A 230,686-nucleotide genomic window follows, 5' to 3' on the forward strand; every position below is an offset into this window, starting at 1 on the left:
ACCGCACGTGTGAATTCGGGTTGCGCCCGGTCCAGCTCCACTACACGCGGTATGAAGTGAACATCGTCGAATGCGAGGTGCAGTGTTGCAGCATCAATGCCCGCCGCGCTGGCGCGGACACTAAATCGAGCAATCCAGTCTGTAAAGGCCTGGTCAGGTGATGACGGATCCGGTGCCGCTCGGGTGGGGGCCGCGTCTGTTGTCGACACCGTCGAATCTCTGGATACCGGTGTGGAAACGCTGGTGCAGCCCGCCAGCATCAGCAACGCAACGCAGACCAACACCCCTGCGCTGCGGGCTGCGGTGGTTGAACAAGACAGCTTCTTCATAACCCCCATTTTGATGGATTCACCGCCCTGTAACCCACTGCAGCCGACCACGATGTTGATCTGGCAAGGCCTGGATTCGCGCCGCAGCCGCAGCGCTGGAGGGCGCCTGGTAACCGTTTGGCACCACCAGGACGTCACTGTTGGCCCATTGGGCGATCCGGTTTGCGACACTGCCCAGCAGCAAATCAATCAGAGTGGAGCTGCGCTCTTTGCCGACCACAACCAGGTCCGCCTTGGTTGCCTCCTGTTGCACCACAGTGAGGCGTGCAGGCTCCCCGCGCCCAACCACTGCATTCACGCGGTTCCTTCGGGCATGCGAGGAGTCGGTGAAGCGGAACAGGCGGTCCCGCGCATTTCTGTGTGCCCTTTCCCGGTAGGCGTTAACCGCCTCGGAGGTCATCACATGGGAGCTCGGCCAGGCTTCGTCCAAATCGTACAAGGCGTGAAACAGCTCCAACTCTGCATCCAGCGCAAAGCCACTGGCGTGTTGCACCAGATCTTTCGAAGTCTCTGTTTGGTCCACCGCCACCAACAGACGGTGATAGGGCCGCATTACTGGTTTTTTGACAACCAATATGGGGCATGCACTGTGGCGCAGTATTTGGTCCAGTGTGGAGCCTTGCCAAAATTGCCAGAGTGAGCGGTGGCCGCGTTGGTCCAGCACCAGCAGGTTAGACCGCTGGCACTGCTTCAGGATGTCATCCACCATTCTGCCGGTGCGTGCCACCGTTTTGACACTGATGGTGTGGCGCCGGGCCAGTTGCCGCGCGCGTTGCTCCAGCCGGGCAAAGGGGTCAGAGAACTTCGGGTTTGGCGTCTCGGTGGCGTACATCACACTGAGCGTGGCTTGGTGGGCGTGTGCGAGCAAGGCGGCGCGCTCCAACCCCTGCTCGGCACGGGTTGAAAAGTCGGTGATGGCAAAAATCGACTGAATATTCATGGTGCAGACTCCTCTACGCATAGTTGCCGACGCTATGGTGTGCCGTCGGCGAAATCAATGTCGCCGTCGCAAAATGCAGCGGGATCTACCGCGCTGGGCTTATGCCCGGCGATAAAGAAAATGCGCTACTAAGAAGTGTGAAGAATCGCCGGGCTTAAAAATGGACGTCCGGCTGACAGGGTCCTGCGTTACCCATCACGGTGCTATGCGCTCGCGCGCAAGCGCCCAGCAGCGCAGGCAAGGCCATAGCTGAACTGGAGAGGATGAAGGGTAAGGAACACATGGCGACGATCATAGACCCTATCAACATAAGGGTCAAATGAGGTGACAGCAAGGCCCTACGTTGCTTGCCAGAATAGACAGGGGCGGTATCGGCACCGGCAGCGGCGCTTTACCCCAACTGCGTCCACGCCTTGTCCAGCCGCTTCACGCTCACCGGCTGCGGCGTTTTGAGCTCTTGGGCAAAAAAGCTCACGCGCAGTTCTTCCAGCAGCCAGCGGAACTCGGCCATGCGTTCATCCACCGCGCCCTTACGCTCGGCCACCAAGCGCCAGTAGCGCTGCTCCTGCGGGCGCAGTTCGGCTAAGCGGGTAGCGTCCCGCGCGGGGTCGGCACGGTATTTGTCCAGGCGCAGGGTGATGGCCTTGAGGTAGCGGGCCAGGTGCTGCAAGCGCTCCCACGGGGTGGCTTGCAGAAAGCGCTTGGGCATGAGGCGCTGCAGTTGTTGGGCGCAATCGGCCGTAGCATCTGGCGCGTTTTTGGTGTCTTTGATCTTGCGGGCTGCCGCCGAATACTCCAGCAAAATGACACCGGCCATGCGGGCCACCTCGGTGGATATCAGGGTCAGGCGGCCTCGACCTTCTTCGACCCGGCGCTTGAAGGCGAATTCGTCGGTGGGCAACGGCTCCAGCAAGAAGGCGCGGTCCAGCGCGACGGCGATGATTTGTTCGCGCAGTTCTTCCACGGTTCCGCCTGAACCCGAGGCGTCTTTACCGCTATCCGATTTGCCCACGGTCATGTAGGCCACGGCCATTTTCTGCAGATCGGGAATATTCTTTTCCAGGTACTTGAGTGCGTCCTTGATTTGCAGCGCAAACAGGCGGCGCAGGCCGGCGCGGTGTTTGGCGGCGGCCACTTCGGGCTCGTCAAACACCTCGATGCTCACCGCATCGCCACCGTCCAGCAGCGCCGGGTAACCAATCAGCGTCTGGCCGCCCTTTTGAATTTCAAGCAGTTCGGGCAGCTCGCCAAATGTCCAGGCGGTGTGGCGCTGGCCGGCTGGCTGGGGCGCAGTGGCTTGGCTGTGTGGTGGCGTTTTGTCATTTGCTCCTGATTTGATAGCTGCTTGTGTAGTATTGACGAGGGCTAGAGGCTGTTTTGACTCTAAACTATTTGGCACAGAGGCACCCGCAGCAGACGCACCATGCCCCAGCTTCAGATTGGCCAGCGCCTGAAACGCGCCACGCGCCTGCTTGCCCAGATCGGCCTTGAGCGCGCCAAGATTGCGGCCCTGCCCCAACTGGCGGCCATGCTCGTCCACCACGCGGAAGTTCATGAAGAAGTGCGGCGTCAGCATGTCCACCTTGATGTCGGCTTTGACAATGTCCAGGCTGGTGGCATCGCGCACCAATTTCAGCACGGCATCCACCAGACTGCCAGTGCCAAATTTTTCGGGCGCGTTCAGTGCTTCGGCGAACTTGGTGGCGGTATCGGGCAGCGGCACCAGCCGGCTGCGTGGCCTTTGGTGCAGGGTTTTGATGAGCGCTTGCACCTTTTCCTTGAGCATGCCGGGCACCAGCCATTCGCAGCGCTCCTCGTTGACTTGGTTCAACACAAACAGCGGCACGGTCACGGTCAGGCCATCGCGGGCGTCGCCGGGCTCGTGCAGGTAGGTGGCGGCGCAGTCCACACCGCCTAGGCGAATGGTTTTGGGGAAGGACGCGGTGGTGATTCCTGCGGCCTCATGGCGCATGAGTTCTTCGCGGGTGAGCTGGAGCAGCGTGGGCTTATTTTTTACTTCTTCGCGGTACCAGCGCTCCAGGCTGTAGCCGCTGCACACGTCGGCGGGCAACTGCTGGTCGTAAAACGCGTAAATCAGTTCGTCGTCCACCAGCACGTCTTGGCGGCGGGCTTTGTGCTCCAGGTCTTCTACCTGTTTGATGAGCTTGTGGTTGGCCGCCAAAAACGGCAGTGTGGTTTCCCACTCTTTGCCTACCAGCGCTTCGCGGATAAACACCTCGCGCGCGCCCACCATGTCGACCCGGCTGTAATTGACCCGGCGCCCACTGTAGACCACGATGCCATACAGCGTGGCCCGCTCCAGCGCCATTACCTCGGCGGCCTTCTTTTCCCAATGCGGGTCCAGCAGTTGCTTGCGCAGCAAATGTCCGCCCACTTGCTCCAACCACTGCGGGTCGATATTGGCCAGCCCGCGACCAAAGAGGCGTGTGGTTTCTACCAGTTCAGACGCCACGATCCATTTGCCGGGCTTTTTGGTCAGGTGTGCGCCGGGGTGGGCGAAGAACTTGATGCTGCGTGCACCCAGATACTCGCCGTTTTGCCCTTCTTCGAGCTTGCAGCCAATGTTGCCCAGCAGCCCCGAGAGCATGGACAGGTGCAGTTGCTCGTAGCTGGCCGGTGTGGTGTTCAAGCGCCACTTGTGCTCGGCCACCACGGTGTGCAACTGGCTGTAAATATCTTTCCACTCGCGCACGCGGCGGATGTTGACGAAGTTTTGGCGTAGGAGTTGTTCGTATTGGCGGTTTGTTAACTTGTGGGTTGAGGGACGGAGGCTGAGGCGAGTGGCTGGGCGTTGGGCGCCGGGCGTCTGCTGGCCCCGCCCGCTGCGGGGCTCCTCCCTCTGCGCAGAACGCCCGGCGCCCCAGCGCCCGGTGCCGTGCCAGCCGCCGCCCCTTGCGTCGTGAATCCACTTCCACAGCTTCAAATACCCTACAAACTCGCTCTTCTCGTCGTCAAACTTCTTGTGTGCCGTGTCGGCTTGCTGCTGGGCTTCCATCGGCCGGTCACGCACGTCTTGCACGCTCAAGGCCGAGGCAATCACCAGCGCTTCGTCCAGCGCCTCGCGCGAACGGGCCTCCAGAAGCATGCGCCCTACGCGCGGGTCCAGCGGCAGGCGGCTCAATTCGGTGCCCAGCGGCGTGAGTTCATTGGCATCATCCACCGCGCCCAATTCATTGAGCAACTGGTAGCCATCGGCAATGGCGCGGCCACTGGGGCGCTCCAGAAACGGAAAGTCTTCCACGATACCCAGGTGTAGCGACTTCATGCGCAAAATCACCCCGGCCAGCGAGCTGCGGATGATTTCGGGGTCGGTAAAGCGGTCGCGCCCGTCAAAATCTTTTTGGTCGTAAAGCCGAATGCAAATGCCGTTGGCCACGCGCCCACAGCGCCCAGAGCGCTGGTTGGCCGCTGCTTGGCTGATGGGCTCCACCAGCAACTGCTCTACCTTGCTCCTAAAGCTATAGCGCTTCACGCGCGCGGTGCCTGCGTCAATCACGTAACGGATGCCGGGCACCGTGAGCGAGGTTTCGGCCACGTTGGTGGCCAGCACCACGCGCCTGCCGGTATGGCCATCAAAAATGCGGTCTTGCTCGGCCGGGCTCAGGCGGGCAAACAGCGGCAGCACCTCGGCATTGCGCATGATGGGTTGGTGACTCAGATGCTTGCGCAGGTGGTCGGCCGCCTCGCGGATTTCGCGCTCGCCGGGCAGAAAGACGAGGATGTCGCCACCGTTGTGCGGGTCGCGCCAGAGCTCGTCCACCCCATCGGCAATGGCACTGTTCAGGTCGTACTCACGGCTTTCTTCAAACGGCCGGTAACGGTGCTCCACCGGAAACATACGGCCCGACACCATGATGACCGGCGCAGGGCCATTCTTCGAGGCAAAGTGGTCCGCAAAGCGCTGCGCGTCAATGGTGGCGGACGTGACCACAATCTTCAGGTCTGGCCTGCGCGGCAATATCTGGCGCAGGTAACCCAGCAAAAAGTCGATGTTCAGGCTGCGCTCGTGCGCCTCGTCAATGATGATGGTGTCGTAGGCGCTGAGCAGTGGGTCGGTCTGTGTTTCGGCTAGCAAAATGCCGTCGGTCATCAGCTTGACCGATGCGTCTTTGGAGAGACGATCTTGAAACCGCACCTTGAAGCCCACCACCTCACCCAGCGGTGTTTTCAGCTCTTCCGCAATCCGCTTGGCCACGCTGCTGGCCGCAATGCGGCGCGGCTGGGTGTGGCCGATGAGCTTGCCGCGCGGTGCGGGGCGGCCATTTGCCAAGGTCTTGGGGTAATTGAGCAGTCCGCGCCCCATGGCCAGGGCGATCTTGGGCAACTGCGTGGTCTTGCCCGAGCCGGTTTCGCCACAGACGATGATGACCTGGTGCGCCTGCATGGCGGCCATGATCTCGTCGCGTTTACCCGATACGGGGAGCGACTCAGGAAAGTCAATTTGCAAGGGACTAGCGATCAAGGTGCAGACTTCGTAGAGAATTGCGGATTATCCCAGCCCACAGGGCCGATTCGCAGCATTGACCTACTAACCGCGCACACCATGTCCACTGTTTTCAATTTCACCTTCGTGCCGTGGTTTCGCTCGGTAGCGCCCTATATCCACAAATTTCGCAACCAGACCTTCGTGATTGGTGTGTGTGGCGAGGCCATTGCTGCAGGCAAACTGCCCAATTTGGCACAAGACTTGGCCATGATCCAGAGCATGGGCGTGAAGATTGTGCTGGTGCACGGCTTTCGCCCGCAGGTCAACGAGCAGCTCAAGGCCAAGGGGCACGCCGGCAAGTATTCGCATGGCATGCGTATTACCGATGGCGTGGCGCTGGACTGCGCACAAGAGGCCGCCGGGCAGTTGCGCTACGAGATTGAAGCCGCGTTCAGCCAGGGCCTGCCCAACACGCCCATGGCGGATTCCACCGTGCGCGTGATCTCCGGCAACTTCATTACCGCACGGCCGGTGGGCATTGTGGACGGAGTGGATTTTCAGAACTCGGGTCTGGTGCGCAAGGTAGACACGGCTGGCATCAGCCGGGTGTTGGATTCCGGTGCGATGTTGCTGGTGTCGCCCTTTGGTTTTTCGCCGACTGGCGAGGCGTTTAACCTGGCCATGGAAGAGGTGGCGACCTCGGTAGCCATGGCGCTGCAGGCCGACAAGCTGATTTTTGTGACCGAGGTGCCCGGCATTCGGGTGCGGCCGCTGGAGCCAGCCTCTGAAGACAACGCCATTGACACCGAACTGCCCCTGGCTGCTGCCGAGAAGCTGCTGGCCGAAATACCCGCCGCCAACCAACCCACGGACACTGCGTTTTACCTGCAACACTGCGTAAAGGCCTGCAAAGGCGGCGTGGAGCGCAGCCACATCATTCCCTTCGCGGTAGACGGCGGAATCCTGTTAGAGGTTTATGTGCACGACGGCATTGGCACCATGGTGGTGGACGAAAAGCTGGAGAGCCTGCGCGAGGCCACCGAAGACGACGTGGCCGGCATTCTGCAATTGATTGAACCGTTTGAGAAAGACGGCACCCTGGTCAAGCGCAGCCGCACCGAAATTGAGCGCGACATAGGCAACTACACCATCATCGAACACGACGGCGTGATTTTTGCCTGCGCGGCACTCTACCCTTACCCGGAAGCTAAAACGGGCGAAATGGCCGCTTTAACTGTGTCACCCGACGTGCAAGGCCAGGGAGACGGGGAACGGGTCATGAAGCGCATTGAGCATCGCGCCAAGGCGGCCGGGCTGGAAAGCCTCTTTGTACTGACCACACGCACCAAGCACTGGTTCATCAAACGCGGTTATGCGGTAGTCGAGCCCGAGTGGTTGCCCGAAGCGCGCAAGCGCAAATACAACTGGGACCGCAAGAGTCTGGTGCTGGTGAAAAGGTTTCTGTAACGACCTGACTCAAGCCCGACTCAAGCCAGATTCAGGCCCGGCGGCGGCGCCAAACCAACACAGCACCCACCATGGCCACGCCAGAAAACCAGACGAAGGACCAGTTGGCAAGGGAGCCGCCCAGAAAGGTCCAGTCCACCTTGGTGCAGTCACCACTGCCCTTGAAGATCATGGGAATAACGCGTTGCAGGGAAACGCCTCGATCATGCCGTAGAGGTCGCGGCCGCACGACACCACCTCGGGCGGATACCACTGCAAATAGCTCTGCCGGGCCGCCACGTAAGCGCCTGCCACCGCCAGCACCACCATCAGGCTTGCGCCCCAGACATGCGCGCGTTTATTGCCGCTAGCTCCCGTAAAACCTGCACATGCAGCTACAAAAATAAGAGCATACCGCTGCACAATACACATCGGGCACGGGTCCAGACCCACCACATTCTGCAAATACAGAATGCCAAAAGCCAGCAGTGCCAGGCAAGAAATGCAGACCATTGCCAGCACGCGCCGTGGAGCGGTATCGAATTGGGCCATTACGAAGTTCAAAATCACGGTTCCTGTCAAAAAAATGGCGCCCTGGCGGCGCGCTCGGGAAATTGGTGCTGATTTTGCCTTGGAAGTTCCCTGTTTTGCACCGGGGCTTTGGCAACAGGGGGCAACAAAGCGAATAAGATTCAGGCTATTGGCTCGTTGTGAGCCCCACTCCTGCAATCGAGGTTCTCATTCATGGCACGTACCGTCAACTGTATCAAGCTCGGCAAAGAAGCCGAAGGTTTGGATTTTCCGCCCTACCCTGGCGATCTGGGCAAGCGCATCTGGGAAAGCGTCAGCAAGCAAGCCTGGGCCGACTGGATCAAGCATCAGACCATGTTGGTCAATGAAAACCGCCTCAACCTGGCCGACGCCCGTGCACGCCAGTACCTGGCCCGTCAAATGGAAAACCATTTCTTCGGCGACGGTGCTGATGCGGCCCAAGGCTACGTTCCGCCTCCGGCCTGATTCACCACTTCTGAAAAGTCCCACCGAGTTTCGTTGACTCCATTGGTTGACACACTAATGGAGCACGAACTCGCCTGCGTGGGGCTACCAGCGGCCTGGGCCGATCACACGGCCTGGACCATTCTGGATACCGATTTCTCGGACGGGCAGCGTTTCGAACAGGTTCTGCACGCTTGGCAGCAAGACCCACGCCGCCCGCGCATGCTGCATTACGTGGGCATTGCCACGCAGCAACCCGCGAAGCTGTCGAACACCCAACTGGCAAGGGCATCGGCAGATTTAGGTCCGGGTATGCACCGTATCCTGCTTGAAGGCGCTCAGGTATCGCTGACCTTGTGCCTGGGCACGGTGCAGGCGGCGCTTTCCGAGCAGGCGTTTCAGGCAGACACCCTGTTTACCACTGCACCCAATGACAAATGGGTCGCCCAATTGCTGGCGCGCCGCTGCCGACGCGCAACCCGGGTCGTCATAACCCTGGTGCCAGCCGATGCGCCCGCCAACGCCACGGCAGCCGCGCTGATGCAGGCGGCGGGATTTGTGCTGCAAGCCTATCCAACTCATCTTGTGGGCAGCTTCGATCCGCGCTGGACCATTGTCAATAGCCGCACAGCATCACGCCATGTTCAGCCCAAGCCGGGGCGCTGCGCCATCATCGGCGCCGGCCTATCCGGCGCCAGCATTGCGCAGGCGTTAGCGGTACGGGGTTGGCAGGTGACTGTGCTGGACCAGGAATCAGCACCTGCACGTGGCGCATCCGGTTTACCGGCAGGGCTGGCCGTGCCCCATGTATCAGCCGATGACAACCCGCGTTCACGCCTGACCCGCAGCGGCACCCGGCTGATGGCCGATCATGCCCAACGCCTGCTGCAGCGCGGTCTTGATTGGGAACCCAGTGGTGTGCGGGAGCTGTTTCCTGATGGTGAATCCACTTGGCACCCGCAGGCCTTCTGGCTCAAGCCGGCAGCCATGGTACAAGCCTGGCTGGCGCAACCTGGCATACGCTTCGTTGCGCACGCAACCGTAGACCGTATGGAGCGGGACGATGCCCTGTGGCAACTGCTGGGCCCAGACAGCAAGGACTGGGGGCAATTTGACGTGGTGGTGCTTGCCAATGCCATGGGCTGCGCTGCGCTGTTGCGCAAGGGGCTCGAAAGCAAGGCGGCACTCAGCCCAGATTGGTTGGACAGGTTGACCGCCCTGCACCCGGTGTATGGAACCGCCAGTCATGGCACCTACGCAGAAACGCTTCCTGATCTTCCCACCACGCCGGTCAATGGCAACGGCTGCTTCATTCCCCACCTACCCGGCGCCAATGGCGAAGAATGGCTGGCCGGCGCCACCTTCGAAACTGATGCGCTGGCCGCTTCTAACCTGGTCACCCAACATGCGCTCAATATGCAGCGCCTGCGGCAATTGCTGCCCATGGATGCCTATGACCTGGCCGACACGCTGGACCGTGGGCCGGTTGCGCAGTGGTCATCGACCCGCTGCGTCACCCATGACCGACTGCCCCTGGTTGGGCCAATTGATACGGCCTGCGGAACTGGGCTGTGGATCTGCGTTGGAATGGGCTCTCGCGGGCTGAGTTTGGCGGCGCTGTGTGCCGAACTGCTGGCCGCCCGACTGGGCGCCGAGCCACTGCCGCTGGAATCGAGCCTGGCCCGTAGCCTGGGCGCCAACCGGGTGCGAAGAAAGCCAGCAGCCACCAAGGCCGAATAAGCCCCGGTGTCAGACCTTTTGCAGCAGCCCCAATACCTGGGGCGGATTGAATGGAATATCCAACATTCCAATACAACCCAACTCCTCGGCTTTTTCCATGGCTGGCCAAGTGGGGCGCTCACTGGCCACGATGATGGTCTGTGGCGGGGCCACGGTGCCCTGCAAAGCCTGTATCAGTGCCCACGGATCGCCGTCCGTCAAATCCAGGCTCACGATGAGTACGTCGTAGTGCCGACGCCGGGTAGCGGTAACGGCCTGCTCGAAGGTGTTGGCCTCGTCCACATCAGTCAATCCGGCCAAGGACAGGCGGGCCCGCAAGTACATACGCTCTTCCACCTTGAGCCCCACCAACAGAGTTACCCGCACGCCCGGCGGCACATCGGTGTCGGCCAACGTATCAAACCCGGTTTCCAGATCCACATAACTTTGGGATGCAAACAGGCCGTCCAGCGCCTGTACCATGGTGTTCCAATCCACGGGGCGCTGAAAAGTGCGCCAGGCTCGTTCGTGGGTTTTAGCGCCAACACAAATGATCTTGGCGTTCGAGTTGAACGTGGGGGACGCCAATTCGACCTCTGCCTCGTGGCAATCCATGTCGATCAAGGACACATGGGGCGGCGCCGGCGCATCCGGCGTCCACAGACTGTACGAGGGCGACTGTCCCACTGAAAGCCGAAACAACGTATTAAGCGAGTGGCGTTCTATGCCACTAAACCCGACGACTTTGACCCAGATGATGTAGGACATGGCGCGGGATCCGCTCTATTTACGGCCCGAAGGCCTGATGATCTCGTCAAGGAATAGCGCCATCATAAAGGTGGGTAATGATCGATTCATAGGTTCTCCGCAGTCTTGACTCTAGCAGCGTTTGTGCCAACTGGTCCAGACTAACGCACTTTCGGGCTACCGGGCCCGCATCCTTCAGCGCAGCAACGCAAACGCCATCCAGAGCATCAGCCCCAGCTGCACGCTCCAGAATGTGGCGCGCACAAACACGTGGGGGCTCCCTACCCCGGTCAAGTGCGTCAGCGACTGGCCGATGCGCGCATACAGCACCCAGGGCGCCAGCGCGGCAATGGTGTCCTGTCGCCCCAATGCGATAGCACCCAGCACCAAAACGGCGAACACCGGCAGGTTTTCCAGACTATTGGCATGGGCATCCTCCAGGCGCTTGACCAAGGGGGCATCGCCGCTGGGTTTCGCTCCGCGCGGCCAACTGTTGATCGGCGTACCCGTCACAAATTTCAGGCCACGGTACAGAAAAACACCAGTCACCAGGCACAAAGTCCAGGCGGCGAAACCGATAAGCGCTTGCAGAGCAGTCATATGTAAGGGTCCCAATGAGTTTGAAGCGTGGACCTTAACCGATAGCGCGCGTTTCTGCTATCCGGCCGCTTTCTGCTGAACGGTGCTTTGGCCGCCATATACGAATTTAGAATATAAAAATAGCAAAAATGTAGTTTTCAATCTAAAGCCAGACACCTACAGTCTGGCCCATGCATGAATTAGCGTTTGTTATTGCGGGTTTTGTGGTTGGCGCCATCGTCGGGTTTACCGGCGTGGGGGGCGGCTCGCTGATGACGCCGATTCTGATTTTCTTGTTTGGTGTCAAGCCCTACCTGGCTGTCGGAACCGACTTGTTGTTTGCAGCGTTCACCAAGTTGGGCGGCACCATCAAACTGGCCCGTGCCAAGGTCATTGACTGGCCGATTGTGCTCAACCTGTCGGCTGGCAGCATTCCGGCCTCGCTGATCACCCTGTACGTGCTGCACTCTGCAGATGCCGCCAGCCAGCCAGTACAAAAGTTCATGACCACCGCACTGGGACTGGCCCTGCTGCTCACCGCTGCGGCAACCTTGTACAAGGTCCTTCACGGCAAGGTAACTCCGACCAGCATCGCCCAGGGCCAGGAACAACTTGCCGCCCGCCCCCGCCACTGGAGCCTGCCACTGTTGTTCGGCGCCGTGATTGGCACGCTGGTCACACTCACCTCTGTGGGCGCAGGCGCCATTGGTGTCACCGTGCTGATGATTCTGTACCCCATGTTGCCGCTGCCACGCATTGTGGCCGCTGACATTGCCTACGCAGTGCCGTTGACACTGGTAGCCGGTTTTGGCCATGCCACCTTGGGCGGTGTGGATTGGGCCATGTTGGCCTGCCTGCTGGCTGGATCGCTACCCGGCATCTGGGTCGGATCACATCTGTTGACCAAAACCCCTGAGCGGCTGGTTCGCTCGCTGTTGTCGGTGCTGTTGGCCTATGCCGGCACCAAACTCCTTGCGCTCTAAGCGTCTTCGAAGCACACCCCAAGATTTCCTGAAAACCTGCTCATGTACCAATACACTGACTTCGACCGCCAATTCATCACGGCCCGCGCCGCGCAATACCGCGACCAGCTGGAGCGCAATTTGGCAGGCACACTGGCAGACGACGATTTTCGCCCGCTACGCCTGCAAAACGGCTGGTATATCCAACGCTACGCGCCTATGCTGCGCATTGCCGTGCCCTACGGCGAGCTTGCCACCCGCCAGCTGCGCGTGTTGGCCCGCATTGCCCGCGAATACGACCAGCCGGATGCCCGCATTTTGCAAGAAGCGCACGACACCCAGGCCAAGCTGGGCGACATCCACCTGTCCAACGGCAAGGTGCTGGGCTCGGCGTTGGGCTACGGTTACGGCCACTTCACCACCCGAACCAATACCCAGTTCAACTGGGTGCCCTTGGTTAAAAGCGCCGAGGTAATGGAGCTGCTGGCCAGCGTGAGCATGCACGGCATCCAGACCAGCGGCAACTGCATTCGCAACATCACCAGCGACGAGCTGTCCGGTATTGCGCAAGACGAAATCGCCGACCCGCGCCCGTTCGGCGAAATCATGCGCCAGTGGAGCACGCTGCACCCCGAGTTTGCCTTCTTGCCACGCAAGTTCAAGATCGCCATCAGCGGCGCCACCGAAGACCGCGCCGCCACACCCTGGTATGACGTGGGCCTGCAAGTGGTGCGTGACGAAGAGTTGGCCGCACGCGAAACCGGCCCGCTGGCCGGCGTTGGCTTCCAAGTGCGCGTCGGCGGTGGCATGGGCCGCACACCCATCATTGGCAGCGTGGTGCGCGAATTTCTGCCGTGGCACCAGGTCATGAATTATTTAGAGGCGGTGATTCGCGTCTACAACCGCTACGGCCGGCGCGACAACGTTTGGAAAGCCCGTATCAAGATTTTGGTGAAGGCCGAGGGCCAGCGCTATATCGACCAGGTGGAAGCGGAATACCACCAGATCGTCGACGTGGACGGTGGACCGCACACCATCACCCAAGCCGAATACGACCGCGTCGCCGCCTGCTTTGTGGTGCCCGAGTTGACCCGCCATGTGGGCGCGCCGCTGGCCGCCCTGCCCCACGGCGACAAGGCCTTTGACCGCTGGCTGGCTCGCAACGTAGCCGCCCACAAAAACCCCAACCTGCGCGCGGTGACCTTGAGCTTTAAGCGCCCCGGTGCCAACCCCGGCGACGCCAGTGCCGAGGTGATGGAAGCCGCCGCCGACTTGGCCGACCAGTACAGCGCCAGTGAGCTGCGCCTGACGCACCAGCAAAACCTGCTGCTGCCCTGGGTGCATGTGAACGACCTGCCCGCCCTGTACGCAGAGGCCAAACGCTTGGGTCTGGCCCAGTCCAACATCGGCCTGCTGACCGACATGATTGTTTGCCCCGGTGGCGATTTTTGCTCGCTGGCCAATGCGCGCTCGCTGCCTATTGCCCAAGCCTTGACTGAGCGCTACCAGGACATGGATGAGTTGCACGACCTGGGCCCGATCGACCTGAACATGAGTGGTTGCATTAACAGTTGTGGCCACCACCACAGCGGTCACATTGGCATTTTGGGTGTCGATAAAGACGGCAAAGAGTGGTACCAGGTCACCCTGGGCGGAGCGGACGGCAGTGCGCACAGCGGCCCGGCTCTGGCTGGCAAAGTGGTCGGCCCGTCCTTCTCGGCGGCGGAAGTGCCGGACGTGGTGGAAGCCGTTCTGGCCACTTACAAAGAGCTGCGCCAAAGCCACGGCGCGCGCACCGAATCGTTCATTGAAACCCTGCGCCGCACCGGCATCGAGCCCTTCAAACAGGCTGCCAACGCCGCACGCCACCCCGCGCAAGCGTTGGAAACCGAAGCGGCCTAAGACCATTCCCCAAAAAAAAGAATCACCATGAAAATCATTGCTATCAACACCCCTTCTGAGTGCGCCAACGATCCCAACATCCTGGCCATTGCCAACGATGCCGATCCGCTGGAAGTCAGCCTCGACGGCATCACCCGCGTTGACCTGCATTTTCCCAAGTTCACCGACGGGCGGGCCTTCAGCCAGGCCTATTTGCTGCGCCGCCGCCTGGGATTTCAGGGTGAGATTCGCGCCACCGGCGATGTTCTGATCGACCAGCTGGTGCAAATGGAGCGCACCGGTTTTGACGTGGCTGTGCTGCGCGCTGACCAGAACCGCGATTTTGCGCAACGCCAGTTTGACCGCTACCGCGCCTTCTACCAGGCCGATGCGGTGACGGTACAACCCCTGTTTGCCCGCGACAAGGCGGCAGCATGAGCAACGCCATTACCCGCAATGCCGCGCCCAGCTCTGACTACACCATCAAGCTGGCAGAAGCCCAGGGTGTCTTGTCCCAGGCGGCGGCGCAGTATGCCGGTGCCAACAGTGGCGCAGCCACTGTCACCCAGGCCTCCAGCCTGGGCGCCGAAGACGTGGTCATCAGCCACCTGATCAACAGCTTGAAGCTGGACATCGGCATTTTTGTGCTGGATACCGGCCGCCTGCATGCGCAAACATTGGAGCTGCTGGAGCAGTTCAAGGCCAGCTCCCGCGCACCGATCACGGTCTACACGCCAGTGCAAGAAGCCGTGGTGCAATTTGTGGCCCGTGAAGGCCAGGATGCGATGTACAAGAGCATTGCCTTGCGCAAAGAATGCTGCGCTATCCGCAAGATGGAGCCTCTGGCGCGCGCACTCAAAGGCAAAGACGCCTGGATCACCGGCCTGCGCCGAGAGCAAAGCGGTGCCCGTGCCGAGGTGCCGTTGGTGGACCTGTCCGAGGCGCGCACCAAGATCAACCCATTGGCCAACTGGACCTGGGGCGACGTGTGGCACTACATCCAGCAAAACAACGTGGCCTACAACCCCTTGCACGACCAGTTCTACCCCAGCATTGGCTGCGAGCCGTGCACCCGCGCCATCAGCCAAGGCGAAGACTTCCGCTCCGGGCGCTGGTGGTGGGAAGACGAAAGCGCCAAAGAGTGCGGTCTGCACGTAACGCAGATTGGCCAGCACGTCAAAAACACAACTTCCGAAGAAAAGGCCACCGCATGAACGCGATGACAGAACCCACCCATTTCGAGCGCCTGTCTAACCAACACCTGGACGCGCTGGAAGAAGAAACCATCTTCATCCTGCGCGAAGTGGCCGCCGCCTTTGAGCGCCCCACCCTGCTGTTCTCGGGCGGCAAGGATTCGCTGGTCATGCTCAAGTGCGCCGAGAAGGCATTTGGTGCCACCAACATCCCCTACCCGCTGTTGATGATCGACACCGGCCACAACTTCCATGAAGTGACCGATTTCCGCGACTTCCGCGCCCAAGAGCTGGGTGCTGAGCTGATCGTGCGCAGCGTCGAAGACTCCATGAAGCGCGGCACCGTGCGCCTGGCCCACCCCGGCGAGAGCCGCAATGTGCACCAGTCGGTCACGCTGCTGGAAGCCATTGACGAATTCCGCTTTGACGCGCTGATTGGCGGCGCCCGCCGCGACGAGGAAAAGCCCGCGCCAAGGAACGCATCTTCTCCCACCGCGACAGCTTCGGCCAGTGGCAGCCCAAGGCCCAGCGCCCCGAGCTGTGGACGCTGTTCAACACCCGCCTGCAGCCCGGCGAGCACTTCCGCGTGTTCCCCATCAGCAACTGGACCGAGCTGGACGTGTGGCAGTACATCGAGCGCGAGCAGATCGCCCTGCCCTCGCTGTACTACACGCACAAACGCAGTGTGGTGGAACGCAAGGGCCTGCTGGTGCCCGTCACCGAGCTGACCCCACTGAAAGACGGTGAAACCGCCGAGCTACGCGACGTGCGTTTTCGCACCGTGGGCGACATCACCTGCACCTGCCCGGTAGACAGCACGGCCGCCACCGCCGCGGATATCGTGATTGAAACCCTGCAAGCGGATGTGAGTGAGCGCGGCGCCACCCGCATGGACGACAAGACCTCTGAGGCCTCCATGGAAAAACGCAAGAAAGACGGATACTTCTGATGAACGCTACTACTTTGATAGCTGGTTACGACCATTCGACGAGGGCTAGCGGCCAATTTGACACGCACTCGGCGTTGAAATTCATCACCTGCGGATCGGTGGACGATGGCAAGAGCACGCTGATTGGCCGCCTGCTGGTGGACAGCCGCTCGGTGCTGCAAGACCAGTTGGCCAATGTGTCCAAGAGCGGCGAGGCCGACCTGGCCCAGTTCACCGATGGCCTGTCTGCCGAGCGCGAGCAGGGCATCACCATCGACGTGGCCTACCGCTACTTCGCCACGCCCACACGCAAGTTCATCATTGGCGACGCGCCGGGCCATGTGCAGTACACCCGCAACATGGTCACCGCCGCCAGCAGCGCCCACGCCGCCGTGGTGCTGGTGGATGCCACCAAACTGAAGTGGGAGGTGGATGGCCTGGTGGAGCTGCTGCCGCAGACCCGCCGCCACAGCCTGCTGGTGAACCTGCTGCGCGTGCCCAGCATCGTCTTTGCCGTCAATAAGCTCGACGCACTGGGTGACAACGCCACTGCCGCCTTCGACAAGATCCGTGAAGCGTTGTTGGCGTTTGCCGAACACGCCGACATTGCGGTCACCGCCATCATCCCGGTCTCGGCCCTTAAAGGCGACAACGTGGTCACCGCGTCGGATGGCTGGTGCGGTTACCACGGCCCCAGCCTGCTCACCCTGCTGGAGCAACTTCCAGTAACAGCAGCAGAGACCAACGTACCCTTCGCGTTTCCGGTGCAATGGGTAGAGAAATTTCCCGGATCCAGCGACACCAGCCAGAGCCGCCGTATCTTCTGGGGCCGCGTGGCCACGGGCACGGTGCAGCCGGGGGACACGGTGTCTATTTTGCCCAGCGGCCAAACCGCCAAAGTGGCGCAGGTACTCAACCACGCCCGCGTGGCGAAAAATGTCGGGGCCGGACACGGTGCCGGTTTGGTGCTGGACCGAGAAGTGGATGTGTCGCGCGGTGACTGGATTCTGGCCAGCAACGACGCCCCCAGCCACTTTGAGACCACCCGCGAGATCCAGGCCACCGTCGCCTGGATGGACGACGAGCCGCTGGTGTCGGGCCGCGTCTATTGGGCGCTGCACGGCCACCGCTGGATCAAAGCGAAGGTCAAGCGCATCTTGCACAGCCTGGACATCAACACCCTGGCAGAACACGACGCCACCCAGATCGAACCCAATGCCATCGGCCACATCGAACTGGCCTTGCAGGAACCGATTGCCGCCCTGCCCTATGCCCAAAGCCGGGTGCTGGGTGCACTGATTTTGGTGGACACCGCCAGCCACAAGACCTCGGGGGCGTTGCTGTTGCGGTAAGGTTGCGGGTAGCAGCGGCGGTACTACAGCGCTTGCACCCGTGCCATGCTGGGCCGCTCCAGCCAGGCGGCAAACTCATCGGCCAGCTGCTCGCTGGCGCTGCAAGCGGCGTTCCAGACCTTGACGCGCGCGGCCAAGTCGTTGCCGTAACGGGTGAAGTCGGTGCGGTCCGGTAGCTTGCCGTTGGGCAGGGTCTTGACCCACTCGGGGTTGGGCGCCAGCAGCAACATGGTGTCCAGGTGGTGTGTGGCGTGGTGGCGCCACGTCAGGCGCTTGTCCAGCCAGCCGGGTACCACCGCCTTTTGAAAATGCGGGTACAACACCAGTTCTTGATGGTCAAATGGGGCACTAGCCCTCGTCGGATCTACACAAGTCGCTACCGAATCGATAGCATTACGGGGTGCGGCCGGATAGTTGAGGTGCAGGTGGTAGTCTGTAATGCCACCGTCCCAGTAGGCGCCGGGGGGCGCGCCGGGAATGTTGTGCACCGCCTGCAGCACAAACGGGATAGAACAACTGGCTTGCAACGCCAGGTTGAAGTTCGCCCCGCTCAGGCGCACTTGGCGGGTGCGGTAGTCGTCTGTAGCAAATGGCAGCGGCACACAGGCCGCACCATCGTCACCCATGGCCGGGCTGGAAAAAACCACGCGCTCCAGCCAGGCACCCATGGCTTTGCGCCGCACTGCGTTGGTCACAAAAGCGCCAAGGTAACCCACCGGTGTGCGCAAACCGTGTTCGGTGCGTAGCAGGTGGCGCCCACGCGAGGTGACGATGTGCAAGCGGTAGCGTGGGTGGTGCAACACCTCATCCACCCGCCCGCCATAAAAAGCGCGCAGGTTGTCACCAAACAGCTCGCTCACCATGGCGGCACTGGGGCGCTTTTGACCAGGTGGCAGCTCGTAGTGCTGGTGGATGTAGTCATGCTCCAGGCGGTCAAACGCCGCCACTGCATCATTCAGACAGGCCGTGGCCATGCGCCAGCCGCCAATGGAGGCGCCCACCAGATCAATGGGCTGCGTGGAGCGCGGCAGCCATTCGCCAAAGATGAAACGGTCCAGCGCACCCAGCAGCAAGCCCTTGGGACCACCGGCGGCGGCGGGAATGGTACGTATGGCGCCGGGTTGCAGCCCGTTGCGAGCAAGGGTTTTCCGCGCCACGGGGCCGGCATAAATGTGGAGTGCTTGCACAAAGAGGGCTATGTATGCGCAGCCCAATCAAACGGGTCCTGCTGGAGCACGTTGTCAATGTCCAGGTCCAGCACTACGCCCACCGAGTCGGGAAAGGTCACTGCCATGGCACGGTCATCCAGACGGGCCTCTTTGGCCCGCGCACGCCAGGTGGCCAGGTGGATGACGCCGGCCAGCGGTTCGTACACATTGTTCTCAAACGGGGCGTACTGGTGCTCCAGCGCGTCGATCAGGGGCTGCGGAAAAAACCACATGCGTGCAAAACCAGCGCTCACGGTGGCATAGCAATAGCCCAGTTCGGTGCGCTCCAGTTTGGCACGGCGCAAATCCAGTGGAGGGACTTCCTGATCCAGGGCTGCCAAGACTTCGGGCATGCCCAGGTGCATGGCCAGCTCGCCAATGGCATGGATCAGCCCACAGGTAAAAGCGGCCTGCTGGTTTTGCCGCACCAGACCCGCCAATGAGCGCGAGACCTTGGCCACATTAAGGCTGTATTCCCAGAAGCGCTGCAGGTTGATGCCGGGCACAGCCTTGGGTGATGCCACGCTGGCTGCCGCCTGGGCCATGGACTTGACATGGGCCAAGTCCATTACGGCCAGGGCCTCGGACACACTGCTGATCTTGCCGGATAGCTTGAAAAAGCTGGAATTGCCCAGTTGCAACAGGCGGGCGGTGAGTGCCGGATCAGTACTGATGAGTTGCGTCACCCGTCGCAAGTCCACTTCGGGTCTATCCAGCTCAGTGAGCAGCAAGGCCACAACCTTCGGGATGCTGGGCAAGTTGAACTGCTGTTCCAACAAATCTTGGATTTTCATACCCTGAAGTCTAAGGGACTATCACAAGGTCGGCATTCTGGGTATGCTGAAAATTAGCAATTGAAACCGCCTCTCCCATCCAAAGGATTCTGAAATGAGCAACGCCACACTGTCTCGCCGACCCATACGCCGCTTCTGGGGTTGGGGCAATGATGATGCCGTGCTCAGCGCGCACGAAAAATCCACGCTGGGCACGATGCTGCAGGCGCTGGGTACGGCCTATACCGAACACCCGGTGCCGCAGCTTGCCGAGTTTGTGTTGCCGACACCCCGCGTGTCGCCCCCTGCCGCATTGGTGAGCCAATTTTCTGCATCACCGCTGGACCGGCTCAACCATGCGGGTGGAAAAAGCTATGCCGACTGCGCGCGCATGTGGCTGCGCCAGGCACCACCGGTGCCGGACTGGGTGGTCTACCCAGAAAATGAGTTGGCAATTGTCGATATTCTCGATTGGGCGCAGACCCACAATGTGGCGGTGATTCCGTACGGCGGCGGCAGCAGCGTGTGTGGTGGTGTTGAAGCTGCGGTGGGGACTAGTTACGCCGGTGTTGTCTCGCTGGACATGGAGCGCCTCAGCCGCGTACTGGAGGTGGACCCGGTGAGTCGCGCAGCGCGCATTCAGGCCGGCGCACTCGGCCCTGAACTGGAATCACAACTCAAACCCCATGGGCTGACGCTGCGCCATTTTCCGCAAAGCTTTGAGTTTTCCACTTTGGGTGGGTGGATTGCTACCCGCGCAGGCGGCCACTACGCCACGCAAACCACGCATATTGACGATTTTGTGGAGTCCACGCGCATGGTCACGCCCAGCGGCATTCTGCAAACCCGTCGCCTGCCCGCATCGGGTGCAGGGCCGTCGCCCGACCGGCTGGTGTTGGGCTCCGAAGGCACCCTGGGTATCGTTACCGAGGCATGGACGCGACTGCAAGCGCCGCCCCAGTTTCGCGCATCGGCAGCGGTGAAGTTTGTCGACTACTTGCAAGCGGCACAGTGTGTCCGTGTGCTCGCACAGTCAGGACTTAACCCCAGCAATTGCCGCCTGCTGGATGCGGCAGAAACCGTCTCTTCGGGTGTGGGCGATGGTAGCCATGCGATTCTGGTGCTGGGCTTTGAGTCGGCCGACCACCCGTTGCAGCCCTGGATGGCGCGCGCACTGGAACTGGTTGCCGATTACGGAGGCCGTTTTGATGCCGATGCCGTCGCCCGGTCGATGGATGGGGCTAACACCGACGAACACCGCAGCGGGGCCGCCGGCGCATGGCGACAGGCATTTCTGCGTATGCCCTATTGGCGCGATCCAGCGGTGGGCATGGGCGTCATCATGGATACGTTCGAGACAGCCGTCACCTGGGATCGCTTCCCGGATTTCTACGCCAACGTGAAAGCCGATGTCGCCCACACCATAGAACGGGTCACCGGGCAGGAAGCGTGGATCTCCTGTCGCCTCACCCACGTGTATCCGGACGGCCCTGCCCCCTACTTCACGTTTGTGGCCCGCCCCGCAGACGGCAGTGTGGCCAGTGCGCTGGCGGCCTGGCGTGACATCAAGCTGGCGGCCAATGCGGCCATCATTGACCATGGCGGCACCAGTACCCACCACCATGCCGTGGGGCGTGACCACCGCAACGCCTACGAACGCGAAGTTGATCCCCTGTTCAGGGCCATGCTGGCCGCAGCCAAGCACCGCGTTGACCCGCACGGCATTCTCAACCCCGGCGTGCTGTTTGACCCCTTACACCGCACGGTCGGTATTACCGGTGCATTGGCACCCCGGCCCAAGAGCCAGTTCAGCGTTTGAGCTTGGCAAAGGCACTGGCCATGGCCGAGCCGCCACCCAAGCTGGCGTCTTGACGACTGCCGTGCTGGCCGCCGTTTTGGCGCTCGCCACGCGCAGGGCCTTGATAACGATTGTCTCCGGGTTTTTGGCCTGTAGCCCTCGTACCGCCTGCTGGTGCAGCTCCTATTTTCATAGTAAGACTGATGCGCTTGCGGGCCACGTCCACCTCTTGCACCTGCACTTTGACAATATCGCCGGTCTTGACCACCTCGCGCGCATCGGTGGTGAACTTGTGGCTGAGCTGGCTCACATGCACCAAGCCGTCCTGGTGCACGCCCAGATCGATGAAAGCGCCAAAGGCCGCGACGTTGCTCACGGTGCCTTCCAAAATCATGCCTTCCTTCAGGTCGGCAATGTCTTCCACGCCGTCGTTGAAGCGCGCCACCTTGAAGTCGGGGCGCGGGTCACGGCCGGGTTTTTCCAGCTCAGTGAAGATGTCTTTGACGGTGATGACACCGAATTGCTCGTTGGCGAACAGCTCGGGGCGTAGCGCTTTCAGCATATCAGCGCGGCCCATGATCTCCGCCACCGGCTTGCCGGTTTGGGCCATGATCTTCTCCACCACGGGGTAGGTCTCGGGGTGCACGCCGGTCATGTCCAGCGGGTTGCTGCCGCCACGAATCCGCAAAAAGCCAGCCGCCTGCTCAAAGGTCTTGGCACCCAGGCCGGTGACCTTGAGCAAATCTTGCCGGCTGCCAAAGGCGCCGTTGCTTTCGCGCCAGCGCACCACGGCCTTGGCCACGGTGCCGGACAGGCCCGACACCTTGGACAAGAGCGGCACGCTGGCCGTGTTGAGGTCCACACCCACCGAGTTGACGCAGTCTTCCACCACGGTGTCCAGCATACGGGCCAGTTCGCTCTGGTTCACATCGTGCTGGTACTGGCCCACGCCAATACTCTTGGGGTCAATCTTGACCAGCTCGGCCAGCGGATCTTGCAAGCGACGCGCAATGCTGGCGGCACCGCGCAGGCTCACGTCCACATCGGGCATCTCTTGGCTGGCAAATTCGCTGGCGCTGTACACCGAGGCGCCCGCCTCGCTGACCACCACCTTCTCAATCTTTAACTCCGGCGCTCCTGCTTGCGTGGCCATCTTGCCCAGCAGCTTGATCAAATCACCGGCCAGTTTGTCGGTCTCGCGGCTGGCGGTGCCGTTGCCAATGGCGATCAGGTTCACGCCGTGTTTGGCGCAGAGTTTGCCCAGGGTGTGCAGCGAACCTTCCCAATCTTTGCGCGGCTCGTGGGGGAACACGGTGGCGGTTTCGACCAGCTTGCCGGTGGAATCGACCACTGCCACCTTCACGCCGGTGCGAATGCCAGGGTCCAGTCCCAGCACCACACGCGGGCCGGCGGGTGCAGCCAAGAGCAGGTCACGCAGGTTGTCGGCGAAGACCTTGATGGCGACTTTTTCGGCCTCTTCGCGCAGCCGCGTAAACAGGTCACGCTCGGTGGACATGGACAGTTTGACCTTCCAGGTCCAGGCGACGCATTTGCGGATCAAATCGTCGGCAGCGCGCTTCTGGTGGCTCCAGCCCAAGCGCAGCGCAATGCGGCCTTCGGCCAGCGAGACCACCGGAGCCGCTATTTTTTTAATAGCTGGTTGTGCAGTATTGGCGAGGGCGATAGGCTGATTTGATGCTAAAGCTGGTTCGGGAAGCACCAACTTGGCATCCAAAATGTCCAGCGAACGGCCCCGGAACACGGCCAGCGCACGGTGGCTGGGCACGCGGCCAATGGGCTCGTCGTAGTCAAAATAATCGCGAAACTTGGCCACGTCGGCGTTGTTCTCGTCCTTGCCCTCCGCCAGCTTGGATTGCAGCAGGCCCTCGGCCCACAGCCACTCGCGCAGGTCTTGCACCAGTGCGGGGTTCTCTGCCCAGCGCTCACTGAGCAAATCACGCACACCATCCAGCACGGCTGGCACGGTGCTGAAATCGGGCTGTTTGTCCTCGCCCTCCACCACCGGGCGCATGGGAATAACGTAGGACAGCGCCGCCTCGGCAGGCACCAGGGTCGGATCAGCAAACAACGCGTCGGCCAGTGGCTCCAGCCCGGCTTCCTTGGCCAGTTGGCCCTTGGTGCGGCGCTTGAGCTTAAAGGGCAGGTAAATGTCTTCCACCTCTTGCTTGGTGGTGGCGCTGTGAATGGCGGCCATGAGCACCGGGGTCAGCTTGCCCTGCTCATCAATCAGCTTGCACACCGCCTCTTTGCGGTCGCGCAGCTCGCGCAGGTACGACAGGCGGGTTTCCAGCTCGCGCAGCTGTATATCGTCCAACCCACCGGTCACTTCCTTGCGGTAGCGGGCAATAAAGGGCACCGTAGAGCCTTCGTCCAAGAGCTGCACAGCGGCTTCGATTTGATTGCGGGCGGACTTGTATTTCTTGCGCGAGTTGCGCGATGATTTTCTGCATGGCGGGGAAGCGAAACAAAAGCATTGGCCGCAGGGCCAAATTGGGTAAATGAAAGCAAGGCCGGAAGTGTGCCACAAGGCCGCAGGCGGCCCTCCATCCGGCTATGCCTGGTTGAAAGCCTCCATACCTCGGGTCTGGCTCTTGTTCTTGTGGTGAATGCGATTCAAAGTGCGTTGCAGCGGCGGCAAAGGAGCCGGAACTGCCACAATTTGACCGCTATCGAGCAACTCCTGCACTACATGCAGCGACAGGCAACTCACCCCTAGACCGGCCGCTACGGTGCGGCGGATGGCCTCGGAGTGGCCCATTTCAATGACCTCACCAAAGCCGCCCACATGGGGCAGCAACAGGTGTTCCACTTCCTCGCGGGTACCAGAGCCACGCTCGCGCAAGACCCACAACGCCTGCGCCAGCTGCGAAAAACCAACTGGCGCCTTTGCCAGCGGGTGCGTGGCGGCAGTAAACACCACCAGCGTGTCGTCCTGCCAGGGTTCAATCACTATATCGGGATGGTGGCAGGGGCCTTCCACATAACCCATATCTACCTTGAAACCCGCCACTGCCTCGACCACATCTGCGGTGTTACCCACCATTAACTCCACCCGCGCTTGGGGATGCTGTTGCTGAAAGCGGGCAATCTGCAGCGGCAGCAGGTAGTTGGCTATGGTGCTGCTGGCGCCCACGCGCACATGCAGGGCAGAGTCGCTGTCGAACAAGCGCTGCATGTCCTGCGCAGCGTCGAGCATGGCGCGGGCGCGGGGCAACAGCAGGCGGCCATATTCGTTGAGCACCAGACGGCGCCCCACCCGATCGAACAGGCGCGCAGCCAGAGCGGTTTCTAGCGCCGCCAGGGCTTGGCTGGCGGCCGATTGGGTCAACGCCACGCTATCGGCAGCAGCCGTCACCGTCTCCTGGTCTGCTACCGCCACAAAAACTTCCAGCTCCCGCAGGCTCAAACGCAATGCCATGGTGTGTTTCCTCTTGTTCGATATCGCTGGATTTTGACCAATTCATCAATATTTTTAATTGAATTAATAAATATTAACTGTTTTACAACTGGATCACAAAAACCTATCGTTCAGGTACCGGGGGGCCACAAGCCCCACTTTACGCAGGTAGAACCATGAAATTCAACCGCCAACACATCCCTGGCCTGGCCCTCGCTTTCACCCTGTCACTGGGCGCTCTCTATGCCGCTGGCCTGCCGTGGTTCAGCCAACTCGGCCTATCCGCCCTGACGCTGGCCATTGTGGGCGGCATGGTGCTGGGCAATACGGTCTATCCGCGCATCGCGGTGCACAGCCATGCAGGGATTGCCTTCGCCAAGGGCCACATCCTGCGCCTGGGCATCATTATGTTCGGCTTCAAGCTCACTTTTCAGGATATTGCGGCGGTCGGCGTGGGCGGCATCCTGATCGATGCCTGTGTGTTGACGTCAACCTTCTTTTTGGCCTTTTGGCTGGGCCGGCGCAAGCTGGGGCTGGATGAACAGAGCGTGATCTTGATCGGCGCCGGCAGCTCAATCTGCGGCGCCGCCGCCATTTTGGCGACCGAGCCAGTTATCAAGGCACAAGCCGAGAAGGTGGCGGTGGCCGTGGCGACCGTGGTGGTGTTCGGCACCCTGGCCATGTTTCTGTACCCGCTGCTGTTTTCCATGACCCATGCGTTGGGGGTGTCTGAATTTGCCTTTGGCATTTTTACCGGCTCCACCGTGCATGAAGTGGCACAGGCAGTTGCTGCTGGTCGCGCCGTGAGCGAGCAAGCCGCCACCAGTGCGGTCATTACCAAGATGATTCGGGTGATGATGCTGGCCCCGTTTTTGATGATTTTGTCGGCCTGGTTGAACCGCCGCCATAACAGTGACAAGCGGTAGCGATAGTGACAAGCGCCCCATCACCATTCCGTGGTTTGCCCTGGGCTTTCTTGCCATGGCGGGCTTCAACTCATTGAGCTGGCTGCCCCAAGCCTGGGTTGCCCAACTGATTGCGCTGGACAACTTGCTGCTGGCCATGGCCATGGGCGCGCTGGGGTTAACGACGCACGTCTCTGCCATCCGCAAAGCTGGCAGCAAGCCCATGGTGCTGGCCACCGCGCTTTTCGCGTGGCTGCTGATTGGCGGAACCCTGATTAACAGCGGCATCGGGTATTTGATCCGCAGCTGAATCGGCAACTGGCGCACCAAGCGCTTAAGCGGAGTTTGGGCAACGCAGGGCAATCACGTCTTTTTTTGCTCGGACTGCCCTGCAGTTCAGGACACGCCTGCAGCGTTCTGTCGCACGCGGCTTCCGTTTGGACGCCACGACGGCTACAGTCCGCCTACTTCTTTCACTGCACCAATGCACCATTGATGATGCCATCCCCGAAACTCACCCCAACGCTGGCCGTCCTTGCCTGGGTTCTGGCCATCATGGCAGTGCTCGGTTCGGGCTACTTCGCCTGGCAAAAGCTTGTGCCCAAGACAGCAGGTCCAATACGCGTGACAGCCCAGCCGCAGAAGATCTGGATAGAAGCCAGTGATACAGGCCAAGCCCTAAATTTTGACTTTTTGGTGGAGAACCAGGGCTCTACACCGCTGGGGCTGGACAGCATAGAACTAAGCGTTATGGACAGTCTCGGCAAACCCGTGCTACGCCGCTTTATCGACGGCAACGGCTTGGCACCCGCCATCGAAACGGTACCCACCCGCACCATCGCTTCTGGCGCGAAGATACTGGTGTTCAACCCCTTCCACAGTTTCAGGCCGGACGTGGACCTGCACACACTCACCTACCGGTTTGGTATGAGCATCCCGCATGAGGCGCCAGAATCCCAGGCAACCGTCACGGTGACGCCGCAGGTGTACCAGAGCAAGACCGTGTTGTCCCTGCCGGTCAAAGGCTGGTTGATGATCCATGATGGTCATGATTTTTACGCCCACCACCGCCGCCTCAACACAGAACACCCAGCGGCCAAAGACCTTGGGCTGAGCCAGAATTTCATGCGCTACAGCCTGGACATCAATCCCAGCAACGAGCACTTCGACGTCTTCCGCAGCTCCGGTGCCAGTAATGAAGACTGGTACGCTTGGGGTCAGCCTCTGTATGCAACCGGCGATGGCACAGTGGTAGATGCAGCTGACACAACGCCAGACAATATCCGTGGAGGTGAGAGTTATTTCAGGCTCGAAAAGGTCAAGTCAACGCCTATGCATTTCTATGGCAACTACGTGGTTATTGACCATGGCAATGGTGAATTCAGCCTGCTGGGCCATGTCCAAAAAGGCAGTCTATCGGTGAAAGTGGGCGATGTGGTGCGGCGCGGCGACCTGGTGGCGCGCATGGGCAATTCCGGCAGTTCCAACAATCCACATGTGCACTACGAGCTTCGTACCGACAAGGACCTCAAGGCCGAAGGCCTACCGGCCAACTTCGTTGGCTACCGTCGCCACCTGGGCTCCAAAGTGTTGGCCGTGGCCTTGGGCCCTGTGGATACCGGAGACCTACTGGAAACGCCGTAAAAGCGGTGCTCAAGCATGCCGCCTACTTTGGCACCTTGGTGATTTGCACGCTGGCAATCTTCCACACCCCGTTGGAGCGCACGTAGATGTCGATGTAGCGGTAATGCGACGCGAATGGTTTGCCGTCGTAGCTACCCGTCATCTGCGTGCGCCCACTTAACAAAGCCACGTCGCCGTACAGACGCACGTCAAAATCCTCCACCGTTTAGGGGTTGATAGTCAGCTTGGGCACGAGCAAGCCGGTTACGAACGATGCCTTGGTTTCGATGTCAGCATCGCCATCTATCTGGCGAAAGTCGTCCGCCATATTGGTCTCAATGGCCCCACGGTCTTTGCGCACAATGGCCTTGTCCCATGCATCGGCCTGGCGGGTCAATTGGGCAATGTCACCGGCTTGCGCGCCTTGGCTGGACGTGCCCGTCACGCTGCAGGCCGTTGCGCAGGTCAGCACAGCCAGTGCTATCAGGGGTTTTAAAACGCGCAGCAAGCAAACGGTCATGGCACGATTGGCAAGTGGTTCGACGCTCGCGTGAAAGCGCATCGTTTTCATGGTGTGACGGGTCTTGTTTGGCATAAGGGCGTGAGCATAGCCGCGACAATATGCCCAACGCAAGCCATCCCCACCCAATCTGTTACAACGTCTTCGACTTCTCACAGACTTTCAATCAACCGATGCCCCACACCCCCACCAGCGTCGTCACTAACCACGCACGGCCTCACATGCCCACCATCCATTGGACCGAATCCGGCGTTAACCACACTGCCCTGTGGCGCTCTGAACGCGGAGCACCACCGCCCAAGCGCGTAGTGATTGCCGACGACACCACCACTGCCGATGCGGCCTACCACCTTGCCTGCGAAGGCACTGCCTTACTGTGGCGCGGCGACTTTCACAACGCCCGCCAATTGCTGCAGGCCCTGGCCCGACGCGTTGACAAAACCCCACAGCGCAAGAAGCGCGCAAAAGGCAAAGCCACTGATGCCGATGCGCCTGCTGTTCCGATGGCCAACGTGTTCAATTTGCACCGCCAGGCCCAGGCCCAGCGGGCACGGGTGTTGGGTATGGTGCTGCTACCCTTTGAAGCCGACTACGGCATTGCGCTGCGCCGGGCGCCAGATGCCCGCCTAGCCTGTGCCGAGGCTTGGGGGCCAGTCATTACCACCGATGGCGCCAGTGTGGCACCGATGCGCGATCTGCTGGGCATGATCAGTGCGCACGAGTGGCGTAAAAAAGGTGTCGAGGTTGCTGCGCTGGGTGCTGCGCCCAACAACCGCATCCACCCCCACTATGGCGTGTTCTCTCCCATACGCGGCGAATACGTGGCCCTGGTAGCTACAGCCCCACTACCACAGGCTGGGCCAAGCCAAAAGGACTTGGTGGCGTTTGACATTGGCACCGGCACCGGCGTGCTGTCTGCGGTGTTGGCGCGGCGCGGCATCACCAAGGTGGTGGCCACCGACCAAGACCCGCGTGCCATTGCCTGTGCGCACGCCAATCTGACACAACTGGGCGTTAGCGCCCAGGTGGAAGTGCTCCAGGTTGACCTGTTCCCGCCGGGGCGCGCCAGCCTTGTTCTGTGCAACCCACCGTGGCTGCCGGCGCGGCCCAGTTCTCCCATCGAATTTGCCGTGTACGACGAAGGCAGCCGCATGTTGCTGGGCTTTTTGGCCGGGTTGACCGATCACCTGACGCGGCACGGCGAAGGCTGGTTGATTTTGTCGGATCTGGCCGAGCACCTGGGCCTGCGCACCCGGGCCGAACTGCTGGCCGCGTTTGCAGCCGCCGGTCTTGTGGTTCTGGGGCGCATGGATGCCAAGCCCGTCCACGCCAAGGCAACCGACAGTACGGATGCCCTGCATGCGGCGCGCGCAGCCGAAATAACCTCGCTGTGGCGGCTGGGGGCCGCCGCCACGTAACTACGCCCGCAACGCCTTCTTCAACTCCACACCCAGTTCGGGTTTGTGGGCAAACGGATCGGTGGGATTGCGGGCCTGCAGCACGTCCTCCATCCGGGTCTGGACCGAACCGATGGCTTTGGGATGGCTGTAGATGTAGAACTGCCCGCCGGCGATGGCGTCAAACACCATCTGCGCCACTTGGGCCGCAGTCACTTTGCCACTGCTGACGGCCTTGTCGCTCATGGCCTGGCCGATGAGCTGACTTTGCGTGGGTTTGGTGTGGGCCGCTGTCAGGGCATCGGGCCGATTGCGGTGGCTCTGGCTGATGCCGGTGGGCACAAAGAAGGGGCACAGCACACTGGCGCTGATCTGGTCGGTCACCAAGGCCAGATCCTGGTACAGGGTTTCGCTCAGCGACACCACCGCATGCTTGCTCACGTTGTAAATGCCCATATTGGGCGCATTCAGCAGGCCGGCCATGCTGGCGGTATTCACAATGTGGCCCTGGTAGGTGGGGTCGGCATTGGCGGCCGCCAGCATCATGGGTGTGAACAGGCGCACGCCGTGCACCACGCCCATGAGGTTGACACCCAACACCCATTCCCAGTCTTGGAGGGAGTTTTCCCAGATCAGGCCGCCGGCACCGACGCCTGCGTTGTTGAACACAAAGTGCGGAGCGCCAAAACGGGCAAAGGCCGCATCGGCCAAGGCTTGCATCTGGTCGGCCTTGGACACATCCACCCGCATGGCCAGCACCGGCGCGCCTGCGGCCTGCATTTCGGTAACTGTTTTGTCCAGCGCGTCCTGTTGCACATCGGCCAGCACCAGGTTCATGCCCAGCCTGGCGCCGATGCGGGCGCACTCCAGGCCAAAACCGGAACCGGCACCAGTCAATACGGCTGTCTTGTTTTTGAAATCAGAAATCATGCAAAAAGCTCCAGATCAATTAGGGGTTACGGACCATTTCCAGATGGTCGATTCCGTCTTCGACATAGGGCAGGCCTACGTCCACAAAACCATGCTGGCTGTAAAAGGCCTTGAGCTGAGCCTGCGCACCGATGCGGATGGGCTGAACGCCCCAAAGCGTATGCACAGCGGCAATTGCCTCACGCATCAGCGCATGGCCCAGACCCGTGCCGCGCGCCGATGCGCGGGTTACCACGCGGCCAATGCTGGCCTCAGCGAATTTGACACCAGCAGGAAACAGCCGGGCGTAAGCCACCAGGCGGCCATCCTGCCCCGGCAGTGTCTGTGTACCCAACAGGTGTATGGCCAGGTGGTCCGCACCATCCATGTCCTGGAACACGCAGTTTTGTTCCACCACAAAGACCTCGGTGCGCAGTTGCAGCACCTCGTACAGCTCGACGGTTGTCAGCGCCACCAACGGAAGGTGCCGCCATGCCAATGTGGGTGGCGACACGACGCTCATGTGCCCTGCACAGCCCGCAGCACATAGCCAATGCGGGGAAAGTGCACGTGCACTGTGCCGGCACGCGCGTCCTCGCGGCGCAGGGTGTAGCGGGTGCGGGTGGCGGCTACCAAGTCGCCCTCGGTCGGCTCCTGGCCAAAGTTTTCGGCGGCTATCGTCACGCGGCTACCCAGGGGAATACCGTGTTCGTCCTGAAACATTTGGTCAAATGGGGCGCTAGCCCTCGTCGAATCTACACAGGCAGCTATTGATTCAGTAGCGGTGTACTTTTCCATTTGGCCGTGGCCCAAAGCCTCCATGCGGTCCATCCAGTGCAGCACGGCGGGGGTGGCATCCAGAATGCCAGCCATGACGGGCACGCGTTTGCGGCTGAACCACAGTGGGTGGTAGACCGCAAAGTCGGCCACGCAGGGGGCGCTTCCCATCAGAAAGTTTTGGCCGTCCAGCATGTTGGCAATACGGCGCAGGTAGGACTTGTAGGCGGCTGTGGCATCGGCCGGGCGCAAGCGCGTCATGCCGGTGGACATGGCTGCGCGGTCGGCGCCAAAGGCCTTGGCCGCCTCAACCGGTGCGCCCTCAAACATGGACGCTGCCCCCTTGGGCTGCAGGTTGTAGGCCATGGCGGCCCAGAACAGCGTGGTATCGGCCCACTGGGCCAGCACGCGGGCAATACCCTTGTGGCTATCGGGAAACAGCGTGGGTGTGGGCTGGATGTGTTCCAGCACGTCGCAGATCAGGGCGCTGTCGCAGTACACGTCGGAGCCGATTTGCAGGAACGGAGTCTTGCGGTAACCGCCGGTCAGGGCCAGCACGTCCGGCTTGGGCATGATGGCCGGAATGATGACCGACTTCCACGCCAGTTGCTTGTACCCCAGCACCAGGCGGATTTTTTCGGAAAACGGCGAGGTGGGGTAATGGTGCAGGATGAGGTTGGTCACAATAGTTTCACCAGCTGCTTGCCAAAGTTCTTGCCCTTGAGCAGACCCAAAAATGCCTCGGGCGCCGCAGCCAGACCTTGGGCAATGCTCTCGCGTGGCTTGAGCTTGCCGGTTGCCACCAGCGTGCCCAGCTCGGTCAGCGCCTCGGGCCAGATTTCCATGTGCTCGCTGACGATGAAACCTTGCACCTTAAGGCGTTGGGTCAGAATGAGTGCCGGGTAGCTCAGCGGCAGCGGCTGGCCGTCGTAGCCGGCGATCATGCCGCACACCGCAATGCGGCCAAAGGCGTTCATGCGCGGCAACACGGCGTCCAGCACCATGCCGCCTACGTTCTCGAAATAGCCATCAATGCCGTTGGGGCAAGCCTCGGCAATGGCCTTGGAGAGCGATGCTGCCGTGCTGTGCAGTTTGTAGTCAATGCAGGCGTCAAAGCCCAGCTCGTTGACCGCGTAGGTGCATTTTTCGGGACCACCGGCAATGCCGACGGTGCGGCAGCCGCGCGCTTTGGCGAGTGCCGCAAAGGCACTGCCGACGGCACCGGTCGCCGCGCTGACCACTACGGTCTGCCCCGCCTGCGGTTCGATGATTTTTACCAAGCCATACCAGGCTGTCACGCCGGGCATGCCCACCGCGCCCAAGTAGGCGCTGAGCGGCACATGGGTCGTATCGACCTTGCGCAGTGCACCCATCAGGTTGGCATCGACCACGCTGTACTCCTGCCAGCCGCCCATGCCCACCACCTTGTCGCCCACGGCAAATTTGGGGTTGCGGGACTCCACCACCTCGCCCACCGTGCCACCACCCATGGTTTGGCCCAGGGCTTGGGGTTGGGCGTAGCTTTTGGCGTCGTTCATGCGGCCACGCATATACGGGTCCAGGCTCAAAAAGTGGTGGCGCACCAGCACCTGGCCGTCTTGCAGGGCCGGGGTCTCAGTCGTGACCAATTTGAAGTTGCTAGCAACCGCTTCGCCTGTGGGGCGGCTGTCGAGGTGGATTTGGTGATTGGTTGGCATGGTGGGTTCTCAGTCGGTAGAAATGTTGATGGGATTGCTGCTCTTGGCGCCCGTAGGCAGACGCTTGACGAACTTGAAGGTGCCGGTAGCATGCGCGCATTTGCGCCCGGCTGCGTCAAACACTGTCGATTGGGTAAAAGCCATGGTGGCGGTGCGGTGCATCAACTCGCCTTTGGCCACCAAAGGGCCGATGGCGGGCTGCATGAAGCTGGTCTTCATCTCGATGGTAACCACCCCCATCTCGGGCACTTTGCTGCGTGCCGCCGTGGCCATGGACACGTCCATCAGCGTCATGATCGCACCACCATGGGTGACCGAGAACGAGTTGAGGTGCTCAGCCCGGGCGGTGTAGGTAATCTCGGAATGGCCGCCTTCAAACTGTGTCAGCTCAAAACCCCAGGTGCTCGACGAAGGGGATTTCCACCCCGAAGCCGACGGCCTTATCCCACATGTCAACCACCTGTTACGACGCTGACACCACCATCCACCGCCAGCCACTGGCCAGTGATGTGCTTGCCGGCATCGGATGCAAACAGCACGCACAGGCCCTTGAGGTCTTCATCGTCGCCCAAACGCTTGAGTGGTGCACCGGCTGCCAGCCTCTCCTCACCCAAAGCTTTGAGCGTGCCAGCCGTCATCTTGCTGGGGAAAAAGCCCGGGCAGATGGCGTTGACATTGATGTTGTACTTGCCCCATTCCGCACCCAGAGTGCGGGTGAAGTTGATGACCGCACCCTTGGAGGTGTTGTAGGCGATGGTGTTCATGCCCTCTGGGTTGCCACCCAGGCCGGCGATGGATGCAATGTTGATGATGCGGCCCGAGCGGCGTGCAATCATGCTCTTTTTGGCGATGGCCTGGCTCAGCAGGAAGTAGCCGCGTACGTTAAGGTTCATGACCTTGTCCCAGGCATCGACTGGGTGGTCTTCGGCCGGGGCGCCCCAGGCGGCACCGGCGTTGTTGACCAAAATGTCCACGTCACCCATGCGCTGCAAGGTCTCGTCGGCCAGGCGGGTGATCTCGGCGTCTTTGGCGCAATCGGCAGCAACCCAGCGGGCGTCGATGCCAGCGGCTTGCAGTTCCGCACAAGCCTGCTCCAGGTCTTCGGCCTTGCGCGAACTCAGCATGATCCTGGCACCGGCTTCGCCCAGAGCGTGGGCCATTTGCAGACCCAGGCCGCGCGAGCCGCCGGTTACCAAGGCGGTCTTGCCGGTGAGGTCAAACAGTTGTTGGATGGTACGTGCGGTCATTGGGGTGCGTCTCCTGCAGAAAAATGGGGAATAAACGATTGTGCCGCCGGGAGCCTGCTGGCGTATGTCCCCGGCGTGATATGGGTCAAGACGCGAAGGTTAAAACGCGTCGTCTGGCAGGGCCGCACAGGTGGTGTCACGCGACTCCACCACGGACAGCCAAGCGCCAATCTTGGGCAGCTCGTAGTGGAAGAAGAAGCGCGCCGCACCCATGCGACCCTGGGTGGCTGGGCTGCTTTGGGCTGGGTCATGTTCAAGGGCCGTGGTGGCTACGTCCAGCCAGATCCAGGCCAGTACGGTGTGGCCAAAGGCCTGCATATACGGCACCGCATTGGCCAAGGCTTCGGTCGGGTTGCCGGTTGCCCAGGCTTTTTGGGTGGCCACTGCCACCTGCTGCAAAGCCTGGGCCAGAGCCGCGCCATGCACTGCCAATGCAGGAAACAACGCTGCGTGGGCAATGCTTGTTGTCATGCGTGCGGCCAGCAGCTTCAAGCCGCGCCCCTCTTCCATCAGCACCTTGCGCCCCAGCAAATCGGTGGCCTGAATGCCATGCGTGCCTTCGTGGATCATGTTGAGGCGGTTGTCGCGCCAGTATTGCTCCACCGGGAAATCGCGCGTGTAGCCGTAGCCGCCGTGAATCTGGATGGCCAGCGAGTTGGCCTCCAGGCACCACTCGCTGGGCCAGCTCTTGGCAATGGGGGTTAGCACTTCCAACAGCAAGCGCGCATCATCCGCAGTTGCACCACCGGCGGTATGGTGTTCGTCCACCAAGCGGGCGCAATACAGCTCCAGTGCCAGTGCGCCTTCGCAATAGGATTTTTGCGCCAGCAGCATGCGCTTGACATCGGCGTGTTCAATGATGGCCACCTGCGGTTGGGAAGCGTCCTTGCCCCCTACGCCCATAGGACGACCCTGGGGCCGGTTGCGTGCGTAGTCCAGCGACGCGTAGTAACCCGCCATGCCCAGCATGGTGGCGGCAATGCCCACGCCAATGCGGGCCTCATTCATCATGTGGAACATGCACTGCAGGCCCTTGCCGGGTTGCCCCACCAAGTAGCCCACCGCCCCGGAACCCTTGCCGTCGTAGCCGCCCTGCCCCACCGGGAACGTGCCTTCACCAAAGTTCAACAGCGTGTTGGTGGTGCCGCGCCAGCCCAGCTTGTGGTTCAAGCCAGCCAAGGCTACATCGTTGCGCACGCCGGTCAGGGCACCCTGCGTATCGACCAGCTTCTTGGGCACGATGAAGAGCGAGATGCCACGCGTTCCGGGAACCAGTTTGCCGTCAGCATCAGGAATCTTGGCCAGCACCAGATGGATGATGTTGTCAGTCAACTCGTGCTCGCCGGACGAGATCCACATCTTGTTGCCTTTGAGGCGATAGCGTCCACCCAGGGGGTCGGCCTCGAACCCCTCACCGTCCGGCATCGCACGCGTCGCCACGTCCGACAGGCTGGAGCCCGCTTGCGGCTCAGACAAACACATGGTGCCCGAGAAGCGTCCGGAAAATTCGTTTTTGGCGAACACCTCTTTTTGCAGCGCTGTGCCGTGCGTCATCAGCAGATTGGCGTTGCCAGTGGTGAGCATGCCCGAACCAATGCTGACCGAGGCACAGGCAAAAAAGGCATTGGCAGCCGCCTCCACGCTATAGGGCAGTTGCATACCACCCACCTCAAAATCTTGCGCGGCGCTAAGCATGCCGGACGCGGCGTAGGCTTTGTGTGCTTCCAGCGTGGCCGCTGGCAACACCACCCGCAGACTGCCGTCGGGCTCGGTCACAGTGCGGGGTTCTTCAACGTCCACCAAGCGATTGAACGGTGCATATTTCTCGCGGGCGATGCGTTCGCAGGTATCAAGCACGGCATCAAAGGTTTCACGGGAATGATCGACAAAGCGCTCTCGCTCCGTGAGCGCTGATGTGTTGAGCCAGTCGTGTAGCAGGAAGTCAATGGTTGTTCGCAATGTCATAAAACAAATTGTGACGCAGGCCAGCAATTTGCGGCTGTGCGCGCTGTCGTGTTGGAGACCATCACAGTTGCAATGCGAAGCTGTTAACGTCAGCGTAAAACCCCTACTGGCAGCTTCATCTGCTCCCAGACGTAAACTGACTGCGCTGCTTTGGGTGAAGCACAGGCGCCCGCTTCATCTTTCCCACTCTGTCACTAGGCCACACACACAGTCAGGGCGCCACCTCTAATGGAGGAGCAAGTCATGAGCGATACCCCCACCCCTTTGCAGGGCGATGATTTTGCGGCGGGCATCGCGCTTGACCGCATCCCGGAGGGCGGCATGCTGCTCGGCCATGCGTTTGGCGAGGCGCTGCTGCTCTCGCGCCATGGCGGTGCGCTATTTGCCGTAGGCGCCACCTGTACGCACTACGGAGGCCCGCTGGCCGAAGGGCTTGTGGTGGGTGATACGGTGCGGTGCCCGTGGCACCACGCGGCCTTTAGCCTGCGCACTGGCGAGGCACTGCGAGCGCCAGCACTGGGTGGCGTGGGCTGCTGGCAAGTCGAGGCGCGCGATGGCAAGGCGTGGGTGGTCGGCAAGCGCATGGCTGGGCCCACGCGTACATTGCCCGCAGGTTCGGTTACGCCTGAATCTATCGTCATTGTGGGTGGCGGCGCTGCCGGCCACGCGGCAGCAGAGACCCTGCGCCGCGAAGGCTACACCGGCTCGGTGACCCTCATCAGCAGCGACGCGAATTTGCCGTGTGATAGGCCTAATTTGTCGAAGAATTTTCTGGCAGGCACGGCGCCTGCGGAATGGCTTTCGGTCCGGCCGGCTGACTTCTATAAGGAACAAAATATCGACGTACGCCTGGCCACGCAAGTGGTGGGCATCGACGCGGCCCACCACCAGCTGCAACTGGCCGACGGCAGTAGCATGGGTTGGGGTGCGCTCCTGCTGGCCACGGGTGGAGAGCCCGTGCACCTGCCCATACCCGGTGCCCAGTTGCCCCATGTGCATTACCTGCGCACGCAAGCCGATGGCGAGGCGCTAGCCAAGGCCGCCGAAGGCGCCAAGCGCGCGGTGGTGATTGGCGCCAGCTTCATAGGGTTGGAAGTCACCGCCTCGCTGCGCGCGCGCAACGTTGAAGTGCAGGTCATTGGGCGCGAGACCGTCTTGATGGAAAAGGTGCTGGGGCCACAGGTGGGCGAGTATCTGAAAAAGCTGCACGAGCAACATGGCGTGGTATTTCACCTGGGAGCCACCGTGGCGCGTATCGATGCGAATACGGTCACCCTGGAGAGCGGCGAAACACTCACCGCAGATCTGGTGGTGATTGGCATTGGCGTGCGCCCGGCCGTGCAACTGGCGGAAAAGGCTGGGCTGGCAACCGACCGAGGCGTTCTTGTCGACGAATTCTTGCAAACCAGTGTGCCTGGCATCTATGCAGCGGGCGATATTGCACGCTGGCCCGACGCGCTCACCGGCGAACGCATTCGCGTGGAGCACTGGGTCGTCGCCGGGCGCCAGGGCCAGACGGCCGCGCGCAACCTGCTGGGCCGGCGCGAACGCTATGACGCCGTGCCGTTTTTCTGGACCGAGCAATACGATTTTGCCCTTGCCTATGTAGGCCACGCCGAACATTGGGACCAGGCTGATATCGAAGGCGACCTCGGCGCGCAGGACTGTACGATCACCTACCGCCAAAAAGGCCAGAAGCTCGCGGTGGCGATGGTGCACCGCGACCTGGCCGGTTTACACGTCGAAGTAGAGTTGGAGCGCAGCATGGCCGCCCGCCTGCACACGACAGATAGGGAGCATGTATGAGCAGCAACATTCCTCCAAGCCACGTGCAGATCAAGCGCGCCTACGAAACGCCAGCCCAAGACGACGGCACCCGCATCCTCATCGACCGTCTGTGGCCACGCGGCGTCAAGAAAGAAACCCTGGCACTTGACCAGTGGGACAAGGAACTGGCACCCAGCACGGAGCTGCGCCAGTGGTTTGGTCACGATCCGGCGCGTTGGACCGAGTTTCAACAGCGCTATGCCGAGGAGTTGCGTGCACATGCGCCAGCACTTGACGCGCTGCGCGCGTTGTCACGCAAAGGCCGCATCACGCTGGTGTATGGCGCGCACGACGAAATACACAACAACGCGGTGGCGCTGCGGGACATACTGCTGACGCCCGCAGCGCACTGATTTTTGATTCAGGAGAATGTGATGACACAACGCATTGACTACAAAGTAGCCTCACCCGGCGTCTTTCAGGTCATGCTGGGACTGGAAAAGCACGCGCACCAGTCTGGTATTGAGCACGCACTGTTAGAGCTAGTGAAGACGCGTGTTTCGCAACTCAACGGCTGTGCCTATTGCCTGGACATGCACACCAAGGTGGCACGCGCCGCTGGCGAAACCGAGCAGCGCTTGTACCTCGTGGCAGCCTGGCACGAAACCGGCATGTTCTCCCCGCGTGAGCGTGCCGCCTTGGCTTGGGCCGAGGTCGTGACGCTGCTGGCAGGCCACGGTGTGTCCGACGAGGCCTATCAAGCCGCACGGAAGGAGTTTGACGAAAAGGCCTTGGTGGATTTGACGCTGGCCATCGTTGCCATCAACGGCTGGAACCGACTGGCCGTTGCCTTTGGCAGCGAAGCGGGGAGCTTTGAGTTGCCAAAGGCCTGAGGTTTAATCGCAAATCACAACAAGAATTGCGTAACTCTCGGGACGATTGTCGCTTGCCATCCAACCATCCCATTACCCGTTTTTGGCGCGCCGCGCTGCATGTAGCCGTCTTGCCAGTCATGTTGGCACTGGCAGGCTGCGTCACTGCGCCCGCAGTGGCACCCCCGATCGAGTTGAGCATCTTCTCCATCAACGACTTCCACGGCCACATTCAACCCCAACCAGCTGGCGGCATTGAGTACTTGGCCACCGTACTCAACCAGTTGCGCGACAAGCGACCGCATCAGGTCTTTGTAGGCGCCGGCGATCTGATAGGTGCTTCACCCCAGATGTCAGCCCTGCTCAAGGACGAACCCACTCTGAGCGCGCTGGGCGAACTGGGACTGGTCGCTACGGCCCTCGGTAATCACGAGCTGGACCATGGAGTGCAAGAACTGCTGCGAAAAACACATGGCGAATGCCCCAGCAAGGGCTGCGACTGGCCCGGGTTCAAAGGCGCAACGTTTCCATACCTGGCAGCCAATATGTTTGACACAGCAACCGGCAAGCGGGTGCTGCCCAGCCACGTGATGAAACACATGGCCGGCCTCAAGATCGCTTTCGTGGGCGTGGTCACGCGCGACACGCCCAAGGTCGTGGTGCCGCGCAGCATTGCCGGACTGCGTTTTGCCGATGAAGCCGACACCCTTAACGCCCTGGTGCCCGAATTACACGCCGCTGGTGCGCAGGTGTTGGTGGCCCTCATACACGAAGGCGCCATGTACGACGGCGCTGCCAATGACCCAAGCTATGCCTGCCCTGGCCTCAAAGGCCGCGGCGTGGACATTGCCAAACGGCTGGACCCAGCCTACGCCATCATCATCAGCGGGCACACCCACCAAGCCTATACCTGCAAGATCAATGGCCGCCTGATGGTGCAAGCCGGCAGCTATGGCGGCTGGCTGACCGAGAGCCGCCTGACACTGGATGCCAATGGCAAGGTACTGGACGCGCAGGCCACCAACTACCCCGTGCTGCAGGGCGTGAATGCGCCCAACCCGGCTTTTGCGGCCCTGGTGCAGCGTGCCGCCGCGCTCACCTTGGTGGCACGCAGCCAACCGGTGGCCACACTCAAACGGGGTGCCAATCGCCAGGTGGCTGCACCGTATGGGGATTCGTCTTTGGGCAATCTGGTGGCTGACTCGCAGCTGGCCTATGCCAAAAAACACGGAGGCGCAGACATTGGCCTGACAAATTCAGGCGGCATCCGCGCCGATTTGGTGGTGGTGCCTGGCCGCATGATCACCCACAGCGACGTATTTGCCATACAGCCCTTTGGCAATGAGCTGATTGCCCTGACCATCAGCGGAGCCCAATTGAAAGCGCTGATCCGGCGGCAACTGCCACCCCGGCGTGAAGGTGGCCCCACCACCTTGCAAGTGTCCAACAACCTGCGGTACCAGTGGAGCCAGGCACCCGGTACTGGCGTGGTGCTGGATGCCATCACGGTAGATGGAAAACCCTTGGACCTGTACCGCGACTACCGCATCGTTGCCAACAACTTCACGGCTGAGGGCGGCGACGAATTGAGCATCCTGCGCCAGGGGCGTGACCGGGCCGCCATTGGACCGGACATAGACGCCCTGGTCGAATGGCTCAGCGACAACCCGGCTGCCATGGACCAAATTGATTCGGGCCGCATTCAACGCAATTGACCGTATACCAGTTCGACGTCGGTGGTTCTTCAATTTCCGATACAGTGCCAGCATGACATCCGAGGCACCCGAATTTCAGGCAGCTATCCTGGCAACGCACGACCGCCCACACTCCAAAACCGATCTATTTTTTGCCTTCTCCAAGTTAGCACTGCAAGGCTTTGGCGGGGTGCTGGCTATCGTGCAGAACGAACTGGTCGATCGGAAAAAATGGCTCACACAAGAAGAATTTCTGGAAGACTGGGCCGTGGCCCAAATCCTGCCTGGCCCTAACGTGGTCAACCTGTCTTTGATGATCGGTGACCGCTACTTCGGCCTGCGCGGGGCACTGGCTGCACTGGCTGGCATGCTGACTTTTCCACTGGTGCTGGTGGTGGCACTGGCCGCCCTTTTTGGTGGTGTGGCCGACAAGCCGGAAGTCCAGGGGGCGCTACAAGGTTTGGGCGCAGTGGCCGCCGGTCTGATTGCGGCCACCGGCATCAAACTGATTGCCGCCCTAAAGAGCAACCCTTTGGGCAAGGCACTCTGCTGGGCGTTTGCCCTGGCCACCTTTGTGGCCATTGCATTGCTGCGCCTGCCTTTGATCGGGGTGCTGTTGGGCTTGGGTGGTCTGGCCTGTGCGTGGGTTTATCGCCAGCTGGGCATCCTTGATGCGGCCGGAGTACCAACACCATGAGCATCAGTTTTTCTGCCGCCGACTGGCTGGCTCTGCTAACCCACTTTCTGTCACTGTCCCTGCTGGCCATTGGCGGCGCCATCACCACCGCGCCGGCCATGCACAACTACCTGGTCGTTGACAAATTGTGGCTAACCGACAGCCAGTTCACCTCGTCCATCGCGCTGGCCCAAGCCGCCCCGGGGCCCAACGTGCTGTTCATAGCGCTTTTGGGCTGGAACGTGGGATTGAATGCCGGCGGCGGGATAGGAGCCGGTATGCATGCATGGTGGTCGGCCCTGGCAGGTGTGGGGATTGCCATGATTGGCATTCTGGTGCCCAGCACCACGCTCACCTTTGCCGCTGCCCGCTGGGGGCACCAGAACCGCGAGCTGCGTGCAGTACGCGCGTTCAAGCAGGGTATGGCGCCCATTGTGGTGGCGCTGCTCATTTCCACGGGCTGGATTTTGGCGGCCAGCCAGGGTGGCCCCATGGACCACTGGCGGCTCTGGTTGCTAACCGCCGTCACCGCCGTGCTGGTGTGGCGCACCAAGCTGCACCTGCTGTGGTTGCTAGGCGCTGGAGCGGCACTGGGTGCGCTCGGGTTTCTGTAAAATATTATTACAAAAACACCTGCTAGCCCTCGTCGAATAAGCTTAAGCTGCTATCGATTTAATAGTATTCACACCACCGGGTCTGACCGAGCGCTGGCGCAAGGCTTCATAGAGGCACACACCACTGGCCACCGACACGTTCAGGCTCTCGACCGCACCCCGCATGGGAATGCTGACCAATGCATCACAGGTCTTGGCGGTGAGCTGGCGCATGCCAGCACCTTCTGCGCCCAGCACCAGTGCCACGGGGCCTTTAAGGTCAGACTGGTACAGGGTGGAGGTGGCCGTGTCGCTGGTGCCGATGATCCAGATGCTGCGCTCTTTGAGTTCGTTCAGGGTACGCGCCAGGTTGGTAACCATGAAATACGGCACCGTTTCCGCCGCACCGCTGGCCACCTTGGCCACTGTGGCATTGATGCCGGCTGCATGGTCTTTGGGGGCGATCACGGCATGCGCGCCGGCACCGTCGGCCACGCGCAGGCAAGCGCCCAAGTTGTGCGGATCCGTCACGCCGTCCAGCACCAGGATGAGGGGCGGATTGCGTTGCTCTGGTGGCAGCGCGGCGTTGGCCGCTTCCAGGTCTTCCAGCAGCTCGTCCAGCGAGTGCACTTGTGTCAGGGCCTGCACCCGCGCCACCACGCCCTGGTGGCCGTGGCCGCCACACAGCTTGGCCAGTCGTTGTCCATCGGACTCCACCAGTTTGATACCGGCCTCTGCAGCGCGGTCCAGAAAGCTGCGCATGCGCGCATCGCGCCGGGTGGGCTCAAAATGAATTTCAAGAATAGATTGCGGCGCCGTCTTGAGGCGCACGCCCACGGCATGGAATCCGAACAGGACTTTGGTTGAGGACATATGCCACGATTATCGCGGGTCAGACCAGCCTGCCCGCCTCAATGGTGATGCGCCGGTCGCAGCGCTGGGCAATGCCGCGGTCATGGGTGACCAAAACCAGGGTGGTGCCCTGCTCGCGGTTCAGGTCAAACATCAGTTCCATGATGGTCTCGCCGGTGGCAAAGTCCAGGCTTCCGGTGGGCTCGTCAGCCAGCAACACGGCCGGGTGCACCACAAAGGCACGGGCCAGGGCCACGCGCTGCTGTTCACCACCGCTGAGCACCTTGGGGTAAGACGCCAGGCGTTGCGACAGGCCAACGCGCCCCAGCATCTCGGTGGCGGCCTTGCGGGCGTCCCTGCGGCCTGCCAGTTCCAGGGGCAGCATGACGTTTTCCAGCGCGGTGAGGTTGCCCAGCAACTGAAAGCTCTGGAACACAAAGCCCACTTTGTTGGCCCGCAGGGCCGCACGATCATCCTCGTCCATGGCGAACAGGTCCACACCGGCCAGACGCACGGTGCCGGTGGTGGGCGTATCCAGCCCGGCGATGATGGACAGCAGGGTACTCTTGCCCGAACCCGAAGCGCCGACAATGGCGGCGGTTTCACGCGCATTGAGCGCAAAATCGATGTCACGCAGAATTTCCAGCGTGCCGGTGGAGTCGGTAACCGATTTACCGACCTTCTCTACAGAAATAATGATTTCACTCATGGGTCTTTCTTGGATGCGACGACACTGTATCGCGCTTGGGCTTCTGGCCACACTTGCGGGGTTTTTGCCCGTTCATGTGGCACAAGCCGTTCAACCACCACCCGTCATTTTGGTGGTGGGCGACTCTTTGAGCGCTGAGTATGGCCTTAAACGCGGTACCGGTTGGGTTGCCCTGATGGAGCAACGCCTGGCCAAAGAAAAGCCGCAGGCCAAGGTTGTCAATGCCAGCATCAGCGGCGACACCACCTCGGGGGGACGCTCGCGCTTGGGCGCCCTATTGGCCCAACACCGCCCTACCCTGGTGATCATTGAGTTGGGCGGCAATGATGCCCTGCGCGGCCTGCCGCTGCAAATGACGCAGGACAACCTGCAGGCCATGACCACAGCCGCCCAGGCAATAGGTGCCAAGGTGCTGCTGATCGGCATGGAAATGCCACCCAATTACGGCAAAGACTACGCCGCACGCTTTGCCGCCCTGTATGCCAGCGTGGCAAAAACCAACAAAACCGCGCTGGTACCATTTTTGCTGAAGGGCGTGGCAGATAGACCAGATGCGGCCCGCCTGTTCCAGAACGACCGCATTCATCCGAACGAATCTGCCCACCCCACCATTTTGAACAATGTGTGGCCTGCTGTGAAGAAGCTGATTGCATGAGCCTCAACGTCCTGAATGCCACCGAGGTTTTGGCCCAGCTGGATACCTTTGACACCGTTATCGATGCCCGTAGCGAAAGCGAATTTGCGCTGGACCACCTGCCCGGCGCTGTGAACTGGCCCACCCTGAACGACGAAGAACGCAAGGCCGTTGGCACCCTGTATGTGCAGGTCAATCAGTTTGAGGCCAAAAAACGCGGCGCAGCTATAGCAGCCCGCAACATTGCCGCGCACATCGAGCGGGACGTCATCGACAAGCCCAGAGAATGGAAGCCACTGGCCTACTGCTGGCGGGGTGGCAAGCGCAGCGGCTCACTCACCCTGATCCTGGACCAGATTGGTTTTCGGGTCACGCTGGTGGAAGGTGGCTACAAAGCATTTCGGGTGGCCATGCTGCAGGACATTACCCTAAGAGCGCAAAAGCTGGATTGGCGCGTGGTGTGTGGCACCACCGGTTCTGGCAAAACCCGCCTGTTGCATGCACTGCGCAAAGCGGGTGCCCAGGTGCTGGATCTGGAAGGGCTGGCCAACCACCGCAGCTCGGTGCTAGGTGCCATTCCAGGCCTGCCGCAGCCATCACAAAAGCGCTTTGACACCCTCATCTGGGATGCCCTGCGTCAGTTCGACCCCGCACAGCCCGTGTTTGTGGAAAGCGAAAGCAAAAAGGTTGGTAATGTTGCCATTCCTGCTGCGCTGGTTGAGCGCATGCGGGCAAGCCCCTGTCTGGACTTGACATTGCCGACGCACGAACGGGTCGCGTTGTTGTTGGAGGACTACGATTTCTTCGTCCAGGATTCCGTACACTTTTGTGAACGCCTGGACGTGCTGGCCGAATTCCGTGGCAAGGCCGTGGTGCAGGCCTGGAAGGACCAGATTCACAGTGGTAACTTTGAGCCTGTGGTGCAGGAGCTATTGACCCAGCACTACGATCCCGTATACCGGCAGTCGATGTTACGCAATTTCACGCAGTACCCGCAAGCGCGTGCCATTGCACCCGACGACCACTCGATGAACGCGATGGGCAGACTGGCGCGGCAACTGCTGGATAGGCTCTGACGGATTGCAAGGGAAGTCGCTGGAAAATCAGGCAGCGCTGGGGGGCGCTTCTGCACCAGACTCGTCGGAGGGTGAATCATCAGAAGTGCCGTCGTTCTCAGGCCCGCCATGAATTTTGCGATCCTGCTTTTCCCGCAACTTTTCTTCTTTTTTCTTCTTTTTAGCCAGTTCTTTCTGGCGTTTTTCGTAACCGTAATTGGGTGTTGCCAAGTTGTGCTTTCTGTAGTTGCCGACACTGTACCATCCCTGGCCCTATCAACCCGTTAATCCAGGGGCCATTCCACACTGCCCCTGTAGGCATGCCAGCTGGCGTGCCCCAACCAGGGCCCTACAAATAACAAGCCCGCAGCCAAGGGCAGCATCAGCGACACCGTCACCAAAACGGCTATGACCGCGCCCCACAGCAACATGACGCCGGTGTTGTGAAAGAACACTTCGATGCTGGTGATCGCGGCCGTGATGGCATCCGTATCGCGGTCCAGGATCATGGGAATGGACACCACGGTGATGACGAACACCAGCAGGGCAAATGCACCACCAACGATGGTGTAGACCGCCACAAACTCCCAATTCTCTGGATTGAAAATGGCCTGAATAACCCCCGTGGTAGATGGCATACCGGTGTTAAAAAAAACGGCAAATACCACCAGGGACGCCCGCCCCCACAATAACTCCAACACAATCAACACCAGCACCAGCATGGCCATGCTGCGAATATGGGACTCCCAGCAGGTGAGCGACGAGCCCAGCTGCGGCGACTGCCCCAGCTCGCGCCGGCGGCTCACTTCGTACAAGCCCATGGCCAGGAAGGGACCCACCAACAGACAGCCGGACGCAATGGTCATGGTGTACTCTGGCTTGGTTCGAAACACCGCACCCATCACAATCGCCATCAGACAGAACGCGCCGCCATAGAACGCACCAATGCCAGGATGGGCGCACACATCGCGCCAACCTGCTGCTAACCAACGAAACACGTCACCGGGTCGCAGGGAGCGTATGTCTTTTTTTGGCGCTTCGGACGGAGGGGGAATATAGGGCTCGGGAGCGTTTGTCGCAGGCAATTGACTCATGTCAATAGCCTAGTGGTTGCGATACTCCCTGCCTATTGAGGAAAACACGGGGTCAGCGTAAATGCTGCAAAGCCTGCTCGATGTCTGCGCGCAGGTCTTCCATTGCCTCCAGACCCACCGCAAACCGTACCACCGTGCCCCGCGCCAAATGCTTGGGCCAGCCACTGCGCATGGTCTCCAGCTCATAGGGAACCACCAGGCTGATGGGGCCACCCCAGCTATAACCCAAGCGAAACAGTTGGAGTGCGTCGCAGAAGGCATCCACCTGGGCCTGGGTAAAGCGCGTATCCACCACGACACTAAACAACCCAGCCGCACCACCGGGTCCGTTCTTGCACAGGGATTTCCAATGGGCGTGGCCCGGTGAGGCGGCCAACGCAGGGTGCAGTACCTGGGCAAACTCGGGTTGGTTGTCGCACCATTGGGCCAAAGCCCGGGTCGCTTGATCGTGCGCCTGGTAACGCAGTGCCATGCTGGGCAGGGCACGCAACACGTTCTCGGCATCGTTGGCACCTACGCCCAGACCCAATCGCATGTGGGTGAGCTTGATTTGCAGGTGCAGCGCCGGATCGCGCGTGATGACGCTGCCCATCAGCACGTCACCGCCGCCGCTGGGGTATTTGGTCAATGCATGAACGGACAGGTCCACGCCCAGGCCTGACTCCGTATCGGGCAACAGGTTAAACGGCTGAAACGCCAGCCCTGCTCCCCAGGTGTTGTCGAGAACCACGTGTACGCCTTTGCGCTTGCAAATACGCACCTGCTCGACCAGATCAGGAAACTCCAACGTAACCGAACCAGCCGCCTCCACCCACACCAGTTGGGTGCGCTCAGACAGCTTGGATGCCAGATCTTGCGGGTCCATGGGGTCGTAGTAGCGGTGGGTAATGCCCCAGGACTTGAGTTCACCTTCGGTCAAAGCCTTGTTAGGGCCATAGGCATTGTCGGGAATCAACACCTCATCGCCGCTCTTGAGCAGAGACAATGCCACCAGCGCCACCGCCGAAAGGCCACTGGGAGCCAGCACGCACTGCAACCCGCCCTCAAGGGTACACAGCCGCTCTTCCAGCGCATAGGTGGTGGGCGTGCCGTGCAGGCCGTAGGTGTAGGCCGACTTGTCCTTCCACTCGCGGCTGCGCATGGCGGCCACAGAAGGAAAGAACACCGTCGAAGCCTTGAACACGCCCGGTTGGGGCGCATCAAAACCTGTGGGCGGCACATAGGGGTGGTGGATGAGTGTGGTGGTCAGTTGTGTCATGGTCAAAACACTACGTTAAACGCTCCACTTTTGAATAAGCTGCTCGGGACGCATGGCGTCGTAGCCCTCAAATGGTTGGTGTATCCACGGGTTGGTTGGCAAGAATTCTACGGAATAGTCGGGTGAAAACGTGGACATGGCCTTGGTCCAGATCACGGCGCTGCGCAATTCGGAAATGGGGGAGTAATCGTGCTTGAGCTGGCTCACCACGGCTTTGAGCGTGTGGCCGGAATCGGCCAGATCGTCAACCAGCAGCACCTTGCCAGCGATCTCACCCTTTGGGGTCGTGATGTAACGGGCAATATCCAAATTGCCCTGTTGCGTGCCCGATTCAGCACGGTAGGAGCTGGTGGACATGATGGCCAACGGCTTGTCGAAGACGCGCGACAGAATATCGCCGGGGCGCATGCCGCCTCGGGCCAGGCACAGGATGGTGTCAAATTCCCAGCCGGACTGGTGGATCCGGATCGCCAGCTTTTCGATCAGGTTGTGGTACTCGTCGTAGCTCACATAGAGGTGCTTGCCGTCTTCAGTCAACATAGGTTGCTCCTGTATTTATAGCTGCTTACGTAATTTTCACGAGGGCCAGGACCCAATTTCACTAAAGAAAACTCGTCGGAATCATTCCGCCAAGTAGGGGTGGCGCATCATGATGGTGTGGTCGCGGTCCGGGCTGGTCGACACCATGTGAATGGGCACGCCTGTAACCTGTTCGATGCGCTGGAGGTAAAGGCGCGCTGCGACCGGCAGCTTGTCGTACTGGGTCACGCCCACGGTGCTGTCACTCCAGCCGTCCATGACTTCATAGACAGGCTTGCAGCGTTCAATGTCGTCTGCGCCCATCGGCAGGATATCGATCAATGCGCCGTCCATTTCGTACCCGGTGCACAGCATCAGTTCTTTCAGGCCGTCCAGTACGTCAAGCTTTGTGATGCACAGACCGGATAAGCCGTTGACCTGGGCCGAACGCTTGAGCAAAGCAGCATCAAACCAGCCACAGCGGCGCGAACGCCCGGTGGTCACACCTTTTTCTGCACCAACCGTGCTCATATGGTAGCCGGGCGTGCCGGGCTTTTCCCAATCCAGTTCGGTAGGGAACGGTCCACCGCCCACACGGGTGCAATACGCCTTGGTGATGCCAAGAATGTAGTGCAACATGCCGGGGCCTACGCCAGAGCCTGCCGCCGCATTGCCAGCAACACAGTTGCTTGACGTGACGTAAGGATAGGTACCATGGTCCACATCAAGCAGGGTGCCCTGGGCGCCTTCGAACAGCAGATTGGCACCATGGTCATGGGCTTCGTTGAGCTCGCGTGACACGTCGGCCATCATGGGTTTGAGCAGTTCGGCATGGCGCATGGCCTCGGCATAAACCGCCTCAAACTGCACCTCGCCATCTTTCATGTACGGAGCCAGCATGGGGCCAAAGTCGAACTCCGCCGAACCCAGGTAGCTGGTGAGCACGTGGTTGTGCAGGTCCAGCAACTCGCGCAGCTTGCTGGCGAAGCGTTCGGGGTATTTTAGGTCCTGCACACGCAGGGCGCGGCGGGCAATCTTGTCTTCATAGGCTGGGCCGATGCCACGGCCGGTGGTGCCGATCTTGGCCGAGCCACCTTTTTCACGGAAAGCTTCACGCGCCACGTCCAGCGCTGCATGGAACGGCAAAATCAGGGGACAGGCTTCGCTGATGCGCAAACGGTCACGCACCTCCACTCCCACCTTCTCCAGCCCTTCGATTTCTTCAAACAGCTTGGCGGCCGACAGCACTACACCATTACCGATGTAGCACTTGACGCCGGGGCGCATGATGCCGCTGGGAATCAGGTGCAAGGCGGTTTTGACGCCATTGATGACCAGGGTGTGGCCCGCATTGTGGCCACCCTGAAAGCGCACGACTCCCTGTGAGCTTTCGGTCAGCCAGTCGACCAGCTTGCCCTTGCCTTCGTCGCCCCATTGGGTGCCGACGACGACGACATTGCGTCCTTTGGTAGTGTTCATTCGGATAATTCTCAGATAGCTTGTACAACCCACTGGCCCGCAGCCTGAATCAGCTCGCGGTCACAATGGAACTCATCAACGTAACTCTCGTGCCCTGGCAACACGCAGACCACGGTTTCGCCCCGGCGGCGCAACGCGGTAATGGCCGCACGCAACTCGGCGGCCTCACCCCAGGGGGCGCGAATAGCTGCGCGCAGCGACCGCTTGGCGGCCACAGACACCAACGATTTGATATCCAGGCTAAAACCCACGGCGGGGCGCTTGCGTCCGAACACCTTGCCCACCTCGTCGTAGCGTCCACCCCGTGCCAGCGCATCACTGGCACCAGGCGCATACAGGGAAAACATGGCGCCGCTGTAGTAGGCGTAGCCGCGCATGTCGGCCAGGTCAAACGACACACTGGCGCCATCGACTTGACCAGCCAGCCATTGCAATTGGTCCAGCGCAACGCGAATCTCTGGCAGCTCTGGCAGCGCACGGCGCGCGTCATCCAACACACCCACGTCACCGTATAGTTGGAGCAAATGCACCAGCGCAGCGAGCGTAGCGGCGGGTGCGTTGCGCAGTAGGGACTTCAGTTCACTGCCATCTTTGGCAGCCAGCGCCGCGTGAATTTGGGCAAGCTGTTTCTCATCCAAAGTCAAATTCTTCAGCAAGGCTTGGGCGATACGGGCATCGGCCATGTCAACGCTGATCGCACCCACCTGCGCCACCTTGAGCGAATCCAGCGCCAGGGTGAGGGTTTCAAGATCGGCTTCGAGCCCCGAGTGGCCATAGAGCTCAGCACCAAATTGCAGGGGCTCACGGGTGGCGTGCGGACCGCCAGGGCGCGTATGCAGCACCGGGCCGCAATAGCACAGACGGGTCACACCCTCGCGATTGAGCAGGTGGGCATCGATGCGTGCCACTTGGGGCGTGCTGTCGGCCCGTAATCCCATCATGCGGCCAGACAGTTGATCGACCAGCTTGAAGGTTTGCAGATCCAGCGCTTCACCAGCTCCAGAGAGCAAGGACTCCAGGTGCTCCAACAGGGGCGGCATGACCAACTCGTAGCCATAGCAGCGTGCCATGTCCAGCAAGTCTCTACGTATTTCTTCGATGTGGCGCGCCTCGGAAGGCAGCACATCGGCAATGTGATCCGGTAAGACCCAGGCTGACATGTGAAAAGTGGAGGCTATTAAAACCGTGATTTTACCGGGCTTGACGCTCGAATTTCAGGGCATGAGCCACCAAATCATCATCAAGCCACCGACTATGCTGAGTAGTCCGAAGAATCGAATCTGCCCATCACGCAGCGCCAGCAGCTGGGTGAACATGCGCCGCCATCCGTCTGGCGAGGTGAACGGAAACAAGCCTTCAATGACCAGCACCATGGCGAGAGCCAGCCAGATTGTGTCGCTGCTCAAGGCTTACTTCTTGGAGTTGGCAGCCGGAGCAGAACCGCCGCGAAATACCTTGAAGAAGTCTGAAGATGCGGGATCCAGCACCATAACATCGCCCTTGCCATTGAAGCTGGCCTTGTAGGCGTCCAGGCTGCGGTAGAACTGGGCAAATTGCGGGTCTTTACCAAAGGCTTCGGCATAGACGCGGGCAGCCTCAGCATCGCCCTCACCTTTGATTTTTTGCGCATCGCGGTAGGCATTGGCAATGGTCACTTCGCGCTGGCGGTCGGCATCAGCACGAATTTTTTCACCTTCGGCCGCACCGGTGGAGCGCAGTTCATTGGCCACGCGTTTGCGCTCGGCTTCCATGCGCCGATACACCGACTCGGTAATGGCTTCAACATAGTCCACGCGCGTGATGCGCACGTCAACCACATCGACACCCCAGGGCTTGCTGCCACGCACTTTATCCAGGACCTCGGCCTTGACGGCCGCCATCAGGTCTTCTCGCTTGAGCGCCAACAGTTCCTTGACTGTGCTCTTGTTGACCTCTTCCTGAAACGCATTGCGCACGACTCGGTTGAGCTGGCTTGCGCCGGCGGCTTCATTCAGACCCACGTTGCGGATGTACTCCGATGGCTCCGAGATGCGCCAGCGCACATACCAGTCAATCACCACGCGTTGCTTTTCAGCCGTGAGCATGGGCTCGGAGTCGGAACTGTCCAGGGTCAACAAACGTTTGTCGATGTACGACACGTTTTGAAACGGTGGCGGGAGTTTCCAGTTCAACCCCGGCTCGGTGATCACGTCCTTGATTTGACCCAAGGCGTACACCACACCAAACTGACGCTGGTCGACCACAAACAATGTCGAGCTTGCCAGCACTATCAGCAGCAGTATCGACGAAAAAATTAATCCAATCCGGTTCATGGGTCAGGCTCCTAGCGGGTTTCGCGTTCGCGCGTGCGGGCCGCTTCGCGGCTGCGGGCATCGGTGGTGAGGCCACTGGAGGGCACCACGTGGACCGGCGGAGATGTCGCAGTGCTCGGGGTAGCACTGCTTGCATCGGTGCCAGAAGCACCCATCTGCATGATCTTGTCCAAAGGCAAATACAGCATGTTTGCGCCCTGGCGTGAATCCACCAGGACTTTGGTCACATTGCTGTAGATTTGCTGCATGGCATCAAGATACATGCGGTCTCGCGTGACTTGGGGCGCCTTCTGATATTCCGCAAACACTGATCGGAAGCGTTGCGCATCACCCTGCGCCTGAGCGGTCACGCGCGCCTTGTAGGCTTCAGCCTCCTCTTGCAACCGGGACGCAGAACCCACAGCGCGGGGAACCACGTCATTGGCATAGGCCTGTGCTTCGTTTTTGGCCCGTTCACGCTCCTGGCCGGCCTTCAGCACATCGTCAAACGATGCCTGGACTTGTTCCGGAGGACGCACACCGCCCTGCTGCAGGTTGATGCCAACAATTTCAATGCCCACCTTGTAGCGGTCCAAGATGACCTGCATCATGGTTCGAACCCGTGGCGCAATCTGGTCGCGCTCTTCCGATAGGGCCGCATCCATTTTCATCTTGCCAAGTACCTCGCGCACCGAGGTTTCGGCGGCTTGTACCACGGCTTGTTCTGGATTCTTGCTTTCAAACAGGAAAGCGCGGGCATCGTTCAAACGGTATTGAACGGCAAATTTGATGTCCAGGATATTTTCATCCTGGGTCAACATGGCAGATTCTTTCAATCCAGTGGCCTTGAGTACGGTGTCACGGCCCACATCGACGGACCGGATTTGGGTAACAAAAACCAGCTCGTGGCGTTGGATGGGATACGGCAAGCGCCAGTTGAAACCGGCGTTCACCGTGCCTTTGTATTTGCCAAACTGGGTAATGACAGCTTGCTGCCCTTCCTGCACGATAAAAAATCCAGTACCCAGCCAAATCAAGGCCAGCACCCCAAGAATCAAACCGGCACCAATGCCAGCGTTTTTCATGTCAGGCTGGAACCCACCACCCGAGCCACCTGGAGGCAGTTGGGAAGGTTTTCCGAACAAGCCACCGAGCTTGCGATTAAAGTCCTTCCACAATTCATCCAGATCTGGCGGCCCAGCGTTGGCTGCCCCCTTGCGGCCCGGCATCGGATCGTTGTTGTTGACCACAGGACGATTTGATTCGCCCTCAGGTGCGCTGCCTTCGGCCTTGCCGGGTTCCGCGGGTTTGTCATCGTCCCGGCCCCAGCGCGAATCGTTCAAATTGAACATTCGTCTCACCCACAGAGGCAAGGCCACCGAACGCAAAGTTAAAGCACGAATGGGAGGTTTCATGTCGTCATTTCTCATATATCTTGCCCCGATTGTGCACAATCACACGTCGTCCCCGGAAGTCCCAAGGGAATGGGACGTTTGCACAGCGTCCGGTATCACGAGTCGTGCCATTGTGGCCAGACGTTGGCGCAAAGCAGGCAGGCCCGTGCCAGCTTGGGCACTGACAAAGATTCGCGGGACCCGCACGCCGTCCATTTCAAACTCGTCTTCCAGTTTAATCGGCTGGTGATCCGAGTCCAATGCATCCATCTTGTTGAATACCAAGAGCTGGGGTATGTCATTTGCACCGATTTCCTTGAGCACCTTCTGTACTTCCGCAATCTGTTCGGTGCAGTGGGGATTGGCTGCATCAACCACGTGCAAAAGCAAGTCGGCGTCCACCGCCTCCTGCAAGGTCGCTTGAAAGGCGTCTACCAAACTGTGAGGCAGATCGCGAATAAACCCCACGGTGTCTGAAAGGGACACGGAACGACGGGCATCACCCAGGTAGAGCTGCCGAGTCGTGGTGTCCAGGGTGGCAAACAATTGGTCTGCGGCATAGGCGCGCGCCTTGACCAGGGCATTGAACAGCGTTGATTTGCCCGCGTTGGTGTAGCCGATCAGTGAAATGTTGAACGCATCTCGGCGTTCCCGCTGTCGCCGCTGGGTTTGTCGCTGGCGCTTGACTTTGCTGAGGCGCTCCTTGGTCCGCTTGATCGTGTCGCCAATCATGCGCCGGTCAAGTTCAATCTGTGCCTCACCCGGGCCACCCCGCATGCCGATGCCGCCACTTTGCCGCTCCAGATGAGACCAGCGTCGCACCAGTCGGGTGCTCAGATACTGCAAGCGGGCCAACTCGACCTGCAATTTACCTTCATGGCTGCGGGCACGCTGGGCAAAAATTTCCAGGATCAGAAAGGTTCGATCATTGACCGGCAACTCCAGATGGCGCTCCAGATTGCGCTGCTGACCAGGGCTCAAACTCTGGTCAAACAGAACTTCCTTCGCCCCCATTTGGGTTGCCAAAAGCTTGATTTCATCCGCCTTGCCGGACCCGATGAACAACGCCGCATCCGGCGCTCTGCGTTTGCACGTGACGCGCGCGACCGGCAACATTCCCGCTGTTTGGGCCAGCAACCCTAACTCCTCCAACTCACCATCGAAATGAGAGTCACCCAAGTCAACACCCACCAAAATGGTCGGCGTTTGGGTTGATGGTGCGGCTGCGGCCAAGCGGATAGAGAAAACGAACTGCGCGAATCAAGGGCCAATATGGCCCGCGTATTTACGCTGTTACAGGAGCATCGCCATCTGGCGCGGCAAAATTGACTGCGCGACCTGGAACGATGGTGGAAATGGCGTGCTTATAAACCATTTGCGTCACCGTATTGCGCAGCAATACGACATACTGGTCAAACGATTCCACTTGCCCTTGGAGTTTGATGCCGTTAACCAAATAGATGGAAACCGGTACATGTTCCCGACGCAAGGCGTTCAGGAACGGGTCTTGCAGTAGCTGCCCTTTGTTGCTCACGATATTCTCCGTGTTCAAAGAATTAAGAAGAGTGGACGATACCACACGAAACCGAGGTATCGAATGAGAAGTCAAGAAACCTCGACAGGATCGGGAGAATGCCCACCTTAGTAAGCTCAGGCTCCGTCCTTGTCCGAATACGGATTGGAAGACGACTTCATCTGGATGCGCAAAGGGGTGCCAACCAGATTGAATTCCTTGCGGAAGCGCCCTTCCAAATACCGCTTATAGGTATCTGTGACATGTTCCAGCGAATTACCATGGATGATGATGATGGGCGGGTTCATTCCACCCTGGTGGGCGTAGCGCATTTTGGGGCGGTACATGCCGGTTTTTTTGGGTGTCTGGAACTGGATGGCCTCCAGCAACAGGCGGGTCAGCACCGGCGTTGGCATCTTGCAGTTGGCTGCCCGGTAGGCTTGTGCGATCGAATCCCACAATGGTCCCAAACCCTGGCGCTTTTGGGCGGAAATAAAGTGCAATGCAGCAAACTTTAGAAAAGGCAGACGTGTTTCTATGGAACGTGTGACTAGCTCTCGCTGGTATTCATCCACAGCATCCCATTTGTTGACCGCGACGACAACCGCCCGCCCAGACTCCAGAATGTAACCGGCAATATGTGCATCCTGATCCGTTACGCCCTGTGTCGCATCGATCAATAACAGCACCACACTGGCCGACTCGATGGCCTGTAGCGTCTTGACAACCGAAAACTTTTCGATGGCTTCAAACACCTGCCCTTTGCGGCGAAGTCCGGCGGTATCAATCAATTCAAAACGCTGCCCCCCACGCTCAAAAGGCACCGAAATGGCATCCCGGGTGGTGCCAGGCAAATCAAAGGCTACAAGGCGCTCTTCACCCAGCCAGGTATTAATTAATGTGGATTTCCCCACATTCGGACGACCGGCAACCGCGAGTTTGATAACGCCCGGGTCTTCATCCACCTCTTCTACACCCTCTTCCGGCAAAGACAGGGCGGCTAATGCAAGGTCCACCAATGCGCGGATGCCCTGTCCATGCGCTGCCGAGACGGGGAAAACTTCCCCCAACCCCAACTCAAAGAACTCGACCAGCTGTGCACCAGCCGTCATGCCTTCTGCTTTGTTGGCAACCAAAACACAGGGCTTGCCTAGTTTGCGCAGATACTTGGCAATGTCATGGTCCTGTGCAGAAAGGCCCGCTCGCGCATCGACAACAAATAACACAACATCCGCCTCAGCTACTGCCTGACGGGTTTGTTTGGCCATTTCCTTGTAGATACCGGCTGTCGCGTCCGGCTCGAACCCGCCGGTGTCGATCACGATGAACTCATGCTGACCGTGCCGTGCGTTGCCATAATGGCGATCCCGGGTCAGGCCCGCGAAATCCGCGACGATGGCGTCCCGTGACTTCGTTAACCGGTTGAACAGGGTTGATTTGCCGACGTTGGGCCGACCAACCAGAGCAATGACAGGTTTCATCTTCTAGGGCTTACGCCATCACTCCGGTTTGAAACCAAAAATGCCACCACGCTTGGTCACGGCAACCAGCGTCTGTCCTGCCAGTACCGGTGTTGTCACAATGGCAGAACCATCCGTAGACAATCGGTTCAAGGGAGCGCCGTCTTGGCGGGAGAGGAAATGCAGGGTTCCTTCCTCGTCTCCGATGACGAGCGATCGGCCGGCCAACACTGGCGCACTCAATCCGCGAAAGCGCAAACGCTCAGAAACCCATTGCCGCTCTCCATCCGTATGACGCCAGGCGACCACTCGACCATCACTCTCGGTACCAAACAGGGTTGACTCGTCGCCATCGACACCAGCTGCGCCGGAAGCAGTCTTGCTCCACAACAGATTGCCTGTGGCGGCATCCACGCAACCCACCGCCGATTGAAAGGACCGTACGCACACCTGGTTGCCCTCACGACTAACGCCCGCAACTAAATCCACTAACCGCTCGACCTCATTGGTACCCCGGCTGTTTGCAACTTGTGCTTCCCAGCGGACTTTTCCAGTCAGCGGCTGGAACCCGACCAAACGGCCACCCAAGCCCACAACCAGCGTATCACCGACCGCCATGATCAAACCAGAACGTCTCAGCACCAAGGCTTCACCCGTACGTTGCTGTTGCCACAACCGCCGGCCCGTGGCCACATCAAATGCTGTGACCGAACGATCAGCCGAGAGTACAAATACGCGAGCGCCCGCAACCAATGGAGCGGTAAGAGTCAAAGCACCCAGCTTTTGTCTCCAGATTTCCTTGTTTGCATCCAGTGTGATCAGTTCATTGTCGTTGCTCACCACCGAAACATAGCGGCCGTCACTACCCACACCAGCGGAGAGTTTCACGCCCAACGCAGTGCGCCACAAATCACCACCGGTTCTGGCGTCGATTGCTGCGACCGTTCCGTCACTACCCGCTACATAAATCAAATTGCCAACCGAGCGAACCTCCAAAGGGAATCCAACCGTGCCAATGGAAGACGACCATGCGGAGCGAACACCAATCAGGGCGGTATTTGGGCCCAAGTCCAATGGCTTTGCTTTTTCAGGCCCAGAACAGCCGGCCAGTGTCACCACCAGGCCCACCACGACTGCCAGACCGCGCAGCGGTTTGCTCCACAACTGTCGCATCATCACTTGGCTCCCTCATCGGAAACTGCTTTTTCCGACCCCGCTTCTGCGTTCACACCCATAGCACTGAGTTTGACCCCCACCAGTCGGCGGTACTCAGATTGGGAATCAAAAGCCTTGAAAGCCTTTTGATACTCGGCCTTGGCTTCATTCTTCTTGTCTTGCAGGACGTAGATATCACCCTTACGGTCTGCCGCAAGCGCTGCGAATTCGTCTGCGATACCAGATGCCAGTGTTTTTAATGCATCGTCATACGCTTTGGCCTCGATCATTACGGCTGCCAATCGCAATCGTGCAATGGAAGCATAGCCGGGATCAGACGCATTGTCGGCCACCCAAGTCAGCGTGGCTTTAGCCACATCGGGTTTTCCGGATTCATAGGCCATCTTGGCAACCAGCAAACCGGCCTGCTCGGTGTAGGTCATTTTGGCAAAGCGATCTTTCATGTCGGTGAAAGCGCGTTCCGCTTTTTGCACATCGCCACTGCGCACAACCTTTTCCACTTCGTCATACATGGCCGCCGATTGTGTGGCCTGGTTGCGTTGCCACATATGGTACCCATTCCAGGCAGCGATACTACCTAAAACCGCGATCAGAATCCACGTGATCAGGTTGCCGTACTGCTTCCAAAAATGCTTGATCTGGTCAAGCTGCTCTTGTTCTTCGAGATCTAGATGATTTGCCATGTGACATATTCAGTTAAGCGGGCGATTGTAGGCTCTTGGCCCACTGCTCCGACTGGCTCAGGATTTGGGTTGATTGCGCACCGCTACCATCGCGCAAAGACTTGACCGTAACGACACCTTGGGCGATTTCATCTGGGCCAAATACCAGCGCAAAGCGCGCGCCCGACGCATCGGCACGTTTGAATTGGGATTTGATGCTGCCCATTCCATCCGATGACCCTGCATGCATTTGGACGCTGACGCCCTGAGAACGCAGAACCTGCAAAGTTTGCATGGCAACCGCAAGGCCAGATACCTCCGCCACAATAGCATAGGCATCCGGTGCCAAGGACCCCGCTGTCAGCCCCTGTACCTTCAGAAGCTCCAGCACACGTTCAATCCCCATTCCCCAGCCAACGGCGGGCGTTGGCTTACCACCCAAAAGCTCAAACAGACCATCGTAGCGACCACCGCCACACAGAGTCCCCTGTGCTCCCAATTCGTTCGTCACGAACTCAAAGACGGTATGACTATAGTAATCTAGACCACGAACCAGACGAGGATTCACATTCCATTGGACACCGCAGGCATTCAACAGCGTCTTGACGGTATCAAAGTGCTTCAGCGATGCCTCGCCCAAAAAGTCCAACAACTGCGGCGCGCCCTGAACCATGGCTTGCATTGCGGGATTCTTCGTATCAAGAATGCGCAAGGGGTTGGCGTGCAGGCGGCGCTTGGCATCCGCATCCAGCAACTCGGAATGCTGTTCAAAATACGCAATCAATGCGCCACGGTGCGCATGCCGTTCGCTGGCAACCCCCAGACTGTTGAGTTCCACGCGTACGCCCCGCAACCCCAAATCATTCAACAACTGGTTTGCCAATAGCATCAATTCGGCATCTACCTCCGGCCCGGCAAAGCCCAACGCCTCCGCCCCCAGCTGGTAAAACTGGCGATAGCGTCCGCGCTGGGGGCGCTCATGCCTGAACATGGGTCCCATGTAATACAGGCGCTTCCCACCGTCGTACGTTAGGTTGTGTTCAATGGCAGCTCGAACCACGCCCGGTGTGTTTTCTGGCCGCAAAGTCAGAGCCTCTCCATTGAGCTTGTCTTCGAAGGAATACATTTCCTTCTCGACAATATCCGTGGTTTCGCCAGTACCGCGCACAAACAAAGCCGTAGGCTCAACAATGGGTGTACGGATGTTGCGGTAGGCGTGGCGCAGCATCTGTGCGCGCACCTGCTCTTCAAACCACTCCCATTGTGCGGAGTCAGGAGGCAGGATGTCATTCATCCCTTTGACCGCAAACAGCTTTTCCACTCTACTGACAGCAGATTTTTCGGCCATGCAAACTCTTATTGGTTAGGGATGACAGCGGTGGCACCAAACCGCTTCTGAATATAGTTTTCAACGACAGTTTGAAAATCCGACGCAATGGAATCTCCACGCAGGGTCATGCGCTTTTCCCCATCGATAAATACGGGTGCTGCCGGCGCCTCGCCCGTGCCAGGCAAACTGATGCCGATGTCTGCATGCTTGCTCTCTCCTGGACCATTGACGATGCAACCCATGACAGCAACCTTCAGATTCTCAACACCTGGATAGCTCTTGCGCCACTCCGGCATCTTGGCCCGCAGGAAATCGTCTATTTGTTGCGTCAACTCCTGAAAAGTCGTGCTGGTCGTACGGCCACAGCCCGGACAGGCAGTGACACTAGGAACAAAATTTCGAAGCCCCAAGGCTTGAATGATCTCGGACGCAATCACAATTTCCTGTGAACGCGACTCACCCGGTGCAGGGGTCAAAGAGACACGGATCGTATCGCCAATACCCTCTTGCAACAGAACACCCAAGGCGACCGAGGATGCCACCGTACCCTTCGTTCCCATCCCCGCCTCAGTCAATCCCAAATGCAAGGGATAGCGGCACCGACGACCCAATTCACGGTAAACAGCAACCAGGTCCTGAACACCACTGACCTTGCAGGACAGAATGATCTGACCCGGGTCCATGCCAATTTCCTCAGCACGCTGCGCCGACTCTACGGCAGATGCAATAAGAGCCTCGTACATGACTGGTTTGGCATCCCATGGCTGTACGCGCCGATTGTTTTCATCCATCAGTAAAGCCAGCAGCTCCTGATCCAGGCTACCCCAATTGACCCCAATGCGCACCGCCTTATTCCAACGAATAGCGGACTCGATCATGAGCGCGAACTGCTTGTCACGCTTGTCGCCTTTTCCCACATTACCCGGATTGATGCGGTATTTGGACAATGCCTTGGCACACTCAGGGTAATCAGTCAGCAAGCGATGTCCGTTGAAGTGAAAGTCGCCAATCAGCGGGACGTCCACGCCCATACGATCCAGCTGCTCACGCACATAGGGAACCGCTTGCGCAGCTTCTGGAGTATTCACAGTTATACGCACCAACTCAGAACCGGCAATTGCGAGTTCCTTAACCTGAATAGCAGTACCAATGGCATCCGCCGTATCAGTATTGGTCATTGACTGCAAACGCACCGGCGCATCACCCCCTAGGGTAACCACCCTGCTACCCCACACAACACGGGCTTGGAGCGACTGGCGCCGAAGAGGCGTGGCCAAAGCAATAGGCAAACTGAAATTCACTACTTCACCTCAAATCGTGCTACGTTTTCTTTGACCAAACCTTCCGTGCTAAAGGTTTTGCCACGCACTTCAACATCTGTCATATCCGCCCGGCCTACAACAACCGACAAAGGCGTGGCACCCGAGGCCCCTGCCACCTCACCGACATCCAGTGTTTTGCTAAGTTGAACCACTCCCTTGGAGTCGACTACCTTGACCCAGGACGCTGCGCGTGCCTTGAAAACAACCAGACCCGTAGACGACGTTAAGGGAATAGATGCACTACGCACAACTTCAGCGGCCACAGACGCAACAAAAAAAACCACCACAGCCGCTGCGATTAACAAAGCGATGACGATCAACACGGGTGGCCTGGAAAGTAGCGCCGCTACGGACACACCAGCTGCTTCCCCAGCCGGACGAAATGGCGCGTTGATTCCACGTTCGTAAGAACCCAATCGAGGAGTTGTAGTCACTGGTAGCTTGTTGAGCACCGGCGCTGGGTCAATCTTCAAGGACCTACACACACTGGAGGCCAAGGCTCGCACAAACACCGCATCGTGAAGCAAATCCAATCTGTCGGCCTCAAGCGCCTCCAGTTTTTTAACAGGAATTTTCATCGAAACGGCCAGTGCTGCCACATGTAAACCAGCCGATTCGCGGGCGTTGCGCATCATCTGACCGGCAGTCAGAGTTGCATCCGGTGAACCCAAACTTTGTTCATTGGTAACGTCGCGAATACCCACCTCACTCATTGAACGCTCCCCGCTCCAGAGCGGAAAACTCACGCGACTGGGGAAACCGCTTTTTAAGTTGCGAACTGAGTTGTGCCATCGCCTCACGATTCTCCAATCGCCGCTCTACCTTAATCCCGAGCCACAATGACTCTGAATTGGCCAATTCACTGTTGTTGAGGCGCCGCACATAAAACTGCGATCGAACGAATTCACCACGCTGGTACAGGATCAGAGACAGGTTGTATGCCGTGATGGGGTTACCAGCATCGAGTTCATAGGAACGCAAGAGGCTGTTCTCGGCATCTGCCATTTGACCGCCTCTTTGCTGGCAAAGGCCCTGTGCCATCCACGTTTTGGCCCGATCCCCGTAAGTCGGATTGCCCAAGGCATTGGCAAACATCTGCATAGCCTCCGGGTAACGAGATTGCTGGCACAGCATCCACCCATAGTTATGCTGCACGGAAGCCGCCTTCGGATTAATAACCAACGCGCGGCGGAAGCTCTCATCGGCCAACGGCAGATCATTGAGCCGCATGTAAATCAGCCCCCGCAGGTTGTAGGCTTCAAACAAGTTTGGATCTGCAGCGATAGATTGCTTCAGGTGATCCAAGGCATCTGTGGCTTGACCCTTGTCAAAATAGGCCGCAGCTAGCTCCAGTCGCAAACGGGCTCGCTTGTGGCTGTCAGATTCGTCGGATTCTGTGACGAAGTCCCCGCTTGAAGCCACCCCCGTGGCATTGGTCGCACAACCAGTCAAACCGATCACAGCCGTCCCTGTCAAACACGACAAAAACACCCATGACAGCGTCGCAACGCCAATTCGTAACTTATCAATCATTGACCGAGTCCTCTTTTCCGTGTGGAACCATTGCCATTTCTGCCAAGATCGGAATGGTCCGCCGCTTGTTCATTCTCTTTTGAACATCGGTACGGTCCTTCACGTCACCTGCCAGTTGACCACAGGCGGCATCAATGTCGTCGCCCCGTGTCTTGCGGATTGTCGTCACAATTCCCGCGTCACTCAATACTTTGGCGAATGCCAATACAACGCTGTGGGGTGAACGGGTCAACCCAGACTCGGGAAACGGATTGAACGGTATCAAATTGAACTTACACCAGACGCCAGCATGGGCAGTGCGAACCAGGCTGACCAACTCAGTCGCATGTATCGCGGAGTCGTTGACGCCGTCAAGCATGCAGTATTCAAAGGTAATAAAGTCACGCGGCGCAACTTTCAGATAGCGCAAACATGCTCGCAGCAATTCTGCAATTGGGTACTTTCGGTTCAAAGGAACCAGTTCATCGCGCAGGACGTCATTGGATGCGTGCAGAGATACCGCCAATGCCACCGGACAATCCTGTCCTAGCCGGTCGATCATGGGAACGACACCTGAAGTAGAAACCGTGACGCGCCGACGTGACAATCCATAGGCATGGTCATCGAGCATGACACGCAAGGCCGGCACCAGCGCAGAGTAATTCTGCAAGGGCTCACCCATCCCCATCATGACCACATTGGAAATTACCCGGTCGCTACGACCAAGATACTGGCGCAGAAAATGCTCAGCAAACCAGAGTTGGGCCACGATTTCGCCCGACGTCAAATTTCGGCTAAACCCCTGGTGCCCGGTCGAACAAAAACGGCAAGCCACCGCGCAGCCTGCCTGAGACGATACACACAGCGTGCCCCGGTCAACTTCGGGAATGAAAACAGCCTCGATGGCATTGCCACCCTCAACATCAAACAACCATTTAATGGTTCCATCGGTAGATATGTGTTGCTGTAGAACGGTCAGCGGCGTGACACACGCCGTGGTCTTGAGCTTTTCACGTAGTGACTTGGCAAGGTCGCTCATATCGTCAAAGTTTGACGCGCCCTTTTGGTGGATCCACCGAAACAACTGCATGGCCCGAAAACGCTTTTCCCCAAGCCGCTCACAAAAAGCGGCCAATCCGTCGAGATCGTAGTCGAGCAGGTTGGCCGTCATTACATAACTTAACGTGAATAAACGTTCATGCCAGCGAAGAAGAACCCGATTTCGACAGCGGCGGTTTCCGCAGCGTCAGAACCGTGCACGGCGTTGGCATCAATGCTGTCTGCGAAATCAGCACGGATAGTGCCAGGCGCCGCCTTCTTGGGATCCGTTGCGCCCATCAGGTCGCGGTGCTTCAGAATGGCGTTATCGCCTTCCAGGGCCTGAATCATGACGGGACCGGAAATCATGAAGTCCACCAGGTCCTTGAAGAAAGGACGGGCCTTGTGCACAGCATAGAAAGCCTCGGCTTCGCCGCGGGACAAATGGGCCATACGAGCAGACACGACCTTCAGGCCAGCTGCTTCAAAGCGCGCGTAAATTTGACCGATAACGTTCTTGGCAACTGCGTCTGGCTTGATGATGGAGAGGGTACGTTCGATTGTCATGGTATTTCCTGAGCTGGATTGGTAATTTGTTGACTTGCTTCAAATTAAAGCAAAGCCTATTATTTTAGCATTGGCGGCTATCGATTGCGGCCCTTGCGACCTTGACCGCCCGGCGCACCACGGGGCCTCTGGCCCGCATCCTGGCGCTGGCGGGTAAAGCTATCCGCACCGATATATCCAAAAGCCGTCTTCATGGGATCCGGCTGGACTGGGCCGTCCCGACGCTCTACCGATTTGGGGTTGGCAGGGCCGCCTTTGAATCCGGCGGGTGATGGGCCGCGTTGACCGGCATTGGCACCACGCGGCCCGCCACTGCGACCACCACCCCGACGCTGATTTCCACCTTGTGGTTTGCGTGGCCCAGTCGGCGAGCCATTGCCTCGGGGCACACCAGATTCACGTGGGCCACCTGCGGCTTGCACCAATGAGCGAATATCCGATTCATCGAGCTCCATCCACGCACCACGTTTGAGTCCGCGCGGCAGCACCATGGCGCCATAACGAATCCGGATCAATCGGCTCACGGCATGGCCCACGGCCTCCAGCATGCGACGCACTTCGCGGTTGCGACCTTCCGAAATGGTGACCCGGTACCAGCAGTTGGAGCCTTCGCCTCCGCCTTCTTCGATAGAGCCGAACTGCGCCATGCCATCATCCAGATGGACGCCAGCGAGCAGCATCTGCTTTTCATCCTTGCTAAGCGAACCCAGAACCCGCACCGCGTACTCACGCTCCAGCCCAAACCGTGGGTGCATAAGGTTGTTGGCAAGCTCGCCCGAACTGGTGAACAGCAACAAGCCCTCGGTATTGAGATCCAGACGCCCAACCGATTGCCACTTACCCTGGTGCAATTTTGGCAGTCGACGAAAAACTGTGGGCCGGTTCTGGGGGTCATCGTGGGTAACCACTTCACCCACTGGCTTGTGGTACGCAATCACCCGTGCCGGCGGCGGATCGATACGAACCCGGATGGGCTTGCCATTGACCTTGATGTTGTCACCAAACTGGATGCGTTGCCCAATGTGGGCGGGTTCATTGTTGACCGAAATCCGGCCCTCCATGATGAGCTGCTCCATTTCCAGGCGCGACCCCATGCCGGCCTGAGCCAACACCTTGTGCAGCTTGGGCGTTTCCGCCATGGGCGCCAGCACGCGCTTGGGCGGCACCAGCTCGGCCAGCTCCTCGTCGGCATCGAATTGGCCGGAGATGACATCCTCAAACCGATTTTCCAATTGGGATTCGGGAGCCAACACCTGTGCTGGAGCCACTACTTCGCCCCCAACAGCTCCGGACTGATCCATTTCCTCGGGCGTGTCCGGTATCTGCTCTGTTGAATTCATGTCATTCATTCTGAAAATCCATTCGTAGTTCCTTGCTCCAACGGCATGGAGGCATCCAGAGGTATATCCAATTGCAATTTTGCACAATCTGCTGGGCTGTCCATCGCCGCAGGAATACTTGACTCCATCGCATCAGACGACTTGGCCAGCACCCCAAAAACATCTTCGGGATGGGACCCGTGTTCCAGCAAGGGCAACTGGTCCAGCGATTGCAGGCCCAAATCATCCAGAAACTGCCGCGTGGTGGCATACAACGCAGGTCGCCCTGCTGACTCGCGGTGTCCAATGACTTCAACCCAACCCCGGTCTTCGAGTTGCTTGATCAACAACGAGTTGATGGTGACGCCTCGAATATCTTCCATGTCACCGCGAGTCACCGGTTGACGGTAGGCAATGATGGCCAATGTTTCCAGCGTGGCTCGGGTGTAACGTGGCGGCTTTTCAGGGTGCAGTCGGTCCAAAAATTCGCGCATTTCCGGCCGGCTTTGAAACCGCCAACCCGATGCAACGCTCACCAGCTCAACCCCCTTACCCGCCCAATCGTTCCTCAGCTCTTCCAGCAAATTTTTAAGCGTATCGGCACCCAGGGACTCATTGAAGAGCGCCCGCATATCACGCACCGGCAGTGGTTGCTGTGAGCAAATCAATGCGGTCTCCAAGACCCGCTTTGCATCCACCAAGTTCATAGTCGGATTCTGTGGAAAATGTCACCTTTAACAGTGACCAATCAAAGTGATTCCAATCGGTGGGCAGCAGATGTGAGGAACTCACTGTGCCAACTCCCGGCAAGGTCCGGGGTACTTATGGGCCATTTGCCCGTTTTTGGGGATTGTAGCGCAGGCCCCAGGAGTCCATGAGTGCCACTATATCGATCGGCACTGGTGCCTCAAACACCATAGGCTCACCGGTCACAGGGTGCACAAACGCAAGCCGCACCGCGTGCAGGGCCTGACGTTCCATACACTGAACAGTACTGCCACCATAGGTAACGTCCGCCACCAGCGGATGGCCCAACGACGCCATGTGCACACGAATCTGGTGCGTGCGCCCGGTGTGGAGAATGCAGCGCACCAGGCATCCTTTCTCCGCGTTGTCCAGCAGAATAAAGTCGGTGCGCGCCATTTTTCCCGATTGGGACGCCAAATTGACAATGGCCATGCGCAGGCGGTTGCGGGGATCACGACCAATGGGGGCATCCACCGTGCGGCTATTCGGCCCGCTCCATTGGCCGTGCGCAACGGCCAGGTACTGTCGACTCACGTCGCGCGCGGCAATAGCCTGAATCAAAGTATCCATGACCGCACGTGATCTGGCCACAACCATGAGCCCACTGGTGTCTTTATCCAGCCTGTGCACGATACCGGCACGGGGTACCAGGGCAATATCACTGTCATACGCAAGCAGCGCATTGAGCAAGGTGCCGCTCCAGTTTCCGGGCGCCGGGTGCACTACCAACCCTGCTGGCTTGTTGATAACCAGAATGTGCGCGTCTCTATATACAACTTCCAGCGGAATATTCTGTGGCTTGAATGCTTGGCTTTGTGGTGTTGGCCTAAGCTCAATGGTCACTGAGTCTGCGGCCTTCACGCGGGTCGAAGGCTTGCGAACTGGCTGGGAATTCAGGCAGACCAGCCCCAAATCGATCAATTGCTGCAGGTAGCTTCTTGAAAACTCTGGCACCATATCCACCAAAGCCCGGTCCAGCCGCTCACCATGTTGTGCGACGTTGACGGTATCCGTTCGCCACTCGACTTCGGTGCTGACGTCCTCCAGTTCCTCCGACTCCGCCACGATTGGGTGGATCGATATAATTCCAGTGCTCTGTTTCAAGAAAGTGTTCCTAACATGCTTCGTGTCAAATTATCGGTCGTTTGCGTTTCATTGCTGGCGACTGGCGCACTCTTGATTGCAGGTTGTTCCACTGCACCGGTCGACAAGACCGCCAGCATGAGCCCCAACAATATCTATGCCGAAGCCAAGGAAGAAATGAGCAACGGCCAATGGGAACGCGCAGTCCCGCTTCTGGAGAAGCTGGAAGCACGCGCTGCAGGAACTCCTTTGGCTCAACAGGCTGAACTGGACAAAGCCTACGCCCAATACAAATCGGCAGAACCCGCGCAGGCATTGGCCACGCTGGAACGCTTTCAGAAGCTACACCCGGTCAGTCCCGCCATGGACTATGCCATCTACCTCAAGGGCATCGTCAACTTCAACGACGACCTTGGCATGTTTGCCAAATATATTAGTCAGGATCTCTCGGAGCGTGACCAAAAGGCATCCAAGGAGTCATTTGAGTCCTTCAAGGAGTTGGTAGAGCGATTCCCTGAATCCCGCTACGCATCCGATGCCCGTGACCGCATGAACTACATCGTGAGTTCACTGGCCCAATACGAAGTACACGTAGCCCGCTATTACTACAAGCGCGGTGCCTACCTGGCGGCAGTCAACCGGGCGCAATTGGCCATTGCCGATTACCGCGAAGTCCCTGCTATCGAAGAAGCGCTATTCATCCTCTACAAATCCTACGATGCGCTGGGCATGGTGCAGTTGCGTGACGATGCCAAGCGCGTGCTGGAAAAAAACTACCCCCAATCAGAGTTTCTGACCAAGGGTGGCCGAACTATTGACAGTCCGTGGTGGAAAATCTGGTAAGCCCCTGTAGAACCTGTGTGAACTGACCCTGCGTGGTGATGCTCTGCATCGCTGGCAAAGCCGCCTGAATGCGCCGACCATAGCCCATGTGGGTCAGACGCACATCGCACACCACCAGAATCCCGCGATCCGTTTCACGTCGAATTAAGCGCCCAGCGCCCTGCTTCAAGGCGATGGCAGCCTCAGGCACATGCAAATGGGCAAAAGGCCTTTTCCCAGCGGCTTCGATCTGCCTTGCCCGAGCCTGCACCAGCGGGTCATCAGGCGGCGCAAATGGCAATTTGTCGATCACTACCAGTTGCAGCGCGTCACCGGGAACATCGACACCTTCCCAAAATGAAGCGGATGCCACAAGCACGCAACCTTTACGGTCGCCCCCCTGCCCCGCTCCTTGAATGAATCGCTCCGTCAATTCGCGTTTGGGTGCCTCTCCCTGTAGCAACACTTCCAAAGTGCCAGAAGCTGAAAAATGTTGCCGCAATACAGCCGCAATATCGCGCATCGCACGCAGTGTTGTGGTCAATACCAGGGTTCTTCCGCCCAAAACGGTGGCCGCATGTGCCACCAGTTCCGCCACCGAACCGCTGTGTCGGGCATCGGCAGGTTTGGGCATGTGCGAAGGAACATACTGCCACGCCTGATGCGCAAAATCAAACGGACTGGGGACCTGGAGTACCTGCGCCCCGTTCAAACCGCAACTCTGAACAAATGTCGAGAGGCTTGCATCGTGCCCCAGGGTGGCTGACGTAAAAATCCAGGACTTGCGACTGCCGTTCTCCATGGCCTGCCCGATGACACGGGAACGCATGGCCGGCCCCACGTCCAGGGGTGAATGCACCAACCTGACCTGCTGCCGCCCCACGTCCATCCAGCGCACCCACCCTGGCTCTATAGGGCCATTGAAAAGCTGCAACGCTTGTATTAACGTACTGGTCCGTTCCCGCAAACCGTGAATATCAGGCGCTTGCTCTTCCAAGCTGCCAAGCATTAGGTCCCATTGCTGCAATATCAATTGCAACGCGTCGAGCGCACGACACCAAGCCGACCTGTCCAATCCCACTGGCGCCTCGTCGATCCATGGAGCGCGAATATCAGGACTACCATTCGTACACAGTTCCCGCAATGACGCAGTTTCACGGTTCAATTGCGTAACCATTTCAGGCCAGTTTTCCGCAACCAAGGCCAAACTTGGCCCTTGGCGAGCAAGATCGCGGCCCAAGGCATCGAGCTGGGCGGTGCTGATCTGGCGCCCTAAAAACTGGACGCCGATGGCATTGAGCTGGTGTGCTTCATCGAACACCACGCAACGAACGCTGGGCAGCAATTCGGCCACGCCCGACTCGCGAATATTCAGGTCGGCAAAGAACAAGTGGTGGTTGACCACCACCACATCGGCAGCCAGTGCCTCGCGCCGTGCCTGGTTAACGTGGCAAGACTGCACATGCGCGCAGCGCGACCCCAGACAGTTCTCTCGGGTGGAGGTAACCAGCGGAATCACCGGGGAGCGTTCGTCGAGTTGCGGCAATTCAGCTAAGTCGCCTCTGCTTGTGCCGGTCGCCCAGACCTCAATATGCGCCAGATCTTCCTGAGCCATTGGGTGCATGGCCCGCAAATCGTGCCGGGCTGACTCCAGCCGGTAATTGCACAAATAGCTGCTGCGACCTTTTAGCAACGCAATACGTGCCGGTACGCCCAGGGCAGCTAGCAGGCGGGGAATATCGCGACCAAATAGTTGGTCTTGCAGGGTCTTGGTGGCCGTGGACAGCAAAACACGCTCACCGCTAAGCAAAGCCGGTACCAGATAGGCAAAGGTCTTGCCGACCCCGGTTCCGGCCTCCACCACCAGGACACCGCCATCCTCCAGCGTCGCAGCCACGGCCGTGGCCATGGTGGTTTGCCCGGGACGGGGGGAAAATGCTTCAACACAACGCGCCAGCGCCCCATCGGGCGCAAAGGCCTGCGCAACCGCTTCGCGAAAGGACATGTTTCAGGCGGGTTCGCCCGGTTCGAGTGCGCGTTCCAAGCGGGCGATCTCGTCGCGCAGTGCCAAACGGCGCTTCTTTAGACGGCGTATCATCAATTCGTCCACCGGGGCATCAATGCCCGCGCGGTCTATCAATGCATCCAGATCGGCGTGCTCCATACGCAGCTCGATCATCTGGCGCTCGGGGGAGTGAAGATTGGTTGGCAAAATGGTTCGTACAAGTACGGGGTTAAACTACACGAAGAGGTCGATCACACACTGGCTTGATAATACGACCTTCCTGTCCTTTACAGAGAGTATTGCCTTCACAAGCAACCCAACATGGCCACTGGTTACCGACTAACTGCTTCCACCGGCATACACAAGGGCGACCGCGAGTATCAGCAAGATCAGATCGCGCTTCTGAAACACTCGCGGATCAACGGCTGTATTCTGGCCATCGTGGCTGATGGCATGGGCGGGCGCAGCGGTGGACGCAAGGCCTCCGACCAGGTCATGATGACGGCCAAGCAGCTATTTGAACGTTACGACCCCGAAACCGATGATGCGGCCGCCATCCTGTCGCAGATTGTGCAGGAAGCGCACATCGTCATCAAGCTGACGGCGATCTCCTCAGAAGAAGAGCCACACAGCACCATGGCCGCCTTCCTGATCAATGCCAAGGGTGACTGCCACTGGGCCCACACGGGCGACTCCCGTATCTACCATTACCACGGCAACCGCTTCGTCAAACGCACCATGGACCATTCTTACGTGCAGGCACTGGTCAATCGGGGCGAGATTACCGAGGAACAGGCCGCCGTTCACCCCCAGTCCAACATTCTGATGGGCTGCCTGGGGACCGATGGCGACCCACCGGTGGACTTCCATTTCATCCCGCAATTGCGCCCAGGCGATGTGCTCATGGCCTGCAGTGACGGTGTCTGGCACTACTTCAATACCGGTGAGCTGGGCTCGGTGCTGTCCACACTGTCGGCCCGCGAAGCCACGGAATTTTTAATTGAGAAAGCCCGCTCACGGGGCCGGGGTGCTGGCGACAACCTCTCCATCGTGATTGTCAAGGTGGAACCTCTGACTCACACCTGAATCGGGCAATCAGGGCGCCGCTGGCAGCGGTGGACCACCGTTGACATGGTCTATCAGCCGTTGAGCGCGATCTTCGCGCCTCTTCTGCGCTGCTTCCTGTTTCTCCTGGTACGCCGCGCGGTTCTTTGCCCGGGTATCGGCATCCAGGCCAGCGGCAATCTTGGGACCAGATGCTTTTGGCTCAACCGGTTTAGCGTGCTGTTGGTGGCTCAAAACTTTTTCGTCCTGGGCCTTCTGCCGGTCACGTTCTGTCTCGCTGGACTGCAGGGCTTCACTCTCGGTCGCATGCTGAGCATTCTCTGCTGCCTTGTCAGCACTGCGTTGCAACTGTTGTTGCGCCCTCTGTTGCCGCTGAGCGTCCTTGATCTCGTCTTCTTGGCGCTTCAGATCAGCGAGCATCTGGCGGCGACGGATCGTTACCTTGTTCTGGCAATCAGTGACCGCAAAGCGGTCCATGCAGGAGGCATCTTGCACATCAAGTTCTGCGGTCTTCTGCTGGCGCACCGCCCCAATTCGAGCAAGCTCTTCGTCCAATGGGTCCGGCCCAGGCGCTGCTGTATCCTGAGCCCAGACCGATGCAATCCACACGAGGCAGACCGCCGCAAGGATGCGTTGCGCACGGGTCACGTCAGCCCCGTATCCACTTCACGCCGATCCAGCGACAGGTATTCCTGGGACTGCATTTCGCTCAGCCGTGACACGGTTCGGGGAAACTCATGCAGCATCGGTCCTTCCGTGTACAAATCGATTGGAGAACTCTGGGCCGACATCACCAGTTTGACGCGCCGGTCGTAGAGCACATCGATTAGCCAGGTAAAGCGCCGCGCCTCGGAGGCCATGCGTACCGACATTTGCGGCACATCACTCAGAAAAACTGTATGGAACATGGACGCGATTTCCAAGTAATCATTCTGGGAACGCGGGCCACCACACAGGGTCTTGAAATCAAACCAGACCATACCCCCGGCCCGCCGCCTGGCGCGAATCTGGCGCGCCTCAATGTGCAACACCGGGTCTTCATCCTGCGACTCTTGGAGCGCATTGAAGGCCTGCTCCATGGCAGCATCGGCCACCGGACCGTTGGGCACGTGGTACAACGTCATGGACTCCATAGTGCGTTTGCGGTAGTCAGTGCCGTTGTCCACGTTAATCACTTCCAGGTGCGCATTGAGCAGGGCAATCGCCGGCAGAATGCGGTCACGGTGCAAACCGTTGGGGTACAAGTCATCCGGGCGAAAATTGGAGGTGGTGACCAAACCCACGCCATTCTCAAACAGCGCTGCCAACAGGCGATGCAGGATCATGGCGTCGGTGATGTCGGCCACGTGGAACTCATCAAAACAAATCAGGCGAAAGCGCTTGGACATACGCCTGGCCAGTTCGTCCAGCGGGTTAACCGTGCCTTGCAGATCGGCCAGTTCGCGGTGTACCTCGCGCATGAATTCGTGAAAGTGCAGCCGGGTTTTGCGTTTGAGCGGCACTGCGTTGTAAAAGCAATCCATCAGAAAGCTCTTGCCGCGCCCTACCCCGCCAAACATGTAGACGCCGCGCGGAATCTCCGGGCGATTGATCAACTTCTTGAACGCGTTGGAACGCTGTTCCTTGAACGCAGCCCACTCGTGTGCGCAACGCTCCAGCGCCACAACTGCGCGCAGCTGGGCCGGATCAGCCGTGTAGCCGCGCGCGGCTAACTCGGCCTCGTAGGTTTGCTTGACGTTCAAACTATCATCCTCTGATCGCTATTCATTTGATAGCTTCCTACGTATATTTCACGAGGGCTATCATCCATTTTTACCGAATAACAATCAGAAGTTGAGGGTGCGCTTGTCGACCGCCAGAGCCGCTTCCTTGGTGGCTTCGCTCAAGCTGGGGTGGGCATGGCAAATGCGGGCGATGTCTTCGGCGCTGGCCTTGAACTCCATCGCCACGACTGCCTCGGCGATCAACTCGCTGGCCATGGGCCCAATGATGTGCACACCCAAAATCTCGTCCGTCGTGGCATCCGCCAGAAACTTGACGAAACCGGTGGTGTCGCCCAGTGCGCGGGCACGGCCATTGGCCAGAAACGGGAAGGAACCTGCCTTGTACGCCACGCCATCAGTTTTGAGTTGCTGTTCGGTACGACCCACCCAGGCAATCTCGGGGCTGGTGTAGATGACCCAGGGAATGGTGTTGAAGTTGACGTGCCCGTGCTGGCCGGCAATGCGCTCGGCCACGGCCACGCCCTCTTCTTCGGCCTTGTGCGCCAGCATGGGGCCACGCACCACGTCACCCACCGCCCACACGCCGGGCAGGTTGGTCTTGCAGTCACCGTCCACCACAATGGCGCCGCGCTCATCGAGCTTGAGGCCTACAGCTTCAGAATTGAGACCAATGGTATTGGGCACACGGCCAATCGATACGATGAGTTTGTCCACATCCAGTGTCTGCGCCTCGCCCTTGGCGTTGGTGTAGGCGATTGACAGCCCCTTTTTGGCGGCTGTGATTTCACCCACCTTGACGCCCAGCTCAATCTTCAGTCCCTGCTTGGTGAAGGCCTTGAAGGCCTCCTTGGCGACTTGTTCGTCCACCGCGCCCAGGAAAGTTGGCAGGCCTTCGAGGATGGTGACCTCAGAACCCAGACGCTTCCAGACCGAGCCCATTTCCAGCCCAATCACGCCGGAACCAATCAGGCCCAGCTTCTTGGGCACAGCGCCCAGACGCAAAGCGCCGTCGTTGGACAGGATGCGCTCCTCGTCAAAAGGCGCACCGGGCAGCGCACGGGCGTTGGAGCCCGTGGCCACAATAATGTGTTTACCCATCAACGAGTCTTCGGTGGCACCCGCCACGTTGATCACATAACCGCCGTCGGCTGCTTTCACGAAGGAGCCGCGACCGTGGAAAAACGTGACCTTGTTCTTCTTGAGCAGGTACTGGATACCGTCGTTATTCTGCTTGACCACGGTGTTCTTGCGCGCCACCATCTTGCCCACATCCATGGTCACGCCGGTAGCGGTTATGCCATGCTCCGCAAAGTGGTGGTTGGCGTGGTGAAAATGCTCGCTCGACTGCAGCAGCGCTTTGGACGGGATGCAACCGATGTTGGTGCAGGTTCCACCCAGGGCAGGACCGCCTTTGTCATTCTTCCACTCGTCAATACAGGCTACGGTAAAGCCCAACTGGGCGGCGCGAATGGCAGCAATATAGCCACCGGGGCCACCACCGATGACGATTACATCAAATTGTTTACTCATACATTTTCCAAGGAGTCTGGGCGGCAGAGGGTTCTGCGCAGGTAAAGGAGGAGCCCGTAGGGCGGGGGACACGGAGCAGAGCCAACTGCTGCTCAGACTCCGGGTCTGTCCCGCAATATCACTTAAATATCAAACAAGAGGCGAGCTGGGTCTTCCAGCGCTTCTTTCATGGCCACCAGACCCAACACGGCTTCGCGGCCGTCGATGATTCGGTGGTCATAGGACATGGCAAAGTAGTTCATGGGGCGCACGACCACCTGGCCGTTTTCCACCATGGCGCGGTCTTTGGTGGCGTGCACGCCCAGAATGGCGCTTTGTGGCGGGTTGATGATCGGGGTAGACATCATGGAGCCGAAGGTACCGCCATTGGAAATGGAAAAGGTGCCACCAGTCATGTCTTCAATACCTAGCTTGCCGTCTTTGGCTTTTTGGCCAAATTCGGCAATTTTCTTCTCGATCTCGGCAAAGCTCATTTGGTCGGCGTTGCGCAAAATCGGCACCACCAAGCCACGGGGTGAACCCACCGCAATACCAATGTCAAAGTAGCCGTGGTAAACAATGTCATTACCATCCACCGATGCGTTGATGACGGGGAACTTCTTGAGCGCATGCACAGCCGCCTTGACGAAGAAGCTCATAAAGCCGAGCTTGACGCCGTGCTCTTTCTCGAAACGTTCTTGCATGCGTTTACGCATGTCCATGACCGGGGCCATGTTGATTTCGTTGAAGGTGGTCAGAATCGCGTTTGTGCTTTGCGATTGCAACAAACGTTCGGCCACACGAGCGCGCAGGCGGCTCATGGGCACGCGCTGTTCGGGGCGATCACCCAGATTCTGCGCAGTCGGTGCAGCTACCTGGGGCAATGCCGAGGTGGGAGCCCCTGTGGGTATGGTGACGGAAGCAACCGCTTTGGCAGCAGTACCGCCCGCCACGGCACCCAGTACGTCACCCTTGGTAATGCGACCGTCCTTACCGGTGCCAGCCACAGCACTGGCAGCCAGGTTGTTGTCAGCCAGCAGTTTAGCGGCAGCGGGCATGGCCACACCGGCCTTGCTGTTACCAGCGGTCGCGGCGGCAACTGCCACCGCAGGTGCGCTGGCTACGGCAGCGGCTGCAGCCGGTGCAGCTGCACCAACGGTACCTTCGGTATCAATGCGGGCGATCAACTGCTCTGCAGCGACGGTAGCGCCATCACCCTGCACGATTTCAACCAGCACGCCAGCCTTGGGTGCCGGTACTTCCAGCACGACCTTGTCGGTTTCGACTTCGATCAGGATCTCATCCACGGCGACCAGATCGCCAACTTTTTTCTTCCATTGCAGCAGGGTGGCCTCTGCCACCGACTCAGACAGCTGAGGAACCTTGATTTCTACGATTGCCATTTTGTTCTTTCCGAATTGTGTGTATCGAATGGGTACGTGGGTGGGTTACTTGGTCAGCACAAAGCCCTTTGAGCTTGCCGAATGCACCCTCAACCAATGCCTTTTGCTGCTCGTTGTGCAGATGGGAGTAACCCACGGCAGGTGAAGCCGATGCTGCACGGCCGGAGTAACCCAGACGCTGGCCTTCCACCATGTTTTCATGGATGTAGTGCTGCACAAAGAACCAGGCACCCTGGTTTTGTGGCTCATCCTGGCACCACACAATGTCGGCAACCTGGGGTACTTCTTCATTTCCGCAGCAAAGGCCTTGTGCGGGAAGGGGTACAACTGCTCGACCCGCAAAATGGCCACATCGTCATGGCCCGACTCTTCACGGTGCTTGACCAGGTCGTAGTACACCTTGCCGGAACACACCAGCACGCGTTTGACCTTGTCAGCCTTGAGCGCTTTGCTTTCCGGAATGACGGTCTGGAAGCCTCCCTTGGTGAACTCGGACAGCGGCGAGGTCGCATCCTTGTTACGCAAGAGTGACTTGGGCGTGAAGATAATCAGCGGCTTGCGCAAATTGCGCACCATCTGGCGACGCAACACGTGGAAGATCTGGCTGGCCGTGGTGGGCTGCACGATCTGCATGTTGGTGTCGGCGGCCAGTTGCATGAAGCGCTCCAGGCGCGCCGAGCTGTGCTCGGGGCCCTGGCCTTCGTAGCCGTGCGGCAGCATCAGCGTGATGCCGTTGACGCGGCCCCACTTCACTTCGCCCGAGGCAATGAACTGGTCAATCACCACCTGGGCACCGTTGGCGAAGTCGCCAAACTGCGCTTCCCAGATCACCAGGGTGTTGGGGTCGTTGGAGGCATAGCCGTATTCAAACGCCAGCACCGCCTCCTCGGACAGGATGGAGTCGATCACGACAAACGGTGCCTGGTTGTCCGCCACATTCTGCAGGGGTACATAAATGCCGGCATCCCATTTTTCGCGGGCCTGATCATGGATCACCGCATGGCGGTGGGTGAAGGTGCCCCGACCGCTGTCTTCGCCCGACAGACGAACCGGATAACCGCTGGCCACCAGGGATGCAAACGCCATGCTCTCACCCATGCCCCAGTCCACATTGACGTCGCCACGGCCCATGGCTGCACGGTCGTCATAGACCTTCTTCACCAAGGAATGGGGAGTGATAGTGGATGGCAACGTGGTTAGCCTTTCAACCAGGCGCTTCCATTCGGTCAGGGGAATAGCGGTGTCTCCGGCATCGGTCCACTTCTTGCGCAGAAACGGGGACCAGTCCACAGCGTACTTGCTCTTGAAGTTGGTAATAACCGGGTCAACAGTGTGCTTGCCTGCATCCATGGCGGCGCGGTAGGCGCGGGTCATGTCCTCACCCAGCGTCTCACCGAGCCCTTGTGCTGCCAGCTTGTCAGCGTACAGCTTGCGCGTACCGGGGTGGACCGCAATTTTCTTGTACATCAGGGGCTGCGTGAGCATGGGAGTGTCTTGCTCGTTGTGGCCCAGCTTGCGAAAACACGTAATGTCCACCACGACGTCTTGCTGGAATTCCATGCGGTATTCCAGTGCCAACTGTGTGGCCAACACCACGGCTTCGGGATCGTCGCCATTGACGTGCAGCACAGGCGACTCAACCATCTTCACGATGTCGGTGCAGAACGCGCTGGAGCGCATGTCGCGGGGGTCCGAGGTGGTAAACCCGATCTGGTTGTTGATAATGATGTGCACCGTGCCGCCCGTGGTGTAACCCCGGGTTTGCGCCAGACACAGCGTCTCCTGGTTCACGCCCTGGCCACCAAAGGCGGCATCACCGTGCACCAGCACTGGCAGTACCTGCAAGCCCTTGGGGTCTGCACGGCGGTCCATACGGGCGCGGACTGAACCCTCTACCACCGGATTCACAATTTCCAGATGCGACGGGTTGAAAGCCAGCGACAGGTGCACCGGTCCACCCACAGTGGACACGTCGGAACTAAAACCCTGGTGGTATTTGACGTCACCGGCTGGCAGCTCTTCTGGTGCCGTATGGTCGAACTCGGCAAACAGGTCACCGGGCATCTTGCCCAGGGTGTTGACCAGCACATTGAGGCGGCCCCGGTGGGCCATGCCAATCACGATTTCTTGCACACCCTTGGCACCAGCTTGCTGAATCAGCTCGTCCATGGAGGCGATAAAGCTCTCACCACCCTCAAGAGAAAAACGCTTTTGGCCCACGTATTTGGTGTGCAGGAAGCGCTCCAGGCCTTCGGCTGCGGTCAGGCGTTCCAGAATGTGCTTCTTCTTCTCGGCATTGAACGCCGGCTTGCTGCGGATGCTTTCGAGCTTTTGTTGCCACCAACGCTTTTCATTCTGGTCGGTGGCGTACATGAACTCGGCAGCCAAGGTGCCACAGTAGGTCTCGCGCAGCGCATTCATCAGTTCACGCAAACTCATCGACTCTTTGCCGAAGAAGGTGTTGCTGGTGTTGAATACGGTTTCCTGGTCGGCGTCGCTAAAGCCGTAGAACGACAATTCCAACTCGGGGATCTTGTCGCGCTCGGTGCGCTTGAGTGGGTCCAGATCGGCCCAGCGGGCGCCCACGTTGCGGTAGGCGGCAATCAGCTGCTGAACAGCTGTGCGTTTGCGGCCCATGTCCGAATCGGCGCCAGTGGCCAAAACCACTCGGGTGCCACCCTGCTTGGCGCGCTCGGCAAAGGCGTTGATCACAGGCTGGTGGGGCACGTCGCGGGCATCGCTGCCATCAACCGCAGGCACATGCTGCAGCGCGTCGAAATATTCGCGCCAGCTATCGGTCACGCTGCCGGGGTTAGCAAGGTAATTCTCGTACATCTCTTCAACGTAGGGCGCATTGCCACCGAAGAGGTACGTATTGTCCGCATAGGCGCGATAAATCGACGCCGGGGTCGTCTTTTGGGACGTGTTTTCACTCATGTTGCGCTGACCTCCATTTCCCTTGGGGAAACTTAGCTTGGTAAAAAACCTTCCGCAGCACGGCTGAACCGTTTAGCGGATGCGACAGTGGCGTAGGAAGGGCCTAGTAACGGATTGGATTGTGCCACCTATTTGATTTTCGTGGGCATCGCCAGATACCCGCGCAGTGTGCGCCGACGCCCTTACAGATGGCTTGCGGGTGGCACGTCCCGTATTTGGGTTCCTGTGCTAAACGTTGCGCGCCAACAGCACGGCCTGCGCCAGCGCAAAGTCCTGTGGATACGTCACCTTGAAATTCTGGGCACTTCCCTCCACCAGCAGCGGTGCCTGCCCATGAACTCCATGGCGCTGGCCTCGTCGGTTACCGCATCCCCCGCAGCCTGCAGAGCCTGTTGCAGGTCGGCAATGCGAAACATTTGCGGCGTTTGGGCCAGCCACTTGTCACCACGCTCCACCGTTTGCGCCACGCGCCCGCCCACTTCGCGCTTGAGCGTGTCGGGCAACTCAGGGCCAACAAACCGCCCACCGGATCGTGCTGGCAAGCATCGATCAGGGCGTTGATCTGCTCAGGCATCACCAGGCAACGCGCCGCATCATGCACCAGCACCCAGTCGGTGGGCGCAGCGCCATGTTCCTGCAAGGCAATCAAACCATTAAAAACGCTTGCAGCCCTTGTAAGACCTCCACAGGAAGCTATTAAAATCGTAGCGTCTTCTTCATCAAAAAAAGTATCCCCCGGCGACACCACCACCAGCACACCCGCCAGACGAGCCACCCCCGCAAAGGCCGCCAGGGTGTGCAACACCATGGGCTGACCCGCCACACTCTGGTACTGCTTGGGGCCTTCAGCGCCGGCACGCGAGCCCGTGCCGGCACACGGAATCAGGGCCCACAGGCGCGGTGGTGATTGGGGTGTGACGAATGAAGGAGGCATGGCAACGTGGTCTAAAGGCACTGCGCGATCATAGGGCTTGGCGAGCGCGCCACACGCCGCCAATGCGGCCGGTAAAATCAGACCAATATCTTTCTTCACACCCCCCGCTCAGTGCGCGAGGGGTGTTTTGTATTTGTACCTCCCCATGGATTTACCCAAACTCACGGTTGGCAAGCGTTTCACCTTGCCCCGCCCCCCCGGTTCTGCCGATGCCCTGCTCCTGGCCCAGCTGGGTGCGCGCGAAAAAGCCGCTGGCCGGCCCACCACCATCGTCACCGCCGACGCCAACGACGCGCAACGCCTGCTGGACGAGATCGCCTTTTTTGCCCCCGGCTTGCGCTGCGCCCTCTTTCCTGACTGGGAAACCCTGCCGTATGACACTTTCTCGCCACACCAGGACCTGATTAGCGAGCGGCTGGCCACGCTGTGGCGCATCAGCCAGCGCGACAAGGAAACCGGTGCTGACGTCATTTTGGTGCCCGCCACAACGGCCCTGTACCGTTTGGCGCCGCCCAGTTTTCTGGCCGGCTATACCTTTGAGTTCAAGGTCAAGCAAAAGCTGGACGAAGCCAAACTCAAAGCCCAGCTCACCCTGGCCGGTTACAGCCATGTGACGCAGGTGGTAAGCCCCGGCGAATACGCGGTGCGCGGCGGCCTGATCGACCTGTTCCCCATGGGTAGCTCGGTTCCGTTTCGTGTGGACCTGTTCGATGACGAGATTGACAGCATCCGCACCTTCGACCCCGATAGCCAGCGCAGCCTGTACCCGGTGCCCGAGGTGCGGCTGTTGCCCGGGCGCGAGTTCCCGATGGACGACGACGCGCGCGCGCGCTTTCGCAGCCGCTGGCGCGAATTGTTAGAGGGCGACCCGACCAAAAGCCGCATCTACAAAGACATGGGCGCCGGTGTAGCCACCGCCGGCATTGAGTATTACCTGCCACTGTTCTTTGAGGAAACCGCCACGGTGTTCGACTACGTGGGGCTTGACGCCACGGTGGTGCTGCACGGTGACCTGGAAGGTTCTTTTCAGCGCTTCTGGCAAGACACCAAAGACCGCTACCGCTTGGTGCAAGGCGACCCCGAGCGCCCCGCGCTGCCACCCGAATCGCTGTTTTTAAGCACCGAGCAGTTTTATGCACGGGCCAATGGCTACGCCCAGCTTGCTATCAAACCAGTAGCTGCTCCCGAAGGTTCTACGGGGGCTACAGGCCAAATTAGCACTGAAGCGGCCGCTCCGCCCTACGCCGAGCTGGACACCCTGCCCCCCCTGTCGGCCGAGCGGGGCACCGAGGACCCGCTAGTCCGCCTGAAAACCCACGCACGCAACACGCAGCACCGCATGCTGGTGCTGGCCGAGAGCGATGGCCGGCGCGAGAGCCTGCTGGACTTTTTGCGCGCCAGCGGCGTCAACCCACCGGCGTTTGATTCGCTGCTGGATTTCCAGACCAGCGACGAGAAATTTGGCATTGCCACCGCCGCGCTGACCACCGGCTTTGCCTGGGTTGAGCACGGCATTGACCTGGTCACCGAGACCGAGCTGTTTTCCAGCGCCCCCACCGCACGCCGGCGCAAAAAACAAGAACAAGTCAGCGACGTTGAGGCGCTGATCAAAGACCTGTCCGAGCTCAACGTGGGCGACCCGGTGGTGCACTCGCAGCACGGCATTGGTCGCTACCGGGGCTTGATTAACCTGGATTTGGGCAACAAGCTGCCCAATGGCGAGCCCGAGTTGCAGGAATTTTTGCACCTGGAATATGCCGACAAGGCCACGCTGTATGTGCCGGTGAGCCAGTTGCAACTCATCAGCCGCTACACCGGCGTGAGTGCCGACGAAGCCCCACTGCACAAGCTGGGCAGCGGCCAGTGGGAAAAGGCCAAACGCCGCGCCGCCGAGCAGGTGCGCGACAGTGCCGCCGAGCTGCTCAACATCTACGCCCGCCGCGCCGCCCGCGAAGGCCACGCCTTCCGTTATTCAGCCAACGACTACGAAACCTTTGCCAACGATTTTGGCTTTGAAGAAACCGCTGACCAAAAGGCCGCTATCCACTGCGTGATCCAGGACATGGTCAGCCCCCGCCCCATGGACCGCCTGGTCTGCGGCGATGTAGGTTTTGGCAAAACCGAAGTCGCCCTGCGCGCGGCCTTTGTGGCGGTAACCGGCGGCAAGCAAGTGGCCATCCTTGCACCCACCACGCTCTTGGCCGAGCAACATTTCCAAACTATTTCCGACCGATTTGCCAAATGGCCGGTCAAGGTGGCTGAGATGAGCCGTTTTCGCTCGACCAAAGAAATCAATGCCGCACTCAAAGGCGTGGCCGATGGCACCGTGGACATTGTGGTTGGCACGCACAAGCTGCTGAGTCAGGGCACCCACTTCAAGGACTTGGGCCTTTTGATCATCGACGAAGAGCACCGCTTTGGCGTGCGCCACAAAGAGCAGATGAAAGCCCTGCGCGCCGAGGTGGATGTGCTGACTCTCACCGCCACGCCCATCCCCCGCACCATGGGCATGGCGCTGGAAGGCCTGCGCGATCTGAGCGTGATCGCCACCGCGCCACAGCGCCGCTTGGCCATCAAAACCTTTGTGCGTACCGAAGGCAACGGCGTGATCCGAGAGGCTGTGCTGCGCGAGTTGAAACGTGGCGGCCAGGTCTACTTTTTGCACAACGAGGTGGAGACCATTGAGAACCGCCGCGCCAAGCTGGAAGAGCTGCTGCCCGAGGCCCGCATTGCCGTGGCCCACGGCCAGATGCCCGAGCGCCAGTTGGAAAGCGTGATGCGCGACTTCATCGCCCAGCGCTACAACCTGCTGCTGTGCTCCACCATCATCGAGACCGGCATTGACGTGCCCACCGCCAACACCATTGTGATGAGCCGCGCCGACAAGTTCGGCCTGGCCCAGTTGCACCAGTTGCGTGGCCGCGTGGGCCGCAGCCACCACCAGGCCTACGCCTATTTGATGGTGCCCGACATGGAAGGCCTGACCAAACAGGCCACCCAGCGGCTGGACGCCATTCAGGCCATGGAAGAACTGGGCAGCGGCTTCTACCTGGCCATGCACGACCTGGAGATTCGCGGTGCCGGTGAGGTGCTGGGCGAAAGCCAGAGCGGCAACATGCTGGAGGTGGGCTTTCAGCTTTACAACGAGATGCTGAGCGAGGCCGTGCGCTGCCTCAAGGCCGGTATCGAGCCCGACCTGCTCAGCCCGCTCAACGTCTCCACCGAAATCAATCTGCACTCCCCCGCCCTGTTACCCGACGACTACTGCGGCGACGTGCACCTGCGCCTGAGCTTCTACAAAAAGCTGGCCACCGCCAAGACGGCCGACCAAGTGGACCGCCTGCTGGAAGAAATTGTGGACCGCTTCGGCAAGCTGCCCGCCCAGGCCCAAACCCTTATCGACGTGCACCGCCTGCGCGTGCTAAGCCAACCGTATGGTGTGGTCAAGGTGGATGCGGCGCCGGGCGTGATTAGCATCACCTTCCAGAAAAACCCGCCGATTGACCCGATGAAAATCATCCAGTTGATCCAGAAGAACAAACACATCAAACTGGCGGGCAATGAGAAGCTGCGCATTGAGCGCGAACTGCCCGAGGCAAAAGACCGGGCCCAGATGGTGCGGGATATTTTGAAGAACCTGGGCCAGCCCGTGGCCAGCGCCTGAGTGCCGTCAGACATGCCTACACCCTCCAACACGTTGACTGCGGCCCAGCCCCTGCGCCTGGTTGAAGCCACGCCGGACGACCTGGACCGCATCATGGCGCTGGAGCAGCAGGGCTTTGCCGCCGGCCACCGTGAACAACGCACGGCCTATGCCCAGCGCATTGCGACGTTCCCCCAGGGCTCACTCATGGCCTGGCGCGGGGAGGACTGTGTGGGCTGCGTGTTTTCTGAAATCTGGCAAGCGACACCTCAGCCCAATGCAACCCACTTTGCGCTGGGCCACGATATCCGCAGCCGCCACGACCCGTTGCAGGGAACCGAGCTGTACATCAGCTCCATGACTCTGGCACCAGTCGTGCGGGGGCAGGGTCTGGGTGTGGTGTTGTTGCAGGCATGTCTGGATCATGTAACAGCAGTGTTCCCCCAGCTGGAATCGGCCGTACTCTTGGTCAACGCCACGTGGACGCCAGCGCGCCGTATCTACACAGGCCTGGGTTTTATGGAAATTGGCTGCCTGGCCGGTTTTTTCGAGGCAGAAGACGGCGCCCGGCAGGACGGCATCGTGATGCGCCGACCCATTCGAATGCCCGCGCCGCAAAGTCCACAACCCATCACCCATTACGAGAACTTTCCGGTGGCATCCTGGCTGTGCCCGGCGCAACTGCGCGCACCCATTGCCGCCATCTACCACTTTGCCCGCACCGCAGACGACATTGCCGACGAAGGCGATGCCACGCCCGAGCAACGCCTCCACACCCTGCAAACTTATCGGCAAGATCTGGTGGCCACCAGCGCCGCCGCAAACAGCGGTGCGACCGCCCATGAAGCACCATCTGTCAGCACACAATGGCCGCAGGTCTTTGGCCCCTTGGGAGTGGCGCTACGTACCCACCACCTACCGACCCAGCTGCTGCACGACCTGCTGGATGCTTTTGAACAAGACACCCGCAAATCTGCACAGGCGCAAGGCTACGCCACCCATGCCGAACTGTTGGATTACTGCCGCCGCTCCGCCAACCCCGTAGGGCGGCTACTGCTGCACCTGTATGGCGTAACCGACGATCTGGCCTTGCAGCGCAGCGACGCCATTTGCAGCGCCTTGCAGCTCATCAATTTTTGGCAAGACCTGAGTGTGGACATTCCACGTGGCCGCTACTACCTGCCGCAAGAAGATTGCACCCGGTTTGGCGTCAGCCAGGCCGACATCCTGGCCCAACGTCAAACCCAATCCGCTACAAACTTAATAGCTTCTTGTGTAGCAACGGCGAGGGCTAGCATGCAATTTGGCTCTGAACTGGTGCACCAGATACCAGGGCGCGCCGGCTGGGAGTTGCGCTTGGTGGTGCAAGGCGGGCTGCGCATTCTGGACCGCATTGAGGCCCTGCGCTACGCCACGCTCAACCAGCGCCCCACCCTGCGTTGGTGGGACTTCCCTGTGATGCTGTGGCGTGCGGTGTGGATGTAGTCAGTTTTCTCGCTTTGAACACGCAGACGGACTGGGGGTGGACACCCCCAGCCCGTCTGCTGCGTTGTGGTCCACCCGCTCTTTGGAGTGCAGACCGCCACCGCTGGCAAGCCAGTTGGGTTGGGCGTTTTGCGCAGGTAAAGGAGGAGCCCGCGCAGCGGGCGGGGGACACGGAGCAAAACGTCCAGCCCAACTGGCGCAACGTAGTGATTGAGACTCGCGCTCTGGGCGACAATATAAGGCTATGACCCCCGCGAAATACGTTCAGGACAAGGCCGCCGCATCTGGCAGCAGTTTTTACTACGCCTTCTTGTTCCTGCCAGCCCCCAAGCGCGCCGCGATTACCGCCTTCTATGCCTTTTGCCGCGAGGTGGACGATGTGGTGGACGACATGGTGGACCCCACCGTGGCCCACACCAAGCTGGCCTGGTGGCGCACCGAAGTGGCCAAGGCCTACGCCGGGCAAGCCAGCCACCCGGTGATGCAGGCGCTGATGCCGCTGACGGCTGAATTTGGTATCGAACAGCGCCACCTGCAAGCCGTGATTGAAGGCTGCCAGATGGATCTGGAGCAAACCCGTTACCTGGACTACGCCGGCCTGCAACGCTATTGCCACCTTGTGGCTGGCGAGGTGGGCGAGGTGGCTGCGCGCATCTTCGGCCAGACGCAAGAGCAAACCACCCAATACGCGCACAAACTGGGCCAGGCCCTGCAGCTGACCAACATCATCCGCGACGTGGGCGAAGACGCCCTGCGCGGGCGCATCTACCTGCCGGTTAGCGAGTTACAGCAGTTTGATGTGAAAGCGCACGAGATTCTCAAGCGCACCTATTCGGAGCGCTTTACCGCCCTGATGCAGTTCCAGGCCCAGCGCGCGCACGGCTTGTACGACGAAGCCCTGGCGCTGCTGCCCGCGCAAGACCGGCGCGCACAAAAGCCGGGGCTGATGATGGCCAGCATTTACCGTGCCCTGCTGCGCGAGATTGAGCGCGACAACTTCCAGGTGCTGCACCAGCGCATCAGCCTGACACCGCTGCGCAAGCTGTGGCAGGCTTGGAAGGTGCAAGCTTTAGGGCGGATGTGACCGCCCAAACAAAAATGAAAGTCGCCATCGTCGGTGGCGGCTGGGCCGGCATGGCGGCTGCCGTGGCGGCAAGCGACGCGGGACACAGCGTCAGCGTATTTGAAGCCTCCCGCACCCTGGGTGGGCGGGCGCGGGCACTGCAAGGCACCCTGCCCAACGGCGAGCCAGTCACGCTGGACAACGGTCAGCACATCCTGATTGGGGCCTACACCGAGACCCTGCGCCTGATGCGCCAGGTGGGTGTGGACCCCGAAGCCAACTTGCTGCGCCTGCCGCTGGCCCTGCCCTTTGTCGATGGCAACGGGCTGCAGACACCCGCCTACGCCTCGCATTGGCCGGCACCGCTGGATGGCATTGCTGCCATTGCTACCGCGCGCGGCTGGAGCTGGGGCGAGCGCTTCTCGCTCATCCGCGCTTCGCTGGGCTGGCAGTGGAATGGCTTTCGTTGTGAGGCCAGTTTGTCGGTGGCACAGTTGTGCCACGCGCTGGCACCCAAGGTTTTCCACGAACTGATCGAACCGCTGTGCGTGTCCGCACTCAACACCCCCGCAACCCACGCCAGTGCCACGGTGTTTTTGCGGATGTTGAAGGATGCCCTGTTTGGCATCCGCGGCGGCTCGCACCTGTTGCTCCCGACCAGCGACCTCACCGCCATTTTTCCGCAAGCAGCCGCACAGCGGGTCACACAAATGGGTGGCGCCTTGCACCTGGGCCAGCGGATCAGCCAGTTGCGCTACGAAGCGCCGCATTGGTTGCTGGATGGTCACGCCTATGACCGGATTATCTGGGCAACTTCATCATCCAATTCCGCTCTAGCCCTCGTGGAATGTGCGCAATCAGCTCCTGAACCCATAGCAACTTCACTGCGGAGCTGGTCCGCCACAGCCGCAGCCCTGCGCTTTGAAGCCATCGCCACGGTCTACGCCTGGTCCCCCACCGCCCGCCTGCCCCACCCCATGTTGGCGCTGCGCCCCAACGCAGTGGAGCCGGCCCAGTTTGTGTTTGACCGCGGCCAGCTGGACGGAACCAGCGGCCTGCTGGCCTTTGTGGTGAGCGCCAGCGACGGCACCGCCGATGCACTGGAAGCTGCCGTGCTGGCGCAGGCGCGCAGCCAGCTGTCGGCGCTCAATTTGGGTGCACTACAGGTGGTGCAAACCGTGGTGGAAAAGCGCGCCACCTTTGCCTGCACACCGGCCCTGCAACGCCCACCCCAGCAAATTGCCCCTGGACTACTGGCCGCTGGCGACTATGTGGATGGACCCTACCCGGCCACGCTGGAAGGCGCTGTGCGCAGTGGCTGGGCCGCTGGCATTGATTTGGGTCAAGCAATGGACATGCCCAGGTAGTCAATAGGTTGGCGCAGGCCTACCATGTTCATAGGAATGTGGCGGCTCTGTCGCCACAGCGTAAAGGCCAAACGGAGACATCAAATGGACAACTACGATTTGCTCGACCTGCTGCGCAGGATGGTGGAATGCAATGCCTCGGACCTGTACTTGACCACCGGCGCGCCGCCCCAGGTCAAGGTCGACGGGGTCGTTCAGGCCCTGCCCTTTGCCACTCTGGTGCCAGGCCAGGTCCACAAGCTGGCGTACTCGGCCATGGGGCCGGCAGCCATTGACGAATACGAGCGCACGATGGAATGCAACATGTCGTATTCGCCGCAAGGTATTGGTCGTTTTCGGGTCAACATTTACCAACAGCGGCGCGAGACCGGCATGGTAATTCGCCTGGTGCGCAGCGACATTCCCGAATTTGAATCCCTGGGCTTGCCCAGCGGCATGCGTGAACTGGCGATGCGCCAACGCGGTCTTATTTTAATCATTGGCAGTGCTGGTTCGGGCAAGACCACAACGCTGGCATCCATGGTGGACTACCGCGCGCAACACCAAAGCGGCCACATCCTCACGGTGGAAGACCCCATTGAATACCTGTTCCGCCACGGACTTTCCACCGTGGACCAACGCGAAGTAGGTATCGACACGCTCAGTTTCTCCAACGCCCTGCGCAATGCGATGCGCCAGGCCCCGGACATGATTGTGATCGGCGAAATCCGCGACCGCGAGACCATGGAACACGCCCTCGCCTATGCCGAAACCGGCCACCTCTGCGTATCCACCCTGCACGCCAGCAATGCAAGCCAGGCGGTCAAACGCATTCTGAATTTCTTCCCCGATTCGGCCCACGCGCAGTTGCGCATGGATCTCTCGCTCAACCTGCAAGCCATCGTCGCGCAACGCCTGCTGCCCGGGGTCGACGGCAGGCGCGTGCTGGCCACCGAGATGCTCTTGCAATCCGCCCATGTGTCCGACCTGATCCTGCGCGGTGCGGTGGATGAGTTGCGCCAGTCCCTGGAGAAAACCAGCGTCATTGGCACACACAGTTTTGATCAGTCGCTGCTCGACCTGTACCAGCGTGGTTTGATCGAGCAGGAAGTGGCCCTGTCCAACGCCGATTCCCGCACCGATCTGGGCCTGCGCATGCGCCTGCGCTCCAGCCACGACCCCCATTAAGAAAAGGCCAACTGGCAAACACCCCATGACCGTAACCATCCTCTCCCGCGAACAACTGCACCTGCACATCACCACCGACTCCCTCGGTTTTGCCGATACCTCCGAGCTGTTGCACAAGACGCTGCCCTGGGTAGGGCAAGAGCGCGCCGAACAGGCGGCGCACTTTGGCTTGGGCATGGAGCAGCCCGACTACAACCTGTTCGTGCTGGGTGAGGTAGGCAGTGGGCGTTCTTCCCTGCTGCTGCAAAGCATGCAGGCGGTAGCTGCCACCCGGCCCGTGCCGCCGGACCTGTGCTACCTGCACAACTTTGACGCCCCCGAACACCCCCGCGCCCTGCGCATGCCGCCCGGCCAAGGGCGCCAGTTGCGCCAGCTGATGGCTGCGCTGACCCGCACAGTGCAGACCGAAATTCCGCTGCGCCTGTCCAGCGCCGACTTCAAGGCCGAAAGCGCGCGCATTCAGAACGCCTACAAGGTGGAAGAAGCCAAGTCCTATGCCGATCTGGACGCCTATGCCGAGGCACGCCACTTCACCCTGTTTCGCGAATCCGGCCACTTGGTCTTCACCCTGATCGGCGACAAGGGCCGCGCCCTGACCGAGTCCGAAGCCCGTTCCCTACCCAAAGACAAGCGCACCGAAATAGACCAGGCAGAACAGGAACTGCGTGCCGAAATCGCCCGTTTTCTGGAAAAAACGCGCCCGCTGGAGCGGGTGATGAACGAGGCCCTGGCTGCCCTGCGCCGCCAGAGCGTCAAACCGGTGCTGGACCGTGAGCTACAGGACATCCGGGTCAGCCTCAAGAAGCAGATCAAGGACTCGGTCAAGCTTGGTACCTACCTGGACCAGGTGTCGCACGACATTTTGGAGCACTTGGAACTGTTCACCCCCATCGATGAGGAAGAAGCCGAACTGGAGCGCCGCGAGGCTCTGCTCCAGCTATTGGCCCGCTATGCGGTTAATGTGTTAGTGGACAACGCCGCGCTCACTGGCGCGCCAGTCATCGTGGAGCAAAACCCGGTGTTTAGGGCCATGTTTGGCAGCATCGAATACCAGGCCGAAGAAGACGTGCTGATGACCGACTTCTCGCGCATCCGCGCCGGCAGCCTGCTGCGCGCCCACGGCGGCTTTCTCATGTTGCACTTGCGCGATCTGTTGGCGGATGAACTGGTGTGGGAAAAGCTGCGCCGCTACTTGCGCAGCGGACGGGTGCAGATCGAAGAACCCGGCACCGCCATGGCACCCATGGCCGCCATGTCGCTGGAGCCCGAGGCGGTGGACGCCGAGGTCAAAATCGTACTGATTGGCTCGGTAGAGCAGTACTACGCGCTGCAAGAAGGCGATCCCGAATTTGCCCGGCGCTTTCGCACCAAGGTGGACTTTGCCGAGAGCTTTTTCGCCAGCGACGACACCCGTACCGGAACCGCCATCTTTGTGGCCCACACTTGCCGCAAACTGGGCCTGCCCCATTTCTCCAGCGCAGCGGTTGTGCGCCTGCTGCAAGACGCGCACCGCCAGGCGGACGACCAGACCCGCCAGAGCGCCAACTTTGCCCGCATCGAAACCCTGGTGGCCGAAGCCGCTGCCGTTCGCCGCGCCCGCGCTGGCGCCACGCTCGGTGCCAGTCTGATCGTGCAAGCCAGCGATGTGGAAGACGCGCTGACCGCACGGCGCTTGCGCCACGATTACCCCGAGCAGCGCCTGCAGGAGTCCATTGCCGAGGGCGACCACCTGATTTCTACCCAGGGCACACGCGTGGGCCAAATCAACGGCCTCACACAAATTGATTTGGGCGACTGGCGCTTTGGCCTGCCGGTGCGCATCTCGGCCCACACCCATGCCGGCCTGGGCGGGCTGCTCAACATTGAGCGTGAAGTGGACATGTCTGGCCCCATCCACGACAAGGGCGTGCTCATTCTGCACAGCCACCTCACCAAGCTGTTCGCCCACATTGCGCCACTGGCTTTGAGTGCCTCCATCGTGTTTGAGCAGGAATACCATGGCGTAGAAGGCGACTCTGCCTCCTGCGCCGAGCTGTTTTCTGTGCTGTCGGCGCTCTCTGGCCTGCCCTTGCGGCAAGGCATTGCCGTAACGGGGGCGCTCAACCAGCATGGCGACGTGCTGCCCGTAGGCGGCATCAACGAAAAGATCGAAGGCTGGTTTCGCGTCTGCGAGTCCACTGGCCTGGACGGCCAGCAAGGCGTGCTCATCCCCGAGCGCAATCGCCGCCATCTGATGTTGGACGCCATTGTTCTGGACGCCGTGGACCAGGGCTTGTTCCACATCCATACTGCTACCGATATCCGTGACGGGCTGGAACTGCTTACCGGCAAGGCCAGCGGCCTGCCCTGCGACCTACTGCAAGGCGGCTACGCGCAAGATTGCGTGCTGGGCCTGGCCGAGCAAGCGCTGCTGGCCTACCGGCGTGCCTGCCGCCAGGTCAACCTGGCCCGCCCACCACGGCGCACCCGAAACTAGCCATTGCTTTGCAATGGTGCGTCGTCTGGCCAAAGGTGAGCTGGCCGAGGTTCTTGGCCCCAAGCTATTGGAGACCGACAAGCTGTTTCGTACCTTGGGCATCCCCAAGCGTCCGTTCACCCTGCGTCCCTAGCCGCGGCGACCCAGCAAGTCGCACAACTCCAGCATATCGGCCACGCTGGCATGCGGGTGTTGCTCCTGGGTCCACAGGTGCTCCGCACGGTTGACCCAAACCGTCTGCATGCCCACTGCCAGGGCACCCACCACATCCAGCGCGGCATCGTCTCCGACGTGCAGAACCGCCTGCGGCGCCACGCTCGCAGCTTTTGCTGCTGCCTGAAAGATGCGCGCATGGGGCTTGCCTACACCCACGTCGCGGGCAGTCACTGTGGCGGCAAAAAAGTGCCCGATGCCAATTTGGTGCACGTCGGCGTTGCCATTGGAGACCGACACAATGGGCATACGGGCCGACAACCATTCCAGCGCCGGCAACACGTCCTCAAACAGGGTGACGTTCATGCGTTCAGCGATGAAAACGTCGTAGGCCGGTTCGGCCAGGTTGGTGTCATCACCGGCACGCGCCAGCTGCAGGCGAATGGCCTCGCGCCGCAGCGAGCCCAGGTCGTGGGCGAGTTCTGGGTAACGGGCCTCCACTTCGGCACGCAAGACAACACGGGAATGCGGGTCTGCCGCCAAGGTGGCGGTCGCCGGTGCATGCACTTGCAACCACGCCAGCAACTGCTTTTCAGCCCTGGCAATGGTGGGCCAAATCGGCCACAGTGTGTCGTCCAGATCGAGGGTAATTGCCTGTACGGTTGAAATATCGAGCATAGGTGCACGAGAATACCCCATGCCCTTCGAAAACGAACCAGCCTACACCCACGGCCAAGCGCCCAAGACTGCCATCTTGCTGTGCAACCTGGGCACACCCGATGCACCACCCCCGCCGCAGTGCGGCGCTATTTGGCCGAATTTTTAAGCGACCACCGCGTGGTGGAAATCCCCAGGCTGGTCTGGTGGTTCATCCTGCACGGCATCATCCTGCGCTTTCGCCCTGCCAAATCGGCAGCCAAATATGCCAGTGTCTGGACGCCCGAGGGCTCACCCCTGAAGGTCTGGACCGAAAAGCAGGCCAAGCTGCTGCAGGGCTGGCTGGGACAGCGCAACCACCCAGTCAAGGTGCGCTGGGCCATGCGCTACGGCAGCACGTCCATCACCTCCCAGCTCGACGCCATGAAGGCCGATGGCGTAACCCGCGTGCTGGTGGTACCAGCCTACCCGCAATACAGCGCCACCACGACGGCCAGCGTGTTCGATGCGGTCTACGCCTGGGCTCAACGCACCCGCGCCGTGCCCGAGCTGCGCTTCATCAACCACTACCACGACGATACCGACTACATTGCGGCCTTGGCGTCCAGCGTCCAGCGCCACTGGAAAGCACACGGCTGCCCGGATCAGTTGGTGATGAGCTTTCACGGTGTGCCCGCACGCACGCTGGAGCTGGGCGACCCCTACCACTGCGAGTGCATGAAGACCGCTCGCCTGCTGGCCGAGCGCCTGGGTTTGAACAAGACGGACTACAAGGTCACGTTTCAGTCCCGCCTGGGCCGTGCCAAATGGCTGGAGCCCTACACCGAACCCAGCCTGATTGCCATGGGCCAGGCCGGCGTCAAGCGGGTGGACGTGGTCTGCCCGGGCTTTAGCAGCGACTGCCTGGAAACGCTGGAAGAAATCAACATGGAGGCGCGCCACGCCTTTCTGGCGGCCGGCGGCAAGGAGTTCCACTACATCCCCTGCCTGAACGACGACCCCGAGTGGATCACCGCCCTGTGCAATATCAGCGAACGCCATCTGGCGGGTTGGCAAACCCAGACGGCTATTGACCCGGCCACGCTCACCGCATCCCGTACTGCCGCATTGGCACTGGGTGCACGGCAATAGCCATGCAACCTTTCCACCAATTACTTCTATTTTGATAGCGCATTACGTATATTTGACGAGGGCTAGAGCCTGATTTCACTCCACATCAATCGGCTACGTACAGCAACACCGCAGCTCTGGCTCAACCCCGAGCGGGGGGTGGCCGCGCAATCCGGCGATGCCGCGCTGGTGGATGCAGCGGGCATGCTGGCGGCCCAAAGCCGCGTTGCACGCTTTGCACCGCTGCTGGCGCAGCTGTTTCCTGAACTGGCAGCCAGCCAAGGGCACATTGAGTCCGACCTGTTGGTCATGCCGCAATTGCAGCAGGCACTGGGCTTGCCACGCGAGCACGGCCGCCTGTGGGTCAAGGCCGACCACAGCTTGCCGGTGGCCGGCTCCATAAAAGCCCGGGGTGGTTTTCACGAAGTGTTGGAGCAGGCCGAAAACCTGGCCCTGCAAAACGGCCTGATCACGCTGGATGGGGACTACCGCACCTTGGCCCAGCCAACCGCGCGGGCACTGTTTGGCCAGCACCAGATTGCCGTGGGCTCTACGGGTAATCTGGGCATGGCCATTGGCGTGATGGCCGCAGCGCTGGGATTTCGCGCGGTGGTGCACATGTCCGCCGACGCCAAGGACTGGAAGAAGCAACGCCTGCGCCAGCATGGAGTGGAAGTGGTAGAGCACAGCGGCGACTATGAGCGTGCAGTAGAAAGCGGACGCCAGCAAGCGAAGGCCGATGACCGATGCCACTTTGTTGATGATGAACGCTCGCTGTCCTTGTTTTTAGGCTACAGCGCTGCCGCACTGCACCTGCGTGACCAACTGAAAACCCAGGGTGTGCTGGTGGATGCTGAACACCCCTTGGTGGTGTACCTGCCCTGTGGCGTGGGTGGTGCCCCGTCGGGCATTGCGTGGGGCCTGCACCAGCTATTTGGGGCGCATGTGCACTGCTTCTTTGCCGAACCGGTGCAGTCACCCTGCTTTTTGGCGCACCTGCTGTCGCCACCCGGCAGCCACTACAGCGTGTACGACTATGGCCTGACCAACCAGACCGAGGCCGATGGCCTGGCCGTGCCACGTGCTTCACTGCTGGCAGCGCAAATCATGCGGCCACTGCTGGCAGGGATATTCACAGTGGCCGATGACACGCTGTTTACCCATCTGGCCCTCGCGCACGACACGGCGTGCCTGCGTATTGAGCCGTCGGCAGCGATCGGGTTCAGTGGCCCCGGACTCCTGCGCTCCAGTGCGCTGGCCTGCCCTGGCGCCAACCATATCGTGTGGACCACGGGTGGCCTGCTGATACCCGAAGTGCAATATCAGGGATTTTTGCAGCAAGCCCGCCACGGATAGTTGCCGAGCCTTACGTCCATTTGCAATGCTGCCAACACACCAGCGATTCAACGTGGGGACGATCTTTCTTGTATTCCTTCGCCTGGGACTGACCTCGTTCGGCGGGCCCATTGCACACCTTGGCTATTTCCGTGATGAATTCGTCGTTCGACGGCGCTGGATCAGCGAGCGCAGTTATGCCGATCTTGTAGCGCTGTGCCAGTTCTTGCCCGGACCCGCCAGTAGTCAGGTCGGTATGGCGCTGGGTATGGTGCGGGGTGGATTTGCAGGCGCCTTGGCCGCATGGGCTGGATTCACACTGCCCTCTGCCATCATGTTGTACGGGTTTGCCGTTGGCCTATCCACGTGGGGGAGCACCTTTCCGGCGGGCGCGCTGCATGGTTTAAAAATCGTCGCCGTCGCGGTGGTTGCCCAAGCGGTCTATGGCATGGCACGAAAACTCTGTACCGATACGGCACGGTTTGCTATCGCTGTTGTCACTGCGTGCGTTGTTCTGTTTTGGCCGACTGCTTGGGGGCAAGTTGGCGTGATTGCCGCCGCTGCAGTCATCGGTGTTGCGCTGATTCAGCCCTCCCAAGACCTGAACCATGAGCCATTCCCAATCACCATCGGTCGCAGAACCGGGATTATCCTGCTCGGATTGTTCTTCGGATTGCTGATGGGTTTGCCTGCGTTGCTGGCGCTCTGGCCCAATCACTGGCTGGCACTTGTCAACGCTTTCTATCGGGCAGGATCACTGGTTTTTGGTGGTGGCCATATTGTGCTGCCCCTCCTGCAAGCAGCCGTTGTTCCCAACCATTGGGTGACAAACGAGACCTTCCTGACAGGCTATGGGCTGGCGCAGGCGGTTCCAGGCCCGCTCTTCACTTTTTCGGCCTTTCTGGGCGCGTCCATGGATGGCTCACCCAGTGGCTGGGTTGGCGCATTGATCTGCCTGATTTCCATTTTCGTGCCGTCATTTCTATTGGTCTTTTGCGCGTTGCCGTTTTGGGAACAACTGCGTCGCAGCCGGCACGCCCAGGCAGCGCTGGCAGGTGTGAACGCCGCCGTGGTTGGCTTGCTTTTGGCTGCGCTCTATCACCCGGTCTGGACAGGCGCCGTGTTTAAGTTGGAAGACTTTGGATTGGCGCTGCTGGCACTTGTCGCCTTGATGTTTTGGAAGCTGCCGCCGTGGCTGGTCGTCTTGGGCTGCAGTGTCGGTGGATGGGCACTAAGTGCCATTTCATTAAATGCACGTTAAGCCCCAGCAACCCGGTCAATGAAGGCAGTAACGCAATCCAGTTGCGCGGGCACATTCAGGGCCGGGGCGTGACCACAGCCAGCAACCTCCATCACCTGCAGACGGCCAGCAGCACCGGGACCGCGGTGGCGCATGGCCTCGATGGTCTCGTCCAGTACCAGGTCGGATTCCATGCCGTGCATCGCCAGAACCGGAATCTGCAGCGCATCGTAATGCTCCCATATCAGGTAATCGTCCGGATGGTAGGCGAACTGCTGCACCATGGCCGGGTCGTAATGGGGCGTCACCCGCCCATCAGGCAGGCGGCGGGTGGAGGTTTCGGTCAGGCGGCGCCACTGGGCGTCGCTCAACCAGCCGTAGGGCTTGTAGACCTGACGGAAGAAGGCTTCCAACTCACCCACCGTGGCAAAGGACGGTGGGCTGCCGGCGTATTCACGGATGCGGGCGATGGCTGACGCCGCCAGAGCCGGCGCGTTGTCGTTCAGGGTCAGGCTCTGGATGCGCGCCGCCATGGATGGTTCCAATAAACCCGACGCGCACACCGTACCAATGGCGCCCCCCATCGAGGTTCCCACCCAATGGGCGCGCTGAATGCCCAACTGGTCAAACAGATTGGTTGCAATGCGCGCGTAGAAAGCCAGACAGTACTCCTGGGCCGGACGGCTGCTCCACTGGCTTAAACCCCGGCCGATGGTGTCGGGGCAAATCACGCGATAGCGGCTGCTCAGGTGCTGTGCCAGCTCATCCATGTCACGCCCGGTGCGCGCCAGGCCATGCCAGGCGATCACGACGGGCGCGCTGGGTGCCCCCCATTCGGTGTAATGAATTTCATGCCCGGCACAGCGCAAGTAGTGGGAGGCATACGTCATGGCAGGGTCACTTTCTACACGTCACAGTTGCAATGGCGATACCTGCCTAATTGGGCACGCTCAGCGCAGTTCCGGCAAATCCGATTTGGTCAGCTGCCACCGGGCTGGCACTGATGGCCGGCACATTCGCCGCTGTGATGGCTGGCGCTGCACCCGCCGCACCGCCACGTGCCGTGGTGCGCACCACCTGGCTGGGTGGCAACGCAGTGCCACTCTTGAGGTTGGCGTACATGGCATTCATGGCTTGCACAAAATAGCTATGCAGGGGTACAAAGCGTGTATCAAAGCCCGAAAACGCATTGAAGGTATCAAAGTGCTGTGCGTTGGTGACCTCGATGTAGCGCAGCTTGCTGCCCGACCCTTCCACTGAACGGTTGTAGGCCGCATAAGCACGCTCCGAGTTGTTGATCGGAAGCAGCGCGTCACTTCGGCCAGCCAGCATCAACGTGGGCTTACCGCGCAGGTTGCCATTGAGCAGCACCTCGTTCACACCGGCGCGCACCGCATCACTTTGCGCCTTGGTTGGTGTGGAGTTGGCAGCAAGGGCTGCGCCACTGACGCTATCCACACCGGTGTACAACGCACGTTGGCACAGGGCTGCATCAAGCGAGAAGTCGGCCACGCCGGTGCTGGGCGAGACACCCAGGTTCCAGCCCTTGGCACCGCCCACCGAGTCGTTGTAAATCACAGTGGCAGGCGTGCCGTTGACCGTACCGTTACCGGTGGCATAGCTGGCGGCCTTCACCGTGGCGGCGATTGCTGCAGGTGCACCGGCTGCCACTGCTGCGGCACTCATGCCACACACGTTGTCCGTCACCGAGAAGCGGCCATAGGCATTGGTGTACATCATGGAAATGATCACGGCATTACCCAGCGCATAGTGCGCGTTGTGCATGGTGTCGTTGTCGGCGGTCCAGCCGGCCGCATGCAGCTTGGACAGCGCATCTGCAGCCTGTGCGGCCGTAGTAGCACCCGTCACCAATCCTTTGGCAGCTAATTGCGTGCAGCGGTTGGTGGCAGTGGTGGTCTGAGCAGTCAGACCAATGTAGTTGTAGATGGACACCTCGGTCAGCGCGGCCGGGGCGGCCAGTGCCGCGCAAGGTTGATACAGGTTGGCAATGGTGAAGTAGTCCATCAGCGGCTTGCCAAAGCCCCCAACATCAACCCCGCCAAATTGCACACCGTAGCCACTGGTGGATGATGGCTGGGCGCTGGGCTCACCAGCCACCACACCATCAATCAGACCGGCGGTGTCTTGCTCTGCCGCACGCAGCACTGCAGCGCCGCCGTTGGATACCGAAGCCGCAATCACCATGGTGTTCGCGGCAGTAAAGCGCACGCCCTTGGATGGGGTGTTATTGACTGTCGGCGCATACTGCTGGTTGAGCACATACAACGCGTAGGCTGCTGCGCTCAGGGTGTCATTGCCCCAGTCCTTCTCGGGATTGAGCTGCGAGTGTGCGTGTTTGAGTGCCAGCCGGTTTGGGAAAGCAGTGTTGAATGCCGCGCGTGCCGCATCGGAAATATTGGCTGCAAAGTTGGACAGCGTGCCGGCCACGGTACGGGTGGCGCGCGTGCCATCGACCTTGTGTACAGTGTCGTCGCTCAGGTCATACAGGCCCATGCCCTTGCCGGCATCCGTCAGGGCCACGGCACACCCACGCTTGAGTCCCCAGTCCGACGCCGTGGCAATGGCGCCGTAAACGCCGCGTGAACCGGAAGATGGGCCCACCACCACGCAAGGATTGTTGACATCAAAATTGTCGGGCACCTGCACAGCCATGGTTACGCGCTTGCGCCCTGCCGCGTCATCCAGCACGCCGGTGTATTCAATGCCGGGCACCAGACCTTCACCCAAGGTCGCCTTGCCAGACAGGTCAATATTGGGCCCGTACAGTACGCCAAAGCCGCCACCGGCGGTGTTGTCAACCAAGCCACGGTAATTGGACTGAACCGCATTGCGTCGCAATTCATCGACTGTTGGGTTGGCAGGGTCGGCAAAGCTGGTCAGCGTCGCAGCGGCGGTACTGGCAATACCGCTCTTTCCCAGACCAGCAGTCAACAAGTCCTGTCCGGCCGCTGTATTTGCGGCACCGGTGGTGGTGGCACGATACGTCTTCGCGCCCAGGTCGGTAATGCCGCTGGGCAGCGTATTGACTGGATCCAGGGCCGTGGCCCCGCCGCAGCCGGTCAGTGCCGAGGCACAAACCAGGGCCGCGGCGGCGGCCACTAATGTCAATGTCCGGGTGTCGAATTGGCTATGCATACATGTCTCCAGTTGTGGTTATGAATCAAAGCGCTACGGCGTGGTTAGTGCTGCGCACGGAGCGCGCGCAACTTCCCCACCACGCCCGAGGGAAAGTAATAAACCGAAAGCACAAACAAGACGCCCAGCCAGAGCAGCCAGCGGTCAGGCGACAGCAGTGCCGACAGCCAGGGCAAGGCGCTGGTGGCCTCGCTGCCCAGGCGCAGCAGGTCTTGCAGATAACTTTGTGCGACGAGAAACAGCACCGCGCCAATGGCCGCGCCGTAAATGGTGCCCATGCCGCCGATGACGACGATGAGCAGCACGTCGATCATGATTTCAAACGACAGCGAGGTGTCTGGCCCGTTGTAGCGCAACCAGACGGCCAGCATGGCACCGGCCAGGCACGCGAACAAGGCAGACAACACGCTGGAAAGCGTGCGGTACACCACCACGCGGTAGCCAATAGCCTCGGCGCGGAATTCGTTTTCACGAATCGCCTGCAGCACGCGACCAAATGGCGAATTGACGATGCGCAGCAGCGCCAGCACCAGCACAACTGCGGTCACAAAGAGCAGGTAGTAGGTAAGCAGTCGCCCGTCCAGCGAAACGCCCAAGAACGGGTCTTCGGCAAACTCGTGGCTCGGCGAGAGCAGCTCAGGCAGTCGGAAGGTGAGGCCGTCTTCACCGCCGGTGATCTCGAAAAGTTGCGAAGCCAGGGTCTGGAACGCTGCCGCCACGGCCAGCGTGATCATGGCGAAGAAGATGGCGCGCACCCGCAACGAGAACAGGCCCACCGCCAACGCCAGCACAAAAGACACGGCCAAGCCACCGGCAATGCCCACTGCCAGAGCATCCCAGCCCGCACCCATGCGTGTACTGGCCACGGCCACACCGTAAGCGCCGATGCCAAAGAACATGGTGTGCGCAAAGCTCACGATACCGGTGTACCCCAACAGCAAATCGAAGCTGGCGACCAGCACGATGAAAATCAGCACCTTGGCCGCGACCGACAGAGCCTTGACGCCGGGAAACAAGAACGGCGCAAAGGCGAGCCCGAGGAAGATGGCAAGCAGCACCACGGTCAGTACGCGGCTGCGCGGATAGTCACCAGAGAGGATACGATTCAGCATGACGTGGCTCCGGTTCAGCGGCTTGTGACCGGATAAACGCCCTGTGGGCGCCACAGCAGAATGGCAACCATCAGCGCGATGTTGGAAAACAGCGCCACCTTGGGCACCAGAAAGCCCGTGTAGTTGGCCATCAGGCCCACCAGCAGCGCACCAATCAAAGCCCCACCTGTGCTGCCCAGGCCGCCGATGATGATGACAATGAAGATCAGCACGTTGACCTGCGCGCCCATCTGCGGAATCACACTCTGTTGGTACAGACCCCACATCACGCCACCCAGCCCGGCAAGCGCACTGCCCGCCACAAAAACACCAATGAACAATCGCCGGATGCGGTAGCCCAGCGACTCGACCATCTCGCGATCCTGCACGCCGGCGCGGATCAAGAGGCCTACCTTGGTACGCGCCAAAGTCCACGCCAACAAGCCGAAAACCAGCAGACCCACGACCACGGCAATCAGGCGGTATTTCTCAATGGCCGCATCGCCGATGAAGAGCGAGCCCTGCATGCCAGCCGGCAGCGGCAGCGGAATCTGCGCCGGACCCCAGATCATCTTGATAATCTCTTCACCGATGATCATCCCGCCCATGGTGATGAGGATCTGCTTCAAGTGCTGGCCATACACCGGCCGCACGATGAAGCGCTCAAACGCCAAGCCCACGGCACCAGCCACCAACATAGCGATGAGCATGGCCGGGATGACTGCCACCAGGTTGCGCCAGAGCTCTTGCGAGCCAGTCCAGTCGGGCATGCTACCCAACACGCTCACCGCCACAAAGGCACCGAGCGCAATGAACACGCCGTGGCCGAAGTTGAGCACGTCCATCAGGCCAAAAATCAGCGTCAGACCCGAGGCAATGATGAAGATGATCATTCCCATCGCCAGCCCGGCCACCGTCAGCGTGAGCCAAGTCGAAGGCGAGCCAATGAAGGGCACCACCATCAGCGCCAGCACCGGCACAAGCGCCAGCGGCTTCCAGTCAAAGTTGCTATTTTTCATATCGCCAACCCCAGCAAGGCGTGTTGCAATTCTTCGTTGTCAGCCAGTTCTTTCATGGAACCGCTATGGACCACCTTGCCGTTGTCCATGACGGCCACGCTGTCGCCCAGGCGTTTGGCAAAATTGATGTTTTGCTCGACGAGCAAGATCGTCACACCGCGCTGCTTGAGCTGGTCGAAGGCAGAGATCATGTTGTTGATGATGGCCGGCGCCAGCCCCTTGCTGGGCTCGTCCACGATGAGCAGCTCACGCGGCTCGACGATGGCACGTGCTACTGCCAGCATCTGCTTTTGCCCGCCCGAGAGCTTGCCAGCCGGGTGGTTCCAGAATTTCTCCACTGCTGGAAACAACTGAAAAATCCAGGCCAGCCGTTCACCGTCCATTTGCGCGGCAGTGCGTGCGCTGCGCGCGGCCAGCAGCATGTTTTCCTTCACCGTCAGGTCAGCAAAGATGCCCATGTTCTCGGGCACGTACGCAATGCCAAGTCCGGCAATCTGCGGCGTGGCCAGGCGCGTGATGTCTTGTCCGTCGAACTTGACTGTACCTTTAGACGCAAGCCACAGGCCCATGATGGTGCGCAGCGTGGTCGTCTTGCCCGCGCCATTGCGCCCAAGCAGCATGGTGACTTCACCCCGTGGCACGGCCAGGTCAACGCCATGCAGGATATGGTAGGCCGCGATGTGGGTGTGTACCCCTTTGAGAGTAAGCAGAGGCTGGTTCATGGGGTACTGCTCCCTACGCCTTGAGGGGGAAGCCTGGGATCGGGGGGAGCCACCCCCAAGTAAGCTTCTTGCACCACCGGCGAGGCAATCACTTCAGCTGGCAGACCATCGGCCACCAGCGTGCCGTTGGTGAGTACGATGATGCGGTCGGCCAGCTCGCCCACCACGTCCATCTTGTGTTCGACGAGCAAAATGATCTTGCTCTTGTCTTTCTTCAGTTCACGAATCAGATTCAGGATTACCGGTGCCTCGTCGTGGCTCATGCCGGCTGTGGGTTCGTCAAACATATAGACCTGCGGGTCCAGCGCCATCAACAGTGCCACTTCGAGCTTGCGCTGATCGCCATGCGGCAGGCTGGCAACGGGCGTTTTCGCGCGATCGAACAGTGCCACGCTGGCCAGGATGCCGTCGGCCTTCGCAATCAGGTCGGTGTGGTCGCTCCAGATGCTCCACAGGTTTAGCCCGCGCCGGTGGCGGCCCGGCTGTGCCGCTTGCACCGCCAGGCGCACGTTTTCCTCCACCGTAAGTTGTGGGAACAGGTTGGTGAGCTGAAACGCCCGTCCAAGCCCGGCCCGCGCGCGTTCGGGTACCGACAGACCAGAGAGTTCGCGCCCGCCCAACAACACCTGCCCGGCCGAGGCCTTGAGCTGGCCGGAGATAAGGTTGAAATACGTCGTCTTGCCAGCGCCGTTGGGACCAACGATGGCCGTCAGTGTGCCGGGCGCAAAGGCGCAACTCACGGCGTTGACAGCGACGTGGCCACCAAAGCGGATCGTCAGGTCTCGGGTTTCAAGCATGGCGCAAAGTATTTAGGCAAAAGGTGGGTATGGCGCAATCAATGAATGCGCTTCCAGCGAAGAACAGAGGATTTATTCAGGGCCAAGAGCCCTGACCAGCCGGCCTCAATAGCGTGAGGCCGGCGCCACCCAAAAACGGGCGGAAGCAGCGGGCTTAGCGCTGATTGCGGATAGGAATATTCATCTCTTCCGCCTTGATTTCGTGCACCAACTCAGGCACGCCCCAGGCAAAGGCTGGATCGTTCTTGATCTTGAAGTGGTACATGCTTTGCATTGCCTGATGATCTTCCTTGCGGAAAGTCATCTTGCCCTTGGGTGTGTCAAAGCTCATGCCTTCCATGGTCTTGATCAAGTTGTTGGTCTTGGTGTCGCCATGGGTCTTTTTGAGCGCCGTCACCAACGCCATGGCTGCGGAGAAGCCACCAGCGGTAAAGAAATCTGGTGGTGTCTTGTATGCCTTGTAGTGTGCGGCGACCAAGGCGTCATTGACAGGGTTCTTGGGAATGCCGAAGTAATAGTAGGTTGCACCTTCCATACCCGGAAAGTTTTTGTACGCCGCCATGGCCGGCAGGATATTGCCACCGGAGAAGACGTCAATGCCGTACCGTTTTTTCAGGTCTTGCGCTGCCAGCGCGTTGAAGGGTGGCGTACCACCGGCCCAGATAACTTCGATCGCCTTCTTGCCGGGCTTGTCCTTCAACGCATCCACGATGCGTTGAATGCCAGCGGTAAAGTCGGTCGTGTTTTGCGGCAGGTATTCCTCGTGCCCGATCTTGGCGTGCTTGAGGTTGTCCTTGAAAGCTTTCACGCCGTCACGGCCAAAGGCATAGTCCTGGGCCAGTGTGGCCACGGTGACGCCATCCTTGTCCATGGCCGTGGCGTTGCTGATGGCGTCCTGGCTGGAGTTGCGGCCAGTGCGGAAGATGTACTTGTTCCACTTGTCACCGGTAATGGAGTCGGCCACAGCGGGCTCGACCAACAGAATTTTTTTGTACTCCTCAGCGACCGGCAACATGGCAAGCGCCACGCCCGACGAGGTCGGGCCGACCGCAATGTCGGCCTTGTCGTCCGCGTAGGCAGCTGCCAGCAGGCTCTTGCCAAGGTCTGGTTTGCCCTGGTCGTCACGCTCCATCAGCACAATCTTCTTGCCAGCCACCATCATGGTGCCTTCAGTGGCGTATTCCAAACCCATTTGCAGACCCGTTTGCGTCTGTTTGCCATAGGCCTCCAACGGACCGGTCTTGCTGTAAATGTGGGCAATTTTGATTTCCCCAGATTGAGCAAAGGCAGTGCTGCCGACAACGGCTGCGCACAGGCCAGCAGCGATCAGTGCCGCGCGAGTGGCTGCAGCTTTCAGATGGATGGGATGCATGCATGTCTCCTGTAGTAATAGTGAACCCGGCATGGTTCAGCATGATTCATGCCAGATGAAGAGGCCTTGATTTCATTGGCTATTTTCTAACATCAGTCAAGAATTTGAACTAATGTCTAATTTAAATACAATTAAATTGTCTAATTTTTGGACGATATGTATTTATATTGAACATATTACAATCGTCCGTACAGCGTAGCGCGGGCAATGCCCAACGCTTTCGCAGCAGCCACTTTATTGCCTTTGTGTGCAGCCAAAGCTGCCTGAATCGCGCGAGCCTCCAACTCAGCCACCTGCACCGCCAGCGGACGTAGCAGACCAGCCGCATCCGGCGCCGGATTTACCGTTGGTGGCACGGCCAAGTCCGGCTGCACGGCGGCTGCGGTCAGTGGCGGTAAACCGGACTCACGCAAGACGGCTTCAATGGCCTGCACCTCAATACGGTGAGACTCGCTGCGCATAGCGGCCTGCTCCAACACGTTACGCAGTTCGCGGATATTGCCACGCCAGAGCTGTGCTTCCAGCAGGCCCAACGCCTCGCGGCTGAGCTCGGGGGAAGGCAACCCACTGCGCAGGGCCACGTCTTCACCCAGTACCTCCAACAATGCGGCAATGTCGGCGCGGCGCTCGCGCAGGGGCGGCACGCGAACGGGCAACACGTTGAGGCGGTAAAACAGGTCTTCCCGAAATGTTCCCTCGCGCACCAGCTGGGCAAGATCGCGCGAGGTGGCGGCAATCACCCGCACGTTGATTTGCAGCAGCTTGTTGGAGCCCAGGGGCTCAATCTCGCCCTCCTGCAGCGCACGCAGCAGCTTGCTTTGCAAGGCCTGCGGCATATCGCCAATTTCATCGAGAAACAGGGTTCCCCCACTGGCCAGCAGAAACTTGCCGTCGCGCCCCTTGCGGTCAGCCCCGGTAAATGCGCCCGGCGCATAACCAAAAAACTCGGCCTCCAGCAGGGACTCGGGCACTGCCGCAATATTGACACTGATAAATGCGGCTTTGGCGCGTGACGACGCTGCATGAATGGCATGGGCCAACAGTTCTTTGCCGGTGCCGGTTTCTCCCAACAGCAGAACCGGACTACTGGACTGCGCTGCCCGGCGCGCCTGGCGCTTGACCTCGACTGCGGCGGGGCTTTGCCCCACAAAGCTGGCAAAGGTGTATTTGGACTGGCGTTGCCCGCTGCCTTGTAGGCGTTGACTGGCAAGTTCACGCCTGGCGTCGTCAAGGTCGCGCTGAAGCCGCGCAAATTTCTCGATCAGCGGCTGCAGCGTCGTCTCTGGATGGTCGAACAGCACAATGCCCAGCGCACCAATCACCTGCCCCGCCGCATCGCGCAGCGGAATGCGACTGACCACAAATGTGCCGGCACGGTTGGTGAGCAGGTCAATCAGGATGGGCTTGCCAGTTTCCAGCACATGGTGCATTTGGGTGTTTTGCACCACCTCCGACACTAGGTGGCCAACAAAATCTTCTGCCCGCTCATACCCCAAGGCCGGCAAGAAACGTTTGTATTGGTCGTTGATCCAGACCACGCGGGCAGCACGGTCCACCAGCATCATGCCTTCGCTGGCGTTGGCAAACAGGTCAAACATGGAGCGCGCTGCCAGCTCCAGAATGCTCTGGGCGTCGCGCGGCAGGGTATCCGTGTTTTCCATGGGCGAATGTTAACGCGCCGGGTTGCCCATGTCCGCGGGATAGGCAGAACAATGATTTACTATTATTTTTATAGTGCCTTGCGTATATTCCACGAGGGCTAGAGGCCAAGTTAACAGTCCACTAACTAACCGGGTGCCGGACGCAATGGCGCGAAACTGCTTGATAAGGTTAGACGGTAACATTGGGCCGTACAACACTGTAACCATGGAATCCACCCGAATCGACAAATGGCTGTGGGCCGCACGCTTTTTCAAGACACGCTCACTGGCCACTGAAGCCGTCAACCACGGCCATGTACTCATGGGTCAGCAAGCCCTCAAGCCCTCCAAGGAGGTACGTGTGGGGGATGTACTGACCGTTTGGCAGGCCAATATATCGCATGAGGTGGTGGTACAGGGAATCAGCGAACAACGCGGCCCCGCACCTGTGGCGCAACAGCTTTACACCGAAACCCCTGAAAGCCTGGCTCAACGGGCGCAAGCCGCCGAGCACAGGCGCCTGAACCCCGAACCCGCCCACACCCTGGAGCATGGTCGCCCCACCAAGCGCGACAGGCGCGCGCTGGAGAAGACCTGGGGTGACCGTTAGTTACAGCACTTCAAAGATGCCGGCGGCACCCATGCCACCGCCAATGCACATGGTCACACACACCCGCTTGGCACCACGGCGCTTGCCTTCGATCAGCGCGTGGCCAGTCAGGCGCTGGCCGCTAACACCGTAGGGGTGGCCCACCGCAATGGCGCCGCCGTTGACGTTGAGCCTGTCCGCCGGAATACCCAGCTTGTCACGGCAATAGATCACCTGAACGGCAAACGCTTCATTCAGTTCCCACAGGTCGATGTCGCTGACCTTCAGACCCAGCCGCGCCAGCACCTTGGGAATGGCATAGACCGGGCCAATACCCATTTCGTCCGGCTCGCAACCGGCCACAGCAAAGCCCAGGAAACGGCCCAGGGGCTTGAGGCCCTTTTGCTCGGCAATTTTTTCGTGCATCACCACCACGGCGCCACCGCCATCCGAAAACTGGCTGGCATTACCCGCAGTGATCAGGCCACCGGGCACGGCAGAACGCAGGCCGCTGATGCCTTCCTTGGTGGTACCGGCGCGGATGCCTTCGTCATCACTGACGGTGACTTGCTTGGTCATCAGACCCATAACCTTGTCGGCCACACCCATAGTCACAGTGATGGGGGCAATTTCGGCCTTGAACAAACCGGCTTCCAGCGCCGCGGTGGCCCTTTGCTGGCTGGCGGCACCGTATTCGTCCATGGCGTCACGGCCGATGTTGTAGCGCTTGGCTACGTTCTCAGCGGTCTGCAGCATATTCCAGTAAATCTCGGGCTTGTTCTTGACCAGCCAGGGGTCATTGAGCATGTGCGTGTTCATCTCTTGCTGCACGCAAGAGATGGCTTCGACACCACCGGCCACATAGATATCGCCTTCATTGGCAATGATGCGTTGCGAGGCGATGGCAATGGTCTGCAAACCGGAGGAGCAAAAGCGGTTGACGGTCATGCCCGAGGTGGTGACGGGGCAGCCCGCACGCAGCGCGATCTGGCGTGCGATGTTGGCGCCGGTGGCGCCTTCGGGCGTGGCACAGCCCATGATGACGTCGTCCACCTCGGCCGCCTCAATGCCGGCGCGCTTAATGGCATGCTCCACGGCGTGGCCACCCAGCGTGGCACCGTGGGTCATGTTGAACGAACCTTTCCAGCTCTTGGCAAGCGGGGTGCGGGCGGTCGATACGATTACTGCGGATGTCATGGTCAGTCCTTTTCTAATGGAATTCAGGGTTTGGGCGCCTGGGCACCCTGGCTAATCAAACGGTGGTAGAAGCGGATGGCTTCTGCGTAATTGGCAACCGAGAGGCGCTCGTTGGTGCCATGGAAACGTTTTAAGTCTTCGGCGTTCGCGCGCACTGGGGAGAACTTGAAGATATGGTCGCTGATCTCGCCGTAATGAACGGAGTCAGTCGCCGCAATCATCAGGCCCGGTGCCACCAGCACGCCAGGAAACACTTCATGAATGGTCTTGTCGAGCAGGCGGTACTGTGCCGAGTCGGTGGGCGCCACTTTGGATGCATCCACTGCGCCCGGCAAGGCCATCAGCTCAAATTTATCGGCCCCAACGGCCTGCCCGACTTCCTTGCGCACATGCTCCATAACCTGCTCTTTGGTGTCACCCGGCAGGATGCGGAAGTTGACTGTTGCCTCGGCGCGTCCGGGCAATACGTTTTCCTTGTTGCCCGCATTCACAATGGTCAGCGCCGTGGTGGTACGCAGCATGGCATTGGTGCTGCCAGCGCCCTCCAGCTGTTTTTGCACCACCGGGCCAAACAGCCACAGGTTGGACAAGGCCACGCGCGAAAAGCCGCCCATTTCGGGCGCCAGCGTGTCGAACATTTCACCACCCACACCGCGAATACCACCCGGCAACTGCTCGTCATCAAGCCGCTTGAGGGCGGCACTCATCATGGCAATGGCGCTGGTGCCCTTTTTGGGTGGCATGGAGGAGTGACCCGGCGTTGCGGACATCTTCAGCACCACCGACAGGTAACCTTTCTCGGCCACACCAATCAATGCCGCCGGCTTGGTCAGGCCAGGCAGGATGCCGTCTAGCACCAACAAACCTTCATCAATGACGAAGTCCAGACGAATATTGCGCTCCTTGAGTACAGCCGCAATCTTGGCGGCTCCGCGCAGACCGCTCACTTCTTCATCGGCGCCATAGGCCAAATAGACGGTCCGTTCGGGCTTGTAGCCACTAGCCACCAGCATCTCGACAGCTTCCATCTGCGACATCAGGTTGCCCTTGTCGTCCCAGGAGCCACGGCCCCAGACAAAGCCATCCTTCACCTCACCACTGAACGGCGCAACTTGCCAATCACCCTCGGTACCAGGCGCAACCGGCACCACGTCCTGGTGTGCAAGCAACAGGATGGGTGGCGCCTTGGGGTTGCTGCCTTCCCAGGTGTAGAGCACGCTCAACTCGCCAATCAGTTCACGCTTGAGCACGGCATGCGCCTTGGGAAAGCGCGTCTGCAACAGGCTGTGCAGCTGGCGGAACTGGTCCGCGTTCAGGCTGGCATCGTCGCGGGATGACACGGTGCGCAAGCGCACTGCCTCACCCAGGCGCGCGCTGGCGCCGGCTTCGTCCACAGCAACCGGTGCCACTGCCGCCACGTCCATTTGGCGCGAGCCCTTGCGCACCGTGTTGATTCCCACCACCGCAGCCAATAACACCAACGCGGCCAAAACAAACAGGGCAATTTTGCGGATCATGGTATGACCTGCTGCGCTCAGTTAAAGGTCTTGCCTTCAGCAACCAACTTCGCCAAAAGCGGCGCAGGTTGCCAGAACTTGGCGTCGTCCAGTGGATTCTGGGCAAAGCGGTTCATGGCTTGGACCACATTGAACAGGCCCACTTCATCGGCATAGTTCATCGGGCCACCACGGTGCGCCGGGAAGCCATAACCGAAGATGTAGACAATGTCGATGTCGCTGGCCTTGTTGGCAATGCCCTCTTCCAGAATATGTGCGGCCTCATTGACCAGGCTGAACACCAGACGTTGCACAATTTCTTCATCCGAAATTTTGCGTGGTGTGATGCCAATGGCCTTGCGGTGGGCTTCAATCATGGCCACCACTTCTGCATTGGGAATGGCGTCGCGTTTGCCGGGCACATAGTCGTACCAGCCGGCGCCAGTTTTCTGGCCAAAGCGGCCCTTTTCGCACAACAAGTCAGCCGTTTTGCTGTATTTCATGTGGGGCTTTTCGCTGTAGCGGCGCTTGCGGATGGCCCAGCCAATATCGTTACCCGCCAAGTCACCCATGCGGAATGGGCCCATGGCCATGCCAAATTTTTCCATAGCCTTGTCCACCTGTGCGGGGGTGCAGCCCTCGTCCAGCAAGAAGCCACCTTGACGGCCATATTGCTCGATCATGCGGTTGCCAATGAAGCCGTCGCACACACCGGACACCACTGCCGTCTTTTTGATCTTCTTGGCGACTGCCATGACAGTGGCCATGACGTCCTTGGCGGTCTTCTCGCCACGCACCACTTCCAGCAGCTTCATCACGTTGGCGGGGCTGAAGAAGTGCAGCCCCACCACGTCTTGTGGACGATTGGTAAAGGAGGCGATTTTGTTGACATCGAGTGTGGAGGTGTTGGAGGCCAGAATGGCACCGGGCTTCATCACGCGGTCCAATTCCTTGAACACGGTCTCTTTCACGCCGATTTCTTCAAACACAGCTTCGATCACCATATCGGTGCCGGTCAGGTCGTCGTAGCTCAGGGTGGTGGTCAGCAGGCTCATGCGCTGCTCGTACTTGTCTTGCTTGAGTTTCTTCTTGGTGACCTGGGCTTCGTAGTTTTTGCGGATGGTGGCCACGCCACGGTCCAGCGCTTCTTGCTTCATTTCCAGCATCTTGACGGGAATGCCCGCGTTCAAGAAGTTCATGGCAATACCGCCTCCCATGGTGCCAGCGCCAATGATGGCCACGGATTTGATGTCGCGTTGCGGGGTGTCCGATGGCACATCGGGAATCTTGGATGCAGCCCGTTCGGACAAGAACAGGTGGCGCAGGGACTTGCTCTCGGGTGTCAGCATCAAATTGATGAAGATCTCGCGTTCCACTGCCATGCCAGCATCAAATTTGTTCTTGGTGGCGGCTTCTACGGCATCCACACATTTGGCGGGCGCCGGGAAATTCTTGGACATGCCCTTGACCATGTTGCGGGCAAATTGGAAATAGGCATCGCCCTGGGGATGCTTGCAGGGCATATTGCGCACAACAGGCATGGGACGCACGTCGGCCACAGATCGGGCAAAGGCCAGGGCTTCTTCCGCCAGCGATGCGGTGGATGCCGCCATTTTGTCGAACAGCTTCTGGCCGGGCAACATCGCCAGCATTTCGCTCTTGATGGGTTCGCCGCTGACGATCATGTTCAGCGCCGGCTCCACGCCCAATACGCGTGGCAAGCGCTGTGTGCCACCAGCACCGGGAATGAGGCCCAGCTTGACTTCGGGCAGTGCAATGCTGGCGCCAGGCGCTGCAATGCGGTAGTGGCAACCCAGTGCCAGTTCAAGGCCACCGCCCATGGCAACAGTATGAATCGCCGCCACAATTGGTTTGGCGGAATTTTCCAGTACGCCAATGACGCTGATCAGATTGGGTTCTTGTAGTGCCTTCGGCGATCCGAATTCCTTGATGTCGGCACCGCCGGAGAAGGCTCCACCGGCGCCCGTCACGACAATGGCTTTGACGGCTGCATCGGCATTGGCCTTGGCCACACCATCCGTAATGCCTAGCCGAGTCGAGAGACCCAGACCGTTGACCGGCGGGTTGTTGAGAGTGATGACGGCGACGTCGCCGTGGACTTGGTATTGGGCGGTCATGCTTGCATTCCTTGGTGTGGTAGTGGTCTAACCAAAAATAGAACGATCGTTCGTTTTCAATTGTAGGGGGAATATCTACCGTCCCCCGAGGCGGCATGTCACAGTTGGGACAAAAGCAATTACACCTCCAGCCATTCCTTGCGGATGGCGCTGTTGGCACGCAGTTCGTCGGGTGTTCCTTTAAAAACGATGTGCCCATGGCCCATGACCAGGCAGCGGTCGGAAATCTTCATGGCAATGGTGAGTTTTTGCTCAATCAGCAATACCGAGATACCGCGCTTGCGCAACTCTTGCAGGTATTCGGCCACCAACTCCACGATCTTGGGCGCCAGCCCTTCCGTAGGCTCATCAATGATGATTAGGTCCGGGTCACCCATGAGGGTGCGACACAGAGTCAACATTTGCTGCTCGCCGCCAGACAACACCCCGGCTTCGGTGTGCTCCCGCTCTTTGAGGCGGGGGAACATCTTGTACATGTCATCAAATGACCAGCGCGGGTTCTTTTGTTCGCGTTTTTGGCCTAGCAGCAGATTCTGGTGCACGGTGAGCTTTGGGAAGATGTCACGACTTTCAGGCACGTAGCCAATGCCCAAATGGGCGATCTCAAAGGTCTTCTTGCCCAGCACTTCCTTGCCTTTCCAGATCATGGACCCCTTGCAGTCAACCAGACCCATCATGGACTTGGCTGTGGTGGAACGGCCTGAACCGTTGCGGCCCAGCAAGGCCACAATTTCGCCACCATTGATCTCCATATCCACGCCATGCAGCACATGGCTCTTGCCGTAAAAGGCATGTAAATTTGATAGTTTCAGCACAATCAGTGTTCTCCGGCCTGGGCATCTGCCACTGACGAGCCCAGATAGGCTTCTTGTACCTGCGCATTCGCGCGGACGGCTTCCGGCGTGTCAAACGCAATGACCTCTCCGTACACGACCACGGCAATCTTGTCGGCCAGGCCAAAAACGACGCCCATATCGTGCTCCACAGTCAAAAGCGTTTTACCCTCGGTCACAGTCCGAATCAGCGAAATGAAGCGCTCAGTTTCGCTGGAGCTCATCCCAGCAGTAGGCTCGTCCAGCAAAATTACATTGGCACCTCCGCCGATGGTGATGCCAATCTCCAGCGCGCGCTGCTCGGCATAGGTCAGGTTAATGGCCAACACGTCCCGCTTCTTTTCCAGGTTGATCATCTTCATCAACTCGATTGCGCGGGCGTTGGCGTCATCCAGCTTGGACAAGAACCTGAAAAACGTGTACTTGTAGCCCAGGCTCCACAACACGCTGCAGCGCAGGTTCTCAAACACGCTGAGCTTGGGGAAGATGTTGGTGATTTGAAAGCTGCGTGACAAACCCAAACGGTTGATCTCGTAGGGCTTCATGCCCATGATGGGCGTGCCATTGAGCAGCACTTCCCCGCTGGTGGCGCCAAAGCGGCCACTAATCAGATTAAACAGCGTGGACTTGCCGGCACCGTTGGGGCCAATCACCGCGATACGTTCACCATGGCGCACCGCCAGGTTGATACCGCGGATGATCTCGGTCTTGCCAAAGCTCTTGCGCAGATCCTTGAGTTCCAGCGCATAGGTGGTCTCTGCACTCATTCTGCGTTCTCCGGATTCATTTTCTTCTCAATAAACTCCTGGATCTCTTTCCACTTGAACGCAAACCGTCGGCGGGTCAGTTCAAAAAGGCCAAAGCCCACCAGCGCCACCAGCGCAGCACCAAACCAGCTTTGGGCACTGGCTACATTGAGCGTGGTGCCCAGGAAAACCAGTTCAGACCCCTGCGAGGAGTTAAGTTGCAAGTGGTAGGTCATCTCGACCATGGCCGCAGCACCGCTCAAGGCCATAAGCAGAGTAGCCGCCATGGCCAGGTAGTTGCCCAAAAGCTGCTTAAGCTTGCCGAAGGCGGCTACGCGAACGTTCATCATGATCAGGCTGGCAATACCGCCAGGCGCATACATCACCATAAACAAAAAGATCAGGCCCAGATACAGCAGCCAGGCCTTGGTGAATTCACTGAACAGCACAAATGCCAGCACCATGAGCACCGCACCAATGATGGGGCCGAAGTAGAAGGTCGCACCTCCCAAAAACGTGAACAGCAGGTAGGCGCCTGACCGTGCCGCACCCACCACTTCGGCGGTCACGATCTCGAAGTTCAATGCACCCAGACCACCGGACACACCAGCAAAAAAGCCGGCAATGATGAATGCGGTGTACCGGATGCGCTGGGTGTTATAGCCCACGAACTCCACACGCTCGGGGTTGTCACGCACCGCGTTAAGCATGCGCCCTAACGGCGTGGCCGTAAAGGCAAACATGGCCACAACTGACAAGAAGGTGTAAACCGCAATCAGGTAATACACCTGAATGGGGGGGCCATAGGTGATACCCATAACGGCATTGCCCGTGACCCGGTTACCCGACACGCCACCTTCACCCCCGAAGAACTCTGGGATCATCAGCGACATCGCAAACACCAGTTCGCCGAGGCCCAGGGTAATCATGGCGAAGGTCGTTCCGGCCTTGCGGGTTGTCACGTAACCAAACAGCACGGCAAAGCCCATGCCAAAAAAGCCTCCGACGATGGGCACCAATGACACCGGCATGGGCAAGCTGCCACCGCTGATCGCGTTGAGTGCATGAATCGCCCCAAAGGCACCAAGGCCGGTATATACCGCATGTCCGAAACTGAGCATGCCGCCCTGCCCCAGCAACATGTTGTAGGACAGACATGCAATGATGGCGATGCCCATTTGCGACAGCACTGTCATGCCAAGACCACTCGTAAACACAAGGGGCGCCACTGCCATCACCAAAGCGAAGAGGCCCCACACCACGATACGGCCCGTGTTGAACAGGCCCGGTTTGTTGTTGTTCGGCATATTCTTATCCCTCCCGCGTGCCCAGCAAACCCTTGGGCCGGAAGATCAGGATCAGCACCAAAAACAGATACGGCAGGATGGGCGCAATCTGCGACAAAGTCAGTTTGACAAAAGAGTTATTCAGGGCCGCGTCGCTCAGAGGAACTCCCATTTGATGTGCCATAGAGGCCACCGAATAGTCGAACGCCACCGCAAAGGTCTGAATCACACCAATCAACACTGAGGCCAGAAACGCGCCAGAGAGTGAACCCATACCACCCACCACCACCACCACAAAAATAACCGGCCCAAGCGTAGCGGCCATCGCTGGTTCGGTCAGAAAGGTACTGCCGCCAATCACGCCGGCCAGACCAGCCAGAGCACAGCCGGCGCCAAAGACCAGCATGAAAATGCGCGGCACGTTGTGGCCCAGCGACTCCACGGCTTCAGGATGGGTCAAAGCAGACTGGATGACCAAACCGACGCGGGTACGTGTGAGTAACAGCCAAACAGCCATCAGCATCACCAACGCCACCAGCATCATGAAGCCACGGGTGGCCGGAAATGGCGAGCACACCACTCGAACTGCCGCATCTGCTGAACTGCACAACTCAGCAGGTGCCGCGCCCCACAACACGCTCAGACCCTTGACCGAATTGTTTATCAACGTGAGGGCCGGGCCCTGCAGGATCTCGGGTGGACGAAATTCCAGTGCAATGCGACCCCAGATCAACTGGATCAGATCCAGAATTACATAGGACAGGCCGAAGGTAATGAGCAGTTCGGCCACATGACCATACTTGTGCACCTTGCGCAGGCTAATGCGTTCAAACAGGGCCCCCAGGGCACCCACCACGAGGGGGGCAATCACCAAAGCGGGCCAAAAACCGACCGCCTGCGCAACTGAGTAGCCCACATAAGCACCCAGCATGTAGAAAGACGCATGGGCGAAGTTCAATACGCCCATCATGCTGAAAATCAGTGTCAGCCCCGAGCTCAGCATGAACAGCAACAAGCCGTAACTCAGCCCGTTGAGCATCGAGATGATGAAAAACTCCATTATCGAGAGACCTTTCTCCTCGGTAAAAACAAAAAAGCCCGATGCGGCAAAACCGCTCGGGCTCTCGACTCAAGCGCCCAGGGCGTTACAGGGTCAGGAAGGGCGCTTCATCTGGCAGCTGGTGGGCGTGCTGGAGACATAGTTGGCGTATTCCATGACCGGTGCCAGGGTCATGCCCGTACCTTCAGGGCTGTAGGGGTACTTTTTGTCCGCCTTTTGCCAGACCGTGATGTACAGCGGCTGCTGGAGCTGATGATCGGCTTTGCGCATTTCCACTTCGCCGTTAAAGCTATTGACCTTGATGCCTTCCAGGGCAGCCGCAACTTTGACTGGATCGGTAGATTTGGCCTTGGCCATGGCTGCACCCAGCGTCTGGAAGATACGGATGGTGGCGCCGGTGTAGAAATCGTCCTTGTACTTGTCGTGGAATTCCTTCATCCACTTGTCCATCTGGCCGCCCATGTTGTAGTGGTTATAGGCCACCTGGTACACGCGTCCAGCACCGTTGGTACCCAGCGCGGTTGGTGTGCCGGTTACGCCAGCGTAGTATGTGAAGAACTTGCCGGTGTAGCCGTTTTCGTTGGCCGCCTTGATCAGCAACGACAAGTCAGAGCCCCAGTTGCCGGTGATCACAGTGTCCGCACCCGACGCCTTGATCTTGGCGATGTACGGTGCGAAGTCACGTACTTGGGCCAACGGATGCAGGTCCTCGCCAACAATCTTGATGTCAGGACGCTTGCGGGCCAGGGTTTCTTTGGCGTACTTGGCAACCTGCACACCATGGGAATAGTTTTGACCCAGGATGTAGACGTTCTTAATGTCTTTCTGGGTTTCCATGAAGCTGGACATAGCTTCCATCTTCATCGAGGTGTCTGCGTCAAAGCGGAAGTGCCAGTAGCTGCACTTGCTGTTGGTCAAATCGGGATCCACAGCAGCGTCATTCAGGTAAATGACTTCCTTGCCCGGATTGCGTTCGTTGTACTTGGTCACCGCATCGGTCAAAGCCAGTGCTACGGAAGAACCGTTGCCCTGAATGATGTAGCGTGCGCCTTGGTCGATAGCAGCCTTCAAGGCATTCAGACTTTCGGTCGGGCTCAACTTGTTGTCAATACCGGTGACTTCAAACTTGACACCGGCGGGGTTGCCTGCGCCACTGAACTTTTCAGCGAAGAACTGATAGCCCTTGAGCTGACTGACACCAACGGGTCCCAGAAGTCCAGTCAGTGGATCGATGCGAACCATTTTTACAGTCTCGCCCTTCTGGGCCATAGCCGATGTAGCACATACGATTGCGACCGTGGCAGCGACAAATTTCAACGCAAATTTCATGTCAGAGACTCCTTGAAAAAGACTGATGCAAGCGTACAAGAATTACCGCACTGCATCGGGAGGGTTTCCCCTAAACCGTATCACCTTGGCGACTGGCACCCCGGTGACACGGAACACTCACTTACGGGTGATCACACGCCTGGAAGCTTGTAGTCACGCAGGACTTCACGCAACTTGATCTTCTGCATCTTGCCTGTGGCACCCAACGGAATGGCGTCGACAAACACCACGTCGTCGGGGATTTGCCATTTGGCGGTTTTTCCTTCATAGAAGGCAATCAGCTCCTCGCGCGTGACTTCTGCACCGGGCTTCTTGACCACCGCGATGATGGGGCGCTCATCCCACTTCGGGTGCTTCATGCCGATGCATGCAGCCATGGCCACTGCCGGATGGGCCATGGCAATGTTTTCCACGTCAATAGAGCTGATCCATTCCCCGCCGGACTTGATGACATCTTTGCTGCGATCGGTGATTTGCATATAGCCGTCAGGATCAATGGTGGCTACATCTCCCGTAGGGAACCAGCCGTCCACCAGCGGTGAGCCGGCCTCGCCTTTGTAGTATTCGGCAATGACCCAGGGGCCCTTGACCAGCAAGTCACCATAGGCCTTGCCATCCCAGGGCAGTTCCTTGCCGTCGTCACCGACGATTTTCATATCTACCCCAAAGATGCCCCGCCCCTGCTTGAGGCGAACCTTCATCTTTTCTTCCTCGCTCATCTCCAGGTGCTTGTTCTTGAGCGTACACAGGGTGCCTAGCGGGGACATTTCGGTCATACCCCAAGCGTGCAGCACTTCGACACCATACAGGTCATTGAAAGCGGTAATCATGGCTGGCGGGCAGGCCGACCCGCCGATCACCGTGCGCTTGAGCGTGGAGAACCGCAGGTTGTTGCTCTGCATGTGCGACAACATCATTTGCCACACCGTGGGCACGCCGGCGGCGTAGGTCACCTTCTCGGACTCAATCAAGTCAAAAATGGATTTTCCATCCATCGCAGGGCCAGGGAATACAAGTTTGGCGCCGGTCATGGCGGCAGTGTAGGGAATACCCCAGGCGTTGACGTGAAACATGGGCACCACGGGCAAAATGGAGTCGCGCGCACTAACGCACATCACATCGGGCATCGCCACTGCATAGGCGTGCAGCATGGTCGAACGGTGGCTATACAGCGCCGCCTTGGGGTTGCCCGTGGTGCCACTGGTATAGCACATGCTGGAAGCCGAATTTTCGTCAAACTGCGGCCACGCGTACTCGCTGGATTGAAGGCCAATCCATTCCTCATAGCTGCGCAGACCGGGAATGCCGGTATCAGTGGGCAATGCATCTGCATCGCACAACGCGATGAAATGCTTGATGGTGGTGCAACGGCTGTGCACGGCCTTGATGATGGGCAGGAAGGTCATGTCAAAGCACAGGACCTGGTCTTCCGCGTGGTTGGCAATCCAGACAATCTGGTCGGGGTGCAGGCGGGGATTCAATGTGTGCAGGACGCGCCCGGTGCCGCTGACACCGAAGTACAGCTCCAGATGGCGATAACCATTCCAGGCCAGCGTGGCAACACGATCGCTGAAGGCCAGATTCAACTTGTCCAGAGCATTTGCCACCTTGCGCGAGCGCTGGGCTACCTGCTTGTAGGTGTAACGGTGAATGTCGCCTTCAACACGGCGAGAAACTACTTCGGCCTCGCCATGGTGCCTGTCGGCGAATTCAATCAGCGACGAAATCAGCAGTTGCTGGTTTTGCATCAACCCGAGCATGGATACTCCTTCTGGAAATTGTAGTAAGACTTCATCATGGTAACGTGTTAACAAAAAAAATGTGCGGGCTCGCGCAGACGCGGCAGTGCCTATTTGGTGAACCTTTCGCCCGGGCTGACGATGGTCAGTCCCACAAAGCGAGAGCCCTGGCGTGAGTCCTTGGAAAAGCCGACCGCAAAGCCGCCCATATCAAGTCGCCGCATCGAGGCCAAAGCATCCACAAACTTCTTGCGATTGAGGTCTTTGCCTGCCAGGCGCAGGCCCTCCACCAGCACCTTGCCATTGATATAGCTTTCGAATCCCAGAAATGAGATATTGCTGGCAAAACCCGCCTTCTGCATGGCTGCACGGTATTCCCGCGCCAGCGGGTGGGTTACATCCCATGGGAACGGCACCACGGTACTCACCACCACACCCACACCGTCCGCACCCAAGGCACGCAGTGTCGCCTGGTTGCCCATCACCGACAGCGTGTAAAACTGCATACCCTTTCGTACCTTGTTGTAAGCCTTGATAAAACTCACGGTGGGCGCGCCAGCGGTAATCATGACAATCACCTCAGGCCGGGTGTCATAGAGGGCAGCCACTGCCTTGTTGGTGTCAGACGCGTTCTGTTCAATGGGCGCATTGGCATAAACCTTCATGCCGCGTTTTTCCAGTGCCCGTTGCACACCCGCCAGGCCGTCCTTGCCAAAACCGTTGTTGCTCCACAGCACGGCTATGCGCTGCGTGCCGATGGTGGTCAGGTGCTGCACAATTTTTTCGGCTTCATCCCCATAGCTGGCGCGCACATTGAAAACATGGTGGATAGGCGGCACACGTATCAAATCCGCCCCGGTGAATGGCGCCACCAGTGGCAGTGGCGGACTGGTCTTTTCCAGCAGCGGCAATACGGACGCCACATTGGAGGTACCCGTCATGTTTATCAACGCAAAGACAGGCTCCTTGTCGATCATGTGGTTTACCACCTTGACCGTGTTCTCGACAACATAGCCATCGTCCATGGTCAGCGTACGCAGCTTGCGCCCGTGAATGCCGCCCTTCTCGTTGACGCCGTCGAACAATGCCTTTGTCGCATTGACAATGTCCGGCGCCAGTTCGGCCAGCGGTCCCGTCAGCGGAGCGGGTTGTCCGATCAGGATTTCCGTATCGGTCACGCCGGCCTCGGTGGCCTTCGCACTCCCAAGGCCCAGGCACAACGCCAGACCCAAACATGGCAAAAGCCAAGGTGATTGCAATCCCATGGTGTCTCCAATATCAATTTATTTGCGCCGCTCGGTATCCACAGCGGGCGAAGTCTGACCGCTGCTGCGCGGGCACGCAAATGGTGTCGTTTACACGACACCGCCCACGCTGCCCTGTGAAATGCATCCACTGAGAGACGGGGACTCGCACCGTGGTCCAATAGGCCATGTTCCCTGCTTCCGGCACACCCACCCACCGCTTTTTGCTGAACCAGGTCTGGTTTGCCGGACTGCCCAGCCAGGAGCGCGAAACCATCGCATCCCAGGTTTTCACCCTGTCGTCCCCACGCGGCAAAGTCATCCTGCCTGCCAACGAGCGCACCCAGGGTTGGTATGGTGTGGTGCAGGGCTTAGTCAAAATCTCCCGGCGCAGCGCCAGCGGACAGCGATCCGACTTTTTGGGCGTAGCCGCCGGTGACTGGTTTGGTGAAGGTGCGGTGCTGAAAAACGAGCTGCGCCGCTACGACGTAGTAGCCCTGCGCGATACCGAACTGTTGTGTTTGCCCAGTGCTGCCTTCCACACGTTGTTCTCCACCAGCCTGGCTTTCAACCAGCACCTGGTGGGCTGCATGAACCTGCGCCTGTCACAGGCTATGGCCATGATCGAGGCCGGTCGCACCCGCAACCCGGAGCAGCGCATGGCCTTGTCGCTGAGCCGGCTGTTCTGGAGTCGCACCCGGCAACTGGATTTGACCCAGGATGAACTGGCCAGTCTGGCCGGCATGTCCCGCCAAACGGCCAACCGCGCACTCAACGCCCTGCAGGAACGCGGCCTGATCAGCCTGGCACTCAACCGCATCAAGGTGCTGGACGACGCTGCCTTGACCAAGTTGCTGGATTGAACGGCCCAGCAGGCCCTTTTAACCCTGATAGGCGTGGGTTTGCCGGTGCTACCGGACAATACCGGCATGAATGCACCCTCTTGCGCAGCGCCCGCTTTGCCGCCAGATCTGCCGCCCGGGTGGCACTGGAACAACCGCTTTGCCGCGCTCGGCCCCGCCTTTTCCACCCCCATGAATCTGCAGCCGCTGGAACAGCCGTATCTTGTGGGGTACAGCCCATCAGCCGCCAGCCTGTTGGGGCTGACTTCCGAGGCGCTTCACTCACCACAATGGTTGGACGTTTTGGCCGGCAACACTGTGCCAAACGGTGCCCAACCCCTGTCCAGCGTGTACAGCGGCCACCAGTTTGGTGTGTGGGCCGGGCAACTGGGAGATGGCCGCGCCGTGCTGCTGGGCGAACTGGAGCCTCCGACCGGGCACGGTGGCGAGTCACAAGAAATTCAGCTCAAGGGCTCGGGCCTGACGCCCTACTCCCGAATGGGCGATGGGCGGGCGGTGCTGCGCTCCAGCATCCGCGAGTTTTTGTGCAGCGAAGCCATCCACGCCCTGGGTATACCCACCACCCGTGCCTTGAGCGTGGTCGGATCAGACCATCCGGTGTACCGCGAACGGCCAGAAACCGCTGCTGTGGTAACGCGTCTGGCACCCAGCTTCGTCCGCTTTGGCCATTTCGAGCATTTCTGCCACCACAACCTCCATGGCGATCTGCGCCAGCTGGCCGACTTTGTGATCGACCGCTTTTACCCACAGTGCCGCACCGACAGTGCGCTCAAAGGCAACGCCTACGCCAACTTCCTGCAAGCCGTCACCCAGCGCACCGCTCACTTGTTGGCGCAGTGGCAAGCCGTAGGCTTTTGCCATGGCGTGATGAACACCGACAACATGAGCATCCTCGGCCTGACCATTGACTATGGGCCATTCCAGTTTCTGGACGGATTTGATCCCGGCCATATCTGCAACCATTCCGACAACCAAGGCCGCTATGCCTTCGAGCGCCAGCCCCAGGTTGCCTACTGGAACCTGTATTGCCTGGGCCAGGCCTTGCTGCCGCTGATTGAAGAGCAAGACCTGGCAATCGCCGCACTGGAAACCTACAAGACCGTCTACCCGCAGGCCTTTGACGCAGCCATGGCCGCCAAGCTGGGATTCCCCACCGTGCAAAACGGCCAGACCGACTTGTTGGCAGACTTGCTGCGCCTGATGGCGGTGGAGCACGTGGACTACAGCATCTTTTGGCGCCGCCTGAGCCATTGGACAGGCCGCGCCATAGACACGCCCAATGCAGCAGAGGATGCTCTGGTACGAGACCTGTTTCTGGACCAAGACGGCATCAACCAATGGTTGCTACATTTTTCGGAGCTGCATACGTATATTCCACGAGGGCTATCGGCCAATTTGATGTTAAAGACTAATCCAAAATATGTGCTGCGCAACCACCTGGGCGAGCTGGCCATCCAGGCTGCGCAGGCCAAAGACTTCACGGTGCTTGCAAAATTACAAATGGTTCTGGCTCATCCCTTTGACGAACAGCCCGAGCACAGCACCTATGCCGATTTCCCGCCCGACTGGGCTGGCAGCATTGCCATCAGTTGCAGTTCCTGAAGCCCCTACCCCGCCACCAAGGAGAATCACCACCATGTCCCACGCCATTGAAAAGACCGAACCCGAGTGGAAGGCACTGCTGCAAGCAAAGGGTGCTGAGCCCCATGCCTTTGAGGTCACGCGCCACGCCGCGACCGAGCGGCCCTTTACCGGCAAGTACGCCGACCATTACAAGGACGGTGTTTACTACTGTATCTGCTGCGACAAGCCACTGTTTACCTCCAGCACCAAGTTTGACGCCGGTTGCGGCTGGCCCAGTTTCGACCAGGCCATTACCGAGGGCGCCGTCGCTACGCGCAAAGACGACACGCGTGGCATGGTCCGCACCGAGGCACTGTGCGGTCACTGCGGCGCCCACCTGGGCCACCTGTTCAACGATGGCCCCACCGATACCGGGCTGCGCTACTGCATGAACTCCGCCTCGTTACACTTCACCCCTGCATGAAAATACTGATCGATTTTTTTCCCATCCTGCTATTCTTTGGCGCCTACAAGATGTACGACATCTATGTAGGCACTGGCGTTTTGATGGCGGCCACCGTTTTGCAGATGGCACTGATCTACGGCATAGACCGCAAGCTCCAGGCCATGCACAAGCTCACTCTGGTATTGATTCTGCTGTTTGGCACGCTCACGTTGGTGCTGCACGACGACCGCTTCATCAAGTGGAAACCCACCGTGTTGTACACGGCCATGGCCATCGCACTGGCCGTAGCGGTGTGGGTGCTGCACAAGAACTTCCTCAAATTGCTGCTGGGTAGCCAGTTGTCGCTACCAGACGCGGTGTGGCACCGCCTCAACGTAGTGTGGGTGCTTTATAGCGCCTTTATGGCCGCCATCAATGCCTACGTAGTGCTGTACTACAGCACTGAAGCCTGGGTGAGTTTCAAGCTCTGGGGCTACGCTTTTCCCCTGGCATTTATCATAGGCCAGGGCATTTATATCGCCCCCCACCTGAGCGGCGATGACGAACCCCACAAGGAGACCACACCATGAGCACTGGCCCAACCGCCGCCCAACTGGAACAGCGCCTGCGTGAACGCCTGGCACCCAGCAAATTAGAGGTTCTGGACGAGAGTTTCCAGCACGACGGCCATGCCGGCGCCAACGGAACCGGCTTTGGAACCCACTTCCGGGTTCGTATCTCTTCACACTTATTTACAGGCCTGCGTCCGGTGGCCTGCCACCGTCTTGTGTATGATGCGCTGCAAGATTTCATTGATCAGGGCCTGCATGCCCTGGCCATTGAGACTGAAATATCGCCAAATACAACCCCGGCCTGACCGCCTCCCATTGGCTCCATTTGATTTGTATCCTGAAGGAAAACGCATGAAGAAGCAGATTTTGACCGCAATTGCCACTGCCACGCTACTGGCAGGTGGTTCCGCGGCTTGGGCCCAAAACGTGGCCATTGTTAATGGCAAACCCATCCCCAAGGCCCGCGTAGAAGCGCTGGCTGAGCAGGTCAAGCGCTCGGGTCGTCCCGTGTCGCCCGAGATGGAAGGTCAGATCAAGGAAGAAGTGATCGCCCGTGAAATTTTCATGCAAGAAGCCCAGGTTCGCGGCCTGGACGCCACGGAAGACTTCAAAAACCAGATGGAACTCGCCCGACAGGCCATCCTGATCCGCGAGCTGTTCGCTGACTACCAAAAGAAAAATCCCGTAACGGACGAAGAAATCAAGGCTGAGTACGACAAGTTCGCGGCGGCCAACTCTGGCAAGGAATTCAAGGCCCACCACATATTGGTGGAAACGGAAGACCAGGCTAAGTCCCTCATCGCCAAGATCAAAAAAGGCGCCAAGTTTGAAGACATCGCCAAGAAGGAATCCAAGGATCCAGGCTCCGGTGCCAAGGGTGGCGATCTGGATTGGGCTAATCCCGGCAACTACGTGAAGGAATTTTCCGAAGCGCTGTCGGGTCTGACCAAAGGCAAGATGACCGAAACTCCGGTCAAGACCCAATTTGGCTACCACATCATCCGTCTGGACGACATCCGCGACGCCCAGTTGCCCAAGTTTGAGGACGTGAAGCCCCAAATCGCACAGCAACTTCAACAGCAGAAGATCGCCAAGTTCCAGGAAGAACTGCGCGCCAAGGCCAAGGTCGAGTAACCTGTTCGCATTGGTTCAAGCCAACCCATCAAACGCGGCTACGGCCGCGTTTTTTGATTCCACCATCCCCCTTTGAAACGCCCTTGCCATGAAGCTGCTTCGCTATGGACCCGCCGGACAGGAAAAGCCCGGAGTACTGGACGCACAAGGGCGCGTGCGCGACCTTTCTGCCGTCATTGACGATTTGGCTGGCACCGCTCTATTACCTGCGTCTCTGGCGAATTTACAAGCCCTCGACTTGAACACCCTGCCCTTGGTCAACGGCCTGCCGCAAAAAGACCTGCGTCTGGGCCCTTGCGTCGGGCAGGTTGGCAAGCTGATCTGCATCGGACTGAATTACTCTGACCATGCACAGGAAGCTGGCATGCAGGTGCCGCCCGAGCCGGTAGTGTTCAACAAGTGGACCAGCGCCATCATTGGGCCAGACGACGCCGTTGAAATCCCCCGTGGCTCTATCAAAACCGACTGGGAAGTGGAACTGGGCGTGGTCATCGGCCAGGGCGGACGCTACATTGCGGAAGCCGATGCCATGGCGCACGTGGCAGGCTACTGTGTAGTCAACGATGTGTCGGAGCGCGAGTTTCAGCTAGAACGCAGTGGCACCTGGGACAAGGGCAAGGGCTGCGACACCTTTGGCCCGCTGGGACCTTGGCTGGTGACCGTCGACGAAGTACCCAACCCCCATGCCCTGCGTCTATGGCTGGACGTGGACAACAAGCGCTACCAGGACGGCAGCACCGCCACCATGGTCTACCAGGTACCGTTCCTGATCAGCTACCTCAGCCGCTTCATGAGTCTGCAAAGCGGCGACGTGATCTCAACTGGCACGCCACCCGGCGTGGGTATGGGCCAAAAACCTCCGGTGTTCTTGCGGGCTGGCCAAACCATGCACCTCGGCATTGACGGCCTGGGCACTCAAACCCAGCGTTACTCCGGCTTGAAATCACGGCCAACCGGCTTCACCCCACACCAAAAGACGCCTTATGTGGGCTGCGGCATGCTATGCCACCAGATTCTTGCCTCGGCACACAAACCGTCAACGAAGCTTGCCTGAAGGACACCATCCAAGACCATTCGCGGCAGCGGCTCTCCGGGCTTGCGCGCGATAAGGCTTGTTCCCGTGGAGCGCGCCCAAATCTGAAAGAGTTCTTCCGATGCGACTTGGTATGTGACATGCCAGCGGGCAATGCCTGAGTCGGGTTCTGCGGCAAGAACCTCGAACGTCACCAAAATGTCCTCTTGAAGTTGAACCCGCTTCCAGTATTCGGCGAGTTCCTTCGTGCCGTTCTGAACTTGAAATGGCGTGTTGTGATAGGTGCCGTCCGCGTGAAACAGGGCAGCAAACATCGACGGATCGCGCTGCTCCCAGGCCGATTTGTAGCCTTGCATGAACTCATGGATATTCACGGTGAACCTCGCATAGGGTGGTGTGTGCAACGCTGGAATTGAGCGGCGGCGTAACCGTCCGCCTCGAATGAAATGTTGGACCTGCGCACTCGCCCAGTGCGTCATGACTTTTGGCAATGTGGACATGGTTTGAAGACGCCACTTTGGAACTCGCGTCTTGCGACCGCCATAGCCTCGCTGATAGATGAGACAGAAAACCAGCCACCGTCACGACCCAATGAACCAAGCGGCTTGAACTGTGTGCCATGTGGTTTCGGGACGTAAGGGCAAGCCTCATCGTGAAGTACTGAAGTGCGATGAGGCTTGTCGATGTTTAGCAGCATGCGTGACAATTTCCTTGAGCAGGTCTAACAATCAGCGTTTATCCGCCGCGCCACAAAGCTGGCACAAAGCGAGGACGTCATTCGCGGCAGATAAACCATGTTGGACTGAACCGCCTGCGAGACGGTGGCGTGTGTTCTGGGCAATAGGGGGTTTGAACCAATCCCCCGCTTGTGTCAATAGATTATGACCCAGCCCAGTGTCGTTGCGCCGTGCGCGGATTGCCTCCATTGCGGGGCTGGGCACTGCTCTTTCGCTGGATCGCTCGGGTATTGTTCTGCACGCAGTTGCCAGCCAGCGTGCGGCGCAACACTGCCTCAGACACCACTGGACGTGGTGCGAATTTCTTGATCCTTGGCATCCCCTGGTGCACCTCACGGTGGCCCCTGGGTTGCCCCGCCACACTGCTACCCGGTGTCGGCAACGTGTACCCTGGCAGCGTTGCCACCACCTTGAGTGTGCCCGCCTTGCAGCACGGACACTGCATAGTCTCAATCTGGCCACCCTCGCCATGAACGCCTGTGCCGACTCTTGGGCCAGCGGGTTGGTGCTGGGCATCTGTAGTGCCAGCCTTGCGAGCTGAGCTTGTCCGTCTTGCATGCACTGGCCAGAACTCCGTAGTGGCGAATCCGCTTGATACCGGTGGGCAAGACGTGCAACAAGTAGCGCCGTATGAATTCACAGCCGGGTAAAATGTTCTGTGCGCTTACCCCTTGGTCATCCGCTCTGACGGTAAAAACCACTTCACTGTGCGTGAGCGCCTTGATGCGCTCGTTGCCAATGGCCGTGCGGGTGTGTAGCGGCTGAGGTACTCAGCGTTTGTGCTGGACCACCCAACGGCGTCTTGGCATACACCACCCAGTCGTGGCGGTATAGATCTCTTTGGCGTTGTGCCCAGGCCATGGCACCGCCCTGCGGATCATCGGCGATGTCTTTCTTTGATGGGCCCGGCCCAAGGCTGCCAGGAACTTGCCCCGAAACACCTTGGACAGGGCCTGCACCGGGAACAGAAAGTCGGGCTTTCGGATCGGCGTGTGCCAGCGGCCTTGACCCTGATCATCTTGCACCAGCACACCGCAGGCCATCACCGCATGCACATGGATGTGCAACCGCAAGTCCTGGGTCCAGGTGTGCAGTACCGGAAGTGAAGGCCGGGGTGCCACCACCAACCCCCATCCAACGCGCATTGGCCGCGAACTCAGACAGTGTTTGAGCGGTGCTGGCAAACAGGGTGTCGATGACCCAGCGCGGGTGGTACTGGTACGGGGCATTGAGGCTGTGCGGCAGCGTGAACGCAAGTGGGCATAGGGCACATTCAACACATCCGCCAGACGCCCTGCAGCCAGGCGTCCTTGGCACGCGATCCGCACTGCGGGCAGTGTCGATTGCGGCAGGGAGTGGTATTGCCAGTGGCTGTGGCCAAGTCTCACAGGCCAGCCGCTGGCCCCCAGTGCCGCCGTCCTGCACGCGACGATGCCGCGCCAGGCCTTTGGCCTGGGGTGTGGACAGGGTGTGCTTTACCAGATGTGCCGCACCATGCTGGCGCAGCACATCGGGCAGGGTGGCCACGCGCTCAGCCTTGCCGTGATCGTTTCAGGTCTTGGCAGGCCCGCCAGCAGGTCCAATGGGTCCACGTCTTTGGGTGGTTTGAACTGCGGGCTGATGAGGTGCAGATAACGGCTGGTGGTGCTGATGGGCCGTGGCCCAAGAGGCGGCTGATGGTGTACAGGTCCACGCCACCTTCGAGCAAGTGGGTGGCAAAGCAGTGGCGCAGGTATGGGTGCCACCATGCTTGACGATGCCGGCGCAGTGTCGGGCCGCTTGGTAGGCGCGTTGCACGGCTTCGATGTTGACGCACGTCGTGCCATTGGCGTTGGCAAACAGCCAGCGACCTGGGTTGCGCTGCGGAGCATAGGTTTGGCTGTATTGGCGCAGCAACGCCAACAGGCTTGGACTGAGGATGCTGTAGCGGTCGGCACCGCCTTTGCCGGCCGTAACCCGCAGCACATGCGATCTGGCGCGCTGTCGATGTCATCCACGCGCAGTGCGCAGGCTTGGAGATACGCAGACCGGCCGCATAGATGGTTTGCAACACGGTTCGGTAAACCGGATGCGGCAGCAGGCAAACAGGTGCGTGACCTCTTGGGCGCGAGCAACTCGGGCTGCTTCTGTGGCACACGGGCCATGGGCGGGCGCAGGTGGACGATGTCGCTGGCGCGCCCAGCACGGTCTCAAACAGGAAGCGGCTGGCGCTGGCAGCGTGGTTGACGCTGCTGTAGGAGAGCTTGCGGTCCTTGACCAGGTGCAGCAGGTAGGCCTCGATCTCAGGCGGGCCTCAACAAAGTCAGGACTGCGGTGGTAGTGGCGTGCCATTCGGGCGACGGCATCGGTGTAGCACCTCCTTGGTCCGTTCAGCCAGGCCGCGCACGGTCATGGCGTCGAGCATGCGTTGACGTAAGGGTGTCATGCGGTTTCTCCTCAAAGCCGGGGAACATTCCCCATCCCCAGGCTCTACCTCAGGCCCGTCTATGCAAGTAGCCCCGAAACACAAATGCAGTGGCGGCGCACCGTGCACTAGCCACCGCGTAGCGGTTTAGTTCAACTTAATTTAGCCGAGCGCCTATCTTGGCATTTCCAAGCTAGACGACGAAATAACCTGGCGGTCAGGTTTGGACGGTGCCAGGGGCAACCGGTTAAGCCGCGTGAGCGCTCAATTCTTGTCAACGTTGCGTTGGACTTTTGCATGGCGTCCATTCTACAAACCTGTCGAATATCCTGGCTAACCAAAGCCAATGGGCCGCTGGCTGCTTCTGGCAGTCGTAGCCGCTAGTCTCGCGTCAACACCATTCGCAGGCTTATCCGTCGGCATTCCGCTAAACAACGTCGTCGGATACTTGGGGTCAATTTCGGAATGCGTGTGGAAGGCATACTTTCAGCACTCGATTGAAAGGTCCAGAACTGGCCAGTTTGGTGAAATCGTCCCCTCATTGCTGGAGGCCGCTTAAGCTTGGCCTAAGTGTTCGGTCCGATATTCAAATCGTGTCCAATCCTCCGTACTTTTCATGACGCTCACTTCGTTGACTCCCTCTCGGCTGGTGCGAGCACCCTTCGTCGCTGGAACATACGGTGGTGCAGGAGCGATTTTCGTATCAAGAAGGCTATTTAGAAATGTCGCCAACGCACCGAGCTGGAGTCTTGCTGTCGCCAGATGCCAGTCACCCCACTGAACACTAATTGCTTGTCTCTACAATGAACACTACCACTCCTGACTATCCACCGGTAATCGCCACCAGCGGTGCGCTGGCATCCTTCAAGTCATTGCGTAACTACCTCAACACGCAGATTCTGGGCCAGCCCAAGCTGGTCGAGAGTCTGCTGATTGCGTTGTTGGGCGATGGCCATTTATTGGTCGAGGGGCCGCCGGGCCTGGCCAAGACACGGGCCATCAAAGCCCTAGCCAATGGACTGGAATGCGAATTCCAGCGCGTGCAGTTCACACCCGACATGTTGCCGTCTGACCTGACGGGTTCCGACATCTACCGGCCCGAGCAGGGCAGCTTCCAGTTCCAACGCGGCCCGCTGTTTCACAACCTGATACTGGCCGACGAAATCAACCGCGCGCCAGCCAAGGTGCAATCTGCGCTCCTGGAGGCGATGGGCGAACACCAGATCAGCGTGGGCATGGCAACTTACCCACTACCGCGCCTGTTCCTGGTCATGGCTACACAAAATCCGCTGGAACACGAAGGCACTTATCCGCTACCCGAAGCGCAATTGGACCGCTTCATGCTGCACACACTGGTGGACTATCCGGACCGTGCAACCACTCGCCTGATCATGGACCTGACGCGGCGCGAGGCGCAAGACGGGCGCGAACTGCTGGTCCCGGCCCACCATGTGACGCAAGACGCTGTGTTTGCCGCGCGGCGTGAAGTATTGGGCATCACATTGGCCGACTCGGTGGCTGACTACATTGCGGCACTCGTGGACGCCACGCGACGCCCAGCGCCGTACAGCGAACAGTTGGCCCAGTGGTTACGTTGGGGTGCCAGTCCGCGCGCGGCCATTGCCATAGAGCGCGGCGCCCGTGCTTTGGCGTGGTTAGCGGGGCGCGATTATGTCAGCCCTGAAGATGTGCAGGCCATTGCTCCTGATGCATTGCGACACCGCCTGCTACTGGACTACACAGCCCAAGCACGCGGCACAACTGCACAAAACTGCATCGACGAACTGTTGAGGCTGGTTCCCGCGCCATGAAACTCCCCGACTTGAGCGACCTGGTCTTGCTGCGCGTTGCGGCGCGCGGCCTGAGCCTGAATGCCCACCACTCGGCGATGGCTCAGCTCTACGGCGGCCACCGCAGTGCCCAACGCGGGCGTGGTCTCGAATTTGAAGAAGTACGCCCCTATGTGCCCGGTGACGATGCGCGCACCATCGATTGGCGCGTGACAGCCCGCCGGGGCAAGCCCCATACCAAGCTATTTCGCGAAGAACGCGAACGCCCGGTGTGGATCGTGGCCGACCTACATTCGGGCTTGTTCTTTGGCAGCAAACGCCAGTTCAAATCGGCCGTACTGTTGCAGGCTGCCGCCCTTTTGGCCTGGGTTGCCGCTCTGGGCGGTGACCGCGTGGGTGCCATCATTGTGGATGGCAGCGCCGCACCACACATCTTGCCCCCGCGTGGTCGCGAGGCTGGTGTGCTACCCATCTTGCAAGCCCTAATAGAGGGGCAACCCCGTGCGCCCGACGCACCCGTGCAAACCGGCTTACAAACGGCGCTGACCACGCTGCGCCCTTTGTTGCAACCTGGCAGTCTGGTGCTACTGCTAAGCGACTTCGCCCAAGTCGACCCGCCGCTTCAAGACATGCTGGCCGGCATTGCACGGCAAAACGATTGCCGCCTGCTATGGCTGACCGACCCGCTGGAGCGTAACGGCCTGCCTGCCGGTGAACACCGCGTGGGTTTGCCGCAGCGCCTGTGGTGGGTGAACGGCGAGGCAAGCCGCGATGCCTGGCAGGCTGCCTGGACCGAGCGCCAGGCGCGCCTGACAGCTATGGCCGAAGCCCTGAACCTGCCACTGGTTCGCCTGGACACAGCCGATGCGCTGTCCGATAACCTCGTTGCATTGATAAAGGAGCCACGGTGGGCACTTTAGACCCTGTTGCACAACCCGATTGGCTCGCGCAGTTGGCACCGGCCCATGCGCCGCCTCCGGTGGGTTGGTGGCCGCTCGCGCCCGGTTGGTGGGGCCTGATTCTGCTGTTGGTAGCGGCCATAGTGTGCTTTTGGCTTAGGTACCGCAGCCCAGCCCAGCGCTTGCGCCGTAGCGGCTTGCGTGAATTGGCCCGAGTGGAAAGCACTACCGTTGGTGATGCCGCCTTGGCCCACGCGTTGGAACATCTGGTGCGCCGCTATGCCGTAGTGCGTTATGGGCGCGAAGCCGTGGCCGGCCTGAGTGGCAACGACTGGCTTGAATTTGCCATTGCCCATGGCGCCACGCAATGGCAAGGTGCCACCGGAGAAGCCCTGCTGCAAGCCGCCTACGGCGGCACTCCCCAACAGGCAAACCGTCCACGCTGGGTGGCCGGTGCGCGGGCATTTTTAAAGGCCCGCAAATGATTCAGTTTGCCTGGCCCTGGATGCTTTTGTTTTTGCCGCTACCGTGGTTGGTAGCACGCATGCTGCCCGCCGCCACGCCGCAGGCGGGTGCGGTGTTTCTGCCATTTGCGGCAGCCGTGTCGGTTAACGCCACGCTGGCGTTGCGCGCGCCTGCCCGTTGGAGAATCGCATTGTTCGCCGTGGTCTGGTTGCTGTTGGTGGCAGCGGCCACTCGGCCGCAGTGGCTGGACGACCCGGTGCCTGTGGCTACCACGGCGCGCCAACTGATGATGGCCGTGGACACATCAGGCTCCATGCAGACCCAAGACATGGCCGGCGGTGCCACGCGCCTGCAGGTGGTGCAGGCGGTTGGTAGCGAGTTTTTGCGCCACCGCGTGGGCGACCAGGTTGGTCTGATTTTGTTTGGTACCCGCCCGTATTTGCAGGCGCCATTAACCACGGACCTGAACACTGTAGGTCAGTTCTTGCGTGAGGGCATGATTGGTGTGGCCGGGCCAGAGACCGCCATTGGCGACACCATTGGCCTGGCCATCAAACGGCTCAAGGCGCACCGTGAACAAACCGCCGGCCATGGCGAGATGGTGCTGATTTTGCTGACTGACGGGGGCAACACCGCTGGCTTGATGGACCCTATCGAGGCCGCCAAATTTGCAGCGCAAGAGGGCCTGCGCATCTACACCATCGGCGTCGGTGCAACCGTACAGGACGGCATGGCAGGCCCCGTCGGCAATACTGACCTGGATGAGGATGCGCTCAAATCCATCGCCCAGATCACCCACGGCGCCTACTTCCGAGCCACCAACGTCGAAAGCCTGAACCAGGTTTATGCAGAAATTGACAAACTGGAGCCCGCCCAAGCAACTGCCCAGTGGTACCGCCCCACCACCGAATGGTTTGCATGGCCTTTGGCGCTGGCACTCTTCTTGAGCGTCTTGGTCGTTTGCCTGCGGAGACAATCATGATGGCAACGGTCCCAACCTTTTTGCAATCGTTCTTGCAGGCGTTTCATTTCTTGCGACCCTGGTGGCTGCTGGCGTTGCCGGTGTTGTGGGCACTGGTTGTGTGGTTGGCACGCCAACGCAATCTGCACAGCAATGCCGCCCAATTTATCGATGCTGATTTGTTGCCCGCGTTGCGCCTGGACACCACGCACGCCGCAGGTAGCGGCACACGCGGCCTGAGTCCCTGGCCGTGGCTGGCTCTGGCATGGACGTTGGCCGTGCTGGCCTTGGCGGGGCCAAGCTGGCAGCAAGACAAAACCGCGGCCTACCGCGCACCCGCAGCATGGGTGGTGGTGCTGGACCTGTCGCCCTCCATGGCCTCCACTGACGTCGCACCGAGTCGGGTCGCTCGGGCACGCTTTTTGGTCGATGACATTCTGAGCACGGCGCGTGATGCGCGGGTGGGCATGGTCGCATTCAGCGACGAGCCCTATACCGTGGCACCCCTGACCCAGGATGTAGCCACAGTACGCAGCCTGATGCCAGTGCTGGCACCCGACCTCATGCCCAGCGCCGGCGACCACCTGGCACCTGCCCTGGAGCAAGCCCAGAAGTTGCTCAATGCATCGGGCTCTCGCGACAAGCGCATCGTAGTACTCAGCGACGGCTTTGACGACCCGGCAGCAGCATTGCGCATCGCCGCTGCACTCAAACAACAAGGGATTGCGCTTAGCGCGGTGGGTGTGGGCACAGCAGGGGGCGCGCCCATGCGCAATGCCGATGGCAGTTTTACAAAAGATGACAAGGGCCAGCCACAAATGACAAGGCTCAATGCCGAATTGCTGCAGCAATTGGCCAGCGCAGGTGGCGGGCGCTTCGTGGACAGCGCCCAACCTACGGCATTGCTGGCTAATCTGCAATCCACCTCAGCACGGCCTGGCGAAGCCGTGGCCGAACAAGACCAGAGCGTGGCGCATTGGCAAGATGCTGGCATCTACATTCTTCCCCTTGTGTTGCTGCTAGCCGCACTGTTGGCGCGCCGGAGGTGGCTATGAAACCCATGACTATGGCGGCACGCTTGGCGACAGCCGCATTGCTGATGGCCAGCACGGTGTTGGCGCTTGCTGCAACCAATGCCCCCACCGCCAGCCTGTGGTCCCGGATGTGGCGCACGCCCGACCAACGCGGACAAGCCCTGCTGCGACAGGGTGATGCCGCAGGCGCAGCCCAAGAATTTGTCGACCCCCAGCGCAAGGGCCATGCATCGCTTCAGGCGCACGACTACGCCGGCGCGTCCAAAACACTGTCTGGCGTTGACACTGCTGAGGCCCACTACAACCGAGGCAATGCACTGGCGCACACCGGGGACTTGCAGGGTGCCATTGACGCGTATGACGCCGCGCTCAAACTCAACCCGCAGCACACCGACGCGCGCCATAACCGCGATGTTGTAGCCGCCGCTCTGAAGAAAAACAAAGACGAGAAGCAGGACAGTAGTAAGCAAGATCAAAAAGAAAACCAAGAAAAGCAAAGCAAAGAAGACAGCAAGGCGGGCGATAAGCAGGATGCGAAGCAGGATTCGAAACAGGATGCCAAGCAGGATGGGAAAAAAGATAGGCAACCAGAAGCCAAACCAGACGGTAAAGATGGCAAGCCAGACGCTAAGCCTGAGGATGGAAAGGGTGGCCAGTCCGCCGACAAACCCGATCAAAAACCAGGCGACAAGTCCGAGCCCAAACCCAACGATAAGCCCGGCAAACAGCCTTCGGACAAGCCGGGCCAGATGCCTCCAGCCAAACCGGGACAACAAGCCGGTGGACCATCGGCACCCGCCGCAACGGCTTCCAGCCCCAAAGACGATGCCGCCCAGGCGCGGCGTGACGCCGAAACCAGTTTGGGCAAAGGCGCGCAGCCGCCCGCAATGCCGCAAAACGGCGCCTCCGCGCCGGCTCCAGGACAGCCGGGCGCCACCGATGCCGTGAAGATGCCCCCGACCGAAAAACAGATTGCGCAAGAGCAATGGCTGCGCGCCATACCGGACGATCCGGGCGGGCTGTTGCGCCGCAAATTTTTGATTGAACACATGCTCAGGCAGCAAGGGCAAAAACCATGACAAGCACTCTGCGCCGTACGCTGATGGCCCTAATTACCAGCGGTATTTGTTTCTCCACCTGGGCGGCGGTCACCGCATCGCTGGACAAGACCCAGGTCGCGCTCGGTGAGCGCGTGCGTCTTGTCGTCATCAACACCGGTAATGGCGACAAGCAACCCGACACTACAGCATTGCGGCAAGACTTCGATATCCTGGGCACTCAGCGCGGCTCCAGTGTGCAGATCACCAACGGGCACATGTCATCGCAAACGCAGTTCACCGTGTTGTTGGCACCCAAGCACGGTGGCACCATCCGCATTGCGCCCATCCAGTGGGGTGGCGAGCAATCCGATGCGCTGGAGCTCACCGTCAGTTCCGGTGCAGCTCAAGCCAAATCTGGCACTAACACCAACACCGCAGAATCGCAGATCACGATGAGCGGCACGTTAGATCAAAAGCAGCCCTATGTGCAATCCGCCGTGGTGTTGAGCCTGCGCTTGAACGTGGGCGTGCAAATGGCTCAGGCCAGCCTGGATATGCAGGGCAACAGCGATGTGCTGGTCCGGCAGATAGGAAAGGACCAGCAACATACCGAATCCCGCAACGGGCGGGACTACCAGGTCATAGAACGCAAATATGTGCTGATACCGCAGCGCAGCGGCGCCATCACGCTCAAGGGCCCGGTGCTGCAAGCCCAGGTGCAGGACGAGACCGCATCGGGTGGCGACGCAGACATCGACTCCTTTTTTGGCAACGTATTTGGTCAAACCATGGGCCGCTTTGCCCGCCCCATGCGCACCGTGCACCTGCAGGCCGACCCCATTGAAATGAACGTGCAAGCCAGGCCAGCCAACGCTGACGCCAGCAACTGGTTACCCGCACAAAAGCTGACGCTGGAAGAAACCTGGCGGCCCGAACAGACCGCACTGCATGTCGGCGAGCCACTAACCCGCCATTTGCATTTGAGCGCAATGGGTGTTACCGCGGGGCAGTTGCCCGATTTGGCCAGCATGATGGCCGTGCCTGACGGTATCAAAAAATACCCTGACCAAGCCAAAACCGATGAAGGGCTGCAGGGGGAAACATTGCGCGCCACCCGAGACCAGGACATTGCGCTGATAGCCAGCGCTCCCGGGCACTATGTATTGCCCGCGTTTCACCTGGTCTGGTGGGACACGGTGAACCGCACACAACACAGCATCGACCTGCCTGAGCGCAGCCTGGAAATCTTGCCTGCTACCAATCCGAGCACTGGGACCGGTAGCAACCTTGCCGGGGCAGTGCCCAACGCCACAGCAGCCACGGACACCTCTGGCACCTCTGGCACGCCATTCGGTAACAACCGTACGAGCACAGGTACGGACAACATTGCAGGTAGCGCAAGTGGCTTCAGCAAGGCACAGCTGATGGCATCAACACCCTGGCTGTGGATCAGCGCTGCCTTGGCCGCGCTGTGGTTGGGCACCCTGCTGCTGTGGTGGCGCGCACACCGCAGGGTTGTGTCGAGTACACCAACAGTGGATACCAAAACATCCTTCGCGTCAAACAGTGCCAGCACCACCGTGCCCGCATCGCGCAGCGCCAGCGCAGCCCTGGCAGCTTTGCAACGGGCCTGCACCGCAAACGATCCCCGACTGGCCCGGCAACACATCTTGGAATGGGCCAGCGCCGTATGGCCGAAGTCGCCGCCACGCGGACTCAACAGCCTGGCCGAACGCCTGATGGACGCGCGCTACGAACTGCCACTGCAGCAACTCGACCGCGCCTGCTACACCGCCGACTCGCCATGGAACGGAGCTGCTTTGGCGCAAGCTTTTTCCCACCCTCCAAAGCCTGGTGTTGACATAATGAGCAAACCGCTGATTCCAGATTTGTACGACTAGGTTGCCTGTTTGGCAGACTCGCAATACCGCGTTGGGCACATTTCACGCGTCAACATTTTGGGCGACCGTTAGCAATCTGCAATCAGCAGACCACCCCGCCCTTTTTAGACCGCCCCAACGTGCGTAGCTGCGCTACAGCCACTTCCAAATCCGAAAGGATTCCGAAGGCGAGCCAATAACTTGAAGTGCGCCGAACACAACTGGGATAATCGCGCCATGTCCCTCCCCGACTTTCAGCTTGAACTCCTGGCCCCGGCACGCGATGCCGACATTGGCATAGAAGCCGTCAACCACGGGGCCGATGCCGTCTACATTGGTGGCCCGTCGTTTGGCGCACGCTCCAGCGCCGACAACAGCGTGTCCGACATTGCACGCCTGGCCCGCCATGCCCACCGCTTCAACAGCCGCATCTTCGTCACCCTGAATACGATTTTGCGGGATGATGAGCTGGAAGGCGCGCGCAAGCTGGCCTGGCAGTTGTATGACGCGGGGGTGGACGCCCTCATCATCCAGGACATGGGTCTTCTGGAGCTGGACTTGCCGCCCATCCAGCTGCACGCCAGCACCCAGACTGACATTCGCACACCCGAAAAAGCCCGCTTTCTGCAAGACGTGGGCCTGTCGCAGATCGTGCTGGCGCGCGAACTCACGCTGCCCCAGATTGCCGCCATCCGCGCGGTGATCGATCCCGACCACTGCACGCTGGAGTTTTTTGTGCACGGCGCCCTGTGCGTGGCCTACAGCGGGCAGTGCTACATCAGCCACGCCCACACCGGGCGCAGCGCCAACCGGGGCGAATGCAGCCAGGCCTGCCGCCTGCCCTACCAGGTGGTGGACGCAGCGGGCGGCTTTGTCGCCCACGACAAGCACGTGCTGTCCATGAAAGACAACAACCAGAGCGCCAACATTGCGGCCCTGGTGGATGCAGGCATTCGCAGCTTCAAAATTGAGGGGCGCTACAAGGACATGGGCTACGTGAAAAACATCACCGCCCATTACCGCAAGCTGCTGGACGAACTCATAGAAGCGCGGGAAGGCTCCAGCCAACCGTTCACCCGCTCCAGTAGCGGGCGCACCACCTTTAGCTTCACGCCCGACCCCAACCAGAACTTCAACCGCGAGTTCACCGACTACTTTGTGCAGGGCCGCCAGATGGACATTGGCGCCTTTGATAGCCCCAAAAACCCCGGCCAACCTATCGGCTACGTGACCCAGGTGGGGCCCAACTGGGTGGAGCTGGAACTCAGCGACACGGCCATGGTGCTGCACAACGGCGACGGCCTGTGCTACTACGACCTGCAAAAGGAACTGGTGGGCATGGCCATCAACCGTGCCGAAGTGGTGAACGCATCCAAGGGCCGCTGGCGCGTGTTCCCGAAAGACGCCGTGGCGGGTCTGAAAGACCTGCGCAAGGGCCTGGAAGTCAACCGCAACCGCGATGTGGACTGGGTACGTGTGCTGGACAAAAGATCCAGCAACCGGCGTATAGGGGCCTGGGCAACACTGTCACAAACAGCGCACGGCATTGCTTTGACCTATACCGACGAAGATGGCTATGTGGGCACAGCGCAGATCGCACTGCCCCACGAACGCGCCAAAGATGCAGCAGCAGCCGACGCAGCCAACAGCAACCAGATCAACAAACTGGGTACTACTATTTTTATAGCGCTTGAAGCAGATACGACGAGGGCTAGTGGCCTATTTTTACCAGCATCTTTTTTAAATGTCGTGCGCCGTGAGGCTATTGAAGCACTCGAAGCCGCACGTTCGCACGCCTGGCAGCGCCTGCCACGCGCCACGCCTGTACAGCCACCCGTGCCCTACCCGCAAGACACCCTGAGCTACCTGGCCAACGTGCACAATCAGTCCGCCCAAGCCTTTTACACCCGCCACGGTGTCAAGCTGATCGATGCCGCGTATGAGGCCAATGAAGAGTTGGGCGAGGTCAGCCTGATGATTACCAAGCACTGCGTGCGCTTCTCTTTGAGTTTGTGCCCCAAGCAGGCCAAAGGCGTGGTGGGCGTGCAAGGTCAGGTCAAGGCCGAGCCCTTACAACTCATCAACGGCAAGGAGAAACTCACGCTGCGCTTTGACTGCAAGCCCTGCGAGATGCATGTGGTGGGCAAGATCAAAACATCGGTACTGAACCAGGCCAAAAAGGAAAAGGCTGCTGAGCAAGCAGGCATCCCCATGGTTTTCCAGAAGACACGTCCCAAGCAAGAATTTGGGCACTGAAGCCGGTTGCACAACAGCAACCCATGCAAAAATGCTTGCTATCCCTGTGAAGCCGCTCCCATTTTCCAAGGCAATGCCATGAGCTTTTTTGACCGTTTCAAAATTCTTCCCAAAAAAGACCCCGGCAGTCCGACCCCAAGCGCTGCAGCATCGCCGGTACAGGCCGCCATTGAGCGGCGTAACCGCAAACGCAAAAACGCGCGCCACGGCGCTATCGCGCTCATCATCGACGACTCGCCTACCGTAGTTGCCGTTCTGCGCAAGATTCTGCGCTCGGCCGGCTACATCACACGCGACGCAGGCGACGCAGAGTCCGGTCTGGCCATGCTGGCCGAAGCCAAGCCCGACGTGATCTTTTTGGATATCGTGCTGCCAGGCATGAACGGTTTCGGGGCGCTGCGCGTGATCCGCAAAGATCCAGCTACCCACCACATTCCCGTCATCATGATCAGCGGCAACGAGCACGCAACCGAGCAGTTCTACGCCAACAAGATTGGTGCCGACGATTTCATGAAGAAACCGTTTTCACGGTTCGAAGTGTTTGCCCGTATCGAGATGCTGCTGGATGCCAACCGCAATCTGCAGCGCAAGGGCTTCGCCGCAGATCCCGCACCAACGGCGCCCAGCCTGCCGGCAGCCAGCACACTGACGCATGGGCCTGAGATGGAGGCCCGCCAACAACTTACCGCCATGGGATTGCAATATTTTGATCAGGGTCAATTCTTCGCCGCCATCCGCCGCAGCGACCAGTTGGCCGTAGCGCTGTTCATTGCCGGGCGGGGTGTAACCAAGGACACCAGCCTGGAGGGCAAGACCGCGTTGGCCGTAGCGGTCGAAATAGGCAGGCCCGAAATCATCCAAGCAATGGGCTGACTGCGCTCACGCCAGCAGCCGGTGCTTGAATATTTTGTCCCGAAACCGCTGCGCAATGTTCAGTTGCCGCGCCCCTGGCGGCATTGAATTTATAGCAGGGCTCGCGCGGTTGGGTGGCACGCAGTGTGCAGTGGGGAAAGCGCAGCACGTCGCCCACCCACACATCAGTCTCCAGCAGTCCCTGCAGAGTCAGGTTCTCGCCGATGGAGCCATGTAGTAGCGCGTCGTCGATGCCGGCCACGCCGGCCTGCTCGCGCTGCTGGCGCCAGAAGGCGTAGTGCTCGCTGGGATAGGCGCAGACGGCCTTGTCCAGCCCGCCGTGAACGGACGGGTCGGCCTGCTCGTCGCCTTCCAGGCCCAAGGGCTTGACCACCACGGCACCTTGCACGTCGGTTTTGTGGATGGCCGTCAGGATGACACGCCCACTGATCATGACCTTGCGAGCCTGAGCGACCTGGATGCTGGCCAATGTCAAAGTACGTATGGACACAGTGGGCTTCTATAACTGGTGGTTCAGCATCTCGCCCGGCCGCCCGGAGTAGCGCGCCAAGGCATCGTGCTTTTCAAACTGCACCACGGCAGATCGCTGGCGGTAGGCGTGCTCCTTGAGCCAGTCAAATTCTGCCTGCAGGGCCTTGCTGTCACCCACACGGGTGGACCACACTTTTTGCTCGGCGTTCCAACGGTAGCCGCGGGCCTTGAGCAGGTCTTTGGCGTCAAAGGGGGCGTTGCTTGCCATTACGCGGTAGCTGGGCTTGGCGGCCTGTTCCACCAGATGCGCAAGGCCCGTATGGGGCAAAACCGGTAGATCGTGGGCCAGCACGGCCAGTAACGCATGGCAATCCATTTCGGCACGGTGGGCGTCATAGAACCAGCCAAGTTCCTGCGCCAGGCTTTCCAGCTTGGCGGATCGGCGCCCTTGCGCCTTCCAGGGAATGTCAGCAAATGAGCAAGCCCATGCCAGGTGGCGAAATTGATCCAGACGCGCCTCGGCAAACGGGCGGTCAAAACCGGCATTGTGGGCAATGACCAAGTCTGCGCCGGCTAACAATTCGGCAATGCGGACCTCGTCCAGACGTTGTCCCTGCACCATGGCGGGGGTGATGCCGGTGATCTCCTGCACCTCGCGCGGGATGGGCATACCGGGGTCTTCCAGGCCATCGTAAACCTGCACCGCACCCACGGGCAGGCCGCTGGCCAGATCCACATCGACGCGCAGTAGGGCCAGCTCCATGATCTTGTCCCTGGACTGGTCCAGCCCGGTGGTCTCGGTATCCAGCACCACCACGCGGCACACGCCCTGCTCGCCCGCCGCTGGCCATTCCAAGCGGGGCTTGAGTCGGCGAATCACGCGGTAGTCGGGATGTGACTCCAATGTAACGGCCATGGCTTCTATACCGGACGGATTGGGTGGCACGCCAAGGGGCACAGGGTTGGCCGGCTGGGCCGAGGCCTGGGAGGCCGGCGACAAGCGCGTACTGCGACGGGCACGCTTCGGTGGAACTGGCAGAACGGGAAGCTCGGCGACAAAGGCAAAATCAAGTTGGTTATTGGTCAAAGGGCTACCCGCTGCTAGCGAAAGGACAGCCATTATCATGGGCAACCCCCACACTCTGCACACCCATGGCCACCAAGACTCCCACTACCACCACGCCCAAGCCATTTCTGCCGCTGAAAGGCGTGCGCGTTCTAAGCCTGGCGCTCAACTTGCCTGGCCCGGCCGCCCTGATGCGCTGCCGCCAAATGGGCGCAACTTGCGTCAAACTGGAGCCTCCCGCCCACCCCACCGCGCCCAAGGGCACGTCGGGCGACCCCATGGGCCTGTACAACCGCAAGGCCTACGACACCTTGCACCAAGGTGTGCGCATTGCCAACGTAGATCTGAAGTCAGAGAAAGGCCAGAAGGCCTTGCACCGGGAACTGGCCAAGGCCGATGTGCTGCTCACCTCGTTTCGCCCCTCTGCCTTGAACAAGCTGGGTCTGGACTGGAAGCGGCTGCACCAGCAGTACCCTGCCCTGTCGCTTATCGCCATCGTCGGCGCACCCGGTGCGCGGGCCGAAGAACCAGGCCATGACCTCACCTACCTGGCAGAAAACAATCTGGTCGACGGGTTGACTCTGCCACCGACGCTGTATGCCGACATGGCTGGCTCGCTGATGGCATCCGAAGCCGTGCTGCAAGCCCGTTTGCTGCAATTGCAAAAGGGCAAGGGCGTGCGGATGGAGATTGCGCTGTCGGTTGCTGCAGGCTACCTGGCCATGCCCCGCGTTTGGGGCCTGACCACACCGGGCTCAGCCGTCGGTGGTGGCCACGCAGGCTACCGCGTGTACTCCTGCAAGGATGGCCGTGTGGCCTTGGCTGCGCTGGAGCCGCACTTTGCCGCGTCATTGGGTGGTGCAGTGGGTTTGAAGGTGACCCACATCATGGCCATGTTTGCGCCAGAAACCCATGCAGCCATTGCCGCCTTCCTGCTGACACAGACGCGCGCCCAACTGGAGCAATTGGCAGTGGATAAAGACATTCCACTGCACACCCTCGCAGCGGCGTGACACCAGGCACCCCGAAAACACCCGGATGACAACACCGCAAAAAATGGTAAGAATCGCAGGGCGTCACATGCGGAGGCCCTCATGTTCGATTTTTTCAAGCGATCCAGTGGCAAGCCGGTTGTCGAACAAAGTGTTCGCCCCAAACGAACGCCGGCAGCATCCAAACCTTTTGGCTCACTGGAGCCATTGCCCCTGCCACAAGTGGCTGAGGGAAACACGGACGCCGATTGGTCCGCCTGGGAAGATTCGGTGGCGTTCCAGGACAGCCAGATATCCAGCTTTGGTGCATCCAGCTTTGGTGCGGCTACCCGCCCCCCGGACCTACATCCGGGCGATACCGTGCCAGACGACCCTTTTTCCAAGGTGCATAAACACGCACCCTGAGGGCGTGTGACAAGCAGGATTCGGCAAACGTAGCTTTAGCGTCAAGGATGTGGCTTTGCGCGATCGTCCATCTCGGCAAGTATTGCGGCGAGCGAATTGACGTTGTCGCGGATTTCCTGGCTCAGGGCCAACTGGGAGGTTTCCAGGCGCTTTGACATCTGCTCAAACTCCGAATGCAGCGTGGTACGCAGTTCCGAAAACCGGGAGGTCTCTTCCTGTTCAGCCAGCGTACGCTGGGCTTGAATTTCTTTGGCCTGACGGCGCGCATCCATCAAAATAGTGCTTTGCCACACTGCCATGTAGGCGGCAAAGACCAGTGACATGCCTACAACCAAAGCCAACATGACAACTCCCAACGGAGCCTCGTAGCTGGCAAACCCCAGGCTCAGCGGCGTTGGCGCGATGAATACCGGCCAATTCAATATCACGAAAGCTGTCAGCGCAGCGATGGCGAACAAAATGACCCAAAGACGCAGTCGCATAGAGGTTCTCCCTTGCTATTCCTTGAGCCCGCAGTGTACACACCGCAGACAAACTAACGCGGCTTGCGAATCGGTTTGGTAGCCACCCGCTTGGCGCCGGTATCGCGCGGCGGCAGGCCGGTATGCTGCGTCAGCATGCTTCCGGGTTTGGGCTTTTCCACCACCATGGACGGAATCGTCAGGAAGGTGGAATTTTTCTTGCGCGCATTGTCGTAACAGCCACCGGTAATGGGCTGGTAGGTGGGTATCAGGTGGTGCTTGCCGTTGCCGATCAGGTCGGCACGGCCCATGGCCTTCAAAGCCTCGCGCAACAGCGGCCAGTTGTTGGGATCGTGGTAACGCAAAAAGGCCTTGTGCAGACGGCGGCGCTTTTCACCACGCACCACGTCTACATTCTCATCGTCAGTCTCCACCGTGCGGTGAATTTTGCGCAACGGGTTGCGCCCGCTGTGGTACATGGCGGTGGCGCTGGCCATGGGGCTGGGGTAGAAGGTTTGCACCTGGTCGGCCCGAAAGCGATTCTTCTTCAGCCAGATGGCCAGGTTCATCATGTCTTCGTCGCTGGTACCCGGGTGGGCGGCAATGAAGTACGGAATCAGAAACTGCTTCTTGCCCGCTTCCAGCGTGAACTTGTCAAACAGCGTCTTGAACTTGTCGTAGTTGCCGATGCCCGGCTTCATCATTTTGGTCAGCGGACCAGCCTCGGTGTGCTCGGGCGCAATCTTCAGGTAACCGCCCACGTGGTGGGTCACCAGCTCTTTGACGTACTCGGGGCTTTGCAATGCCAGGTCGTAGCGCAGGCCAGAGCTGATCAGAATTTTCTTGACACCCTTGAGCGCGCGGCCCCGGCGGTAGATCTTGATCAGCGGGTCGTGGTCGGTCGTCAGGTTCTGGCAGATGCCGGGGTACACGCAGCTGGGCTTGCGGCAGGCCGCTTCAATCTCGGGTGTTTTGCAGCCCAGGCGGTACATATTGGCCGTGGGGCCACCCAGGTCGGAGATGGTGCCGGTAAAGCCTTTGACCTTGTCACGAATGTCTTCAATCTCGCGGATCACCGATTCTTCGGAGCGGCTTTGGATGATGCGGCCCTCGTGCTCGGTGATGGAGCAAAACGTGCAACCACCAAAACAACCACGCATGATGTTGATGGAGAATCGAATCATCTCCCACGCCGGAATTTTGGTGCTGTGATCGTGGCTGCCGTTCTCGTCTGCGTAGTCCGGGTGCGGGCTGCGGGCATACGGCAGGTCAAACACGTAGTCCATCTCGACCGTGGTCAGCGGGATGGGCGGCGGGTTGATCCACACGTCGCGCGCGGTGGTGCCTTCGCCATGCGCCTGCACCAGGGCGCGGGCGTTGCCGGGGTTGGTTTCCAGGTGCAGCATGCGGCTGGCGTGGGCGTAGAGCACGGGGTCGCTCTTGACCTGCTCGTAGCTGGGCAGGCGGATCACACTGCGCTCGCGCGGTGGTAGCTTGAGGCTGCCTTTGCCCTGCAACGCGGGGTTGGGCATAAAGGTTAAGGGTTTCTCGCCTGTAGCCCTCGTCGAATCTAGATGAGTAGCTCCTGAATTAATAGCATTCAGGGTACTGGACTGGCCCGCATCCTCTTTGGCGCAGCTACCGCCCTGACCCGCCGCCTGCTCCGACGTGGTCTGGTACGGGTTGATGTGGGTTTCTACTGGCCCGGGTTCGTCCACGCTGGTCGAATCCATTTCAAACCAGTCTTTGCCGGTTTCGTCATCCGGGCGGCGCACAAAAGCGGTGCCACGAATATCCGTGATCTTTTGCACCGGCTCGCGGGCAGCCAGGCGGTGGGCGATCTCGACAATGGCGCGGTCGGCATTGCCGTACAACAACAAATCGCACTTGGCGTCCACCACGATAGAGCGGCGCACCTTGTCAGACCAGTAGTCGTAATGGGCAATGCGGCGCAGGCTGCCCTCAATACCGCCCAGCACAATGGGTACGTCTTTAAAGGCCTCGCGGCAGCGTTGGCTGTACACAATGGCCGCATGGTCGGGGCGCTTGTTGCCTTCGGCGCCGGGGGTGTAGGCGTCGTCACTGCGAATCTTGCGGTCAGCCGTGTAGCGGTTGATCATGGAATCCATATTGCCCGCGGTCACCGCCCAGAACAGGTTGGGCTTGCCCAGCACCTTGAAGGGATCGGCACTTTGCCAGTCGGGTTGGGCAATGATGCCCACCCGGAAACCCTGGGCTTCCAGCAGGCGGCCAATCACCGCCATGCCAAAGCTGGGGTGGTCCACATAGGCGTCGCCAGTGACCAGCACAATGTCGCAACTATCCCAACCCAACGCTTCCATCTCGGCGCGGCTCATGGGCAAGAACTTGGACGTGCCAAAACGCGCGGCCCAGTATTTGCGGTAACTGGTCAGCGGTTTTGCGGCGCGCGGAAAGAAGGAGACGTCAACAAGGGCGTTCATGGTGCTTTCGGGTAACCCGCGATTTTAAGGTTTTGCATTCGTCTGCACCCTAAAGGGTCAAACTCGCCCGTAGAATCAAATTTTCGCAATTCAAGGATGTATCCATGAAGAAACTACTGTTGGCCGTTGTTTTAGCGGCTGTGGGCGTGACAGCCTTCGCCCAGGGCAAAGATCTGCGCGTCGCCATTGACCCCACCTACGAGCCATTCACTTTCAAGAAGGATGGACAGCCCGTAGGCTTCGATGTGGACATTGCCAAAGCCCTGTGCGAGCAGATCAAGCGCAAATGCGTCTTTGTGGAGCAGGGTTGGGATAGCATGATTCCAGGGCTGATGGCGCGAAAGTACGACGTCATCATCAGCTCCATGTCCGTCACCGAAGACCGCCTCAAACAAATCGACTTCACCGACAAGTACTACAACACCCCCAGCCGCGTGGTCACCAAAAAAGATGTCAAATACACCGGCCCCGCTTCCATCAAGGGCAAGAAAATTGGCGTGCTCAAGTCCAGCACACAAGAGAAATATGCCTTGGGTGAGTTGAAGCCCGCAGGCGTAGAGGTAGTGTCTTACGAGGCGCAGGACCAGGTGTACCTGGACATCAATGCCGGCCGACTGGACGGCACCGTAGCCGACTTTGTGGAAGTAACCGGTGGCTTTTTGAGCAAGCCCGAAGGCAAGAACTACGAACTGAAGGGCGATGAGCTGTACATCCCCAAATACTTTGGCATTGGTGCCGGCATTGGCCTGCGCAAGGGTCAGGACAAGCTCAAGGGTGAACTCAACGCCGCCATTAAGGCCATTCGCGCCAACGGCGAGTACAAGAAGGTTAACGACAAGTACTTCAAGTTCGACGTCTACGGCAAGTAAGAGCCCATGAGCGCCTACGTCACCGCCATCCTGCAGGGCGCCGTGCTCACGGTGGGGGTTTCGTTGGCGTCGCTCCTGGTGGCCATCGTGCTGGGCCTGCTGGGTGCCAGCGCCAAGCTCTCGGGACGGCGCGGTTGGGTGGCGCTGGGTACGGCTTACACCACCGTCATCCGTGGCATCCCCGATTTGGTGCTGATGCTGCTGATCTTCTATGGCGGCACCATTGGCCTGAACAACCTGCTGGAGTGGATGGGCAGCGAAGCCACGGTGGACATCAACCCCTTTGTGGCCGGCGTGCTGACCCTGGGCTTTATTTATGGCGCCTACATGACGGAAACCTTTCGCGGCGCGATTTTGGCCATCCCCCACGGCCAGATCGAAGCCGCCTGGGCCTTTGGCATGGGGCGCACCCAGACGTTTTTGCGCATCACCGCGCCACAAATGGTGCGCTATGCCCTGCCAGGCTTTACCAACAACTGGCTGGTGTTGATCAAGGCCACTGCCCTGATCAGCCTGATTGGTCTGCAAGAAATGACCTACGCCGCCAAGCAGGCCAGCGCTGCCACGCGCTCGCCTTTTGTGTTTTTCCTGTTCACCGCAGCGCTGTTTTTGGTCTATACCACCGTGTCATTGATGGCGCTTCGCCGATTGGGCGTGCGCTTCAGCCTGGGTGCCAAGCGGGGCACGCTGTAAATGAACTGGGCTGTCCTGTTCGAACCACAAAACCTGGCGCTGTTTGGCCACGGGATTGTGACCACATTGAGCCTGTTGTTCGCATCCCTGGCCGTGGGTGGGGTGATGGCGCTGGTATTTGCCCTGCTGCTCACCGGCCCCTGGGCGCCCTTGCGCTGGGTGGTGGGAGCCTATACCTATGTGATTCGTGGCACCCCGCTGCTGATTCAGGTCTACCTGATTTATTACGGGCTGGGTCAGCTGGAATGGATTCAGGCGCGCTGGGACACGGTCTGGCCCTGGACCCATTTCAAGGAACCGTTTTTCTGCGCCCTCTTGGCCTTTGCCCTGAACACCGCCGGCTACACCGCCGAGATGCTGGCCGGCGCCATCCGCGAGACCAGCGCCGGTGAGATCGAGGCTGCCCAAGCCTTTGGCATGAGCCGTCTGCAGGTGATGTTTCGCGTCGTGCTGCCCAGCGCCTTGCGCCGCACCCTGCCCGCCTACAGCAACGAGGTGGTCATGATGCTGCAGAGCACCAGCCTGGCCAGTGCCGTGCCCTCCATGTTGGACGTGACTGCCGCAGCCAGCCGCATCTATTCGGACTACTACTTGCCGTTTGAGGCCTACTTGGCCGCAGCCGCCATTTACCTGGTGGCTTCGTTCTGCCTGATTGGCCTGTTCAAGCTGGCCGAGCGGCACCTGCTGGCCTATCTGGCCGTGCGGCAAAGCTGATACCCTGACAGCATGCAACGCCTCAACCACCCACTGCTGTCGCCCAGCTTGGGCAGCCACAAAACCTTGTGCAGCCTGCACTACGGCACACCGGGGCGCGGCCCCAAGATTTACATCCAGGCCAGCCTGCACGCCGAAGAATTACCGGGCATGCTGGTGGCACACCACCTGCGCGCCCTGCTGGACGTGGCTGATGCCGCCGGGCACATCACCGGCGAAATCGTCCTGGTGCCGATCGCCAACCCCATAGGCCTGGCCCAGCGCCTGGACCATAAAGCCATGGGCCGTTTTGAGCTGGGCACGTCAGAGAACTTCAACCGCCATTACCCTGACCTCGCCCAGGCTATTTGGCCCACCGTCCAAGCCAAGTTGGGTGCCAACGCACAGGCCAATGTGGCCACCGTGCGCGCAGCCATCGGTGACTACCTGCGTAACTCGGTTCCCACCACCGAACTGGACAGCCTGCGCCACACCCTGCTGAGCCTGGCTTTTGATGCCGACACCATGCTGGACCTGCACTGCGACTGCGAGGCCGTCATGCACTTCTACACCGAAGAAAGCTGCTGGCCGCAACTGGAGCCACTGACCCGCCTGCTGCAGTGCCAGACCGTTTTGTTGGCCAAAAATTCTGGCAGTGGTCCGATTGACGAATGTTTGTCAGGCGTGTGGTGGCGTCTGGCCGACAAGCTGGCGATCACGGGTAACCCGGCCCCCCTGCCCCAGGGCTGCTGCAGCACCACGATTGAGTTGCGCGGCGAAGCCGACGTGAGCCACGCCTACGCGCAGGCCGATGCACAAGCCCTCTTCACGTGGCTGCAGCACGCGGGGGCGATCTCAAGCGCACAACCAGTGGCACTGCCCGATGCGCGCTGCCTGGCTACACCGCTGGCAGGTTCCGAGACCGTGCTTGCACCTACCCCCGGCATTGTGGTGTTTGCTGCCGAGGTAGGCCAAACGCTGCAGGCAGGCGATCTGGTAGCAGAAATTGTGGACCCGCTTGCCAACCACACGCAACGCGTAGTCGCAGGTGTGGCGGGCGTGTTCTATGCCCGCATCCGCGAACGCTATGTATTGGCCGGAGGCGAGCTGGGCAAGATTGCCGGTGCCAAAGCCTTTCGCACCGGCGAATTATTGGGAGCCTGAATGAAACTCCAGGTCGAAAACCTGCACAAGCGCTTTGGCACCAATGAAGTGCTCAAGGGTGTCTCGCTGTCGGCGCATGCGGGCGATGTGATCAGCATCATTGGTAGCTCGGGTTCCGGCAAAAGCACCTTTCTGCGCTGCATCAACCTGCTGGAAAAGCCCCATGCAGGCCGCATTGTGGTGGCTGGCGAGGAACTCAAGCTGGTACCCCAGCGCAACGGCGAATTGGGCGCGGCAGACCCGCGTCAACTGGCCCGATTGCGCACCAAGCTGGCCATGGTGTTCCAGCACTTCAACCTGTGGGCCCACATGACGGTGCTGCAAAACATCATCGAAGCGCCGGTGCACGTGATGGGCATCCCAAAGACCAGGCCATTGCCACCGCCCGGACTTACCTGGCCAAGGTTGGGCTGGAGGGTAAGGAAGACGCCTACCCCGCCCACTTAAGCGGTGGCCAGCAGCAGCGCGTGGCCATTGCCCGCGCCCTTGCCATGGAGCCCGAGGTCATGCTGTTTGACGAACCCACCAGCGCGCTCGACCCCGAGCTGGTAAGTGAAGTGCTCAAGGTCATGAAAAATCTGGCGCTAGAAGGCCGCACCATGGTGGTGGTCACCCACGAAATGGGCTTTGCCCGGGAGGTCTCCAAACACCTGATCTTCCTGCACAAAGGCCGCATCGAAGAAGAAGGCAACCCGGCCCAGGTTCTGGCCAACCCCAAGAGTGAGCGGCTGGCGCAGTTTTTGTCGGGCAACCTCAAGTAGCGTCCACCGGAGTCGCCACAGTGTCCAACCCTGACCTGTCCCTGCAAGCCAATGAGACCCTGTTGCGCTGCGTGCTGGACGCCATTCCCGACTGGTTATGGGTCAAGGACCTGCATGGTGTGCACCTGGCCTGCAACACTGCATACGCCGCCCATCTGGGAGCGCTCCCGCAAGACGTGGTTGGCACGACTGACGCCTTCTGGTTTGGCGAAGAAGCCGCCCATGCAATCACCCAAACCGACCAACTGGCCCTGCAGGCAGGTGCTACCACCACGTTTGAGGGGCCGATGCCTTCGCCCCTGGGCAATGATCCCACCCTCTACGAAGTCATCAAAACTCCCATACACGATGCCCAGGGCCGCACCATAGGCATCTTGGGCATGGGGCGCAACATTCAGGCACGCAAAGATTCAGAGGCCCTGCTGCGCGACACCAGCGAGCAACTGGAGTTGGCCATCATCGGTGCCGACCTGGGCCGATGGGACCACGACCTGGCCACCGAAAAGGGTTACTTTCTGGACGAAAGATCTTGCGCCATGCTGGGCCGCACTGCTGTGGAGGCCCACATCGGGCGCGCCTGGGGCCACATGATCCACCCGGACGACTTGCCTGCCACGCTGGACGCCATGCGCGCCCATCTGATTGGTGCTGCCCCCGCTTACGAGGCCGAATACCGCGCCCGCCACGCCGATGGCCATTGGGTGTGGATGAGCAACCGTGGCAAGGTGGTGCAGTTCAGCCAGGACGGCAAGCCGCTGCGCATGGTCGGCACGTTGATGGACATCTCCAAGCGCAAGCAGGTAGAAGGCGAATTGCTGGCCACCCAGGCCCAGCTGCAAACCACGCTGCAAGAGATTGAACAACTCGCCTTTCACGACACGCTAACCAGCCTGCCCAATCGGCGCCTGCTGGTGGACCGCATGGAAACCGCCCTGGCGGCCAGCCAGCGCAACCACCGCCATGGTGCAGTGCTGTTTCTGGACCTGGACAAGTTCAAATACCTCAATGACAGCCACGGCCACGAGGTTGGCGACCTGGTGCTGCAAGAAGTAGCCCGCCGCCTGCAGCAGTGCGTGCGCGCCATCGACACCGTGGCACGTCTGGGTGGCGACGAATTTGTGGTGTTGCTGCAAGACCTGAGTGCCCAGGCTGACGACGCCCGCCTGCACACCAGCGCCGTGGGCCACAAGATTCTGGCCAGCCTGAACGAACCCTACCAATTGCGCGATACCGAGCACACCACCACCCCCAGCATTGGAGCCACCCTGTTCCTGGGGGCAGACGTGGCCGTGTCCGAACTGATACGGCGCGCCGACGAAGCCATGTTTGAAGCCAAGGCCGAGGGTCGAAACACCCTGTGTTTTAATGGAAAAATAGGGCTCTAGCCCTCGTCAACATTACGTAACCAGCTACCAAACTTATAGCGAATCACACCATGCTGTATTTTCTGCCTGCCCCGCTTCGGGGCCTGATCGCGACCCTGCTGATGGTGCTCAATGCCCTGTTTTGGGTGCCCATTTTGCTGATCTTCTCGTCGCTCAAACTCCTGATGCCGTTCAAGGCGGTGCGCCTGCTTATCGACCCCATTCTGCTGTCCATTGCCGAGGCCTGGATCTGGGGCAACAGCGCCTGGATGGGTCTGACCCAGCGCACCACCTGGGACGTTGAGGGCATTGAAGGGTTGGACCCGCACAGTTGGTACATGGTCAACAGCAACCACCAATCGTGTGTTGATATTCTGGTGCTGCAGCACCTGCTCAACCGGCGCATCCCCTTGCTCAAGTTTTTCCTGAAGGCGCAGCTTATCTGGGTGCCGGTGATGGGTCTGGCCTGGTGGGCGCTGGAGTTCCCCTTCATGCGCCGCCACACCGAGGACTACCTCAAAAAGCACCCCGAAATGCGCGGCAAAGACCAGGAAACCACCCGCAAGGCCTGCGCCAAATACGCCCTCATCCCCACCAGTGTGATGAACTTCCTGGAAGGCACGCGCTTTACCAAAGCCAAACACGCCAAGCAGCAATCACCCTACCAGCACCTGCTCAAACCCAAGGCCGGCGGCATGGCGCTGGCACTCAACGCCATGGGTGACAAGTTTCAGGCCATTCTGGACGTCACTATCGTGTACCCCGATGGCGCCCCCACCTTTAACGATTTTCTATTGGGCAAAGTACGCCGCATCGTGGTGCGGGTGCGCAGCCTGCCCATTCCGCGCCACCTGATGCAAGGTGACTACGCCCAAGACCCAGCCTTTCGCGAGGCCTTTTCGCAGTGGGTGCAGCAGCTTTGGCGCGAGAAGGACGCCCAGATCACTGCCCTGCTGCAATCTGCCAACCCCGCGCAACCCACGTCGCCGTAAGCGTTGGGGTATTTTTTCTGGTTAGTGGCGCAGCACGATGTGCACCAATGCCAACGCGTCTTCAATGCCGGTCAGGCTGTGCGGTACGCCGCCGGCCAGGTACAGCATCTCACCCGCCACCAACACCTGGGTTGAGTCATCACTGACAAAGCGGATGGATCCGTCAAGGCACTGGACCGTGATGTCACCTGCCACCTTGTGCGCCGGCATGGTCTTGCCCTTGGGTAACACCAAGCGCATGACTTCCAGTTCGTTGGTCTTGAAAATTGCCACCGCCTGCCGCTCACCCAAAGTGTTGGCGATGGGCATGACACCCACAGGTTGACCCGAAACTGCGTGTTGAATAGCCATTGCGTTACCTCCTTAGCCAGCTGCTAAATTCGCTAGCTGAACTATAGACCCGCCAGGGATACATGCGCAATCCCATTTGGGCAAATGCGACTGTGCGTTAGGCGTACGTGCGACGTTGCTGCTGTTCCGGCGTATCCATCAACAAGCGGCTGAACTCTTTCTTGACGACGCCATAGCATTCACACACGCGTTTCTCCAGACCAACACGGTCCAGCACCGATATATGGCCCCGCCGGTAGCGGATGTAGCCGTCTTGCTGCAAGCGCCCAGCCGCTTCGGTAATGCCCTCGCGGCGCACGCCAATCATGCTGGCAACCAGTTCCTGCGTCATTGTCAACTCGCCGTTTGGAATGCGGTCCAATGTAACCAGCAACCAACGACACAGCTGCTGCTCCACTGAATGGTGCCGGTTGCAAACCGCCGTCTGGCTGATTTGGGTCATCAGCGCCTGGGTGTAACGCAAGAGCAGTACCTGAAACGACCCGCCCCGGTCAAACTCTTGCTTGAGCACACCACGTTCCAGGCGAAAGCCCTGACCGCCCGTCTGCACCACAGCAGCGCTGGGTGTGGTATCCCCACCCATGAACAGCGACACGCCCACCATACCCTCATGGCCAACGCCCGCAATTTCGGAGGAAGCCCCCGATTCGGTGACATAGTGCAAAGAAACAATGGCAGAGGTCGGAAAATACGCAAACTGCATGCGCACGCCGGGTTCGTACAGAATCTCTCCCAATGGCAACTCCACCCGTTGCAGGTGCGCGGCCAGTCGATCCAAATCCGCCACGGGCAGGGCGGCAAGCAGATGATTCATTTGTGGGGTATCGTTGGCAATCAAGGTTTTCATCACTTCTGCCGCTCAGTGCGAGATGACCTCGTTACCAATACCCCGATAGCCCACAAAGCGGCGAAACTGGTCAAACATGGGTTCGCCGCTCACACAGAATTTTTGCACTGACCCATCTCTGTTCACCCGGCTGAACATAAAGTCCAGAAAGGGCTTGCGTGCAGCAATCGTGGACTGCAACAATTGCCGCTCCGCTTCGTTCCACCCCTGCATGGGCACGCTGTGCGCGTCGTTCACCAACGCATTGACCCGAATACCCAGCATCTCCAGGACCGGGCCGGATACCTTGGTGAAGTTGCCCTTGTCGTCCTGCTCCCAGTACCAATCGCTGGCCAGTTCGGTCAGGCTCCGGTACCGGGCTTCACTCTCACGCAACTCGGCTGTGCGATCCTGCACCAAACGCTCCAGCTCCTGGTTGTGATTTGCCAGCTTCTTGTACAGCAGACGCACCTCCAGCAGGTTGTGGATACGCGTTTTGACTTCCAGCAAATCAAACGGTTTGCTCACAAAGTCTTTAGCACCCATCTGCAATGCGCGCAGCTTGTGCGCAGGCTGCGCCGTAATCACCAACACTGAAAGGTAGGGGTCAGTCTGGTTGGTCTTCAACGCTTCCATGACTTGAAAACCGTCCATCCCCGGCATTTGCAAATCCAGCAGAATCAAGTCGTAGGCGTTCTTGCGGTGCATTGCGCACACCGTCAGCGGGTCCATGGTGGAATCGACATGCGTATAGCCCGCATCGGCCAATAACTGCTGTAGCAAAATGACGTTGGTCTCCTGATCGTCAACGATCAGGATGCTGGCGCCTAAAACATCGGAATCGGAAATCATTCTGTGCATTCTGTGGTGGTGGCGGCATCCCTGTCAGCCAGCTGTGAAAAGGCAAGCCCCGCATCCAGTGTGGCCATGAAGTGGTCCACCTTGATGGGCTTGGTGATGTAGTCAAAGAAGCCAGCCTCAATGCCACGGGCAATGTCGCGCGGCACAGCATTGGCACTGAGCGCAATGATGGGAATATGGGCGGTGAGCGGATCAGCGTGCAAAATTTTCATGGCATCAATGCCGCTGATGCCTGGCAGGTTGATATCCATCAGGATGATTTTCGGCATATAAGTGCGGGCAAATTCGACACCGATAATGCCGTCTGCGGCCGTAATCAGGCGCAGGTCCCGGCGCCTGGCGACCAGTTGCTCCACCAGTTCCAGATTGGCCGGATTGTCCTCCACGTAAAGCAAGGTGTGGACAGGCAAATCTTCCGACAGCGGCAACTCCACTTCCGGCAAAAAATCCATTTCTCGCTCGGCCAAGGCGGGCGCCTCGGTTAGCGGCAGTTCCATCCAGAACACACTGCCGACCCCCACTGCGCTGTCCGCACCGATGGTTCCACCCATCAGCTCTACAAGCCGTTTGGTCACCACCAGGCCAATGCCGGTTCCTTCTTCGGTGCTGGCTTCCTTGCCGAGCCGGTTGAAAGGCTGAAACAACTGCCCACGCTGCTCTTCAGTCAGGCCGAAACCCGTGTCGCGCACGCTGATGCGCATCGCGTGGGGCGGGCACAGTGCGCATTCCACCGCGACCGCACCACTTGGGCGGTTGTATTTGATGGCATTGAACAGCAGATTGATCAGCACCTGCTTGACGCGTGTGCGGTCTGCCTTGACGTAATACGGTATGTCAATGCGCGGAAAGCTCATCCGGATACCGCGTTTGTCCGCCTGCGGCTCAATCATGGCCCGGCACTCCAGCAACACTTCCATGAGTGAAACCGGCTCCCTGGACAATGTCAGCCGGCCCGATTCGATCAGCGAGAGGTCCAAAATTTCATTGATCAACTCCAGCAAATACCATCCTGCCTTCATGATTTGGTCCACGCTGCGTTTTTGCAGCGGCGTGGGCGCTGGCAGGCCGGAGTCCACCAGTTGGGCAAACCCCAGGATGGCGTTCAGCGGTGTGCGTAACTCATGGCTCATGCTGGACAAAAAGTCCGACTTGGCCCGGTTGGCCTTTTCCGCTGCGTCCATTGCCAGGTTCAGTTCCACCTCCACCCGTTTACGCACGGAATTGTCGGTGCCGATCAGCAGGTAACCAATGATGCTGCCATAGTCGTCCCGCAACGGCGTGATCGAAATAATGGCGGGAAAGCGGCTGCCATCCTTGCAGATGTAGGTCAACTCGTAAATGTCTTCCATCCCACGGGAGGCTTTGTAGACCAGTGCCTCAAACCCCGGCGCAATCACGGTGCCCAGCTCGCCCGTCAGGGCCTGGGCGCGCGCTGTCACTTCATGGGGATCGTGGATATCACTGGGGCTAATGCGGTTGACCACCTCGGCAGCGGTGTAACCCAGCATACGCTCGGCTCCCACGTTGAAGAGCTGGATGATGCCCTTCTCATCCGTGGCAATAATGGAAAAATTGGCACTGGTGAGAATGGCGTTTTGCAGCGCTCCCGCCTTGAGCAAGGCAATGTGGCGTTGCACATCGGTCGTCTCGCGGGTGTCTTTGATGATTTCTTCAGCGGTACGACGGGATTTTTTTTTGAGCATAGCGTGAACCTTACGGGTCTCCACTCTCAGTGTATGTTCGTTACCGAACATACACACCGTCACCTGTCCGGATTATTTCTTGACGCTCATTTGATTGACCACGCTCTGGACACCCTCCACCACCTGAGCCAGGGCTACCGCCCGGTCAATTTGTCCCTGTGAGCCTACAAATCCGCTCAGTTGCACTTCGCCTTTGCGGGTAACAACCCCAATATCCACACCTTTAACGTCGGGATCGGCCAACAAAACCGTCTTCACCCGGGTGGTAATAATGCTGTCATCGAGTGTGTTACCCACTGTGGCAGCCTTCCCTTCCTTGAGGGTCATGTTGTTCTCTACCGCCGTGACGCCTTCAACGTTATGTGCCACGTAGACGGCACGGTCCAGCTGTGTCTGGTTGTCAACAAAGCCGCTGAGCTGTACGGTGCCTTTGCGCGTTACAACCTTGATGTCAAAGCCCTTGATCGACTCATCACCCAGCAAGGCTGTCTTGACCTTGGTCGTCATCACGGTGTCGTCCAGTGCAACGCCGACGCTCACAGGTGGAACCGCCGTAACAGGTGTATTGCGATCACAACCTGTCACTATTACGCCTAAGCCCGTGCTGAGGGAAAGAACCATAGCCAGTGAAGTTAAACGTGTGTTCATACCAAATTACTCCCGATTGAAATGGATTGCGTGTCGCTGTTTCCCCGATAGGGCGACTGTCACTGCGTCTGAAAATGCAGTCTGTTCGCTTTCGCACGTTCAAAGCAATGAACATGTCGGTCGCAGACCATTGCTTATGACACCACGCTACGTGCGTTACCGAACAGACCTGTACGCAGCCCATTCGTATTCTCCAACTGCGAGAGCAGCAGTCAGCAACTCTCGGTAACTCAATCAGCCATTTGGAGAATTCAGCATGAAAAATTTCAAACGTATTTCCACCATCGTTGCCACCGTTGCCCTGACGGCACTGGTCGGTTGCGCAGCCACTTCCACAACCGAAGGCACCGGCGGTTACATTGACGACTCGGTCATTACCAGCAAAACCAAGGCGGCCATCTTCAATGACCCATCACTGAAGTCCACAGAAATCAATGTGGAAACTTTCAAAGGAAAAGTGCAGCTGAGCGGATTTGTAAATTCGCAGGCCGACATCAACCGCGCAGTTGAAGTTACCCGTGGTGTTGCTGGCGTTACGTCCGTCAAGAACGACATGCGCCTGAAGTAACTCCAGGCTGAGTAGAAGAACCAAACCCGGTTCTTCTCATAAAAAAAAAGCGCTATCAAGATAGCGCTTTTTTTATGTCAAACTAACTTCAGACTTGCGACTTGAAGTAGCTGAATGAATGGATAAATGCGTCGCGAACCTTCTCGGTCTCGGCGACCATCTTGTCCCAAGTATCTTCACCGGCTTCCATCAGCTCCTGGTATTTGACGCCAGCCAGCTTGGATTGGTGACGCAGCTTGGCCATCTCGGCCTTGTAAGCGTCATGGGCGTCAGCTTTGGCCTCTGCGGTCTTGGCTTCCAGTGTGTCCATTTTGACATTGAGCTCGTCAAGTTGGAGTTTGAGCTTGGCTGTGTATTCGTCGCGTTTTGACATGGTGTATTCCTTTGTTGTCATGGGATTGATGGACGTCAGCGCACTGCGCCAACCCAACCCGAAGATTAAGGGTTTACACACTTAGGGTCTGTTCGCTTGCGCACAGATTTTTTCAACGGATTCCAATAACCTTGGTTCATCGACATGATCTACCGGTTATGCGATAGGCAGACTGGGTCGGAAATTTCTTTCGGCATCAAAGCCAACACCATGAACAGGAACTCAAAATGAACAAAGACCAAGTCAAGGGCGCAGCCAAAGATATCGCCGGCAAAATTCAGGAAGAAGCTGGCAAGCTGGTTGGCAGCAAAGAGCAGCAGGTTAAAGGCCTTATCAACCAGGTTAAGGGCAAAGCCCAAGAGCATGTTGGCGATGCGAAGGAAGCGATCAAGGATCTCAAGAAGATCTGATTGCTGTGGCCCGCACGGGCTGCATGTAAAAAGCCCGCTTCAAGCGGGCTTTTTATTGGGTGGTGGTCCGAAGACCACCACCTGTATCAGGGAACGCGGCGCTGCACGGTAACCTGGTCAATCACGACCCGGCGGTTGGGCTCCAGGCACTCAATGAGGGCTGCGCGCTTCGTCTCTTTGCAAACAACCACGGGATCGGCTTCACCCTTACCAACAGCGTTCAGGCGTGAACTGTCCAAGCCCTTGCTCACAAGGTAGCTTTTGACCGACATGGCGCGACGCTCCGACAGCGACTGGTTGTACTTGTTGGAGCCAAGGCGGTCGGTGTAGCCAGTAATTGTGACGTTGGACACGTCGCGATTGGCAGCCAATGCAGAGGCCATTTCATCCAGCTTGGGTTGCGGCATACGCAGCACGGAGCTGTCAAATGCAAACAGCTCTGTGGCCGAAAGCGTGTAGCGCTCAAAGCGCGGTGGGGGTGGGGCTGCCGGCGGTGGCGGGGCCACATACGGCGCGGGCGCAGGAGCAGTCACAACCGGCATAGTCACCAGCGGTGCTACATAGCGTGGGGCCGCAGGTTTGTCGAATGTGTAGTTCAAGCTAACGGTGAAGTAGTTGGAATTGCTGCTGTCAACCCCAAGGTTGTTGCCTTCGCGAAACCCGTGGTTGCGACGAAGGTCCGCTTGCAAGGCCCACTGATCGCTCAAACCCACTTGAACGCCCACGCCAGCGCCAAGGAAAGGTGACGTTTGGTTCGTACTCGCGCCTTGCCAATCGATTTCATCGTACTGGACCCCTGTTCCGAGCAGCAGGAACGGACGCACGTTGCCGCGCGACAGCATGTACAGGCCATCAATGCCAAAGGTAGTCTGGCGATAGCGCGGGATTGTGTCAGAGGTGCGTGTGCCAGTCAGTCCAAATTGGATGTCCCAGGCTGGTGATATCGGTTTACCCATACGCAGACCGATGCCGTTGGTATTGCGATCCGCACCCATCTGATTGTCGGGTTGCGACACGTTGACGCTGGGTGAGATATACCACGACGGGTTGAAGTCCGTCATTTGCGCCTGGGCAAATCCGCAGGTCAGTACGGTGACCGCGAGTGCGATGTGAGTAAGATGTTTCATAAATTTCCTGCTTGGTTTAGCCCAGGGGCTTTTGGTTGAAAAAAGGGCTCGGAAGAACGGAATGATGTCAGCACAATCACTGGCGCGGTTCACCATTGTTGTTAATCGCAATCGTGGCTCCCGGTGGGCTCGTCATTTGGATGCGGTGTTCCTGGCCCCGGTAGTTGTAGGTCACATCCCAGTAAGCGGGTGTGGTACTGGCCGTAGTTTCGCAACGGCGTACGTCCTGATAGGTGGTTCCGCTATTGTTGTTGCGGCCCACCTTTGATCCGATCACTCCGCCAGCAACGGCGCCGCCTGCCGTAGCCAGGTCTTTGCCAACGCCGCCACCAACCTGGTGACCCAAAATGCCACCAATCAGGGCGCCCGCGATGGCACCGCCAACGTTGGAGTTGTTTTGGTTGTCGTTTGCCACCTGCTGGCGCTCTACCCAGCAACGCTCGTTGGGTGGGCCAACTACTTCACGGACGGATGTCACCGGTACTTCGAGAATACGTTCATTGGGCCGGCGGCGGTATTCGTAGGCTGGAGCGGCAACCGGTTGCGGCATGTCCGCCTCGTTGGCGCGAGCAGCACGGCGCACCGACGAGATGCGGTCATTCATGCCCATGCTGACCAGGCTGTCGTAATTGCCTTTGCGCAGTACCACGCAACGGCCACGAAAGCGGGAATCTTCACAAACCTCCCAGCGACCGTTGCCGACAATAACCGAGGATGCGCGGTCATTGAATCCGGTGTTGGCAAAGTTTTCCACCGGCGCGTTGGTCGCAAAGGTACGGCCCCGGAAGCCTTCGGCTTCGTAGAAAGTAATTTCAGCTGCCGCCAGGGTAGACAGACCTACCAGGGCCAGACCGAGCGCGGCCTTGAATTTCAGGTTCATAAATTTCTCCAAAATGAAAGAAGGCGTTACAACGGCGAGCGGCCACTAATGACCCGCAGCAAAATCACGACAACGGCAATGACCAGTAGCACGTGGATGAAGCCACCCATGGTGTAAGACGTAACCAATCCCAAAAGCCACAGAATAATTAGAACGACAGCAATCGTGTAAAGCATGATGAATCTCCTTGGTTGTGAACAAACTGCATGGTGGCGCGTTGTGGCGCAAAGTTCTGTTCGATTGCGCACAGTGCGCCAAAATGCCGGCCGATGCCAGACTGGCATCAGCACGGCGCGCTTACTTGGCCAGCACCAGCCCGCTTTGCGACCCGAACACGATCTCCACGCGACGGTTCATTTGGCGGCCATCGACCGTGTCGTTGCTGGCAACCGGGTTGTTCTCTCCAAAGCCGCGCACGGTGAGCTGTTCGTCACGCACACCCAGGCTCATCAGCGCAGTCTTCACCGCGTTGGCCCGGCGGTCCGATAGTTCGTAATTGGCGTTGCTGCCGCCCACGCTGTCGGTATAGCCCTCAATGGCGGCGGTGAGTGATGCATTGCGTTTGAATGCATCGGCCAGACGGGCCAGGAAACCCGCAGACTCGGGCATCAATCGGGCCTGGCCCGTGTCAAACAACACATCCTGCAGCGTCACCACATACCCGCGTTCGGTCTTCTTGGCATTGAGTTCCTGCAACTGCTGCGCCAGCGCATTGGCCCGCGCATCGCTGCTGTCAGCACGTGCCTGCTCACGCTGGGTGGCGGCATCGGCCTGTGCCAAGGCCGCAGTCTTGTTGGCGTTGCTCTGCTCGGCGCTAGCAAGTTGCTGGCGCGCCCTGTCGGCCTCGGCAGTGCGCTGCTGCAGCCGCATGCGGTCGCGTTCAGCGGCGGCGCCGGCGATCACGGCTTGGGACGCCCGGCTGGAAGCACTTTCCTGTGCAACCACCACGCGCTGCGCCCCCATGTAGGCAAGATGGTCCACCTTGGACTTGGGTTCATTGTCACTCCAGGCCTTTTCAGCCATGACCAATGTATCGCTGGCTTGCTTTAATTCATCCGGCGCCAGCTGGGCAACCTGTGCATCGTTTTGTGCGGACCGCAAGCGACCCTGCGCACGGTCCAGATCACTGTTGCGTTCGGGCATGGAACTGCACGCGCCCAGCGCAGCAGTCAGGGTAATAAGGGTCAATAGACGGGTGTTCATGAATACTCCTTGTGCGTTCAACGGGTGGTGTTGCGGCTAATTTCATCGCGCAATGCGGCGGCTGCGGCCTGCGACTCTTGCGCTGCCCTGCGCGAGCGCGCAGACTGCGCGTGCAACTCTGCAACCTTGGCATCAATCTGGACCTCTTCGGCCAGCTGATCTGCCCGCTCGTAATTCTTGTCGGCCAGTGCAGTTCGTGCGGCGACGAGCTTGGATGTGGCCAGCTGCAACTCCATTGGTGCATCCTGGCTGGTGCCCGGCGTATTGGCGTGTTCAACCGCAGCCTGCGCCACGGCCATGTGGGCGTCTGAATGCGGCGGTGTTGACGCACAACCCGCCAGGGTTAACAAAGCAGTGCAAGCAACGGCGGCCAGCCCTGCAGGATGAAGCACATCGATTCGGAACAGATTTTTCATAGGGATTCCTTTGAGGGCCTGACCGGTGTCGGGCTGGTGGGAGTGTCCAAGTTCGTAGCGAGAAGGTCTGTTCGCAAGCGTACGGACGGGGATTCACGTGGGCCCCAACATACGAACATGACTTGTCGATGCAAGGGCACCCCGCCCGCTAGCCGATAAGCCTTCCTACGAGGCCCACCATGAGCTTGGCAACCATACTTCTAATCGTTTTGGTCCTGATGTTGATCGGAGCAGTTCCCACCTGGTCCCACAGCCGCAGTTGGGGTTACGGACCCAGTGGCGGTTTGGGCTTGGTTGTACTCATCTTGATCATTCTGTTGGTCATGGGCCGCATCTAAAAACCGCATGGCTTTGGCCGTGCGCCAGCGAACAGACGCAAAATTTGACACCCCGTAACCTGAATTTTTTTTCAAAGAGGTAATGACATGAACACAATGAACACACTGAAGATCGCCGCCCTGAGCCTGGTTGCCCTGGGCGCACTGGGAGGCTGCGGCAATATGTCGACACGAGACCGCGATACGGCCATTGGCGCTGGCGTTGGGGCTGTCGGCGGGTCCATACTGACCGGTGGCAGCGCCATCGGCACCATTGGTGGCGCAGCCGTGGGCGGCGTCATCGGCAATGAGGTTGGCAAAGGCGAACGCCGCTAATCGCTAATACTGGCGACTGGCGGCCACCACCTATTGCCGCTGGTGCGCCATCACTGCAGGTTGCCCTGCGATTTTTCGCGCGCGTACTCCAAAGCCTGGTCCAGAACCGCCATGAAATTATTGATTTGAATTGGCTTGGTGATATAGCGATAAAAGCCCGCTGCCAGACCTTTCTCAATGTCGCCAGACATGGCATTGGCACTCAAGGCCAGCACCGGAATGCGCCGGGTTGCAGGGTCTTGCTGCAAAATTTTCAAAGCTTCAAAGCCGCTGATACCAGGCAGGTTGATGTCCATCAAAATTAAATCGGGCTGCTGCGCGCGTGCCAGCGCAATGCCACTGGGGCCGTCAGTTGCCGTCAGCAAGCGCATATCGGTGCGCGGCGCGATCAGGTCCTGAATCAGTTCCAGGTTGGCCGGGTTGTCTTCCACGCACAGCAACGTACGCGGGGCGACAACAGCCTGCTCTGGCGTGTGCGACAGCGCGCCACCCGACAAAGCACCCGCCTGCGCAGAAGCCGGGGGGCTGGCTGCCATATCCAGTTCGATCCAGAACACACTGCCAACGCCTTCGGTGCTGTTTGCATCAATGGTGCCACCCATCAATTCGACCAATCGTTTGCTTACCACCAGACCAATGCCAGTGCCTTTGATGGTGCCGGTCTCTTGCCCCAGGCGGTTAAAAGGCTGAAACAAATGGGCCAACTTCTGGGCCGAAAGGCCTTCGCCGGTGTCACGCACGCTGATGCGTATCCGACCATTGGTTCCGTCGCAGCAACTTACCTCAACGGAGCCGTTTGTGCGGTTGTATTTGATGGCGTTGGACAACAGATTGATCAGAACCTGCTTGAGGTGCCTGTAGTCCGCCAACACATAGATCGATTGAAGGCACGTGGGGTAGTGCACGGCGATGGCGCTGTTTTGTGCCAGTGAGGCAACCATGGCCTGGCATTCCCGCATCACGGCGGCAAGATCCACGGACTCCATGTCAACTGGTACCCTGCCCGATTCAATCACCGACAGATCGAGAATCTCGTTCACCAGCTCAAGCAAATACCATCCTGCCTTGAGTATTTGTTCAATGCGTGCTTGCTGGGTGACCGTGGGCGGGGGGGAACCGGCTTCCAGCAGTTGGGCAAACCCAAGGATGGAGTTGAGTGGCGTGCGCAGCTCGTGGCTCATGCTCGACAAAAAATCGGATTTCGCCTGGTTGGCAATGTCGGCCACGTGCTTGGCGTCTTGCAGCTCATCATTTTTTGCCTGTACTGCAGCTTCCATCTGCTTGCGGTAGGACACATCAATCAGCATGATACGGTGTTCCGGAACCCCCTGATTGTCTTGCGGCAGCGTGGACACCAGATGCACCCAGAATGCCGTGCCGTTGTTCTTGACCACGCGCAGCTCGCAGGATTGCGACTCGCCAGACTTGATCAAGTCATTATGGTGTTGGAAGTACAGCCCCCGATCCGCCTGGAGTATGAATCGGCTGATGGGCTGCAGGATCAGTGACTTGCGGACCACGCCCAGCAACGTGGCAGCAGTCAGGTTGGACTGCAGAATCAGCCCCTTTGCACTGAGCGTGCAATAGCCCACCGGCGCCAGGTCATACAGGTCAAAATAGCGCGCCCGCGTGGCGTCCAGTTCCACATGGGCACGGCGTAATTCCTCGTTTTGTGTTTCCAGCTCAATCTGGTGCACGCGCAGGTCGTGCAACATTGCCTGGTCCGTCTGTGTAGCAGCTTTGGCTTCTGCATTGCGGCGGGGGTTGTGTTCTTGGGTGGTCATGGTGTGATTCGCTATAGATTAGATAGCTGCATGCTATTTACCCACGAGGGCTAGCGGCATTTTTCTTATCCACCTTTTGTTCCGCTTCTCGTTCCGTTGTGGCAATGGCATAGACCTCTCCCGCTTGGTTGATCAAGGCGGTAGCGGTGATCAGAACTTTGACCGTTGTGCCGGATTGGGTCAGCCGCTCACTGGCGTAGGGCGCCAGCGTATCGCCTTTGCCCAGCCGCAGCGCTTGCGCTTGGGCCGTGTCGTAAGTGAGCGGTGGAATGCGCTCGCGCACGTTCATCACCAGCGCCTGTGCCTCGGTCCAGCCGTACATGCGCACCGCGCCGGGGTTCCAGGCCAGAATGCGGCCATCCAGGTCCTGCACGGTGATGGCGTCGCGCGCATCGCGCACCACCACCGCCAGGCGCAGCAGCTCATTGGCCTTGAACAGCGCGGCGCGGGTTTTGACCATCTCGGTGATATCCACAAACGACAGCACAGCGCCCTCAATCACATTGTTCAGTGTGCGGTAAGGCACGATGCGCATCAGGTACCACTTGCCGGCCGTGGTCTTGACCTCGACCTCTTTGGGCAGCAGGGTATCAAGCACGGCCTGCGCGTCTGCTACCAGGCTGTCATAGCCCACCAGGTTGGTGACAGTGTGGCCCACCGGGCGGCCAATGTCACTGGGGATCAGGTTGATGATCTGAATCACCGCCGGGGTAAACCGCAGTATGCGCAGGCTGTGGTCCACAAAAACTGTGGCAATGCCGGTGCCTGCCAGCAGGTTGTTCATGTCGTTATTGGCCTGCGACAAGTCTGCCATCTTGATTTGCAGCTCGGAGTTGACCGTACTGAGCTCTTCATTGACTGACTGCATTTCTTCTTTGGAGGTCTCCAGCTCTTCATTGGTGGATTGCAGTTCTTCGTTGACCGACTGCATTTCTTCATTGGATGACTTGAGCTCTTCGTTGGACGTTTCCAACTCTTCATGCGTGGTTTGCAGGTACTCGTCTTTGGCGCGCAGTTCCTGCATGAGCGCTTCAATGCGCACGGTGGCATCGACATCGGCATCGGCACTGGATTCAGAGCCGGCAGCGGGCGCGGGTGCCGGTGCGCTGGCGTCAAGCGGGCTCGACGGAATTGCCACGCGTTGGGCGATTTCAGCCGCAGGCGGCGCTGCATACAACGTCACCAGATACAGGGACGACTCGGGTGTGGACACGGAGCCAACCGCCACCGGGCTGACCCGCAGATCCACCGTGCTGAAGTGGCCGTTGGTTTTGACGCGCAGCCCAGTTGCCTGCACGGTCGCCTGGGCATTGGCGGCTTTGTGCAACGCAATGGTCAGGTCGTGGCGCAGCCCTTCGCGCGCCATTTTCAGGATGTTGTTGACGCCAGACTCGCCCGAGGCCAGCTCCAGGTACAAGCCGGTGCGGCCATACAGGTAAAGGATGTCACCCTGGCGGTTAACCAGTGCGCTGGGCGGCGCCAGTTCTTTCAAGAGCGCCTGCTCCATCAGTTCACGCAGCGGCAGTTTGTGCGGCAAAGCCGCTTTGGTGTCGCCTGCATTATGTGAGCCGTTGCCCAAACCCATGGCCGGCATGTAGCTGCTGGGCGTTGCACGCTGCATGCCATGAAAATCGGGCTTGCGCTGGTACAACTTGGCTTTGCGGTCGATGGCGCTAAACAGGTCATTGGCGTCGCCAATTCCTTCGGAGCTGCCCAGAAAAAGCCGGCCGTTGGGGTTGAGCGCGTAATGGAACAGCGGGATCAGCCGCTTTTGCAAGTCGGAGTCCAGGTAGATCAGCAGGTTGCGGCAACTGATCAGGTCCAGCCGGGAGAACGGTGGGTCTTTGAGCACGTCCTGCTCCGAGAACACCAGCATGTCGCGGATGGCTTTGTGCACGCGGTAGCCACTGTCACCCGGCTCGGGTGTGAAAAATCGCGCCAGTCTTTGTGGCGAAACGTCATTGGCAATGGCCATCGGGTAGATGCCGGTACGGGCCGTTGCGATGGCGCGACTGTCAATGTCAGTGGCAAAGACCTGCACCGTGCAGGTTTGTTTGAGCGTCTCCATGCATTCTTGCAACAAAATAGCGATGGAATAGGCTTCCTCCCCGGTGGAGCACCCGGTGGACCAGACCCGCACCGCACCACCCAAGGACTTGTCGGCAAAGAGTTTGGGGATGACCTGCTCTTCGAGCACCTGGAAGGCCTCCGGGTCGCGAAAGAAACTGGTCACACCAATCAGCAGGTCGCGAAACAGTGCTTCCACCTCGGGCGGGGTTTGCTGCAAGTACTTGATGTAGCCCTCTATCGCCGCTATTTGGTGTACCGCCATGCGCCGCTCTATGCGGCGGTGGATGGTGCTGGGCTTGTATTGCGAAAAATCGTGGCTGGTCTGCGCGCGCAGCAGGACAAAAATTTTCTTGAGTGCGCTCTGGGCATTGGAGTCGGACACCATGGTGTGCGGGGGCGGCTTGACGAACGCATGCGTCACATAGGCGATGAGCTTCGCCGCCATCTCAGCCGGCGGCAGGATGAAGTCAACCATTCCGGTGGCAATGGCGCTGCGCGGCATGCCATCGAACTCGGTCGACGCAATGGTCTGCACCATCACCATGCCGCCGGCCTCTTTGACCGCGCGCACGCCAATCGATCCGTCGCTGCCGGTGCCGGACAGCACAATGCAGATGGCATGCTCATGCTGGTCTTGCGCCAGGGAGTGAAACAAATAGTCGATGGGCAGACGCTGGCCGCGCGGTGCCGAGGGTTCCAGCAGATGCAGACAGCCATTCAAAAAAGCCATGTCGCGGTTGGGCGGAATGATGTAGGCACAGTTGGGCTGCACCGTCATGCCGTCTTCCACCTCGAACACCTGCATGCGGGTGTAGCGCTGGATCAGGGCGGTGAGTATGCTTTTGTGGTCTGGTGCCAGGTGCTGCACCAAGACAAAGGCCATGCCCGGGTCGGTATCTGCGGGCATGCCCGCGAAAAAGGCCTCAAACGCCGCCAACCCACCAGCCGATGCGCCAATGCCAACAATGGGAAAATTGGGGTTTTCTGCGGTCATGATCGCCTTAGGTTGCAACACGCCCCCTGGCGACCTGCGTGATGGAAAGAACCCCAGTGTAGTCGTCGACACTGGGCACGACTGAACTTCGCTATTAAATCAATAGCTGTATACGTATATTCTACGAGGGCTAGCGGCTGATTTTTCATAAGGATTTGCTGCATGACCCTAGCGCACGGTGCTCACGCGGGTCACGTTCGTAAGCCCCAACTGTGCGCGCGTTACTGGCGATTGATCTGTGCGCCAGCGCGCTCTAAACACGCTAAACACGGATCATGCGTACTTCCACCGCGTGATCCTGCTGGTCATCCACCAGGTCCACCGCCGCTGTGCGTTGCGTCACGCCGTCCACCACCACCACAATCCCTGTTGGCGGCCCGCCCGGCTGTGCGCCAATCTGCGTAACCGCGATGGCGTACTGCGTCTGCCCAAAGCGGTACTTGACCTTAAAGCCCGGCCACTGAACCGGTGTGCAGGGTGCAAAACGCAACTGCCCGGACTCCAGACGCAAACCCAACAGCGATTCGAGTACCAGACGGTACATCCAGCTGGCCGATCCGGTGTACCAGGTCCAGCCGCCACGCCCCTCGTGGGGTGCCACGGCATAGACATCGGCAGCAACCACGTATGGTTCCACCTTGTACGTGTTGATCGCCTCCAAAGTATCGCCATGGCCAATGGGGTTGATCACGTTGAAGCACTCCCAGGCCCGCTGTGCATCGCCCTGCTTTGCAAAGGCCATGGCGGCCCAGATGGCCGCGTGCGTGTATTGCCCGCCGTTCTCGCGCACCCCGGGAACGTAGCCCTTGATATAGCCGGGATTGAGCGCCGACGTGTCAAAAGGCGGCTCCAGTAGCTTGATTAGCCCATGGTCCCGGCGGACCAGGCGCCGGTCCAGCGCTTCCATGGCGATCCGGGAGCGCTCAGTCTCCCCCGCGCCCGACAGCACGGACCAGCTTTGCGAGATCGAGTCAATCTGGCCTTCCGGGTTGCTGGCCGATCCCAGTGGCGTGCCATCGTCAAAGTAGGCCCGCCGGTACCAACCGCCATCCCATCCATGCTGGTCAATGGAGCGGCGCAGCACATCGGCATGCACCAGACATTCCCGCGCAAAGGCGGCGTCGCCATGCGCCAGCGCCAGGGGACTGAACCGCACCAGCGCGTCGTACAGAAAGAACGCCAACCACACGCTTTCTCCGGTGCCGGCTATGCCGACCAGGTTCATGCCATCGTTCCAGTCACCTGAGCCCATAAGGGGCAAGCCGTGTGCGCCAGTGGGAAGCGCCCGGCGGATGGCCCGCACGCAATGGTTGAACAGGGACGCGCTTTCGTTGGAACGGGTTGGCAAATCGTAGTACGAATCCGTGTCCGGGTTGACAGGGCGCCCTTCCAGAAACGCCATGGTTTCATCCAGAACAGAGACGTCATTGGTCGCATCGACGTAGCGGCAGGTGGCCTGTGGCAACCACAGATAGTCGTCGGAGCAATGGGTACGCACACCCCGTCCTTGCGGTGGGTGCCACCAGTGCTGCACATCGCCTTCGACAAACTGCCGCTCGGCGCAGCGCAGCAGATGCTGACGCAGTAAGTGTGGTGCGGTATGCACCAGCGCCATGGTGTCTTGCAACTGGTCCCGAAACCCATAGGCCCCACCCGACTGGTAGAAGCCACTGCGCGCCCACAGCCGGCACGCGATGGTCTGGTACAGCAGCCAGCCGTTTGTCAGCACATCCAGACTCGGGTCGGGGGTCTCGACCTGGACGGCACCCAATATGTGGGACCAGTAGGCCTGCACAGCGTGCAGAGCGCTTTGCAACGCATCGGGCTCGTGAAGGTATTGCGCCATTGCATTGGCCTCGTTCCCGCGCCGTCCGGATGCGCCGAGCCGAAAACTGACTGTGTGAGTGTCCCCGGGTGCCAGTTCAAACGGAACTTGCAGTGCCGCGCAGGCGTCCAGGCCCGCACCGACGCGGTTGGATAGCTGTGTTCGACCCATGGCAGCGGGGTTTCGCAGGCTGCCGTTGCGCCCCAGAAACTCGCGACGGTCCCCGGTAATGGTCACATGGGGCGTACGGGTTGCACCATCCACATCAAAGTAGGCAATCCGGTCGCCAAACTCGGGGTTGTAGTGGTTGCGCGCCAGAATGGCGCCGCTGGTGGGGTCCACTTCGGTGGTGACATGCATGGCAGACTTGGCACGCAAGTCCCCCAGCACCCACTCCACGTAGCCCGTGGCTGACAACTTCCTGGCACGACCACCATCGTTGCGGATTTTCAAAACCGAGAACTTGATGGAGGCTTCCAGATCCACAAAAACGGTCAGCTCGGAATGGATGCCATCCTCAACATGCTCAAACACGCTGTAACCAAATCCGTGGCGGGTGACGTAGGGTGTTGCGCTACCGCAGGGCCATGCTGTGGGCGACCAAAACGTGCCCGTCTCTTCATCGCGCAGGTAGATCGCCTCACCGCTGTGGTCGCTAACCGGGTCATCGCCCCAGGGGGTGTAGCGGAACTCATGGGCGTTTTCACTCCACGTGTAGGCCGAACCACTCTCGGAAATTACGGTACCGAATCGCGCGTTGGCAATCACATTGACCCACGGAGCGGGAGTCGATTGCCCGTTTGCAAGGGTGATGATGTACTCCCGACCATCCGCAGAGAATCCGCCCAGACCGTTGAAGAACAGCAGGTCATGCGGTGTCGAGAGGGGAATGCGTGAGGCTTCGGATGGCCGCAAAGCAGGCACTGCCTGGTCAAGTAGCGCTGCTTCGCGCTTCTCCTTGGCCGAGCGGCGATTGACCTGCTCTGCCAGCGTGCCACGGGTGTCTGCAATGATCACCCGGGCGACAGTCTGGAACAGCGTACGGTCTTCCTGGGACATTTGCTCGGCGGCCCGCACAAATATGCCGCCGGGCCGGTCGGTGTAATTGGCCTCAACACCCGCGGCAATCAACCCCATGATCTGTTCCTGCAAGAGCTGACGGTATCCGGCGTGGTCTTCGTTCCAGATCACCAGATCAACTGCCAGGCCTTTGAGACGCCAATACGCATGGGCCTGCACCAGTTGGCGCACCAGTTCAATATTGTCCTGGCTGCCGATCTGCAGAAGCACGATGGGCAAATCGCCCGATACGCCATAACCCCACAGGCCAGACTGACCCCGGGCGTTGCGTGCCAGCACGCTGGTCTCGGCGCGGTGTGTTGGATTGGTGTAGATGACCGAGCTGGCCAGACGACCAAATAGCTGGGCATCGGACTCGGTCGCGTTGATCTGCTGCAGGTTGACCCAGCTGTGGGTCCACGACAAATCAAACACACGGTCGGCCAGATGCCGGTCGCGGTATTTGCCTATGAGTGCCAAGGCTGCGTCGCGGGTTTCACCAATACCGCTGACCACGTCGACAGTAACTGTTTGTTGCGGATCGAGCGTAATGTGGTGGCGAATCGCCACGATCGGGTCCAGCACCGAGCCTTGCGTGCCGGACAAAATTCCGGACTCGTTCATGGCCTGCGGTGAATCGGTTGAGCGACCGCGCCCAACAAACCGCATGCGGTCGGTTTCATAGGATGCAACACCGGTGTCGCCACCGTGAACCGCCATCAGGTGGAACATCCATGGCACATGCTCGCCCTGCGAACGCGCGCGTCGGTTGCACAAAATGGCCTGCCGATCCCGCAGTATTTCCGTCTGGACAAACAGGTTGCTGAACGCGGGGTGCAGCGCATCGGCCGCGGCAGGGGCCAGCACCACTTCCGCATAGCTGGTCACTTCAATGGTGCGGCGTGTGCGCGCCCGGTTGGTGATCCGCAAGCGGCGTAACTCGATGTCATCTTCCGGTGATACGACGATCTCGGTATGCGTATCGTAGTCGTGATCACGGCGGCGAAATTCCGCCCTGCCCTCTGAAAAAATGGCCTCGTAGCTGTCCGCTTTGTGCAGGGTTGGCTGGTGGGCATTGGACCAGAGTTCACCGCTAGCCACATCGCGCAAATAGAAAAATGCGCCCCAGTTGTCACGTGTGGCGTCTTCCTGCCAGCGGGTAACGGCCAGATCCTTCCAGCGACTGTAGCCACCACCGGCCTGGCTGACCATGACGTGGTAGCGACCATTGGAGAGCAGTTGTACTTCGGGTATGACGGTATCCGTATTGCGCAGCAGGCGCATGGGCATTTCCGGGCCAACACCTCTTGCGCGCGTATCGCTGAGGTCGGGAATACTGACATGCAAAACCGCCGCATTGGGAATGCGCTCCTGCAGCAGCAACACCGTAGCCTGGAACAAGGGATCGGAGACAAACCGCTTTTGCATCGGTTGGTCCAGCAGGACATAGGCCAGGGAGAGAAGGCTCATGCCCTGGTGGTGTGCCATGAAGGAGCGCACCACCGCACTGGTTTGCCCACGGGGCACGCGTGCCGGCGTAAAGTCGATGGCTTCAAACATGCCATAGGCACCTTGTAGCCCCAGGCCCACCAGGCGCTCCAGGTTTTGGCAAGCGGCATCCGGCATCACCATCAAGGCCAACGCCGAGGCATAGGGCGCAACCACCAAGTCGTCGGTGAGTCCGCGCTTGAGTCCCAGACCGGGTACGCCGAACGCGCGGTACTGGTAATTCAAAGCCGCATCGACCGTGTTGTATCCCGATTCAGACATGCCCCACGGCAAGTCGCACTGTCCACCATAGGCAATTTGACGTTCCACCACCGTACGGCAAGTCTGGTCCAGCAAGGTGTTGGCGTAGGTCGGCATGACCAGCATGGGCATCAGGTACTCAAACATCGAGCCGCTCCAGGAAAGCAGCAACGGACGGCCGTCGTTGCCAGTCAGCAGTCGCCCCAGGGCAAACCAGTTTTCCTGCGGAACCTCGCCTTGCGCAATGGCCACAAAGCTGCACAGACGCGCCTCAGAAGCCAACAGGTCGTAATAGCCGGTATCGCGGCGCTGTTCATCCACGTTGTAACCAACGGCGATCAGATGGCGCGCCTTGTCGTAGAGAAAACCATAGTCCGCATCGGCCATGACAGCCGCCTGCTGCGACAGTTGCTGAATTAGCGCCACCCGTTCCCGCGCCCGCACCGTTGCCAGCAAAACCAGTGGACGCAGTTCAGCCAAAAGATGGGTCTCCTGCGGCGTGGGTGGCTCAGCACCGTTGCGCGCAAAATGCTGCTCCACAGCGTGTTCCAGCGCAGCGTCCAGGGCGACCAGATCGCGCAATGCAGGCACAGCGCCCAGCCCAGGGATGTGTTGCAGCCACTGGGGAAGTTCCGCGAGGGCAAGCCAGGGCAGAAGGAACTCCAGGTCTTCCAGGGTGGACTGGCATTGGCGCAGCAAGGCGTGCGTCCACTCTGCCAACTCACCAGGGGCGGCATCTTTCGATGCGTTATCCACCGGATGGTCCAGGGACAAACACAAGGCAGCAATCCCCATCAGCCAGCGCCGCACCACCACCACTTTGGTGGAGTGAACATCGCAAGCCGATTCGATATCGCGCTGCAAACGGAACAGGGAATGCGTGGCTTCCGGTGTGGCCATGGATGTGGCGGCGTCAGCCAGGTTCCCCATGGCATCGCCCAGCCCTTCAAATGCTCTGGTACACAGGATTTTTTGGTCTACCAGACCCAACAGACCAACGCGCAGGGTCAACAAGTGCCCCGACAGGTTGCCACTGTCCACGGCCGAGACGTACAACGGAGGCAATGGCATCAGCGTCTGCGTGCTGTACCAGTTGTAGAAGTGCCCTTCGTGCCGATCGAGCTCTTCCATGCTGGCCAATGCCAGGCTGGTGCGTGTCAGCAGCACACCCGGCGGAATGTAGCCAAAATCGTAGGCGGCCAGGTTGGCCAATAATGCCAGCCCCATATTGGTCGGCGACGTACGGCGTGCCAGCACGGCAACTGGCTGCTCCTGGTAATTATCAGGCGGCAACCAGTGGTCATGGGCGGTCACGAAGGTCTCAAAAAAGCGCCAGGTTCTACGCGCCAGTTTATGCAGAAACACGGTCTGAGCGGGCTGCAGGCGCACGGTACGCTCAGGCAGCGGGCAACTGACCCACCAGGCCAAAGCGGGCGCAACCAGCCACAGGGCCAGCACCGGCGCAGCTACCAGCAATACGGCGGAATGGGTGGTCCAAAGGATCACGCCGATTGCCACCGATAGAACCGGTGCCATCCACATGCGCGCGTAGCTGCTGCGCAGGGCCCCTGCCCCACCAACCGGCGGTGCGCTGCCCGAAGGCATCCACTCCAGAACACGCTTACGTGTCAAGGCGATGCGCACGGTTGTGCGCAATATGGCATCCAGACTGGAATACGCCTCATGCGGCAGACAGGCCAGGACAAACGTAGCCTGCGCCACCTGGCGTGCTGCAGATCGCAGTGAGGTGGTCAGGTGCTGGCGCACCGAGACATTCTTGGGCTTGCGCACCAGGCCCAGTCCGACGGCAGCCAGCGGCGCAATGTACAAGACCCCGAGCACCGCGAGTGTCCACAAAAGCGTGGGGACAGGCTGCAACCAGCCAATGAGCAGAAGCGATACCAGTGCCGCCGGCACCAGACTGCGCCGCAGGTTATCCAGAATTTTCCATTGCGAAAGGCCCGACAGCGGATTGCGCAACCGCGTCGCTCCCGGTCCGGGTACGCGTGGCCACAGCCAGGAGGCAATCTGCCAGTCGCCCCGGATCCAGCGGTGGCGCCGGCTGACATCTGCGAAATAGTTGGATGGGTAGTCGTCATACAACTGGACGTCGCTGATCAGTCCGGCGCGGGCGTAGCAGCCTTCCAGCAAGTCGTGACTCAGTATGCGATTCTCCGGGAGCCGGTACTTGAGTGCATGCTCGAACGCATCGACGTCATAGATGCCTTTGCCGATGAAGGAACCTTCTTGAAACAGATCCTGGTAGACATCTGACACCGCGCGGGTGTAGGGGTCGATACCCGCATCGTTGCCGCACAGACTGGCATATCGGGAACTGTTGGTGCTGGTCAGACTCACTGCCATGCGGGGTTGCAGGATGCCATAGCCTTCGGTGACACGTTCCCGGGCCTCGTCGTAACGGGGACGATTCAGGGGATGCGCCATGGTGGCGGCAAAGGAGCGCGCCGAATCCCGTTGCAACTGGGTATCGGTGTCCAGTGTGATGACGTACCGCACCGACTGCAAGACACTTGTGTTGCCGACGATGTGCGAGAAGGCATCCCGCGATCCCCCGCGCAACAAGCCATTGAGATCTCCCAATTTGCCCCGCTTGCGCTCATACCCCATCCAGATGCCTTCAACAGGATTCCAGCGACGCGGGCGGTGAAACAGAAAGAATCGTTCGCTGCCAGCGCTGTTATATTTTGCATTGAGGGCTTCGATGGCCTTGACCGCCCGGTCCAGCAATGGACCATCTTCGGGTGCAGTTTCCCGCGGACTGTCACGAAAATCCGTCAGCAACCCAAAATGCAGATGGATATCCTGATTGGCCAGGAAACGCACTTCCAGTGCCTCTACCAGTTCATCAACCTGCTCCAGGCGCATGAACATCGTCGGAACAACCACCAGCGTACGCGCCTCGGGGGCAATCCCTTTGGAATAGTCCATGCGCGCCAGCGCATGCGGGGTGGCCATCAGCGTGACGCACCAGTTCACCAGGGCGATGGCCAGTTGGCTCATGCCCAGCATTGCCAGCAATCCAATCACAACCAGCAACCACACCGAGGCACCCCGACTGGCCGCGGATGCTACCAATTGCCAGGTTGCGCCGACGCTTAGCAAGGTCGCGGAGCCCAGATACAGTGGCAGCGGAATCCACCGGTACAACCGGCGCAGCGCATCCAGGGGCGCTGGCTTTACTTGCGCGGCGCGTTCCAGCTGCGCCAAGCCCCGGTCGATCAGGTAGTAGCCGACGTGCGTGCGGCAATCATCCGCGGTGACTCCTGCTTGGTCCAGAGCTTCGTGTGCCAGCTGGATGGCTTTTCGCGCCAGATCGCCCTCACACAGGTGGCTGCGCCGGGCCAGCTTTTCGATCACATGGCGGTAGCGGTCGCGGGTGGCGAAATCCATGCGTGCATAGACACCCTGCGGGTCTTCGCACAGCTTGTGTTCGACCCCACTCATAGCCTCCACAAACATGCGCCAGTCCGTGGCCCCCAGAAAGCGCAGACTGCCAATGGTGTTGCTGGTGCTGACCTGGTTGACCGCCTGGCTTTGCGTTTCGGAGTGCACCATTTGTTCAATGGTCAGTCCTGATTCGGAGAGTTGTTGCTCGACCCAAGTCAGGGGCAAGGCCAGCGCAGAACTGTGGCCCTGCAGGCGCCTGGCCAATTCAGCTACGAAGGAGTTGACCAGCGGAGGATTGGATCGCGCCATATCCGATATCACCAGAATCAAATTCTTGGGATCGTGCTCGGCCACCCCAACCATTACATCCGCCCACATGCTGGCCCGGTTGCGGTCCAAAAGACTGTCTGCCACCCTTACGCTGATGCGACGCATGTTCTCGATCAGTGCCAGGCGCAGCATGATCGGGATCGCCCAGAGTTCACCCAGCTTCAACACCGATACTTTCTGGTACGCCGCGACAAAACGATAGAGGCTTTCGGCATCCACCCGACCATCACCGTGGGCGATGACGGCCAGCGCAATGTCATATACGCGCGGCAATCCCTTGGAGGCACCGTTGGCCAGCACGGGCAGCTCGCGGCTGTAGCCTCTGGGAAAGTGCGCCCGGGCCATCAAAATTTGCTCTTCGATGAGGTAGAAGTTATCCAGCAGCCACTCACCGGCCGGCGTGACGCGCCGGCTCAACTGAACTGCTTCCACGAGCAGCCCGTAGGCCCGGTTTAATACGGTCTCGTTATCGGCCAGACGCTCCAAGAGGTGGTCCTTGGCGCGGCCTGGGAACAGAGTGTGCGAGTCAGCCAGCGTCCTGCCCTGGCGTTCCATCTGTTCGGCACTGAGCAACCTGGCGCGCAGCGGCGGCTCAGTGATCGCGTTGGGCGTAAAGGGAGTTGCCTCATCCATTCGTCCAAACGCACGCATCAGTGATATGCGCAGGCTGTGAATACTGGTTTTCAACGGTGCACCCCCTGAATGCCGCAGGACCACCTTGGCCCGCGCTGGAATCACGGCGTGACCTGCGTTGTGCGTACCAACACACTGTAGGCAACGCAAACAGGCATCGTCTGTTCGAAACCGAACATATCACATGCCAGCCCTCGTAGAAAACAGGAAATACGCTACAAAAACAATAGCGAACTCAATGTTCGTTGGCATACAGACGCAGGCACGGCGCTGCCCTAATCTGCGTACAGGGACGTCGCACTACCACGCGGCGCAACCTATTCAGCACCCAACTATAGAAAGAACGCCCAATGAAAACAACCCATATCACTGCAGTCTTTGCTGCTTTGCTCCTGATCACAACTGCATCCATGGCTGCCACCGTAACACCGGCGCAATACAAAACCAGCAAGGCCGACATCGTTGCCAAGTACAAGCAAGAAAAGACCACATGCAAAGCGCTGAGCGGTAATGCCAAAGACATCTGCAACGAACAGGCCAAAGGAAGCGAAAACGTTGCAAAGGCCGAGCTGCTGGAAGAGTACCAACCGTCGGTTAAACACCGCTATGCGATGCGCATGGCGCGCGCCGACGCGGACTATGCGGTAGCAAAAGAGAAATGCGATGACGCCGCCGGCAATGTCAAAGACGTTTGCCGCAAGGAAGCCAAGAGCGTCTACGTTACTGCCAAGGCAGATGCCAAGGTCGCCGAGAAGACTTCAGAAGCCATTGGCACTGCCAGCGATAAAGTTGTTGATGCACGCAAGGATGCTGCAACCGACAAGAACAACGCCGCCTACGCTGTTGCCAAGGAGAAGTGCGATGCATTGAGCGGCGATCCGAAAGACGCCTGCATCAAAGATGCCAAGATGAAGTACGGTCAACGCTAATTCACCTTTGCACTTCACATTAACTACACACAAAAAGGATTCCCCATGGGTGAAATGAATGACATCTCAAAGGCCGTCTCGCACGCGGTGGACAACGCTACCGATAGCGCACATGACGCAGCACACTCGCTTTCACTGGCTGCCAACAGGGCTTCGCGAATGGTGAGCGAAAAGGGTGAGCAGTTGATGCACGCCCAGTCCCGGATGACCAAAAGCTGCCAGGGCTTTGTGCAGGAGCGGCCACTCACGACAGTGGGTATCGCTTTGGCAACTGGTGTAGTGCTGGGCTGGCTGCTACAGACCAAACGGTAAACGCGTCTGGGGCGGGTGGTCTAGCGGCCACCCGCACACTCCAGTTCAAACAGCGGCACTTCGGCCTTGCGGCTGAGCCACATGCCGCCGCCCACCTCCACAAACCCTTGCGTCAGACCGCGCCGGTACAGTTGTGCCCGGTGGCGGAACAAGCGGGGGTCGGTCAGTTCTTCGTCGATGGTCTCGCGTTCGTAGTCTTCGCGCGACACCGCTTCTACATACAGCGCCCCCCGGCACAGCGTGCCCAGGTTGTGCAGCGCCAGTTGCAGGTCTGCCGGGCTCAGGTAGGGCAACACCCCCTGGCAGATCACCAGGTCAAACGGCTGATCACTGTGGAAGTCGACCACCGAGCCGCGCAACCAGCCGTAACGCGCACACAGGTATTCGCTGAACTCCACGCCCTGGTAGCTGGCGTCAGGAAAATGTTGGGCCAGCACACCCTGCCACAAGCCAATGCCACAGCCCACATCCAGAACCCGTTTGACGGGCACGCGCAGGTACTTGAGGTAGCTGCACACAAAAGTGCCCAGCCGTTCTACATGCTGGGTGTCGACCACGCTGGTCTTCTTGTCGAAGTAGTAGCGCTGGTAGTACGCCTCGTCGAACCACTGGTCACTCGCTGATTGCACGACTAATCCTTGTTGGAGCACCCCGCCGTGGGGCATCTGCTGGGAGTATGACGCAGTGGATGCAACCCGCGACTGACGCGGCAGTGCGTGCTTCAACGCACAGACGTTGGCGAACGGTCGCCGCACACTGAGCTCCCCTGAGTTACTGAAAAAATTCCATTATGAAAAACGACCATACCCCCGTCTCTGTAGCCGAAATGCGCAGCCGCGCGCGCAAGCATGTGAATGACGGTGCCGTTACCGCGGATTACAAAGGTGACCGCAAACAAGTGCTGAAAATGTTGAACGAATCTCTGGCCACCGAAATTGTGTGCGTGCTGCGCTACCGACGCCATTACTTTACGGCCAAGGGCATTCATGCGCCTGGCGTTGCCGCTGAGTTTTTGGCGCATTCCAATGAGGAACTGGGCCACGCCGACTTGCTGGCGGCGCGTATTGTGCAGTTGGGTGGTGAGCCCGACTTTGCGCCCCGCACGCTGGAAGCACGCAGCCATGCCGAATACATTGAAGGCAGCAGTTTGCAAGATTTCATTCTTGAAAACCTGGTGGCCGAGCGAATCGCAATTGAGAGTTACCGCGAATTCATAGCCTACCTGGGCGAGAAAGACCCCACCACGCGCCGTTTGCTGGAAGGTATTTTGGCTGTGGAAGAAGAGCATGCCGACGAACTGGCCGATCTGCTGCAACACATGCCCAAGGACCAGTCACGTGCCACCTGAGGTCAAATTGGGTGTGGTACTCATCAGCCTGGCAATGCTGTCAGGCTGTGGCGATATGGCCAAAGTGCCGATCCTGGCGGGCACAGGCCCGCAGCCTACGTTGGAAGCACCACGGCCCAGTCTTATTCCGACCATCAACATTGCGCCTGCGTCTGGTTGGCCGATAGGCATGGTGCCTATTGCTGCCCCAGGCACCCAGGTACAGGCCTTTGCCAAGGGGCTGGATCATCCCCGGTGGCTACAGCTGCTACCCAATGGGGATGTGCTGGTGGCAGAGTCGAATGCACCCGAGCGACCGCAAGACGGCGAAGGCATCAAGGGCTGGATTGCCACCCACATCATGCGCCGTGCGGGTGCGGTAACCGTCAGTGCCAACCGCATCACCCTGTTGCGCGACACCAATGGTGACGGAGTAGCCGACTGGAGTGCACCCCTATTAACCGGCTTGAATTCACCCTTTGGCATGGCCTTGGTGGGCGGCTACCTGTATGTTGCCAATACCGATGCGCTGATGCGTTTCCCCTATGCCACAGGTGACACCCACATGACGGACCCTGGCACCAAGGTGTTGGACCTGCCAGCCGGCCCCATCAACCACCACTGGACCAAAAGCCTGATCGCCAGCCCGGATGGCAAGACGCTGTACGTGACAGTAGGCTCCAACAGCAATGTCGCGGAACGCGGTATGGCGGTAGAAGAAGGCCGGGCCGCAATTTGGGAATATGACATTGCCACGGGCGCCCACCGGGTGTTTGCCTCTGGTTTGCGCAACCCCAATGGCATGGCTTGGGAGCCACACACTGGCGCTTTGTGGACAGCGGTAAACGAGCGTGACGAATTGGGCAGCGACTTGGTGCCGGACTACATGACCTCCGTGCGGCGTGGCGCTTTTTATGGCTGGCCTTACAGCTATTTCGGCCAGCATGTGGATGTGCGGGTTAAGCCGCCCAACCCCGAAATGGTGGCCAAGGCTCTGCCGCCCGATTACGCGCTGGGTTCTCATACTGCGTCTTTGGGGCTGGCTTCGTCTGTCGGTACTACATTGCCCCAACAGTTTTCGAATGGCATGTTCATCGGCCAGCATGGCTCCTGGAACCGCAGGCCGCACAGTGGCTACAAGGTGATTTATGTACCCTTAGCGGACGGCAAACCATCCGGACCGCCCGTGGATGTGCTGACAGGTTTCCTGAGTGCAGAAGCAACAGCCTATGGCCGGCCGGTAGGGGTGGCGCTGGATAAGACCGGTGCGCTGCTGGTGGCCGATGATGTGGGCAACATCATCTGGCGAGTGCATAGGAAATAGCTGCAATGCCATCACCGATTTGGTGTATGCCAAGCGCACGGGCCTGGCGCAACGTTACCATCTGCCAGCTATAGAAGACATGCTCTGCGTCAATTTGCCGCTCGCGTGTATCCTGCACGCAGTTGCTTTGCATTTCTTTCGCCATTTGGCGTCTGAATCGCCCGTCTGAATCGCCACATCGAAAGAAGTCCCATGCGCCTGTCCAAATTCATATTGGCCAATATGGAAGCCATCCTGCAAGATTGGGAAGACTTCGCTCGGACCATCCACGCGACCATTCATCTGATGACAACAAAGGAACTGCGTGACCATGCAGAAGCCATGCTAAAGGTCGTGGCCACCGACCTCGATACCTATCAGGCACGGCAGGAGGGCATCGACAAATCGCAGGGCCTTGCACCTCCGGTAGCCGGAGATACCCCTGCAGAGACCCATGGCGCCGAGCGCATTTCGTCTGGCTTCACCATCGAACAGCTCACGGCGGAATACCGGGCCTTGCGCGCGAGCGTACTGAGACTTTGGCAAGACGACATCATTAACATCACCGCTGGCGAGATCAAAGACATGGTCAGGTTCAATGAAGCGATCGACCAGTCGCTAGCAGAAGCCGTCTCGCGCTATTCGGAAATGCAGCGTGACTCCCAAAACCTGTTCATGGCCATTCTGGGCCATGACGTGCGATCCCCACTCGGGGCCATCAGCATGGGAGCGCAAATGCTGGCGAGTAACCCGGGTCTGACTCCAAATGCAGTCAAGACGGCTGCACTCATAGTCAGTAGCAGCAATCGCGTTGCTGAAATTGTCTCTGACCTGCTCGACTTTTCAACAAGCCATCTTGGGGACGGCATACCGGTCACTACATACCCAATGGATTTTTCACCGGTATGCACCACCATTGTTGAAGAGATGCGCTTATTTCATCCTGGTCGGCTCATCCGACTGGAAATAGCGGGCAACATGGAGGTGATTTGGGACAGCTCGCGCATCAGCCAGGCGTTTGGCAATTTGATCTCTAACGCGATTGATCACGGCTCTCCTGAGGAGCCCGTCGTCGTCAAGGTTGGTGAGAACTCCAATGATGAAATCAGCTGGACGATCCAAAATGCGGGCGAGGTGATTTCGTCGGCCCAACTGAGAACAATTTTCGACCCAGCCAAGCGCTTTGCCCTGCGCCCGGCGAGCGAGCGCAAGCTAAGCGACAAGATTAACCTGGGACTAGGCCTTTACATCGCCCGTGAGATCATTCTGGCGCATGGTGGGCGAATCGGGATCACGTCCAACATAGAGGTCGGAACGATCTTCACCATCCACTTGCCGCGCAAGGGCAATAGCAAGAACGCGAGCACGCGATAGTTGTAGGGCCTGGCAGGGAGCGGCTCTGTAGGCAGGTGAACTTTCATTCGGGCAATGTCACGCTTAAGCCTTTTGCGGCGTAAAGCCATCTTCGCTCCAGGCCTCACTGCCAACGCCATGGCGCACAAAAAACAAACCTTCTGGATCAACTAGCTGCTTTACAGATTGCAAGCGCGCATAGTTGGCACCCCAAAATTCCCGCTGCCAATTGTCGTTGAAGTAATTGCTCTCAGACACATAGGATCCGCCATTCGGTGCTAGCTGTCTCAGCAGCGCCATAGCCCGGTCAATACGTCGAGTCTCAACCTCTGCCTCTATGAAACTCCGTGCTTTGCTTAAGACCGAACGTTCCAGCCCAGCGTACGACGGCTTTCCGCCCGAGGCGATGATGACCAGCGCAAATGCGTCCAGCACGGCCGGGTTGGTGGCACATTGGCGCGCTTGCTCAATCACTTCTTTGGTCGCACCAGCCAAACCTTTGTTGAAGTGCAAACCAACGGAATGCTTGTCGCTGGCAGCAATCAATGTATCGACCAGGGTCTTGCGCTGGTCTTTGGCCAGTAAGCGCGAAGGTAGCCACAGGGAGTCGTAGCCATAGATCGTCATGCCTACTTGATCTTGATCACCCTCCCACCAGGCATGGTACGCAGGCGCGCCTGCACGTTGATCCGGCCGAAGTGAGGGGTTCCAGGCGATATCCCACCAAGGTTGAGCGTCCCACGCACCGGCGCGGAGTTTTTCAACCTCTTCATAGTGCTCCGGCACCGCGCGCACAAACTCGAAAAACGGCTTCCAAACGGCCATGACTTGTTCGTTGCTAAGGCCCTGGCTACACAGACTCAGTTTCAAGCTGCGATCCGTGCCCAAACTGATTTGCTCGCCCCAGTGCGGGTTAAAGAGTTGATCCGCATAAAAGTCCATCACACGGGTCACCAAGGTGGCGAAAGCTGAATCAGACTTAGCCCGAATCTTGCCACCCACATAGCCAAAATACTTGGGTAAGTCATGGGTGCGCAAAACCACTTTGGTGACTACACCCCAGCTGCCACCGCCGCCGCCTTTGAGTGCCCAGAAAAGTTCAGGGTTGGTACAGGCATTGGCCACGCGCAATTGCCCATCAAAACAAACCACTTCGGCTTCCAGCAATCCCGCCGCGGTCAGCCCAAAGCCTTTTGAAAAACTACCAAAACCACCGCTTTGCACCAGCCCGGCAACCCCCACATCGGTGCAACCACCGCCTTGGACATAGCGTCCAGCCTTGGTGGTCACTGCATGGTAGAGATCGCTCCACACGGCGCCTGCACCGGCGCTGACTGCAGGCACGGCAGACACCGTCCCTGCGCAACCTTGCGGCACAAATTTGTCGATGATTTCGACCCGATTCATGGATCGCGTCCAAATCAGCAAAGAGTCTTGCGAGCTTGAAGTACCTTGGTAGCTGTGACCCGTGCCTTTGACCACCAGACGCAGCTTGTGCTCACGCGCGAAACGCACACCAGCGGCTACATCATCATGTGTGTTGGCTTGAATTGCGTAAGCACTGGGTTCGTTCTTCCAGGCGTTGAACCAGCCTGAAACCTGGGTTGCCGACGCTTGATCACCCAAAAAGAAAGGGTTGCTCAAATACTTGCCCAGCTCAAGGCAAGCGGCACTGACCGCACTGCGCTGGCAAGGCGCAAATAGCGTCTCAAGTTTTATCAAACGACCCTTGAGCGTTTCCCCTAGCTTTTGCCAAAGCGCCACGCTGGGCCATGCGGCGTCGCCAGGTCGCACACGAGTGAGGCCACTGGCCGCCCCAGCAGAAACGGGCAGCGCGCTGGCCAGCGGCAATACCAAGGCGGCTCTGCATAGATCTCTTCTATCCACGGTGGTGACTCCTAATTCTTGATCCATCCATTTTTGCGGATCGTAGGCATACCCTCGCTCTGGACTGGACCGAAGGTGACGCAGTCACCTATGACACCAAACTATTCCCTATTGGAATTGATCGGTTGTTTGAATTCAGCTCGCCAAGTCGGAGGACGAAAGCCGCAGCATAGCGATTATTCAGTTGCCAGGCCATCCCTCACCCTTTCACCTTAAACGCCGGCATCTTCTGTGCCAACCGTGCACCCATCTCCGCGCCCAGCGCCTGCAGGCCGCTTAAGGGGCGCACCATGACCTCGAAATCGACAATCTTGCCGGCTTCGTCAAAGCGCACCAAGTCGATGCCCTTGAGCTGCTTGTCGCCCACGCGGGCGCTGAATTCCAGCACCACGTTCAGGCCGTCATCAGACGCCAACTGGCGGTGGTAGGTAAAGTCTTTAAATACTTGAATCACGGTGTTCAACGCCAGAATGAGTGCAGCGGCCGGCTGGTAGGGGTGGATGGCCATGGGGGAGCGAAACACCGCGTCCGGGTGCACGATGCCAGGCAGTGCGGACAGGTCGCGTTTGGCGACCATGTCATGCCAGATGGCGATGGAGGCCGCAACGGCGGGTTTGAGGTGTTGGGGGGCTGCTTGCATGAATGTCTCCTATCAAATGGTGGCGGCCAGGCGGGTGCCCTGGTCAATAGCACGCTTGGCATCCAGTTCGGCGGCCACATCGGCGCCGCCAATCAGGTGCACGGAGCAACCGGCGGCCTGCAAAGCGGCCAACAGTTCGCGCTCGGGTTCCTGGCCGGCGCACAGCACCACGTTGTCCACTGGCAGCACGCGCTCCTGGCCGTCCACGCTCAGGTGCAGGCCGGCATCGTCGATGCGGTGATAGGTCACGCCGGGCGTCATGGACACGCGTTTGGCCTTGAGCCCCGTGCGGTGAATCCAGCCGGTGGTCTTGCCCAGCTGGTCGCCCACCTTGCTGGCCTTGCGCTGCAGCAAGTGCACCTGGCGTGCGGGCGCTTCCACATGCGCCTTCGTGATGCCGCCGGCCTGTGCGTAACCTGTGTCAATGCCCCATTCGGCATAAAACTTGGGCGCATCCACGCTGGCGCTGGTACCGCTGTGGGTTAAAAATTCCGACACGTCAAAGCCAATGCCACCAGCACCGATCACGGCCACGGTCTTGCCCACGGCCTTGCCGTCGCGCAGCACATCCAGGTAGCTCAGCGCCTTGGGGTGGTCCACGCCGTCGATGGCGGGTGTGCGCGGTGTCACGCCGGTGGCCAGCACGATCTCGTCGATAACCGCCCTGCGCCAGTTGCGGCGCTCACGCGGGTGTTGAGCGAGAGCTTGACGCCCTTGAGCGCCAGTTGGCGGTCAAAGTAGCGCAGCGTCTCGTAAAACTCTTCCTTGCCCGGCACCTTCTTGGCGATGTTGAACTGGCCGCCGATCTCTGTGGCAGAGTCAAACAACTCCACCGTGTGGCCGCGCTGGGCAGCGGTCACGGCAAAGCTCAAGCCCGCAGGACCGGCGCCCACCACGGCGATGCGCTTCGGGGCCGCAGCGGGGGCAATCACCAGCTCGGTCTCGTGGCAGGCACGCGGGTTGACCAAGCAAGATGTGATCTTGCCGCCAAAGGTGTGATCCAGACAGGCCTGGTTGCAGGCTATGCAGGTGTTGATTTCGTCTGCCCTGCCTTCGGCAGCCTTGCGTACAAACTCGGAGTCGGCCAAAAAGGGGCGCGCCATGGACACCATGTTGCAAAAACCATCGGCCAGCAGTTGCTCGGCCACTTCGGGCGTGTTGATGCGGTTGGTGGCCACCAGCGGAATCTTCACCTTGCCCATCAGGCGCTGGGTGACCCAGGCGTAGGCCGCGCGCGGAACCTTGGTGGCAATGGTGGGGATGCGCGCCTCGTGCCAGCCAATGCCGGTGTTGAGGATGGTGGCGCCAGCCGCCTCGATGGCCTGGGCCAGTTCAATCACCTCGTCTGCCGTGGAGCCGCCCTCCACCAGGTCCAGCATGGACAGTCGGAAGATGATGATGAAATTGGCTCCCACGCGCTCGCGCACCCGGCGCACGATCTCCACCGGGAAGCGGATGCGGTTGGCATAAGCGCCACCCCAGGCGTCATCGCGCTGATTGGTGCGTGCGGCAATAAATTCGTTGATCAAGTAGCCCTCAGAACCCATGATCTCCACGCCGTCGTAACCGGCTACTTGGGCCAGACCGGCGCAGCAGGCAAAGTCGTCAATCGTCTGCTCTACTTCTTCGGTAGTCAGGGCGTGCGGTGTGAACGGGTTGATGGGCGCCTGCAGCGCGCTGGGTGCCACCAGGTCCTTTTGGTAGGCGTAGCGGCCAAAGTGCAGGATCTGCATGGCGATCTTGCCGCCGGCCTGGTGCACCGCATCGGTCACCACGCGGTGGTGCGCGGCCTCCGCTTCGGTGGTCAGCATGGCACCGCCCTTCATGGGGCGACCGCGCTCGTTGGGGGCAATGCCACCGGTCACGATCAGGCCCACGCCGCCTCGGGCGCGCTCTGCGTAGAAGGCGGCCATGCGTTCGAATCCGTTGGGCACCTCTTCCAGCCCCACGTGCATGGAGCCCATCAGAACCCGGTTCTTCAGGGTGGTAAAGCCCAGGTCGAGTGGCGCGAGCAAATGGGGGTAAGCGGTCATGGACTGTCCTTTATGCAACTGGTTGCACAATTCTACGCAAAAACCTGACAACTATGCAACTGGTTGCATAAAATGCGGTTTACTACCCGCTTAGCCCATGTCCCTGCCCCACGCACTTATCACGGCCCTGGTTGAACAACCCTCCTCCGGCTCCGACTTGGCCGGGCGGTTTGACCGTTCCATCGGCTTCTTCTGGCACGCTACCCACCAGCAGATTTATCGCGAGCTAGGCCGTCTGGAAGAAGCCGGTTGGGTCGAACCCCTGCCGGCCGAGAGCGGGCGTGGCCGCAAGCGCGTCTACCGCGTGCTACCCGCCGGGCGTGCCGAGCTACAACGCTGGGTTGCCGAGCAGCAAGACCCCAAGCCGCTCCGCGATGAATTCATGGTGCGCTTGCGCGCCGAGGCCGTGGTCGGCCCCACGGCCCTGGCCACCGACATTCGCCGCCGCCTGGCGCTGCACCAACAAAAGCTGGCCGTGTACCAGGCCATCGCAGCGCGCGACTTTGCCAACGTGGATGACGGATCGCGCAAACAACAACTGCAGCACCTGGTGCTGGAGGCCGGCATCGTCCAAGAAACGCAGTGGATTGCGTTCTCGCAAAAGGCGCTGGTGATATTAGAGCAAGCTCAAAATCTTCCTGAAGCCCCGCCGCCGCCAAAATCACCCCCGCCTCCGCTGCTGATACCACCCGCCTGAGAATCACTGCTTGAACCCGCGCTGGCCGCCGCACTGATCAAGCCGTCGGCAGCAACGCCCACCGCCACTTGCGCCACCAGTACGCCAAGCTCTTCAGCGATCACTCGTTTTGATTTACGCTGAACAATGCCGAGCAGCACTTGGTCAAAAAAGATTTTGATCAACGCCACAATCAGACCCGAAAAAACGATGCTGGCCCCCAGATAGGCAAGTTGACCAGAGTCACGCCATGCGGCCAGACTCATCACCGGGCGCGGCAGCACCCCACCAATCTTCACAAAATGATTGCAAAAACAATGCCTGCAATAGTGGCGTAGGCCAGCCAACGCCAACGCGGCAATGGCGGAAGTGGCAACCTCTCCTGCATCGCTTTGGCTTGCCGTTTTTTTGTCATGGGTACCTTGATGGAGCGGGGGAGTGCCCATTCTCATTGCGCTGGTGTTGGCCTGTCAAATCCTTAATCGCTAGTACAGAAGTAGCGATACGTATCGTCATAGCGCCATTGATTACAATACCCCCATAGGTATTTTATTCCAGCACCCCAATACATCGCTATGGACCTTCTCACCACCCTTAAAGAACAATGGCCGTTGCTGGCCATCGCCGCCTGGTTTGGCTACAAATGGTGGAGCAGCCGTCGCGTCGTGCGCCTGCTGCCCGAGCTGAAAAGCAAGGGTGCCGTTTTGGTTGATGTCCGCTCGGTCGAGGAATTTGCCTCCGGGCAGGCACCTGGCACGATCAACATTCCCTTGCCGGAGTTAGGCTCACGCCTGAACGAACTGTCCAAAAGTACCCCCGTGGTGCTGTGCTGCGCCAGCGGTACCCGCAGCGGCATGGCAAAAATGCTGCTCAAACGCCATGGGTTCAAAGACGTGTACAACGCTGGCACTTGGCGCAAACTACTTTAAACGCAACATGCTATTACAACAATAGCTGGTTACGTATATCCGACGAGGGCTAGAGGCCTATTTTCCTCCCAACCCCATGGACCGGGTGATCACTTCTTTCATGATCTCGTTGGTGCCGCCGTAGATGCGCTGCACGCGCGCATCGGCGTAGGCGCGGGCAATGGGGTATTCCCACATATAGCCATAGCCGCCAAAAAGCTGCACACATTCGTCCATCACCTTGCACTGCAGGTCGGTGGTCCAGTACTTGGCCATGCTGGCCGTGGCGGTGTCGAGCTTGTCCTGGCAGATCAGCTCGCAGCACTTGTCGACAAAAACACGCGCCACCTGCACCTCGGTTTGCAGTTCGGCCAATTTGAAGCGGGTGTTCTGGAATGCCGCCACCGGCTGGCCAAAGACCTTGCGCTCTTTCACGTAATCCACCGTCCAGTCTATGGCGGCTTGGGCGGACGCCACGGCGCTGATCGCGATTTGCAGGCGCTCCCAAGGCAACTGCTCCATCAGGCAGATGAAGCCTTTGTTCTCATGGGCCTTGCCGCCCAGCAAATGCTCGGGGCCCAGCTTGACGTTGTCAAAGAACAGCTCGGACGTGTCTTGCGCTTTCATGCCCACTTTTTTCAGGCGCTTGCCAACCGAAAAACCGGGCATGCCGCGCTCGACCAGCATCAAACTGGTGCCTTTGCCGCCAGCCGCCGGGTTGGTTTTGGCCACCACGATCACCAGGTCGGCGTGCCAACCGTTGGTGATGAAGGTCTTGCTGCCGTTGAGCAAGTAGCTGCCGTCGGGTTGCTCGATGGCCGTGCATTTGATGCCCTGCAAGTCAGAGCCCGCAGCCGGTTCGCTCATGGCAATGGCGCCAATCATCTCGCCACTGGCCAGTTTGGGCAGGTACTTGGCCTTTTGCTCTGGCGTGCCGTAGTGCAGGATGTAGGGCGCCACGATTTCGCTGTGCAGGCTAAAGCCAATGCCGCTTACGCCCGCACGGGCCACTTCCTCAAACTGGATCACCGAGTACAGCTTGTCCGCCTCGGAGCCGCCGTATTCCTCGGGCATGGTCATGCACAAAAAGCCGTTCTCACCGGCCTTGTTCCACACGGCACGGTCCACATAGCCCTGCTCTTCCCAGTCGGCGTGGAAGGGGGCGATTTCTTTGTCTATGAACTTGCGAAAGCTATCGCGGAAAGATTCGTGGTCGGTGTCGAAGAGGGTTCGTTCAATCATGGTGGCTCCTTTTAATCAGTTGAGGACAGAGCTTGCAGCTGCGCTGCTGCGGTCTGTCCCGCAATGGCATTATTTTCACAAAGCAAGCGCTTGGTAAAAAGTAATATACTCTAAAACTACAACGGCCTGGCGTTTGCCTGCCACCCACTCGACCCGATTCCCTTTGGAGCCCCACATGACCGAAGCATTTGTATTTGACGCCATCCGCACCCCGCGCGGCAAAGGCAAGAAAGACGGCAGCCTGTACGAGGTCAAGCCCGTCAACCTGCTGGCCGGTCTGCTGACTGACTTGCAGCAGCGCCACCAGTTCGACACGGCCAAGGTGGACGATGTGGTGATGGGCATTGTCTCGCCCGTGGGTGACCAAGGCGCGGTGCTGCCCAAGGTGGCGGCGCTGAAGGCCGGCTGGGACTTTCAGGCGGCTGGCGTGCAGATCAACCGCTTTTGCGCCTCGGGGCTGGAGGCCGTCAACATGGCCGCGCAAAAAGTGCGCTCCGGCTGGGAAGATTTGGTGGTGGCCGGTGGTGTGGAGAGCATGAGCCGGGTACCCATCGGCTCGGACGGAGGCGCCTGGGCCATGGACCCCGAAACCAACTCCGCCACCGCCTTTGTGCCCCAAGGCATTGGCGCCGACCTGATTGCCACCATCGAAGGCTTCACCCGCGCGGACGTAGACGCCTTTGCGCTGGAATCGCAAAAGCGTGCCACCGCCGCCCAGGCTGCGGGTTACTTTGACCGCTCGGTGGTGGCTGTCAAAGATGCCATGGGACAGGTGATTTTGGCCAAGGACGAATTCATCAAACCCAACACCACGCTCGAAGGCCTGGCCGGACTCAAGCCTGCGTTTGAGCAAATGGGCAGCATGGGGTTCGATCAAGTGGCACTCACCCGCTACCCCCAGGTGGAGCGCATCCACCACGTGCACCACGCCGGCAATTCGTCGGGAATTGTGGACGGTGCCGCCGCTGTGCTGGTTGGGAGTGAGGCCGCCGCCAAGGCGCACGGCCTGACACCGCGCGCCCGCATTGTGGCCACGGCGCTCTCAGGCGCCGACCCCACCATCATGCTGACCGGCCCCATGCCTGCCACGCGCAAGGCGCTGGCCAAGGCGGGGCTGAGCATCAACGACATTGACCTGTTTGAAGTGAACGAGGCTTTTGCCGCCGTGGTGATGCGCTTCATGAAAGAGATGAAGGTGCCGCATGACAAGGTCAACGTGAACGGCGGCGCCATCGCCATGGGCCACCCGCTGGGCGCCACCGGCGCCATGATTTTGGGCACGCTGATTGATGAACTCCACCGGCGCAAGCTGCGCTACGGGCTGGCCACGCTGTGCGTGGGCGGCGGCATGGGCATTGCCACGATTGTGGAGAGGCTTTGAACGAAATTGGCCTCTAGCCCTCGTCAAAACTACGTACAACGCTCTTTTTTTAATAGCATTGCGGGACAGGCCAAGAGTTACACGAAGTGAACGTTGCTCTGTCCTCAACTGATTGAGACATTATGAAAACCATCCAATACTCCCTCGCCGACGGCATCGCCACAGTCACCTTTGACGAGCCCAATTCCCCCGTCAACACCATGTGCCTGCAGTGGCAGGACGACATGGCGGCGCTGACCGAGCAAATCGTCAAAGACAAAGATGCCATCAAAGGCATCTTGCTCACTTCGGCAAAGACAACCTTCTTTGCCGGTGCGGACCTCAAAGGCGTGATGCGCATCAAGCCATCCGACGCGCCCACCATCTACGCCGAGATCGAACGCCTGAAGAAGAACATGCGCACGATTGAAACGCTAGGTAAGCCCGTGGTCAGCCTGATCAACGGCACGGCGCTGGGGGGCGGCTGGGAAGTAGCCCTCATCGGCCATCACCGCATCGCCATTGACGACAAGAAAATTCAGCTCGGCCTGCCCGAAGTGACGCTGGGCCTGCTTCCCGGCGCCAGTGGCGTGACCAAAATGACCCGCCACCTGGGCCTGATGGGGGCGCAACCCTACCTGGTAGAAGGTAAAACCTTTGATCCGGCTACTGCCAAAGGCCTGGGCCTGGTGCACGACTTGGTGCCTACAGGCGACAACGCTGCCGCCGAAATGAAAGCCAAGGCCCTGGTCTGGATCGCCGCCAACCCCACAGCCCAGCACCCCTGGGAAGCCAAGGGCTACAAGGTGCCGGGCGGCCTGCCCTCTTCACCCGCCGTCGCGCAGATGCTGGTGGTGGCCCCGGCCATGATCAAGAAGCAAACCCGTGGCCTGTACCCCGCGCCCGAGGCCATCATGGCCTGCATGGTCGAAGGCCTGCAGGTGGACATTGAGACGGCCCTGCGCCTGGAAAGCCGCGCGCTGGCCAAGCTCATGACTGGCACCAATGCCAAGGCCATGATCAACACCTTCTTCTTCAACCTCAACGCTATAAAGGGCGGCCAGAGCCGACCCGCTGGAATCGCCAAGTACAAGCCTGCGAAGGTCGGGCTGCTGGGTGCGGGCATGATGGGCGCAGGCATTGCCTACTCGCAAGCCAGCAAGGGCATTGCCACGGTGCTCAAAGACGTGAGCCAAGAGAAAGCCGACACCGGCAAGGGCTACGCCGCCAAGATCACCCAAGCCCGCGTGGACAAGGGCCGCATGACGGCCAACAAGCAGGCAGAGATTTTGGGCCGCATCCAGCCCACCGGATCGCTGGACGACTTGAAGGGCTGCGACCTCATCATCGAAGCCGTGTTTGAGAACCGCGAACTGAAAGCCCGGGTGACGAAGGAAACCGAGCCTTTGCTGGCCCCGGGCGGATTCTTTGCCTCCAACACCTCTACCCTGCCCATCACTGGCCTTGCGACGGCCAGCACAGATGCCAAGAAGTTTATCGGCATCCATTTCTTCAGCCCGGTGGACAAGATGCAACTGGTGGAGATCATCAAGGGCACAGAGACCGATCTTGAAACCGTGGCCCGCGCCTTTGATTACGTGCAAGCCTTGGGCAAGCTGCCCATTGTGGTGAACGACTCGCGCGGCTTCTTCACCAGCCGGGTGTTTGGCACCTTTGTGATGGAGGGCGCGGCCATGCTGGGTGAAGGCATTCCCGCCGCGGCTATTGAGAATGCAGGGATCCAGGCAGGCATGCCGGTCGGACCTTTGGCCGTGCTGGACGAAACCGCACTGACCCTGTCTCTGCATGTCATGGACCAAACCCGCAAAGACTTCGAGGCCGAGGGCAAAACCTACACCGCCACACCGGGCGAGTTGGTGGTGGAGAAGATGGTCAATCAACACAAGCGCCCGGGTCGCGCAGGTGGTGCGGGCTTTTACGACTACCCTTCTGACAAAGGCGCCAAGAAATTCCTCTGGCCCGAACTCAAAGGTCTGTTTGAGAAAACCGACGCACCGTGGAACATCACCGACCTGAAAGACCGCCTGCTCTACCGCCAGGCGGTGGAAACCGCACGCTGCCTGGCCGAGAACGTGCTCACCACCGTGCACGATGCCAACATCGGCTCCATCTTCGGCATCGGTTTTCCGGCCTGGACCGGCGGCGCCATGCAGTTCATTTACGGCATGGGCATCGAGGCGTTTGAGGCACGGGCGGCCGAATTGACGGCCAAATTTGGTGATGGCTTCCATTTGTCGGACACTGTGAAGGCGGCCATCCGCCAACACCAGCCCCAGTACTAACCACCTCCACACCTAAAAGGCCCCCATGCTTGCCCGTTTGCTGAGAATCCTGATTGTGGTGCAAGTGCTCTGTGGTGCCGGCTTGGGTTATCTGTTGGCCCGCTGGGCCGGCCGACCCGACTGGTGCATTCCAGCACTGGCAGTGCTGTTTCCCCTGGCAACCATGCTGCTGGTGGACCTGGTATCTGCATGGCGGGCCCGCAGCGGCGAGAGCGTACGACTCTGGTGGCGCGCACTGGCGGGTGAATTTGTGGCGGGCCTGCGCATCTTCCTGTTGCGCCAACCCTGGACTGTGCAGCCACCCAGGGTCCTGCCCGCCACCGGAACCCAGGCCCGTGTGCCCGTGGTGCTGGTGCACGGCTACCTGTGCAACCACCGCGTTTGGGACGATGTGGCAACCACACTGCGTGCTCATGGGCATACGGTGCTTGCGGTGAACCTGGAACCCCTGTTTACCTCCATTGACGCCTATGCACCCATTTTGGAAGCGGCTGTTGCGACGCTGTGCGAACAAACCGGTGCACGCCAGGTTGCACTGGTGGGCCACAGCATGGGCGGCCTGGCCATCCGTGCCTGGATGCGCGCCCATGGCAGCGAACGCGTGGCCCGCGTCCTGACCCTTGGAACGCCCCACGTCGGCACTCGAATCGAGCCACGTACACGCACGCCCAATGGTCAACAGATGCAGTGGCAAAGTCCTTGGCTGGCAGAGCTGGCAGCGATCGAATCCGACACCCATCGCTCCCTCTTCCGCATTGCCTTGACACCACAAGACAACATCGTTTTCCCCCAACGTGCCCAAGTGCTATCGGGCATCGAGCCAGTCGTCTTTCACGGTATCGGGCACCTGCAAATGTGCCTGGATGCAGCCGTCATCCGCTGGGTCGCAGACCAGTTGTCCGAATTCACGCTGGCAGCACCCGCTGCTTGACAGCGCGCAAGACACTAAAAGACTATTGAACATGAGCGATCTCGTAGTACGCAAAATCCTGATCGACATGGCGGCCCCCATCAAAGCCCGCTGGAATGGTGGTGATGCCTTTCGCTCTGCGTTCTTCAACGCGCTGTCCATGAGTTTTCCGGTGGGCGAGCAATACTTCATGGACTCAGTGCGTGCCGGCCTGAAGGCCCTGCCGCCTGATCAACAAGCCCGGTTTGCCGCCGAGGTGCAGGGTTTTGTAGGCCAGGAGGCCACGCACCGGCGCATCCACGCCCTCTTCAACGGTCACCTGGAAACGCTGGGCTTTGACAACGCCCTGGAGCGTCGTGCCCGCAAACGCATTGAGGGCAACGTGCAGATCAATGTGCGCAACCATGTGGGGGCCACTGCGGCCACTGAACACCTGACCGCCATCTTTGCCGACTGGATGTTCCACCACCCCGAGGCCCTGGCCGGCGCAGAACCCCGCCTGCAAACGCTGTGGATGTGGCACGCCGCCGAAGAGGCCGAGCATTGCAGCACAGCCTTTGATGTGTACAAGGCGCTGGGCGGTAACGAATATTGGCGGGTACGCCTGCTACGTTTGGTGACCTGGACCTTCGCCATGGACATGGCGCGCCAGACGGTGCGCAACCTGTGGCATGACGGCAGCCTGTTCCGGTGGAGCACCTGGCGCAGTGCGGCCACGCTGCTGTTTGCCCGGGACGGCATGATTCGCGGCAACTACCGGATGTGGGCTGCCTACCAATCGCCCAACTTTCACCCACGCCAGCAGGACACCTCGCGTTCTGTACGCTGGCTGCAGGACAACCAGGACCGTTTTTCGGTCGTGGGCCGGGCCACCTAACGATCGCAAGCGTCATCTCACGGCTTTGACGCACAATGGCTCATTGCCCAGGAGCCTTCACCATGCATGCACTCAGCCCCACAGATTCCGCCTTTTTGTGGATGGAAACCCGCAGCCAACCCATGCACGTGGCGGGTTTGAACATTTTTACGCCTCCACACGGTAGCGGACCCGAATTTGTTCACCAGTTGCTGGCAGAGTGGAGCCAGCATGTCAAGGCCGTTGCTCCATTCAATCTGCGACCCGTTTTGCGCATGGGCTTGTGGCACTGGGAAGAAGACAAGGAGTTTGAGCTGGACTACCACCTGCGTCACCTGGCCCTGCCCCAGCCCGGACGTATCCGCGAGCTGCTCGCCATGGTGTCGCGGCTGCACGCCAATCTGCTCGATCGCAACCGCCCCCTGTGGGAAATTCATGTGATCGAAGGCCTGCCGGGTGGGCGCTTTGCCGTCTACAACAAAATGCACCACGCGTTGATCGATGGGGTGACCGGCGCACGCATGGCGGCCAACTCCATGTCGGACAATCCATCTGAACTCAAGGCGCCACTGTGGGCACTCCCCTTCAAACATCATCCCACGGCGCAGCGAAAAACTGCAGCCCCCGGGCTGCTGGAGCAACTTGCCAGCCTTGCCAAGGCAGGCAAGGAAATTTTGCCTGGTGTGGGCAGCGGGTTGTGGGACATTGTGCGATCCGCCTATGCCGAAGGCGCCACCGCCTTGCCCTTTCAGGCTCCACCCACACCCTTCAACGTGGAGATTTCAGGCTCGCGCCGGTTTGCTTCGCAGTCGTATTCACTCTCCCGGTTCAAGCGGATTGGCGAGGCAACAGGAGCCACGGTCAACGACGTTACGCTAGCTATATGCGCCGGCGCACTGCGGGAGTACCTGTTGGTTCAGAACAAACTGCCCAAGAAGCCTTTGATAGCCATGGTGCCGGTATCGCTACACGGCGAAACCAGCGCTGGTGGCAACCAGGTGTCGCTGCTGCTGGCCAGTTTGGCGACCGATGTTGCAGACCCGCTCAAGCGCCTGCAGCGCATTGTGGAATCCACCACCGAAGCCAAGAACCGTCTCACCAAAATGCCGCGCCTGCAAAAAATGGCGCATGGCATCACCTCGATTGCACCGCTGGGCGCAGGGATCGTGACCGGTACAGCAGAAAAGCACCCGCTGTTCAACCTGGTCATCTCCAACGTGCCCGGTGCACGAGAAACGCTGTATCTCAATGGCGCAAGGCTGGACGAGGTGTATCCGGTGTCGATTCCTACCCACTACCTGGCGCTGAACATCACCATCAGCGGTTACGCGGACAATCTGGGGTTTGGCTACATTGCCTGTCGACGTTCGGTGCCGGCCCTGCAACGCATGTTGGACTACACGCACAACGCCATCGAGGAGCTGGAAGCGGCATTGGGCCTAGAAGAGCCGAAGCCCAAGGCCAGAAAAGCGGCTCGCAAAACAGTGCGGAAAAAAGCACCGTAGGACCAATTAAAGCGCCGTAGGCGCAACTACGACAGCGTCATACTCGAACGCCTTATTGAGCTTGCGTTTTGTTGTAGTTGGCAATGCCATCCATGATTTCCTTGCGGGCGGCCTCAGGGCCTTCCCAGCCCAGAATCTTGACCCACTTGCCGTCTTCCAGGTCCTTGTAATGTTCAAAGAAGTGGGAGATCGTTTTTAAGCGCATCGGTTGCAGGTCTTCTGGCACTTCCCAGCGGCTGTAGAGGGACAAAATCTTGTTGATGGGTACAGCCAGCACTTTGCCATCCTGGCCGGCTTCGTCTTCCATCATCAGAATACCAATGGCACGGCACGGTACAACCACGCCGGGAATCAAGGGCACTGGGGTGATCACCAGCACATCCACCGGATCACCGTCACCCGATATGGTTTTAGGCACATAGCCGTAGTTGGTGGGGTAGTGCATGGCCGTGCTCATGAAGCGATCCACAAAAATGGCGCCCGTGGCCTTGTCAACCTCATATTTGACCGGATCAGCGTTCATCGGAATTTCAATAATGACGTTGAAGGATTCGGGTACGTTGATACCGGGGGTGACGTTGTCAAGGGACATATGAACTCTCTAAGCTGAAAAAAATGGGGGTCGCAGGTCAGTATTTACCCTCATTTTACTGACGTAGCACTTGCTCTCACTCAAAACCCTGTTTTTTTACAGTTACAGTCCTGCAGTTGGCCAATCGCCTCCACCACCTTGTGCTGGACTGGAGTCCCGAGGAAGCAACGCAGTGGGGGCAACACTGTCGTTGCCCCTTCCTTCGCGAAACAACAGTTGAGGAGATTTTATGACGGGCAACTCTGCGCTTATTTTGGCGCTTGTCTGCGGGTTCATTGCCGTGGGATACGGTTTTTGGGCACGCAGCTGGATTCTTTCCCAGGACGCTGGCAATGCACGAATGCAAGAAATTGCGGCCGCCATCCAGACCGGTGCCGCTGCCTACTTGGCACGCCAATACAAAACCATTGCCATGGTCGGCGTAGTGCTGGCTATTTTGATTGGCGTCTTTTTGGACCCATTGAGCGCTATCGGCTTTGTGCTGGGCGCATTTTTGTCTGGTGCATGTGGCTTTATCGGCATGAACGTGTCGGTTCGCGCCAACGTGCGTACCGCTCAGGCAGCGACCCGGGGTATTGCCCCGGCGCTGGATGTAGCCTTCCGCGGCGGTGCCATCACCGGCATGCTGGTGGTGGGCTTGGGGCTCCTTGGTGTCACTGGTTTTTACTGGTTCTTGACCGGCAACGGCAACATGACCCCCGACAAAAATCTGGCGCAAATGCTCAACCCGCTGATCGGTTTTGCCTTCGGCTCCTCGCTGATTTCCATCTTCGCCCGTCTGGGCGGCGGCATTTTCACCAAAGGCGCTGACGTCGGCGCTGATCTGGTCGGTAAAGTCGAAGCCGGCATTCCGGAAGATGACCCCCGCAACCCCGCTGTGATTGCCGACAACGTCGGTGACAACGTGGGCGACTGCGCCGGCATGGCCGCTGACTTGTTTGAAACCTACGCGGTCACGCTGATTGCCACCATGGTGCTGGGCGCCCTGCTGGTCACTGGTGGCGGCATGAACGCGGTGGTGTATCCGCTGGCACTGGGTGCCGTGTCCATCGTGGCATCCATCATCGGCTGCTTCTTTGTCAAGGCATCGCCTGGCATGAAAAACGTGATGCCGGCCCTGTACAAGGGTCTGGCCGTTGCGGGTATTTTGTCGCTGATTGCCTTCTACTTTGTGACGCAGACCATGATTGCTGACAACGCGCTAGGCGGCACTGGCGCGCAAATGAAACTGTTCGGCGCTTGCGCCGTCGGCCTGATTCTGACCGCGGCCCTGGTGTGGATCACCGAGTTCTACACCGGCACCCAGTACAGCCCTGTGCAGCACATCGCTCAAGCTTCCACCACAGGTCACGGCACCAACATCATTGCCGGCCTGGGCGTGTCCATGCGCTCCACCGCCTGGCCAGTGATGTTTGTCTGCCTGGCCATCTACACCGCCTACGCGCTGGCTGGCCTCTACGGCATTGCCATTGCAGCCACCTCCATGCTCAGCATGGCCGGTATCGTGGTGGCACTGGACGCCTATGGCCCCATCACCGACAACGCCGGTGGTATTGCTGAAATGTCGGAAATGCCCAAAAGCGTGCGTGACATCACCGACCCGCTGGACGCAGTGGGCAACACCACCAAGGCCGTGACCAAAGGCTACGCCATCGGCTCTGCTGGATTGGCTGCTCTGGTGCTGTTTGCCGACTACACCCACAAGCTGGACGCCTACGGCCGCCACATCACCTTTGACCTGAGCAACCCGATGGTCATCATTGGCCTGTTCATTGGCGGCCTGATTCCTTACCTGTTCGGCGCAATGGCGATGGAGGCCGTAGGCCGCGCAGCGGGTGCCGTGGTGGTTGAAGTACGTCGCCAGTTCCGCGACATCAAGGGCATCATGGACGGTACGGGCAAGCCCGAGTACGACACTGCGGTGGACATGCTGACCACAGCGGCCATTAAAGAAATGATGATTCCATCACTGTTGCCAGTGGTTGTGCCCATTCTGGTGGGCTTGGTCCTCGGACCTGCCGCACTGGGCGGCCTGCTGATGGGCACCATTGTGACGGGCTTGTTTGTGGCTATTTCCATGTGTACCGGCGGCGGCGCCTGGGACAACGCGAAAAAGTACATTGAAGACGGCAACCATGGTGGCAAGGGCTCTGAAGCCCATAAAGCGGCCGTAACCGGTGACACCGTAGGCGACCCCTACAAGGACACTGCTGGCCCAGCCATCAACCCACTGATCAAGATCATCAACATCGTAGCCTTGCTCATCGTGCCGCTGATGATGAAATTGCACGGTTAATTTTCACCAAGCCTGAAAAGCCCGCACAAGCGGGCTTTTTTTTGCCCTCGCACAATAACCACTTTGCACCAAAGTTGGACAATAGCGTCCATGTCCGAACGTTTCAGTCCCAAAGTCATTCCGCTCGTCGAAGCACGCCCCAGTACCCTTGCAGTGCCGCAGGCTTGGCAAGAGTCTGCCAACCTGGTTGCCCCCAACGGTCTGCTCAGCGACACGCGGGGACGCCAGCTGCGCGACTTGCGCATCAGCGTAACGGACCGCTGCAACTTCCGCTGCAACTATTGCATGCCCAAGGAAGTCTTTGACAAGGACCATCCTTACCTTCCCCATGCGTCGCTCCTGTCATTTGAAGAAATCACACGACTGGCTCAGCAGTTTGTACAACACGGTGTACAAAAAATTCGCCTCACCGGCGGAGAACCCTTGTTGCGCAAGCACATTGAAGTGCTTATCGGCAAACTGGCAACCTTGCGGACACCAGAGGGGCACCCCCTGGACCTGACTCTAACAACCAATGGATCACTGCTGCAGCGGATGGCTCCCGCACTCAAGGCCGCTGGTCTGCAACGCGTGACTGTCAGCCTGGACGCCCTGGACGATGCTGTCTTTCGGCGCATGAATGATGTGGACTTCCCTGTGGCCGATGTGCTGGCCGGCATTGATGCGGCACACCGTGTTGGTTTGGGCCCGATCAAGATCAATATGGTGGTCAAACGCGGCACCAATGACCAGGAAATTCTTCCCATGGCCCGGCATTTCAAGGGCAGTAGCATGGTGCTGCGCTTCATTGAATACATGGATGTGGGTGCCACCAATGGCTGGCGCATGGACGATGTTGTACCGTCGGCTGAGGTCATCCGTCGAATCCAGGCTGAATTACCACTGGTGCCACTGGAAGCATCCAACCCTGGAGAAACGGCACAACGTTGGGGCTACGCGGATGCAACGGGAGTCTATGACCCTCAAGCCGGTGAAATAGGCGTTATCAGCAGCGTCACCCAGGCGTTTTGTCACGAATGCAACCGCGCCAGGCTAACCACTGAAGGCCAGTTGTACCTGTGCTTGTTTGCAAACCAGGGCTACGACTTGCGCAGCCTCTTGCGGGGAAATGCCACAGATGCAGCGTTGTCCAACGCCATTGCACACATCTGGAGCGGGCGCGCCGACCGCTATTCCGAATTGCGGGGAGCCATGGCACCCGACCCTGGCACAGGCGCCCGGCGCGTGGAAATGAGCTACATCGGGGGTTAATACAACTGCCAAACGGCTGTACCGTCGTGCGGTAGTTGTACCGGCATTCAGGATAGCAGTGTCTCGGCCGTTGTGACGGGGCCCCTGCCACTGAATCGGTCAAGGGTCAGGTAAATGACAGGCGTGATGTAGAGTGTGACCGCCTGCGAAAACACCAACCCACCCACCACCGCAAGACCCAGCGGCTGGCGCAGTTCGGCACCAGCGCCCAGACCCAGCGCAATCGGTATCGCACCCATCAGGGCCGCCAAGGTGGTCATCATGATGGGGCGGAAACGCAATACGCAGGCTGCCCGGATGGCTTGCTCAGGCGTCATGCCATGGTGGCGCTGCGCATCCAGTGCAAAGTCAATCATCATGATGGCGTTCTTCTTGACAATGCCGATCAGAAGCAGAATGCCAATGGTTGCAATCACCGTCAGGTCCTGGCCAAACAACATCAAGGTGGCCAGCGCACCGACCGCCGCCGACGGTAACCCCGCCAAAATGGTGAGCGGGTGGATATAACTCTCGTACAGAACGCCCAGCAGCACATAAATCACCAATAGCGCCGAGATGATCAACACCAGCTGCTTGCCTTGTGAGCTTTTGAACACTGCTGCCTCACCCCCGTAGCTGGTGATGACCGAGGCCGGCATGTTGACCGCTTCGCGGGCTTTTTCAATGCGTGCAGTGGCATCACCCAGTGCCGCGCCCGGGGCCAAATTGAACGACACGGTGACTGCCTGCAATTGCCCCACGTGGTTGATGGAGGTGGGGCCAACCGTCCGCTCTACTTTGGTAAAGGACGCCAGTGGCACCAACGTGCCAGACGACGCCCGCACATAGATGTTGTTGATGGCGTTTTCGTCCAGCTTGGCTTCGGGTGCCACTTCCAGAATAACCGAATAGCTATCGGTAGGCAGGTAGATGGTTGAAACCTGGCGCTCGCCAAAGGCGTCGAACAAGGCTGTGCGAATGGAATCCATGGAAATACCCAACGCGTTGGCACGGTCACGGTCAATATTGAGTTGTGCCTGCAGGGCACGCAACTGCGCGTCACTTGTCACATCCCTGAACAGAGGGTCGGCGCGCAACTTGTCCTGGAGCTTGGACGCCCAATCGTTGAGTTCATCAGCCCGCACACTTTGCAAAATGTATTGGTACTGTGCTTTGCTGGGCCGTCCTCCCAGTTGCAGGTTCTGGATGGGGCGCATGAACACGTTGATACCGGACACGTCACGCAGTTTGCCGCGCAAATCTTCCACAACCTGCTTCATGGGCAGACGCTCATTGTGCGGCTTTAGGGTGATGAACATGCGCCCGGTGTTCTGCGGGCCGCCGCCGCCGTTGAATGAACTCACGGCAAACACATTGGCGTCGGCGCGGATGATGGCTGCGGCGCGTTCTTGCAAACGTACCATTTCAGGGAAGGACGTGTCCTCGGCCGCCTCGGTGGTCACCGTAATTTGGCCAATGTCTTCTTGTGGGAAAAAGCCCTTGGGGATGACATTGAACAACCACCCCGTCGCCACAAACGTGACCAAGGCTACCAGCAACACGCTCTTGCGATGGGACAGCGCCTTGTCCAGCGAACGGGAATACAGACTCAGGGTGGCATTGAATCCACGCTCAAAGGCATTGATTAAAAAGTTGTGCCGGGTTCCATGGGCTTCCGCACGCAAAAAGCGGCTGGCCAACATGGGCACCAGGGTAAGTGACACAAAGGCCGACACCACAATGGAGAGGCCCACCACCACAGCAAACTCATGGAACAGCAGACCAATCACCCCTGGCATGAAGAAGATCGGAATGAAAACGGCAATCAGGGATGTTGAAATGGAAATGATGGTGAATCCCACCTCCCGCGATCCACGCAGCGCCGCATTGAAGGGTTCTTCGCCATTTTCAACGTGGCGCATGATGTTTTCCAGCATCACAATGGCATCGTCCACCACCAAACCAACCGCCAGAGTCAACCCCAACAGCGACACATTGTCCAGGCTGTACTTCATGCCCCACAACAAGGCCACCGCGCCAATCAGCGACACGGGCAGTGACAAGGTTGGGATGGCGGTTGCCACAAAACGACGCAGAAACAGAAAGATGACCATCACCACCAGCGCGACCGTTCCCAATAACGTGAGCGAAACATCGTGCAAAGCATCACGCACCGACACGGAACGGTCGTTCACCGAAGTCATGTTGACCGAATGGGGCATTTGCTCCTTGAGCTTGGGCAATGCCTGCTTCACGGCATCGACGACCCGTACTGTGTTGGCCCCGGGCTGGCGCTGAACGGCCAAGGTAATCGACGGCTCGCCGTTGAGATTGGCGTAGGACTTGGTGGTTTCCACGCTGTCTTCAACCGTTGCCACGTCCTTTAGGCGCACCGGAATACCATTGCGGCTGGCCACAATCAGCTCGGCAAACTCGGCAGCATTTCGTAACTGCTTGTTGGCCTGCAGGGTCAGCATTTGTTGCGGGCCCTCCAGCGTTCCCACTGGCGTATTCACATTGGCGGCACGTAAGGCGGCCGACAACTCTTCCAGGCTGATATTGCGGGCTGCCACCGCCTGTGGCAGCACCCGCACGCGCACAGCAAAGCGCTTTGAGCCATAAATGTTGACCTGGGCCACACCCTCAATAGTGGACAAGGTGGGTGAAATCAGGTGCTCAGCAAAATCCTGCAGGTCGGACATGGGCATCGACGGCGACGTCAGCGCCACCAACAAAACGGGAGCATCCGCCGGATTGACCTTCCGGTAGGCCGGCAATTGAGTCATATCCTGCGGCAACGAGCGTTGCGCGCGAAGCAAAGCAGCCTGCACATCCAGCGCCGCACCGTCGAGGTTGCGCCCCTCGTCAAATTCCAACGTCAACGAGGTACTGCCCAAAGTACTGGTCGAACTGATGACGGCCAGGCCCGGAATGGTCTGAAACTGTTTCTCCAGTGGCAAGGCCACAGACGTCGCCATGGTCTCCGGGTTGGCGCCCGGCAACGCGGCATACACGTTGATCACTGGCGTGTCATAACTTGGCAATGCTGCCACCGGAATGCTGCGGTAGGCAATAACGCCCGCCACCACAATGGCCACATTGAGCAACACCGTCATCACTGGACGGCGGATAAAGAGCTCCGACAGGTTCATGATGCCGACGCGCTGGCAGAGGCTGCAGATGTCGCTGCCCGGGCGGGCCTGGCGTTATCGGCCGGTCGGCGCTCAGCCAAAGGGCTATCGGGCCGCAAGTTTTGACGCCCCTCCAGCACCACCTTGTCACCCACCTCTACACCCGTCACTGCAGAATCTTCACCTTGCGAGGCCAGCACCTTAACCGGACGCAGCGCCGCCTTGCCCTTTTCAGCCACATACACGATGGGGCCGCGAGCACTTTGAACAATTGCGGCGGTGGGAATCACCAACGCATTTTTGAGCGTATGGGAAATCAGAGTCGTCTTGACAAACGCACCGGGCCATAGCTTGTTGTCATGGTTGTCAAAACGCGCCTTGACCTTTATGGTGCCAGTTGCAGCATCCACCGCGTTATCGACAAACTGCAGCCGCCCTTGCAAATCTGTCCTGGATTCCGGCAGCTTGGCATTCACAACCACGCCCCCCGACTTCAACCCCGCCAGAACTGCATCCAGGTTCCGCTGCGGCAGGCTAAAGCCAATATTGATGGGGTCCAATTGGGTGATAGTGACCAGTGCCGTCTGGTTGGCCTGAACCACAGAACCCGCAAACACGTTGACAGCCCCCAATCGACCCGAACTGGATGCGCGCACCGAGGTGTAGGACAGAGCCAGTTGGGCAGCATCCAGCGCAGCCTTGTCGGCCACCAGATTGGCTTGCTGGGCATCTACCTGGGCCTGGGCCGAATCCAGTGCGCCCTGTGAAATGAAGTTCTTGGCCATCAGTTCGCGGCTGCGAGCCAACTGGCGTTGGGCGTCGGCCAGCACGGCCTCGTCCTTGACCATCTGGGCGCGCACCTTGGAAACACTGGCCTGATCGGGGCGCGGGTCCAGGGTGAACAGCAACTCTCCGGCCTTGACGAACTGCCCTTCCTGAATATGCACGCGGGTCACCACACTGCTGGTCTGGGGTTTGACATCGACGCTGGCCAGTGGCATCACCGTACCAATAGCCTCCAGGGTGACATCCAGATCCCGCTGTATGACCGGCACGGTGGTCACAGCCACCGCAGCGCCGCCCGCCCGCGCGCCAAGTGCTGAGGTGGAATCCACCTTGTCACCGCAAGCGGCCAAAAAAAAGAAAGCTACCAAAGCGGGAAGCGACAGGACAAGGGAGCGGAAAGTATTATTCATGGGCAAGGCAGATTATCAATGGCGCATTGCTTGCACGCATGCGGACTCCGGGAAACTTTGCATAACTTTAAATCGGGTGGGGTAACCTGTGGCAATGAAGGGCGTCTTTAACGCCGCAGCGCCTGCTCTACACCGCAGTTGGCCAGTGCATCAGCGCGCTCGTTGCCCGGGTCTCCAGCGTGGCCCTTGACCCAGCGCCAATCAATACGGTGGCCCTGATGCGCCACCAATTCGTCGAGTCGTTGCCACAAATCCACATTTTTCACGGGCTGCTTGGCGGCAGTCTTCCAACCCTTCGCCTTCCAGCCAGACAGCCATTCGGTCATACCCTTCAACACATATTGGCTGTCAATGTGCAGGGTAACTGCACAGGGGCGTTTGAGCGCCGTCAGCGCCTGGATCACCGCCATCATCTCCATGCGGTTGTTGGTGGTTTCCCGTTCACCGCCAAACATCTCTTTTTCCGTACCGTCCGCCGAGCGCATCAATACGCCCCACCCGCCAGGGCCTGGATTGCCTTTGCAAGCACCGTCCGTGTAAATCGTCACTTCATTCAAACCCGTGTCTCCTCGATTTCCATCAATGATTGTGTGTGCGATTGGCTACGGACACCGGTTTGCCGGCACCAACAGGTGCTGTCTTCCAGGCCGGGCCCAACAGCCGCATTCCGCGCACCCGCTTGACCGCCACCAAAAAATAGGCGGCACCCAGTATGGGCCACCACCGGGCGCCTGCGTGGTCCATCCATTCAAATCGCCGCAACCATGCATCGCTGGTCACGCCGGGGCGGTAGCAGCCAAATTTACCCACTTCCACCTCAAAGCTCAAAAGGCGCAGCCAGTCGCACAAACGCCAATAACCAATGAAATCCCCCGCATTTGGAAGGAACAAGCGTCCAAATCCCATTCGCCGGTACAAATGCCCCCGGCGCTGCTGCAAACCCCAAAGACTGGCGGGGTTGAATCCGCAAATCACTACCCGCCCCTCGGGCACCAGTACACGCTCAACCTCGCGCAGTGTGGCATGGGGGTCAGCACTGAACTCCAGCGTGTGCGGCAGTATCACCAGATCGAGGCTGGCCGGTGCAAATGGCAGGGCAGAAAAATCACACAGCACTGCAGCCTGCTTGACAACACGGTCATCGGGCACGTACAACGTCTCAGTGGCCAACCATTGGTGCGGCATGCGGTTCGCCTGCAACCCATCAAGCTCGGGTAAACCCAACTGCAAAGCGTGGTAGCCAAAAATATCGGCCACGGCGGCATCCACGTGTGTACGCTCCCAATCCAGCAGGTAGCGACCCGCCGGTGTTTGGACCCAATCGTGGATACCTATAATTTGATTGCTCATGAAGTTAATACCGCTGCCTGCTTTTGACGACAACTACATCTGGCTGCTCCACGATGGGCAAAGGGCGTTGGTGGTGGACCCTGGCGACGCACAACCTGTTTTACAGGCCCTGCAACGCGAAGGTGTGCAATTGCAAAGCATTTTAGTCACGCACCACCATGGGGATCACACTGGCGGTGTGGCGGCCTTGCGCGATGCAACCGGGGCGGTTGTTTTTGGTCCGGCAAGGGAGACCATGCCCGAACCACTGACTCGGCTCTGCGGTGGCGACAACGTGCAGGCGATGGGTCTGAACATTGCGGTGCTGGATGTACCCGGCCACACAGCCGGTCACATTGCCTATTTTTGCCAGCCGGCAGGAGAAAGCCCCCTACTGTTTTGTGGTGATACCCTTTTCAGTGGCGGCTGCGGGCGCCTTTTTGAAGGAACACCGGAACAAATGCTGGCTTCACTGGAGCAGCTGGCGGCACTTCCCGGTGCAACCCGTGTATGCTGCGCCCACGAATACACGCTGGGTAACTTGAAATTTGCCCTGGAAGTTGACCCCGACAACGCGCAACTGGTGGCTTACACCACCACCTGCCGAACGCGTAGGGAACAAGGCCAGCCAACTTTACCCTCAACCATCGACACCGAGCGCCAAATCAACCCCTTCCTGCGCAGCAACCACCCCAGTATTCAAACGTCCGTGCGACGATTCGATGCACAAGGTGCACAGCAACAAGGAATATTTGCCACGCTGCGCCAATGGAAAAACCAATACCGATGAATCGACTCAAAATTTGCTGCCTGGTGGCCCTGCTCTGGCTCACTGGCTGCGCCAGCACCCCTCCGTCCGGAAGCGATCAAGCTGCTATACGCCAGGACGGTGACAGCCTGCAACAGCAAACCAGCCGCGAAATCAATCAACAATCCGCCGCCGCAACCGGTGTGCGCGTACCGCTGACGCCTATTGCCAACCAAATGGTCTCCTCCCGTACAGTGATTGCGCTGGCGCCGCCGGTAGACCTGTGGGACCGGATACGCCGCGGCTACGCCATGCCCGACTTGGACAACGAACTGGTGCACGACCGGGAGCAGTGGTACGCCACGCGTCCGGATTACATCTTTCGCATGACTGAGCGCTCCAAGAAATACCTGTTCCACATCGTCGAAGAACTGGAGTTGCGCAACATGCCCACCGAGCTGGCTCTGCTGCCCTTTATCGAGAGTGCGTTCAACCCACAAGCAGTTTCTGGCGCCAAAGCGGCGGGTATGTGGCAGTTCATGCCCGCCACCGGCAAGTACTTCGACTTAAAACAAAACGCCTTTCGCGATGACCGCCGTGATGTGCTGGCCTCCACCCGCGCGGCACTGGACTACTTGCAAAAGCTCTACGGCATGTTTGGTGATTGGCACTTGGCGCTGGCAGCCTACAACTGGGGCGAAGGCAGCGTATCCCGCTCCATTGCCAAGAACCAGCGCGCCGGCTTGGCCACGGGCTACACCGACTTGAACATGCCCATGGAAACGCGCTTTTATGTGCCCAAACTCCAGGCTGTCAAAAACATCGTATCCCGCCCAGGTGCTTTCAATGCACAACTTCCCCTGATTGAAAACCACCCCTACTTCCAGACCGTTACCATCCGCCGCGACATCGACGTGGCGCTGGCTGCCAAATTGGCCGAAGTACCGTTGGATGACTTCAAAGCTTTAAACCCATCCATCAACCGCCCCGTCATCATGGCCGCCGGCACGCCACAGATGCTGCTGCCCTGGGACAACGCAGAAATCTTTCAAAGCAACCTGGAATCCTACGGTGGCGGCCGTCTGGCAAGCTGGACCGTCTGGGTGGCGCCAACCACTATGCGCACGGCCGATGCGGCCAAGCGGGTGGGCATGAGCGAGGCAGAGTTCCGCAGCGTCAACGCCATTCCACCACGGGTCATGATCAAAGCTGGGTCTTCCCTGCTGATACCGCGCGCCAATAGCGTGAGCCAAGACGTGGCTTCCAACGTTGCCGACAACGGCCAAGTATCTGTGGCACCCGAGATTGTGCAAAAGCGCACCGTGGTGCGCGCCAGCAAAGGTGAAACGGTGGCCAGCATGGCACGCAAGTATCGGGTCACTGCCGACCAGGTAGCACAGTGGAACAAGGTAGGGATGTCTGCCAGCTTCAAGCCAGGCCAGCAAGTCGTGGTGTTTCTAGTAGCTTCACCAGCCCGAAAGGCCAGGACCAGAGCCACTACGCAGCGAACAGCAGCCCACAAAGCCCCTGCACGCCGCGCAGTGGCCGCCCGGTCAAGCGGTGCGCGAATCGCCAAACGCTAACCGACAGCGTCGGGATTGGACGCCGTCCCGACGAACCTAGCGGTAGCCAATAAACAGAATAGCAATGTTGATGGCAAAGCCCGTGCCCCACGCAACACTGCGCAGGTTCCCCATGCCCGCCACATACATCATGACGTAAAGAATGCGCACAACCACAAACAAAAAGGCCAAAATATCTAGCCGCCCCTGGTGTGCACCCAGTTGGTGGGCGATGATGACTGCCGCCATGAAAAACGGCAACGCTTCAAAGCTGTTGGCCTGAGCAGCATTGGCGCGGGCTCGCCAGTCTTTTTGGCGCGCCAGCCAGACACGCGGGTTTTCGTTGTCGTAACCGCCTTCGCGGCGCGGCTTGCCAAACATACCGGCCTTGGCCACACCGGCACAACCGATGGGTAACAACGCTGCTACAAACACGCACCACAGTGCAACGGTGAAATGGATAGTTTGCATAGAAAAACGGTTTTCTGAGAAAAATCGGTGGCAACTGGTCTGTGGCAGCTGGCTTTAGCGGCGGTCCACCAGTGCGTGGGCAATGGTACCCAAATCGACATACTCCAGCTCGCTACCTGCGGGCACACCACGCGCCAATCGGGTGAGTGTCAGACCACGGGCCTTCAGAGCCTCGCCGATAACATGCGCGGTTGCCTCGCCCTCGGCGGTGAAGTTGGTGGCCAATATCACTTCCTGCACGGTTCCGTCCAGGGCACGGTCAAATAACTTCTTCAGGCCAATATCGTGCGGGCCCACTCCGTCCAGTGGACTGAGCTTGCCCATCAGCACGAAATAAAGGCCCTTGTAGGCGCCCGTGCGTTCCAGCGCCGATTGGTCCGCCGGTGTTTCCACTACGCACAACTGACTGGCGTCGCGTCGGGTATCCAGGCAGGTGTCGCACACGGCGTGTTCCGTGAACGTGTGGCAGCGCTCGCAGTGGTGCACCCCCGCCACCGCCGCCTGTAGCGCACGTGCCAAGGCATCGGCACCATGGCGATCATGCTGCAGCAGGTGGAACGCCATGCGCTGAGCCGACTTGACGCCCACGCCCGGCAGCCGCTTGAGCGCCTGGATCAGCGCGTCCAGCGAATGGGTATCAGCCACGGCTGCTGCTGCCTGTCAGAAAGGGAATTTCATGCCCCCGGGCAGGCCTGGCATACCCTGGCATTCCTGCGGTGATCTTGCCCATTTTTTCGTTGGAGGTTTCTTCGGCCTTGCGCACCGCAGCGTTGAAGGCAGCGGCCACCAGGTCTTCCAGCATGTCCTTGTCTTCGGCCAGCAGGCTGGGGTCAATGGTGACGCGCTTGACGTCGTGCTTGCACGTCATGGTGACCTTGACCAGACCGGCACCGGATTCACCGGTGACTTCGATATTGCCCAGTTCGTCCTGGGCCTTTTTCATGTTGTCCTGCATCGCCTGGGCTTGCTTCATCAGGCCGGCGAGTTGTCCTTTGTTGAACATGGTTTTCCTTTACGTTATGAAACTTTGCGGGTCAGACCACTCGCGAAGCGATGTGCTCTGACCCCAACTAACTAAACTGACTTTGCGGGTCAGACCACTCGCGAAGCGATGTGCTCTGACCCCAACTAACTAACTTATCGGTTTAATCGAACCAGGCACGATTTTCGCGCCAAAGTCGCGCATCATGGCCTGCACATACGGGTCGTCAAAAATAATCTTTTCGGCTGCCAACTGCTTTTCGGCCGATGCTGCCATGTTTCGTCTAGCTGGACAATCGGTCACCCGGCCAATTTCCACCACCAGTTTCACCGCAAAGCCCGCATGTTGCAGGGCTGTTGTCAGGCGGTCCCGGGTGCCAAGCTGGTTGAGCGACTCGCGCTCCACGCGCAGCAGCCATTGGTCTGTATCGCGCGCCACCAGTTGCGACTGCAGCGCCAGTTCGCGCACCATGGCGTTGATGGCTTCGGCCTGGATTAGTTGCTGCACGGTGGCGTGCCAAAAATCTCCCTCTTCGGTGGGAATCAGCAGGGGCGTAGCTAGTTGGGGTGGCGCATCGACGCGCGACTCCGACTGCTGACGCACCGGAACCGCTACTAACTTCGTAGCGCCTTGCTCATATTTGACGAGGGCTGTGGCCTGATTCCGCATATACCGATCTGGTTCATCAAGAACGGACTCGTTCGTATCCACATTCGATGCAGGCCGGGTAGGCTCCCGTACGGACAACAACTGACCGGGCGGCAGCGCCGGGCTTTGGGATAGCGGGGCGGGTTCGTCTTCCCAGGGCTGAACTGCCAGTGGTTGCAGCGCCGGTGCCATGGGCATCGACAGGTTGACCGCTGGTACTTTGGCGGCTAGTGCTGGCGCCGCAGGTATTGCACTATTTAGAGTTTTTTTTTCAGCCGGGGTTGATGCACTCTGCGGTTTGAAGGCCAGCAGACGCAGCAACACCATGGTCAGCGCCGCATATTCGTCGGGCGCCAGTCCCAAATCGGCACGACCGTGCAGGCAGATGCTGTACAACAACTGTGTTTCATCCACCGGCATTAGCTCGGCCAGGCGTGCCGTGTCTTGTGCCTCAGGGTCGCTGTCGTCCTCAGCCGGACGCACGCCACCCATGGCCTGCAACACGGCCATGCGCTGCAGCACGGTGGACATTTCTTCCAACGTGGAGGCGGCACTCAGACCATTCAAACGCAAGGTTTCAGAAATTTCGACCACCGTCTTGCCATCACCCGACGCCAGAGCCTCAATCAAGCGAAACACATAGCTGCGGTCCACGCTGCCCAGCATCTGTCGCACCGTGGCGTCGGTCAGCTGACCCGACCCAAAGGAAATGGCTTGGTCGGTCAGGCTTAAAGCGTCGCGCATGGAGCCACGAGCGGCCCGGGCCAAGAGGCGCAGGGCCTGTACTTCGGCACTGACCTGCTCGACTTCGAGGACCCGGGCCAGGTGCTCGCGAATGGTTTCTGGCGCCATCGGCCGCAGGTTGAACTGCAGGCAGCGCGACAGCACGGTGACTGGCACCTTCTGCGGGTCGGTGGTGGCCAGCACAAATTTCAAATACTCGGGCGGCTCTTCCAGCGTCTTCAACATGGCGTTGAACGCCGTGTTGGTGAGCATGTGCACCTCGTCGATCATGAAGACCTTGAAGCGGCCCTGCACCGGCTTGTAGACCGCTTGCTCCAAGAGCGCCTGGACCTCGTCCACGCCCCGGTTGGAGGCTGCATCCAGCTCGGTGTAGTCCACAAAGCGCCCGCTATCGATGTCGGTACACGCCTGGCACACGCCACAGGGGGTAGCCGTGATTCCGCCATTTCCATCGACGCCCTGGCAGTTGAGCGACTTGGCCAGGATGCGCGAAACCGTGGTTTTGCCCACGCCGCGCGTTCCGGTGAAGAGGTAGGCGTGGTGCAGGCGTTGGGTGGTTAGTGCATTGCTCAATGCCTTTACCACGTGGTCCTGCCCCACCATTTCGGTGAAATTGCGGGGGCGGTACTTGCGGGCGAGCACGAGATAGGACATTCATCGATTCTAAAGGGCAGGTTGCGTCGCGCTGCGTCGTCCCCATAAGTCCACACGGCGAATCGGTTCTGCGATAGACTGAAAAAATCGCTGTCACTGACCAATCACCACCATGGCTTTGCCTGGATTTTTGACCCTGCAACGCCTGCGCTGCCTGGCCATACTGGCCCTGCTATGCGCGACGGCGGGTGTTCGCGCGCAGGATACGCTGCGGGTGCTGGCCTGGCCAGGCTATGCCGACGCCGACCTGGTCAAAGTGTTCGAGCAGCGAACCGGTGCCAAGGTGGAGGTCACGATCATCGATACCGACGACGTGATGTGGCAAAAACTAAACAGAGGCCCGGCCGAGGACTTTGACGTTTTTGCAGTGAATACCGCCGAACTGCAACGCTACATACAGGCCGACCTGGTGGTTCCCATCGACGTCAAGTCAATCCCCAATACCGCGCAGCAATTGCCGCGCTTTCGCAACCTCAAAAACATACCGGGGTTGGTCAAAGGCAATAAGGTGTTTGCCATACCCTACACCTACTCTGAAATGGGCCTGATCTACGACCGTCAACAGGTCAAGGAACCACCCACGTCATTGAGGTCCTTGTGGGACCCGCGTTACAAGGGCAAGGTTGTGCTGTACAACGGCAGCACACACAATTTTTCGCTGGCTGCCATGGTCCTGGGTGACGAAACGCCGTTTCAAATTGGTGAGCGCGAGTGGCCAGCCGCTGTGGAGCAGCTCATTGCCCTGCGACGCAATGCACAGGGCTACTACGCGCAACCGCAGGAATCAGTAGATATGTTCACCCACGGGCATGCCGCCCTGATGTTTGCCAACTATGGCTCCCAACAACTGCAAATGCTCAAAAAAGCGGGTGCGGACGTAGGCTATGCGGTGGCCAAGGAAGGCGCACTGGCTTGGCTCGACTGCTGGGCCGTCACACGCAGTGCCAAAAAGCCGGATCTGGCCCAGGCCTGGATCAATTACATGTTGGAGCCTGAACCCGGCGCGGCCTTGCTGGCCCGCCAGGGGCTGGCCAACACCACGTCCGAGTCGCCCTACGTGCGCCCACAAGACCGGCTGAAATGGCTGGAGCCTGTGGAAAACGTGGAGCGCCGTACGCGGCTCTGGGAGCGCATTCTGGCCGGCGATCGTGCTGCCAAGGTACTGGCGCCATGAAGTTTGGCATTGCTGTCAAGCTCGGCCTGCTACTGGCGGCGGTTGGCATGCTGGCTGCGGGACTGACCGGCTTTTACGGCTACGAGGCCAGCCGCAGCCTGCTGGTGGATTCCGCAAAGGCCAATTTGCTGACCTCCACCAAGGTGCTCATCGGGCGCATTACCCAGCAACGCGAAGAAGTTTCACGCAACCTGCAAGTGCTGGCCAGCCATCCGGCCGCATTGGCGTCCGTGCAAAGTGGCAATGGCGCCCAGCAAGACCAACTGGCAACCTTGTTCGAGCGCATGCTGTATGCCAACCCGTCCTACTACCAGATCCGCCTGATCTCGGCCAGTGACAATGGATTGGAACGGGTACGGGTGGACCGCGCAGGTGACCACATGGTGCGCGTGCAGGGTGATGACTTACAGGAGAAAGCACACTTCTCTTACGTATCTGGCACGCTGAAGCTATCGGCTGGTGCCACCTACCTCTCGCGCATTGTCATCAACCATGAACACGGCGCCCACTCCGGACTGGAACAGCCTTCCGTCATCTTGGCCACTCCGGTGGTAGATGATCTGGGCCATGCCGTCGGAGCCGTAGTGATCAACCTGGATCTCAACAGCGTCTTTTCCGCGCTCATGGTCAACATGCCGCGTGAATACCAGCTCTTTCTGGCCAACCGCAATGGGGACTACCTGATACACCCCGACCCAACCATGACCTTTGGTTTCGATAAAGGCCGTCGGTTTTTGATCCAGGACGAGTTTGCTGATACACGCGATCTGGTGGAGGGAAAACCCGCCAAGCTGCTGACCGAAGTACACGACGGCCGCTATGCCAACGCACCAGCTGTGGCGGCATTCATAGGGCACAAGGTAATGACCGACGGGGATGAAGAGCGCTTGATTATGGGACTGGCACAGCCCCTGTCCATCGTGCTCCAACAGGCCGACCGGCTGGGAACGGTGGTCATGCAAATGGTGGCTGGCATCTTCCTGGTCTGCATTCTGATCGCGGCTGTGATGGCACGCGCCGTTACGCGCCCCATCAACTCTCTGAGTCAGGCCGTACAACGATTTGCCAACGGCCACCAAGTGACAAAGCTCCCCGTTGAGCGGCAGGATGAAATCGGCGTGCTGGCGCGCAGTGTCAGCCAGATGCAGGACGAAATACGCCAGCAGCTCGACGCCCTGCAAAGCAACCGCCAGGAGCTTGAGCACTTGGCCCGCCACGACGTACTCACGGGTCTGTCTAACCGGCGCGCTTTCCAAGAGCGGCTGGAACTCATGCTGGTGCGCGCACAGCGCAGTGGCGAGCGTTTTGCGCTGTTGTTCATCGACGTGGACCAATTCAAGGGCATTAATGACCGCTGGGGCCACGCGGGTGGTGATGCCACCCTCAAAATCGTAGCGCTACGGCTCTGCGCCGCCACCCGCAAGGCTGACGTGGTTGCCCGCGTGGGCGGTGATGAATTTGTGGTGCTGCTGGACAACCCCACACACCGTGAAGACATTGTGGCCATTGCCGAAAAGCTGCTCGACAGCGTGCGTTCCCCCATCCTGCACGAAGGGCAGGAGATTCAGGTGGGGTTTAGCATCGGCATCAGTCAATACCCAGGGGACGGTGCGACGGCCGCCGAATTGCTATCCCGCGCCGACCATGCCATGTACGAAACCAAGGCTGCTGGGCGCAATGGTTTTCGCTTTTCATCCACCAAAGGATCACCCACCAATCCCACACCGCTCTGAAACCGATGGTGTGCAGGTACAATTCAGCCCGACGGGCCTTCCCGCATGGTAAAGCGGCCAACCGGGTCAGATGGGGAACCAAGCAGCCCTAACTGTGGAGCCAGTGCCGGGGTCAAGGCTCGTCACCTCATTTTGAATGGCTATGAATCGCTATTTCTAGCTATAGAAACAGTAGTAGAGCTCGATTTTTGCCTCAAGAATGTGTCAGCCATTCATGATGATCGGGAACATCGTGGCAAATTAGTCATGTTTATTTCGACGCGGCTACAACTTCTACCTGCGTGGCCTTCTGCTCCGCCGAGTCGCACGTACAAGTGGCACTAACTGTCACCGAATCACCGAATTACGCCCTTTCGCTCAAATGCGTCAGTCTTTTCGGGATCGAATCTAAGCCCAAAACTGCTTGCCCCAAACACCTACTTGGCGAATTTTGCAAGTCTCCTGCAGATATTTCTTGAAAATACCATCAATCTCGGCCTAAGATGCAAACTGAAACAAAGGAGTGACTTATGAAAACATTTCCTGCAATTGTCGGACTTTCTCTTGTACTTGCTGGTATCAGCACAGTTGTGCTTGCCGAGACAATGCCAGTGCCAGACTCCGCGGGCATCCCCATTCAAACAAGTGTCGTAGGTCCACCAATCAATTTTGGCACCCTATCCGTTGGTTCATTGGCAAGTGCTCCCGTGAGTGGAGTGAACAACACACCGGCAGTAATTCGAGTCTCGAGAATAATCTCAGGACCTGATTCCGGGGAGTTTTCAGTCGTCAACAACTGCGCGGACCGGATAGTAATTCCCAGTATCCTCTGCACCGGAACAGTCACTTTTCACCCGAGTAGTCCAGGTGTAAAAAATGCGATGCTGGTGATTGTTGCACGTGGTACCTGGGGTGCACCACCTGTAATGCCCACACCTGGAGATGTGAGTGATGGGTATTCTGAAGGCTATATACCAATCCAAAATTCTTTGGTCTGGACTGAAACAATCGTGCTAAGCGGCACTGGAACATAGTGATGCTACAAATGCTGCTGCCATTCAAATTAACTGAGCTGGCAGTTTGAATACATCTTGATTACTCTTTAGGTGCCTGTTAGTTTATGTACGTATAGCATGCGGCTCTGGTTCGTCGATCTTTGATCGGGGTATCGTCTGACCATTTGATGCCAGGTACGAGTTGCTTGGTTTTGTTAAAATTGAAAGTAACAAAGCTCAACATCCACGATGTTTAGCAAAGGTGCGCTACGAGAAAGTAGAGCGGCCAACCGGGTCAGATGAGGAACAAAGCAGCCCTCACTGTGGAACCAGTGCCGGGGTCAAGGCTCGTCACCTTACGCTTTTAAAAGCATCAATCCTTTGGTGCTTTTTTTTCGGCCTTGCTCCAGCTTTTCAGACTGCGTCGCCACTGCCCCAGCGCGCTGTCTTTACTGGCGTCAGCCGCCTTCTCGGACGCCAAAATCAGTCGGTCCAGAAGCTTTTGTTGGGCAGGATCGTCCAGGCTACCAAATGTTGGCACCACTTTGACGATGTAGTCCCCTTGCGGCCCACGGGGTTCCGACGGGAATCCCTTGCCGCGCAGCCGGTACACCAGAGCATCGCGGTTGAGTCGCATTTGCTGCAAGCCGCCTGGCGCGGGCACATCCACCCATCGATTGGCGATCCAGGCATAGCCGTCTACCGGCATTTCACAGCGCAAAATACCATCTTCTAGTACGAAAAATGGGTGCTCTTCGAACTGCACCCGGATTTCAAGGAGGAGCTCAAATCCATCATGGTGCGAACTGGGCACCGTTAGAACGGTTCCGGCACGTACGCCTGCTGGAAAGCGCACGCTGCGCTGGTACCTCACCACACGGCTCCCCTCACCTTCGCATGTCTGGCACTGTTCCCGTTGACGACCGTCGCCCCCGCAGGCACCACAGGCTTCATCGGTCCACAACCAACCAAACAATGCGGCGCGCTTGATTGCGCCACTGCCCCGGCATCCCTTGCAGGCTGCCGCCAAAATGCGCTGACCTTTGCCGGAGCAGGCCCGGCATTCATGCGTCAATTGGCCACGTACTACCCGTATGCACCCCAGCATGGCTTCCTCAATCGAAAGCTTCACCAGCCGCTCAATCACCTGCGTTTCAGCGAATGGTTGTGCCTCTCGGTTCGGACGCGACACATCCTCTTGCGGTGCATCGGTGTCGTCCCGGCACTCACGAATATGGTGGTATGCCTTGTTGATGCGCTGAATCCGCACGGCAGCATCTGGCGAGCGGTTACGGTCCGGGTGCCATCGGGAGACAAGCCGCCTCCAGGCGTCTTTTAGCTGTAAATCATCTGCGTTTGGGTTCAAGCCCAGTTCCCTGTACGCCTCACGGATGTCCATCAATCGCTATTCCTCGCCAGATACTCCAATACGCCCCGTCCGGCGCGGTGCCCGCTGGCAAAGCAGGCTTGCAGCAGATAGCCGCCGGTGGGGGCTTCCCAGTCCAGCATCTCGCCGGCGCAAAACACGCCCGGTACAGACTCCAGCATCAGTGCGGGCGTGAGCGCCTCAAACAGCACGCCTCCGGCGGTGCTGATAGCCTCGTCAATGGGGCGTGTGGCCGTCAGGGTGATGGGCAGGGCCTTGATGGCAGCCGCCATTTTGGCTGGGTCAGCTATGGCTTCTTTGGAAAGCAATTCGTACAGGATGGCGGCCTTGATTCCGTCGATGTGCAGGCGGCTCTTGAGGTGGCTGGAGAGCGAGCGGCTGCCGCGCGGGTGGCGTACTTCAGCCAACACCTTTTCTGCGGACATGTCCGGCAACAAATCCAGGTGGAAGGTGGCGCTGCCGGTACGGATGATCTCGTCACGCAGCAGGCTGGATGCCGCATAGACCAGACTGCCTTCGACGCCGGTATCGGTGGCCACAAACTCGCCCTTGCGCTCAAACTGCGCGCCCTGGGAAGTGGTGACGGCTATGGCCACCGATTTGAACGGCTGTCCCGCAAATTTACTGGAAAAATGTACGCTCCAGCCGCCCCGCACATCAAAGCCACAGTTGGACGGCAGCAGCGGCGCCACCGCTGCGCCGCGAGCCGCCAGCAAAGGCACCCAGGCACCGTTAGAGCCCAGGCGCGCCCAGCTGCCACCGCCCAGCGCCAGCACCACGGCCTGTGGCTGCACCTGCACCACACCCTGGGGCGTGTCAAAACACAGGATGGAGGCATCCCCTTCCTGCCACCCCGTCCAGCGGTGGCGCATGTGGAACTCCACGCCAGTGCCTTCAACCGGTCGGCGCAAGCACTGCAACCAGGCGCGCAGCAAGGGCGCGGCCTTCATGTCCTTGGGGAACACGCGCCCCGAAGTGCCGATAAAAGTCTCCACACCCAGGCTCAGGGCCCAGGCGCGCACGGCGGCTGGGTCAAAGTCCTGTAGCAGTGCTTCGATGGCGTGGCGGCGCGCGCCATAGCGCCCGGCAAATGCATCGGCCCCTTCGGAATGGGTGAGGTTGAGCCCGCCCTTGCCGGCCAGCAAAAACTTGCGCCCGATGGAGGGCATGGCATCAAACAAGTGCACGGCCACTCCGGCATCACTCAGCACCTGGGCGGCCATCAGGCCCGCAGGACCACCACCGATGATGGCAACGGGCACGGACAGGGGCGTTGGCAAGGGAGAATTCATGGCGCGTCAATTTCTATCAAGCTGCCCTGCGCGGTCAAAAATGCCGCGCGGACCGGGTGTTGGGGATGGGCCTGCGCCACCGCAGTGCGGTAGGCCAGCAATTGCTCGCGCAACGCACTTTGCAGATGGGGTTGGCCGGTTGATTTGTAATCCAGCACCCACCATTGTCCCAGAGTGCCATCGCCTGAGCGGCACTGCACCAGCCGATCCATGCGCAACAGGCGCCCGCGGTGCACCACGGCCACCTCGTTTCCCTGCCAGGCCAGCTGGCTGGCGTCCCAGGCCCAGGCACCCTCACCGTGCAGAATGGTTTGCGCCATCCCCCGGGCCAGATCGATCTGCGCGGTGTCCAACGCAAATTCCTGTGCCGTGGTCTCCAGCAACGTGAACGAGGGCCAGACTGCGGCGGCATTACTGGCCGGCACATAGCGCTCCAGCAGGCGGTGCATGGCCTGGCCAATACGCGATTCCAGACTGTCCTTGTCTTCCTGTTGCTCCGTATCTACTATCGTTTTCATAGCTGATTGTGCAAGATTGACGAGGGCTAGAGGCAGATTTGGCAAACAAGAAAGTGAGAAATCCGGGTTTGTGGCTGGCAACCAATCAGCCAGATCGTCTGGCGCGGCCAACCAGGGTGCGTCCTGTGCCTGCGCGTGCAGGCGCTGCCACCAGCTACCGGCGTTGGGGATGTGCGGTTGCAAACTGGACACCACCAAAGTGTGCTGGGTGCGGGTCAGCGCCACATAGAGGGCGTTCAGCTCTTCGCGCTTGCGGGCCGCCTGCTCGGTGGTCAGCGCATCGGCCACACAAGCGGGCGGCCTGGATTCACTGGCCAGGAACACCAAACGCTTGGGGTAGGCCGCTTCGCCCGGCCAGTCCACCAGTACGCCCATGGTTTGGGACTTGACCGGTTCTCCGTCAGTGTCCAGCAGCAGCACCAGCGGCGCCTCCAGCCCTTTGGCACCGTGAATGGTCAGGAGGCGCACCGCAGTAGCATCGGCGCGCACCGGTGCCGGAATGCCACCAGCACGCAGCGCCCGCACCAGGGCATAGGCGGTGGTGTAACGCCCGCCATCCACCTGCAACGCGGCGGCCAGCAACGCACGCAAGTTGGCCAACGTCGATTCGCGTTGCGTGGCGGGGCTGGCGGCAGCGTAGCGGGACAGCACATCGCCATGGTGGTAGATGGCGGCCAGGGCGTCGTGCGGCGGCAAGCTGGCCACCCACACTTTCCATTGCGCCAGCGCTTGGGCGGCAGCGACCAAGGAGGCGGGCCAAGAACCTGGCAGCAACGCAGGCGAATCGGTCGGCTGCAGCAACACATCCAGCCAAGGAAGCGGCGTATCACCATCCCGCAGCGCACGCTGGCGCAGCGCCAGTTGCACCAGATCATCGTCACTGGCGCCAAACACGGGCGATTTCAGGGCTCGCGCCAAAGACAGATCGTGCGCAGGCGAGACCAGCACATCCAGCAGGGCCACCAGATCCTGCACCTCGGGCATGTCGGACAAATCGTTCTTCTCGGGCTGCTGGGCGGGGATGTGCAGGGCCGCCAACTCGGCCTGCATCAGGCCCAGGCGTTCACGTTTGCGGGCTAGCACCATGGTGTCGACATCACGGCTGATTCGGGGCAGGCGATAGATGGCACCCTCTGCTTTTGACTCGGTACTATGGGAGCGAAAACCGTCAAACTCGCCGGCATCCTGCGCCTGGCCCATGACCTGGTTGACCAAGCCCATGATGGCGGGGGCATTGCGCCAGGTGTGGTCACAACTCAGCAAATCTCCACCCAGGCACTGCGCTACAAAGCGCCGCGCAGCCTTGAACACTTGCGGCTCGGCGCGGCGAAAGCGGTAGATGCTTTGCTTGGGGTCGCCCACCAAAAACACACTGGGTGCGTTGCCAGCACCGCCGTAGCTGGAGAGCCAGGCACTCAGCGCCTGCCATTGCAGCGGGTTGGTATCCTGAAACTCATCAATCAGCAGATGGCGAACGCGGGCGTCCAGGCGTTCTTGCACCCAGCCACTGAGAACCGGGTCAGACATCAGCGCCAGCGCGGCGCGCTCCAGGTCGCCCATGTCGATCCAGCCACGCTCGCGCTTGAGCTGGGCGTATTCGACCACCAGCACGCGGGTCAGGCGGGCCATGCGCTGCTGGTGCAGCCAGGCTTCGTGCTGGGCCTGGGCCTGTGCCACGTCCATCAAGCAGTCCTGCGCCTGGCGCACAGTCTCGATGCCGACCACTTTGTCGCTGAGCTTGCGTGGCGTGCCCTTTTGCGTGAGCAGTGCATCCTGCGCAGCAGCCATGTTGCCGGCAGTCACCGCCTGTTCCAGCGCGGTCGCGGCTTCCAGGCAGGTCTTCAACGTGGAGGCACCCAACAAACGCGCGGTATCCTGCAATAGGCCGCGAACGCGGGGGTTTGCAACACGGCTTCCGGCGTATCCACGTCGGCAAAGGCGGGAAACTGCGCAGCAAAGGTCAGAACCGAAGCATCCACCACGCCGTGCACATCCGCCAAGACGAATTCCACGCGCTTATTGAGCGCCGATTCGAGCGCCTTTTGCGTCTGGCTGCGCCCGTGGGCGGCCACCGTCGCGACATAGTCAGCACGCGCTTGCGCGTCGGACGCCACCTGGCTCTGAAAACGCGGCCAGGCTTGTGCCACGGCCTGGGCGTCGTTTTCCAGCAGCTCGTAGTGGGTGGGCAGGCCCATGTCGGCCAAAGCCTGCAACGGTGCGCTGCGCAACAGGGCCGCAAACCAACTGTGGAACGTTCGAATTTGTACCGGACGCCCGCGCAGCAGCAGGGTCTGGTGCAGGCCACGCAAGCGTTGCAATTGCTCAGGCGAGGGCGCTTGCGTGAAGCCGCGCTGAATCAGACCATGACTCAGTTCTGCATCGCTCTGCGTAGAAAACTGCTCCAGCAATTCCTGCAGGCGCTGGCGCATTTCACCGGCGGCCTTTTTGGTGAAGGTGATGGCCAGTATCTCGTGCGGCGCGCTGCCCTCCAACAGGGCGCGCACGATGCGCGACACCAGCATCCAGGTCTTGCCCGCACCAGCGCAAGCCTCCACCGCGACGCTGCGACGCGGGTCGCAGGCAATGGCGTAAAAGCGTGCGCGCGTGACCGTGGCACCGTTGTGTTCGAAAGAAACAATTTCCGTCATGACCAGAAGTCCTTGCGGCACAGGCCACGGGCTTTGCAGAAGTCGCACGCAGAGCCTTCGCCCAACGCGGGCAAAGTTTGCCCGTCTGCGATACGACCGATATCGTTCAAGATGCCTTCGACCAGCGCATCGCGGGCCTCCAGCAATTCCGGCTGGGCGTAGGTGCGCGTGCCGTCGCGCTCACCCACGTTCACGTAAGCACCCTGCAATGTGTCGTTGGGCAACAGGGCCGCATAGAAAGACATTTGCGTGTCTTCCAATGGCTCCTTGATGCGACTGGCAGTTTTGGAACTGGCCTCGGTTTTGTAGTCCAGCACCAAAGGCGTGCCGTCGGGCAGGTGGTCGATGCGGTCAATGCGACCCATCAGCTTCACATCTCCCAACCGTTGCGATTGGGATATCTCCGCACTGGCAAATACCGCTCCAGTGGCTTGGTGCGCATCCAGCCAGCGCAGGTATCCCTCGCGCACCGTGGGCCAGGCAGCGGCGAATGGCAGGAACTCACCATCGTCCAGACCCATGGATTCCGTGGTGGCGGTGCTGGCAGCGTCCAGCAGGTCACTGTACTGGCTGCCGGCCACAGCGGGCTGATCTGCCAGAGTCTCATGGAAGCGTTTGAGAACTTCATGCAGCCACAGGCCAAAATCCCGCTTGTCCACGGCCGCGTCCAGTTCATCCACTTGCTGCAGGCCCAATTGGCGCATGGCGAAGAAGCGGTAAGGGCATTGGCGCAAATCGTCGTAGGCACTGGCGGACAAATGGGCCACCGGCAGCAACCGTCCCACGGGTTGTGGTGGAGCCACCGGCGTGCTGGCTAACGCCCTGACCTGGCGCGGGTCTGGCGCCTGCGGCGCATTGCCCTGCACCAGTTGTACCTGCTGCACCAGGTTGCTGCGCAACAGGGGTTCACCAGCATCGTCACTGACGCGCCACAGCACATCACAAAACGGCGTCTGCAACGCCTGCTGCCATGCAGCAGTGGTTGCGGCCTGCAAGTCGTCCCGCGTGGGGAGCCCCAGCGCGGTGCGTTGCATTGCTGTCCAGCCCCCGGGCGGCTCAGGCGATGGGTTCAAACGCACTTCGTCACAACCCGCCAGCACCACGGCGGCAAAGGGGCGCGCCAGCATCTGACTCATGGGCAGGATGACAGCTTGCTCGTGGTCCGGGTACGGCGGGGAGAAACTTGCACCTTCCAGGGCCTGGTTGACCCAGGCAGTGAACTCGGCCAAATCCAGACGGCGGCCTGCCCACAGGGCCTGACCCACCAGTCGCTCCCAGGCAGGCAGCGCCGGCTGCACAAGACGCAGCACGCCCAGCAGCTTCATGCCGGCTCCGTCAAGCTGTAACACTTCCCACAGCCCACTGGCTTGCAAAGCCCCACGCAGGGCACCCAACCAGCCAGCCAAAGTGCGCGTACCCTGCAGACCCCCGCGTATGGCATTGGCGGTCGCGCTCAATTGAGCCGCCGTATCGGAATGCTGCACCGCCGCGCCATGGCCTGCTGCGCGCCAATCGCGAGCTTGGTCTTTGCGGATGGCACGCTCCAACACGCCAACTTGCGCCGCAAATGCAGGCGCACCCTTGAGCCAGGCCAACACCGAGTCGCTAGAGGCATTCCATGCCGCCGCTTTGAGTAGGGCCATCAACCGGGCTGCCGCGTGGCTGGTCGACAGCTTCCAGCCGGTTTCATCGCGTATCTGCACCCCCGCGCTTTCCAGCATGGAGAGCACCCGGCGCGTCAAAGCCCGGTCGGACGAGACCAACGCCATCGGATAACGCCCCGCCGCAATGTGCGCGATGACGCAGGCGGCGGTGCGCTGGGCTTCGTCCTCGGCATCGTGACAGGCATGCCAGGCGATCGCGCCTGCCTCGCCGTCTGGCGCGGCCAAAGCGAAACTGGCCAGCCGCTCGCCCCAGGCGGCCTGTAAAGCGGTGTGCAATGGGTCTGCTGCAAAGCCTTGCACCACCACCAGACAGTCCAGATCGGCCTGCACCGACGCATCAAACAGCAGATCGCTGGCATAGGCGGACTGCGCCGCCCACTCCACGGCAACACGGGCCACTGCCACCTCCAGTGCCAGCGCAGGGCTTTCCATGCCCAAAGTGGCCGCAACACGGGCCTTGTGCGCCCAGAACGGGCGCTCACTCGGTGGGCTGGCGCTGGCCAATGGCCCCAGTTGCTGGGCAGACTGCACTAACAAACCCGCCAGCGTGTCCTGCTGGGCACCCAGCCCTGCGCCACGCAACAGGGCCGTGGCGGTGAGGGTGTCCAGCGCCATGTCAAACGTGATATCGGTAGCGCCCGGGGCAAAGCCGCCCATGCGGGTGCTCCAGTTCAGCGTGGTTTCGAATTGCGGCGCAAAGCCATCGGGGCAACACTGTGTCCACAGCCGCGTGGCCAACGGTAACAAGTGGGCATATGGCAGCAGAACCAAGGTGCGGGCCGGATGGGCCTGGCGCTGGTGCATCGCATCCCGGATCCGCGCCAGCCAACCGCTCTGCGGATCTGTCCACAAGCGCATGGCTGGATGGGGGTCGTGCGCATCAGTCCCCCAGGCGACTGGGAAATCAATTTTGGCTATGCCGGTCATAGCGCGCGGATGCCTGAAATGAACTTGGTTTCTGTCACAATGGCCGCCACTTTAGCTCTTATGCAAACTCCAAAAGGAAACACCATGGCCAGCGACCTGATCAAACACGTAACCGATGCCACCTTTGAGGCCGATGTGTTGAAGTCCACACAACCGATTTTGGTGGACTATTGGGCCGAATGGTGCGGCCCCTGCAAGATGATTGCCCCGATTCTGGATGAAGTCTCCACCACCTACCAGGGCAAGCTCAATATTGCCAAGATGAACGTGGACGAGAACCGCGAGATCCCCGCCAAGTTTGGCATCCGTGGCATTCCGACCTTGATGCTGTTCAAGGATGGTCAACTCGCTGCCACCAAGGTGGGCGCCTTGAGCAAGGCCCAACTGGTTGCCTTTATCGACCAGCAATTAGCCTGATTTCCCCCGCTACTGTGGTAGTTTTCCGACGGGCCGCCCCCAGGTTCTGGGCCGCTTGGCGGCCAGCCCCGCTAGGGAAAACTAGCCCCCTTGGGGGGCAGCGCAGCACACAGTGTGGCAAACGTGGGTGCAAAGTGGCGCGTGGTCGCTTTTTCCTGTCATAATTAATCTTGTTCGCTGGCCTTATCCAAAAAGCCAGTTCCGATTTCCGGTTAAGAACACAGCGGCCGTCAACCCGACGGGCCTCCCCTCCCCCAGAATTTCTCGCAACTCCGAACTTCTCGGTCATTTCCCCTACGGGACACATTCCATGCACTTAAACGAACTCAAGGCACTGCACGTGTCGGAAGTCCTCAAGCAGGCTGAAGATCTAGAGATCGAAAACACCGGCCGCATGCGCAAGCAAGAGCTGATGTTTGCCATCATCAAGAAGCGCGCCCGAACGGGTGAACAAATCATTGCCGATGGCGTGCTGGAAATTCTGCCCGACGGATTTGGCTTTTTGCGAAGCCCTGATACCAGCTACACCGCCAGCACGGATGACATCTACATCAGCCCAAGCCAGGTCCGCCGCTTCAACCTGCACACTGGCGACATGATCGAAGGCGAAGTGCGCACGCCCAAAGATGGCGAGCGCTACTTTGCACTGAACAAGCTCGACAAGGTTAACGGTGGTGGCCCCGAGGAGAACAAGCACAAGGTCATGTTTGAAAACTTGACGCCCCTGTTCCCCAAAGAGCAGATGAAGCTGGAACGCGACATCAAGGGCGAAGAGAACATTACTGGCCGCGTGATCGACATCATCGCGCCCATCGGCAAAGGCCAGCGCGCCCTGATCGTGGCCCAACCCAAGAGCGGCAAGACGGTGATGATGCAACACATTGCACATGCCATCTCGGCCAACTACCCTGACAGCTACCTGATGGTGCTGCTGATTGATGAGCGCCCTGAAGAAGTGACCGAAATGCAGCGCACCGTCAAGGGCGAGGTAATTGCCTCCACCTTCGACGAGCCAGCTGCACGCCACGTACACGTGGCCGAAATGGTGATCGAACGCGCCAAGCGCTTGGTCGAGCTGAAGAAAGACGTGGTCATCCTTTTGGACTCGATCACCCGGCTGGCCCGTGCCTACAATAACGTGGTGCCCTCCAGCGGCAAAGTGTTAACCGGCGGTGTTGATTCAAACGCCCTTCAACGCCCCAAGCGCTTCCTCGGTGCCGCCCGCAACGTGGAAGAAGGCGGCTCGCTGACCATCATCGCCACCGCATTGGTCGACACCGGCAGCCGCATGGACGAAGTGATCTTTGAAGAATTCAAGGGCACGGGTAACAGTGAAATCCACTTGGACCGTCGCCTCTACGAAAAGCGTGTATTCCCGTCCATCCAGCTCAACCGCAGCGGAACCCGCCGCGAAGAGTTGTTGCTGCAACCCGAAATTCTGCAGAAAACCCGCATCTTGCGCCAGTTCCTCTACAACATGGATGAAATCGAAGCCATGGAGATGGTCTTGAAACAAATGCGCGCCACCAAGACCAACAGCGAGTTCTTTGACATGATGCGTCGGGGTGGATAATTAGCCCCCACGCTCCACCGCTGCGCGGGTCGCTGCCCCCCAAGGGGGACGCAACCTTGCATGGGGCGGCCCAGCGCTACGGTTGAGTTATAATAGAAGGCTTTAGCGACAAGTACGCCAGATAGGCTGGCGCGGCTCTCGCATCTGAAGGAGACAGTATGAAAGAAGGCATTCACCCCAATTACCGCGAGATTTGCTTCCAGGACATGTCCAACGGCTTCAAGTTCGTGACCCGTTCGTGCGCAAACACCAAAGAAATGATCGACATGGAAGATGGCCGCAAGTTGCCCCTCTTCAAGCTCGACACCACCAGCGAATCGCACCCTTTCTACACCGGCACACAAAAATCCGTGGATAACATGGGTGGCCGCGTGGAGCGCTTCCGCAACCGCTTCGGAAAGACCAAGGCCGCAGCACCTGCCGCAGCCGAATAAACCGGATTCAGGTTTTGGCCTGAACCGTCACCGAAAAGCAGCCCGGATTTCCGCGCTGCTTTTTTTTTGCACCGCCAGCATTCCCACTGTGAACCTGCCAACCCCTGCCATCGTCACCCAAGCCGGAGCCCGGCGCCTTCCGCGTCTGGCCCTGCTGATGCTGTGCTGTGCCTACGTGCTACCCGGCTTCATCGGCCGCGATGCCTGGCGCAGCGCCGACATGGCTGCGCTGGGCTTCATGGCCGAACTGGTACAGGGCACATCCAACTGGCTGCTCCCCACCCTGATGGGCACCCCCACTGACAACCCAGCAGTACTACCCTACTGGCTGGGCGCCTGGGCCATGCAACTGGCACCAAACTGGGCCAGCGCAGACTTCATGGTCCGCATTCCTTTTGGTCTGCTGCTGGTATTGGCCATGACGGCCACCTGGTACGGCACCTATTACCTGGCACGCAACCCACTGGCCCAGCCTGTGGCCTTTGCGTTTGGCGGCGAGGCACAACCGGCTGACTATGCCCGCGCCATGGCAGACGGCGGCCTGCTGGCCTTCATCGCCAGTCTGGGCTTGGCCCAGTTGTCGCACGAGGCAACGCCCGCACTGGCCCAGCTTGGCTTCTCGTCGCTGTTCTTTTATGCCATGGCTGCCCTACCATACCGCCGCCATGGTCCTGCCTGGGCGGCTGCAATCGGTTTGATCGGCCTAACCCTGTCAGGTGCACCCACCCTGGCCCTGTTGTTTGGGTTGGGTAGTGCCGTGTTGCACTTTGCGGACCGGGAATCTGTTGGCAGCGACACGACCCGCAAAAGCCATATTGTTCAGGAAGCGATCGCCATCGCGCTGCTCAGCTTGGGCACCACCGTTCTTGCTCTGTCGCTTGGCCTGCTGCGTTGGAAAGTGGAATGGCCAGAGGCAACCTGGTCCGAATGGAATGGCTTTGTGCAATTGCTTGTGTGGTTTACCTGGCCGGCCTGGCCGCTGGCTTTGTGGACGCTGTGGCGCTGGCGCCGCCAGTTGTTCAACCGCCGTATCAGCCGCCACATTGCTTTGCCGGCCTGGTTTGCCCTGATGTGCACCGGGGCCACGCTGGTTTCCCCATCGTCCGACCGCACCCTGCTGCTAGCATTGCCAGCTCTGTCCACCCTGGCGGCCTTTGCCCTACCCACGCTCAAGCGCCAGGTTGCCGCGCTGATTGACTGGTTTACCCTGCTGTTTTTTTTCAGGCTGCGCTTTCATCATCTGGGTTGTCTGGATTGCCATGCAAACCGGTGTACCTGCACAACCCGCTGCCAACGTGGCACGCCTCGCCCCAGGGTTTGAGGCGCAATTTTCGTTTCTAGCCCTGTGTATAGCCCTGGCGGCAACACTGGCCTGGGGCTGGCTGGTGAAATGGCGGGTGGGCCGCCACCGCGCCGCCATTTGGAAAAGTCTGGTGCTACCGGCCGGCGGGGCAGCCCTGAGCTGGCTGCTGCTGATGACCCTGTGGATGCCCTTACTGAACTACGCGCAGAGTTATAACGCGCTGGTGCAGCAGACCAAAGACCAACTCGATGAGTCCGGCTGCGTCGAAACGCTGGGGCTGGGGCAAGGACAAATCGCCGCCTTCCAGTTCTATGGCAAGCTGCAGCTCAAAGCCATGCAACCCAGCCCAAGCTGCCCCTGGCTGTTGGTTGAGCCCCTGGCTGATCTTTCGGCTCCCTTAGGTATCGATCTAAGCGCATGGCAGCTGCAGGCAATTGTGCGCCACCCGGCCAGTACCGGCGAATCGGTTCTGCTGTTCAAGCGCCAGTAGTTTCGCACCGGATACGCGACGCGGCAAAGGTGATGGAAAATGTGGACCCCTTACCCGGCGTGCTTTCAATATGCAGTTCGCCGCCATGGCGCTGTGCCACGTGCTTGACGATCGCCAGCCCGAGGCCCGTGCCACCGGTATCGCGTGAACGGCTGCGGTCCACCCGGTAAAAGCGTTCGGACAGGCGCGGCAAATGCTCCTGGGCAATGCCCGGGCCTTGGTCGTGAACATAAAACACAGCTCCACCTTCGGGCGACATGTAAAAACAAACCTCGATACGCCTTTGCGCCGGCGTATAGCGAATGGCATTGCCAATAAGATTGGACATAGCACTGTGCAACTCTGCGGCAGAGCCAGCAATTTCACAGTCAGGCGTTCGCTCAAAACGCAAGTCATGTGTTTCTGTCCACAGCAGGCGTGAAAGGTCGCGCGCTTCCTGCTCACAATGCTGCATCAGCATATCCACCGAAACCCACTCGTTGTTGGGTGGCGGTGGGCTACCCTCCAAACGGGACAGGGTTAGCAAATCGTTCACCAGGGTCTGCATACGCTGGGCCTGCTGTTCCATCAGACCCAGATAGCGTTGACGCTCTTCATCATCCAGCGGTAAAGTTTGCAGGGTTTCCACAAAGCCTGCAAGCACCGTAAGCGGTGTGCGGATTTCGTGGGACACATTGGCCACAAAATCGCGCCGCATGGCCTCAGCCTGCTCAACCGCCGTGATGTCTCGGGACAGTAGCAGCATGCGACCCCCACCATACGGGTGCAAATGCACTGACAGCTTGACCGGCTTGGCGTCCCGGCTCTCCTTGCCCGGCATGGTGATGTCGTGGTCAAAATTGTGCTCGGCCAAATACGCAGCAAAGCCCGGGTCTCGCACCAAATTGCCAAGATGTTGCAACAAGTCCCGCTGTGCATCAAATCCAAAATGCAAGGCGGCTGTCTGGTTAAACCACTCGATACGAACTTCGGCATCCAGCAGCACCACCCCATTGGGTGATGCCTGCAGTGCTGCCAAAAAATCCGTCAGGCGTTTGTCGCTTTCCTGTGTGCGCTTGTTGGTGGCGCGCAAAATGCGCCGCACCCGGTCATAGGCTTCGCCCCACAGGCCGTTACCAATGGCAGTGTCACCCTGTGCTCCGCCGCGCAACCACGCCAGCATACGCAGGCCGCGTGTGGTGTCCAGCACAAGCCAGAGGCAACTACCTACCAGCGCACTGGCAAGTGCAATCGGCAATCCCCATGGAGTCGGAGCCAAGTACCAACCCAAGCCCGCAGCAAAGGCCTGACACAGCAACAGGGAGAGCAGCCGCCAAATCATGAAGGAAGTGACGCCGTCATGCGGTAGCCCGCACCCCGCACCGTCTCGACCATGGGGCCTGCCTCGGCCAGCGCCTCCCGCAGGCGTTTGACATGCACATCCACGGTTCGCTCTTCGATGTACACATGGTCGCCCCACACCTTGTCAAGCAACTGGGCGCGGCTGTGTACGCGCTCGGCGTGCCCCATGAGGTAGTGCAAAAGCTTGAATTCTGTGGGACCAAGCTTTAGTGGACGTTTGTCAAACGACACGCGGTGGGTGGAAGGGTCCAGCAACAGCGGGCCAAGGGACAATGCTTCACCGGCCTGCTCAGGAGTACGCCTGCGCAACACGGCACGCACACGCGCCAGCAACTCTTTGGTGGAGAACGGTTTGGCAATATAGTCATCCGCCCCCGCGTCCAGCCCTGCCACACGGTCTGCCTCGTCGCCCCGCGCAGTCAGCATGATGATGGGCACAGTTTGTGTTTTCGGATTGCTACGCCAGCGCCTGGCCAGTACCAGTCCACTTTCGCCGGGCAGCATCCAATCGAGCAAAATCAGGTCGGGCAAACTGGAATCAATGTCTCGCTGGGCACTAGCACCGTCCACCGCCCAGGTGGGTCGAAAGCCGTTGTGCCGCAAATTCACGGCGATAAGCTCGGCAATGGCAGACTCATCCTCCACGATGAGCACTGAGGGCATCGTTTTCATTTAATCACTGACTCGATCTTTTCCATGGTGGAGTGGCGCACGTCCTCACCCTTGACCACGTAGATGATGAATTCGGCAATATTTTTGGCATGGTCGCCAATGCGCTCTATCGCCTTGGCCAGAAACAACAAATCCAGGCTGGGCGAAATCATGCGCGGATCTTCCATCATGTAGGTGATGAGCTTGCGCACAAAGCCATCAAACTCCGCATCGATCAGGTCGTCTTCCTTGAGGATGGTCACCGCAGCGGCCACATCCAACCGGGCAAAGGCGTCCAGTGCCTTGTTCAGCAGGCCCGATGCCAGATCAGCCGCCACCCGGAGTTCCAGCGAAGGCAATGCACGCGGCGAGCCACTTTGGATGATGGAGCGCACCATACGGGCAATCTTCTCGGCTTCGTCGCCAACACGCTCCAGGTTGGCGGTGGTCTTGGAGATGGCAATCAGCAATCGAAGGTCGCGTGCCGTTGGCTGGCGCCGGGCGATGATGCTTGAGAGATCACGGTCAATCGCCACTTCCATGGCGTTCACCCGTGCCTCGTTGGCAGTCACCTCGTTGGCAACCTCGACGCTGAACTGCGACAGCGCATAGATGGCCCGGCGAATTTGCGATTCCACCAAACCGCCCAGCTCCATAACCTGAGAGGAGACGGATGTGAGTTCGCTATCGAATTGTGTAGATAAATGTTTGTCTGGCATAGGTTGCTTTCCGGTTTGGATTCACCGCGATGGGGCTCAGCCGAAACGGCCGGTAATGTAGTCTTCGGTTTCCTTGCGGGTGGGTTTGAAGAACATCTGCTCGGTGGCGCCGAACTCCACCAAGTCACCCAGGTACATGTAGGCGGTGTAGTCACTGCAGCGGGCGGCTTGTTGCATATTGTGGGTCACGATGACCACCGTGTAATCGTTTTTCAATTCAACAATAAGCTCTTCCACTTTGGCGGTGGATATCGGGTCCAGGGCCGAACATGGTTCGTCCAGCAGCAATACCTCGGGCTTGATGGCAATGCCGCGCGCAATGCACAGGCGTTGCTGCTGTCCACCCGACAAGCTGGAGCCGCTTTGGTGCAACTTGTCTTTGACCTCGTTCCACAAGGCCGACTTGCGCAGAGCCCACTCCACGCGCTCTTCCATATCGCTGGTATTGAGCGATTCAAACAACTTCACGCCAAACGCAATGTTGTCAAAGATGGACATGGGAAATGGCGTTGGCTTTTGGAACACCATACCCACCCTGGCACGCAGCAGCGCCACATCTTCCTTGCTGGTGAGCAGGTTCTCGCCGTCCAGCATGATCTGGCCTTCGGCACGCTGCTCGGGGTACAACTCGAACATGCGGTTGAACACCCGCAACAGGGTGGATTTTCCGCAACCCGAGGGGCCGATGAAGGCCGTTACCTTGTTCTCGGGAATATCCAGGTTAATGCCTTTGAGCGCGTGGAATTTTCCGTAATAGAAATTCAGATCCCGGACCGCTATCTTGGTCGCAGCAGGTGCAGTGGTATTTTTCAACATGGGTTTCAATTCAGGACAGTGGTTGCAGCCGCGTTCACAACTTGCTGCGGGTCAGAACCCGCGCAAGAATATTCAGACCCAGGACGGCCATTGTGATGATGAAAACACCCGCCCAAGCCAGCTTTTGCCAGTTCTCGTAGGGGCTCATGGCGAACTTGAAAATGGTGACCGGCAAGCTGGCCATGGGTTCGCTCAAAGATGAGGTCCAGAACTGGTTATTCAGGGCAGTAAACAGCAATGGCGCCGTCTCACCGGCGATACGGGCCACGGCCAGCAACACACCGGTAAGGACACCAGCCCGTGCTGCTTTGAGGGTGATGCTCAAAATCACCTTCCACTTGGGTGCCCCCAGCGCGTAGGCCGCCTCACGCAGGCCAGCGGGCACCAGTTGCAGCATGTTCTCGGTGGTACGGACCACCACCGGAATCACCAGCAGGGACAGTGCCACCACGCCGGCGTAACCCGAGAAGGATTTGAAGCGTGACACCACCACGGCGTAGACGAACAGCCCAATCACGATGCTTGGCGCCGACAACAAGATGTCGTTGACAAAGCGCGTACTGGAGGCCAGCCAGCTGCGCGAATCGAATTCGGCCAGGTAGATGCCAGCCATCACACCCACCGGCGTTCCCACCAATGTGGCCAGGGCCACCATCACAAATGACCCATAAATGGCATTGGCCAAGCCGCCCTCGTCGTTGGGCGGCGGCGTCATCTGCGTAAAGGCTGCAAGGTTCAAGCCACCGATCCCCAGACGGATGGTTTCCCACAAAATCCAGAACAACCAGAACAAGCCAAAGGCCATGGCCGAAAGTGCCAAGACGGTGGCGATCTGGTTGACCCGTTTGCGGCGAGAGAACTTGGCCCGACGGAGTTGGTGTGCGGCGGTATACATGGGTGTGCCTTCGGGCGCTCGGACGGCGCTCATGTCTTGGCTCCTTCGTTCTTGCGCAGTTGCAACAGCAGTATTTTGGAGAGCGACAGAATCACAAACGTAATGAAGAACAGTACCAGCCCCAGGTACATCAGGGATGCCTGGTGCAAGCCTTCACCCGCTTCTGCAAACTCATTGGCCAGTGCAGACGTAATGCTGTTGGCAGCCTGGAACAAACTCAGGGAATCGAGCTGGTTGAAGTTGCCAATCACAAAGGTTACAGCCATGGTTTCGCCAATGGCGCGCCCCAGGCCCAGCATGATGCCGCCAATGACGCCGGTCTTGGTGTAGGGCAGTACCACTTTGGAAACCACTTCCCAGGTGGTGGCGCCCAGCCCGTAGGCCGATTCCTTGAGCAGCGCCGGAGTCACCTCGAACACATCGCGCATCACCGCAGCAATGAAGGGGATGATCATGATGGCCAGGATGA

The 230,686-nt window shown here is 59.5% G+C and carries 198 protein-coding genes, 1 other RNA gene and 13 pseudogenes (2 of these 212 only partly in view); 91 read left to right on the plus strand and 121 right to left on the minus strand.

Annotated elements, in window-relative coordinates; translation table 11 throughout:
• From IPI80_RS05395 to hrpA, 3 genes are all read right to left on the minus strand, one after another.
• On the minus strand, positions 1-338 hold the beginning of the coding sequence (locus IPI80_RS05395) for a lytic murein transglycosylase (RefSeq protein WP_413857926.1). 1,021 nt of this gene lie to the left of the window's left edge; 338 of the gene's 1,359 nt are visible here — the first part of the coding sequence; its start codon is at positions 336-338; its stop codon lies beyond the left edge, outside the window.
• 10 nt (positions 339-348) lie between these two features.
• Positions 349-1,269, minus strand: coding sequence for a universal stress protein (locus IPI80_RS05400; RefSeq protein ID WP_413857928.1), 921 nt, complete (start codon positions 1,267-1,269; stop codon positions 349-351).
• A gap of 391 nt (positions 1,270-1,660) precedes the next feature.
• Positions 1,661-5,683: an ATP-dependent RNA helicase HrpA gene (gene hrpA / locus IPI80_RS05405; RefSeq protein ID WP_413858697.1), complete on the minus strand. Its 4,023-nt coding sequence runs from the start codon at positions 5,681-5,683 to the stop codon at positions 1,661-1,663.
• A 150-nt stretch (positions 5,684-5,833) separates the two neighbouring features.
• Here hrpA and argA point away from each other — a divergent pair, with 150 nt between their 5' ends.
• Positions 5,834-7,183, plus strand: coding sequence for an amino-acid N-acetyltransferase (argA, locus tag IPI80_RS05410; protein ID WP_413857930.1), 1,350 nt, complete (start codon positions 5,834-5,836; stop codon positions 7,181-7,183).
• A 31-nt stretch (positions 7,184-7,214) separates the two neighbouring features.
• Here argA and IPI80_RS05415 read toward each other — a convergent pair.
• Positions 7,215-7,714: pseudogene (locus IPI80_RS05415) on the minus strand (disulfide bond formation protein B).
• Positions 7,715-7,906: 192 nt separating this feature from the next.
• Here IPI80_RS05415 and IPI80_RS05420 point away from each other — a divergent pair.
• Both IPI80_RS05420 and IPI80_RS05425 read left to right on the plus strand, forming a co-directional pair.
• Entirely contained in the window at positions 7,907-8,179 is a 273-nt protein-coding gene (locus tag IPI80_RS05420) for an oxidative damage protection protein (protein ID WP_413857932.1), read from the plus strand.
• 57 nt (positions 8,180-8,236) lie between these two features.
• Positions 8,237-9,898, plus strand: a complete 1,662-nt coding sequence (locus IPI80_RS05425; RefSeq protein WP_413857934.1) for an FAD-dependent oxidoreductase — start codon at positions 8,237-8,239, stop codon at positions 9,896-9,898.
• Positions 9,899-9,907: 9 nt separating this feature from the next.
• Here IPI80_RS05425 and IPI80_RS05430 read toward each other — a convergent pair whose 3' ends face one another.
• Together IPI80_RS05430 and IPI80_RS05435 are read right to left on the minus strand one after the other, a co-directional pair.
• Positions 9,908-10,645, minus strand: coding sequence for a hypothetical protein (locus IPI80_RS05430; protein ID WP_413857936.1), 738 nt, complete (start codon positions 10,643-10,645; stop codon positions 9,908-9,910).
• A gap of 174 nt (positions 10,646-10,819) precedes the next feature.
• Positions 10,820-11,224 (minus strand): MAPEG family protein, encoded by a 405-nt coding sequence (locus IPI80_RS05435; protein ID WP_413857938.1) that lies wholly within the window; start codon positions 11,222-11,224, stop codon positions 10,820-10,822.
• Between the two features lie 170 nt (positions 11,225-11,394).
• On the opposite strand from IPI80_RS05435, the gene IPI80_RS05440 reads away from it, so the two are divergent.
• From IPI80_RS05440 to IPI80_RS05465, 6 genes and pseudogenes are all read left to right on the plus strand, one after another.
• The gene (locus tag IPI80_RS05440) at positions 11,395-12,186 is read left to right on the plus strand and encodes a sulfite exporter TauE/SafE family protein (protein WP_413857940.1); all 792 of its coding nucleotides are present in this window, start codon (positions 11,395-11,397) and stop codon (positions 12,184-12,186) included.
• Between the two features lie 42 nt (positions 12,187-12,228).
• Positions 12,229-14,067: a nitrite/sulfite reductase gene (locus IPI80_RS05445; protein ID WP_413857942.1), complete on the plus strand. Its 1,839-nt coding sequence runs from the start codon at positions 12,229-12,231 to the stop codon at positions 14,065-14,067.
• Positions 14,068-14,094: 27 nt separating this feature from the next.
• Entirely contained in the window at positions 14,095-14,484 is a 390-nt protein-coding gene (locus IPI80_RS05450) for a DUF934 domain-containing protein (RefSeq protein ID WP_413857944.1), read from the plus strand.
• Positions 14,481-15,260 (plus strand): phosphoadenylyl-sulfate reductase, encoded by a 780-nt coding sequence (locus IPI80_RS05455; protein ID WP_413857946.1) that lies wholly within the window; start codon positions 14,481-14,483, stop codon positions 15,258-15,260. The genes IPI80_RS05450 and IPI80_RS05455 overlap by 4 nt, the downstream gene beginning before the upstream one ends.
• Positions 15,257-16,188, plus strand: a pseudogene (gene cysD / locus IPI80_RS05460) (sulfate adenylyltransferase subunit CysD). Before IPI80_RS05455 ends, cysD begins: the two are co-directional and overlap by 4 nt.
• Complete coding sequence (locus IPI80_RS05465; protein WP_413857948.1) at positions 16,188-17,519, plus strand: sulfate adenylyltransferase subunit 1; 1,332 nt, start codon at positions 16,188-16,190, stop codon at positions 17,517-17,519. Before cysD ends, IPI80_RS05465 begins: the two are co-directional and overlap by 1 nt.
• Positions 17,520-17,542: 23 nt before the next feature.
• Here the strand turns inward: IPI80_RS05465 and IPI80_RS05470 are convergent, their stop codons facing one another.
• Positions 17,543-18,706 (minus strand): phospholipase, encoded by a 1,164-nt coding sequence (locus tag IPI80_RS05470; protein WP_413857950.1) that lies wholly within the window; start codon positions 18,704-18,706, stop codon positions 17,543-17,545.
• Between the two features lie 8 nt (positions 18,707-18,714).
• Positions 18,715-19,521, minus strand: coding sequence for an HDOD domain-containing protein (locus tag IPI80_RS05475; RefSeq protein WP_413857952.1), 807 nt, complete (start codon positions 19,519-19,521; stop codon positions 18,715-18,717).
• A 94-nt stretch (positions 19,522-19,615) separates the two neighbouring features.
• On the opposite strand from IPI80_RS05475, the gene IPI80_RS05480 reads away from it, so the two are divergent.
• A complete protein-coding gene (locus IPI80_RS05480) occupies positions 19,616-21,319 on the plus strand; it encodes an FAD-binding oxidoreductase (protein WP_413857954.1) in 1,704 nt (567 codons plus the stop codon).
• Here IPI80_RS05480 and IPI80_RS05485 read toward each other — a convergent pair.
• Both IPI80_RS05485 and IPI80_RS05490 read right to left on the minus strand, forming a co-directional pair.
• Positions 21,309-23,702 (minus strand): Tex family protein, encoded by a 2,394-nt coding sequence (locus IPI80_RS05485; protein ID WP_413857956.1) that lies wholly within the window; start codon positions 23,700-23,702, stop codon positions 21,309-21,311. The two genes, IPI80_RS05480 and IPI80_RS05485, sit on opposite strands and share 11 nt — an antisense overlap.
• A 168-nt stretch (positions 23,703-23,870) precedes the next feature.
• Positions 23,871-24,737 carry a LysR family transcriptional regulator gene (locus tag IPI80_RS05490; RefSeq protein WP_413857958.1) on the minus strand — a complete coding sequence of 289 codons (867 nt, stop codon included), beginning with the start codon at positions 24,735-24,737 and terminating at the stop codon, positions 23,871-23,873.
• Positions 24,738-24,892: 155 nt separating this feature from the next.
• Here IPI80_RS05490 and IPI80_RS05495 point away from each other — a divergent pair, with 155 nt between their 5' ends.
• The 3 genes from IPI80_RS05495 to IPI80_RS05505 all read left to right on the plus strand — a co-directional run bounded on the left by IPI80_RS05495 (position 24,893) and on the right by IPI80_RS05505 (position 27,265).
• The gene (locus IPI80_RS05495) at positions 24,893-25,642 is read left to right on the plus strand and encodes a YeiH family protein (protein ID WP_413857960.1); all 750 of its coding nucleotides are present in this window, start codon (positions 24,893-24,895) and stop codon (positions 25,640-25,642) included.
• Positions 25,629-25,931, plus strand: coding sequence for a putative sulfate exporter family transporter (locus IPI80_RS05500; RefSeq protein WP_413857962.1), 303 nt, complete (start codon positions 25,629-25,631; stop codon positions 25,929-25,931). Before IPI80_RS05495 ends, IPI80_RS05500 begins: the two co-directional genes overlap by 14 nt.
• Before the next feature lie 185 nt (positions 25,932-26,116).
• Positions 26,117-27,265 carry a M23 family metallopeptidase gene (locus IPI80_RS05505; RefSeq protein WP_413857964.1) on the plus strand — a complete coding sequence of 383 codons (1,149 nt, stop codon included), beginning with the start codon at positions 26,117-26,119 and terminating at the stop codon, positions 27,263-27,265.
• Positions 27,266-27,287: 22 nt separating this feature from the next.
• Here IPI80_RS05505 and IPI80_RS05510 read toward each other — a convergent pair whose 3' ends face one another.
• Together IPI80_RS05510 and IPI80_RS05515 are read right to left on the minus strand one after the other, a co-directional pair.
• Positions 27,288-27,467 carry a nuclear transport factor 2 family protein gene (locus IPI80_RS05510; RefSeq protein WP_413857966.1) on the minus strand — a complete coding sequence of 60 codons (180 nt, stop codon included), beginning with the start codon at positions 27,465-27,467 and terminating at the stop codon, positions 27,288-27,290.
• Between the two features lie 3 nt (positions 27,468-27,470).
• Positions 27,471-27,815, minus strand: a complete 345-nt coding sequence (locus IPI80_RS05515; protein WP_413857968.1) for a hypothetical protein — start codon at positions 27,813-27,815, stop codon at positions 27,471-27,473.
• A 170-nt stretch (positions 27,816-27,985) separates the two neighbouring features.
• Here IPI80_RS05515 and IPI80_RS05520 point away from each other — a divergent pair, with 170 nt between their 5' ends.
• On the plus strand, positions 27,986-29,182 hold the full coding sequence (locus IPI80_RS05520) for a methyltransferase (RefSeq protein WP_413857970.1): 1,197 nt from the start codon (positions 27,986-27,988) through the stop codon (positions 29,180-29,182).
• Here the strand turns inward: IPI80_RS05520 and IPI80_RS05525 are convergent, their stop codons facing one another.
• The 7 genes and pseudogenes from IPI80_RS05525 to IPI80_RS05555 all read right to left on the minus strand — a co-directional run bounded on the left by IPI80_RS05525 (position 29,183) and on the right by IPI80_RS05555 (position 35,756).
• Positions 29,183-30,091: an SDR family oxidoreductase gene (locus IPI80_RS05525; protein ID WP_413857972.1), complete on the minus strand. Its 909-nt coding sequence runs from the start codon at positions 30,089-30,091 to the stop codon at positions 29,183-29,185.
• A 19-nt stretch (positions 30,092-30,110) separates the two neighbouring features.
• A complete protein-coding gene (locus IPI80_RS05530; protein ID WP_413857974.1) occupies positions 30,111-30,593 on the minus strand; it encodes a GNAT family N-acetyltransferase in 483 nt (160 codons plus the stop codon).
• Positions 30,590-31,531, minus strand: a complete 942-nt coding sequence (locus tag IPI80_RS05535) for a glutathione S-transferase family protein (RefSeq protein ID WP_413857976.1) — start codon at positions 31,529-31,531, stop codon at positions 30,590-30,592. The genes IPI80_RS05530 and IPI80_RS05535 overlap by 4 nt, the downstream gene beginning before the upstream one ends.
• Positions 31,528-32,544, minus strand: a complete 1,017-nt coding sequence (locus tag IPI80_RS05540; protein ID WP_413857978.1) for an NADP-dependent oxidoreductase — start codon at positions 32,542-32,544, stop codon at positions 31,528-31,530. Before IPI80_RS05540 ends, IPI80_RS05535 begins: the two co-directional genes overlap by 4 nt.
• Before the next feature lie 9 nt (positions 32,545-32,553).
• Positions 32,554-32,995, minus strand: a pseudogene (locus tag IPI80_RS05545) (PaaI family thioesterase).
• 1 nt (position 32,996) lies between these two features.
• Positions 32,997-33,791, minus strand: a complete 795-nt coding sequence (locus IPI80_RS05550) for an SDR family oxidoreductase (RefSeq protein ID WP_413857980.1) — start codon at positions 33,789-33,791, stop codon at positions 32,997-32,999.
• 99 nt (positions 33,792-33,890) lie between these two features.
• Positions 33,891-35,756 carry an acyl-CoA dehydrogenase gene (locus IPI80_RS05555; RefSeq protein ID WP_413857982.1) on the minus strand — a complete coding sequence of 622 codons (1,866 nt, stop codon included), beginning with the start codon at positions 35,754-35,756 and terminating at the stop codon, positions 33,891-33,893.
• Positions 35,757-35,999: 243 nt separating this feature from the next.
• Between IPI80_RS05555 and IPI80_RS05560 the strand changes: the two genes are divergently transcribed.
• Genes IPI80_RS05560 through IPI80_RS05585 form a run of 6 tightly spaced genes read left to right on the plus strand, consistent with a single transcriptional unit; the run spans position 36,000 to position 41,379 of the window.
• A complete protein-coding gene (locus IPI80_RS05560; protein WP_413857984.1) occupies positions 36,000-37,562 on the plus strand; it encodes an FAD-dependent oxidoreductase in 1,563 nt (520 codons plus the stop codon).
• Complete coding sequence (locus tag IPI80_RS05565; RefSeq protein ID WP_413857986.1) at positions 37,559-37,936, plus strand: DUF488 domain-containing protein; 378 nt, start codon at positions 37,559-37,561, stop codon at positions 37,934-37,936. The genes IPI80_RS05560 and IPI80_RS05565 overlap by 4 nt, the downstream gene beginning before the upstream one ends.
• A gap of 21 nt (positions 37,937-37,957) precedes the next feature.
• Positions 37,958-38,416, plus strand: a complete 459-nt coding sequence (locus tag IPI80_RS05570; RefSeq protein WP_413857988.1) for a carboxymuconolactone decarboxylase family protein — start codon at positions 37,958-37,960, stop codon at positions 38,414-38,416.
• 53 nt (positions 38,417-38,469) lie between these two features.
• A complete protein-coding gene (locus tag IPI80_RS05575; RefSeq protein ID WP_413857990.1) occupies positions 38,470-40,110 on the plus strand; it encodes a bifunctional metallophosphatase/5'-nucleotidase in 1,641 nt (546 codons plus the stop codon).
• Between the two features lie 52 nt (positions 40,111-40,162).
• Positions 40,163-40,786 carry a chromate transporter gene (locus IPI80_RS05580; RefSeq protein WP_413857992.1) on the plus strand — a complete coding sequence of 208 codons (624 nt, stop codon included), beginning with the start codon at positions 40,163-40,165 and terminating at the stop codon, positions 40,784-40,786.
• Positions 40,783-41,379, plus strand: a complete 597-nt coding sequence (locus IPI80_RS05585; RefSeq protein ID WP_413857994.1) for a chromate transporter — start codon at positions 40,783-40,785, stop codon at positions 41,377-41,379. The genes IPI80_RS05580 and IPI80_RS05585 overlap by 4 nt, the downstream gene beginning before the upstream one ends.
• 42 nt (positions 41,380-41,421) lie before the next feature.
• Here IPI80_RS05585 and rlmB read toward each other — a convergent pair whose 3' ends face one another.
• Together rlmB and IPI80_RS05595 are read right to left on the minus strand one after the other, a co-directional pair.
• A complete protein-coding gene (gene rlmB / locus IPI80_RS05590) occupies positions 41,422-42,231 on the minus strand; it encodes a 23S rRNA (guanosine(2251)-2'-O)-methyltransferase RlmB (protein WP_413857996.1) in 810 nt (269 codons plus the stop codon).
• A 19-nt stretch (positions 42,232-42,250) separates the two neighbouring features.
• Entirely contained in the window at positions 42,251-42,919 is a 669-nt protein-coding gene (locus tag IPI80_RS05595; protein WP_413857998.1) for an ABC transporter ATP-binding protein, read from the minus strand.
• Here IPI80_RS05595 and IPI80_RS05600 point away from each other — a divergent pair.
• Together IPI80_RS05600 and mnmH are read left to right on the plus strand one after the other, a co-directional pair.
• The gene (locus IPI80_RS05600) at positions 42,918-43,574 is read left to right on the plus strand and encodes an arylesterase (protein ID WP_413858000.1); all 657 of its coding nucleotides are present in this window, start codon (positions 42,918-42,920) and stop codon (positions 43,572-43,574) included. The two genes, IPI80_RS05595 and IPI80_RS05600, sit on opposite strands and share 2 nt — an antisense overlap.
• Complete coding sequence (gene mnmH / locus IPI80_RS05605; RefSeq protein WP_413858002.1) at positions 43,571-44,629, plus strand: tRNA 2-selenouridine(34) synthase MnmH; 1,059 nt, start codon at positions 43,571-43,573, stop codon at positions 44,627-44,629. Before IPI80_RS05600 ends, mnmH begins: the two co-directional genes overlap by 4 nt.
• A gap of 27 nt (positions 44,630-44,656) precedes the next feature.
• Here the strand turns inward: mnmH and IPI80_RS05610 are convergent, their stop codons facing one another.
• The 23 genes from IPI80_RS05610 to IPI80_RS05720 all read right to left on the minus strand — a co-directional run bounded on the left by IPI80_RS05610 (position 44,657) and on the right by IPI80_RS05720 (position 66,393).
• On the minus strand, positions 44,657-44,839 hold the full coding sequence (locus IPI80_RS05610) for a hypothetical protein (RefSeq protein WP_413858004.1): 183 nt from the start codon (positions 44,837-44,839) through the stop codon (positions 44,657-44,659).
• A gap of 53 nt (positions 44,840-44,892) precedes the next feature.
• A complete protein-coding gene (locus IPI80_RS05615) occupies positions 44,893-45,702 on the minus strand; it encodes a DUF2189 domain-containing protein (RefSeq protein WP_413858006.1) in 810 nt (269 codons plus the stop codon).
• Positions 45,703-45,754: 52 nt separating this feature from the next.
• The gene (locus IPI80_RS05620; RefSeq protein ID WP_413858008.1) at positions 45,755-46,960 is read right to left on the minus strand and encodes an aminotransferase class I/II-fold pyridoxal phosphate-dependent enzyme; all 1,206 of its coding nucleotides are present in this window, start codon (positions 46,958-46,960) and stop codon (positions 45,755-45,757) included.
• Positions 46,961-46,975: 15 nt separating this feature from the next.
• Entirely contained in the window at positions 46,976-47,500 is a 525-nt protein-coding gene (locus IPI80_RS05625) for a phosphoribosyltransferase (protein ID WP_413858010.1), read from the minus strand.
• Between the two features lie 81 nt (positions 47,501-47,581).
• Complete coding sequence (locus IPI80_RS05630) at positions 47,582-48,958, minus strand: adenylosuccinate synthase (protein WP_413858012.1); 1,377 nt, start codon at positions 48,956-48,958, stop codon at positions 47,582-47,584.
• 11 nt (positions 48,959-48,969) lie between these two features.
• The gene (locus tag IPI80_RS05635; RefSeq protein WP_413858014.1) at positions 48,970-50,118 is read right to left on the minus strand and encodes an ATP phosphoribosyltransferase regulatory subunit; all 1,149 of its coding nucleotides are present in this window, start codon (positions 50,116-50,118) and stop codon (positions 48,970-48,972) included.
• Between the two features lie 54 nt (positions 50,119-50,172).
• A complete protein-coding gene (locus IPI80_RS05640) occupies positions 50,173-50,364 on the minus strand; it encodes a DUF2065 domain-containing protein (protein WP_413858016.1) in 192 nt (63 codons plus the stop codon).
• 3 nt (positions 50,365-50,367) lie between these two features.
• Complete coding sequence (hflC, locus tag IPI80_RS05645; protein WP_413858018.1) at positions 50,368-51,270, minus strand: protease modulator HflC; 903 nt, start codon at positions 51,268-51,270, stop codon at positions 50,368-50,370.
• 11 nt (positions 51,271-51,281) lie between these two features.
• Entirely contained in the window at positions 51,282-52,664 is a 1,383-nt protein-coding gene (gene hflK, locus IPI80_RS05650; protein WP_413858020.1) for an FtsH protease activity modulator HflK, read from the minus strand.
• Between the two features lie 39 nt (positions 52,665-52,703).
• Positions 52,704-53,882 carry a GTPase HflX gene (gene hflX / locus IPI80_RS05655; protein ID WP_413858699.1) on the minus strand — a complete coding sequence of 393 codons (1,179 nt, stop codon included), beginning with the start codon at positions 53,880-53,882 and terminating at the stop codon, positions 52,704-52,706.
• 46 nt (positions 53,883-53,928) lie between these two features.
• Positions 53,929-54,177 (minus strand): RNA chaperone Hfq, encoded by a 249-nt coding sequence (hfq, locus tag IPI80_RS05660; RefSeq protein ID WP_413858023.1) that lies wholly within the window; start codon positions 54,175-54,177, stop codon positions 53,929-53,931.
• A 116-nt stretch (positions 54,178-54,293) separates the two neighbouring features.
• Positions 54,294-55,637, minus strand: coding sequence for a ribosome biogenesis GTPase Der (gene der, locus IPI80_RS05665; protein ID WP_413858025.1), 1,344 nt, complete (start codon positions 55,635-55,637; stop codon positions 54,294-54,296).
• A gap of 18 nt (positions 55,638-55,655) precedes the next feature.
• Positions 55,656-56,792, minus strand: coding sequence for an outer membrane protein assembly factor BamB (gene bamB, locus IPI80_RS05670; protein ID WP_413858027.1), 1,137 nt, complete (start codon positions 56,790-56,792; stop codon positions 55,656-55,658).
• A complete protein-coding gene (locus tag IPI80_RS05675) occupies positions 56,792-57,475 on the minus strand; it encodes a YfgM family protein (RefSeq protein WP_413858029.1) in 684 nt (227 codons plus the stop codon). The genes bamB and IPI80_RS05675 overlap by 1 nt, the downstream gene beginning before the upstream one ends.
• A 13-nt stretch (positions 57,476-57,488) precedes the next feature.
• Positions 57,489-58,775: a histidine--tRNA ligase gene (hisS, locus tag IPI80_RS05680; RefSeq protein ID WP_413858701.1), complete on the minus strand. Its 1,287-nt coding sequence runs from the start codon at positions 58,773-58,775 to the stop codon at positions 57,489-57,491.
• 35 nt (positions 58,776-58,810) lie between these two features.
• Positions 58,811-60,085 carry a flavodoxin-dependent (E)-4-hydroxy-3-methylbut-2-enyl-diphosphate synthase gene (ispG, locus tag IPI80_RS05685; RefSeq protein WP_413858032.1) on the minus strand — a complete coding sequence of 425 codons (1,275 nt, stop codon included), beginning with the start codon at positions 60,083-60,085 and terminating at the stop codon, positions 58,811-58,813.
• Positions 60,085-60,819, minus strand: coding sequence for a helix-turn-helix domain-containing protein (locus tag IPI80_RS05690; protein WP_413858034.1), 735 nt, complete (start codon positions 60,817-60,819; stop codon positions 60,085-60,087). The genes ispG and IPI80_RS05690 overlap by 1 nt, the downstream gene beginning before the upstream one ends.
• The gene (gene pilW / locus IPI80_RS05695; protein ID WP_413858036.1) at positions 60,812-61,639 is read right to left on the minus strand and encodes a type IV pilus biogenesis/stability protein PilW; all 828 of its coding nucleotides are present in this window, start codon (positions 61,637-61,639) and stop codon (positions 60,812-60,814) included. The genes IPI80_RS05690 and pilW overlap by 8 nt, the downstream gene beginning before the upstream one ends.
• The gene (gene rlmN / locus IPI80_RS05700; RefSeq protein WP_413858038.1) at positions 61,632-62,789 is read right to left on the minus strand and encodes a 23S rRNA (adenine(2503)-C(2))-methyltransferase RlmN; all 1,158 of its coding nucleotides are present in this window, start codon (positions 62,787-62,789) and stop codon (positions 61,632-61,634) included. Before rlmN ends, pilW begins: the two co-directional genes overlap by 8 nt.
• A gap of 8 nt (positions 62,790-62,797) precedes the next feature.
• On the minus strand, positions 62,798-63,223 hold the full coding sequence (ndk, locus tag IPI80_RS05705) for a nucleoside-diphosphate kinase (protein WP_413858040.1): 426 nt from the start codon (positions 63,221-63,223) through the stop codon (positions 62,798-62,800).
• A gap of 77 nt (positions 63,224-63,300) precedes the next feature.
• Entirely contained in the window at positions 63,301-64,563 is a 1,263-nt protein-coding gene (locus IPI80_RS05710; protein ID WP_413858043.1) for a pseudouridine synthase, read from the minus strand.
• A gap of 5 nt (positions 64,564-64,568) precedes the next feature.
• The gene (scpB, locus tag IPI80_RS05715; RefSeq protein WP_413858045.1) at positions 64,569-65,249 is read right to left on the minus strand and encodes an SMC-Scp complex subunit ScpB; all 681 of its coding nucleotides are present in this window, start codon (positions 65,247-65,249) and stop codon (positions 64,569-64,571) included.
• 115 nt (positions 65,250-65,364) lie between these two features.
• Positions 65,365-66,393 carry an RluA family pseudouridine synthase gene (locus tag IPI80_RS05720; protein WP_413858047.1) on the minus strand — a complete coding sequence of 343 codons (1,029 nt, stop codon included), beginning with the start codon at positions 66,391-66,393 and terminating at the stop codon, positions 65,365-65,367.
• Positions 66,394-66,408: 15 nt separating this feature from the next.
• On the opposite strand from IPI80_RS05720, the gene IPI80_RS05725 reads away from it, so the two are divergent.
• Entirely contained in the window at positions 66,409-67,215 is an 807-nt protein-coding gene (locus tag IPI80_RS05725) for an outer membrane protein assembly factor BamD (protein WP_413858049.1), read from the plus strand.
• Here IPI80_RS05725 and IPI80_RS05730 read toward each other — a convergent pair.
• On the minus strand, positions 67,184-69,199 hold the full coding sequence (locus IPI80_RS05730) for an ATP-dependent DNA helicase (protein WP_413858051.1): 2,016 nt from the start codon (positions 69,197-69,199) through the stop codon (positions 67,184-67,186). The two genes, IPI80_RS05725 and IPI80_RS05730, sit on opposite strands and share 32 nt — an antisense overlap.
• A gap of 3 nt (positions 69,200-69,202) precedes the next feature.
• Positions 69,203-69,406, minus strand: coding sequence for a YdcH family protein (locus IPI80_RS05735; RefSeq protein ID WP_413858053.1), 204 nt, complete (start codon positions 69,404-69,406; stop codon positions 69,203-69,205).
• Between the two features lie 114 nt (positions 69,407-69,520).
• Between IPI80_RS05735 and IPI80_RS05740 the strand changes: the two genes are divergently transcribed.
• Entirely contained in the window at positions 69,521-70,285 is a 765-nt protein-coding gene (locus tag IPI80_RS05740; protein ID WP_413858055.1) for a PP2C family protein-serine/threonine phosphatase, read from the plus strand.
• Between the two features lie 9 nt (positions 70,286-70,294).
• Here IPI80_RS05740 and IPI80_RS05745 read toward each other — a convergent pair whose 3' ends face one another.
• From IPI80_RS05745 to ispD, 6 genes and pseudogenes are all read right to left on the minus strand, one after another.
• Positions 70,295-70,912: a hypothetical protein gene (locus IPI80_RS05745; protein ID WP_413858057.1), complete on the minus strand. Its 618-nt coding sequence runs from the start codon at positions 70,910-70,912 to the stop codon at positions 70,295-70,297.
• The gene (gene zapE / locus IPI80_RS05750; RefSeq protein WP_413858059.1) at positions 70,909-72,006 is read right to left on the minus strand and encodes a cell division protein ZapE; all 1,098 of its coding nucleotides are present in this window, start codon (positions 72,004-72,006) and stop codon (positions 70,909-70,911) included. The genes IPI80_RS05745 and zapE overlap by 4 nt, the downstream gene beginning before the upstream one ends.
• Positions 72,007-72,090: 84 nt before the next feature.
• Positions 72,091-73,518, minus strand: a complete 1,428-nt coding sequence (gene lpdA, locus IPI80_RS05755) for a dihydrolipoyl dehydrogenase (protein ID WP_413858061.1) — start codon at positions 73,516-73,518, stop codon at positions 72,091-72,093.
• Positions 73,519-73,640: 122 nt separating this feature from the next.
• Positions 73,641-74,900 (minus strand): 2-oxoglutarate dehydrogenase complex dihydrolipoyllysine-residue succinyltransferase, encoded by a 1,260-nt coding sequence (gene odhB, locus IPI80_RS05760; protein ID WP_413858063.1) that lies wholly within the window; start codon positions 74,898-74,900, stop codon positions 73,641-73,643.
• Positions 74,901-74,945: 45 nt separating this feature from the next.
• Positions 74,946-77,837: pseudogene (locus IPI80_RS05765) on the minus strand (2-oxoglutarate dehydrogenase E1 component).
• A gap of 228 nt (positions 77,838-78,065) precedes the next feature.
• A pseudogene (gene ispD, locus IPI80_RS05770) lies at positions 78,066-78,771 on the minus strand (2-C-methyl-D-erythritol 4-phosphate cytidylyltransferase).
• 145 nt (positions 78,772-78,916) lie between these two features.
• Between ispD and mfd the strand changes: the two are divergent.
• The 8 genes and pseudogenes from mfd (at position 78,917) to IPI80_RS05810 (ending at position 90,105) form a co-directional block, all read left to right on the plus strand.
• Positions 78,917-82,435 (plus strand): transcription-repair coupling factor, encoded by a 3,519-nt coding sequence (gene mfd, locus IPI80_RS05775; RefSeq protein WP_413858065.1) that lies wholly within the window; start codon positions 78,917-78,919, stop codon positions 82,433-82,435.
• 93 nt (positions 82,436-82,528) lie between these two features.
• Positions 82,529-82,930, plus strand: a pseudogene (locus IPI80_RS05780) (GNAT family N-acetyltransferase); the annotation flags it as partial.
• A 69-nt stretch (positions 82,931-82,999) separates the two neighbouring features.
• A complete protein-coding gene (gene hpnC, locus IPI80_RS05785) occupies positions 83,000-83,899 on the plus strand; it encodes a squalene synthase HpnC (RefSeq protein WP_413858703.1) in 900 nt (299 codons plus the stop codon).
• A gap of 244 nt (positions 83,900-84,143) precedes the next feature.
• Complete coding sequence (gene hpnD / locus IPI80_RS05790; protein ID WP_413858067.1) at positions 84,144-84,983, plus strand: presqualene diphosphate synthase HpnD; 840 nt, start codon at positions 84,144-84,146, stop codon at positions 84,981-84,983.
• 14 nt (positions 84,984-84,997) lie between these two features.
• Positions 84,998-86,329, plus strand: coding sequence for a hydroxysqualene dehydroxylase HpnE (hpnE, locus tag IPI80_RS05795; RefSeq protein ID WP_413858070.1), 1,332 nt, complete (start codon positions 84,998-85,000; stop codon positions 86,327-86,329).
• 84 nt (positions 86,330-86,413) lie between these two features.
• Positions 86,414-87,496 carry a PilT/PilU family type 4a pilus ATPase gene (locus tag IPI80_RS05800; RefSeq protein ID WP_413858072.1) on the plus strand — a complete coding sequence of 361 codons (1,083 nt, stop codon included), beginning with the start codon at positions 86,414-86,416 and terminating at the stop codon, positions 87,494-87,496.
• 25 nt (positions 87,497-87,521) lie between these two features.
• Positions 87,522-89,972: a Lon protease family protein gene (locus IPI80_RS05805; RefSeq protein WP_413858074.1), complete on the plus strand. Its 2,451-nt coding sequence runs from the start codon at positions 87,522-87,524 to the stop codon at positions 89,970-89,972.
• 13 nt (positions 89,973-89,985) lie between these two features.
• A complete protein-coding gene (locus tag IPI80_RS05810; protein ID WP_413858077.1) occupies positions 89,986-90,105 on the plus strand; it encodes a penicillin acylase family protein in 120 nt (39 codons plus the stop codon).
• Here IPI80_RS05810 and IPI80_RS05815 read toward each other — a convergent pair.
• The gene (locus IPI80_RS05815) at positions 90,102-90,803 is read right to left on the minus strand and encodes an HAD family hydrolase (RefSeq protein WP_413858080.1); all 702 of its coding nucleotides are present in this window, start codon (positions 90,801-90,803) and stop codon (positions 90,102-90,104) included. The genes IPI80_RS05810 and IPI80_RS05815 overlap by 4 nt on opposite strands.
• A gap of 19 nt (positions 90,804-90,822) precedes the next feature.
• Between IPI80_RS05815 and hemH the strand changes: the two are divergent.
• The 3 genes and pseudogenes from hemH to chrA all read left to right on the plus strand — a co-directional run bounded on the left by hemH (position 90,823) and on the right by chrA (position 94,488).
• A pseudogene (gene hemH, locus IPI80_RS05820) lies at positions 90,823-91,913 on the plus strand (ferrochelatase).
• Positions 91,914-91,982: 69 nt separating this feature from the next.
• Positions 91,983-93,248, plus strand: coding sequence for a D-serine ammonia-lyase (locus IPI80_RS05825; protein WP_413858705.1), 1,266 nt, complete (start codon positions 91,983-91,985; stop codon positions 93,246-93,248).
• 25 nt (positions 93,249-93,273) lie between these two features.
• On the plus strand, positions 93,274-94,488 hold the full coding sequence (chrA, locus tag IPI80_RS05830; RefSeq protein WP_413858082.1) for a chromate efflux transporter: 1,215 nt from the start codon (positions 93,274-93,276) through the stop codon (positions 94,486-94,488).
• On the opposite strand, the gene IPI80_RS05835 is transcribed toward chrA, so the two are convergent.
• From IPI80_RS05835 to IPI80_RS05870, 8 genes are all read right to left on the minus strand, one after another.
• Positions 94,485-95,357: an alpha/beta fold hydrolase gene (locus IPI80_RS05835; protein ID WP_413858084.1), complete on the minus strand. Its 873-nt coding sequence runs from the start codon at positions 95,355-95,357 to the stop codon at positions 94,485-94,487. The two genes, chrA and IPI80_RS05835, sit on opposite strands and share 4 nt — an antisense overlap.
• Before the next feature lie 46 nt (positions 95,358-95,403).
• On the minus strand, positions 95,404-97,623 hold the full coding sequence (locus tag IPI80_RS05840; protein WP_413858086.1) for a 3-hydroxybutyrate oligomer hydrolase family protein: 2,220 nt from the start codon (positions 97,621-97,623) through the stop codon (positions 95,404-95,406).
• Positions 97,624-97,667: 44 nt separating this feature from the next.
• A complete protein-coding gene (locus IPI80_RS05845) occupies positions 97,668-98,735 on the minus strand; it encodes a branched-chain amino acid ABC transporter permease (RefSeq protein ID WP_413858088.1) in 1,068 nt (355 codons plus the stop codon).
• Positions 98,736-98,749: 14 nt separating this feature from the next.
• Positions 98,750-99,733 (minus strand): branched-chain amino acid ABC transporter permease, encoded by a 984-nt coding sequence (locus IPI80_RS05850; protein ID WP_413858090.1) that lies wholly within the window; start codon positions 99,731-99,733, stop codon positions 98,750-98,752.
• Positions 99,730-100,455 carry an ABC transporter ATP-binding protein gene (locus tag IPI80_RS05855; protein ID WP_413858092.1) on the minus strand — a complete coding sequence of 242 codons (726 nt, stop codon included), beginning with the start codon at positions 100,453-100,455 and terminating at the stop codon, positions 99,730-99,732. Before IPI80_RS05855 ends, IPI80_RS05850 begins: the two co-directional genes overlap by 4 nt.
• A complete protein-coding gene (locus IPI80_RS05860) occupies positions 100,452-101,252 on the minus strand; it encodes an ABC transporter ATP-binding protein (RefSeq protein ID WP_413858094.1) in 801 nt (266 codons plus the stop codon). The genes IPI80_RS05855 and IPI80_RS05860 overlap by 4 nt, the downstream gene beginning before the upstream one ends.
• A gap of 154 nt (positions 101,253-101,406) precedes the next feature.
• Positions 101,407-102,624 (minus strand): substrate-binding domain-containing protein, encoded by a 1,218-nt coding sequence (locus IPI80_RS05865; protein ID WP_413858096.1) that lies wholly within the window; start codon positions 102,622-102,624, stop codon positions 101,407-101,409.
• 176 nt (positions 102,625-102,800) lie between these two features.
• Positions 102,801-104,285, minus strand: a complete 1,485-nt coding sequence (locus IPI80_RS05870) for a sigma-54 interaction domain-containing protein (RefSeq protein WP_413858098.1) — start codon at positions 104,283-104,285, stop codon at positions 102,801-102,803.
• Positions 104,286-104,490: 205 nt separating this feature from the next.
• Between IPI80_RS05870 and IPI80_RS05875 the strand changes: the two genes are divergently transcribed.
• Positions 104,491-104,874, plus strand: coding sequence for an RNA-binding S4 domain-containing protein (locus IPI80_RS05875; RefSeq protein WP_413858100.1), 384 nt, complete (start codon positions 104,491-104,493; stop codon positions 104,872-104,874).
• On the opposite strand, the gene IPI80_RS05880 is transcribed toward IPI80_RS05875, so the two are convergent.
• From IPI80_RS05880 to IPI80_RS05925, 10 genes are all read right to left on the minus strand, one after another.
• Positions 104,875-106,050, minus strand: a complete 1,176-nt coding sequence (locus IPI80_RS05880; protein WP_413858102.1) for an acetyl-CoA C-acyltransferase — start codon at positions 106,048-106,050, stop codon at positions 104,875-104,877. It abuts the gene before it with no gap.
• A gap of 23 nt (positions 106,051-106,073) precedes the next feature.
• Complete coding sequence (locus tag IPI80_RS05885) at positions 106,074-107,588, minus strand: M20 family peptidase (protein ID WP_413858707.1); 1,515 nt, start codon at positions 107,586-107,588, stop codon at positions 106,074-106,076.
• A complete protein-coding gene (locus IPI80_RS05890) occupies positions 107,585-109,684 on the minus strand; it encodes a 3-hydroxyacyl-CoA dehydrogenase NAD-binding domain-containing protein (protein ID WP_413858104.1) in 2,100 nt (699 codons plus the stop codon). The genes IPI80_RS05885 and IPI80_RS05890 overlap by 4 nt, the downstream gene beginning before the upstream one ends.
• 119 nt (positions 109,685-109,803) lie before the next feature.
• Positions 109,804-110,499 carry an ABC transporter ATP-binding protein gene (locus IPI80_RS05895; protein WP_413858106.1) on the minus strand — a complete coding sequence of 232 codons (696 nt, stop codon included), beginning with the start codon at positions 110,497-110,499 and terminating at the stop codon, positions 109,804-109,806.
• 2 nt (positions 110,500-110,501) lie between these two features.
• Positions 110,502-111,284, minus strand: coding sequence for an ABC transporter ATP-binding protein (locus IPI80_RS05900; protein WP_413858108.1), 783 nt, complete (start codon positions 111,282-111,284; stop codon positions 110,502-110,504).
• Positions 111,281-112,570 carry a branched-chain amino acid ABC transporter permease gene (locus IPI80_RS05905; protein WP_413858110.1) on the minus strand — a complete coding sequence of 430 codons (1,290 nt, stop codon included), beginning with the start codon at positions 112,568-112,570 and terminating at the stop codon, positions 111,281-111,283. Before IPI80_RS05905 ends, IPI80_RS05900 begins: the two co-directional genes overlap by 4 nt.
• Positions 112,571-112,574: 4 nt before the next feature.
• A complete protein-coding gene (locus IPI80_RS05910; RefSeq protein WP_413858112.1) occupies positions 112,575-113,609 on the minus strand; it encodes a branched-chain amino acid ABC transporter permease in 1,035 nt (344 codons plus the stop codon).
• A 93-nt stretch (positions 113,610-113,702) separates the two neighbouring features.
• The gene (locus IPI80_RS05915) at positions 113,703-114,938 is read right to left on the minus strand and encodes a branched-chain amino acid ABC transporter substrate-binding protein (protein WP_413858114.1); all 1,236 of its coding nucleotides are present in this window, start codon (positions 114,936-114,938) and stop codon (positions 113,703-113,705) included.
• Between the two features lie 131 nt (positions 114,939-115,069).
• Positions 115,070-116,698, minus strand: a complete 1,629-nt coding sequence (locus tag IPI80_RS05920) for a 3-(methylthio)propionyl-CoA ligase (protein WP_413858116.1) — start codon at positions 116,696-116,698, stop codon at positions 115,070-115,072.
• Positions 116,699-116,787: 89 nt separating this feature from the next.
• Positions 116,788-117,942 carry an ABC transporter substrate-binding protein gene (locus tag IPI80_RS05925; protein ID WP_413858118.1) on the minus strand — a complete coding sequence of 385 codons (1,155 nt, stop codon included), beginning with the start codon at positions 117,940-117,942 and terminating at the stop codon, positions 116,788-116,790.
• Between the two features lie 167 nt (positions 117,943-118,109).
• On the opposite strand from IPI80_RS05925, the gene IPI80_RS05930 reads away from it, so the two are divergent.
• The 7 genes and pseudogenes from IPI80_RS05930 to IPI80_RS05960 all read left to right on the plus strand — a co-directional run.
• Positions 118,110-118,784 (plus strand): Crp/Fnr family transcriptional regulator, encoded by a 675-nt coding sequence (locus IPI80_RS05930; RefSeq protein WP_413858120.1) that lies wholly within the window; start codon positions 118,110-118,112, stop codon positions 118,782-118,784.
• 66 nt (positions 118,785-118,850) lie between these two features.
• On the plus strand, positions 118,851-120,386 hold the full coding sequence (locus IPI80_RS05935) for a protein adenylyltransferase SelO (RefSeq protein ID WP_413858122.1): 1,536 nt from the start codon (positions 118,851-118,853) through the stop codon (positions 120,384-120,386).
• Positions 120,387-120,420: 34 nt separating this feature from the next.
• Positions 120,421-120,831 (plus strand): peptide-methionine (R)-S-oxide reductase MsrB, encoded by a 411-nt coding sequence (gene msrB / locus IPI80_RS05940; RefSeq protein ID WP_413858124.1) that lies wholly within the window; start codon positions 120,421-120,423, stop codon positions 120,829-120,831.
• Positions 120,828-121,382 carry a septation protein A gene (locus tag IPI80_RS05945; protein WP_413858126.1) on the plus strand — a complete coding sequence of 185 codons (555 nt, stop codon included), beginning with the start codon at positions 120,828-120,830 and terminating at the stop codon, positions 121,380-121,382. The genes msrB and IPI80_RS05945 overlap by 4 nt, the downstream gene beginning before the upstream one ends.
• Positions 121,379-121,669: a BolA family protein gene (locus tag IPI80_RS05950; RefSeq protein ID WP_413858128.1), complete on the plus strand. Its 291-nt coding sequence runs from the start codon at positions 121,379-121,381 to the stop codon at positions 121,667-121,669. Before IPI80_RS05945 ends, IPI80_RS05950 begins: the two co-directional genes overlap by 4 nt.
• Before the next feature lie 46 nt (positions 121,670-121,715).
• Complete coding sequence (locus tag IPI80_RS05955; RefSeq protein WP_413858130.1) at positions 121,716-122,498, plus strand: peptidylprolyl isomerase; 783 nt, start codon at positions 121,716-121,718, stop codon at positions 122,496-122,498.
• Between the two features lie 88 nt (positions 122,499-122,586).
• Positions 122,587-123,426, plus strand: a pseudogene (locus IPI80_RS05960) (fumarylacetoacetate hydrolase family protein); the annotation flags it as partial.
• Between the two features lie 53 nt (positions 123,427-123,479).
• On the opposite strand, the gene IPI80_RS05965 reads toward IPI80_RS05960, so the two are convergent.
• From IPI80_RS05965 to IPI80_RS05990, 6 genes and pseudogenes are all read right to left on the minus strand, one after another.
• Positions 123,480-123,905 (minus strand): nuclear transport factor 2 family protein, encoded by a 426-nt coding sequence (locus IPI80_RS05965; protein WP_413858132.1) that lies wholly within the window; start codon positions 123,903-123,905, stop codon positions 123,480-123,482.
• A gap of 812 nt (positions 123,906-124,717) precedes the next feature.
• Positions 124,718-125,497: pseudogene (locus IPI80_RS05970) on the minus strand (transposase).
• Positions 125,498-125,541: 44 nt separating this feature from the next.
• On the minus strand, positions 125,542-125,649 hold the full coding sequence (locus tag IPI80_RS05975) for a transposase zinc-binding domain-containing protein (protein ID WP_413858134.1): 108 nt from the start codon (positions 125,647-125,649) through the stop codon (positions 125,542-125,544).
• A gap of 170 nt (positions 125,650-125,819) precedes the next feature.
• Positions 125,820-126,233 (minus strand): hypothetical protein, encoded by a 414-nt coding sequence (locus IPI80_RS05980; protein ID WP_413858136.1) that lies wholly within the window; start codon positions 126,231-126,233, stop codon positions 125,820-125,822.
• A 259-nt stretch (positions 126,234-126,492) separates the two neighbouring features.
• Positions 126,493-126,549 (minus strand): annotated as a pseudogene (locus IPI80_RS05985) (hypothetical protein); the annotation flags it as partial.
• A 21-nt stretch (positions 126,550-126,570) separates the two neighbouring features.
• Entirely contained in the window at positions 126,571-126,693 is a 123-nt protein-coding gene (locus IPI80_RS05990) for a hypothetical protein (protein WP_413858138.1), read from the minus strand.
• 782 nt (positions 126,694-127,475) lie between these two features.
• Here IPI80_RS05990 and IPI80_RS05995 point away from each other — a divergent pair.
• The 9 genes from IPI80_RS05995 (at position 127,476) to IPI80_RS06035 (ending at position 137,870) form a co-directional block, all read left to right on the plus strand.
• The gene (locus IPI80_RS05995) at positions 127,476-128,483 is read left to right on the plus strand and encodes an AAA family ATPase (protein ID WP_413858140.1); all 1,008 of its coding nucleotides are present in this window, start codon (positions 127,476-127,478) and stop codon (positions 128,481-128,483) included.
• Positions 128,480-129,382 carry a DUF58 domain-containing protein gene (locus IPI80_RS06000; RefSeq protein ID WP_413858142.1) on the plus strand — a complete coding sequence of 301 codons (903 nt, stop codon included), beginning with the start codon at positions 128,480-128,482 and terminating at the stop codon, positions 129,380-129,382. Before IPI80_RS05995 ends, IPI80_RS06000 begins: the two co-directional genes overlap by 4 nt.
• Complete coding sequence (locus tag IPI80_RS06005; protein ID WP_413858144.1) at positions 129,370-129,846, plus strand: DUF4381 domain-containing protein; 477 nt, start codon at positions 129,370-129,372, stop codon at positions 129,844-129,846. Before IPI80_RS06000 ends, IPI80_RS06005 begins: the two co-directional genes overlap by 13 nt.
• On the plus strand, positions 129,843-130,808 hold the full coding sequence (locus tag IPI80_RS06010; protein WP_413858146.1) for a VWA domain-containing protein: 966 nt from the start codon (positions 129,843-129,845) through the stop codon (positions 130,806-130,808). Before IPI80_RS06005 ends, IPI80_RS06010 begins: the two co-directional genes overlap by 4 nt.
• Positions 130,805-131,842 (plus strand): VWA domain-containing protein, encoded by a 1,038-nt coding sequence (locus IPI80_RS06015; protein WP_413858148.1) that lies wholly within the window; start codon positions 130,805-130,807, stop codon positions 131,840-131,842. Before IPI80_RS06010 ends, IPI80_RS06015 begins: the two co-directional genes overlap by 4 nt.
• Positions 131,839-132,900 (plus strand): tetratricopeptide repeat protein, encoded by a 1,062-nt coding sequence (locus IPI80_RS06020; RefSeq protein WP_413858150.1) that lies wholly within the window; start codon positions 131,839-131,841, stop codon positions 132,898-132,900. The genes IPI80_RS06015 and IPI80_RS06020 overlap by 4 nt, the downstream gene beginning before the upstream one ends.
• Positions 132,897-134,762, plus strand: a complete 1,866-nt coding sequence (locus tag IPI80_RS06025) for a BatD family protein (RefSeq protein ID WP_413858152.1) — start codon at positions 132,897-132,899, stop codon at positions 134,760-134,762. Before IPI80_RS06020 ends, IPI80_RS06025 begins: the two co-directional genes overlap by 4 nt.
• Positions 134,763-134,978: 216 nt before the next feature.
• Entirely contained in the window at positions 134,979-136,997 is a 2,019-nt protein-coding gene (locus IPI80_RS06030) for a peptidase U32 family protein (protein WP_413858154.1), read from the plus strand.
• A 78-nt stretch (positions 136,998-137,075) separates the two neighbouring features.
• Complete coding sequence (locus IPI80_RS06035; RefSeq protein ID WP_413858156.1) at positions 137,076-137,870, plus strand: response regulator; 795 nt, start codon at positions 137,076-137,078, stop codon at positions 137,868-137,870.
• Here the strand turns inward: IPI80_RS06035 and IPI80_RS06040 are convergent.
• Both IPI80_RS06040 and IPI80_RS06045 read right to left on the minus strand, forming a co-directional pair.
• Complete coding sequence (locus IPI80_RS06040; protein WP_413858159.1) at positions 137,851-138,360, minus strand: MOSC domain-containing protein; 510 nt, start codon at positions 138,358-138,360, stop codon at positions 137,851-137,853. The genes IPI80_RS06035 and IPI80_RS06040 overlap by 20 nt on opposite strands.
• A gap of 9 nt (positions 138,361-138,369) precedes the next feature.
• Positions 138,370-139,341 carry a 3'-5' exonuclease gene (locus IPI80_RS06045; RefSeq protein ID WP_413858161.1) on the minus strand — a complete coding sequence of 324 codons (972 nt, stop codon included), beginning with the start codon at positions 139,339-139,341 and terminating at the stop codon, positions 138,370-138,372.
• Between the two features lie 152 nt (positions 139,342-139,493).
• Between IPI80_RS06045 and IPI80_RS06050 the strand changes: the two genes are divergently transcribed.
• Positions 139,494-140,420 (plus strand): CoA transferase, encoded by a 927-nt coding sequence (locus IPI80_RS06050; RefSeq protein WP_413858163.1) that lies wholly within the window; start codon positions 139,494-139,496, stop codon positions 140,418-140,420.
• Between the two features lie 81 nt (positions 140,421-140,501).
• On the plus strand, positions 140,502-140,804 hold the full coding sequence (locus IPI80_RS06055; protein ID WP_413858165.1) for a hypothetical protein: 303 nt from the start codon (positions 140,502-140,504) through the stop codon (positions 140,802-140,804).
• Between the two features lie 41 nt (positions 140,805-140,845).
• On the opposite strand, the gene IPI80_RS06060 is transcribed toward IPI80_RS06055, so the two are convergent.
• Both IPI80_RS06060 and IPI80_RS06065 read right to left on the minus strand, forming a co-directional pair.
• On the minus strand, positions 140,846-141,286 hold the full coding sequence (locus tag IPI80_RS06060) for a LapA family protein (protein WP_413858167.1): 441 nt from the start codon (positions 141,284-141,286) through the stop codon (positions 140,846-140,848).
• Between the two features lie 53 nt (positions 141,287-141,339).
• The gene (locus IPI80_RS06065; protein ID WP_413858169.1) at positions 141,340-143,727 is read right to left on the minus strand and encodes a YgiQ family radical SAM protein; all 2,388 of its coding nucleotides are present in this window, start codon (positions 143,725-143,727) and stop codon (positions 141,340-141,342) included.
• A 104-nt stretch (positions 143,728-143,831) separates the two neighbouring features.
• Between IPI80_RS06065 and IPI80_RS06070 the strand changes: the two genes are divergently transcribed.
• The 8 genes and pseudogenes from IPI80_RS06070 to IPI80_RS06105 all read left to right on the plus strand — a co-directional run bounded on the left by IPI80_RS06070 (position 143,832) and on the right by IPI80_RS06105 (position 150,263).
• Positions 143,832-144,596: a transporter substrate-binding domain-containing protein gene (locus IPI80_RS06070; RefSeq protein WP_413858172.1), complete on the plus strand. Its 765-nt coding sequence runs from the start codon at positions 143,832-143,834 to the stop codon at positions 144,594-144,596.
• A 6-nt stretch (positions 144,597-144,602) separates the two neighbouring features.
• On the plus strand, positions 144,603-145,289 hold the full coding sequence (locus IPI80_RS06075; RefSeq protein ID WP_413858174.1) for an ABC transporter permease: 687 nt from the start codon (positions 144,603-144,605) through the stop codon (positions 145,287-145,289).
• Positions 145,290-146,003, plus strand: coding sequence for an ABC transporter permease (locus IPI80_RS06080; RefSeq protein WP_413858176.1), 714 nt, complete (start codon positions 145,290-145,292; stop codon positions 146,001-146,003).
• A 12-nt stretch (positions 146,004-146,015) separates the two neighbouring features.
• Positions 146,016-147,146 (plus strand): M14 family metallopeptidase, encoded by a 1,131-nt coding sequence (locus IPI80_RS06085; RefSeq protein WP_413858179.1) that lies wholly within the window; start codon positions 146,016-146,018, stop codon positions 147,144-147,146.
• An 87-nt stretch (positions 147,147-147,233) separates the two neighbouring features.
• Positions 147,234-147,422, plus strand: a pseudogene (locus IPI80_RS06090) (ATP-binding cassette domain-containing protein); the annotation flags it as partial.
• 23 nt (positions 147,423-147,445) lie between these two features.
• Positions 147,446-147,907, plus strand: coding sequence for an ATP-binding cassette domain-containing protein (locus IPI80_RS06095; protein WP_413858181.1), 462 nt, complete (start codon positions 147,446-147,448; stop codon positions 147,905-147,907).
• Between the two features lie 20 nt (positions 147,908-147,927).
• Entirely contained in the window at positions 147,928-149,292 is a 1,365-nt protein-coding gene (locus IPI80_RS06100; RefSeq protein WP_413858183.1) for a diguanylate cyclase domain-containing protein, read from the plus strand.
• 50 nt (positions 149,293-149,342) lie between these two features.
• The gene (locus IPI80_RS06105; RefSeq protein ID WP_413858185.1) at positions 149,343-150,263 is read left to right on the plus strand and encodes an acyltransferase; all 921 of its coding nucleotides are present in this window, start codon (positions 149,343-149,345) and stop codon (positions 150,261-150,263) included.
• A 21-nt stretch (positions 150,264-150,284) separates the two neighbouring features.
• On the opposite strand, the gene IPI80_RS06110 is transcribed toward IPI80_RS06105, so the two are convergent.
• The 5 genes from IPI80_RS06110 to IPI80_RS06130 form a co-directional block, all read right to left on the minus strand.
• Positions 150,285-150,614 (minus strand): cupin domain-containing protein, encoded by a 330-nt coding sequence (locus tag IPI80_RS06110; RefSeq protein WP_413858187.1) that lies wholly within the window; start codon positions 150,612-150,614, stop codon positions 150,285-150,287.
• A gap of 97 nt (positions 150,615-150,711) precedes the next feature.
• On the minus strand, positions 150,712-151,461 hold the full coding sequence (locus tag IPI80_RS06115) for a Crp/Fnr family transcriptional regulator (RefSeq protein ID WP_413858189.1): 750 nt from the start codon (positions 151,459-151,461) through the stop codon (positions 150,712-150,714).
• A gap of 12 nt (positions 151,462-151,473) precedes the next feature.
• Positions 151,474-152,292 carry a response regulator gene (locus tag IPI80_RS06120; protein ID WP_413858191.1) on the minus strand — a complete coding sequence of 273 codons (819 nt, stop codon included), beginning with the start codon at positions 152,290-152,292 and terminating at the stop codon, positions 151,474-151,476.
• Complete coding sequence (locus IPI80_RS06125) at positions 152,289-154,004, minus strand: ATP-binding protein (protein ID WP_413858193.1); 1,716 nt, start codon at positions 154,002-154,004, stop codon at positions 152,289-152,291. The genes IPI80_RS06120 and IPI80_RS06125 overlap by 4 nt, the downstream gene beginning before the upstream one ends.
• 72 nt (positions 154,005-154,076) lie before the next feature.
• A complete protein-coding gene (locus IPI80_RS06130; RefSeq protein WP_413858195.1) occupies positions 154,077-154,652 on the minus strand; it encodes a BON domain-containing protein in 576 nt (191 codons plus the stop codon).
• A 256-nt stretch (positions 154,653-154,908) separates the two neighbouring features.
• Here IPI80_RS06130 and IPI80_RS06135 point away from each other — a divergent pair, with 256 nt between their 5' ends.
• A complete protein-coding gene (locus tag IPI80_RS06135) occupies positions 154,909-155,220 on the plus strand; it encodes a BON domain-containing protein (RefSeq protein ID WP_413858197.1) in 312 nt (103 codons plus the stop codon).
• An 88-nt stretch (positions 155,221-155,308) separates the two neighbouring features.
• Here IPI80_RS06135 and IPI80_RS06140 read toward each other — a convergent pair whose 3' ends face one another.
• Positions 155,309-155,593, minus strand: a complete 285-nt coding sequence (locus IPI80_RS06140) for a hypothetical protein (protein WP_413858199.1) — start codon at positions 155,591-155,593, stop codon at positions 155,309-155,311.
• A gap of 227 nt (positions 155,594-155,820) precedes the next feature.
• On the opposite strand from IPI80_RS06140, the gene IPI80_RS06145 reads away from it, so the two are divergent.
• Positions 155,821-156,003 carry a CsbD family protein gene (locus tag IPI80_RS06145; RefSeq protein WP_413858201.1) on the plus strand — a complete coding sequence of 61 codons (183 nt, stop codon included), beginning with the start codon at positions 155,821-155,823 and terminating at the stop codon, positions 156,001-156,003.
• Positions 156,004-156,089: 86 nt separating this feature from the next.
• On the opposite strand, the gene IPI80_RS06150 is transcribed toward IPI80_RS06145, so the two are convergent.
• The 5 genes from IPI80_RS06150 to IPI80_RS06170 all read right to left on the minus strand — a co-directional run bounded on the left by IPI80_RS06150 (position 156,090) and on the right by IPI80_RS06170 (position 159,629).
• Positions 156,090-157,130: an OmpA family protein gene (locus IPI80_RS06150; protein ID WP_413858203.1), complete on the minus strand. Its 1,041-nt coding sequence runs from the start codon at positions 157,128-157,130 to the stop codon at positions 156,090-156,092.
• 76 nt (positions 157,131-157,206) lie between these two features.
• Positions 157,207-158,010 carry a beta/gamma crystallin-related protein gene (locus tag IPI80_RS06155; RefSeq protein ID WP_413858205.1) on the minus strand — a complete coding sequence of 268 codons (804 nt, stop codon included), beginning with the start codon at positions 158,008-158,010 and terminating at the stop codon, positions 157,207-157,209.
• 26 nt (positions 158,011-158,036) lie between these two features.
• Positions 158,037-158,186, minus strand: a complete 150-nt coding sequence (locus tag IPI80_RS06160; RefSeq protein ID WP_413858207.1) for a lmo0937 family membrane protein — start codon at positions 158,184-158,186, stop codon at positions 158,037-158,039.
• A 121-nt stretch (positions 158,187-158,307) separates the two neighbouring features.
• Entirely contained in the window at positions 158,308-159,213 is a 906-nt protein-coding gene (locus tag IPI80_RS06165) for an OmpA family protein (RefSeq protein ID WP_413858209.1), read from the minus strand.
• Between the two features lie 17 nt (positions 159,214-159,230).
• Positions 159,231-159,629, minus strand: coding sequence for a DUF4398 domain-containing protein (locus IPI80_RS06170; protein WP_413858211.1), 399 nt, complete (start codon positions 159,627-159,629; stop codon positions 159,231-159,233).
• Between the two features lie 179 nt (positions 159,630-159,808).
• On the opposite strand from IPI80_RS06170, the gene IPI80_RS06175 reads away from it, so the two are divergent.
• Both IPI80_RS06175 and IPI80_RS06180 read left to right on the plus strand, forming a co-directional pair.
• Positions 159,809-159,967 carry a DUF3309 family protein gene (locus tag IPI80_RS06175; protein ID WP_413858213.1) on the plus strand — a complete coding sequence of 53 codons (159 nt, stop codon included), beginning with the start codon at positions 159,809-159,811 and terminating at the stop codon, positions 159,965-159,967.
• A 96-nt stretch (positions 159,968-160,063) separates the two neighbouring features.
• Positions 160,064-160,282, plus strand: a complete 219-nt coding sequence (locus tag IPI80_RS06180) for a glycine zipper 2TM domain-containing protein (RefSeq protein ID WP_413858709.1) — start codon at positions 160,064-160,066, stop codon at positions 160,280-160,282.
• Between the two features lie 50 nt (positions 160,283-160,332).
• Here IPI80_RS06180 and IPI80_RS06185 read toward each other — a convergent pair whose 3' ends face one another.
• The 3 genes from IPI80_RS06185 to IPI80_RS06195 all read right to left on the minus strand — a co-directional run bounded on the left by IPI80_RS06185 (position 160,333) and on the right by IPI80_RS06195 (position 174,152).
• Positions 160,333-162,066 (minus strand): ATP-binding protein, encoded by a 1,734-nt coding sequence (locus IPI80_RS06185; protein WP_413858215.1) that lies wholly within the window; start codon positions 162,064-162,066, stop codon positions 160,333-160,335.
• A 37-nt stretch (positions 162,067-162,103) separates the two neighbouring features.
• Positions 162,104-165,130, minus strand: coding sequence for a chemotaxis protein CheB (locus IPI80_RS06190; protein WP_413858217.1), 3,027 nt, complete (start codon positions 165,128-165,130; stop codon positions 162,104-162,106).
• Between the two features lie 262 nt (positions 165,131-165,392).
• Positions 165,393-174,152 (minus strand): GH36-type glycosyl hydrolase domain-containing protein, encoded by an 8,760-nt coding sequence (locus IPI80_RS06195; RefSeq protein WP_413858711.1) that lies wholly within the window; start codon positions 174,150-174,152, stop codon positions 165,393-165,395.
• A 332-nt stretch (positions 174,153-174,484) separates the two neighbouring features.
• On the opposite strand from IPI80_RS06195, the gene IPI80_RS06200 reads away from it, so the two are divergent.
• Positions 174,485-175,063 (plus strand): hypothetical protein, encoded by a 579-nt coding sequence (locus IPI80_RS06200; RefSeq protein ID WP_413858219.1) that lies wholly within the window; start codon positions 174,485-174,487, stop codon positions 175,061-175,063.
• Positions 175,064-175,108: 45 nt separating this feature from the next.
• On the plus strand, positions 175,109-175,375 hold the full coding sequence (locus IPI80_RS06205; protein ID WP_413858221.1) for a DUF883 family protein: 267 nt from the start codon (positions 175,109-175,111) through the stop codon (positions 175,373-175,375).
• A gap of 20 nt (positions 175,376-175,395) precedes the next feature.
• On the opposite strand, the gene IPI80_RS06210 is transcribed toward IPI80_RS06205, so the two are convergent.
• On the minus strand, positions 175,396-176,004 hold the full coding sequence (locus IPI80_RS06210; protein ID WP_413858223.1) for a class I SAM-dependent methyltransferase: 609 nt from the start codon (positions 176,002-176,004) through the stop codon (positions 175,396-175,398).
• 161 nt (positions 176,005-176,165) lie between these two features.
• Between IPI80_RS06210 and IPI80_RS06215 the strand changes: the two genes are divergently transcribed.
• The 3 genes from IPI80_RS06215 (at position 176,166) to IPI80_RS06225 (ending at position 179,379) form a co-directional block, all read left to right on the plus strand.
• Positions 176,166-176,723: a ferritin-like domain-containing protein gene (locus tag IPI80_RS06215; protein WP_413858225.1), complete on the plus strand. Its 558-nt coding sequence runs from the start codon at positions 176,166-176,168 to the stop codon at positions 176,721-176,723.
• A gap of 34 nt (positions 176,724-176,757) precedes the next feature.
• Positions 176,758-178,026 (plus strand): PQQ-dependent sugar dehydrogenase, encoded by a 1,269-nt coding sequence (locus IPI80_RS06220; protein WP_413858713.1) that lies wholly within the window; start codon positions 176,758-176,760, stop codon positions 178,024-178,026.
• A 192-nt stretch (positions 178,027-178,218) separates the two neighbouring features.
• The gene (locus tag IPI80_RS06225; protein WP_413858227.1) at positions 178,219-179,379 is read left to right on the plus strand and encodes an ATP-binding protein; all 1,161 of its coding nucleotides are present in this window, start codon (positions 178,219-178,221) and stop codon (positions 179,377-179,379) included.
• Positions 179,380-179,442: 63 nt separating this feature from the next.
• Here the strand turns inward: IPI80_RS06225 and IPI80_RS06230 are convergent, their stop codons facing one another.
• The 3 genes and pseudogenes from IPI80_RS06230 to IPI80_RS06240 form a co-directional block, all read right to left on the minus strand.
• On the minus strand, positions 179,443-181,245 hold the full coding sequence (locus tag IPI80_RS06230) for an FAD-binding protein (RefSeq protein WP_413858229.1): 1,803 nt from the start codon (positions 181,243-181,245) through the stop codon (positions 179,443-179,445).
• A 199-nt stretch (positions 181,246-181,444) separates the two neighbouring features.
• The gene (locus tag IPI80_RS06235) at positions 181,445-181,885 is read right to left on the minus strand and encodes a nuclear transport factor 2 family protein (protein WP_413858231.1); all 441 of its coding nucleotides are present in this window, start codon (positions 181,883-181,885) and stop codon (positions 181,445-181,447) included.
• 12 nt (positions 181,886-181,897) lie between these two features.
• Positions 181,898-183,918: pseudogene (locus IPI80_RS06240) on the minus strand (FAD-dependent oxidoreductase).
• 97 nt (positions 183,919-184,015) lie between these two features.
• Here IPI80_RS06240 and IPI80_RS06245 point away from each other — a divergent pair.
• Positions 184,016-184,615 (plus strand): PadR family transcriptional regulator, encoded by a 600-nt coding sequence (locus IPI80_RS06245; protein WP_413858233.1) that lies wholly within the window; start codon positions 184,016-184,018, stop codon positions 184,613-184,615.
• Here IPI80_RS06245 and IPI80_RS06250 read toward each other — a convergent pair.
• Positions 184,546-184,860 carry a hypothetical protein gene (locus IPI80_RS06250; protein WP_413858235.1) on the minus strand — a complete coding sequence of 105 codons (315 nt, stop codon included), beginning with the start codon at positions 184,858-184,860 and terminating at the stop codon, positions 184,546-184,548. The two genes, IPI80_RS06245 and IPI80_RS06250, sit on opposite strands and share 70 nt — an antisense overlap.
• A 309-nt stretch (positions 184,861-185,169) precedes the next feature.
• On the opposite strand from IPI80_RS06250, the gene IPI80_RS06255 reads away from it, so the two are divergent.
• The gene (locus IPI80_RS06255; RefSeq protein WP_413858237.1) at positions 185,170-185,523 is read left to right on the plus strand and encodes a rhodanese-like domain-containing protein; all 354 of its coding nucleotides are present in this window, start codon (positions 185,170-185,172) and stop codon (positions 185,521-185,523) included.
• Positions 185,524-185,580: 57 nt separating this feature from the next.
• Here IPI80_RS06255 and IPI80_RS06260 read toward each other — a convergent pair whose 3' ends face one another.
• Complete coding sequence (locus IPI80_RS06260; protein WP_413858239.1) at positions 185,581-186,744, minus strand: acyl-CoA dehydrogenase family protein; 1,164 nt, start codon at positions 186,742-186,744, stop codon at positions 185,581-185,583.
• A 175-nt stretch (positions 186,745-186,919) separates the two neighbouring features.
• On the opposite strand from IPI80_RS06260, the gene IPI80_RS06265 reads away from it, so the two are divergent.
• The 5 genes from IPI80_RS06265 to IPI80_RS06285 all read left to right on the plus strand — a co-directional run bounded on the left by IPI80_RS06265 (position 186,920) and on the right by IPI80_RS06285 (position 193,678).
• Entirely contained in the window at positions 186,920-188,125 is a 1,206-nt protein-coding gene (locus tag IPI80_RS06265) for an acetyl-CoA C-acetyltransferase (RefSeq protein WP_413858241.1), read from the plus strand.
• Between the two features lie 122 nt (positions 188,126-188,247).
• On the plus strand, positions 188,248-190,407 hold the full coding sequence (locus IPI80_RS06270; protein WP_413858243.1) for a 3-hydroxyacyl-CoA dehydrogenase NAD-binding domain-containing protein: 2,160 nt from the start codon (positions 188,248-188,250) through the stop codon (positions 190,405-190,407).
• 25 nt (positions 190,408-190,432) lie between these two features.
• Entirely contained in the window at positions 190,433-191,338 is a 906-nt protein-coding gene (locus tag IPI80_RS06275) for an esterase/lipase family protein (RefSeq protein WP_413858245.1), read from the plus strand.
• A gap of 31 nt (positions 191,339-191,369) precedes the next feature.
• Entirely contained in the window at positions 191,370-192,194 is an 825-nt protein-coding gene (locus IPI80_RS06280) for a metal-dependent hydrolase (protein ID WP_413858247.1), read from the plus strand.
• A 62-nt stretch (positions 192,195-192,256) separates the two neighbouring features.
• Positions 192,257-193,678: a WS/DGAT/MGAT family O-acyltransferase gene (locus IPI80_RS06285; protein ID WP_413858249.1), complete on the plus strand. Its 1,422-nt coding sequence runs from the start codon at positions 192,257-192,259 to the stop codon at positions 193,676-193,678.
• Positions 193,679-193,730: 52 nt separating this feature from the next.
• Here IPI80_RS06285 and ppa read toward each other — a convergent pair whose 3' ends face one another.
• Positions 193,731-194,270: an inorganic diphosphatase gene (gene ppa, locus IPI80_RS06290; protein ID WP_413858251.1), complete on the minus strand. Its 540-nt coding sequence runs from the start codon at positions 194,268-194,270 to the stop codon at positions 193,731-193,733.
• A 229-nt stretch (positions 194,271-194,499) separates the two neighbouring features.
• On the opposite strand from ppa, the gene IPI80_RS06295 reads away from it, so the two are divergent.
• Positions 194,500-196,566 (plus strand): sodium-translocating pyrophosphatase, encoded by a 2,067-nt coding sequence (locus IPI80_RS06295; RefSeq protein WP_413858253.1) that lies wholly within the window; start codon positions 194,500-194,502, stop codon positions 196,564-196,566.
• A 90-nt stretch (positions 196,567-196,656) separates the two neighbouring features.
• The gene (moaA, locus tag IPI80_RS06300) at positions 196,657-197,817 is read left to right on the plus strand and encodes a GTP 3',8-cyclase MoaA (protein WP_413858255.1); all 1,161 of its coding nucleotides are present in this window, start codon (positions 196,657-196,659) and stop codon (positions 197,815-197,817) included.
• 47 nt (positions 197,818-197,864) lie between these two features.
• Here moaA and IPI80_RS06305 read toward each other — a convergent pair whose 3' ends face one another.
• The 4 genes from IPI80_RS06305 to IPI80_RS06320 form a co-directional block, all read right to left on the minus strand.
• Positions 197,865-200,948 carry an efflux RND transporter permease subunit gene (locus IPI80_RS06305; RefSeq protein WP_413858257.1) on the minus strand — a complete coding sequence of 1,028 codons (3,084 nt, stop codon included), beginning with the start codon at positions 200,946-200,948 and terminating at the stop codon, positions 197,865-197,867.
• Complete coding sequence (locus tag IPI80_RS06310) at positions 200,945-202,123, minus strand: efflux RND transporter periplasmic adaptor subunit (protein ID WP_413858259.1); 1,179 nt, start codon at positions 202,121-202,123, stop codon at positions 200,945-200,947. The genes IPI80_RS06305 and IPI80_RS06310 overlap by 4 nt, the downstream gene beginning before the upstream one ends.
• Positions 202,124-202,230: 107 nt before the next feature.
• A complete protein-coding gene (gene rnhA / locus IPI80_RS06315; protein WP_413858261.1) occupies positions 202,231-202,680 on the minus strand; it encodes a ribonuclease HI in 450 nt (149 codons plus the stop codon).
• A 22-nt stretch (positions 202,681-202,702) separates the two neighbouring features.
• The gene (locus IPI80_RS06320; protein ID WP_413858263.1) at positions 202,703-203,473 is read right to left on the minus strand and encodes a class I SAM-dependent methyltransferase; all 771 of its coding nucleotides are present in this window, start codon (positions 203,471-203,473) and stop codon (positions 202,703-202,705) included.
• Here IPI80_RS06320 and gloB point away from each other — a divergent pair.
• Positions 203,472-204,242 (plus strand): hydroxyacylglutathione hydrolase, encoded by a 771-nt coding sequence (gene gloB / locus IPI80_RS06325; protein WP_413858265.1) that lies wholly within the window; start codon positions 203,472-203,474, stop codon positions 204,240-204,242. The two genes, IPI80_RS06320 and gloB, sit on opposite strands and share 2 nt — an antisense overlap.
• Positions 204,239-205,783 (plus strand): transglycosylase SLT domain-containing protein, encoded by a 1,545-nt coding sequence (locus tag IPI80_RS06330; protein ID WP_413858267.1) that lies wholly within the window; start codon positions 204,239-204,241, stop codon positions 205,781-205,783. Before gloB ends, IPI80_RS06330 begins: the two co-directional genes overlap by 4 nt.
• A gap of 36 nt (positions 205,784-205,819) precedes the next feature.
• Here the strand turns inward: IPI80_RS06330 and IPI80_RS06335 are convergent, their stop codons facing one another.
• The 4 genes and pseudogenes from IPI80_RS06335 to dnaX all read right to left on the minus strand — a co-directional run bounded on the left by IPI80_RS06335 (position 205,820) and on the right by dnaX (position 209,261).
• On the minus strand, positions 205,820-206,233 hold the full coding sequence (locus tag IPI80_RS06335; RefSeq protein WP_413858269.1) for an MAPEG family protein: 414 nt from the start codon (positions 206,231-206,233) through the stop codon (positions 205,820-205,822).
• Between the two features lie 54 nt (positions 206,234-206,287).
• Entirely contained in the window at positions 206,288-206,878 is a 591-nt protein-coding gene (gene recR, locus IPI80_RS06340; RefSeq protein WP_413858271.1) for a recombination mediator RecR, read from the minus strand.
• Between the two features lie 15 nt (positions 206,879-206,893).
• A pseudogene (locus tag IPI80_RS06345) lies at positions 206,894-207,236 on the minus strand (YbaB/EbfC family nucleoid-associated protein).
• Between the two features lie 129 nt (positions 207,237-207,365).
• Positions 207,366-209,261, minus strand: a complete 1,896-nt coding sequence (gene dnaX, locus IPI80_RS06350; protein ID WP_413858273.1) for a DNA polymerase III subunit gamma/tau — start codon at positions 209,259-209,261, stop codon at positions 207,366-207,368.
• A gap of 112 nt (positions 209,262-209,373) precedes the next feature.
• On the opposite strand from dnaX, the gene IPI80_RS06355 reads away from it, so the two are divergent.
• From IPI80_RS06355 to IPI80_RS06370, 4 genes are all read left to right on the plus strand, one after another.
• Positions 209,374-210,435, plus strand: a complete 1,062-nt coding sequence (locus tag IPI80_RS06355; protein ID WP_413858275.1) for an ABC transporter substrate-binding protein — start codon at positions 209,374-209,376, stop codon at positions 210,433-210,435.
• Positions 210,432-212,168, plus strand: a complete 1,737-nt coding sequence (locus tag IPI80_RS06360) for a diguanylate cyclase domain-containing protein (RefSeq protein WP_413858278.1) — start codon at positions 210,432-210,434, stop codon at positions 212,166-212,168. The genes IPI80_RS06355 and IPI80_RS06360 overlap by 4 nt, the downstream gene beginning before the upstream one ends.
• Positions 212,169-212,198: 30 nt before the next feature.
• An RNA gene (gene ffs, locus IPI80_RS06365) (signal recognition particle sRNA small type) lies at positions 212,199-212,295 on the plus strand.
• A gap of 382 nt (positions 212,296-212,677) precedes the next feature.
• Entirely contained in the window at positions 212,678-213,181 is a 504-nt protein-coding gene (locus tag IPI80_RS06370; RefSeq protein ID WP_413858280.1) for a hypothetical protein, read from the plus strand.
• A 334-nt stretch (positions 213,182-213,515) separates the two neighbouring features.
• On the opposite strand, the gene IPI80_RS06375 is transcribed toward IPI80_RS06370, so the two are convergent.
• Genes IPI80_RS06375 through IPI80_RS06395 form a run of 5 tightly spaced genes read right to left on the minus strand, consistent with a single transcriptional unit; the run spans position 213,516 to position 221,578 of the window.
• Complete coding sequence (locus tag IPI80_RS06375) at positions 213,516-214,541, minus strand: DnaJ domain-containing protein (protein WP_413858282.1); 1,026 nt, start codon at positions 214,539-214,541, stop codon at positions 213,516-213,518.
• A complete protein-coding gene (locus IPI80_RS06380; RefSeq protein ID WP_413858284.1) occupies positions 214,541-215,821 on the minus strand; it encodes a TIGR03862 family flavoprotein in 1,281 nt (426 codons plus the stop codon). The genes IPI80_RS06375 and IPI80_RS06380 overlap by 1 nt, the downstream gene beginning before the upstream one ends.
• Positions 215,818-218,220, minus strand: a complete 2,403-nt coding sequence (locus IPI80_RS06385; RefSeq protein ID WP_413858286.1) for a UvrD-helicase domain-containing protein — start codon at positions 218,218-218,220, stop codon at positions 215,818-215,820. Before IPI80_RS06385 ends, IPI80_RS06380 begins: the two co-directional genes overlap by 4 nt.
• Entirely contained in the window at positions 218,181-218,987 is an 807-nt protein-coding gene (locus IPI80_RS06390; protein WP_413858288.1) for a UvrD-helicase domain-containing protein, read from the minus strand. Before IPI80_RS06390 ends, IPI80_RS06385 begins: the two co-directional genes overlap by 40 nt.
• Positions 218,984-221,578, minus strand: a complete 2,595-nt coding sequence (locus IPI80_RS06395; RefSeq protein WP_413858290.1) for a PD-(D/E)XK nuclease family protein — start codon at positions 221,576-221,578, stop codon at positions 218,984-218,986. The genes IPI80_RS06390 and IPI80_RS06395 overlap by 4 nt, the downstream gene beginning before the upstream one ends.
• Positions 221,579-221,662: 84 nt before the next feature.
• Here IPI80_RS06395 and trxA point away from each other — a divergent pair, with 84 nt between their 5' ends.
• The 5 genes from trxA (at position 221,663) to IPI80_RS06420 (ending at position 225,795) form a co-directional block, all read left to right on the plus strand.
• Positions 221,663-221,995, plus strand: a complete 333-nt coding sequence (gene trxA / locus IPI80_RS06400) for a thioredoxin TrxA (protein ID WP_413858292.1) — start codon at positions 221,663-221,665, stop codon at positions 221,993-221,995.
• A 310-nt stretch (positions 221,996-222,305) separates the two neighbouring features.
• On the plus strand, positions 222,306-223,568 hold the full coding sequence (rho, locus tag IPI80_RS06405; protein WP_413858294.1) for a transcription termination factor Rho: 1,263 nt from the start codon (positions 222,306-222,308) through the stop codon (positions 223,566-223,568).
• A 158-nt stretch (positions 223,569-223,726) separates the two neighbouring features.
• Positions 223,727-224,002 (plus strand): type B 50S ribosomal protein L31, encoded by a 276-nt coding sequence (locus IPI80_RS06410; protein ID WP_413858296.1) that lies wholly within the window; start codon positions 223,727-223,729, stop codon positions 224,000-224,002.
• Between the two features lie 88 nt (positions 224,003-224,090).
• Entirely contained in the window at positions 224,091-225,323 is a 1,233-nt protein-coding gene (locus tag IPI80_RS06415; protein WP_413858298.1) for a hypothetical protein, read from the plus strand.
• Entirely contained in the window at positions 225,298-225,795 is a 498-nt protein-coding gene (locus tag IPI80_RS06420) for a hypothetical protein (RefSeq protein ID WP_413858300.1), read from the plus strand. The genes IPI80_RS06415 and IPI80_RS06420 overlap by 26 nt, the downstream gene beginning before the upstream one ends.
• Here IPI80_RS06420 and phoR read toward each other — a convergent pair.
• The 6 genes in view from phoR to pstC are tightly spaced (at most 36 nt apart) and all read right to left on the minus strand, a layout consistent with a single transcriptional unit that may run on beyond the window.
• A complete protein-coding gene (gene phoR / locus IPI80_RS06425; protein WP_413858302.1) occupies positions 225,782-227,116 on the minus strand; it encodes a phosphate regulon sensor histidine kinase PhoR in 1,335 nt (444 codons plus the stop codon). The two genes, IPI80_RS06420 and phoR, sit on opposite strands and share 14 nt — an antisense overlap.
• The gene (gene phoB / locus IPI80_RS06430; protein WP_413858304.1) at positions 227,113-227,808 is read right to left on the minus strand and encodes a phosphate regulon transcriptional regulator PhoB; all 696 of its coding nucleotides are present in this window, start codon (positions 227,806-227,808) and stop codon (positions 227,113-227,115) included. The genes phoR and phoB overlap by 4 nt, the downstream gene beginning before the upstream one ends.
• Positions 227,805-228,506: a phosphate signaling complex protein PhoU gene (phoU, locus tag IPI80_RS06435; RefSeq protein ID WP_413858306.1), complete on the minus strand. Its 702-nt coding sequence runs from the start codon at positions 228,504-228,506 to the stop codon at positions 227,805-227,807. Before phoU ends, phoB begins: the two co-directional genes overlap by 4 nt.
• Before the next feature lie 36 nt (positions 228,507-228,542).
• Entirely contained in the window at positions 228,543-229,322 is a 780-nt protein-coding gene (gene pstB / locus IPI80_RS06440; protein ID WP_413858308.1) for a phosphate ABC transporter ATP-binding protein PstB, read from the minus strand.
• 34 nt (positions 229,323-229,356) lie between these two features.
• Positions 229,357-230,217 carry a phosphate ABC transporter permease PstA gene (gene pstA, locus IPI80_RS06445; protein WP_413858715.1) on the minus strand — a complete coding sequence of 287 codons (861 nt, stop codon included), beginning with the start codon at positions 230,215-230,217 and terminating at the stop codon, positions 229,357-229,359.
• 29 nt (positions 230,218-230,246) lie between these two features.
• Positions 230,247-230,686, minus strand: partial view of a phosphate ABC transporter permease subunit PstC gene (gene pstC / locus IPI80_RS06450; RefSeq protein ID WP_413858717.1) — the final stretch only. Its footprint extends 526 nt past the window's final position; the window shows 440 of its 966 coding nt (coding positions 527-966); its start codon lies off the right edge, out of view; it ends in the stop codon at positions 230,247-230,249.

Source organism: Candidatus Aalborgicola defluviihabitans, from assembly GCF_016705985.1.
Classification (GTDB): domain Bacteria; phylum Pseudomonadota; class Gammaproteobacteria; order Burkholderiales; family Burkholderiaceae_C; genus Allorhodoferax; species Allorhodoferax defluviihabitans.

Excerpts from the sequence above, each read along its gene's own strand:
- IPI80_RS05400 (WP_413857928.1), bottom strand. The coding sequence starts at position 1,269 with ATGAATATTCAGTCGATTTTTGCCATCACCGACTTTTCAACCCGTGCC.
- hrpA (WP_413858697.1), bottom strand. The coding sequence starts at position 5,683 with ATGGCCGCCATGCAGGCGCACCAGGTCATCATCGTCTGTGGCGAAACC.
- argA (WP_413857930.1), top strand. The coding sequence starts at position 5,834 with ATGTCCACTGTTTTCAATTTCACCTTCGTGCCGTGGTTTCGCTCGGTA.
- IPI80_RS05420 (WP_413857932.1), top strand. The coding sequence starts at position 7,907 with ATGGCACGTACCGTCAACTGTATCAAGCTCGGCAAAGAAGCCGAAGGT.
- IPI80_RS05425 (WP_413857934.1), top strand. The coding sequence starts at position 8,237 with ATGGAGCACGAACTCGCCTGCGTGGGGCTACCAGCGGCCTGGGCCGAT.
- IPI80_RS05430 (WP_413857936.1), bottom strand. The coding sequence starts at position 10,645 with ATGTCCTACATCATCTGGGTCAAAGTCGTCGGGTTTAGTGGCATAGAA.
- IPI80_RS05435 (WP_413857938.1), bottom strand. The coding sequence starts at position 11,224 with ATGACTGCTCTGCAAGCGCTTATCGGTTTCGCCGCCTGGACTTTGTGC.
- IPI80_RS05440 (WP_413857940.1), top strand. The coding sequence starts at position 11,395 with ATGCATGAATTAGCGTTTGTTATTGCGGGTTTTGTGGTTGGCGCCATC.
- IPI80_RS05445 (WP_413857942.1), top strand. The coding sequence starts at position 12,229 with ATGTACCAATACACTGACTTCGACCGCCAATTCATCACGGCCCGCGCC.
- IPI80_RS05450 (WP_413857944.1), top strand. The coding sequence starts at position 14,095 with ATGAAAATCATTGCTATCAACACCCCTTCTGAGTGCGCCAACGATCCC.
- IPI80_RS05455 (WP_413857946.1), top strand. The coding sequence starts at position 14,481 with ATGAGCAACGCCATTACCCGCAATGCCGCGCCCAGCTCTGACTACACC.
- IPI80_RS05465 (WP_413857948.1), top strand. The coding sequence starts at position 16,188 with ATGAACGCTACTACTTTGATAGCTGGTTACGACCATTCGACGAGGGCT.
- IPI80_RS05475 (WP_413857952.1), bottom strand. The coding sequence starts at position 19,521 with ATGAAAATCCAAGATTTGTTGGAACAGCAGTTCAACTTGCCCAGCATC.
- IPI80_RS05480 (WP_413857954.1), top strand. The coding sequence starts at position 19,616 with ATGAGCAACGCCACACTGTCTCGCCGACCCATACGCCGCTTCTGGGGT.
- IPI80_RS05490 (WP_413857958.1), bottom strand. The coding sequence starts at position 24,737 with ATGGCATTGCGTTTGAGCCTGCGGGAGCTGGAAGTTTTTGTGGCGGTA.
- IPI80_RS05495 (WP_413857960.1), top strand. The coding sequence starts at position 24,893 with ATGAAATTCAACCGCCAACACATCCCTGGCCTGGCCCTCGCTTTCACC.
- IPI80_RS05505 (WP_413857964.1), top strand. The coding sequence starts at position 26,117 with ATGATGCCATCCCCGAAACTCACCCCAACGCTGGCCGTCCTTGCCTGG.
- IPI80_RS05515 (WP_413857968.1), bottom strand. The coding sequence starts at position 27,815 with ATGAAAACGATGCGCTTTCACGCGAGCGTCGAACCACTTGCCAATCGT.
- IPI80_RS05520 (WP_413857970.1), top strand. The coding sequence starts at position 27,986 with ATGCCCACCATCCATTGGACCGAATCCGGCGTTAACCACACTGCCCTG.
- IPI80_RS05525 (WP_413857972.1), bottom strand. The coding sequence starts at position 30,091 with ATGATTTCTGATTTCAAAAACAAGACAGCCGTATTGACTGGTGCCGGT.
- IPI80_RS05530 (WP_413857974.1), bottom strand. The coding sequence starts at position 30,593 with ATGAGCGTCGTGTCGCCACCCACATTGGCATGGCGGCACCTTCCGTTG.
- IPI80_RS05540 (WP_413857978.1), bottom strand. The coding sequence starts at position 32,544 with ATGCCAACCAATCACCAAATCCACCTCGACAGCCGCCCCACAGGCGAA.
- IPI80_RS05550 (WP_413857980.1), bottom strand. The coding sequence starts at position 33,791 with ATGACCGCACGTACCATCCAACAACTGTTTGACCTCACCGGCAAGACC.
- IPI80_RS05555 (WP_413857982.1), bottom strand. The coding sequence starts at position 35,756 with ATGACATTGCGAACAACCATTGACTTCCTGCTACACGACTGGCTCAAC.
- IPI80_RS05560 (WP_413857984.1), top strand. The coding sequence starts at position 36,000 with ATGAGCGATACCCCCACCCCTTTGCAGGGCGATGATTTTGCGGCGGGC.
- IPI80_RS05565 (WP_413857986.1), top strand. The coding sequence starts at position 37,559 with ATGAGCAGCAACATTCCTCCAAGCCACGTGCAGATCAAGCGCGCCTAC.
- IPI80_RS05570 (WP_413857988.1), top strand. The coding sequence starts at position 37,958 with ATGACACAACGCATTGACTACAAAGTAGCCTCACCCGGCGTCTTTCAG.
- IPI80_RS05580 (WP_413857992.1), top strand. The coding sequence starts at position 40,163 with ATGACATCCGAGGCACCCGAATTTCAGGCAGCTATCCTGGCAACGCAC.
- IPI80_RS05585 (WP_413857994.1), top strand. The coding sequence starts at position 40,783 with ATGAGCATCAGTTTTTCTGCCGCCGACTGGCTGGCTCTGCTAACCCAC.
- rlmB (WP_413857996.1), bottom strand. The coding sequence starts at position 42,231 with ATGTCCTCAACCAAAGTCCTGTTCGGATTCCATGCCGTGGGCGTGCGC.
- IPI80_RS05600 (WP_413858000.1), top strand. The coding sequence starts at position 42,918 with ATGGGTCTTTCTTGGATGCGACGACACTGTATCGCGCTTGGGCTTCTG.
- IPI80_RS05595 (WP_413857998.1), bottom strand. The coding sequence starts at position 42,919 with ATGAGTGAAATCATTATTTCTGTAGAGAAGGTCGGTAAATCGGTTACC.
- mnmH (WP_413858002.1), top strand. The coding sequence starts at position 43,571 with ATGAGCCTCAACGTCCTGAATGCCACCGAGGTTTTGGCCCAGCTGGAT.
- IPI80_RS05615 (WP_413858006.1), bottom strand. The coding sequence starts at position 45,702 with ATGAGTCAATTGCCTGCGACAAACGCTCCCGAGCCCTATATTCCCCCT.
- IPI80_RS05620 (WP_413858008.1), bottom strand. The coding sequence starts at position 46,960 with ATGACACAACTGACCACCACACTCATCCACCACCCCTATGTGCCGCCC.
- IPI80_RS05625 (WP_413858010.1), bottom strand. The coding sequence starts at position 47,500 with ATGTTGACTGAAGACGGCAAGCACCTCTATGTGAGCTACGACGAGTAC.
- IPI80_RS05630 (WP_413858012.1), bottom strand. The coding sequence starts at position 48,958 with ATGAACACTACCAAAGGACGCAATGTCGTCGTCGTCGGCACCCAATGG.
- IPI80_RS05635 (WP_413858014.1), bottom strand. The coding sequence starts at position 50,118 with ATGTCAGCCTGGGTCTTACCGGATCACATTGCCGATGTGCTGCCTTCC.
- hflC (WP_413858018.1), bottom strand. The coding sequence starts at position 51,270 with ATGAACCGGATTGGATTAATTTTTTCGTCGATACTGCTGCTGATAGTG.
- hflK (WP_413858020.1), bottom strand. The coding sequence starts at position 52,664 with ATGAAACCTCCCATTCGTGCTTTAACTTTGCGTTCGGTGGCCTTGCCT.
- der (WP_413858025.1), bottom strand. The coding sequence starts at position 55,637 with ATGAAACCTGTCATTGCTCTGGTTGGTCGGCCCAACGTCGGCAAATCA.
- bamB (WP_413858027.1), bottom strand. The coding sequence starts at position 56,792 with ATGATGCGACAGTTGTGGAGCAAACCGCTGCGCGGTCTGGCAGTCGTG.
- IPI80_RS05675 (WP_413858029.1), bottom strand. The coding sequence starts at position 57,475 with ATGGCAAATCATCTAGATCTCGAAGAACAAGAGCAGCTTGACCAGATC.
- IPI80_RS05690 (WP_413858034.1), bottom strand. The coding sequence starts at position 60,819 with ATGAGTGAGGTGGGTATTCGCGACGTTACCAATGAACAAAGTTTGGGT.
- pilW (WP_413858036.1), bottom strand. The coding sequence starts at position 61,639 with ATGATTGATAAGTTACGAATTGGCGTTGCGACGCTGTCATGGGTGTTT.
- rlmN (WP_413858038.1), bottom strand. The coding sequence starts at position 62,789 with ATGACGGCCAACCTGCTCGACTACGATCTCGACGGATTGGCCGCTTTT.
- ndk (WP_413858040.1), bottom strand. The coding sequence starts at position 63,223 with ATGACAATCGAACGTACCCTCTCCATCATCAAGCCAGACGCAGTTGCC.
- IPI80_RS05710 (WP_413858043.1), bottom strand. The coding sequence starts at position 64,563 with ATGAATTCAACAGAGCAGATACCGGACACGCCCGAGGAAATGGATCAG.
- scpB (WP_413858045.1), bottom strand. The coding sequence starts at position 65,249 with ATGAACTTGGTGGATGCAAAGCGGGTCTTGGAGACCGCATTGATTTGC.
- IPI80_RS05725 (WP_413858049.1), top strand. The coding sequence starts at position 66,409 with ATGCTTCGTGTCAAATTATCGGTCGTTTGCGTTTCATTGCTGGCGACT.
- IPI80_RS05730 (WP_413858051.1), bottom strand. The coding sequence starts at position 69,199 with ATGTCCTTTCGCGAAGCGGTTGCGCAGGCCTTTGCGCCCGATGGGGCG.
- IPI80_RS05740 (WP_413858055.1), top strand. The coding sequence starts at position 69,521 with ATGGCCACTGGTTACCGACTAACTGCTTCCACCGGCATACACAAGGGC.
- lpdA (WP_413858061.1), bottom strand. The coding sequence starts at position 73,518 with ATGAGTAAACAATTTGATGTAATCGTCATCGGTGGTGGCCCCGGTGGC.
- odhB (WP_413858063.1), bottom strand. The coding sequence starts at position 74,900 with ATGGCAATCGTAGAAATCAAGGTTCCTCAGCTGTCTGAGTCGGTGGCA.
- mfd (WP_413858065.1), top strand. The coding sequence starts at position 78,917 with ATGGATTTACCCAAACTCACGGTTGGCAAGCGTTTCACCTTGCCCCGC.
- hpnC (WP_413858703.1), top strand. The coding sequence starts at position 83,000 with ATGCGCCGACCCATTCGAATGCCCGCGCCGCAAAGTCCACAACCCATC.
- hpnD (WP_413858067.1), top strand. The coding sequence starts at position 84,144 with ATGACCCCCGCGAAATACGTTCAGGACAAGGCCGCCGCATCTGGCAGC.
- hpnE (WP_413858070.1), top strand. The coding sequence starts at position 84,998 with ATGAAAGTCGCCATCGTCGGTGGCGGCTGGGCCGGCATGGCGGCTGCC.
- IPI80_RS05800 (WP_413858072.1), top strand. The coding sequence starts at position 86,414 with ATGGACAACTACGATTTGCTCGACCTGCTGCGCAGGATGGTGGAATGC.
- IPI80_RS05805 (WP_413858074.1), top strand. The coding sequence starts at position 87,522 with ATGACCGTAACCATCCTCTCCCGCGAACAACTGCACCTGCACATCACC.
- IPI80_RS05810 (WP_413858077.1), top strand. The coding sequence starts at position 89,986 with ATGGTGCGTCGTCTGGCCAAAGGTGAGCTGGCCGAGGTTCTTGGCCCC.
- IPI80_RS05815 (WP_413858080.1), bottom strand. The coding sequence starts at position 90,803 with ATGCTCGATATTTCAACCGTACAGGCAATTACCCTCGATCTGGACGAC.
- chrA (WP_413858082.1), top strand. The coding sequence starts at position 93,274 with ATGCTGCCAACACACCAGCGATTCAACGTGGGGACGATCTTTCTTGTA.
- IPI80_RS05835 (WP_413858084.1), bottom strand. The coding sequence starts at position 95,357 with ATGACGTATGCCTCCCACTACTTGCGCTGTGCCGGGCATGAAATTCAT.
- IPI80_RS05840 (WP_413858086.1), bottom strand. The coding sequence starts at position 97,623 with ATGCATAGCCAATTCGACACCCGGACATTGACATTAGTGGCCGCCGCC.
- IPI80_RS05845 (WP_413858088.1), bottom strand. The coding sequence starts at position 98,735 with ATGCTGAATCGTATCCTCTCTGGTGACTATCCGCGCAGCCGCGTACTG.
- IPI80_RS05850 (WP_413858090.1), bottom strand. The coding sequence starts at position 99,733 with ATGAAAAATAGCAACTTTGACTGGAAGCCGCTGGCGCTTGTGCCGGTG.
- IPI80_RS05855 (WP_413858092.1), bottom strand. The coding sequence starts at position 100,455 with ATGAACCAGCCTCTGCTTACTCTCAAAGGGGTACACACCCACATCGCG.
- IPI80_RS05860 (WP_413858094.1), bottom strand. The coding sequence starts at position 101,252 with ATGCTTGAAACCCGAGACCTGACGATCCGCTTTGGTGGCCACGTCGCT.
- IPI80_RS05865 (WP_413858096.1), bottom strand. The coding sequence starts at position 102,624 with ATGCATCCCATCCATCTGAAAGCTGCAGCCACTCGCGCGGCACTGATC.
- IPI80_RS05870 (WP_413858098.1), bottom strand. The coding sequence starts at position 104,285 with ATGGAAAACACGGATACCCTGCCGCGCGACGCCCAGAGCATTCTGGAG.
- IPI80_RS05875 (WP_413858100.1), top strand. The coding sequence starts at position 104,491 with ATGGAATCCACCCGAATCGACAAATGGCTGTGGGCCGCACGCTTTTTC.
- IPI80_RS05880 (WP_413858102.1), bottom strand. The coding sequence starts at position 106,050 with ATGACATCCGCAGTAATCGTATCGACCGCCCGCACCCCGCTTGCCAAG.
- IPI80_RS05890 (WP_413858104.1), bottom strand. The coding sequence starts at position 109,684 with ATGACCGCCCAATACCAAGTCCACGGCGACGTCGCCGTCATCACTCTC.
- IPI80_RS05900 (WP_413858108.1), bottom strand. The coding sequence starts at position 111,284 with ATGAGTGCAGAGACCACCTATGCGCTGGAACTCAAGGATCTGCGCAAG.
- IPI80_RS05905 (WP_413858110.1), bottom strand. The coding sequence starts at position 112,570 with ATGCCGAACAACAACAAACCGGGCCTGTTCAACACGGGCCGTATCGTG.
- IPI80_RS05910 (WP_413858112.1), bottom strand. The coding sequence starts at position 113,609 with ATGGAGTTTTTCATCATCTCGATGCTCAACGGGCTGAGTTACGGCTTG.
- IPI80_RS05915 (WP_413858114.1), bottom strand. The coding sequence starts at position 114,938 with ATGAAATTTGCGTTGAAATTTGTCGCTGCCACGGTCGCAATCGTATGT.
- IPI80_RS05920 (WP_413858116.1), bottom strand. The coding sequence starts at position 116,698 with ATGCTCGGGTTGATGCAAAACCAGCAACTGCTGATTTCGTCGCTGATT.
- IPI80_RS05925 (WP_413858118.1), bottom strand. The coding sequence starts at position 117,942 with ATGGGATTGCAATCACCTTGGCTTTTGCCATGTTTGGGTCTGGCGTTG.
- IPI80_RS05930 (WP_413858120.1), top strand. The coding sequence starts at position 118,110 with ATGTTCCCTGCTTCCGGCACACCCACCCACCGCTTTTTGCTGAACCAG.
- IPI80_RS05935 (WP_413858122.1), top strand. The coding sequence starts at position 118,851 with ATGAATGCACCCTCTTGCGCAGCGCCCGCTTTGCCGCCAGATCTGCCG.
- msrB (WP_413858124.1), top strand. The coding sequence starts at position 120,421 with ATGTCCCACGCCATTGAAAAGACCGAACCCGAGTGGAAGGCACTGCTG.
- IPI80_RS05945 (WP_413858126.1), top strand. The coding sequence starts at position 120,828 with ATGAAAATACTGATCGATTTTTTTCCCATCCTGCTATTCTTTGGCGCC.
- IPI80_RS05950 (WP_413858128.1), top strand. The coding sequence starts at position 121,379 with ATGAGCACTGGCCCAACCGCCGCCCAACTGGAACAGCGCCTGCGTGAA.
- IPI80_RS05955 (WP_413858130.1), top strand. The coding sequence starts at position 121,716 with ATGAAGAAGCAGATTTTGACCGCAATTGCCACTGCCACGCTACTGGCA.
- IPI80_RS05990 (WP_413858138.1), bottom strand. The coding sequence starts at position 126,693 with ATGACACCCTTACGTCAACGCATGCTCGACGCCATGACCGTGCGCGGC.
- IPI80_RS05995 (WP_413858140.1), top strand. The coding sequence starts at position 127,476 with ATGAACACTACCACTCCTGACTATCCACCGGTAATCGCCACCAGCGGT.
- IPI80_RS06000 (WP_413858142.1), top strand. The coding sequence starts at position 128,480 with ATGAAACTCCCCGACTTGAGCGACCTGGTCTTGCTGCGCGTTGCGGCG.
- IPI80_RS06010 (WP_413858146.1), top strand. The coding sequence starts at position 129,843 with ATGATTCAGTTTGCCTGGCCCTGGATGCTTTTGTTTTTGCCGCTACCG.
- IPI80_RS06015 (WP_413858148.1), top strand. The coding sequence starts at position 130,805 with ATGATGGCAACGGTCCCAACCTTTTTGCAATCGTTCTTGCAGGCGTTT.
- IPI80_RS06020 (WP_413858150.1), top strand. The coding sequence starts at position 131,839 with ATGAAACCCATGACTATGGCGGCACGCTTGGCGACAGCCGCATTGCTG.
- IPI80_RS06025 (WP_413858152.1), top strand. The coding sequence starts at position 132,897 with ATGACAAGCACTCTGCGCCGTACGCTGATGGCCCTAATTACCAGCGGT.
- IPI80_RS06030 (WP_413858154.1), top strand. The coding sequence starts at position 134,979 with ATGTCCCTCCCCGACTTTCAGCTTGAACTCCTGGCCCCGGCACGCGAT.
- IPI80_RS06035 (WP_413858156.1), top strand. The coding sequence starts at position 137,076 with ATGAGCTTTTTTGACCGTTTCAAAATTCTTCCCAAAAAAGACCCCGGC.
- IPI80_RS06050 (WP_413858163.1), top strand. The coding sequence starts at position 139,494 with ATGGCCACCAAGACTCCCACTACCACCACGCCCAAGCCATTTCTGCCG.
- IPI80_RS06055 (WP_413858165.1), top strand. The coding sequence starts at position 140,502 with ATGTTCGATTTTTTCAAGCGATCCAGTGGCAAGCCGGTTGTCGAACAA.
- IPI80_RS06060 (WP_413858167.1), bottom strand. The coding sequence starts at position 141,286 with ATGCGACTGCGTCTTTGGGTCATTTTGTTCGCCATCGCTGCGCTGACA.
- IPI80_RS06065 (WP_413858169.1), bottom strand. The coding sequence starts at position 143,727 with ATGAACGCCCTTGTTGACGTCTCCTTCTTTCCGCGCGCCGCAAAACCG.
- IPI80_RS06070 (WP_413858172.1), top strand. The coding sequence starts at position 143,832 with ATGAAGAAACTACTGTTGGCCGTTGTTTTAGCGGCTGTGGGCGTGACA.
- IPI80_RS06075 (WP_413858174.1), top strand. The coding sequence starts at position 144,603 with ATGAGCGCCTACGTCACCGCCATCCTGCAGGGCGCCGTGCTCACGGTG.
- IPI80_RS06080 (WP_413858176.1), top strand. The coding sequence starts at position 145,290 with ATGAACTGGGCTGTCCTGTTCGAACCACAAAACCTGGCGCTGTTTGGC.
- IPI80_RS06085 (WP_413858179.1), top strand. The coding sequence starts at position 146,016 with ATGCAACGCCTCAACCACCCACTGCTGTCGCCCAGCTTGGGCAGCCAC.
- IPI80_RS06105 (WP_413858185.1), top strand. The coding sequence starts at position 149,343 with ATGCTGTATTTTCTGCCTGCCCCGCTTCGGGGCCTGATCGCGACCCTG.
- IPI80_RS06110 (WP_413858187.1), bottom strand. The coding sequence starts at position 150,614 with ATGGCTATTCAACACGCAGTTTCGGGTCAACCTGTGGGTGTCATGCCC.
- IPI80_RS06115 (WP_413858189.1), bottom strand. The coding sequence starts at position 151,461 with ATGAAAACCTTGATTGCCAACGATACCCCACAAATGAATCATCTGCTT.
- IPI80_RS06120 (WP_413858191.1), bottom strand. The coding sequence starts at position 152,292 with ATGATTTCCGATTCCGATGTTTTAGGCGCCAGCATCCTGATCGTTGAC.
- IPI80_RS06125 (WP_413858193.1), bottom strand. The coding sequence starts at position 154,004 with ATGCTCAAAAAAAAATCCCGTCGTACCGCTGAAGAAATCATCAAAGAC.
- IPI80_RS06130 (WP_413858195.1), bottom strand. The coding sequence starts at position 154,652 with ATGAACACACGTTTAACTTCACTGGCTATGGTTCTTTCCCTCAGCACG.
- IPI80_RS06135 (WP_413858197.1), top strand. The coding sequence starts at position 154,909 with ATGAAAAATTTCAAACGTATTTCCACCATCGTTGCCACCGTTGCCCTG.
- IPI80_RS06140 (WP_413858199.1), bottom strand. The coding sequence starts at position 155,593 with ATGTCAAAACGCGACGAATACACAGCCAAGCTCAAACTCCAACTTGAC.
- IPI80_RS06145 (WP_413858201.1), top strand. The coding sequence starts at position 155,821 with ATGAACAAAGACCAAGTCAAGGGCGCAGCCAAAGATATCGCCGGCAAA.
- IPI80_RS06150 (WP_413858203.1), bottom strand. The coding sequence starts at position 157,130 with ATGAAACATCTTACTCACATCGCACTCGCGGTCACCGTACTGACCTGC.
- IPI80_RS06155 (WP_413858205.1), bottom strand. The coding sequence starts at position 158,010 with ATGAACCTGAAATTCAAGGCCGCGCTCGGTCTGGCCCTGGTAGGTCTG.
- IPI80_RS06160 (WP_413858207.1), bottom strand. The coding sequence starts at position 158,186 with ATGCTTTACACGATTGCTGTCGTTCTAATTATTCTGTGGCTTTTGGGA.
- IPI80_RS06165 (WP_413858209.1), bottom strand. The coding sequence starts at position 159,213 with ATGAACACCCGTCTATTGACCCTTATTACCCTGACTGCTGCGCTGGGC.
- IPI80_RS06170 (WP_413858211.1), bottom strand. The coding sequence starts at position 159,629 with ATGAAAAATCTGTTCCGAATCGATGTGCTTCATCCTGCAGGGCTGGCC.
- IPI80_RS06175 (WP_413858213.1), top strand. The coding sequence starts at position 159,809 with ATGAGCTTGGCAACCATACTTCTAATCGTTTTGGTCCTGATGTTGATC.
- IPI80_RS06180 (WP_413858709.1), top strand. The coding sequence starts at position 160,064 with ATGAACACACTGAAGATCGCCGCCCTGAGCCTGGTTGCCCTGGGCGCA.
- IPI80_RS06185 (WP_413858215.1), bottom strand. The coding sequence starts at position 162,066 with ATGACCACCCAAGAACACAACCCCCGCCGCAATGCAGAAGCCAAAGCT.
- IPI80_RS06190 (WP_413858217.1), bottom strand. The coding sequence starts at position 165,130 with ATGACCGCAGAAAACCCCAATTTTCCCATTGTTGGCATTGGCGCATCG.
- IPI80_RS06195 (WP_413858711.1), bottom strand. The coding sequence starts at position 174,152 with ATGCGTGCGTTTGGACGAATGGATGAGGCAACTCCCTTTACGCCCAAC.
- IPI80_RS06200 (WP_413858219.1), top strand. The coding sequence starts at position 174,485 with ATGAAAACAACCCATATCACTGCAGTCTTTGCTGCTTTGCTCCTGATC.
- IPI80_RS06205 (WP_413858221.1), top strand. The coding sequence starts at position 175,109 with ATGGGTGAAATGAATGACATCTCAAAGGCCGTCTCGCACGCGGTGGAC.
- IPI80_RS06215 (WP_413858225.1), top strand. The coding sequence starts at position 176,166 with ATGAAAAACGACCATACCCCCGTCTCTGTAGCCGAAATGCGCAGCCGC.
- IPI80_RS06220 (WP_413858713.1), top strand. The coding sequence starts at position 176,758 with ATGCTGTCAGGCTGTGGCGATATGGCCAAAGTGCCGATCCTGGCGGGC.
- IPI80_RS06225 (WP_413858227.1), top strand. The coding sequence starts at position 178,219 with ATGCGCCTGTCCAAATTCATATTGGCCAATATGGAAGCCATCCTGCAA.
- IPI80_RS06235 (WP_413858231.1), bottom strand. The coding sequence starts at position 181,885 with ATGCAAGCAGCCCCCCAACACCTCAAACCCGCCGTTGCGGCCTCCATC.
- IPI80_RS06245 (WP_413858233.1), top strand. The coding sequence starts at position 184,016 with ATGTCCCTGCCCCACGCACTTATCACGGCCCTGGTTGAACAACCCTCC.
- IPI80_RS06250 (WP_413858235.1), bottom strand. The coding sequence starts at position 184,860 with ATGAGTCTGGCCGCATGGCGTGACTCTGGTCAACTTGCCTATCTGGGG.
- IPI80_RS06255 (WP_413858237.1), top strand. The coding sequence starts at position 185,170 with ATGGACCTTCTCACCACCCTTAAAGAACAATGGCCGTTGCTGGCCATC.
- IPI80_RS06260 (WP_413858239.1), bottom strand. The coding sequence starts at position 186,744 with ATGATTGAACGAACCCTCTTCGACACCGACCACGAATCTTTCCGCGAT.
- IPI80_RS06265 (WP_413858241.1), top strand. The coding sequence starts at position 186,920 with ATGACCGAAGCATTTGTATTTGACGCCATCCGCACCCCGCGCGGCAAA.
- IPI80_RS06270 (WP_413858243.1), top strand. The coding sequence starts at position 188,248 with ATGAAAACCATCCAATACTCCCTCGCCGACGGCATCGCCACAGTCACC.
- IPI80_RS06275 (WP_413858245.1), top strand. The coding sequence starts at position 190,433 with ATGCTTGCCCGTTTGCTGAGAATCCTGATTGTGGTGCAAGTGCTCTGT.
- IPI80_RS06280 (WP_413858247.1), top strand. The coding sequence starts at position 191,370 with ATGAGCGATCTCGTAGTACGCAAAATCCTGATCGACATGGCGGCCCCC.
- IPI80_RS06285 (WP_413858249.1), top strand. The coding sequence starts at position 192,257 with ATGCATGCACTCAGCCCCACAGATTCCGCCTTTTTGTGGATGGAAACC.
- ppa (WP_413858251.1), bottom strand. The coding sequence starts at position 194,270 with ATGTCCCTTGACAACGTCACCCCCGGTATCAACGTACCCGAATCCTTC.
- IPI80_RS06295 (WP_413858253.1), top strand. The coding sequence starts at position 194,500 with ATGACGGGCAACTCTGCGCTTATTTTGGCGCTTGTCTGCGGGTTCATT.
- moaA (WP_413858255.1), top strand. The coding sequence starts at position 196,657 with ATGTCCGAACGTTTCAGTCCCAAAGTCATTCCGCTCGTCGAAGCACGC.
- IPI80_RS06305 (WP_413858257.1), bottom strand. The coding sequence starts at position 200,948 with ATGAACCTGTCGGAGCTCTTTATCCGCCGTCCAGTGATGACGGTGTTG.
- IPI80_RS06310 (WP_413858259.1), bottom strand. The coding sequence starts at position 202,123 with ATGAATAATACTTTCCGCTCCCTTGTCCTGTCGCTTCCCGCTTTGGTA.
- gloB (WP_413858265.1), top strand. The coding sequence starts at position 203,472 with ATGAAGTTAATACCGCTGCCTGCTTTTGACGACAACTACATCTGGCTG.
- IPI80_RS06320 (WP_413858263.1), bottom strand. The coding sequence starts at position 203,473 with ATGAGCAATCAAATTATAGGTATCCACGATTGGGTCCAAACACCGGCG.
- IPI80_RS06330 (WP_413858267.1), top strand. The coding sequence starts at position 204,239 with ATGAATCGACTCAAAATTTGCTGCCTGGTGGCCCTGCTCTGGCTCACT.
- IPI80_RS06335 (WP_413858269.1), bottom strand. The coding sequence starts at position 206,233 with ATGCAAACTATCCATTTCACCGTTGCACTGTGGTGCGTGTTTGTAGCA.
- dnaX (WP_413858273.1), bottom strand. The coding sequence starts at position 209,261 with ATGTCCTATCTCGTGCTCGCCCGCAAGTACCGCCCCCGCAATTTCACC.
- IPI80_RS06355 (WP_413858275.1), top strand. The coding sequence starts at position 209,374 with ATGGCTTTGCCTGGATTTTTGACCCTGCAACGCCTGCGCTGCCTGGCC.
- IPI80_RS06360 (WP_413858278.1), top strand. The coding sequence starts at position 210,432 with ATGAAGTTTGGCATTGCTGTCAAGCTCGGCCTGCTACTGGCGGCGGTT.
- IPI80_RS06370 (WP_413858280.1), top strand. The coding sequence starts at position 212,678 with ATGAAAACATTTCCTGCAATTGTCGGACTTTCTCTTGTACTTGCTGGT.
- IPI80_RS06375 (WP_413858282.1), bottom strand. The coding sequence starts at position 214,541 with ATGGACATCCGTGAGGCGTACAGGGAACTGGGCTTGAACCCAAACGCA.
- IPI80_RS06380 (WP_413858284.1), bottom strand. The coding sequence starts at position 215,821 with ATGAATTCTCCCTTGCCAACGCCCCTGTCCGTGCCCGTTGCCATCATC.
- IPI80_RS06390 (WP_413858288.1), bottom strand. The coding sequence starts at position 218,987 with ATGACGGAAATTGTTTCTTTCGAACACAACGGTGCCACGGTCACGCGC.
- IPI80_RS06395 (WP_413858290.1), bottom strand. The coding sequence starts at position 221,578 with ATGACCGGCATAGCCAAAATTGATTTCCCAGTCGCCTGGGGGACTGAT.
- trxA (WP_413858292.1), top strand. The coding sequence starts at position 221,663 with ATGGCCAGCGACCTGATCAAACACGTAACCGATGCCACCTTTGAGGCC.
- rho (WP_413858294.1), top strand. The coding sequence starts at position 222,306 with ATGCACTTAAACGAACTCAAGGCACTGCACGTGTCGGAAGTCCTCAAG.
- IPI80_RS06410 (WP_413858296.1), top strand. The coding sequence starts at position 223,727 with ATGAAAGAAGGCATTCACCCCAATTACCGCGAGATTTGCTTCCAGGAC.
- phoR (WP_413858302.1), bottom strand. The coding sequence starts at position 227,116 with ATGATTTGGCGGCTGCTCTCCCTGTTGCTGTGTCAGGCCTTTGCTGCG.
- phoB (WP_413858304.1), bottom strand. The coding sequence starts at position 227,808 with ATGAAAACGATGCCCTCAGTGCTCATCGTGGAGGATGAGTCTGCCATT.
- phoU (WP_413858306.1), bottom strand. The coding sequence starts at position 228,506 with ATGCCAGACAAACATTTATCTACACAATTCGATAGCGAACTCACATCC.
- pstB (WP_413858308.1), bottom strand. The coding sequence starts at position 229,322 with ATGTTGAAAAATACCACTGCACCTGCTGCGACCAAGATAGCGGTCCGG.
- pstA (WP_413858715.1), bottom strand. The coding sequence starts at position 230,217 with ATGTATACCGCCGCACACCAACTCCGTCGGGCCAAGTTCTCTCGCCGC.